This is a genomic window from Haemophilus paraphrohaemolyticus, assembly GCF_002015045.1.
Classification (GTDB): domain Bacteria; phylum Pseudomonadota; class Gammaproteobacteria; order Enterobacterales; family Pasteurellaceae; genus Haemophilus_A; species Haemophilus_A paraphrohaemolyticus.
The window spans coordinates 57,672-288,357 of record NZ_MUXX01000002.1; the positions used below are offsets into that span (position 1 = coordinate 57,672).

Here is a 230,686-nt window from a genome sequence, read left to right on the forward strand (position 1 = left end):
TCCAAACTCTGATGTAGTTTGTTGATGTAACGTTCGTCTTCATTGCCGTGCAGTTGCACCGCAAAGAGTTCAAGCTGTTTTGCAATTTTCTCGACAAAATCGACCGCTTGATTTTGGAACACACCCACATAGTGAAGAGGAGCATTCACGACTAACTCTTGAGCTTGGCGAAGCGAGAGTTGGCGTGGTGAACCTTCGGCAAAAATTAACCCGCCATAAAGCCCGCCTAATTCATACACAGCTTTGACATCTTGCGGACGGGTTAAACCGCATACTTTGTTTTCGCCGAAAATAATCGCACGCACAGCATTGTTTAGATCTGCACTACCCATCAAGCTGCTACCGATTAAAAAAGCGTGTGCATAAGGCTGAATTTGTTGCACTTGGCGGTGGCTGTACACGCCCGATTCAGAGACTAAACGAATGTCAGCAGGAATGCAGTCACGATATTTTTCCACCAAACGCACAATGCGGTTCATATCAATGGTGAGTGTGTGTAAATCACGGTTGTTCACGCCAATGATTTTTGCCCCTAGTGTTAAGGCTCGTTCGAACTCTTCTTCTGTGCTGGTTTCCGTCAGCACCCCCATTCCCAACGAGTGAGCAAGATTGGCAAGCTCAGTGTAAGTGGCATCATCAACCACAGAAAGCATCAGCAAAATCGCATCCGCATTGGAATAGCGAGCAAGATAAACTTGATATGTCGAGATCATAAAATCTTTACATAAAATCGGCTGCGTAGTTTGCTGTTTAACTTGATTGATGTAACGAAAATCACCTTGAAAATATTGCTCATCAGTGAGCACTGAAATGGCTGAGGCATAGTGTTTATAAACATTAGCAATAGCGTCTAAATCAAATTCGGCACGAATTAACCCTTTAGACGGTGAGGCTTTTTTGCATTCTAAAATATAAGCGGGCTGATTGTGTGAACCTTTTGCTAGTTCCCCGTAGAAATTGCGGTCGCTTGGTTTGATATGTGGAAGAATTTGCTCAAGGGGTAATTCTTTTTGTTTGTTTTCTACCCAGATTGCTTTATCTTGCACAATTTTTTGAAGAATAGTAGGTTGATTGGTTTGCATATTTACCTTCTGTTGTTCGTCTTAATTAGATTTTTGCAAAAAGTTTACTCTAAGCTGTCTAAAATAGGAAGAAAATAGACTAAAATACCATTATTTAATTCAATAGATTTTTGATGATGAAAACCAAAATTAGACAATATTTAACCGATTTACAAATCGCAATGCGAATCCACCAAGTTTGGGAAACTACTCCACCTTCTGAGGAAGCTTTAGCAAATCCGCAACCTTTCTGTATCGAAACACTCACACCAACGCAATGGCTACAATGGATTTTTATCCCGCGTATGCACGCCCTGTTAGATAGCGATGCGGATTTACCACGCAATTTTTCCATTACACCTTATTTAGAAGAAGCCTTAAAAGAAGAAGGCTACTTAAAGGCAATCCACTCTCCCGTCTTGCAAATTGAGTTGTTGTTAAAAGATTGATATGGAATTAGAGATTTTATATCGCGATGAGGATCTGATTGCGATTAACAAGCCTGCGGGGATGTTGGTGCATCGCAGTTGGTTAGACAAAGCAGAAACGGTATTTGCAATGCAAACCTTACGGGATCAAATTGGTCAGCACGTTTTTCCACTGCACCGTTTAGATCGTCCTACTTCAGGCGTATTGCTATTTGCTTTGAATAGCAAAATGGCGAAAACGATGTGTGAATTATTCGAAAATCATCAAATGGAAAAAGGTTATTTGGCGGTGGTTCGAGGTTATTTGCAAGGACAAGCGAGAGTGGACTATCCGCTCAAAGTGATTTTAGATAAAGTGGCAGATAAATTTTCTCAAGAAAAGGAAGCACAAGAGGCGATAACCGACTATCAAGGTTTAGCAACGGTGGAAATGCCATATCCTGTGGGTAAGCATCAAACCGCACGTTATTCATTGGTCGAACTTTTCCCGCAAACAGGGAGAAAACATCAGCTAAGACGGCACTTGAAGCACCTCTTCCACCCAATTATGGGCGATACTAAATATGGTGACTTACATCAAAACCGTGCCTTAAGTGAACACTTAGGCATAAATCGATTGATGTTACATTCGCATTTTTTACGTTTCGCTCATCCGAAAACTTCACAAAAAATCACGATAAAAGCACCGCTTGATGACCAATGGCAAAGGCTTTTTCAGTTCTTTAATTGGAGTTGTCCTGATTTTTAATTAGACAAAAAGAGAAACAAAATGGATAATGCACTACTTTCATTAACACATGAACAACAGCAAGAAGCGGTTGAAGAAATCCAGAAACTTGCAAAGCAAGGCATCAGTATGGGACAAGCAATTCAAATTGTTGCGAATCAGTTAAGAGAAAAATATCAACAAAATCAATTAGATCAAACGGAGAAAATCAAATGAAAAAAATGATGATTGCAACATTAGCACTTATTTCTGCCAGTGTAATGGCTGCACCTAAAACAGAAACCACATCTACTGCTAAAGATCCAATAAATGGCCAGCCTGCAGTCGTTTTAAATGTGTATGATGTTAGCTCAAAATCACCTCGCCTTGTAAAAGGAACTCAAATTTCAAGAAGTCAAAATCAACAACTCTGTTGGAGCTCTCTCAATGTGCCATTAACAGGCAGAGTACGCATTGCTGAAGCATTTTATGCACCAGCACCAACCAATTTCGCCTCTGAAGGAATGAGTGTTACCGCATCAGAAGACAAAAAAGAGTTCTTAATTGTTGGTGATGTGATTGCAAAAGATAAAGAAAATATTACCCGCTGTTGGAAATTTGGTAAATCAGATCCAATTGGTAAATATGGAATGGAAGTGCAAATTGGTAGCTATGTATTTAGAAACCTTGCATTTGAAGTAGTAAAATAGACATTATCAAAATTACTGTAAAAAGTGGATAAAGTTGAATTAATCACTTTATCCACTTTTTTCATCAACATAATAACACTCTAAAATATTTCCCCATCGCTGTTCATCCCTCAAAACTATACCAGTTCTTACCGCTTCTTCTGAATTCTTTCCGCAACGACTGATACAGCTTATCCGTTAGCATCGCTCCCGCCATAGCTAATGTTAATGGTATCAAAAATTCTGCTTTTCCACGCGTCAGTTCCAGCAAGAAAATAATCGCTGTGAGTGGCATTTTCTGCACAATGCCTAAGAAGGCACAAGCCCCGATAATCGCTGCACCTTGTAAAGAACGATTTTTCTCATTTTTCGTTTAAAGCAGAAATATGCTACACTTGCCGCCCATTTTGCAAGGAAATATTATGAACTACCAAGATAAATCTCTTTCTGCCCTCAAGCTTGGGCAAAAAACCGAATACAAAAGCCAATATGATGCTTCACTTTTGCAACCCGTGCCACGCAGATTAAATCGTGAAGGTTTGGGGATTGTAGAAGATCAGCCTTTCAATCAAGGGGCTGATGTTTGGACTTGCTATGAACTTTCGTGGTTGAATCTAAACGGCTTGCCACAAGTAGCCATTGCGGATGTTGCGATTGATTTTAAAAGTGAAAATTTAATCGAATCAAAGAGCTTTAAACTCTATTTAAACAGCTTCAACCAAACTAAATTTGCTTCAATCGAAGAGGTTGAAGAGACAATTGCAAAAGATTTAAACCAATGTGCAAGCGGTCGAGTTTCGGTAAAAATTCACAAATTAGCTGATTACACTAACCAGCCAATTATGAATTTTGCTGGCGATTGCATTGATGAGCAAGAGATTCAAATCGACAACTACGCATTTTCTAATCAATATTTAGAAAATGTTGCAGAAGGCGAAATAGTAGAAGAGACACTGGTTAGCCACTTGTTGAAGTCTAATTGCTTGATTACCTCACAGCCAGACTGGGGTAGTGTGCAAATTCATTATGTTGGAAAGCAGTTAAATCGTGAAAAACTTTTGCGATATTTAGTCTCTTTCCGTGAACACAATGAGTTCCATGAGCAATGTGTAGAGCGAATTTTTACGGATTTAATGCAATTCGCAAAACCTGAAAAACTTACCGTTTATGCTCGCTATACTCGGCGCGGTGGATTAGATATTAACCCATTCCGTTCTAATTTTGAGAGTGTTCCTGCGAATTTGAGAATGGCAAGACAGTAATCCAATAAGCAAAAGAAAGGCTGATAATTTAATATTATCAGCCTTTTTGTCTACTATGCGACAATTTTCATTACGTCTCTTTTTTAAATAAACTTAACAAAAATAGCACTCCAGCACACACCACTACTGATGGTCCTGCGGGGGTGTCTTTAATCCCTGAAAGTAGCAGTCCGAAAGAGACAGCAATAATGCTCAAAATAATGGCATAAACAACCATTGCTTCTGGTGTACGAGCGAAACGCCTTGCTGTGGCAGATGGAATGATTAAGAGTGAAGTGATAATTAACGCCCCAACAAATTTCATACTCAAAGCAATTGTTAATGCGGTGAGGAGCATCAGTAATAATCGCACGCGAGCAACATTCAATCCTTCCACTTGCGCCAATTCTGGGCTAATGGTAATAGAAAGTAATTTAGACCAGAAGAAGGCTAAAATTCCACCAATCACAATGACTCCAATGCCGATAAAAATAACATCGTTAAAGTTGATCGCCAAAAGATCACCAAATAGGTAAGACATTAAATCTACACGAACATTATCAAGCAAACTAATCGTAATCACGCCAAGGGAAAGACTGCAATGAGCGATAATACCAAGCACGGTATCAACTGAATAGTTGGTTTTATGCTCAAGCCAGACTAAAGCCATTGCGAGTATAACCGTCATCACAATCACGGCAATATAAGGATCAACCTCAAGGAAGATGCCAAGTGCGACGCCAAGCAATGCGGAGTGAGAAAGCGTATCACCAAAATACGCCATTTTCCGCCAAACAACAAAAGCACCAAGTGGTGCAGTAATCAATGAGAGTAATAATCCTGCAAGCCAGGCAGGAAGTAGAATATCAAGCATAATGTTACAGGCGGTCGAATTTGCAAATATTTCTGCAAATCCCACCGCTTTCCTCTATTTATATTGGACTATCTATATCGTTTTTGTGGACTTTGAATATCTTGTGCCTTCAGCCACGCCATTTTTTCTTTAATCTGTTTTTCCATTCCGCGTTCAGTTGGGAAGTAAAATTCCGTGTCCTTCAACTCAGGTGGGAAATAATTTTCGCCTGCAGCATAAGCATTCGGTTCATTATGAGCATAACGATACCCATCGCCATAACCGAGCGATTTCATTAACTGCGTTGGCGCATTACGTAAATGCTCGGGCACATCATAATCCTTCGCCTCTTTTGCCAAACGTTTTGCCTCATTGAATGCCGTATAAACTGCATTGCTTTTTGGGGCAACAGCCAAATAAATAACCGCTTGTGCAATGGCACGCTCCCCTTCATAAGCTCCTACTCTGGTATAGCAATCCCAAGCATTAATCGCAATTTGCATAGCACGTGGATCGGCATTCCCAATATCTTCAGAGGCAATGGCTAATAATCGGCGTGCAACATAAAGTGGATCACCGCCTGCAGTTAAAATGCGGGCATACCAATATAATGCACCATCAGGCGAAGAGCCTCGAATAGATTTATGCAAGGCTGAAATCAAATCGTAATAGCGATCACCACCTTTATCAAAACGGGCTTGCCGTTCGCCTAGAATTTCTGTTAACAAGGATTTATTGAGTAACTTGCCTTTTGCGGTCGTTTCCGCCATATCTGACATCAGCTCTAAGCAATTCAACGCATAACGTGCATCACCATTCACATAATCGGCAAGTAAATCAAGTACTTCATCTTCAAGCACAAAAGTCTCGTTGCCCAAACCTCGCTCTTTATCGGTCAAAGCTTGCTCTAATATGCTTAAAATATCTTGCTTTTGAAGTGGTTTGAGAATGTAAATTCGAGCCCGAGAAAGCAAGGCATTATTTAATTCAAAGGATGGATTTTCGGTTGTTGCACCAATAAAAATAATCGTGCCATCTTCAATATGGGGCAAAAACGCATCTTGTTGGCTTTTGTTAAAACGATGTACTTCGTCCACAAACAGTACCGTTCTTCTACCTGTTTGCTGATTTAATTTTGCTTTATCAATAGCTTCGCGGATCTCTTTAATACCAGACGTTACCGCTGAAATACGCTCTACTTCTGCATTTAAATGGTGTGCAATAATCTCTGCTAATGTGGTTTTACCCGTGCCAGGGGGGCCCCAGAAGATCATTGAATGAGCTCGTTGCATTGCAATCGCTTTTTGCAGTGGCTTGCCTTCGCCAATTAGGTGCGATTGTCCTCGATATTCTGTCAGCGTACGAGGGCGCATTCGGGCTGAAAGCGGTCTAAAATCTTCAGTAAAATCAAAAGAGAAAGTGCTCATTTTTTCCTCTAACGTAAGCGTAATTGACGGCGAATTTGTCGCATCAGCAAGAACACCCAAGGCCAGAGAATGCCGCTAATTACAGCACCGATAATTTCTTGGCTATTGAACGTTGCAGAATGTAAAAGTACACCAATTAAATAGATAAAAATACGAATAGCGATAATATAAGCAATCACAATCACGCCCTGTAGCCAAAGCGAGAGATTCCGCAAAATAAGATGGTGTTTTGTGACAAAATAGATCGCTATAGAAAGCACAAGTGCGTGAACACCAAGCACCGAGCCTAAAATCAAATCCCAAATGATGCCAGCTACAAAAGCCGTACCCACACTGACTTTATCAGGCAATGCTAATGCCCAATAAATCAACACGAGAATAAGCCAAGAAGGGCGGAAACCTTGTAAACCGACAGGCCAAGGCATAATTTCTAAAATAAGAGCGACCACAAAAATAAACGCCAATACAATGATTTGGAAAAGTGGATGCTGTCGCATTATTCCGCTCCTTGTTCAGTATGATGTTCTTGCTCTTGCACTGCTTCTGGTTGAGCTGCCGGATTGTCCGAGGCTTCATCCGTTTGATCAATCACCTCTGGTTTTTCTTCTGGTTTATCTTCAACCTGCTCTTTCTTATTCGTTAAATTACGCAAGCGATCAATTGGGCTAACGCTACGGCGGCGCTCTTCAACCACTTCTCGGACTTCTTGAGGAGAAAGGGCTTGAGCTTTACGCATTTCATCGTTAATTGGCCAAAGTAACAGCAAGTAACGCAAGCGGTCTAAAGAAGCAAGCGGTTTTGCAATAATACGAGCAAATTGGCTTTTTGTATCATTGGTTACACTTTCTACAATTGCTACGGGATAACCTTCTGGAAAGCGACCACCTAAGCCCGAAGTAACAAGTACATCGCCTTTCATAATATCAGTCGAACGAGGCAGATTATCGATAACAAGTTCATCATTATGCCCCGTGCCATTTGCGATACCTCGCACATCATTACGCAATACCTGCACAGGCACAGCATGAGTAATATCGGTAATCAGCAACACGCGGCTCATACTCTCGCCCACAGAAATTACTTGCCCCACAACACCGCGTTCGTCAATTACCGCCTGCCCAACATAAGCACCGTTTTTTTGCCCTTGATTAATCACAACTTGCTGACGATAAGCATCCATCTCTGAGGTTAAAACTTCAGTGATTTTCTTATATTCATCTTGACGTAATGGCGAGCCTAACAACAAACGTAAACGTTGGTTTTCAACTTTTAACTGATCAAGTAACAACAAATCGGCGTTTTTCTCGCGAAGTTGCTCTTTTAACACCTTGTTTTCAAGCTGTAATTTATTGGTATCAATAAAATTATCACTGATGCCATCTAACACTGAACGGGGAGTATTGGCAAAATAGTACAAGCCGCTCACAGCAGTTTCGAGCATATTACGGATTTGGATCATCGCACTGCTTCGACCATCGAGCACAATCAACGTGATTGAAATGCAAATTGCAAAGAAGAGGCGAACCCCCAACGAGGGTGTTTTCGCAAAAATTGGCTTCATAGAGTTGCTAATAAAATGAAAAGGGTTGGGATTAAATAGAAAATGGACATAAACTGATGTCCATTTCTATTTTAAATGATTAGCCGATATTACTCATCGTGGCTGAAAACATCACCGCCATGCATATCGATCATATCTAACGCTTTACCACCACCGCGAGCCACACAAGTTAATGGTTCTTCAGCAGTCACCACCATCACGCCTGTGCAGTCAGATAACAAGCGGTCTAAATTTTTCAATAAAGCACCTCCACCCGTTAATACCATACCACGTTCGAAAATATCTGCGGCTAATTCTGGTGGGCATTGTTCTAATACCGCTTTGACTGCATCCACAATACCCGTTAATGGCTGTTCGATTGCTTCTAATACGTGTTTTGAGTTTAAAGTAAATGTACGTGGTGCACCTTCGGCAAGGTTATGACCGTGTACTTCCATCTCTAAAATATCATCATCATTTTCAATTTTCGCAGTTGCGATCTCTTTTTTGATACGTTCTGCGGTAGCCTCACCAATCGCTGAACCGAAATGACGACGCACATAAGCAACAATCGCTTCATCTAATTTATCGCCTCCAATACGCACAGAGCTTGAGTACACAATACCGTTTAATGAAAGCACAGCCACTTCGGTTGTACCGCCACCAATATCAATAACCATCGAACCTGTTGCTTCGTGAACAGGTAAACCTGCACCAATTGCTGCCGCCATAGGCTCTTCAATTAAGTAAACTTCACGAGCACCTGCACCAATTGCAGACTCTTTAATCGCACGGCGTTCAACCTGTGTTGCACCTGCTGGCACACACACCAATACACGCGGGCTAGGACGCATAAAATTATTGCTGTGCACTTGTTTAATGAAATGCTGTAACATTTTTTCTGTTACGAAAAAATCTGCAATCACCCCATCTTTCATCGGACGAATCGCCATAATACTTTTTGGCGTACGACCAAGCATCAATTTTGCATCTGAACCAACAGCAGCAATGCTTTTTAACGATCCCATTCTATCTTGACGCACCGCCACTACAGAAGGCTCATCAAGCACAATGCCCTGCCCTTTTACATAAACTAAAGTATTTGCAGTACCAAGATCGATTGATAAATCGTTAGAAAATAATCCAAGAAATTTTTTAAACATAGACGGAATCCGTTATTTATAGCTACCTACATAGAGCGACCACCTAAGGTAGTCGCAAAAAATTGCCCTATAATATAGCAAAAAATAGGCATTTGTTTCAACGGATAAACGAATAATCAGGATAAAATAACGTAAATTAAAATAAAAAAATCCCGAATACATAATGCATTCGGGATAATCGTTTAGACTATAAGAGCATCTAAATTATGCACGTTTGAAGTCCAAGTGAACTAATTTTGGTTTAGTTGGGTGACGCTGAATCGCTTGTACTTTCACTTTTTCTTCTTTGCCAGCCACAACGATAATTAAAACTTCGTTGTAGAACGCATCATAAGCTTGTGCGTTGTTTACGTTATCGTGGTTTAAAACGATTGATACAGGTTCTGCATTACCACCGTAGATGATTGCAGGAACTTGACCAGCATGACGCAGGCGGCGGCTCGCACCCTTACCTTGCGCTGTACGAACTTCAGCTTCAAATTTGAATGACATAGTGTAATTCTCTTTAAATAAATGGAATTTTCATTCCGTTAAAAATAAAAAATAGCAGGCGACCCAGCTATCTTCGTGAATAATTGACAAATAGTCGGGACGTATTTTACACACTTTCCGACCAAATGCCAAGCTTAAAAATGAAGAAAGAGATAGCTTTTCGGCTATCTCTTTTGCAAAATTCAGATTAAGCGGTTAATTTTTTCAATCTTTCTGCATAAGCATTCCAATCGGTAATTGGACGCGTTGCGACTCCGCTTTCCATTGCAGCTTTAGCAACCGCTGATGATACCTGCACGATTAAACGCGGATCAAATGGCGTTGGGATTAAATAATCTGCACCGAATGATAAGTGACCATAGTTTGAAATCACTTCAAGTGGCACTGGTTCTTTGGCTAAATCTGCGATGGCGTGAGCGGCTGCCATTTTCATTTCTTCATTGATTGCGGTTGCCCCTACATCTAAAGCACCACGGAATAAGAATGGGAAGCAAAGCACGTTGTTTACTTGGTTTGGATAGTCTGAACGACCAGTACATACAACCGCATCTGGACGTACTGCTTTCGCATCGTGCGGAGTTGTTTCTGGCACTGGATTTGCAAGTGCAAGAATTAACGGAGTATCTGCCATCGTTTTGATCATCTCTTGGCTTAATGCGCCTGCTTTTGAGCAGCCTAAGAACACATCTGCACCTTTGATTGCATCTGCAAGGGTACGCCAGCCATTATCTTCAATGGCATAGAACTGTTTGGTTTCATCCATTTTATCGCCACGACCTTTGAAAATCACCCCTTTCGAGTCACACATTGTGATGTTCTCTTTTTTGAAGCCTAATGAGCGAAGCAAGTTAGTACACGCAATGGCTGATGCACCCGCACCATTTACCACTAAATGCACTTCATCAATTTTTTTGCCTACTACTTGTAAGCCATTTAATGCAGCCGCACCCACGATAATTGCCGTGCCATGTTGGTCATCGTGGAAAACAGGGATGCCCATACGTTCACGTAATGTTTTTTCGATGTAGAAACACTCTGGTGCTTTAATATCCTCAAGGTTAATACCACCAAAGGTCGGCTCCAGAGAAGCGATAATATCGACTAATTTTTCAGGATTGGTTTCGTTGATTTCGATATCGAAAACATCAATGCCTGCAAATTTTTTGAAAAGTACACCTTTACCTTCCATAACAGGTTTTGATGCCAATGCCCCAATGTTGCCTAACCCTAATACCGCTGTACCATTTGAGATAACAGCCACTAAGTTACCCCGAGCAGTATAACGGCTTGCTGTGGAAGGATCTTTTTCAATTTCTAAGCAAGGCTCTGCTACGCCAGGTGAGTATGCAAGGGCTAAGTCGTGCTGAGTTGTAAGGTTTTTGGTTGGGGTCACAGAGATTTTACCTGGGATTGGAAATTCGTGAAAATCAAGGGCTTCTTGTTTTAAATCGCTCATGTTATGTCCTTATTTTGTCGTGTTATGGAATGAATGTAGAGATTTTTATCAAATTAAGAAAGATAAGTTTGATATGGTATATAAGATAACAAAAAGCGGTGAAGTTTTGCAAAATTTTTACAAAATCCCACCGCTAGTTGATTAAGAAACAATTAGTTTACCGAAGGTAAAATGCCTGCACCGAAGAGGTATTCCCACCACGCTAAACCTAAAGTTACGTGAATGATTAAGCTACCGAATGCAACCACTGCACCTGCAATCCACCAAGATTTGATGTCGTTATAACCTGCACCAAATGTGATTGGGCCTGGGCCACCGCCGTAATGTGTTACAGAACCACCGTAAGAGTTAGAGAATAATAAGCCCAACGCTAATAATTCAACTGGTGCACCCGCCACTTTACCTACGGTTGCGAATACTGGCACCATCGCAGCAACATAAGCACCGCCTGATGCGAATAAGTAACGCACAGACACACTTAAAATTAAGATAACGATTAACGCTAATCCACCTTGACCTTCAAATTGAAGATAGTTTTCAAGGGTTTTTGCTAACCACGTGAAGAAACCTGCTTTATCTAAGATGCTTGACATACCGATGATACCACCGTACCAAATTAAGGTATCCCAACCTGCTTTGTTTTTACGCACATCATCCCAAGATACGATGCTTAATACAATGCAAAGCACCATGGTAATTAACGCAACTGTTGTTGCATTTACGTGTAAGAAATCGGCGAAAATCCAACCAAATAGTGCTAATACGAATAACACCGCTAATGATTTTTCACGGAAAGACATTGGACCTAACTCTTCCAAGCCTTTTTTCGCAATTGCCTTGTTATCTACTTGTTTTAACTCAGGTTTTGCGATGAGATAGCAGATGAATGGAATGATGAATAAGCATAATAAGCCTGGTACAGAAGCGGCTAAGAACCACTCTACCCAGTTTAATTTGATGCCTAAAATTGGCGACATTAGTTCTAATGCCAATGCATTCGGTGCCATTGCGGTTAAGAAAATGTATGAGGTGGTTTTTACCGACATATACACGTTCATCATTAAATAGCGACCTGCTAATTTGGGTGATTTTTCGGGATCTGAACCTAATGCTACCGCCACGCTGTTCATAATTGGAAAAACAATACCACCCGCACGTGCTGTATTTGATGGTGTTGCAGGAGATAATAATAAATCCAAGAACATACTCACATAACCGATACGCAATGTGGTGCTACCGAACCAGTTGATCATATGGTATGCGATACGTTTACCCAAGCCAGTAATCACAAATGCAGAACTTAGCGTAAATGCGGTAAAGATTAACCACGTTGTACCAGATTGGTAACCTGAAAGTGTTTGGCTCACTTTCACAAGCTCTTTTGCCCCTTCGGTATTACCAATGGTTGCGGCAGATGCGGCAACTGCTGCCAATAATAAGACTGGCTCACCGAATGGTTTGATCACCAAACCAACGATAGTTGCGATATAGATACCTAACAAACGCCACGCAATCAGAGACAGCCCCTCTGGTGCAGGCAACAAGAAGAAAATCACAGGAATGGCAACCAACACTGCAGTTTTCTGAGCTTTAGATAAAGCCATAGTTCACCTCTAAAAGATTAAAGTTTAAGATAATGTTTAAGGAAAATCAGTAATGCCAACAGATCTGCACTGCCCCCTGAGCTGAGGTTACGAGCAATACACGCTTGATCAAGTTGGCCCAAATTGTTTTTTAGTTCGCTTTCATTCAGCAATATACTTGGATTATCCAGCAATTTTTTTGCCTCTTGCTGTACAAATTTCAGTCCTGCCATTCCGCCACGATGTATTACATTTGTATCGGGGTTCACCGCCATCAAATAAACCAACGCTATCAACCATTGATGCTCAGTTGAGTTAACCTTCTTATTTGACAGAAAATCAAGCGTTTGACGAACCAACGCAAAACCACTTTCTGCCTCGCCTCTTGCTCCCGTTAAACCATACTGCTGAAAGAGCTGAACGCCTGCGGTAAGCGGTTGATTTTTCGGGAAATATTGCAATTCAGCACAAAGCCCTTGGGTAAATTCTGCCACCATTTCGCAAATCTGGTCGATATTTATTGCCACATGATGCTGCTGATATAATCGACCTATTGCCGTACAAACCAAGCCAAAAGCAAAAATTGCCCCTTTATGGGTGTTTACCTGTTCTGTTGCTTGCAACATTGCTTGTTCTGCTTGCAAACCAAGCGGTCGAATTTGGCGGAGAATTTGCGAACTTGGCTCTTCAGCGGTTTTCATTCCTTCTAATACAAAATGCGAGAAAAATGGCTTTAATGCCAACGCACTTTGCTCGAAAGTGTGCAAATTCATATCCTTGTGCGAACCATTATTTATACTGTCTACTAAACCTGGCTTAGGCGAAAGTCTGGCTTCACTCAGCAAAGCAGAGTAAGCCAATTCTGCAATTTGTTCAGCAAAATCCACCGCTTGTACACGAGGCTGCATTTCCGCAAAAATCTCATCAAAACTATGCTTACGAGAGCGTGCACAGCTTTTGGCATTATCATCGCATACCAAACAAGGACGTGGTGGGAAATCAAAATCAGCACGACTTAATAAATTGCCGTTATGGTCAATCACATCAATATCCCACAATCGAGCTAGTGGCGAACTATCTTCTAGCTGCACTGTTTCTTGCTTGAGTAAATTTGCCTCAATAGGCAGTACAAATAACGCTTCGTGCCCTGTTTCCAACGGGCGAATAAATTGGGCACTGGGTTGCACGCCCAATTTGTCAAATAAAGCGGTCAAATTTTCTAGTGCTTTTGCAAAAACAAAATCTAGCAAAGCATTTTTCTTTATTCCCCCAACCGCAAGCAAAGTTAGCGAAAGCACCGTTTCACCATATTGCTCAAGGCATTGTTGTTGGAGATTAGCACGATTTTCTCGGGCTTCTAAAAGCTGCTCAAGTGAAATTTCTTGCCCTTCAAGAGAAAATTTTTTGAAAAGATGTTGCAAATTTTGACCGCTCTTTTTATGTATTGCGAGCGTGAACCTTTGGTTCACACACCCTATAAATTACTCTTTAACCTGATACACAGTATCAATCACCGAACCATCACGATAACGCACCACCGCAACTGGTTTGTCAGTAAATTCTATCTCTTTTGGTTTACCTGTGATGCTGTAAGCACGTTCACAAAGTTGCTCAATCGTGAATAACGGAATGCCCGCATTGGTTAATGCTTCGATTAAATCTGGACGTTTCGGATTCACGGCAACACCGTGATCGGTCACAAGAATATCAATGTTTTCACCTGGCGTTACGCAAGTAATCACATTTTCCACTACCGTTGGGATACGACCACGAACGAGTGGCGCAACAATAATTGCCACTTGAGCAGAAGAGGCAGTATCACAGTGACCACCTGAAGCACCGCGGATCACACCATCAGAACCTGTCAACACGTTCACGTTAAATTTGGTGTCGATTTCAAGTGCTGAAAGAATCACCACATCTAAACGCTCAACAGAAGCTCCTTTTGAGCTGTAGTTTGCATATTGGTTTGCCGATACTTCAATATGATTTGGGTTACGTGCAAGAGATTCAGCAGCAACGGCATCGAAACTTTGCACATCGATCAATTTTTTGATCAAGCCTTTTTCGTGTAACGCCACCATACTTGAGGTAATGCCACCTAAAGCGAAATCAGCCGTAATGCCATCACGTACCATTTTGTCTTCTAAGAAACGGGTTACTGCAAGTGCTGCACCACCAGAACCTGTTTGAAGTGAGAAACCATCTTTGAAGTAGCCAGAACCGAAGATCACTTCCGCACATTTACGTGCGATCAATAATTCACGCGGATTGGTTGTCATACGGGTTGCTCCACCGCCGATTTTTTTCGGATCACCTACCGCATCAACTTGCACAATTAAATCCACTTGATCTTGAGCAATACTAATTGGGTGGTGTGGATATTCCGCAAACTCTTCAGTTAATAACACCACTTTATCGGCATATTCCGCATCTACACGAGCGTAACCTAATGAGCCACATTTGCTTTTGCCTGTAAAGCCATTTGCATTACCGAATTTATCACAGCAAGGCACACCTAAAAAGGCAACGTCGATTTTCAACTCACCTGATTTCACTAAGTGAACACGACCACCGTGAGAATGGATGTTTACGGGCTCAGCCAAAATACCTTTTGAGATTTCATCAGCTAATTGACCGCGTAAACCTGATGAGTAAATTTTGGTGACTACGCCATTTTTGATGTGCTCAACAATTGGGAAATGGCTGTCGATTAACGAGCTTGAAGCTAAGGTTAAGTTTTTGAAGCCCATTTCCGCAATTTTGTTCATTACCATATTTACCACGAAGTCACCGCCACGGAAAGCATGGTGGAATGAAACGGTCATTCCATCTTTTAAGCCTGAACGGCGAATAGCGTCTTCAAGACTATCGCAAATTTTGCGGTCTTTTGCTGTACGTGTAAGAGATTCTGCTTTTGGCACCGCTTGATAAACTGGGCGACCTGCGTTGAATTTTTCGATACGTTGTTCACGAGTTGTCATTTTTTATTCCCCTTACTCTTCACGGATACCAGATTTTGCACGTTCAAGAACGAGTTTCGCACGGTCAATAATTGGTGCATCAATCATTTTACCGTTTAATGAAACTACACCTAAACCATTACGTTCAGCTTCTTCTGCAGCGTCAATAATGCGTCTTGCTTGATCCACATCTTTTTGTGTTGGTGCGAATAAATTGTGAAGTAACTCAATTTGGCGAGGGTTAATTAACGATTTACCATCAAAACCTAATTGTTTGATTAACGCTGCTTCTGCTAAGAAACCTTCTTCGTTGTTTGCATTTGAGTAAACCGTGTCGAATGCTTGAATACCTGCAGCACGAGCAGCTTGGAGAATTGAGCAACGAGCGAATAATAACTCAATACCTTCTGGAGAACGTTCAGTTTTTAAGTTACGCACATAGTCTTCTGCCCCTAATGCGATACCGATTAAACGTTTAGAAGCCGTCGCAATTTGGTTTGCTTGAGTAATACCTAATGGCGATTCAATTGCCGCCAACATTTTGGTTGATCCCACTTCACGACCGCACACTTTTTCGATTTCAGTGATTTCACGATCCATATCAATTACATCTTGTGCGGTTTCCGTTTTTGGCATACGCACCACATCAACGCCTGCACGCACAACGGCATTTAAGTCAGCTAAACCAAATTCAGAATCTAATGGGTTTACACGCACAACGGTTTCAATCTCTTGATAAAGTGGGTGCTGTAAGGCGTGAGCGACTAAGATACGTGCGGAGTCTTTCTCTTTTAACGCCACCGCATCTTCAAGGTCGAACATAATGGCATCAGGTTTATAAATGAACGTGTTACTAATCATCGCAGCATTTGAACCTGGCACAAACAACATGCTTCTTCTTAATTTAATTGGTTGGCTCATAGCACTTTCTCCCAGTTAATTTGCTCATCGGTTGCACGTAATAATGCCGCTTTTAATCTTGCACGAAGCACGCAATCTAATGCACCTTTATCTTCCACGATCACTTGGGCGTTTGAGACCTCAAACTGTTTTAACACATCGTGAATGGTGGCAAGAATATCGTCGCCAAATTGTTTACCTACTGAACTGTTAAGTTCAATTTCAAGCGTATTAGCCGGTGCAATTCGCACTTGTGCATCGCTAGATTCTAATGTGCCAGCTACGGCAGCTTTGGTTATCTGCATAATGCGTTCCTTATTTCAAATTAACAAAAGTGGTTTATTTCAGTGAAAAAACAATTCCTAAGCATTTTACTGATTTTTTATCAAAAATCTAATAATAAAGGGGTACTCTTGATGTATATCAAAAAAATATTTTGCATGAATATATTTCATATTAAATTCTAAAAATATGAGCTTGCTTTAATAAATTAATCCATTTAAAGTGAAATTAATTTCGATTTTACAGAATAACAGAGGTAGCTATGAGCTTTGCAACAGATATCGATCATTTAAACCAAAACATCGCAGATTTAAACGGGAAAATTAACGTCTCTTTTGAATTTTTCCCACCTAAAAATGAAAAAATGGAAAATTTACTGTGGGACTCTATTTCTCGTCTTGCGCCACTTAAACCGAAATTCGTCTCCGTGACTTATGGGGCAAACTCAGGCGAACGTGATCGCACACATAGCATCGTAAAAAGTATTCAACAAGAAACAGGGATCGTCGCTGCACCGCACTTAACTGGAATTGATGCAACGCCTGATGAATTACGCCAGATTGCCAAAGATTATTGGGATAACGGCATCCGTAATATCGTGGCTTTACGTGGCGATGAGCCAGAAGGCTATGCGAAAAAACCATTTTATGCGTCCGATTTAGTGACTCTATTAAAAGAAGTGGCAGATTTTGATATTTCAGTTGCCGCTTACCCTGAAGTTCACCCAGAGGCAAAATCGGCACAAGCTGATTTAATCAACTTAAAACGCAAAGTGGATGCAGGTGCAAACCGAGCTATCAGCCAGTTCTTCTTTGATATCGACAGCTACCTTCGCTTCCGCGATCGCTGTGTGAATGTAGGGATTGATGTTGAAATCGTACCCGGGATTTTACCTGTGACTAATTTCAAACAGCTTCAGAAAATGGCAAAAATCACTAACGTGAAAATCCCAAGTTGGATGCACAGAATGTATGATGGTTTAGATGATGACCCAACCACTCGCAACCTTGTTGCTGCAAGCATCGCAATGGATATGGTTCGTGTATTATCGAAAGAAGGCGTGAAAGATTTCCACTTCTACACCCTCAACCGCTCAGAATTAACCTATGCAATTTGCCATACTTTAGGGGTAAGACCTTAATTATAATGAAAACAAGCGGTCGGATTTTACAAAAATTTTGTTAAATTCGACCGCTTGTTTTTATTTTAGCGCTCAAACAATCGACGTTCCAAACTGTCTTGTTGTTCGACTAAAATCAGAATAGCCGCATCTCCGCCCCACTCTCTTGGTGCTTGGTGCAAGGCTAACACTTTCGGGTGTTGCACTAACCAGCGTGGAATTTGATCTTTAAGTGTGCGAGTACCAAAACCTGTCATAATGCTCGCGCAATAAACGTGTTCACGTTCGCACGCTAAAATTAAAGCGGCTAACTCTTTTTTCGCTTTTTCTTTAGTTAAACCGTGCAGATCTAAGAACAATTCTGGTTGGAAATCACCTCGGCGAAGCTGTTTTAAAATGTAAGGATCGACATTTTCACGCAAATAGCGAACTTTTTCATTTTCTTCTTTTAGAAGCGGTTCATATTCATCCGAAAAGAAAAATTCGGTATCTTTTTGTTCTTGTATTTCACGCAGTTCGTTAATTTTTTTGCGTGGTGATTGGCTTGGGATAAACGTATCTTGCTTAATTTTTTTTGTGCCTTTAATTGCTTCGCGAAATAGTGCGAAATCATCTGTATCTATCATTATTTTCTCCTTGTTTAGGGCTATTTTATCACAATAAAAAAGTTGATACATCCAAGCCAAAAAGGGATAATGCCCGTTATTTTTGAGGGGATAGTATGTATCAACATAATTTAGAACTGCTTGAAGAGATGTCTGCTTCAAGTGCATTACAAGATTTAAAAACCATTCAAGATATAATGCGTTGGGCATATAGCTATTTTAATGCATCCGATCTTTATTACGGGCACGGCTATGAGAACGGTTGGCAAGAAGCCCAACAGCTTGTCTTGAGTGCACTTTCGCTGCCTGCGGATGTGCCCGAAGCAATGTATGCGTCACGCTTAACCAATGTAGAAAAAACCCGTGCAATTGAGCTTATTCAAACCCGTTTAGGTACGCGTCAGCCCGTTGCTTATTTAACCAATTCTGCCTGGTTCTGCGGTTTGGAATTTTATGTCGATGAGCGTGTGATTGTACCTCGTTCACCCATTGGTGAGTTAATTCGTGACCAATTCTCAGGATTTATTAACCATAAACCTAAACGTATTTTAGATCTTTGTACTGGCAGTGGTTGCATTGCCATTGCTTGTGCAGAAGCATTCCCTGAGGCTGAGGTTGATGCGGTAGATTTATCGCTTGATGCATTAGATGTGGCTCAGATTAATATTGAACGCTATCAATTATCAGAGCGAGTGTTCCCGATTAGTTCGGATTTGTTTAACGATATTCCGCAAGATAAATACGATCTGATTGTGACAAACCCACCTTATGTGGATCAGGAAGATTTAGATGAAATGCCAGAAGAGTTCCATTTTGAGCCAGAATTAGCACTTGGTTCGGGCGAAGATGGGCTGGATATAACTAAACGTATTTTAGCTGAAGCTTCTGATTATTTATCAGAAGATGGCGTGTTAATTTGTGAAGTAGGCAATAGTATGATTCACTTAATCGCACAATATCCAACCGTACCATTTAATTGGGTTGAATTTAAACAGGGTGGCTTTGGTGTATTCAGATTAACTAAAGCGCAGTTGGATGAGAGTCATCATCTATTTAAGTAAAAATATAGGCATAGTAGACAAAATCGTTGCTAAAAAGCAATTTTAAGCTTTATAAAATAAGGATTAAAGTACATTTTTTACCAACCATTTTGTCATATATGCCTTTTTTATTATTCCGAACGTATCGTCGGAAACCCACCCAAATCCTTCAAGCTATTGACCATTTTGCAAAACAACTCGGTTGTTTTTTCAGTATCGTATAACGCTGAATGCGCTTGCTTACCATCAAAGCTAATTTGCGCTTCTTTACACGCCTTGACCAAAACAGTTTGACCATACATAAAGCCTGCAAGGGTTGCAGTGTCGAACATTGCAAATGGATGGAAAGGATCTCGCTTGGCGTTAATCCGTTTAACCGCTGCTTGCAAAAAGCCTTGGTCAAAGGCAGCGTTGTGTGCCACGATTACCGCCCTCTGACAGCCTTGTTCCTTCATTGCTCGGCGAACCATTTTAAACATTTCTGGAATCGCAACCACTTCTGGCACTGCACCACGCTCTGGGTTATCAATATCAATGCCATTTACCTTAAGTGATTCAGGGTTAATATTCGCCCCTTCAAAAGGTTGAATATGGTAGTGGCATTTTTGATCTTCGACTAAATAACCTTTTTCGTCCATTTTCACTGTAACGGCGGCAAGTTCTAACAGAGCATCGGTTTGTGCATTGAGCCCTGCAGTTTCCACATCAATAATTACAGGCAAATAGCCACGAAAACGGTTCTTAAGCAAATTATAATCGGTTGTTTGTTCCATCACGGGAATTAATTCCCCAACGCATATTGTGCTTGTTTATTTTCGATAAACTCAATTTTGTAGCCATCTGGATCTTCAGCAAAGGCAATCACGGTTTTACCACCAAGTACGGGGCCTGGCTCACGGGTAATTTTACCGCCTGCAGCACGAATCGCCTCAATGGTTTCGTAAATATTGTCTACGCCTAATGCGATATGACCGTAAGCTGTGCCCAACTCATAATTTTCTACGCCCCAGTTGTAAGTGAGCTCAATCACTGCACTTTCGCTTTCATCCGCATAACCTAAAAACGCAAGCGAATATTTGTATTCCGTATTTTCGCTGGTGCGGAGCAATTTCATGCCTAACACTTCTGTGTAGAATTTAATTGAACGCTCTAAATTACCCACACGTAGCATAGTATGTAAAATTCTCATCATAATTAACCACCTTAAACATTAAAAAAGTTGGCGTATTATGGCATAATTCCGCTACAAAATCATTTTTAAAATTAAATTACACTATGTCTCATGATCACAACGCTCAAAAAAAATATGAAATTGCAATTCACGCATTAGTCCCGCTGGTGACAATGCTTTTTGTGCAAATGTTGCTAAATTACACCACAGCTCCTGCCAATATGATTTTTATCTCACCTTATTTATTGGCATTTTTGGTAGCCGTTGTTATCAGTATTTTTGTGCTTTGGAAAGGACAAATCTGCCCTGGGCAAGCAGGGCGATTGCTTTTTGTCTTTAAATTCTTCCTTGTTTTCGCAGTAGGCAATCTTGCCTATTCGCTTGCCTTCACGCCAAAACATATTCCAATGGCAATGGTGGCAATTGCCGCTATTCTCATTTCGTTAATTTATTGGAATATAACTAATACCGAACGCCTAACCAATGCCACAGCTTACGGCTGTTTTGCCATTTGTGGCTTAGCGATTGTGCAATATTTAGTGATTTATTGGGTAGAAATCCCCTCTTTATTCAATGGTATTCGAGCCAATAATTTTGCTCAATTATTGCTGGGCATTTTATTGGCGGGTTGGTATTTAATGCTTGCCAAAAGCCGTTTAGATGGTTTCTTTAAATTGCTCGTGCAGCTTGCTCTGCTTATGCTCATTTTGAACTATGTTTGGGTGGCTTTTGTGCTTTACCAACAGCTTCAAATGATACCTGAAATGTCTCTTGTGCCTTATCTAATCTACTTCGGCATTCAGTTTGTGATTTTTGCGATTTTAGCTTGGTTACTACTTGGTAAAGGCGATAAGCAGATCAAAAATCCACTTGGTTGGTCAGCTGCACTTGCCTTGGCGATGCTGTATCCCTTCACCAATATTTAACCGCTTGTGACAATGTTAAAACGCCTAGCAATTGGTTTGGTAGCAATGATGGCTCTGCTCATGGTGAGCGGAGCACTTTTCATTTCTAGCCCTGCCTTTTTCCACACAGTGAATCGTTTTATGCCTGAAGGTTGGACAATTCAGCGCCTCGAACGAAATTTTTCACTGGAAAACCAATCAGTGCTGTTGCCCGCTTTTTCGGTGAATTTTCAAACCTGCTCGGTGGTAGAGATTGCCCCGATTCAATTCCATTGGCAATCGCCTAATATAGTTTCAAGCGAAAAAGTCACGCTAGACTATCAATGCTTGCTGGATTTACCCTCTTCAGAAAGTCAAACTCGCGAATTTTCGCTTGCTCCGATTTTGGCGTTAATGCCAGAGATGATGCTAGAAGTGAAGCAAGTTGCGTGGAAAAATCTTCCCGAAACACTTTCGCCTAGAATTAAACAATTGCTTACTGAACCCGCTCAGCTTAAAGTAAGCTATTTGAACGGCACGTTATCTGCCGAAATCAATCAGCAAGTGGTCAAATTTGATGGAAAACTTGCCAATCTTGTTTTTACAGGCAACCTGTTTTACCAGCCGAGTGAAACAGAAAAACACAATCTCTTTTTTACCACACAATTTAATGAAAATTTACTTGATTTGCCTAGCAAGTTTGAAGGCGATTATCACTGGGCTTATCCATCGAATTTCGTTGAAGATCCAATTTTGAGAGAAGGCAGCGCTCTATTAAATTGGTCACCCAACGAAGAAAATGCCTTGGTTGGCACAGCACAAGTCAGCTTTGAAAAAAAACCGAAAAACAGCCTTAACTTGCCATTTAAATTCGATTTTAAATCGCTTTACATTTATCAAGGGAAATTTAACTGGGAATGGTTACCCGATTTTCCGATTAACGGATCAACTACCGCCACTTTTACGCCAAAATCAATTATGCAAGGCGAGATTTTCCCGCTTGAAACCGAATTTCGTTTAAACCTGTTCTCACACGATAAAAATACGCTTAGCCTTGCAACGACGAAAGGCATTATCAAAGATAAAGAGACTTTTGAATTACCGCTCACGCTGTCTGGCAATGTAAAATATAACAGTTTTATTCTTACTAGCCTTTCAACCATTTATGCAAATGAAAAGGGGATGAAATTCTCACCGAAGTCAGTCTTTAATATCATTAGCGGTAAAGAGCGTTTTATTACCATTAACGAACTTAAAATTCCACTTGGCGATATTGAGTTTAACCGCTACGGCGTGACTGGGCGTTTTCAGGCCAATTTCAAAGGCGAAACGCCTGATTTTCGTAATATTGAACTGAATTTAGACGGTTCGGCGAAAAATTTTAAAATGGGCTTTTTAGACTATTTTGATGATTTCAACGGCAAACAAAATGAGCAAGATCTCTGGCAATGGCAGCTGAATGGCAAAGCACATTTGAACGCATTAAACAGCCAAATTGACTTGCAAGGTCGCGGGCAATGGCACGCAAATTTGGTGCAGATTGATCAGTTAGATGGTCTATTGGCGGATGTCAAAAAATCTGCGATGGTACTAGAAAAAACACAACTTTCGTTAAATAAACCGATCAAATTTAACACTGAAAAATGGACATTAGACGGAGAAGCTAAACTTAAAAGCACCGCATTGCGTTTTGATTATGGTGGAAAACTCACCAACACGGAGGCAATGTTAAATATTAATGGCGAAATTGAAAATCTCAATTTTAACGGCAAGTTACAAGCAGGCAAAATTGGACCAATTTTTGTTAATGGGCATCGAGAGCTAACTGAACAGACACAAAGCAGTCTTTTCCACGGCAAACTGACTTGGAAAGCACAGCCCGCTGATGTGTTTCAGCCACTCATTCCTGAGCGTACGGATTGGATTATCAAAAATGGAACAGTGTCTGGCAATACGGTGTTTAGCACAAAACCAACAGGCGGCATCAATGCAAGCGGTCAAATTTCGATAAAAAATGGCGGCATTTCGATGCCGAAAGGCGAGATTAACGGCATTGAGTTTACCTTGCCTTATCAACTTAACGATACTCAGCTAAAATTTGGGCGAAACAAACCGATTGCAGTAAATATCAATGAAGTGAATGTTGGCTTGCCAATTCGTAATATTCGCGTGAATGTATCGGGCTATTATCCTTATAGCCGAAATAAACCGCTCAATTTAAATAAGCTCACAATGAATTTGTTAGATGGCGAATTGAAAGTGGAATCTTTTGCTCTGCCACAACTCAAACCCGCATATCTGGAGTTAGCACATATTCGTTTTGAGTCTATTTTAGAGGTGGCACAATACCAACAGATTAATTTACACGGACGGGCAAATGCTCGCTTGCCCTTCTGGTTAAATGGCACGCCTTGCTATGTCTGTGATGGCGAATTTGGGCAAGAATCGCCTTCAACGCTTAAAATCTCCAAAGAGATTATGAATGCCATTGCAAAAAGTAGCGGATATTCCGAGCAGATTTTGGTCTATTTATTAAATGATACAACTATTAACGAACTCAAAAGTCGCCTTCATGTAACAAAATCGGGCGATTTAATACTTAATTCCCAACTTAAAATGAAGTTAAATCAACAAGAAAATGCCCGCGTAAATTTTAATTATAATCATAAAGAAAACCTGTTCCAGCTATGGCATTTGATCAATACAGGTGCTTATGTGGAACAAGATATTGAAAATCGTCTTTATCAGAAGTTAGATAATCAAAAATTGGATAACCTAAAATGAGAATATTTGCCTTAATTGCATTTGCAAGCATTCCGCTTTTTCTCACCGCTTGCACCCCAAAAATTCAACTGGAGACCCCCAAAGAGGGGATTACCATCAATATGAATGTAATGGTGGATCATAAAATTGAAGTGAAGATGGATGAGAGAGCGAAGGCTGTGATTAGTACAGTTGAGAATGAGGAGAGTAAATAAATTAGTCTAAGTTGCTATAAATGTTTCAAAAAAGAGTGCTTAAAGCCTTATAGAGCAAGGCTTTAAGCACATTTTTACCAACTATTTTTCCTATATACCATATTCTTAGAACCAGAACAAATACCCGATAGTCCCAATCACAAACACGCAGATGATATTAAGCCAGAAACCGGCTTTGATCATCTCGGTTTGTTTGATCATTCCTGTACCGAATACAATTGCATTTGGTGGCGTGGCAACAGGTAACATAAAGGCACAAGATGCACCTAACCCGATAATCAATGCCAAACCAAGTGCTTGAATATTCAAAGCTTCTGCAATGGAGATGAAAATCGGCACCAGTAATGCTGCACTTGCAGTGTTTGAGGTAAATTCAGTCAAGAAGATGATGAAGGTTGCCACAATTAAGCCGATGATGTAGTAATGACCGCCTTCAATAAAGGCTACTATGCCATCTGCCATTATTTTGCTTGCACCAGTATGCCCTAAAATCGCACTTAAGGTTAAGCCACCTCCAAAGAGGAATAGCACGCCCCATTCTGTACCTTCTTGAATTTGTTTCCACGTTGCTACGCGAGTGATACAAATAACCGCTGTGGCAATTAAAGCAATAATAGTATCGAAACTTGCAATTTTGCCTTGTAATCCAAGTAAACTTGAAAGCGCTGGATTAATTTTTGAGCTAAAAATCCAACCAATTGCTGTCAATGCGAAAATAATTAAGGTTAAGATGCGAGTTGGCGTTAGCTCAATTTTCTCGAAAGATTGCTCAAATTTAACATCGAAACGAGGACGAAAAACTACATAAAGCACGCTGATCATCAACGGCATTAAAATCAGCATAATGGGCAAGCCATATTTCATCCATTCTGCAAATGAGACGCCTAATTGTGTTGCCACAATCCCATTTGGCGGGCTACCCACAAGCGTACCCATACCGCCAATACTGGCACTATAAGCGATACCCAGTAGTATGAAAACGTAAGTGTTGTGATCGCGTTTCGGGTCGAGCTTACTTAAAATTCCCATCGCAAGCGGTAACATCATCGCCGCAGTTGCGGTGTTACTCATCCACATTGAAAGGAATGCGGTCACAGAGAAGAGGTAAATCGCAGCCACAGAGAGTTTACCGCGCGACATTGCCATAATTTTATTGGCAATCAAGCGGTCTAAATTTTGAATATGAAGTGCAGTTGCTAGTGTGAAGCCTCCAAAAAATAAGAAGATGGTTGGATCAGCAAAAGCCGCTAATGCCTCTTTCGATTTCACCAAACCAAGCAAGATGCCTAGAATAGGCACAAGCAGTGCCGTCACAGTTACGTGCAATGCTTCAGTGAGCCATAAAATTGCGATAAATACGAGCAACGCCAAACTTTTATTGGCCTCGGGTGTAAAAGGCAAGGTATTTAAAAGAATAAAAAAGAGCACCACATCGGCAATAAAAATCAGATTATTGCGTGTGTTTACTTTTTTAATTGCGTTTAGATCAGTATCCATAAAGTCCCCCACAGCTAAATAGCTAAAAGATGACTTAAATATACATAAATTAAGGTAGAAAAAAACAAAAATGTAATAAAATTGTGAAGCTCATCACAAAATTATTACATTTTAGATCAAGATGGGCGAGAAGTTTATTTTAGACGCTCAAAACCTTTTTCAAGATCAGCAATTAAATCTTCAACGGCTTCTAAACCAACATGAATACGAATCAATGTGCCAGTTAATTTACGTTCAATACCTGGACGAATACGTGCGATTTCCGCTGGTTGGTTAGCTAAAATCAGTGATTCAAATCCCCCCCATGAATATGCCATCGTAAAGAGCTCAAAATGATCTAAGAAATTCGCTAATTGCTCATCACTCAATTTTTCACAAAGTTCAAACGAAAATAGACCGCTTGCACCACTGAAATCTCGTTTGAAAAATTCGTGTCCAGGGCAGCTTGATAACGCAGGATGGAACACTGATTTTACTTCTGGGCGTTTAGCTAACCACTCTGCAATTTGAAGCGAACGTTCACCATGTTCTTTTAAGCGAATCCCCAATGTACGCAAACCACGAGCCGTCATATAAGCCGAATCCGCATCCACCATTTGCCCCATTAAATAAGAGCGTTCGCGAAGTTGATCCCAGCAACGAGCATTAGAAACCGCAGTACCAATCATTACATCAGAGTGCCCAACCAAATATTTGGTGCCCGCTTGAATAGAAATATCGATCCCGTGTGAAAGTGCAGGGAACAGCACACCACCACCCCAAGTGTTATCAATCATAATCACGATTTCAGGATTCACTTCACGAGCTACACGCACCAGCGTTGGCACATCAGGCACTTCCATCGTAAGCGAGCTAGGGCTTTCTAAGAAAAGCACTTTTGTGTTTGGTTGAATAAGCTCACGAATGCCTTCGCCAATCATCGGATCGTAATAGGTGGTCGCCACGCCTATGTTTTTCAAAATTACATTACAGAAATCTTGGGTAGGCTCGTATGCTGCCCCCGTCATCAATACATGATCGCCTTGTGCCACAAAGGCTAAAATCGCATTGGTTACTGCAGCTGCTCCACAAGGATAGAGATAGCAACCTGCACCGCCTTCAAGCTCACACATTGCATCTTGGAGGGCGAAGTGAGTCAGCGTGCCACGGCGACCATAAAATAACTCACCTTTATAACGGTTTTTGGTCGCGTGTCGTTTATCCGCAACGGTTGGAAAAACAAGTGATGAAGCACGTTGAACGACGGCATTTACCGAACCTTGCGTATAGCGAGATTTACGCCCTGCGTGGACAAGTTTAGTTTCTAAGTTTGAGAATGAAGTGTCTGACATATAATTTCCTAATCTATTGTTTTTAAAAAGGAAAGCAGTAAATCTTCGCAAAACTTTTGCAAAAATCTACCGCTTGCGATTATCTGAAAACGGAACGATATTGAGATCTACTTTTCTTAAATTGGCTAATCAGCACTAAAGCAAAGAAGAATGTGAAACAACCAAAGGCGAGAATTAACCATTGTGGCATTCCCCAGCCAAGCATTTCCCATTGACTTTCACTGCAATTAACAGGACCAGGTGCAAAAATTTGTGGAAACCATTGGTCAAACGGCATTGTTTGCGGGAAATCAGGTTTGAATTCACACTGATTCCATGGAGAAGGATTGAGCTGATAATCAGTGTGGCGAATGGCTAGTAATAAGCCTTTAATTGCACTATAACCCCACAGAAGAATTGCAAAATAGCGGGTAAGTTTAAGACGAGGTAAAATGGCTCCAATAATGCCAGAAAGCAACAAGCCACTAATCGCCAAGCGTTCATAAACGCACATCACACAAGGTTGCAAACCCATTACATATTGGAAATAGAGCCCTGTTGATTCAAGAAGTAAAGCGATGATTGCTAATAAAATCCACGCGGTTCGGTTAAGGGAAAGTTCTTTAAAATAGGTGAGCATAATCGCCTCTCTGTGAGTGAATTTGAAGCATTGTAACAATTGCGGGGGGCAAAATAAAGGCGTATCTAGCGATACGCCCAACGTGATTTATTGATTTATTATCGGTTAATAATCCAACCCCATTGCAACATTAAGTCAGTCATTTCTGGAATGAGGAATTCAAGGGATAAAAATCCGACCACAGAAAGTACGATAGTGTATGGCAATGCCATCCAAACCATTCTGCCGTATGAGAGACGAATAAGCGGTGCAAAGGCTGAGGTTAAAAGGAATAAGAATGCTGCTTGACCATTTGGTGTTGCAACTGATGGTAAGTTTGTCCCTGTATTGATTGCCACTGCAATCATATCAAATTGTTCGCGACCAATGATACCAGAAGTTAAGGCGTGTTTTGCTTCGTTGATGTAGACTGTACCTACGAATACATTGTCTGAAATCATTGAAAGTAAGCCGTTGAAAATGTAGAACAATGAGAGTTGTGAATGTGGTTCAGCAGCTAATACAAAGTGGATGATTGGCTCGAACAATTTCAAGTCAATAATCACTGCAACAACCGAGAAGAATACAATTAACAAGGCACAGAATGGCATTGACTCTTGGAAAGAACGACCAAGTGAATGTTCATCAGTTACACCACAAAATGCGGTGGTGAGGATAATCACAGTTAAACCAATAATACCCACATCTGCAAGATGTAAAGCTAAGCCACAAATAAGCCACACGCCTGCAACCGCTTGGATTGCCATTTTAAAGCGGTCTTGTTTGGTCATGCGTTTTTCTTTGGTTTGATTATAGCGAGCAAGGATTACCCATACACGAAGAGGTAATTTTGCTCCATAACCGAAGAGTTTAAAACGTTCAACAACTAAACAAGTGAAGATACCTGCAATCAATACTGGAATGCTAACAGGGCCTACTCGAAGTAAAAATTCCACGAACGACCACTCTGCTTGCCCTGCAATAATTAAGTTTTGCGGCTCGCCAACCATTGTCATTACACCACCTAATGCAGAACCAACGCCTGCGTGCATCAATAAACTACGTAAGAATGCTCGGAATTCTTCTAAAATATATTTGTGATTGGTGATTTTATCGTCATTGCTCACATCCAATTGCTCTTCAATTGAAGTATTGCCTGAAGCCACTTGATGATAAACTGAATAGAAGCCTGTGCCCACGCTCATAATCACGGCAATAACAGTTAAGGCATCAAGGAAAGCAGAAAGGAAAGCTGCACTTAAGCAGAAAGTTAAGGCAAGAACCTTTTTAGAACGGATGGAAAGAAGTAGTTTCGTGAAGGCATAAAGCAGCAGTTGTTTCATAAAGTAGATCCCTGCCACCATAAACATCAATAGCAAAATCACATCAAAGTTCGCCATAACTTCTTCTTTTATATGGTGTGGACTTGTCATACCTATCACAACCGCTTCAATCGCCAACAAACCACCTGGTTGAAGTGGATAACATTTCAATGCCATCGCAAGTGTGAAAATAAATTCAGCCACTAACAACCAGCCAGCAACAAAAGGCGAAACAAAGAAATAAATAACCGGGTTAATGATAAGAAAACTGATGATTGCCAGTTTATACCAGTTTGGACTTTTTCCTAAAAAAGTATTGAAAAAGACATTTGCTCCTTTCATAAGGAACTCCCTGTAAGACTAAGAAAGATAAAAATAAAAAAGATGAGTGGTTTGCAATATAATAGAAATTAAGCGACAATACAATTCGATTTCGCTGGTTATTTATTCAACTTTTTATAAAATTTTGATAATAATTAAAAAATCAATAAATTTTTATTTTATTTTGCCGATTGGAGGCATTTTGGATAACACCTCTCTTTTAACCTCTCAAAGCCCTGCCGCTTTAGCAGAAGAATATATAGTCAAAAGTATTTGGAATCATCACTTTCCAGCAGGTTCAGATCTCCCTGCTGAACGTGAGCTTGCTGAACACATTGGTGTAACGCGAACAACCTTGCGTGAAGTACTACAACGCCTAGCCCGAGATGGCTGGCTACAAATCCAGCATGGAAAAGCAACCCGTGTCAATAATATTTGGGAAACGGGTGGACCAAACATTATCAAAACAATTATAAAATTAGACCGCTCGTATCTACCTGTTATTATTTCAAATGTGGTTTCATTGCGTACTCGAATGGTTGAATATTACGTACGTGAAGCAGTAAAAATTAATGCTACAGCATCGGCTGAACTATTTTTTAACCTAGAAGGCTTAGAAAACACCGCCTTAGCTTATGCTACCTTTGACTACAACTTATTCCGCCAATTTACCTTTATTGCGAACAAACCCGTTTACGGTTTAATTCTTAACAGCTTTAAAGAGATGTACATTCAAGTTGCCAGCCTCTTTTTCCGTGAAGAAATTGCTCGCCAAGGCACGCTTAACTTCTATCAAACCTTAAAAATGCTATGCGAACAAGGTGATGATGAAGCCGTACAGCAATGCATTGCAAAAAATCGCCAACAAAGTGGTATATATTGGACTAAGATTCTACAAAATTTACCTGAAGATTTTGGAGAATAGGAGTTATTTTGAACGAAATTATTTTTACTCTTTCGCCTACTGATAATGCTCGTTTACAATCACTTTGCGGAGCATTTGACGAACATTTAACCTTAATTGAAAAGAGCTTAAATCTTACCATCGCTCGCCAAGATTTTGTGTTTACGATTATGGCAGCAGAAGAAACACATCATTCCGCCACGCTTTTGCCACAAGCAGCAAAATTGATTCAACAACTTTATGTTGAAACAGCTCCGATTAAAGGCAAAATAAAAGAGCTAGATTTAGAAGATGTACATCTCGCTATCCAAGAAAGCCGAATGTTGCTACAAAATCATTGGCAATCATCAAATCATGGTGACATTTCAATTAAAACCAAACGGGGCGTGATTAAACCACGTGGCGAGCATCAGCAAGCCTATTTACGTAATATTTTAACGCATGACATCAGCTTCGGGATTGGACCCGCTGGAACGGGTAAAACTTTTCTTGCTGTTGCGGCAGCAGTAGAATCGCTTGAACGCCAAGAAATTCGCCGTATTTTACTTACCCGCCCTGCCGTGGAAGCGGGAGAAAAATTAGGCTTTTTACCAGGGGATTTAGGACAAAAAATTGAACCTTATTTACGCCCACTTTATGATGCATTATTTGAAATGCTCGGTTTTGAACGTGCACAAAAATTGATGGATCGAAGTGTGATCGAAATCGCACCGCTTGCCTATATGCGTGGCCGCACACTAAACGATGCTTTCATTATTTTAGATGAAAGCCAAAACACCACAACCGAACAAATGAAGATGTTTTTAACCCGCATTGGCTTTAATTCAAAAGCAGTAATTACAGGGGATGTCACTCAAGTCGATTTACCTCGTAACCAAAAATCGGGCCTAAAACACGCCATGGAAGTACTCAAAGATGTACCTGAATTAAGTTTCAATTTCTTCGACAGCAAAGACATTGTTCGCCATCCGGTAGTCGCTAAAATTGTTCAAGCTTATGATGTTTGGGAATCAGAAGATGAAATCCGCCAACAAGTATTAAAAGAAGAGCGCAAAGCCCAGCGAGAATTAGCGAAATTGGAAGCGGAGCAGTTAAAAATTTTGGAACAGGCTAAAAAAATGTAAGAAAATATTTTAGATATTGCGCTGTTTTGATTATTCACGAAAAACAATTTAACCCGTTAACTTAAGGCGTTTTATCATGAAAAAATTGCTGCAGTATTAATGGCCTCGAGGATCTTGTTATCAGATTGTGGTAATTTTTTAAATAACTCGCCCAATAATGCTTGGGATGCTTATAAAGAAGCCTAACAATCAAATACAAAGCGAGGGTTCATTGATTTAGATCTTAAAATAAAAGGCATAGTAGAAAAAACAGTTGCTAATGTTTATCCTCCAATAACATTAGCAACCCTTTTTATTTAAAAAATCTTTTATAAACATCACCTTATATTTTTTTCGTTAATCCATTATGATTATTTAATTAAGATTTCAACAAACTTCCCTTAGACGCTTTCAGATATTGCAACATCGACCAAATTGTTAATGCAGCTGCAATATAAAGCAAGATAAATGCAAGTGTTTCCATTAAATCGCTTTGTCGCCAGAGCATTCCCCCTAGGGCAAGCATTTGTGCTGCAGTTTTTACTTTTCCCCAAATAGAAACGGCCACACTAGTACGCTTGCCAAGTTCTGCCATCCATTCACGCAAGGCGGAAATAATAATTTCACGGGCAATCATAATGCAAACAGGGATGGTAATCCACCACGTGTGATAGTATTCCACCACGCAAACAAAGGCAACAGCCACTAAAACTTTATCTGCAACAGGATCTAAAAATGCACCAAGTGGAGTGGTTTGATTCCATTTTCTTGCCAAATAGCCATCAAACCAGTCGGTAATGGATGCAATAAAGAAGATGAATGTTGTGATTTCGGGGGAATATGTGATTGGCAAATAAAAAACAACTACAAAAAGTGGAATTAAAGCCACACGGAACAGAGTTAGATAAGTTGGAAAGTTTAATTTCATTATGTTTGTAGGTTGGGAAAATTTATTAGCGAAAGTGTATCATATTTTCACTGTAGATTTCGATTGACTTTCGTATAATTTATAGATAATTTGCATTTAATTTATGGTTCTTTGCCCATAGATAAGAGAAAATATCTCGTTTTTCAAACAAGTCAAAGGAGAACTTATGGAAAACCGTTTAGAACATAGCTACGCACGTGGTGAATCACTGATTAGCACACATAAAGTGCTACGTAATACCTACTTATTATTAGGAATGACACTAGTCTTTTCTTCTCTTGTTGCCTTTATTGCAATGAGCACCAACGCACCAGCACTACCTTGGTGGGGCTTATTAGTGGGCTTTTATGGCTTACTTTTCTTAACCAATGCAACGGCAAATAGTGCCACAGGTTTATTGAGCGTATTCGCCTTAACTGGCTTTTTAGGCTATACCTTAGGCCCAATTCTTAATCGCTATGTTGGTGCAGGCTTAGGCGATGCAGTTGTATTAGCATTAGGTGCTACAGCATTAGTGTTTTTTGCTTGTTCAGCTTACGTATTAACCACCAAAAAAGATATGTCATTCTTAAATGGGATGATGATGGCACTTTTTGTGGTCGTTTTAGTGGGCGTTATCGCAAATATTTTTTTAGCAATGCCAGCATTAAGCCTTGCATTAAGCAGTTTATTTGTGATTTTCTCAAGCGGTGCAATTTTGCTGACAACCAGCAATATCATTCAAGGGGGCGAAACCAACTATATTCGTGCAACCGTTGATCTTTATGTTTCACTCTACAACCTCTTTGTAAGTTTATTACAAATTTTTGGTGTGTTAGGAAACGATGACTAATGGCACAAATTCAGTTAAATGGCACATCTTATCAAGTGGATAACGATGGTTATTTGTTAAACCTTGATGATTGGTCAGAAACATTTGCAACATTGATGGCGGAGCGTGATGGCATTACGCTCACGCCCGAGCATTGGGAAATTATTCAGCTGGTGCGAGAGTTTTATCAAGAATACAAAACCTCGCCAGCAATTCGAATGTTAGTTAAAGCGATGTCGCAGAAATTTGGTGAGGAGAAAGGAAACAGCCGTTATTTACAACGCTTATTCCCCGATGGTCCTGCAAAGCAAGCAACGAAATTTGCAGGCCTCCCCAAACCTGCGAAGTGTTTGTAATCCGTATAGGACAAAGCAGTTAGCCTTCTGAGACGTTATGCTTTTGTCCTATTTTCATGCTATAGCCCCTTGTGTTGAACTCAAGTTATTCATCTTCATTAAAACGTTTCGCTTTATAAGTCGGTTTCATTAAGTTCTCAACAGAAAGAATATCATCTAATTCAGCCTCTGTGAGCAATCCTCTTTCTAATACCACTTCACGTACACCTTTACCTGTTTGAGCACAGATTTTACCCACGATATCACCATTATGATGTCCAATAAACGGGTTAAGGTAAGTGACAATACCAATCGAATTGAACACATAATTTTGGCAAATTTCACGGTTAACGGTAATACCATCAATACATTTATCACGTAAATTGACGCATGCATTTGAAAGAAGCGAAATGGTTTCAAACATTGCTTGACCAATCACGGGTTCCATCACGTTAAGTTGTAATTGCCCTGCTTCTGCAGCAAATGTAATAGTGCTGTCGTTGCCAATAACTTTAAAGCACACTTGGTTGACTACTTCTGGTATAACTGGGTTTACTTTAGCTGGCATAATAGAAGAACCTGCTTGTAACTCTGGTAAGTTGATTTCATTTAAGCCAGCACGAGGGCCTGATGACAACAAGCGTAAGTCATTACATACTTTAGAGAGTTTTACCGCTGTGCGTTTTAAGGCACCGTGTACCATCACATAAGCACCGCAGTCGGATGTTGCTTCGATTAAGTTATCAGAAAGTACGCAAGGTAAGTTGGTTACTTTAGCTAAGTTTTTAACCGCGAGCTCTGGGTAGCCTTCTGGCGTGTTTAATCCTGTTCCGATTGCCGTTGCACCTAAGTTGACTTCAAGCAATAATTTGGCGGTGCGTTTGAGGTTTCTAACCTCTTCTTCTAGCAATACAGCAAAAGCCTTGAATTCTTGCCCTACTGTCATTGGTACCGCATCTTGCAATTGGGTGCGCCCCATTTTCAAAACATCAGAAAATTCAACCGCTTTCGCCTCAAAACCTTGTTGCAAGTAGTGAACTTGGTCGATGAGTTTTAACACACTGTTATAAACTGCTACGCGGAAGCCTGTAGGGTAAGCATCGTTAGTTGATTGGCTGGCATTCACGTGGTCCATTGGGTTTACGATATTATAGCTTCCCTTTGGATATCCTAAAATTTCCAACGCTAGGTTCGCTACCACCTCGTTGGTGTTCATATTTACCGACGTGCCCGCACCGCCTTGATAAACATCAGACGGGAATTGATCCATACAGCGTCCGTTTTCTAAAATCTCATCGCAGGCTTGCACAATGGCATTCACAATTTTCTTCGGAATAACCCCCAACTCTGCATTGGTTAATGCCGTTGCTTTTTTTACCATTACCATACCGCGAACAAATTCGGGTACATCTGAAATTGTGTTATTAGAAATGTTAAAATTTTCAATTGCTCTGAGAGTGTGGATTCCCCAATAAGCCTCATTTGGAACTTCTCTTTCACCAAGTAAATCTACTTCAATACGTACATCTTTCATATTAAATCCCTCTTGTGTATTTATGATTAAAATCATAACAAACAATCCAACTTTAAAATGTGATCTATGTCATATTTTTCGAAGCGAGCTGTAGATATAAACTAGGGCGATAGATTAGATTTTTTTATCTATTCTATCGCCCTGTTCTACATAATCTCTTTGAATTCAATTAATTAGCCATCTATTTCTTCGCCAGTTTCATCCCATTTAAAATTAAGCGCAACGGAATTTAAGCAGAAACGTAAACCTGTTGGTGCAGGCCCATCATTAAATACATGCCCTAAATGCGAATCGCACGTACCACAACGAATTTCTGTACGATGACGACCAATACTATAGTCGTCTAAATATCGTAATGCATTATCTGAAACTGCCTCATAAAAACTTGGCCAGCCACAACCAGCATCAAATTTTGTATCAGAACGGAAAAGGGCGTTATGGCAGCGCCCACAGCGGTATGTGCCTACACGCCCTTCATTTAAAAATTTACCTGTAAAAGGTAATTCGGTTCCAGCGTTGATCAATACATCCAATTGCTCATCAGAAAGTTCATCAATATCTTTAATCATCGTTATCTCCTTGAGGGATTTCATTTTTGCATTCTACAATTTTTTACCTAAAAAGTGTGAGAAATCTTAAAAATTTGACATAGATCATATAAAAACAATCTGATATATTGAGAGCCGTTCTTTTTTGTTGTCAAAACAACAAGATGGTGTGTTATAATCCAACCGTCTTGATACCTCTTTGAGGTGAGAGAACAAATTTGTTTAACTTTAATATAGGTGTAAAATCTTATGGCAATTAAAATTGGTATTAACGGCTTCGGTCGTATCGGCCGTATCGTATTCCGTGCAGCTCAACTTCGTGATGATATCGAAGTTGTAGGTATCAACGACTTAATCGACGTTGATTACATGGCTTACATGTTAAAATACGATTCAACTCACGGTCGTTTCAACGGTACTGTTGAAGTTAAAGATGGTCAATTAGTTGTAAACGGTAAAACAATCCGTGTAACTTCTGAGCGTGATCCAGCTAACTTAAAATGGGACGAAATCGGTGTTGATATCGCAGTTGAAGCAACTGGTTTATTCTTAACGGATGAAACTGCTCGTAAACACATTACGGCAGGTGCGAAAAAAGTTGTATTAACTGGTCCATCTAAAGATGCTACACCTATGTTCGTAAACGGTGTGAACTTCGACAAATATGCAGGTCAGGACATCGTTTCTAACGCTTCATGTACAACAAACTGTTTAGCTCCATTAGCGAAAGTAATTCACGAAAAATTCGGTATTAAAGAAGGTTTAATGACAACCGTTCACGCAACTACAGCAACTCAAAAAACTGTAGATGGTCCTTCAGCAAAAGACTGGCGCGGTGGTCGCGGTGCTTCACAAAACATCATCCCTTCATCAACAGGTGCAGCGAAAGCAGTAGGCAAAGTATTACCAGCATTAAACGGTAAATTAACTGGTATGGCGTTCCGTGTTCCTACAGCAAACGTTTCAGTTGTTGATTTAACTGTAAACTTAGAAAAACCAGCAACTTACGCTGAAATCTGTGCAGAAATCAAACGTGCTTCAGAAAACGAAATGAAAGGCGTTTTAGGTTATACAGAAGATGCTGTAGTATCAACAGACTTCAACGGTGCCGTTGAAACTTCTGTATTCGATGCAGCAGCTGGTATCGCATTAACTGATACTTTCGTTAAGTTAGTATCTTGGTACGATAACGAAACTGGCTACTCAAACAAAGTATTAGACTTAGTAGCTCACATTTACAACTATAAAGGCTAATATCTAAAGCAAAGTTAGATACTTTAAAACCCTTTAAAAATCAACGCCTTGCGGTAAAACGCAAGGCGTTTTGTTTTTAAAAGTAAATATTGGGCATAGTAGATAAAAACATTGGCAATAAGTGGGATGATGGTATTCTTTATGTTACTGTATAGTAAAAGTACACATACAAGGAGACATCGCCAAGTGTTTGCAATGTTCTTTAGTAAAGATCCCCCAAAAAAACACATAGAATAAAAAAGAAATAAAGTTACAACAAAAGATGAATTTCTTGCAAAGCGCTGCCCCTTGAAACTGCAGTTTCAAGGGGCATTTTTTACTTTCTTTAAGCTAATGTACTATCCCTTGTCTCCTTCATAAACCACAACCCAATCAAGCTCAACACAGCATTCAACGTTAAATAAATCCCCACACCTTTTAGCCCGTAGTTTGCATTCAATGGCAAAGCAATAATCGCCGCAACACTTGCGCCAAATAAGCCTGCGATGTTGTAAGTGAGTGACGCACCTGAATAGCGGGCGTGAGTTGGGAAAAGCTCAGGCAGGAAACTAGCGAGTGGTCCATAGCCCATTCCGATAAGCCCCATCCCAATGAACAAGAACCAAAACAGGCTGACGGTCGTGCCGTTTTCAAGGAAGAACGGCAAAGCTAAACCGAAAAGGGCAACACCAACAGTTGTCCAAATGAGCCAAATACGGCGACCAACTTTGTCGATATATTTACCCGAAGCGACAATCGTTATTGCCAAAGAAACCGCACTTGCCATCAATAAAGCGGTGAAAATTTGTGGGGAAAATCCCAATCCCATCGCATAGCCTGCTTCTGATACTGTTGGGGCAGATTTTGCATAAATTTGGCTAAAGGCAATCATAATATAGAACAGCACATAGCCTGCGATGCAAACCAACATTCCTAAGAAAAACGGCTTGAAATGAGTAGTGATGACTTCCAACATTGGCAAACGTTTTGGCTGCGGTTTGTTAAGTGCAGCAAGGAAAATCGGTGCTTCCGCCAATTTTAGGCGAACATATAAGCCAATTGCCACTAAGATAACGGAAGATAAAAACGGAATGCGCCACGCCCATTCAGCCATAGCTTCTTGTCCGAAAATTGCCGTAATGCCCAAGAATACGCCATTTGCCAGCAACAAACCAAGCGGTGCACCCAGTTGTGGGAAAATACCATACCAACCGCGTTTACCTTCAGGGGCATTTTCAACCGCAACTAACGCTGCACCGCCCCACTCGCCGCCTAAACCGATACCTTGCCCAATACGGCATAAACAGAGCAAAATTGTCGCCCAAATACCGATGCTGTCATAGGTTGGCAATAAGCCAATAACCACAGTGGAAACGCCCATCAACAGCAAGCTCATCACAAAGGTATTTTTCCGCCCGAAACGGTCACCGAAATGCCCGAATAATATTGCTCCCAAAGGACGAGCAATAAAAGTGAGTGCTAAAGTGGAAAGTGCTGCAATCTGCCCTGAAAGCGGATCAGCTGAGTGGAAAAATTGATGGTTAAACACTAACACCGCTGCCATTGCGTAAATGTAGTTATCGAAATACTCAATTGCGGTGCCGACCATTGTCGCCGTCGCAACCTGCTTTAAACTATTTTGCGTACCCATCACTTGCCTCCCGTAATGCTTTTGTTGCTGCTTTAACATTTTCTGCGTGACTGATGGCTGTAATCACTGCCACACCGTCCGCCCCAAATTCTCGTAAGGTTTTAACGTGAGCTAACTTCACCCCACCAATTGCCACAAGCGGTTTCGTTATCCCCGCATTTCGCAGAGTTTGAATAAACGCCATTCCTAGTGTTGGCTTCGGATTCTCTTTCGATTGCGTTGGGAAAATTGGGCCAATTCCAAAATAATCAATTTCCGCTAAATTTTCCCCAATTTTCGCCTCATCTAAACGGTTTACCGACCAACCAATAATTAGCGGTTTATCCGTTTTAGTTCGAATCTCCGCAACGGGCATATCGCTTTGCCCAACGTGAATTCCATCCGCCTCGATTTCCAACGCCAAATCAACGTTATCATCCACAATAAACGGTACGCCATATTCACGGCACAAATCACGACAACTCATCGCCAGTGCCTTCTGTGCTGAGGGCGTATGTTCTAACGAAAACTTACCTTTATCCCGAAATTGAAAGCAAGTAATCCCGCCTTCTAACGCTTGTTTTAGCACGAATAATAAATTTTCTGACAAGTCCTCGCCAAAATGACGGCAATCTTGCGTGCCTGCCACAAAGTAAAGCGGTAAGATTTTTTGAATATTTTTCATCTTTCAATCCTTAAAGGCGACTATAAGCCCAATGATTTGTCGGCCCGTGTCCTTGCCCAATATTCAACGGGTGAGAAATCGCAGCGGTAATAAAATCTTTCGCTGTTTTCACCGCACTTTGCAGCGGTTCCCCTTTCGCCAATTCAGCGGTTAAGCAGGCGGAAAAGGTACAGCCCGTACCGTGTGTATGTGGCGTGTTGAAACGAGGGCTTTGCAAAGTAAAATGACGACCATCCGCAAGTAAAACCCAATCTTGGCACAGCTCACTTTGCGAATTGAGCGAATGTCCGCCCTTAATAATCACATTCTTCGCTCCCTGTTTTTGCAACGCTTTTGCGGCTTGTTGAATACTGGTGTCGTCCACAATCGCAATCCCCGTTAAAGCTTCCGCTTCGGGAATGTTTGGTGTAATTACGTCTGCCAACGGCAGCAATTTTTGGCTTAACGCACTCACCGCTTGCTGTTGCAATAACGGTGCACCACCTTTGGCGATCATCACAGGGTCTAGCACCAGTGTGCCGAATGGTTTATCGGCAAGAAAATCTGCCACACATTCAATAATTTCTGCATTGCCCAACATACCGATTTTGCAACTTGCAATTTGGAAATCATTTTTGACCGCTTGCAGCTGGGCAGTAATAGTGTTGAGCGGAATAGTATGAATATCAAACACGCCGAGCGTATTTTGAGCTGTAACAGCTGTAATTGCTGATGTACCAAACACCCCCCGCATTTGGAAAGTTTTGAGGTCCGCCTGAATGCCTGCACCACCGCCACTGTCTGACCCCGCGATGGTTAAAACTTGTTTCACGTTACTCATTGATGCGCCCTCTTTGTCCAATGGTTTCAGGGGAAAGTGCAGCAAGTTCGTCCAACAAACGAATTTGGAACTGCCCTACTTCGGTTGTTAAACCTTCAGCAGCCAATTCACCCGCCACCGCATAAGCCACGCTCGCCTCAAAGGTAGCGGCAAAATGATTGCCAGAATCAACCGCTAAAAATGCCGCACACACGGCACTCAACAGGCAACCCGAAGCCGTGACTTTCGGGAACAATGGCGTGCCGTTGTGAATGGTCGCAGTTTGTGTGCCATCGCTGACAATATCCACTGCCCCACTAATCAACACTGTACAGCCATACCGTTGAGCCACTTTCTCGGCAACGGCTTTTAAATCCACCTCGCCCTGACCTGCATCTACACCTTTTGCCTGCCACGCCTCACCTGCAATCGCAGCCAATTCGCCCGCATTGCCACGAATCAGGGCAAATTTTACCTCGGCTAAAAGCTCACGAATGGTCTCACGGCGATAACTGGTCGCCCCTACACCCACAGGATCTAACACCACAGGAATCCCAACCAAATTCGCGGTTTTGCCCGCTAATAACATCGCCTCTCGCTCCTTGCCAATCAGCGTGCCGATATTAATAACCAACGCTTGACTGATTTTCGGTACTTCCTGCATTTCTTCGACATTCGCCGACATCAAAGGCGAAGCCCCCAATGCCAACAAACCATTGGCACTAAAATTCGCTGCCACAATGTTGGTAATGTTATGAATGAGCGGATTTTGCTCACGGATTTTGGAGAGATAGATGGATTTCATGACAATTTCCCTATTCTGTGCGTGTAACAAACACAAACGCCCACAAGCTAGTGGGTGAAAGTAGTGATGGAAATCGGGGAAGATGAGAACGATAAGATCGTGATTGATAAGAATAGACTTGGCATATTAGTTTCCTACGTCAGTGCTAACTGTTTCAGGTTCACGGGTATCATCTCAGCCTTTCGGCACCCCGACTAAAAATTGGAGGAAGTTTACGCTTCTTTTTAAGAAAAAACAAGCGGTCAATTTCTTCTCACGTTTTGCAAATAGTGGGAAGAATTTGACCGCTTGAACAATTATTTCTCTTGTTCTTTTTCGTTTAACTCTCGATATTTATCACACCCTTCTTGGCTGCGTAAATCGCAGGCATCACCAAAATATGTTTTCGCTTTAATACACCTGATTGAAAATAACCCTTGCCCTACATTCCAAAATTCGCATTGTAATTGCGGTAAGAAGAATAAAGGCATTAGCGTTCTCCTCTATTTAGCTTACCGTAATATTCGCAACCATCTTGATAACCATTATCACAAGCCTTGCCAAACCATTCTTTAGCTAAAGCTTTATTGAATTGAACGCCTTTTCCTAAAAAATATACGGTTCCTAATATCATTTGAGCATTTGCATTTCCCTGCTCCGCCGCTTTGCGATACCATTTCACTGCTTCAACATCATCTTGTTTGACGCCTTGTCCATTGGCATACATATTACCCAAATTAAATTGAGCCTTTGCATATCCCTGCTCCGCTGCTTTGCGATACCATTTCACTGCTTCAACATCATCTTGTTTGACGCCTCGTCCATTGTCATACATCACGCCCAAATTCAATTGAGCATTTGCTTCTCCCTGCTCCGCTGCTTTGCGATACCATTTCACTGCTTCAAAATAATCTTGTTTGACGCCTTGTCCATTGGCATACATCACGCCCAAATTAAATTGAACATTTGCTTCTCCCTGCTCCGCCAGAGGTAACCAAAGTTTAAAGGCAGTTTGATAGTCGCTTTGCTGATAAGCGCTTAAACCTTGTTGGAATTGCTGTTCCGGCGTATCTGCCCAAGCGGTGGAGTGAAAAGAAAAGATAGAAACACCGAAAAGTGCGGTGGTAAGAAGTGTTTTTGTGAATCGCATAGAAATTGTCCATTTATTAACCAATCATTCATCTTTCTAAACATGTTTATTGTTTAGCAATATGTTTTGTTAGTATCTCTGTAAAGAGATACTAACAGGCAGTATACTGCCTTGCGAAAGGTTAAAAATTGAACTAAAAGAAAGGTAATCAGAAGGAAAAAACAAGCGGTCAAATTCTTCTCACTTTTTGCAAATGGTGAGAGGAATTTGACCGCTTGGCTGAGGTTCTACTCTGTTATCTTTATTTTGATGAATAGCTGCTTTTTTCGGATCGCTATTTTGCTGACTTCAGCAAAATGTACCTATGCAAAATCCAATCCCATTTGCCAAAACGCAATTTCCATTCTAGTGGCGGTAGTAAAAATCTGTTGAATCTCCGCAACTTGGCTTGGGTTTAGCGGTTTGCAAACGGTGGTAAGAAAATCAACGGTTTCTTGGGCAGCTTGTTGAAATTCCTCACTCGCATAGGTGTCAATCCACGTTTGATAAGGGTTGTTCGGTAAGCGAGGATAATGCTGAGTAATGTAACGAGCAACTTGAGCGTAACCCAAAGCACAAGGGGTCACGGCTGCATAAAGCTCAGCCAAACTGCCCGTCATGCCACAATCAAGCAAATAGCGGGTGTAAGCAATGCAAGCGGCACTTTCTTGAGTAGCAAAAATCTCTTGTTCGCTAATGCCCCATTGGCGGCAATAATCCAAATGTAATTGCACTTCTTGACAGATAACCTCCAACGTTTGACGAGGGATTTCCATTTCTGCAAAATTTTTTGCTTTATATACGCCCAAAGCAAAGGCTCGGCTGTAATGAAAAAGATAGAGATAATCCTGCTTCAAATAATGCTGAAAACAAGCTTTTGGTAGCGTACCTTTTGCGAGCTGTTGCACAAATTCGTGTTCAATATATTGTTGCCAATAAGGCTGAGCTTGTTGAATGAGTTGTTCAATCATCTTTTTTTCCTTATTCAATTTCTACCGCATATTCTTTCAAATCTAAGACTTTCGGAATTAAGCCTTTTTGTTGCATAAATTCTGCCATTTGTTGATAACGTTTAGCGTCTAATTGGCGAGGTTTATTGGCTAAGAAAGGGAGCGTGTCTTTCCACGCCAGTTGGTTTAATGGCGTGTTGAGTTCGTTCGGTTTATAGCTTACAAAGGCTTGCCACGCTTCATTAGGGTGAGCTTGCAAATAGCTGGTGGCTTGTTCAAGTGCGGTCAAAAATGCAGATGTTTTTTTATCTGTTACGCTGTTTTTATTAGCAACTAAAATCAATTCATCATAAGCAGGCACGCCATATTGTTCAGGGAAGAATGCGATACCTTCTTGCTTTTCTAAAGCAAGCTGATTGAGTTCAAAATTACGAAATGCGCCAATCACAGCATCCACTTGTCCAGTTAAAAGGGAGGGAGAAAGCGACCAATTTACATTTACTAATTCCACATCTTTATTGCTTAAACCAATAGAATGAAGCATTGTATCAAGCAATCCATCTTCAAAACCGCTGACAGAATACCCTACTTTTTTACCTTTTAAATCAGCAAGGCTTTTCAAATTGCTCTTTTTTAGTACCACTACGCTATTTAATGGATTTGAAATCAGTGAACCCACTCGCACTAAAGGTAAGCCTTCTGCCACTTGCTGATAAAGTTGAGGCTGATAACTCACGGCTAAATCAACTTTTCCTGCCGCCGCTAATTTCGGCGGTAATGCGGGATCAGCAGGTTCGATAATTTCAACCTCAAGGTTATTTTTTTCAAAAAAACCTTTCTGCTGTGCCACAATAATGGCAGCGTGATCGGGATTTACATACCAATCTAGCATTATGCTGATTTTCTCTTTTGCAAAGCTAGGAAGTGTGAGCATTAGCCCCATTACAAAGCTGAAATAACGGATGATTGTCTTCATTTTTTTCTCCTTTAATGAAAAGTTAAACAGACCAAATAAAACGGTGTAATAGCCAATCAATGCTGAAATATAAACAGAGTGAAATTGCCACTAAAATCAGCAAGGCAGCAAACATTAAATCCACTTGCATTCGAGCATTGGCGTGAATCATCAAATACCCCAAGCCTTCAGACGAACCTACCCATTCTCCTACCACCGCACCAATCGGGGCAACCGAAACCGCAATACGCAAGCCAGAAGCGAAGGCAGGCAAAGCCGCAGGTAATCGCACTTTAAGCAATAAACGCAAGGGGGAAATGTTAAAGGTTTTTGCCAAATCGAGCCACGCTTGTGGAGTGTTGCGTAACCCATCATAACAAGCTGCCGTGACGGGGAAGTAGATAATCAGCACCGACATAACTATTTTGGATGCCATTCCATAACCAAACCACAACACCAACAACGGTGCGATAGCAAACACGGGAATCGCTTGTGAAATCACCAAAATCGGCAATAACACGGCGGAAATTTGACGAGAAAATGAGAGCAACAACGCCGAAATCAACCCAAACAGAAAGCCTAACAACAGCCCTAAGCAGATTTCTAACAACGTGACTTGCGTATGCTGCCAAAGCAGTTCAGCGTGTGTGAACAACTGCTGCCCTACAGCTTGCGGTGAGGGAAAAATGTAGTGAGGGAAGCTGCCCAAGGTTGCGACCATTTGCCAGAGCATCAACAACACACCTACAATTAAAAGCGGTTTAAGTAGGCGAATTTTCATTGCTCGCCCCCTAATTCTCGCAATAATTGTTGCTGCAACGCCCATAAATTGGCTTGATGCAACTCACGAGGGGCGTTCCCTTCGGGCAAAATCACCGCCGACAATGCTGTTTGATGAGTTTCAGGCGAACGCAGCACAAAAATACGATGGCTTAGCCGCAATGCCTCTTGCGGATCGTGGGTCACGAGCAGCACTGATTTATCTTCAAGCAGTTCAAAGGCTAAATCTTGAAGTTGATGGCGACTGATGGCATCAAGAGCGGAAAAAGGCTCATCAAGCAAAATCAAATCCGCCTCTTGCATTAAAGTGCGTGCCAAGGCAACCCGCTGTTTTTGCCCGCCCGAAAGTTGCGAACAAGACTTGTGCCAATGTGCTGCCATTCCCACTTTTTCAAGCAACATTTTAGCTTTTTCAGTGGTTTTTGCAGATTTTCGCCCAAATAAAACCGCTTGCAACTGCACGTTATCTACAATTGATAGCCACGGATAAAGCGTCTCTTTTTGTGGCATCCACGCAATGCGAATTTTCGGTTCAAATAGGATTTTTCCCTGCACCACACCTTGCGTCTCAATGCCCGCCAGTAATCGCAAAAGTGTCGATTTCCCCACGCCTGAACTGCCCAATAAGCTTACCCACTCATTCGGCAACAGGGTTAAATTAAGATGCTCAAATAACGTCTGCCCATTAAAAGCAAGACTCAAATCTTGAATACGCACCATCGCTCGCCCCAATGATTAAAGGGAATGTGTAATAAAAAAGAAAGGATAAGAAATGGAATGAAAAAAAAATGGATTTTTTGGCATATTAGTTTCCTACGTCAGTGCTAACTGTTTCAGGTTCACGGGTATTATCTCAGCCTTTCAGCACCCCGACTAAAAATTGTTGGTAAGTTTACGCTTGTTTGGTAGAAAAAACAAGCGGTCAAATTCTTCTCACGTTTTGCAAAATAGTGAGGGAAATTGACCGCTTGGATTCTTAAAGAAGCGTTGACTTTAACAAATCGCGTTTAATGTGATGAATGACAAAACTACGCCAAGATATTCTTCGCAATCACATCACCCATTTCACTGGTGGAAATTGGGGCGGTGTTGTCTGCTAAATCGCCAGTACGGTAGCCGTCAGCAAGGGCTTTTTGGATTGCTTGTTCAATCGCATCAGCTGCCTCGTTGAGGTTGAAGCTATAACGCAGCATCATTGCCGCAGAAAGAATTTGTGCGATTGGGTTAGCAATGTTTTTGCCTGCGATGTCTGGTGCAGAACCGCCAGCTGGCTCATATAAACCGAACCCTTCTTCGTTAAGGCTCGCAGATGGAAGCATCCCCATTGAGCCTGTGATCATCGCTGCCTCATCGGAAATAATATCACCGAAGATGTTTGAGCAAAGTAAGATGTCGAACGACTCTGGTGCTTTGATAAGCTGCATTGTGGCGTTGTCGATATACATATGCTCAAGTGTTACTTCTGGGAATTCTTTCGCCACTTCGTTTACCGTTTCACGCCATAGAATTGAGCTTTGTAACACGTTCGCTTTGTCGATTGAAGTAACGTGTTTTCTGCGTTTCATTGCAGATTCAAACGCCACACGTGCGATACGTTCAATTTCATATTTGTAATAGACTTCAGTGTCGAATGCTTTGGTTTGTGCACCTTTGCCTTCACGACCTTTTGGCTGACCGAAGTAGATACCACCTGTTAATTCACGCACGACCACCATATCGAACCCTTTTGCAGCGATGTCTGCACGCAATGGGCAGAATTTTTCTAAGCCTTGATAAAGTGCAGCTGGGCGTAAGTTGCAGAAAAGTTTGAAGTGTTTGCGAAGAGGGAGTAATGAACCACGCTCTGGTTGTTCATCTGGTGGAAGATTTGTCCATTTCGGGCCGCCTACTGAACCGAATAAAATGGCATCCGCTTCTTCACACCCTTTTAAAGTGTTCTCTGGCAAGGCTTTACCTTGAGCATCGATCGCGGCTCCGCCAATGTTGAAGTGGTTGAAATTCAATTTAAAACCAAATTTTTGCTGTGTCGCTTCAAGCACTTTAATCGCTTGTGCCATAATTTCAGGTCCGATGCCGTCACCTGCTAAAACTGCAATGTTGTAAGTTTGCATAAAATCCTCTGTTGTTATTTATTAATAAAATGGCGTTAGTTTACCCAAAAAGCAGATTTTCGGCTAGAATTAAGTTTACTTTAAGGAGTGAAAATGAAACGAGAAACTAGCAAAAAAGTATACAAATTCATCTGTTTTGCCATTATTTGGATGAATTTGGCCGCTTGTGGTACAATTATCAATCTCTCAAAAGGCGATTATACCGTTTATAGCGGGGTAAAAAATGACTTCTCCGCCATTCAAAATGGGGGCATTTTAGGTGTACTCGCTATGATTGATTTACCGCTCAGCTTTGCCTTTGACACCTTGTTATTGCCTGTAACATTAAGCAAATAGATGTCTACTACTTTCTTTTAGTTCGCCCCATCCCATGCTAAAATGCCCGCTTTTGTAACCTTAGCTTTATCATTACCCACAGGGATAAGCCATGCCGAAACAACACCTTTTAACCACTCAAGGCAACCGCATTGCAATTGTAAGTGGGTTAAGAACGCCTTTTGCTCGTCGTGATACTGGTTTTAAAGATGCCTATGCCACTAGCCTTGGCACGATGGTCACCAACGAACTATTAAGCCGCTTGGCGATTGACCGCAATAAAATTGAACAACTCGTTTTTGGGCAAGTTATCCAACAGCCCGATATCCCTAACCCTGCCCGCGAAATTGCTCTCGCTCTAAATATGCCACGTCTTCAAAGTTATAGCATTAGTAGCTCTTGTCTTTCTGGCTTGCAAGCAATTGTCAATGTTGCAGGTAGCATTCTTTCTGGCTCAATTTCAGCAGGCATTGCAGGCGGTGCGGATTCGATTTCAAACGCCCCTATTAGCCTTAGCCCTCGCGTAATTTATAAATTCAAATCAATTTTCAAAGCTGAAACGCTCGATGAAAAATTTCGCCGTTTTCGTGATTTTTCTTGGGGTGATTTCAAGCCGCACGGGGTAAATTTAAAAGACTTCACTACGCAACTTTCGGTGGCTGAACTCTCTGAACAGATAGCACAAGATTACAATATCAGTCGAGCTGAACAAGATGAATACGCACGTTTTTCAAATGAAAAAGCCTCAAATGCGTGGAAATTGGGTCTGTTTAAAGAAGAAGTAATGCAATCTGTGCCACGCCCTTATACCGATTTTGTGGTGGCGGATACGCTCATTAACGCAGCGACTCGCCCACAATATTATCAGCATTTTTCGCCAATTATGCACAAACCTTATGCGACGGTTACTGAGGCAAATATTCCGCAACCTATGGATGGTGCGGCGGCGGTATTGTTGATGAACGAAAGCCGAGCCAAAGCGTTAGGACTTGAGGTGTTGGGGTATATTCGCAGTTATGCAATTACAGGCAATGATATTTGGCACAATATGTTTGCAGGGGCGACGATTTCTAGCTCAATTGCCCTTGAACGTGCGAGCTTAACGCTTGCCGATATGGATTTTATTGATATTCACGAAACCTCAGCAAGCCAAATGTTGATGAATATTCGTTTGTTTGAGTCGGACGATTTTGCAAAATCTCAGCTAAATAGCACCGCTTGTTTGGGCAAAATTGATTTCGATAAGCTCAACCATTTGGGCGGTTCGATTGCCTTTGGTAACCCACGAGCAGTCACCAGTCTTCGCACCGTGATTCAGTCGCTTTTCGCCTTAAAACGTAAAGGTGGTGGCACTTCTCTGGTTGCTTCAAGTGGCTTGGGCGGTTTAGGTGCGGCAATGGTGTTAGAAACAGAATAGAAAGTGAGGATGATATGGCAGATCAAATTGAACAAGCACAAAGCGAAATGAACAAAACAAACCGTCCTACTTTCCAAGTTGAAGTTGATGATAATCGCATTGCGGTGGTAAACATTTTAAGCCCAGAAAATGATGCGAACTGGCTGCCAGAAAATTGCGTAGAAGAACTGCGCAACGTGATTGGTAAGGCGATTTATCAACAAGTACGAGGCATTTTATTTATTTCAGCTCGCCCAAAAAACTTTATTCAAGGCTTTAAACTTTCGGTATTACAAGGCAAAACAGAAGCCCAGCTCAAACAATTTTCGCAAGAAATGCAATTAGTAATGCGTGAACTAAATGTGCTTAAAGTGCCAGTGGTTGCGGCTATTGATGGTCATTGCTTCGGAGCAGGTTTGGAGCTCGCTTTAGCCTGTGATTATCGCATCGCCTCCGATGAAGTTTACACACAATTTGCAATGCCACAAATTCGCTCTGGCATTCTGCCGTTTTCGGGTGGTACTCAGCGTCTGCCACGTTTAATTGGCTTAAATCAGGCAGCGGATATGCTCAGCTCGGGCAAAAAAGTGGATGTGGAGCATGCCCTCAAGCTCGGTTTGGTTGATATGACTGTGCCTGCAAATCGCTTATTCGAAGTGGCTTATCAGCTTTTGTTGGAGAATCAAGTCACAAAAGCGGATTACAAGAAACCTAAAAATTTCTTGCTCAAATGGCGTAAAAAATTGGAAGGCATGCCATCGTTACGCAATAAACTGCTTGACCGTTTGGAAAACCGCCTCTGGCAACGAACGTTCGGTAACTATCCTGCTGTGGTTGAATTGATTGAGTTGCTCAAAGAGCCACATTTCAAGCAAGGTTTAACTTTTGAACAAGATACGTTGGTTAAACTGCTCAACACTGAAACTGCAAAAGTGTTGGTAAACTTGAAGAAAACCGAACGAACGATGAAAGATAAATACGCCATTCGTGGCAATGTTCGTGATGTATTGCAGGTCAGTATTCTCGGCTCTGGCTATATGGGAGCAGGTATTGCTTACTTAACCGCCAATAACGCCCGTATTCCTGTGCGAATCAAGGATATTCACCCTTCTGAAATCCAAAAAGCATTACGCACTTGCTACGACTTAATGCGGCACGCGGTGCAAAAAAAGCAGCTGCGTGAAGGCGAGATGATTCAACGAATGAATTTGATCACAGGAGGCGAACGTTTAGTTGCCGCGAAATCGACTGATTTTATTATTGAAGCAGTGTATGAAGATCTCAAGCTTAAGCAACGAATATTGCAAGAAAGCGAGAATTACTACGATGAACACGCTATTTTTGCGACAAATACCTCCACATTTTCGATCAAAGAGATTGCATCAGTGGCAAAACGTCCAGAAAATGTGATCGGTTTTCACTATTTTAGCCCTGTAACCAAACAGCAATTGGTAGAAATTATCCCCCACGAAAGCACGAGCGAACACACCATTGCCACCGCGATCCACTTTGCGATTCAGCAAGGCAAAGTACCGCTTTTGGTTTCGGATACGCAAGGTTATTTCATCAACCGCTTGATCACGCCATTATTGCTTGAAGCGATGCAATGCGTGATTGATGGCGAAGCGATTGAATTTATCGACCGCTCGCTGCAGGAATTTGGCTTCAAAATTGGACCGCTTGCCATGATTGATGAAATGGGTTTAGACGTGCTAAACAAAGCGACACCAGCCTTGGTAAACGCTTATGGCAAACGTTTCGAAATGCCAGCTAAAATAGAGCTGCTTATTCGCAACGAACGCAAAGGCTGCAAAAATAAGCGTGGCTTCTATATGTATGACAAGCACGATACGCGCTTGCAAGAGGATAAAAGCATCTATTACGTGATGGAAACCATCACGCAAAATGATTTGGAAGCAGAAGAAATCACCCGTCGTTGTATTTTACGAATGATTAATGAAGCTGCGTGGTGTTTGCACGAAAAAGTGATCCAATCGCCTGAAGAAGGGAATGTCGCTTCCGTGCTTGGTACTGGTTTCCCTCAATTCAGAGGCGGTATCTATGCCTATATGGAAAAAGTAGGTACGAAAGAGATTGTTAAACAGCTCAAAGCTCACCAGAAAATTTATGGAGATAGATTTGCACCTTGTCCGTTTTTGTTAACACAAGCTGAAAAATAATGTAAAAAACTAACTTTACTTCGCATACCGCTTTTGTCTTTCTGCTAACCACTCTGATGCGGAAAGGGCAATTAAAGAAATTGCAATCGCCACAGCACAAAGGCGGGCTGCGGCGAGTTCTCCGTCGGGGGTTTCGATAAAGGTGAAAAGAGCTGCTGGAATCGTTTGGGTTTGATTTGGAATATTGGATACGAAAGTGATAGTCGCCCCAAATTCTCCAAGCGAACGGGCAAAACCTAATACTGCTCCTGCAATGACGCCTGAAAATGAGAGTGGAAGATTAAGCGTAAAAAAGACTTTAAGTGGGCTTGCACCTAATGTTCTAGCTGCTTGTTCAAGTTTAGGATCAATTGCATCAAAGGCTTGTTTGATGGAGCGTACCATCAATGGAAACGCCATCACAGCAGAGGCTAATACCGCACCTCGCCAAGAAAAACTAAAAGAAAAACCGAACCACTCCCACAAATATTGCCCTATCGCCCCACGTTTTGCCATCACAATAAGCAAGAGATAGCCAATCACCACAGGGGGTAACACCAGCGGTAAATGTACGATGCCATTTAGCAATTGCTTGCCCCAGAATTGTTTGCGTGAAAGTATCCAAGCAATAAAAATGGCAACAGGTAAAATAAAAAGAATCGCAATCGTGGCGACTTTAAGGCTCAAATAAATGGCATTGAGTTCGGGTTGAGAAAAGAAAAACATAGACAGTTTCAGTTGTTACCGAGGGTATAATACCCTCGGTTAGACATAATTCAACCTCATTGGGGTTGGAAGTTACAAATTATTGTACTGGATAAAAACCAGCTTCTTTAAATTTCGCTTGAGCTGCAGGTGTTTTTAAGAAATCAAGGAATTTTTTCGCTTCCGCTTTATCACTTACTGTTGCAGCAGGATAAACCACTTCACCATAACTTTCATTTGGGAAAGTTGCCACGATTTTCACTTTAGTTGCAGAGACTTTTGCATCAGTTGCATAAACAATCCCTAATGGAGCCTCGTTGCGTTCTACATAAGATAACGCATCACGCACATTTTTTGCTCGAACTAACTTGCTTTCTAAGCCATCCCAGAGTTTGTAATACTCAAGTGCTTTTTTTGCATATTTGCCCGCAGGCACGTGTGATGGATCGCCCACAGATAAATACCCATCCGCTAATTCTTTGTTAAAATCAACCGCTTGAATGCTTTTTGCTTGGATTTTACTTGCAATCGGCGCAATTAACACAAGGTCATTTTTTACTAAATTATGCACATTTTTAGTTTTAGCTGGTTGCTTTTCTTGAACATAATCCATCCATTTTGTATCAGCTGAGATGAATACATCCGCTGGGGCGTCTTGTTCAATTTGTTTAGCAAGCACAGAAGAAGATGCAAACGAGAATGTAACTTTATCTTGCGGGTTGGCTTTTTCAAAATCCTTGTTGATTTCTTGAAGCACATTGGTCATTGAGGCAGCGGCAAAAACGGTAATATCTTGCGCAAAGCTAGAGGCAGAGAAAAGAGAGAGTGCACTTACAAAACAGAGTTTTTGGAATTTCATTTTGGGTTCCTTTTGAAATGAGCACGAGAGCAACAAGCGGTAGAATTTTTCCTAATTTTAGCAAAACTCTCGTGCAATCCGTGGCAAAGAAAATTAGGAACGTAATCCTACACCTTTTTCAATCAGTGAAAAGGCAAACCAGTATAACATAATACATAACGAAACCAATACCAAAAATGTGTAAAAAATGGGCATATCACTGATACCTAAAAAGCCATAACGAAAGCCATTGATCATATAAACAATCGGGTTAAATTTCGAAACAGCTTGCCAGAAATCGGGCAATAATGAGATCGAATAAAATACTCCACCCAAATAAGTTAAAGGCGTTAAAACGAAGGTTGGAATCAAGCCCACATCATCGAATGTTTTCGCATAGACTGCATTGATCAAACCGCCTAGCGCGAAACTAATCGTTGTCAGTAAAAGCGTTGAAAAAATCATCATCCAAGAGTAGATATCAAAGGTGATAAACAACAAAGCAACCAGCATTACCAAAATACCAGCCAGCCCACCGCGAACAACACTGCCTACGACATAACCCCAAATAATGTTATGCGTTGAAAGAGGGGAAATTAGCATCTCTTCATAAGTTTTGGTAAATTTGCTCAAGAAAAATGATGAGGCGGAATTGACATAAGAGGCTGTGATTGCGGTCATCATCACAAGTCCAGGGGCAATAAACTGCATATAGCTTACCCCGTGCATATCACCAATACGTCCACCAATTAATTGCCCGAAAATCAAGAAATAGAGCGTGGTCGTAATCACAGGCGGCACAAGTGTCTGTCTCCAAATGCGAATAACGCGTTTGCTCTCTTTGGTTGCGAGCGTGAAAAATCCAGTTAAATTCATATTAATTAGCCATTTTAAGGAAAAGTTCTTCCAAGCGGTTTGATTTATTTCGCATACTTAATACTTCCACATTTTGTGTGGTCAGCTGCGTAAATAAATTCGTTAAGCCTTGAGCACGCTGTACTTCTACTTCCAACGTATTTTCATCCAATAATTTATGCGGATAATGCTCAATCACAAGCGGCCTATTTTGAGGCATATTTTGCAAATCAAGCACGAAAATTTCGGTCTCCAATTTTGCCAGCAAAGACTTCATTGATGTATTTTCAATCAATTTTCCGTGCTGAATAATACCTATATTTCGACAGAGATTTTCCGCTTCTTCGAGATAGTGTGTAGTGAGAATAATGGTTGTGCCTTGTTGATTGAGTTCCCGTAAAAAATCCCACAGCGAACGACGAAGTTCAATATCTACACCTGCAGTAGGTTCATCCAAAATCAACAATTTCGGGTTATGCATTAAAGCACGAGCAATCATTACCCGACGTTTCATACCACCCGACAGTTCACGGGTTAAATGCGTGCGTTTTTCCCATAAATCCAATTTTTTCAGCCACATTTCTGCACGCACTTTGGCTTCTTTTAATGGAATGCCATAAAATCCCGCTTGCTGTGTGAGCACATCTACCACTTTCTCAAATTGATTGAAATTAAACTCTTGCGGCACTAAGCCGATTTGCTGTTTAAGCTGTGTTTTTTGGGCATCTAAATCGTAACCGAAGACTTTTACCGAACCACTTGTTTTATTCACGAGTGAACTAATAATGCCAATGGTCGTTGATTTACCCGCCCCATTATGCCCAAGCAAGGCATAAAAATCGCCTTGCTCGACGGTAAGATCAATGCCCTTTACCGCTTGAACGCCAGTAGCATAGGTTTTGATAAGATTTTTGATTTCTAATGCATGCATAGTTTTTTTATATGTATATATCTAGGGCTACGCACCCTAGGTTAATGATAAAAGTATACCTACGGGACACAAATCCCTTGATAGCACAAGCGTACTTTATGCCTCTGTTGGCTAGAACCAGCCCTATCGGGGCTGATTTATGCATAGCCTAGAGCGGAAGCCTTAGGCTCTTGCTATCGCCCTAATCGTCGATTCATCCAGCTCAGCATCAAAGGCTTCGCGTAATAATTTTAATTTTGCATCATTAAACAACGCATTTCTTGCTTCTTGGGTTAATCCCTCAAAAATAGCACGGCGAATTTCAAGCGGGGTTTTACGTTTGGGATTATCAGCAATAGTGAGTTGATAAGTAAGCTCTTTTCCCGACAATGCATCAGCTAAACTTTGGCGTGCTTCTGGACTATCTAAATGTGCCATATTCGGTTTTAGCACTAAATGAAGCTCATGATCTTGCTTTTCTGCCAAGTAGCTATTTAATGCAATCTGGCGAGTCAATCCGCCTAATTTCAGTTCATTAACCAACGCTGCCCACTCATCTTGTTGGCAAGCTAACTCAATGGTTTTCGCCACTAATTCAGGGGTGCGTTCTTGTAAAATAGTTTGCTTAATATCGGAAGGTTTTGCGGTTTCTTCTTGATTTTCTAATTCAGGATTGAGCCAAGTCCAACGGTAATCTTCATCATTTTTTACAGGCGTTTGTTTCGCCTGTTTTTCGTGCTCAAGCTCTGCTTTTTCAGTTTCCGCCAAATGCATAAACCGCTCTTGCAAATTCATTTTTTTTGCAGGAGCACGGTTTGGTATTGAAGGTATTACGGCGTTATTCGGCTTTTTTTTTTCAGTTTGCGCCAGTTGATCTTGCGTCTGCTGTAACTGTTTTCTCGCTTGCATTGCCGCTAATGCGGGCGACATTGCAGGTGCTGAGACTGGCGGAGTTTGAACTTGGGGTGCTACAGCCTGAGTGTAAGCGGTTGGATTTTCTTGCGGTTTTGCAAATTGCGGTCGATTTTCTACCGCTTGTGCTGCTGGTTGAACCGCTTTTTCACTTGGTGTTAAGTGCGCTTTAAGCTGAGCGATATTTTGCTCAGACGATGCCGAAGGTCGGCTTACAGCAGGTGTGCTTACCGTTTGAGTTTGCACCTGCACACGGTTAATCTCTTCTACACGTTTTGGGTGGAAGGCTAATGCACGCAAGAAAGTCATTTCTACGCCCGCATGAGGCTCTGGCAAGAATGGTAACTCTTTTTTGCCCATCAACATCATTTGATAGAAAAACTGCACATCTTCAGGCGCAATCTGTTTTGCTAACAAGTGCAATGGCGTTTCGTCCCCTTCAGGCGATTTAACCAATTGCAACAAGGCAATTTTATGCAATGTTTCTGCAACATCACTTAATAATTGCGACCAATCGACACCTTTCTCGGCTACTTGTTGAATGATAGAAAGTATTTTTTCGCCATTAGCTTGTGAAAGAGCCATCACCAATTCAAGCGGTTGATGATCGTCAATCAAACCAAGCATTTGGCTGACTGCTTCAAGCGTAATATTGGCATTACTGACTGCAATCGCTTGGTCTGTCAGGCTTAATGAGTCACGAATACTGCCTTGAGCAGCTTTGGCTAATTTCTCAATGGCTGGCAGCTCGTAAGGAATATTTTCTTGCTTTAAGATGAATTCAAGATGATTGGCGATTTGATGCTGATCTAACGCACGCAAGTGGAATTGCATGCAACGTGATAAGATCGTAATCGGCAATTTTTGCGGATCTGTCGTCGCTAACAAGAATTTGACATATTCAGGCGGTTCTTCCAACGTTTTTAATAACGCATTGAAACTGTGGCGCGAAAGCATATGCACTTCGTCAATCAAATAAACCTTAAACCGCCCAACGGTTGGCTTGTATTGCACGTTATCAAGTAGCTCGCGAGTGTCTTCTACTTTGGTACGAGAGGCGGCATCGATCTCAATTAAATCAATAAAACGGCCTTCTTCAATTGCTTTACAGTTCGCACACTCACCACAAGGCATTGCAGTAATGCCCGTTTCGCAGTTTAATCCTTTCGCAAACAGACGAGCGATCGAGGTTTTGCCCACCCCGCGCGTGCCAGAGAAAAGATAAGCGTGGTGTAGGCGATTTTCACGTAATCCGTTTTCTAATGCGGATAAAACGTGTTGTTGCCCCACCACTTCGGAAAAGCGTTGCGGACGCCATTTACGTGCTAAAACTTGATAACTCATTGATAATAATGACTCAATTAGTGCCCTTCGAAATTCACTAAAGTGAATGATTTTATGCCTTCTTGCTCAAGGCGTTCACGACCACCTAATTCAGGCAAGCATATCACAAAAGCTGCGTGCTCCACTTTACCGCCTAATTTGCGGATAAGTTTTGCAGTAGCATCAATCGTGCCACCTGTTGCTAATAAATCATCAATCACCAATACATTGTCGTTTGCATTCACAGAATCGGTGTGGATTTCAAGCGTATCTTCGCCATATTCCAATTGATAAGATTGTGAAATGACTTCACGTGGTAATTTTTTCGGTTTACGCACTAACACAAACGGCAAGTCTAAAGCCAAAGCCACAGGTGCACCAAAGATAAAACCGCGCGATTCTGTGCCAACAATTTTAGTAATACCTTTATCTTTAAATTCTGCCACAATCGCATCAATACTTGCTTTGAAGGCTTCTGGCACTTCAAGCAACGAAGTAATATCGCGGAAAATAATGCCCGCTTTTGGGTAATCTGGAATGGATTTGATAGAAGATTTGATTAAATCTAACTGGCTCATTTTTTGACCTTTTATAAATAACAAAATAGCTTGAAGAATTTAGACAAAAATAGATGAAATTACAAGGAAAATTGCAATAAAGAAGCAAAAAATAACCGCTTGTAAAAATTATTCATTACAAGCGGTACTTTTTTTACACTTAATTTGAATTACAAGATAAAATTCGGTTTGTTTTTCGGAATTAAACATATTCCACATCAATAATATCAAACTCAACCTTACCACCTGGAGTTGTAATGGTAACTGAGTCATCCACTTCTTTGCCGACTAAACCACGGGCAATTGGTGAATTTACTGAAATCAACCCTTCTTTAATATTCGCTTCATCATCACCTACGATACGATAAGTCACTTCTTCATCGGTTTCAACATTGGTTAACGTGACTGTTGCTCCAAAAATAACCTTGCCGTTATTTTGCATTTTAGTCACATCAATAATTTGGGCACTGCCTAATTTTCCTTCGATTTCTTGAATACGACCTTCACAGAAACCTTGTTGCTCACGAGCAGCGTGATATTCCGCATTTTCTTTTAAATCACCGTGTTCACGGGCTTCAGCAATGGCAGCAATAATTTGTGGACGGCGTACGTTTTTGAGGAAATCTAACTCTTCACGCAGTTGCTCTGCACCACGCACCGTCATTGGAATTTGTTTCATGCTCTACCTCTTAGCATTTCTCATAAAATAAAAGCGTTATTATTCAATTTCTTGGTCAAAATAGCAATAGGCGATTGCAAGCGGTCAATTTTTCGCTCCAGTCAACTACTCATTAAGAGGTAATTAACTTGTGGTAAATCAAACCAATCTCTGTAATTATTTGCACCGCTTTCGCCTATTCGCTAGAATGCTCAACAATTTTTTATTTTTATTGTGGGACACATTGTAGGTAAGAATGACCATTCTAGCATTAGGCATTAACCATAAAACTGCTTCAGTAAATTTGCGAGGAAAGGTGGCGTTTGATGAACAAAAACGCCAGCTTGCTTTAACGCAGGTTCAGCAACAACATTTGGCTGAAAGCGTGGTTATTCTTTCCACTTGTAACCGAACAGAACTCTATTTCCACAATTCTGAAATTACCCCTCAAGAAGAGAGCGAAGAGAATAAGGCCTGGCGTGAACGCTGCTTTGAATGGTTTGCAAACATTCATCAGCTTGAACATACCGAACTTCGTGAATGTCTCTATTTCAAACAAAATATGCAAGCCGCACAGCATTTAATGCGAGTCGCTTGTGGGTTAGACTCACTTATTTTAGGCGAGCCGCAAATTTTGGGGCAAGTAAAACAAGCCTATCACGCTAGCGAAGATTTTTACCAAGCAAACGGTGGGATTTCGACAAAACTTTCTCGATTGTTTCAACGTACATTTGCAACCGCAAAACGCGTGCGAACTGAGACGGATATTGGTGCAAGTGCCGTTTCTGTGGCATATGCTGCCTGTGGTTTGGCTCGCCAAATTTTCGATAATTTCGGCAAATTACGTTTTTTATTAGTCGGTGCTGGGGAAACAATTGAACTTGTTGCACGTTATTTAATCCAGCACGGGGCGAAAAATATAATGATTGCCAACCGTACTGCTCAACGTGCGGAACAACTTTCTGAGAGGCTTGAAACGCCGATGCAGATTTTATCACTGAGTGCATTGCAAATTGGTTTGAATCAAGCTGATGTGGTCATTAGTTCAACGGGTAGTCCTGATACATTGATTACACAATCGATGGTAAAAGAGGCACAGAAGAATCGCCAATTCGATCCAATGCTATTGATAGATATTGCCGTACCGCGTGATATTGACGAAAAATCGGGCGATGTAGAGGCGGTTTATTCCTATAGCGTGGATGATTTACAAAATATTATTCAACGTAATCTTGCCCAACGCCAGCAAGCGGCAGAGCAAGCAGCAGAAATTGTTGATGAAGAGTGCAAAGCCTTTTTTGAATGGCTCAAACAACAGCAGTCAAGTGACTTAATTAAACGTTATCGTCAAGATGCAGAAGCCTTACGCCAAGAGCTGCTTGCAAAAGCCATTCAAGATTTAACTTTAGGGCGAGACAACGAAAAAGTGCTTCACGATTTAAGCTATAAATTAACCAATCACCTCCTTCACGCGCCAACACAAGCTTTACAAGAGATGGCGAAAAAAGGCAATTCGCAAGGGTTGCAGAGTTTTTCAAAGGCGTTGAAGTTAAGTTAAAGCCTATTCTTTTTTTCAAGCGGTTGATTTTTGCAATATTTTTGCAGAATTCAACCGCTTGTTTGCTCCTACCGTTATGCTTCTCTTTAGTATATAATATGTCGATTTTGCTGTTCTCCTTTTTTAGGTTGGGCAAAGATGAATAGATTAAAGGACAGAAATAAATGACTCCAGTTGTTGCTCTTGTGGGCAGACCGAATGTGGGTAAATCCACATTATTTAACCGCTTAACTCGCACCCGTGATGCGTTAGTGGCGGATTTTCCAGGTTTAACCCGTGACCGTAAATATGGTCACGCTAATATCGCAGGCTATGATTTTATCGTGATTGACACGGGCGGTATTGATGGCACTGAGGAAGGTGTTGAAGAAAAAATGGCGGAACAATCCCTTTTAGCCATTGAGGAAGCTGATGTAGTCCTTTTCTTGGTAGATGCACGTGCAGGGCTTGTGCCAGCAGATGTAGGCATTGCACAATACCTACGACAACGTGAAAAAACGACTGTTCTGGTAGCAAACAAAACTGATGGTATTGATGCTGATTCACACTGTGCAGAATTCTATCAATTAGGCTTAGGCGAAGTAGAACAAATTGCCGCGGCACAAGGTCGTGGCATTACGCAGTTGATCGAGCAAGTTTTAGCCCCATTAGGTGAGCAATTAAATGCCGAACAAGTGGTCGAAAATACGGAAGAATTTGCAGATGATGAAGCATCGCACGATGAGTGGGATCACGATTTCGATGTGGACAATGAAGAAGATGCGGCATTATTAGACCAAGCATTGGAAGAAGAAATCGAAGAACGTATTGAAGATAAAAATATTAAAATTGCGATCGTTGGGCGTCCAAATGTGGGCAAATCAACCTTGACTAACCGCATTCTTGGCGAAGAGCGTGTTGTCGTTTACGATATGCCAGGCACAACTCGCGATTCCATTTATATCCCGATGGAACGCGATGGTCAGCAATATACGATTATCGACACCGCAGGCGTGCGTAAGCGTGGTAAGGTAAATTTAGCTGTCGAGAAATTCTCGGTAATCAAAACCTTACAAGCGATTCAAGATGCGAACGTAGTGCTATTGACTATTGATGCCCGTGAAGGGATTTCCGACCAAGATTTATCGCTCTTGGGCTTTATTCTCAACTCTGGTCGCTCATTAGTGATCGTGGTGAATAAATGGGACGGTTTATCACAAGATATTAAAGATCAAGTGAAATCAGAACTTGATCGCCGTTTAGATTTTATCGACTTCGCTCGTGTGCATTTTATTTCGGCATTACACGGCTCTGGCGTTGGTAACTTGTTCGATTCGGTGAAAGAGGCTTACGCTTGTGCAACACAAAAAACATCGACCTCAATGCTGACTCGTATTTTGCGTATGGCAGCAGACGAACATCAACCACCACTCGTAAATGGTCGCCGTGTGAAATTGAAATATGCGCACCCAGGTGGTTATAACCCGCCGATTATCGTGATTCACGGTAACCAAGTGGAAAAATTGGCGGATTCATACAAACGTTACTTATCGAACTATTTCCGTAAGAGCTTGAAAATTATTGGTAGCCCAATTCGTATTCAATTTCAAGAAGGGAATAACCCGTTTGCGGACAAACGCAATAAACTTACGCCAAGCCAATTGCGTAAGCGTAAACGTTTGATGAAATTTATTAAGAAATCAAAAAGATAAGAGAAAACATTATGATGATGCAATACTCTCCAAAATTTAATCAAGCCAAAGTATTGGTGTTGGGCGATGTGATGCTCGACCGCTACTGGTTTGGGGCAACCAACCGTATTTCCCCGGAAGCCCCTGTGCCAGTAGTAAAAGTGCAGGATATTGAAGAGCGTGCAGGTGGGGCTGCGAACGTGGCGATGAACATTGCCAGCCTGAATGTGCCTGTGGCTTTACATGGTTTGATTGGGCAAGATGATGCGGGCCATGCGTTGGATAAATTGCTGAACTCACACAATATTGAAAACCATTGTGTAGCTGTAGAGACTCACCCAACTATTACCAAATTGCGTATTCTCTCTCGCCATCAGCAACTGTTGCGTTTAGATTTTGAAGAGGGCTTTCATAATGTCGATAGCCAACCACTTCTTGCAAAACTTCAGCAAGAAATCACCGCTTACGGGGCATTGATTTTATCGGATTATGGTAAAGGCACGTTGGAAAGCGTGCAACAGATGATCCAAATCGCCCGCCAAGCAAATGTGCCAGTGTTGATCGACCCGAAAGGCACCGATTTTGAACGTTATCGTGGTGCAACCTTGCTCACGCCAAATATGTCGGAATTTGAAGCAGTGGTTGGGCATTGCAAAGATGATGACGAAATCGTGGCGAAAGGCTTAAAAATGATCGCTGACTTTGATTTATCAGCGTTATTAGTTACTCGTTCGGAAAAAGGAATGACCCTACTTCGTCCAAATCAACCACCTTATCACTTACCAACCCAAGCGAAAGAGGTATATGACGTAACTGGTGCAGGCGATACCGTAATCAGCGTGTTGGCAACGGCGATTGCTGATGGTCGTCCTTACGAAGAAGCCTGCTATTTAGCCAATGCGGCGGCGGGCGTAGTTGTGGGTAAACTGGGCACTTCAACCATTACGCCTGTGGAATTAGAAAATGCGATTCACCAACGTGTAACTGCGGGTTTTGGTGTGGTTTCCGAAGCGGAGCTGAAAGAGATCGTGTTAGATGCCAAAAACCGTGGCGAAAAAATCGTGATGACCAACGGTTGTTTTGATATTCTTCACCCAGGACATGTTTCTTACTTAGAAAACGCGCGTAAACTTGGAGATCGTTTAATCGTAGCTGTAAACACTGATGAGTCTGTGAAACGCTTAAAAGGCGACAGCCGCCCAATTAACGATCTGGCTGCACGTATGGCTGTATTAGCAGGCTTAGCCTCTGTGGATTGGGTTGTACCATTTACAGAAGACACGCCCCAACGCTTAATTAGCGAAATTTTGCCTGATTTACTGGTAAAAGGCGGGGATTATAAGCCTGAAGAGATCGCAGGCAGCCAAGAAGTGTGGGCAAATGGCGGTAAAGTGCAAGTATTGAACTTCGAGAATGGTTGCTCTACCACCAATGTGATTAAGAAAATTCAATCTTTAGCCTAATTGAACCTTTTATGTTCAGTTTGCTCTAATAGTCGTTATTTAGTGGTTCTTATATAGGAAAAATAAAATGAAAATGACTTCCGCAAAATCTATTTTAGTAGCATTACTTGGTGCGTTATTTGTGGCTCAATCTGCAATGGCTGAAGAGCGCGTTGTAGCAACCGTTGATGGTAATATGATTATGGAAAGCCAAGTGGTACGCGCATTAGGTAAAAAAACCAATAATGAGGCAAACCGTAAAGTGGCACTTGAGAGCGTGATTGATGAAATGTTAGTGCAACAAGCGGTGCAAAAAGCAGGCATTAAAGTCGATTACCGCCAAGTTGATCGAGCAATTGAAGATATTGCAGCTCGTAATGGCTTAACCTATGGTCAATTATTGGATGCATTGGATTACCAAGGCATCAGCCTTAATCAATATCGCCAACAAATTGCCCAGCAAATGATGATGGAAGCTGTACGCCATCAAAGTATTGGTCAAGCGATCCAAGTACAACCAGAGCAAGTGCAAGCACAAGCGAAAACAATGTTGGAACAGGACAAAGCAGCTGGTAAAGTTCAACAAGTATCAGCACCAGAATATCGTATCAGCCATATTCTTATCAAAACTAATCCTGTGTTAAATGATGCTCAAGCTAAAACAAAATTAAACCAACTGGTTGCAGATATCAAAGCAGGAAAAACGACCTTTGAAGAGGCGGCAAAAGCAAATTCAGTTGATTATGTTTCCGCAGCGGATGGTGGGGATTTAGGTTTCCAATTCTTAGATACCTTTGATCCAGCTTTTGCTAACGTGGCAAGCCGTGCGAAAAAAGATCAAATCTCTACACCATTTAAATCACAGTTTGGCTGGCACGTTTTGAAAGTGACTGATACACGTCAAGGTGACAGAATTCAAGATGCATATGCTCAAAAAGCCTATGAAAACTTAGTGAATAAACAAGCCGAAGAAGCCTCAAAAGATTGGGTAAAAACCTTACGTAAAGGGGCAAATATCCAATATGTAGATGCTAAATAATTCAAGCTATTTCAGAGAACCTCGCTTAAGCGGGGTTCTTTAATTTCAAAAACATTCTTCACACATTTAAAACATAATGAGTACAAATTCAAAAAAACATTTAGGTCATACTGCTCGTAAACGTTTCGGGCAAAACTTCTTACACGATATGAATGTTATTCATAATATCGTATCAGCAATCAACCCGAAAAGCGGTCAATTTTTATTAGAAATTGGTCCAGGCTTGGGAGCTTTAACTGAACCTGTTGCAGAATTAGTCGATAAACTTACCGTCGTAGAACTTGACCGCGATTTGGCGGAGCGTTTACGCCATCATCCTTTTATCAACCAAAAACTGACCATCATTGAACAAGATGCGCTAGGTTTTAATTTCCGTGAATATTTTGAAAGCCTAAATTTACAAGATGGAGAAGGCGTACGTGTATTCGGTAACTTGCCTTATAATATCTCTACCCCATTGATGTTCCATCTGTTTAAGTTCTACGACTTAATCCAAGATATGCATTTTATGTTGCAAAAAGAGGTGGTAAAACGTTTATGTGCCGCACCAAATAGCAAAGCTTACGGACGCTTAACCATCATGGCACAATATTATTGCCAAGTAATGCCTGTGCTTGAAGTACCACCGACAGCATTCAAACCTGCACCCAAAGTAGATTCTGCGGTCGTGCGTTTAGTGCCATATAAAACCTTACCACACCCCGTAAAAGATATTTATTGGCTTAATCGCGTAACAACTCAAGCATTTAACCAGCGTCGTAAAACCTTACGTAACGCATTATCAACGCTATTTACTGCCGAACAATTAGAAGCATTAGGCGTAGATTTAACCGCTCGCGCTGAAAATCTTAGCATCGCAGATTATTCTCGTTTGACGAACTGGTTGTGCGATAATCCGCCTAAAGATGTGAATCATGAGGAAGTATCGGAAGAAGTTTTTGAAGAGTAACTGACAAAGAAAAGTTATGAACTACTAAAAAATGTAAGGTTATGTTTATAAAGGATTTTTTTGGCATAGTAGACAAAAAGCAAAATGACTAAGTTCGACACAATATCGCTCTTAGTCCTTGAATTAAATAATTAAAACTCATGTTTCATTTGCTAAGAATGCAGTTGCTAAAAGTGCTCATGCTGTTTTTTTCATTGTAAAATTCCTTGAGTAAAAAGGCATGGTATTCTACTCCATAACAAAACGTATTAGCTAGTTTATTTTATAACTCAAAATAAATAATAGTTAGATAAGGTTAGAACAAGTGGTTTGATTTTCCAAAATTTTTACAAAAAACCTCGCTAACTTTTTATTAGCGAGGTTTTTATTTTAAAACGTGAAAGGTAAGAAATTAGTCAAATTTGACCGCTTCTACTTTCCAAATTCTCTCCGCGTACTCTTTAATCGTGCGGTCGGATGAGAAGAAGCCCATATTGACGATGTTTTGGATCGTGCTTTTAATCCATTGATCGCGGTTGCGGTATTTTTCATCCACTGCATTTTGTGCTTCGAGATAGCTGCGGAAATCTGCGAAGGCTTGGTAATAATCGTGGTATTGCAAGCCTTGTAGTAGCTGGTGGTAACGTTGTGGTTCTTCTGGTGAGAATTTGCCTTCGATGATTTGATCTACCACGGTACGTAATTGGGCATCGTTTTGGTAGTATTCAAATGAACGATAACCATCGCGGCGAAGCTGTTCCACTTGTTCTACGGTGTTACCGAATATAAAGATATGATCTTCGCCCACATTTTCCAAAATTTCTACGTTTGCCCCGTCAAGCGTGCCAAGGGTTAATGCGCCATTAAGCGCAAATTTCATATTGCTCGTGCCTGATGCTTCCGTACCTGCAAGGGAAATTTGCTCTGAAATATCAGCTGCTGGGATGATAAGCTGTGCAAGGCTCACGCTGTAATTTGGAATAAACACTACTTTCAAGCGACCTTTCAAACGTTCATCGTTGTTGATTACATTCGCCACATCATTGATGAGGTGAATGGTTTGTTTCGCCGCATAATAGGCTGAAGCCGCTTTACCCGCCAAGATGAACACGCGTGATTGCCAATCTTTTTCTGGGTTATCAAGCATTTCATTGTATCGAGCGATAATGTGCAATACGTTCAACATTTGGCGTTTGTATTCGTGAATACGTTTTACTTGCACATCAAATAACGCATGAGGATCAAGCTCTACACCCAATTCGCGTTTCACATATTCGGCTAATTTCACTTTGTTCGCAAATTTGATGTCAGCAATCGCTTCTTTGAACGCCTTTTCTTCTACGAATGGTTTGAGTTTTTCAATTTGGCTTAAATTGCAACGCCATTCTGAACCGATATATTTATCAAATAATGCAGCTAATTGTGGGTTTGCCACCGCTAACCAACGGCGTGGCGTGATGCCGTTTGTTACGTTGGTGAAACGTTCTGGGAAAATGCGGGCAAAATCGGCAAAAGTCGATGTAACCATCAAATCAGAATGGATTTCTGCCACGCCGTTAATTTTATGTGAGCCCACAACAGACAACCATCCCATACGTACTTTGCGTTGGTAGCCTTCTTCAATAAGAGAAACACGGCGGATAAAATCGTTGTCGGTGGTCACATAAGTGCGGACATATTCTAAGAAGTGATCGTTAATTTCAAAGATCATTTGTAAATGGCGCGGTAAAATTTTCGCCATCATTTCCACTGGCCAAGTTTCTAACGCTTCCGACATTAACGTATGGCAGGTGTAAGAGAAAATATTACGCGTCATATCCCACGCTTTTTTCCACTCGAAACCTTCATCGTCCACTAAAATGCGCATTAATTCTGGAATCGCTAATGCTGGGTGGGTGTCATTTAAGTGGATCGCCACTTTCTCCGCTAAATTTTCAAGCGTATGATGTGTGCGCTTGTGACGGCGTAGAATATCTTGCAATGAAGCCGAAACCAAAAAGTACTCCTGGCGTAAACGCAATTCACGCCCGTTCCATGTAGAATCATCTGGATAAAGCACTCGAGATAAGTTTTTATTCGCAGAGTGCTCTTCTAATGCGGCTAAATGTTCGCCACGGTTGAAATCAGCAAGGTTGAACACTTCGCCTGCGTGTGCTGACCATAAACGTAAGGTCGCAGCTGAGTTGTTGCGATAGCCTGGGATCATTTGGTCATAAGCAAGAGCGGTCACTTTTTCGGTATCTTGCCAAATACATTTTTTGCCTTCAAAGTGAATGTTACCGCCAAATTCTACGGTAAAGCGTTTAGATGGACGAATGAACTCCCAAGGTGCACCTTTTTCGAGCCATGCATCTGGGCGTTCTACCTGCTGACCATTTTCGATTTTTTGACGGAACATTCCGTATTCATAACGAATGCCGTAGCCCATACCGGGTAAGCCTAAAGTGGCGATAGAATCCATAAAGCAAGCAGCCAAACGACCTAAACCGCCGTTACCCAAGCCTGGATCGACTTCTTTTTCTAAAATTTCTTCCAAATCGACATTTAATTCAGATAAGGCTTCCTGTGCTAATCCGTAAATGCCTTCTGCGATCATCGCATTAGAAAGCGTACGCCCGATTAAAAATTCCATCGAAAGGTAGTAAACACGGCGTGAATCTTCCGCACGAGTTTGGCGGGCTGTGGTGATCCAGCCTTCAGTCACCAAATCACGCACAGCGTGCAACGTTGCATTAAGCCAATCGCGTTGGCTGGCTTCACGTGGTGAGCGACCGATTAAGAAAATCAGTTTATACACGATTGATTTTTTAATCGCTTCAACAGTCATTTCAGGACGATTGTATAGGAATGGAGAATCAAAGTTATCCATTATCATAGGTAAAACCTCTATTTGAATGTTAAGAAATTATCAACGTAGGATGTGTGAATTTGCAAAATTCACGCACGTTTGCAAAAAACAATAAAAATTTGACCGCTCTTTGCGTGCGTGAACGTTGTTCAAACACCCTACAAAAGTGGTTCGAATTTTATGCTTATTTTGTCGAAAAACAAGCACAATCACACCGCTTGCAAAAATAATTTACAAGCGGTGTGATTGTGATCAAAGTTTACAAATAAAACTACAAGCGTGCATAAAGTGCACGATACTGCTCTGCGGCTTTACGCCAGCTGAAATCTTGTTCCATCGCATCGGTGCGAACCATTGCCCACGCTCTTGGTTTTTTCCAGATGGAGAACGCGTGTTGAAGGGCACTGCGTAAATCTTCTGCGGTTGCCTGTTCAAACACAAAACCTGTTGCGGTGCGGTTTTTGATGCTTTTGGATGTGCTATCCACCACGGTGTCTGCCAAGCCGCCTGTTTTACGAACTAAGGGTAAGGTACCGTATTGCAAGCCGTAAAGTTGAGTTAAACCACAAGGCTCAAAACGACTTGGCACGAGAATCACATCACCGCCTGCCACCATTAAATGCGAAAGGGCTTCATCATAGCCGATTTTTACCGCAACATTTTCTGGATATTGGGCGGCAAGATCGCGAATACCTTGTTCCAAGTGTGGGGCACCTGAACCTAAAATCATCAACTGACCACCCTGTTTCACAATTTCATCAGCACTTTCAATCAATAAATCCACGCCTTTTTGCTCAGTTAAACGGGTCACCATTACAAATGCCAACGAGGCTTCATCTTGTGGCAAATTAAAATACGCCTGCAATTCGGCTTTATTTTTCTTTTTACCTGCCATATATTTGAGCTTGTAATGATGCGGAATGTAGCTGTCCACATTCGGGTGCCAAATGTTTTCGTCCACGCCATTTAAAATCCCCACCAAACGACCTTGAGCTTTTAAGCCAGAAAGCAAGCCTTGCAAACCGTAGGCAAATTCTGGTGTCGTGATTTCTTCTGCATAAGTTGGGCTTACCGCTGTGCTTGCATCAGAATAGAACAAGCCTGATTTCAAGTAAGAAATCTGCCCAAATAATTCTAAGCCTTCTACGTGGAACATCCCCGTCGGCAAGCCGATTTCATACAAATGATGATAAGAAAACTGCCCTTGATATGCCAAGTTGTGAATGGTGAACACCGATTTCGCAGGGCGACCTTTGTTGAACAGATATGCTGCACATAAGCCTGCATGCCAATCATGAGCGTGTACCACTTCTGCACGCCACCAGCTATCTAAGCCTGTGGCTAATTCTGCCCCCACCCAACCGAGCAAAGCAAAACGTTTGTAGTTGTCGCCGTAGTCGTTGTAATAGGCATCGTGATACGGATTGCCTTCGCGACCATATAAGTGCGGTGCGTCAATCAAATAGATTCCGACACCGTTATATTCGCCATAACGCAACACCGCGTGCCCTGCGAAGTTATCAAATTCCGCCACAACTTGGGTGTTTGGAATCCCTACGGAAATGGCAGGATACGCTGGCAATAACACGCGAGCATCCAGCCCGATTTGGTTTTGTGCTTGAGGTAACGCCCCTAAAACATCGGCAAGTCCACCGGTTTTGAGTAGCGGATAGAGTTCCGAGCAAACGTGTAGTATTTTCATTGAGTTTTTTATTTTCCCTATAAATATGAATAACGCTCGATCAGCCCCCTCTTTAGAAAAGAGGGGGTTCAGAAAGAGCGGTCAATTTTCACCGCGTTTTTCCTAACTAATCCAAATGCCCATCTTCTTCAATTTCGTGTCCCTCAAGTTTCTTTAACATTTTCGAGGTCACAAGAATCACTTTGCCTGTTGAGCTAATGCGGAAGCGTTTTTTATCTTCTTCCATATTCACGCCAATTTGCATACCGTCAGGAATTTCACATTCACGGTCGATAATACAATTTTTCAACACGCAATTTTTACCAATTTTCACTTGTGGCAACACTACGCAGTGATCGACTTTTGAAAATGCATCAATTTTAATGCGGTCGAATAACACAGAATTGCTGATCGAAGCATCGGTAATCACACAACCACCGCCAATCAATGAGTTATCTACTGGGTGCACGTTAGAGTGTTTATAAAAGAATTTAGACGGATAAGCCTGAACAGGATTGCCGCGAATTGGCCAGCTTTGGTCGTAAATATCTAATTGTGGATTTTCAGAGACTAAGTCGATATTGGATTGCCAGAAGCTATCAAGCGTACCCACATCACGCCAGTAAATTTCTCCTTCAGTGTTACGCCCCATGCAAGAGCGGCTGAATGGGTGAGCATAAAGAGTCTCTTCCGCTAAACATTTTGGCAACACATCTTTACCGAAGTCGTGGCTGGTGTTCGGAGTGCCAACTTCACGATCTAACATTTTGTAAAGATAATCCGCATCAAACACATAAATCCCCATTGAAGCAAGCGAAACATCAGGTTTGCCCACCATGGCTGGCGGATCTTTCGGTTTTTCCACGAAAGCTTTTACTTTCAAGTTTTCGTTCACTGCCATTACGCCAAATTCGTGTGCTTCAGAACGGGGCACTTCAATGCAACCTACGGTACATTTTGCACCGCTATTCACGTGATCCATCAACATCACGCTATAATCTTGTTTGTAAATATGGTCGCCCGCTAAGATCAAAATATATTTCGGGCGATAGTGATTTTTAATAATGGCCATATTTTGATATACCGCATCCGCTGTGCCACGATACCAAGTGGAATCATCGATTTGCTGACGAGCTGGCAACATATCGACAAATTCGCCACGCTCTTGCGGTAAGAAAGACCAACCCGTTTGTAAATGGCGAAGTAGAGAGTGTGCCGCATATTGGGTTACTACGCCAATACGGTTTAAACCTGAGTTAATACAGTTAGAAAGTGCGAAGTCGATAATACGACGGTTGCCGCCGAAATAAAGCGCAGGTTTTGCACGTTTATCTGTCAACTCGTGTAAGCGCGAACCGCGTCCACCTGCAAGAATAAGCACTAAAGTATTTTTGACCAAGTCATATTTGTTAAGGTCTCTCGCTTTCATAGGGATCTCCATAGTCTTTTGGTTATTCATTGCTCAATGCACAGAAACCCATCGAACATAGTTCGGCTTGCTGTGTATTGAGAGTTAAATGGTGTATGCCATTCAGGGGCATCCATTCCCCTGCAGGTAGGCGAAATGCCTGCCCTTCGGCTTTGGCGTTAATCAATAAAAGCCAACGATTATCTAAAACTACCTGTAATGCTTTGGTTTCTCGATTTTGCCAATCTTCAACTGTCATCGGTTTACCTGCAATGTTCAGCCATTGCACATTCTCGCCCGACCACCATTGATCTCGGTTTAAACTGCCCATTTTTTTGCGGATTGCAATCGTTTGCTTGGTCAGTTCAAATAATGCTGTGTTAAATTCAGCCCATTTCAACCAAGTGATTTCATTGTCTTGGCAATAGGCGTTGTTGTTGCCATATTGAGTGTTGCCAAACTCATCGCCCGCGAGCAACATTGGTGTGCCATTGGCAAGCAGCAAGCTCATTAGCAAACCCGCCTGGGCGAAAGTGCGGTCATTTTCCACCACACTTTTTTGCGGTTCGGAAAGGAGGTCCGTGGAACCTTCAATGCCGTGGTTATAGCTGTAATTTTCGTTTCTGCCATCGCGATTTTCTTCGCCGTTCGCTTCGTTATGTTTTTCGTTGTAGCTGACTAAATCCCGCATCACAAAGCCATCGTGGGCGGTGATGAAATTCAGCGTGGTATGTGGCAAGCGGTCATTTTTCTTGAACAAATCGCTAGAGCCTGCAAAGCGTTCCGCAAAGGCACCCACTTCGCCACTTTTCCACAGCCAAAAACGGCATAAATCATCACGGAAACAGTCGTTCCATTCAGCAAAGTAACTTGGGAATTGCCCCACTTGATAGCCGTAATGCCCAATATCCCATGGCTCTGCAATCAATTTAATATTTTGTAAACTTGGCTCATTTTTTATGTCAGTAAAAAGCTGAGCCTGTGCATTAAAATCTGGTGTATCACGCCCGAGCACGGAGGCTAAATCAAATCGAAAACCATCAACATGACACTGTTCAGCCCAATAACGTAAACAATCTACAACCCATTTTCGCCCTACATCAGAGGATAAATTGAGCATATTGCCACAGCCCGTCCAGTTAATGTAATGCCCGTTGTCATTGCGCCAGTAGTAGGTTTGGTCATCAATTCCACGCTGGCAGAAAGTCGGGAAATGTTGCTCCGACTCCGCGGAATGGTTGAACACCACGTCTAAAATCACTTCAATGCCTGCTGCGTGAAAGGCTTTGACCATCGCTTTAAATTCTGCCAACGGATTGTCGGTTGACGCATATTTCGGCTCGGCAGCGAACATTGCAAGCGGGTTATATCCCCAATAGTTTTGCAAATTTTTGGCTTGTAAATGCGGCTCATCTACAAAGAAATTCACGGGTAACAATTCCACCGCGGTTACGCCTAATTCTTTCAAATAGACAAGATTGACAGGATGCACCAAGCCTGCATAAGTGCCGCGCAACGCCGCAGGGATTTGCTCATTCAACTGACTAAACCCTTTAACGTGCAATTCATAAACGATAGTTTCCGCCCACGGTGTCTGCGGTGCTTGGTCGTTCTCCCAATCAAATTCTTCTGAAATCACGACCGCTCTTGGGGCAAGATGCGCATTGTCGCGATGATCCGAAAGCAAGAACCAAGAACGACTTTCTTCGCTACTTAAATCAGGTTTACCATTCACGGCTTTCGCATAGGGATCGAGCATTAATTTATTCGGGTTGGCATATTCGCCGTGAATACGAAATCCATATTCCGTACCAGTTTTCACGCCAGTTACCGCCAAATGCCACACATTTTCAGTACGCACCATTGGCAAACGGGTTTCTTGGTTTTGTTCGTCAAATAGGCAAAGTTCCACGCCTGTTGCCGCAACAGAAAACAAGGCGAAATTGGTAATTTGCACGTTGTTTTCGACCGCTTGTGAGTATCCCATTGGAATAGGATTGCCATTGTTGTAAATCGTAAACATATTTCGTAGGGTGTGTGGATTGGAACAATCCACGCACGAAAATTAAAAATGGATCATCGCAGTGTGCGTGAAACGTTATTTCACACACACTACCCTTTAAATTTCAAATATACCGTCGCCAACGGCGGAATGCTTACCGAAATCGAATTTTCGCGTTCGTGGCTTTCAATGGCTTCACTTTGTACTGTGCCGAAATTCCCCACGTTTGAACCTTCGTAATACATTGAATCGGTGTTCAAAATTTCTTCGTAGCAGCCTGCCACATTCACACCAATGCGGTAATCGTGACGTGGCACTGGGGTGAAGTTGCTGATCACGATAATTCGTTCATCGTCTGAGCTTCTGCGTTCAAAGGCGAATACCGAGTTTTGGGCATCGTCCACCACCAACCAATCGAAGCCTTCCGGCGAGTTATCCAGCTCAAAGAGCGGTCGATTTTGTTGGTAAATTCGGTTGAGGTCTTTCACCAGTTTCAACACGCCCTTGTGCCAGCTACCTCCGATGTTTTCATCGAGCAAGAACCAGTCGAGGCTTTCTTCGTAGTTCCATTCGCGACCTTGAGCGAACTCGTTGCCCATAAAGAGTAATTTTTTGCCTGGATAGCCCCACATATAGCCGTAGTAAGCACGGAGGTTAGCGAATTTTTGCCACGTATCGCCTGGCATCTTGCCAAGAAGTGAATATTTACCGTGAACTACTTCATCGTGAGAAAGTGGTAGAACAAAATTTTCGCTGTATTGATACACCATTCCAAAGGTCATTTTGTTGTGGTGGTATTGGCGATAAATCGGATCGAGCTTCATATAAGCAAGCGTGTCGTTCATCCAGCCCATATTCCATTTGAAATTGAAACCTAATCCGCCGTTTTCGCTTGGGTGGGTTACGCCTGCAAAAGAAGTTGATTCTTCCGCAATAGAAATCGCACCGGCCATTTCACTGTGAATTTTCCAGTTGGTGTGTTTTAAAAATTCAATGGCTTCTAAGTTTTCACGTCCACCATATTGATTTGGAATCCATTCACCCTCCGCACGACTATAATCACGGTAAATCATTGAAGCCACAGCATCCACGCGAATACCATCTACACCAAAACGTTCAAGCCAGTAAAGGGCATTGCTGGACAGGAAATTTTTCACTTCGTTGCGACCGTAGTTGTAAATTAGCGTGTTCCAGTCTTGGTGGTAGCCTTCGCGAGGGTCTTCATGCTCATACAAAGCTGTGCCATCAAACGCGACTAAACCATGCGTATCACTTGGGAAATGCCCTGGCACCCAATCTAAAATCACATTAATTCCAGCTTCATGTGCACGTTTTACTAAACTACGGAATGCTTCAGGTGAACCAAAGCGACTGGTTGGAGAATAAAGTCCAAGTGGTTGATAACCCCAAGAACCATCAAACGGAAATTCAGAAAGTGGTAAAAATTCAATATGGGTAAAGCCCATCTCTTTTACGTAAGGAATTAATTCATCAGCAATTTGATCGTAATCTAGCCAAAAATTGTTTTCTAAATTACGACGCCAAGATCCTAAATGTACTTCATAAATAGAAATTGGTTGGTTGCCTTGGTTCGCTTTTTTGCGTGCTTCAGTCATTTCCACCACATTTGGCAAGATACTGACTTGCGAAGCTGTATCAGGGCGAAGTTGTGAACTAAACGCATAAGGATCGGCTTTCAGACGCAAGTTTCCAAAGTAATCAATCAATTCAAATTTATAAAGCTGACCAAGACTAACTTTCGGTAGGAACAATTCCCAAACGCCACTTTTCGAGTGGAAACGCATTGGGTGACGACGACCATCCCAATAGTTGAAATCGCCCACAATAGAAACGCGTCTAGCATTGGGAGCCCACAAACGGAAATTCACCCCACTCACACCATCACATTCCATAAAATGTGCGCCTAGCACTTCATACGGGCGCAACATCGAACCTTCCGCTAACAGCCATTGTTCTAAATCGTCAATCATCGGGTGGAATCGGTATGGATCTTCAATGATTTGCGCCTCATTACCCCAAAATACTTGTAATTGATAGGCGAAGAATTGACGGCAATTTGGCACAATACCTGCAAAGAAACCGCGTTCATCCAAGCGATCTAATTCTGCTACCGTTTTACCACTTTCACGCTCTATTACCGCTACTTGATTGGCATCTGGCAATAAGGTGCGAATTTCTACGCCGAGATCGGTTTCGTGCATACCGAGTACAGAAAAGGGATCAGAATGAACCCCATCAAAAAAAGCATCAATGACAGATTGGGTAACGAGTTGAGTCATAAGAAAACCTCACAATTGACAAACAGCATAAGCAAAATGGGCACGATAGGGATGGTTTTGTAGAAAGAAATGAAGGCAAGCGGTCAAAGTTTGCAACAAACTTGCAAAAGGTTGAGAAACATTGCCTTCATTAGATGGCGGTTTTTGAGCAAACAAGCATGACGAAAACGTTTGCTTAAAAGAACCAGAAAAAGAGAACCCGCCTTCCTCATCAAGTGGTTTTGTGGAAATATCCCTATCAAAAAATGTGCTTTCCAATGTCATGCGTTTAAAAACTTACCAATTTTTAGTTAATTTGAATTCTAGGCTTAAACAAAATAAATACAACGACTTTTGTTAAAAAGCGTGATCTCTGTCAAGAAATTTTTGGAATATCGCATGAATTTTCTCTATATTTGACGCATTGATTGCTATTCACGCCAATCGCAATATAATGAAGCTATTTTTGACTTTCGAAAAATCAGAGGAAATGGAACAAAAATCCCCTTTAATTGCTCTTGTTGCAGGTGAGGTGTCGGGCGATATTTTAGGTGCTGGTTTAATCAATGCCCTGAAATTGCACTATCCTAATGCTCGCTTTATTGGCGTGGCAGGCGAGCAGATGAAAAAAGCTGGTTGCGAAACTTTATTTGAGATGGAAGAACTTTCCGTGATGGGCTTGGCGGAAGTGCTGAAGCATCTACCTCGCTTACTTAAACGTCGTAAGCAAGTGATTGAAACGATGCTTGAAATGAAACCTGATGTGTTTATCGGCATTGATGCCCCTGATTTTAACCTTACAGTGGAGGAAAAGCTCAAGGCAAACGGCATCAAAACGATTCACTATGTCAGCCCTTCTGTTTGGGCGTGGCGACAAAATCGGGTACATAAAATCAAACGTGCAACTGATTTAGTGCTAGCATTTTTACCGTTCGAAAAAGCTTTTTACGATAAATTCGACACGCCTTGTCGTTTTATCGGTCATACGATGGCAGATGCGATAGCCTTAAAACCTGACCGAACGGAGGCTTGTGAAAAGCTCGGTTTAGATGAAAGAAAACGCTATGTGGCTATTTTGATAGGTAGTCGTGGTAGCGAAATCCAATTCTTGGCAGAGCCTTTTTTGAAAACCGCTCAACTGTTAAAAGAGAAGCATCCAGATTTGGAATTTCTTGTGCCGATGGTAAATGAGAAACGTCAAGCCCAGCTAGAAGCGATTAAAGCAAACATTGCCCCAGAATTAGAACTACATATTCTGCAAGGACAAGCCCGCCAAGCGATGATCGCTGCAGAATGTACGTTACTAGCTTCTGGCACGGCAGCATTAGAAGCAATGCTCTGTAAATCGCCAATGGTAGTGGGGTACAAAATGAAACCTCTGACCTATTGGCTTGCGAAAAAATTGGTCAAAACCGAGTATATCTCTTTGCCAAATTTACTCGCAAATGCACCACTTGTCCCAGAGATGATTCAAGAAGAGTGTAATCCTGATAATCTTGCGTGGTCGCTCAATCATTATTTAAGCAATGATGTAGAGAGTTTAAAACAAAAAAATGAACTCAAGCACCATTTTACAGACTTACATAAACTGATCCAATGCGATGCCGATGCACAGGCAGCACAAGCGGTGGTGGATGTGTTGGAACAAAAATAATAAGCGGTCAAATTTATTCATTATTTTACAAATTAACAAAGGAACCCATTCAATGTGGAAAGACATTTTACTTAACTACGGCATTTTCTTATTAGAACTTCTCACTATCTTCGGCGTGGTTGCTGTGATTGTGATGATTATTTTAGAAAGCAAAAAGCATCCAGAAAATGGCACAATCGTGCTAACTGATTTTTCTGAAAAATATAAAGAAGAGAAAGAAGCGCTTGAAGCTTTTTTCCTTAGCGAAGAAGAGCTAAAACAAAAAGAGAAAGCCGAGAAAAAAGAGGCAAAAGCAAAAGCGAAGGCAGAGAAAAAACGCATTAAAGAGGGCGAAGAAAAGTCAGATGCAGAGAAAAAATCTCGTTTATTCGTATTAGATTTTAACGGAGATGTGCACGCCCACGCTGTAAGTGCTTTACGCCGTGAAATTACCGCTGTGCTTTCGATTGCGAAACCAGAAGATGAAGTGTTGCTTAAACTCGAAAGCCCTGGCGGTGTTGTGCATGGCTATGGATTAGCGGCTTCTCAATTACAACGCTTACGTGAGCGTAATATCCCACTCACTGTAGCTGTCGATAAAGTTGCTGCAAGTGGTGGCTATATGATGGCGTGTGTGGCGAATAAAATTGTTTCTGCACCTTTTGCAATTATCGGTTCTGTGGGCGTAGTGGCTGAAGTGCCAAACATTCACCGCTTGCTCAAAAAACACGATGTTGATGTAGATGTAATGACGGCGGGCGAATTTAAACGTACTGTGACTTTTATGGGGGAAAATACCGAAAAAGGTAAACAAAAATTCCAACAAGAGTTAGAAGAAACCCATCAGTTATTCAAGCAATTTGTACGTGATAACCGCCCACAATTAGATATTGAAAAAATTGCAACGGGAGAGCACTGGTTCGGCAAGCAAGCACTTGAGTTGAATTTGATTGATGAGATTTCAACCAGTGATGATTTACTTGTGAAAGCAGTTGAAAACAAAGAAATTATTGAAATTAAATATAAAGAGAAGAAAAATCTGACCAAACGCATTGGCTTACAGATGGAGGAGTCGATGGGTAATGTGATTACTAAGCTCGTGAATAAACGAGTGGATGTGATGTAAATAAAAAAGCGAGGAAATGATGATTTCATTACCTCGCTTGTTTTTTTATTTTATATGCCTAGTCTTAGATTACCCCGCCCTTCTCGCCTCAATCACATCATCAAGCAGCGTAATGCGAGCCAAGATTTTATTCAGCATTGCCACATTGTTCATCTGAATTTCCATATTGATAATTGCAAGGCTACGTTTGGCATCAATACGGCTAGCAACGCTTAATACATTGACTTTCTCATTTGCCATAATTGCACTCACATCACGCAGTAAACCATTACGGTCGTTGGCAATAATACGAATGGTAAGACTTAAGCCTTCGCCAGCATAACTTCCCCATTGAGCTTCTACCACACGACTTGGGTTAAGGCTTTGCAATTCAAACAGCTGTTCACAATCGGCTTTGTGGATTGAAATGCCTCGTCCTTGTGTAATATAGCCGACAATTGGATCACCGGGAATCGGTTGGCAGCAGCGCGCAATGGAGTGCATCAAGTTACCCACCCCTTCAATAATTACTTGCCCGTTTTTGGCTTTATGGTGCGTATTCTTATTGAGCTGTTTCAGTACTGCTTCATCTTCTTGCTCGGCAGTTGGTTTAATTAAACGACTTTGCAAATAGTGGCTAAGCTGGTTAAGTTTAATATCTCCACCGCCAATACCTGCATAAAGATCATCCATCTGTTTTAGGTTATAACGTGGCAATGCATAAATTTCAATTTGCTTGTGCGTTAAACCTAGTTTACCCATTTCCGCTTCAAGAGCTTCGCGTCCTATTGGAATATTTTTCTCCCGATCCAGTTTTTTGAACCATGCAATAATCTTGGAACGTGCTTTTGAAGTATTCACAAAGCCCGTATTTGGATTGAGCCAGTCGCGACTTGGATTCGGTTGTTTTTGAGTAATAATTTCAACCTGATCGCCCATTTTTAAATGATAGGTAAATGGCACAATTTTACCCGCCACTTTTGCTCCAATACAACGGTGCCCAATTTCGCTGTGAATCGCATAAGCAAAATCTAGTGGCGTTGCATCTTTTGGTAAATCAATTACCTCGCCACGTGGGGTAAAGACATAAACGCGGTCATCAAACACTTGTGAACGCATTTCATCGACCACATCGCCAGAGTCAGCAATATCATTTTGCCATGCCAAGAGTTTACGCAACCAAACGATTTTCTCTTCATAGCCTGAACGTCCTGCGGTTGCTCCCTCTTTATATTTCCAGTGAGCAGCTACGCCGAGTTCGGCATCATCATGCATTTTTTGCGTACGAATTTGCACTTCAATAGGCTTATTGCCTTTGCCTAGCACCACTGTATGAATCGATTGATAGCCATTGGGTTTAGGTTGAGCAATATAGTCATCAAAATGTTCTGGCAGGTGTTTATATTGGGTATGAATAATACTCAGCGCAGTGTAGCAATCTTCCAATTTAGGGACGATCACGCGTACAGCACGAATATCGAACAGTTGATTAAAACGCAGATTTTTCTTCTGCATTTTTTTCCAAATACTATAAATATGTTTCGGGCGGCCATAAACCTGCACTTCGCCTAAATCTTCTTTGAGTGAAGCGGTCAAATCTGCCACAAAATTTGCAATATATTTTTCACGATCTACACGGCGTTCGCCAAGATCAAATTTTGCTATTTGACGATAGCATTGTGGATGCAGGGCACGGAAGCAGTAATCTTCAAGCTCCCATTTCAATTGCCCAATGCCCAAACGATTGGCAAGAGGTGCATACACATGCGAACACTCTTTTGCCGCAAGTACAATATCTTCTTCGCTATAACGATTTTTAGTTCTGAGATAAGTGATGCGTTCAGCAAGTTTAATAACCACGCAGCGGAAATCATCCACCATTGCCAACAGCATACGGCGAATATTGTCGATTTGCAGATCAGAGGCAGAATTAGAAGAGAGTTGGCGGATATTTTCCATCTCTAACACGCCTTTTACTAAGTTTTTGACGTGGTTACTGAAATCTTCTTTGACTTGCACAAGGTCAATAATATTACCTTTAACCAGTGGGAAAAGCATTGCCGCAACAAGACTATCATCATCCATATTCAAGCTATAGAGAATTTCTGCCATTTCGATGCCATCCCACATCAATTCGTATTGAGAGGGCTCTAGTTTTTCTTGTGAATATTGCCACGCATTCTGCAATTTATTGAAAGTAACAGGAGACATATGCAACGACTCACTCCAACCAGCGAGTTCAAATGTTGCAGGGTTAAGTTCGTGAGAGTGTCGAATAGCTACCATAAAACCTCCATTGTGATGCAGAGCGTAAACGTATTAGGTTGCACTCCATTATAGCCTAAAATGGGTTGAAAAAAAGAACAAAAAATAGTAAAAAGTTGAGGTTTCTGTAGGGATAAAAAAAGGAAATTTTTTTGCTTTTCTACTTCTAATGCAAAATAACTATTCTCATTTAGCCTCTCTAAATGAGAATTCTTATTGTTTAAACTTATCAAAAGTAAAAAATTGTTAGAAAAAAACTATTAAAAACACTTGATTACTTTTTCAACCTTGTTATACTTACTCTCGTTTTAAGGGGAGAATTTTTTCTGCCCTTCGTTACATTTAGATTTCTAAATGAAAGTATCGCTCATTTACATTTTCATAACATTTAGCTAGGAGTAAAAATGTTACAGCAATCTATCATTGATAAACTCAATGAACAAATCAACTTAGAGTTCTATTCATCAAACGTATATCTTCAAATGTCTTCTTGGTGTTCAAAACACGGTTTTGCAGGTGCAGCAACTTTCTTACTTCGCCACGCAGATGAAGAATTAGAGCATATGCAAAAATTATTCGACTACGTTTGTGAAGCGGGGGCAACACCATTATTAGGCAAAATTGAAGCACCACGTAAAGAATATGCTTCATTAAAAGAGTTATTCGACATCGTGTTAGACCACGAAAAACACGTTACCGCTAAAATCAACGAATTAGTGGAAGTGACTTTCGCAGCGAAAGATTACTCAACTTTCAACTTCCTACAATGGTATGTGGCTGAACAGCACGAAGAAGAAAAACTCTTCAATGAAATTTTAGATAAATTCGTGGTGGCAGGTGAAAGCAATAAATCACTTTACTTCATCGATAAAGACTTAGAAACCTTAGATCAAGGAGCAGAATAATGTTATCGCAAAATATCATCAAATACTTAAACGACCAATTAAACTTGGAATTCTATTCTTCTAACGTGTATCTTCAAATGTCAGCTTGGGCAGATAACAACGGCTTCCCTGGTGCGGCAAAATTCTTAAAAGCACACGCAACAGAAGAAATGGAACATATGCGTCGTTTATTCACTTATTTAAACGAAACAGGTGCATTAGCTGAAATCTATGCGATCGAAGCACCACAAGCAGAATATGATTCATTAAAATCATTGTTCGAAATCGTATTAGAGCACGAAAAACACGTAACGTCTAAAATCAATGAATTGGTTGAAGTGACTTTTGATGCAAAAGATTACTCATCATTTAACTTCTTACAATGGTACGTAGCAGAACAGCACGAAGAAGAGTTCTTATTCAACTCTATCTTAGACAAGTTCCGCCTATTAGGTGAAGATGGTAAATCTTTATACTATATTGATAAAGATTTAGAACAAATGGCTGCGGCTCATTAATTTACGTGGCATTCTGTTATCTTTAATGTGGGAGTGTGTTACTTACGATCTAATATTTTTGGCGATCTAGTAACCTCCCGCTTGGATAACCAATCCATCAAGCGGTTAATTTTTCATAGCATTTTGCAAATCGTTATGAAAAATTGACCGCTTATTTTATGAATTTATAAGCAATCGTTTGCTTATTAAAGGGGGATTCTGTAAAATTCGCCCTAATTTTTTCTACATTAGAGGTCTTTATGTCTTTATTTAATTTTGAAGAACGTGGCTCAAACGTTCGTCAAGAGGTGATTGCAGGATTAACTACATTCCTTGCAATGGTTTATTCTATTTTTGTTGTGCCTGGAATGTTAAGCCAAGCAGGCTTCCCTGCTGAATCGGTGTTTATCGCAACCTGCTTAGTGTCGGGGTTAGGCTCAATCTTAATCGGCTTATGGGCAAACGCACCAATGGCAATCGGTAGTGCAATTTCTTTAACTGCATTTACCGCTTTCAGCTTAGTGTTAGGTCAAGGCATTTCGATTCCCGTGGCACTGGGTGCCATCTTCTTAATGGGGGTTGTATTTACCCTTATTTCAGTAACAGGGGTTCGCTCTTGGATCTTACGCAATCTTCCTTCTAGCATCGCTCACGGTGCTGGTATCGGTATCGGTTTATTCCTTCTATTGATTGCGGCAACTAACGTAAAATTAGTCATCAACAGTGGCATTGATATTCCTGTGAAAATGGGCGAATTTACCTCATTTCCTGTAATGATGTCACTACTTGGCTTGGCTGCAATCGTGGGTTTAGAACGCTTAAAAGTAAAAGGCTCAATCCTTTGGGTAATCATTGTGATTACTATCATCGGTTTGATTTTTGATCCGAATGTAAAATATTCGGGTTTCTTTAAAATGCCAAGTTTTGGTGAGAACTCATTATTCTTGGAATTAGATGTAATGGGCGCATTAAATGCGGCAATTTTACCTGTGGTATTCGCATTAGTGATGACGGCAATCTTCGATGCAACAGGGACAATCCGTGCAGTTGCTGGTCAAGCAAATTTATTAGACAAAGATGGTCAAATCTTAAATGGTGGTCGTGCTTTAACCTCTGACTCATTAGGCTCAGTGTTATCAGGCTTATTCGGCACTGCACCAGCCGCAGTTTATATCGAATCAGCTGCAGGTACTGCAGTTGGCGGTAAAACAGGTTTAACCGCAGTAGTGGTGGGTATCGGTTTCTTATTGATGCTTTTCTTCCAGCCATTAGCAAGTTTAGTGCCAAGCTATGCAACCGCACCAGCATTAATGTATGTAGGCTTATTGATGTTAAGCAACGTATCAAAATTAGATTTTGATGACTTCGTTGGTGCAATGTCTGGCTTAGTGTGTGCAGTATTTATTGTACTTACTGCTAACATCGTGACTGGTATTATGCTAGGTTTCGCAACCTTAGTGATTGGTCGCACTATCTCTGGCGAATTCAACAAATTAAACATCGGCACAGTGATTATTGCGATTGTGTTAGTGGCATTCTATGCGTTAGGTTTAGCGATTTAATTTATATATCTCTCTAAAAATAAGAATCTGCATCTTAAAAATTAGATTAAATTCTAATCTGATAAGATGCAGATTTTTTATGATTAAATATTGTCAATTCTTTGTATAACAACCTTATTATTTAAATCTAGAATATGTAAAAATGAACAGATTGGAGAAACCAGATAAACTAGATTAAGATTAAGCTTTAATCATTCATTTAATATAAAAGCCTATGAAAACCATTGTCATCAAATTCGGTACAAGCACTTTAACCCACGGCGGTAAAAGCCTTAGCCGTCCTTATATGTTGGAGCTTGTAAAGCAGATAGCAGAGCTTCATAAACATCATCGTGTTATTGTAGTTACCTCTGGTGCAGCCGCTGCAGGGCGTGATTATTTAGGACATCCTGAACTACCGAAAACGCTTGCTTATAAACAGATGCTTGCTGCGGTTGGACAAAGCCAGTTAATCCGCACTTGGGAAAATCTTTTTGATATTTACGGTATCAATATCGGGCAAATTCTCTTGACCCGTGCTGATATTGATGATCGCGAACGTTTCTTAAATGCACGCGATACGCTAAATGCCTTGCTTGAACAAAAAATTATCCCTATTATCAATGAAAATGACACCGTAGCAACCGAAGAGTTTAAAGTAGGCGATAACGATAATTTATCTGCTTTAGTGGCAATTTTAGCTCAAGCCGATCAGCTCTATTTATTGACTGACCAAGAAGGTTTATTTACAGCTGATCCACGTAAAGATCCAAGCGCAACTTTACTTTCTGTGGTTGAAAAAATCACACCAGAAATTCGCCAAATTGCGGGCGGAAGCTCAACTGGGCTTGGCACAGGTGGAATGAGTACCAAAATTATTGCTGCTGATATTGCAACTCGTTCAGGCGTGGAAACCATTATTGCCTCAGGTTCGCGTGAAAATGTGTTGGTAGATTTAGCCAATGGACACGCGATTGGTAGCAAATTTTTGGCACAATCCGACCGCTTGGAAGGGCGTAAGCAGTGGCTTTTTGCTGCACCGCAAGTAGGAAGCATCGTGGTGGATAAAGGGGCAGAAACCGCATTATTGCAGCACAAATCGCTCTTACCTGTTGGGATTCTAGAAGTCAAAGGTGAGTTTGCTCGCGGTGAATTGGTGAAAGTATTCAATACCGAAGGAAAACCACTGGCACTTGGCTTGGTTCGCTACGGCGATGAGGCTTTACGCCGTATTAAAGGACAAAAATCAGCTGAAATCGAGCACTTGCTCGGCTATGAATTTGGTACGGTGGCAATTCATAGCGATGAAATGGTCGTTTATTAGGAAAACCTATGGAAATTGGATTTGATGTGATCGCAATGCTTTTTGGCGTTGCTACTGTTGCAGGTTTTATTGACGCAATTGCGGGCGGTGGCGGGCTATTGACCATTCCCGCCTTGCTTTCCACTGGCTTACCACCTTCGGTTGCGTTGGGTACGAATAAATTGCAAGCTTGCGGAGGTTCATTCTCGGCTTCGCTCTATTTTGTTCGCAAAAAAGCGGTCGATTTAAAACAGGTTGCACTGCTGATTTTACTGACATTTATCGGTGCCGCTCTCGGCACGATTGTGGTACAAAATATTAATGTGAATGCATTGAAAATCGGCTTACCTTTTCTGATTTTTGCTATCGGCATCTATTTTTTATTTAGCCCAAACATTGGCGATCAAGATCGCAAACAACGCATCAGCTACCCGCTGTTCGGCTTTACGGCGGGAATAGGATTAGGCTTTTACGATGGTGTTTTCGGACCTGCAGTCGGCTCATTTTACACACTCGCTTTCGTGCTTTTGCTTGGATTTAACCTCACCAAAGCAGTTGCTCATGCTAAAGTGTTGAATTTCACCTCTAACCTTGCATCGTTACTTTTCTTTATTTTGGGCGGAGCCGTGCTCTGGAAAATTGGTTTCATTATGCTTATTGGGCAATTTATCGGGGCAACATTGGGGGCAAGAATGGTGGTAACTAAAGGCAAAAAACTAATTCGTCCAATGTTAGTGACAATTTCGTTTATAATGGTCGCCAAAATGCTCTATGAACAAGGATTTTTTGGATAATGAACCAAGCAAAACGTGTTGAAATTTTAACAAGATTGCGGAATGAAAACCCGCACCCTACCACTGAATTAAATTATTCCTCACCTTTTGAATTACTGATCGCAGTCATTCTTTCTGCCCAAGCAACAGACAAAGGTGTGAACAAAGCTACAGATAAACTTTTCCCCGTTACTAATACGCCTGAAGCAATTTTAGCTTTAGGCGTTGATGGCTTAAAAGAGTACATTAAAACCATTGGGCTATTTAATAGCAAAGCGGAAAATATCATTAAAACGTGCCGTGATTTGATTGAAAAACATAATGGCATTGTGCCTGAAGATCGTGAGGCATTAGAAGCACTAGCAGGTGTTGGGCGAAAAACGGCTAATGTAGTGTTAAATACCGCATTTGGGCATCCAACTATCGCGGTTGATACGCATATTTTCCGTGTTTCGAACCGCACAGGTTTTGCCCCTGGAAAAAATGTCGTGGAAGTCGAGAAGAAGCTTTTGAAAGTGGTGCCAGATGAGTTTAAAGTCGATGTACATCACTGGCTGATTTTACACGGTCGCTACACCTGTATTGCTCGTAAACCGCATTGTGGCTCGTGTATCATTGAAGATTTATGTGAATATAAAGAGAAGACTGATATTTAATTTTTTAAAATTGTTTACCAAAAAAGGCGGTCTATTTTATAGGAAAGTTTGCAGCTTTCCAGTAAAATACCGCCTTTTGATTTTTATAGAGTATTTAATAATTTTATGATTAGTGTGTTTGATATGTTTAAAGTAGGGATTGGTCCATCTAGTTCTCATACCGTTGGCCCAATGAAAGCTGCGAAACAGTTTGTCAATGAATTGATTACTTGCAAATTATTAACTAAAACTAACCGCTTGGAAGTCCATATTTATGGCTCACTTTCACTCACTGGCCGTGGACATAACACTGATATTGCCGTAGTGATGGGCTTGATGGGCTATTTGCCAGATAATGTGGATATTGAAAGCATTGAGCCAACGATTGAGCAAATCAAACAAACCAATAAGCTCTATTTAGCTCAAGCAGATAGCTCAAACATGCATACCATTGATTTTGATTTCTACAAAGATATGCCGTTTCATTACGACTTTTTACCTCGTCACGAAAATGGGATGACGCTTAAAGCGTTCAATGCAGATGAGCTACTTTTCGAAAAAACATTTTATTCGATTGGTGGTGGGTTTATCGTCGATGATGAATATTTCGGTGAAACGACTCAAGACGAAGTACAAGTGCCTTTTCCTTATCAACATGCAGAAGACTTGTTAAAACATTGCCGTGAGCAAGGTTTACCGCTTTCTAGCCTAATGTGGAAAAATGAGTTGGCATTGCGTTCGAAAGAAGAAGTTGGGTACTATCTTGCTCATATCTGGCAGGCAATGGAAGCCTGTATTCAGCGTGGCTTGCATACTGAAGGTTTGTTGCCAGGTTCGCTAAAAGTAGTTCGCCGAGCAGCATCACTGCGTCGAAGTTTGGAAGCGAATAGTAAATTCAACCAAGACCCAATGCAAATTATCGACTGGGTTAATATGTTTGCCTTAGCGGTAAATGAAGAAAATGCAGCGGGTGGACGCGTGGTTACCGCACCGACGAATGGTGCTTGTGGTATTGTGCCTGCTGTGTTGGCTTATTATCAGCAATTTATCGCCCCACTTAATCAAGAAACCATAGAGCGTTATTTGTTAGCAACCAGTGCGATTGGCTCGTTATATAAAATGAATGCCTCAATTTCAGGGGCTGAAGTAGGTTGTCAAGGCGAAGTGGGTGTAGCTTGTTCAATGGCAGCAGCGGGCTTAACCGAAATTATGGGTGGTACACCAGATCAGGTTTGCATTGCAGCAGAAATTGCAATGGAACATAACCTAGGCTTAACTTGCGATCCTGTAGGCGGACAAGTACAAGTGCCTTGTATTGAACGTAATGCAATTGCGGCGGTTAAAGCCATCAACGCTAGCCGAATGGCATTACGCCTTACAACACAGCCGCGAGTCACGCTTGATAAAGTCATCGAAACAATGTACGAAACAGGAAAAGATATGAACGCCAAATACCGTGAAACTTCAACAGGTGGCTTGGCGATCAAAATTTTACCGTGTGATTAGTTTTATAAGACTTAAATGAGGTTTTAACCAACACTTTTGTCTACTATGTCTATAACATAAGCGGTCTATTTCTTGAAGCATTTTGCAAAATCTTAAAAGAAATAGACCGCTTGTTTATTCAGCACAAGTTACTTCAATTCTCTCGCCCCTAAATTATCTACTTTACAGATATGAATAAATCCTTCGTTATTTTGGAGGTATTCTTTTTCTAAGTAGGCTTCCAGTTTTTGAGCGTGTTCCAAATCTGGTGCAATCGCAAACATCGTTGGGCCTGAGCCAGAAATGCCAACTGCTAATGCGCCGAGATCTTTACAACCTTGACGAACGGTTGGGAAGTTTGGCAATAAGTTTTCGCGATAAGGTTCGGCGATTAGATCTTTCATCATTACCGCTGCTAATACATCTTGGTGCGTATGGCAAGCGTGGACGAATGAGCCTAAATAACTAGCTTGTTGGATCATATCTTGGCGGGTGTAATTTTTAGGTAAAATCGCCCTAGCCTCTGCAGTCGAAACTTCAATACCAGGGTAAGCGAGCACCCAATACCATTCATCAAAGAATGGTAATGGTTGGCAGATATTGCCGAGCGATTGGGTCATTAATTGCAAACCGCCTAAGTAGCATGGTGCGACGTTGTCGTAGTGGATTGAACCTGAAATGCGTCCCTCCAATTCTCCCATCATCTCCAACAATTCCATTTTTGAAAATGGCTCATCGTGGAATTTGTTGAGAGCAACTAATGCAGCCACAATCGAGCATGCACTTGAACCTAAGCCCGAACCGATTGGCATATTCTTTTCGAGCGTTAAGCGTAAATTTTTCACGCTGCCACCACGTAATTTAAAGCGTTCACTGAAAAGTACATAAGCCTGATAAACGATGTTTTTTTGCGGTTCTTTTGGTAATTTGCGAACAAAATAACCGACACTTTCAAGCTCAAATAGCTGATCGCAATCTTCAATTTGCACCACATCGCCTAATAAAGAGCCGTTAATTGGTGAAATAGCGGCCCCTAGAGAGTCAAAACCTACACTAATATTTGCACTCGAAGCAGGAGCATAAATGCGTAATGTTGTCATTATTGTGCTCCTCCGTACAGGGTGCGTAAAATATCGGCAAAGATACCCGCAGCAGTAACACTATTTCCTGCTCCATAACCACGTAATAAGAGTGGAATTGGGCTGTAGTATCGAGTAAAGAATGCTAGAGCGTTTTCGCCATTTTTCACTTTGTAAAGTGGATGTTCAGAATCGACCGCTTCAATTGCGACACGGCATTTGCCATTTTCAATTGAGGCAACATAACGCAACACCTTACCTTCTGCTTTTGCTGCTTCAATGCGTTTGTTGAACTCTTCGTCAAGCCCTGGTAACACCGCTAAGAATTCCTCTTTATTCATGCCTTCTGAGAACCCTTTTGGTAATACACCTTCCACTTCAATGTCTTCAAACTCAAGTTCTAAACCCATTTCACGTGCTAAGATCAACAATTTACGTGCTACATCTGCACCCGATAAATCATCACGTGGATCAGGTTCGGTAAAACCTTTCTCTTTTGCGAGTAAGGTGGCTTCTGAAAGGCTTAAGCCCTCTTCTAATTGGCCGAAAATGAAAGAGAGAGAGCCAGATAAGATCCCTTCAAATTTCTCAACTTCATCGCCCGCAGCAAGCAAGTTTTGTAAGTTTTCGATAACCGGTAAGCCTGCTCCTACGTTTGTTTCGTATAAGAATTTATGCTGACTTTGGCGAGCATTTTCACGCATTTCTTGGTAGTAAGCGTAGCTTGAGGTGTTCGCTTTTTTGTTTGGTGTCACCACGTGGAAACCTTCTTTTAACGCACGAGCGTAAAGGTTTGCAACCGATTGTGCTGAAGTACAATCCACAAATACAGGATTTACTACGTGGTGCAATTTGATAAACGAAAGCAACACATCAAAATCTGATGGCTGTGTTGCATTTTCTAAATCTTGTTGCCAGTTATCTAAATTTAAACCGTTTTCATTGAGTAACATTTTATCTGAGTTGGCTAATGCACAAACTCGGATCTCAATATCCTTCTTTGAAAGAAACTCCTTTTGTTGTTTCACTTGTTCAATCAATGAACCGCCCACACCACCTACGCCCACGAGGAACATATCCACCACTTTTTTATTGCTGAATAAGCGTTTATGCGTTGCTTTTACGGCTTCAATCGCTTTATTTAACGGCACTACCGCAGAGATAGAACGTTCAGAAGAGCCTTGAGCGATTGCTACAATACTGATGTTTGCTTGAGCAAGTGCAGAGAAGAAACGAGCTGCGATCCCTTTTGCAGTACGCATACCATCCCCCACCACAGAGACGATAGAGAGATCTTTGATGATATCGATTGGATCAAGCAAGTTTTCAGCCAATTCTGGCGCAAATTCTACATTTAATGCGACAAGTGCTTTTTCTGCTGATTTTGCTGGCACGCAGAAACTGATGCTGTATTCAGAAGAAGATTGGGTAATTAAGATGACGGAAATACCCGCTTTTGACATTGAAGAGAACACGCGAGAAGCCATCCCCACCATACCTTGCATTCCTGCACCAGACACGTTGAACATCGCCACATTATCAAGGTTGGTAATGCCTTTTACTTTTAAGCCATCATCAGCAATATTGCCGTCAATGTAAGTGCCTTTGCCCTCTGGATTGCCTGTGTTTTTGATTAAGCATGGAATATTGAGCGGTACAAGTGGTCCGATTGTGCGAGGGTGAATCACTTTCGCCCCGAAGTAAGAAAGCTCCATCGCCTCTTGGTAGCTCATCGATTCTAAGCAGATTGCATCAGGGACTAAACGCGGATCGCAAGTATAAACGCCGTCTACGTCCGTCCAGATTTCACAACATTCTGCGTTTAAACAAGCTGCTAAACAAGCCGCAGAATAATCTGAACCATTGCGACCCAACAGCACTAATTCGCCTTTTTCATTACCTGCAGTGAACCCTGCCATTAACACAATATTTTTCTTTGGAATAGCATTAACATCTACACGCTTGGTTGACTCAACGATATCTACAGAAGACTCTAAATAGCTTCCAATAGCAAGTAATTTTTCAACAGGATTAATGTTGGTTACTTCGTAACCTTTTGCTTCAAACCACGCTTGCATCATTGCAATTGAAAGTTTTTCACCACGGCAGTGAATGGTTGCTGCTACGGAATCTGGAAGAGACTTACTTTGTGCCGCATCTTGGGCAATGCCTTGGATTTGTTTAAGTTCAGCTTCAACCAATGCTAATAAACCTTCACGATCAACCTTATTATTTGCTGTATGTAAGCCATTGATAATATTGAAGAAAATGTCCGTTGCTTCAGAAAGGTTTTGCTCGAAAGATTCACCAACAATCGCTTTATCAACGATGGCAACTAAATGATTGGTGATTTTAGCGGGAGCAGAAAGCACGCCTGCCGCCTGAGATTTTAAATGTGCCTTTTCGATGATATCCGCCGCTTGCATGAAGCGTTCTGGATTTGCAAGCGATGTGCCGCCGAATTTAAGAACTCGCATAGTTTCTCCTGAATGATAAAAGAATGATGTTGTAAATTTTCCTACAAAAAAGCCCGCTTGTAGCGGGCTTTTCTTGGTTGATTTTAGCAATACTGACCCGCACTACACGAAGATGGTAATGATCGTAATCATGGTGGTCATCATTGCTTGAGTATTCATAATTAGCTATTTAATTTAGCGTGAAAGATGGGTAGAGAATGTGCCAAAGTGAGAGATTTGTCAATGGTTTTTTGTTGAGATTTGGGAAATATTTTTGCTGGTTTATTATTTTTCCTCCGCATAAATTTTCTACTCGTGAAAAAATCAATTTTATGCTATTTTATAATACACTTTTTTCCGCTAATTTTGGCAGAATACGGAAAAAGGATATTTTTAACTTAACTCATTGATTTTAAGGAGCTTTTATGCAACAAGGTAGCGGTTTAGAAATGTTGATCATTCTCGCAGTGTTCGGTGTGATTTTCTATTTTATGGTTTTCCGCCCACAATCTAAACGCCAAAAAGAACAACGTAACTTACTTTCAAGCCTTGCAAAAGGAGATGAAATCTTAACAAGCGGTGGTTTAATCGGCAAAATTACCAAAGTGAGTACAGAAGACGAAAACATCGTGATTGCATTAAATGACAATAACGAAGTGATGATTTCTCGTAACTTCGTGGTAGCGACCTTACCAAAAGGTACAATGAAAGCGTTAAAACCTTAATCTCATTTTTAACGCTTGTTTTAAGTAGCTTAAAGCCTGCTTAAAACAAGCGTTTTACTTTTAGGAGAATTAGTGTGTTAAATCGATTCCCGTTATGGAAAAATCTGATGATCATCATTGTGACGCTCATCGGTAGCTTGTATGCTCTTCCAAACTTATATGGTGAAGATCCATCCGTGCAAATTTCAGGTACGCGTGGGCACGAGGCAACAATAGAAACATTGACTCAAGTCAATAATGCTCTTGCATCGTTAAATATCTCACCAAAAGCAACACAGCTTGAAAATGGCTCGATCTTAGTACGTCTAGAAAAAGACGATCAACAATTGCCGGCTAAAGAAAAAATCGCTGAAGTATTAGGCGATAAATATTCGGTAGCATTAAACCTTGCTCCAGCGACACCAACTTGGCTAACGGATATTGGCGGTAGCCCAATGAAACGTGGCCTAGACTTACGTGGTGGGGTTCGCTTCTTAATGGAAGTGGATATGAACACAGCAATGCAAAAGCAGCAGGAAAGCTTACAAGACTCTTTACGAAGTGATTTCCGAAAAGAGAAAATTGGCTATAAAGCGGTTAAAAAAGGCGAGAATTTTGCAACTGTGATTGAGTTTAATGACTCTGTTGATGCAGATAAATCAGTGCGCTTAGTAAAACGTACGCATACCACGCTAGAAGCCACTTATAACTCACCGACAGAAGTAACTTTTGCACTTTCTGCAACAGGTTTATCTTCTGCTCGAGATATGGCCATTGAGCAAAACTTATCTATTTTACGTAAACGTGTGGAAGAGTTAGGTGTTTCTGAGCCAACTATTCAGCGTCAAGGTGCCGATCGTATCGTGGTTGAGCTGCCTGGTGTGCAAGATACCGCACGTGCGAAAGAGCTACTAGGTGCAACTGCAACGCTTGAGTTCCGTTTAGTCAATGATGCGGCAAACCCAGAAGCAGCAACGCGTGGGATTGTGCCTGCAGATTCAGAACTCAAATATACGCAAGATGGTCGCCCAATGGTGCTTAAACGTAAGCCAAGTTTAGGCGGTGAGCATATTATTGATGCAAACTCTGGCAAAGATGACCGTGGCTTACCACAAGTTAGCATTAAGCTAGACAGCGATGGTGGTAACCAAATGGCAGAGATTACGAAAAGTGCAGTCGGTAAGCCAATGGCAACGCTTTATAGCGAGTTCAAGGATTCTGGTCGTCGTGATGCGAATGGTAAAGTGATCCTTGAAAAACACGAAGAAGTGATTAACGTGGCAACAATCAACAGCCGTTTGGGTAATCAATTCCAAATCACAGGGATTAACTCACCTGCTGAAGCCCAAAACTTAGCAGTACTGCTTCGTTCAGGGGCATTGATTGCGCCAATCGTTATCGTAGAAGAGCGTACAGTCGGTGCATCACTTGGTGCAGATAACGTGGAAAAAGGCTTGGAAGCAGGGATGTATGGTCTTGTGCTCACCATTATTTTCTGCTTGGTGTACTACAAAATGTTCGGCGTGTTTGCTTCGATTGCATTAACCGTTAATATGATTTTAACCATGGGTTTAATGTCGTTAATTGGTGCAACCTTAACCATGCCTGGGATTGCGGGTATCGTGCTTGCTGTGGGGATGTCGGTAGATGCGAACGTATTGATTTACGAACGCATTAAAGAAGAGTTGCGTAATGGTCGATCAGTACAACAAGCGATTCACGAAGGCTATAACGGTGCATTTACCTCTATTTTCGACTCAAACTTAACCACCGTTTTAACCTCATTAGTGCTTTATGCTGTGGGTACAGGGCCTGTAAAAGGCTTTGCGATTACTTTGGCATTAGGCGTAATGATCTCTATGTTTACCGCAATCACAGGAACACGTATGCTTGTAAACTGGGTATATGGTGGTAATAAACGTGTGAAAAAACTTTGGATTTAAGGTGATATAAATGGCAACTGTTCAAAAAGAAAAAGACGCATCGGAAATTAAGCTTCCGTATAAACTGATTCCATTTATGCGATATCGCTTCATCGGTTTTGGTTTCTCACTCATTGTCACAGCACTTTGTATTTTTTCTATCGTGACTAAAGGGTTTAACTGGGGGTTAGATTTCACGGGTGGTACAGTGATTGAAACCTCATTTTCACAACCTGCTGACTTGGAAAAAGTGCGTGCCTCTTTAGAAAAAGAAGGCTTTGGCAGTGCGTTAGTGCAAACCACGGGTAGCCAAAAAGATATTATGATCCGCTTGCCTGCTTCTGCGGGTGATAAAGATCTCGGCAATAAAATTATGAATATGGTTCATAAAGATATTGACCCACAAGCGGTAATTAAAAGCGTGGAATTTGTTGGACCAAACGTGGGGGAAGAACTCACGCAAGGGGCAATCTATGCAACGCTTGCAACACTTGGAATGCTCTTACTTTACGTTGGTACGCGTTTTGAAGTGCGTATGGCATTTGGTGGTATTTTAGCCTTGTTTCACGACGTATTGGTTACAGTGGGGATTTTCTCTTTCCTCCAAATTGAGATTGACCTTACCTTTGTGGCAGCGATTCTTTCGGTCGTGGGTTACTCACTGAACGACTCCATCGTGGTATTCGACCGTGTGCGGGAAAACTTCAGTAAAATTCGCCGCGTAAGTTCGCAAGAGGTGATTGATATTTCATTAAGCCAAACGCTTTCACGTACTTTAATGACCTCTATAACCACACTCTTTGTAGTAGCAGCTCTCTTCTGGTTTGGTGGACCAAGTATTCACAGTTTCTCGCTCGCCTTGTTGATCGGTATCGGCTTTGGTACTTATTCTTCCATCTATATCGCAATCGGTGTGGCATTAGAGCTAGGCTTAGACCGCGAACATATGAACAAACCCGTGGTTGAAAAAGAAGGTGCAAATACCGAATCTTTTATTGACTACTAGTTGGTAAGTTTCAAATAAAAAAAGACCGCTTGTTAGAATGATCAGAATCACAAGCGGTTTTTTTATAATAATTTTGTCTATTATGACTTTTGTTTGCTAGTTTAATAACTCCACAAAATCTCCTTGCGATTTAATCTCTGCAAATTTTCCTTTTTGGATAATCTCTCCTTTTTTCATTACCCAAATTTCATCGCAATTCGCTAAATCTTCAACACGATGGGTGATCATCAGCGTTGTGTATTGCTGGCTTAAATGTTGCAAGGCTTCTAGCACTTGTTGTTCAGACTGCAAGTCTAAACTTGCAGTGGGTTCGTCTAACATCAATAATTCATAATCTCTTAATAGAGCACGAGCAATAGCAATACGTTGAGCCTGCCCGCCAGAAATGCCTGCATTGCTGTCTTGCACTTGATGCTCTAAGCCTAAACGGTAAACAAACTCATCTGCTTTAGAACGCGAAAGCGCTTGCTCTAGTGATTGTTCTGAGACTTCGCGATTACCAAGCAGAATATTCTCTTTTAATGAACCACGAATAAGTTGAGGATTTTGCCCCACCCACGCCAACTTTGCTCGCCATTGGCTTAAGTTTAATTCACGCAGTTCAACGCCATTGATGGTAACCGAACCTTCATACGGTAAGAAGCCAAGCAGCATATTCATCAATGAGCTTTTGCCTGCCCCGCTCTGTCCAACTAAAGCGATATGCTGTTTTTCACAAATTTCGAAATTGAGTGGCTGAGTTAAGCATTTGCCTTGCACAGAAAGCACCACGCAATCTTTGGCTTGAATCACAAGCGGTTGATTTTGGAAATCTTTTTGTAAAACTTGGTGAGATAACACCTCTTCATTTAAAAAGGTTTCTATATTGTCCGCTGCCGCAATAGCCGCCGCTTTATCGTGATAGAACACGCCCAATTCGCGAAGCGGCTGATAAAACTCTGGTGCGAGCATCAAGCAGAAAAAGCCCGTAAATAACCCAACGGCAACGCCATAACCACCAAAATCTAATTCGCCTAAGAAGGTAAAGCCAAAGTAAACCGCCATTACCGCAATCGAAATTGCCGTAAAAAATTCAAGCACAGCCGAAGAAAGAAACGCCATTTTCAACACATCCATGGTGCTCAAACGGAACTCTTCCGTGCTTTGATAAATTTGCTCAGTCTGCTTTTTCGCTTGCCCAAATAGACGGATGGTTTCTAATCCGCGAAGTTTATCTAAAAATTGACCGCTCATTCGTGAGAGAACGCCAATATTGCGTTGGTTGGCTTCCACCGCTTTAATTCCCGCTAATGCCATAAAAATAGGGAGCAGTGGCAGTGTTGAGAATAAAATTAAACCTGCCGCCCAGTTGATGGGAAAGACCACACAGAGGATTAAGATAGGCACAATCAACGATAAAAACTGCTGTGGCAGATAGCGAGCATAGAAATTATGCAGATTTTCAACCTGCTCCAACATCAAATTAGCCCAACTGCCTGTCGGTTTTTGCTGGAGTGACATCGGACCAACTGCTAACAGTTTTTGAATAATCTGTTGGCGCAAATGCAATCTCAAAGTTTTCCCAGCTTTAAATCCCATTTGCTCACGTAGCCAAATCAGCACCGCTCTGGCAGTGAAGCTGCCGAATAATAACCCTATTTCAGCTATAAATTGGCTTCCTGTTTGATGTTCAATAATAATTTTATGCAACATCAAGGCAATGAGCGCCATCTGCCCCATCATAAACAAGGCACTGATTGCACCAAAGAACACATTCAGCAGCAGATATTTTTTCACAATTTTCTGCTGCTCACGTAGCCATTTTTGTAGAAGTTTTTGTCGTTCTTTTTTCATTTATTTCTCTGTAAGTGATTGGCGTATTTTTAATCAAAATCAAAACGATACATTAAATCGACCGCTTGATTTACGCTGGAGACCCATTGTAAATACAATTTCGGGGCAAGATTGTAGCGTAAAGTGAGCTCCGTTAAAGGGGCAAAAATGCCTACACCATATTTCACTCTAAATTTTGGCGTGAGGCTCGCACTCACTTCCACCTTCGTATTATCGCCAATCCCTGCCGTGCTTACGCTTAAATCATTTAACCCAAAAGCACTGCCTACTTTGCCGACCGTTTTGCTGCTTTTTACCAAACTCATACCAAGCAAGGCTGCTGCCATTGAATTACTTGAGCTAGTATCACCGCTACTGTCTAACGAACGCCCTGTTAAGATATAAGAAAGAGCATTGTTTTGTGACATCGCAGGCTCTGAGAAGACTTTAACTTCAGGGCTATCTGCCAAGCCAACCACTTTTATACCAGCGGTAATTGAACTATCCTCCATTGCTTCTGGATTGCGGATCGCTTCAATATTCAAACTTGGCTGTGAAGGTAAGCCAGCAAAACTAATTTGCCCTTTGCGGATAAGTAAATCCTGCCCGAATGAAGCGTATCGCCCTCTGGTTAAATTTACTAGTCCATACAAACCTAAGCCCTGTTTGCCTTGACGAACCGCAATGGTCCCGTCTAGGTTAGCTTTCAAACCGTAAGCATTGAGTTTCACATCATCGCCGATATGAATATTGATGTTCGATTTAATCGCCATACCACTTGGCGTGGTTTGTGGAATTTGACGCTGTGCGAGCGGAATTTTTTTCTTTACGGAACCATCCATAATCACTTCATCATCACTTACGCTAACCGCACTTTCTGGCAACTCTTCCACTTCAATTCTTGCCCACGGAATATCGATGTCCCCCCCCAACTCCAGCTCTTTGGGTGTAACCGAAACCGAAATATTCGGGCTTACTTCCACTTTCCCAATATTTGGCATACTCACTTTAAAGCGATTGGCACGAGCGTTAATCGTACTTCGCCAAGCATCCAGTTTTCGCCAATCGGCAGAGCCATCTAAATGCAGAGCACTCTCTGGCGTTTGAACCACCCCCGAAAGGGTAGAACTCGCGCCATGGAAATTCATTGCCAAGCGTCCATCGGTAATATCAAACGGCATTGAAACCGATTTTGCACGTAAATTGCTCAAGCCCAACTGCCCATGTAATTGTGGTGCAAGAACATTTCCGCCGATCGTCAATTTCGCATTGATATTGCCATCGACTGATTCTCCGCCCGTTAATAACGGTTTGATTAAACGAAGCGAAAGCTGATCAATCTCAATTTGTCCAGATAATGTTCGTGACTTGGTAATGTCTTTCATCACTAAATCTGTTGCTAATCGCCCATTATTTTCAATTCGTAAATCTGTTTTTAGGCTCAGATTATTATCTGCCAAATGAGCGTTGATTCTAAGTGGGCTCGCAGTAATCGGGAACGTTTTACCCTCCGATAAAGTTTGCGTAAATTTTAAGCTATGTGAATTAATCTCTAAATTTACTTGAGGTGCTCTGTTTTTAAACCACGCTGCATCGCCTTTTGCCGAAAGAATGCCCGATAATTGCGTGCTATTATCTAAATAAGTTTTTAGCATCGCTAAATCTAATCGTTTGATCTCAAACGGAATTTTGCCTTCTTGCCCCGCATTAAAGGTTTGCGGGAAACAGAGTTCTGCGTGCGAATTTAGCCAGCAATGAGACGACACTTGGGCATTAATTTTCTGATTGTTGTAATTCACATCCACCGCTTGGTTGGTTCTAAATTTGCCTAGCTCTCGGTTTTCAATTGTCAATTTACTGATTTGCCCATTCCACACTTGTTGCAAGCGGTCAAATTTGCCAGAAAGTTGCAAATTAGCCGAGATTGGGTCACCTTTTGCGTTGAACGTGAGACTATGTTGTGCTTCTGATCCTTTTGCATTGAGATCCGCTTTTTCGACTTTAATTTCGCCATAGGCAAATTTTTGCAGCATTAATGCTACATCCCCTTGAATGGTTTTCTCGGTCGTGACTTTCCCTTTCGCCGTTAAATGTTGTAAATTAAGATCATCATACGCCACATTATTGGCAGTTAGATCGAGCACTAAGTTTGGCTCGCTCACTTTACCCGAAAGCGTTATATCACCTTTGATACCCGCTTTTAAACGTGGCACTAAACCTTGTAAATTAGGGGCGTTTAGATTAGCGGTAAAGTTTGAATTATCACCCAACACGCCTTGCATTGCGATGCGATTTTCGCCATAAATCAAGGTTGCATTTGGTACGTTCAACAAGGTTTGATGATCTGACTTCAATTGCCCTTGAAGTTGAAACGAGCGTTGTGAAAGCGTGCCTTTGATATCCATTTTAGGCACATCAACCGCCCACTCTCCACTCTCTTTTCCGCGAGCGGCATAGCCGTTATTTTCAAGCTCGCCACTTAACACCGCAGCCCAATCTGGTGCGAGCGATTTTGTATTGATATTGTTGAGCTTCAATTTGCTTTGCCATTCAACGCCATCATGCCAATCAACCAAGCCTGAAAGCTGAGCTTTACCGTCTAGAGCGGTTAAATTTAGGTTATCAATGGCAAAATGAGTAATAGTGCCATTGCCTTTTAAATCCACGCTTGTAGCGGGAATATTCATTCCCTTCGCATTGCCTGAAAGCCTGAGTTGATAATGGCTCATATCGCCTTGTAAATTCAAGGCAACATTATTTAATTTCAGCGGATCATTCTTGTCCAGCGTAATGGCATAGCTTGCCGACGGGCTGTTTAGGTTAAGATTAAACGGATTTTTCTCTGTGGCTAACGCAATATCGCCCGATAATTCGGCTTGAATTGCTCCCGTCGTTTTTACATTTAATAACGTTTTTTGGAAAAGATCACCAGAAAGTGCAACATCCGCATTATTTACAGGAATTACCGATGAGAAGTTTTGTAAACCTTCCGCGTGCAGTTGCAAATCAAGCGGATAATCCCCATTTAGCATCAGCTGCCCTTGTGCGGAAAGATTGCCTTGCTGACTTTTCAGATTTAAACGGCTAATTTCAATTGTTTGGTGATCTGCTTTTGCAGCTAAGATTGCTTGATCCAAATTAAAAATCTGGCTTGGTTTCTCATCTGGGGTTAATGGCTTTTGAGTGATGTTGATATTGGCTAAATTCAGCTGCTCAATATTAAAATCAAGTGGCAAAATAAGAGGTTGTTTTTTGGTTAAAAATGGTGAATTTAGCGTTTTCTGAATGGCTGCCCAATCAATCGGCTCTTTTGCAGATTGTTCTTTAGATTGGACCGCTTGTTTCGCCTCAACATCCTCCGCTTTCATTGGAGCAAGCGAAATCGCCAAGCCATTTAACTCGGTTGGGAAAAGGGTAACAGAGCGCCCTTTACCTTGAATGCCCGACTGAAAATGATCGAGTTGAATATCTAACGCATCCACTTTCACGCTGATGTTATCCAACGCAATCTTTTTTGCGGTAATCCCAAGCGGTAGGTTAAGTTCGGTAAAAGGCTCGCTTTCTTCTTGAGGTTGAGATGGCGGAAGTTTGCTCGTATCAATCGCAACTTGCATATCTTTCAAGCTCAAGTTTTCAAGGCAAGCGTCATATTTCCACAAGCAAGAAAAATCGAAATGTAACTGTGCCAAGCCAGCAGAAACATCCACGCCAGCCATTTTGTATTGGGTATTGGTAAGCGTTAATCCCTCTTGCAAGCTGCCTTCAACCTGCTCAATGGAAAACCCATCTAATAAGCGATCAGCCAAATGAATGACCGAACGTTGCCCGTAACCTGTGGCAAGATAGCCCATTACACCAACAAAAAGTAGCGGAATCCCGCACAGCATCCAACGCACAAACTTGCCTTTGAGTTTTGGTTTTATTTCTGAAAATTGCTTTTCTGTTTCGCTCGATTTTTCTGTGATTTCTTGTTCTTGCATACTAAAGTTCTGAACCTAATCCGATATAAATTTGCACGCCTTTTTCATTGCTTGGCGATTTTACAGGTGTTGCGACATCAAGTTTGATGGAACCAATGGGGGATGCCCAACGCACACCAATGCCCGCCCCTGCGTGTAAATCTTTGCTGTTGAATTTGTCAGACGCTAATCCCGTATCATAAAAAGCGGCTGCCCACCAATCTGGGTAAACTTGATATTGATATTCCACCGAACCTGTGGCTAAGCGCGAACCGCCGAGCCGTTTTCCGTTATGGGGATCGCGCGGTGAAATATCTTTGTAGCCAAAGCCTCGCACGCTCATATCGCCCCCAGCAAAATAGCGTAACGCAGGCGGGATTCGCTCAAATTCTTTGGTGTGAATACTGCCCACTTCGCCACGCAATACAAAGCGGTGGTTTTTAAAGTAGGTTCGAATCCAAGCGGTAGACAGTTTCCAACTATAAAAATTAACATCCGACGTCAGATCTTTCGCCCCCCAGTTCACCGTTAATTTTTGCGTATCGCCCCACAATGGGAAACGACGTCCATCTGAACGGGTGCGATTTAATGATGCTGTTGGGTAAATCAGCAGCGTTTTATGCGAAATATCTGCTTGCGTAAAGGAATCGTAACGAGCTTTCACGCCAGCCGAAAACGACCAGCCTGTTTCGCGTGTCCAAAACCGCATTAAGCCCAAGGTTGCCGCGGTTGATTTGGTATCATTTTGATCTTCACGCTCAATTCCGCCAGACACTTGGTAATAATAATGAATTGGGTTTGCTCGCACAGGAATGTTATAGCCAAATTCTGCAGTCTGTTCAGGGCGAGAAATGTAAGTGCGGGATTCAAAACTATGCCCGCGACTGTTAATCCAAGGTTTCTTCCAGTTAAATTGCAAACGTGGACCCACATCGGTTGCAAAGCCTAAACCAACTTCCATCTCATTACGTTTACGAGGCTGAAAGAGTACATTGAGATCCACTGTTTTCTGCTCTTCATTTAACTTTGGTTCAACCAACACGGAAGAGAACCAATTGCTTGATGTATAATCTGAAGTCAGCGTGGTTAAATCGTTCCCGTTGTATGGCTTGCCCGTATGGATTTTAAGAATATTCCGCAAATAATCTTCACGAATTTGGTTATCGGTAAATTCGATTTCTCCATAACGATAACGCTCACCGCTGTCATAGCCTAATCGCCAATCGGCGGAATGCTCACTTGGATACACCTCAAGACGATGATAGAGCCAATGCCCATCAAAATAGCCTTTTTTGAAGGCAAGCCCTTCTAAGCTACTTTTGAAATTATCATAAACGCGATGATATAAAGTCGCCCCTTTTTTCGGCACGGTGGTGAGCAGATGTTCAAAATCCGGATCGGTTTTCGCCTCGCCAATAATTTGTACATCCGTTTCATCAATTTTGATGGTTTCTTTATCCAGCTCAACATTTAACACCAAGATCGGCTTTTTGCCCTTGCGCGGTTCTAACACAAACTGATATTTTGTGTTGTAAAAACCTTTCGCGCGCAAACCTTTATCGACCGCATTTTTGACTAAATATTGGTAACGCTCGGAACCATCGGCATATTCGGGTGCAATTTGCGATAAAAAAATCTGCACGTTTGCCCAAGCATCTTTATCTCTGCTTGCAATGCCTCTGACCTCTAAATCAACTTGAGCTTGTTCGCTATTTTCTGAAGGCTCAGAAGCAGTCGAGTTTTCTTCCTCTTTTGCGATTTCTTCTGCATAGCTCAATGAAGAGATTGCTATCAGGCAACAAAGTGTTAAAAAACGAAATTTAAAATGCACGTTATTTCCTTGGAAATCACCTAGGGCTACACGCCCTAGGTTAGTTATAGATATGTCTCTACGAGACACTAATCATTTAGTCATTCCAGCCCTATAAGGGCTGATTCATGAGTAACCTAGGGCGAGAGCCCTAAGATGATACTGACAGTGATAAATTTATCTCACCAATCTCAACGGATTCACCGCTACACCTGCTCGAGTAATACCAAAATAAAGCGCGGGGCTACTTCGACCGCCAGAGTTCCCCACAGTTGCAATCGTTTGACCTGCGGAAACGCGAGCACCTTCTTTCACAAAAATACTTTGAGCATAACCATAAACGGATAAATCCTCTCGACCGTGGCTGATTACTACCACATTGCCGTAGCCTTGTAGCCAGCCAGCCACCATCACTTTGCCACCAGCAATAGTTCGAATTGGTGTGCCTGCACTGGCTGAAATCACGACACCATTCCAACCATTACCAAAGTTAGTTACGACTTTACCAGAAACTGGCATCGAATATTTGCTTGAATCTAAACCGCTACCCGCTCGCACTTGCTGCTTCTCACTTTCCGTCGCTTTGCGGTTCTCTTCTCGGCTTTTCTTCGCATCTAACTGAGCAATATCACGTTTTTCTTGCTCTTCAGCTTGGCGCGTTGCTGCCACCAATTTTTGTTGAAGAGCAGCAGCATTCGCTCTTAATTCTTCCAATTGGCTTTGGTCTTTTTCAAGTGTTTTATCAATTGCCTTTAATGTATTTTCTCTCTCACGCTGCACTTTTTTTAAGTCTTGCTCTTGCTTCTTTTGGGTCGAAAGTTGCGTTTGGTGCCCTTTCTGTTGTCCTTTTAGTTCATCGCGACGTGCTTTTAGTTCCTTTTGAGTATGGCGTAAATCATTAATTAAATCAATGCGAACTTGATTGATGTGTTCATAGTAAGCGGTCATTCTGTCTGCATGTTTTGCAGAATCGGACATCAGCCTTTCAAGCACAGAAGGATGAATACCCGAACGGTACGCCGAATCCAACTGATCTTTTAATCGCTCTTTTTGCTCTTTTTCTTGCTGTTCTAACCGCTGGATCTCTTGTTCAGTGCGTTTAATTGAAGCCCGAATATCCGCCAATGAACTCTCGGTATCTTTTAGTTTGGTAAAGACTTGCCCCATTTCCACTTCTTGCTGTTTAAGTGTAGCTTGCAACGCATTACGTTTTTGGCGGCTTTCATTGATTTTACTTTTCTGTTTTTCGATTTTTTGATTGATTTCAGAAAGCTGATTGGCGTGACTTATCGCAATTAGGCTATTTAAACCAAATAAGCTAAATATGAGAACGAAAAGGTAGCGAATTTTCACAAAAATTCCTTAAGCAAGCAGATATAAATGTTGCCTATTCTAGTGAAATTTTTGAGGAAAATCAGCTTTTCTACGACTTTTTACACGCTTTTACAAAAAGAAAGCGCTTTACCCTTTAAAAATCAGGGATTTTTTGCTATAAATACTGAGTTTTCATAATCAACTCAACTTAATAGGAGCTCCTATGGAATTAGTATTTATTCGTCACGGTTTTAGTGAATGGAATGCTAAAAACTTATTTACAGGTTGGCGTGATGTTAATTTAACAGAACGTGGTATCGAAGAAGCAAAAGCCGCGGGTAAAAAATTATTAGACGCTGGTTACGAATTCGACATCGCATTCACTTCTGTATTAACGCGCGCAATCAAAACTTGTAACATCGTATTAGAAGAATCTAACCAATTATGGATTCCTCAAGTGAAAAACTGGCGTTTAAACGAACGTCACTACGGTGCATTACAAGGCTTAGACAAAAAAGCAACAGCAGAACAATATGGCGATGAGCAAGTTCACATATGGCGTCGTTCTTACGACATCTCCCCTCCTGATTTAGATCCGCAAGACCCAAATTCCGCACACAACGACCGTCGTTACGCACACTTACCAAAAGATGTGATTCCAAACGCAGAAAACTTAAAAATCACATTAGAACGTGTTTTACCCTTCTGGGAAGACCAAATCGCACCAGCATTATTATCTGGTAAACGTGTGCTTGTAACAGCTCACGGTAATTCATTACGTGCGTTAGCAAAACACATTATCGGTATTTCTGATGCTGAAATTATGGATTTCGAAATTCCAACGGGTCAGCCATTAGTATTAAAATTAGATGACAAATTAAACTTTGTAGAGAAATTCTATCTATAAGTTAAAAACTAATTGAATAGAAAGCTTAAAATAAAAATAATCTGCACTCTAAAAGTTGGATTAAACATCCACTGATTAAAGTGTAGATTTTTTGATGGTAACAGATTGGCAAGCATAGCATACAAAATAATTGCTAAAAGANNTCTTTTAGCAATTATTTTGCTTTTATCTATTATAATAAATCTTAAAGCACTCTGCGTGATTGAGTATAAGTTCTTGACCAGTAGCTTTCAGAAAGAGAGCTTGTTGTTACGCCTTGGCTTGTGCTAGCGTGAACGAATTTTCCTCCACCAATATACACACCTACGTGGTTATTCTTTCGGAAAAAGACTAAATCACCAGGCTGTAAATCCGATTTAGAAATAGAACGCCCTGAATAACGTTGCTCAGCAGTTGAACGAGGAAGATGGATATTAAAAGCACCACTCATTGTTTTTTGTACAAAAGCTGAACAATCAATTCCACCCACACCTGTACCACCTAAGTGGTAACGCGTCCCAACCCATTGGCGATAAACTTGGTTTACCTTTTGTGAGCCATTTTTTGAAGCGGTCGTATTTGAGGTTTGGTTTGCATTTACTTTCACAGATTTGCTTTTCGCATTTTGTTCAATCTGCTCTGCTGTTGCCGCTTTAGCCACAATACGTGCTTTAACTTGATGGGTTGAAGTACTACTTAAACTCGCATTTGCTTGAAACGTCAATCCTGCGAACAGGACAAATAATGAGAGTTTTAGCTGGGTTAAAAGTGAAAATTTTTTATTCATAATTTTGTCTCGCCAGAACAACTAAAGCGTGTTTATTCCTATTAAAAAATTAATCAATCTGCAATAAAAATTTATTGCAAAAACTGGTTGGAGGAGTATAACCTATTTTTTTGCTAATGTCCGTAAAAATTTTATCTCTTCTGCCCAAATATCGGGATTTATCGTCTCCAAAATCATTGGAATGCCATCAAAGCGGTCATCTTTCATAATAAATTCGCAAAATGCTGTGCCAATTGTGCCTTCACGTAACGTATCGTGACGGTCTTTTCGGCTGCCTAATGGCGTTTTCGAACCATTGAGGTGTATTCCACGTAAATATTCGAAGCCTACCACTTGTTCAAATTCGGCAAAAGTTTTTTCGCATTGTTCAAGTGAGCTAATATCGTAACCCGCTGAAAAAGTATGGCAAGTATCTAAACAGACGCCCACACGACTTTTATCCTCTACTTGTTCAATAATCTCTGCCAGATGTTCGAAGCGATAGCCTAAATTTGAACCTTGTCCTGCGGTATTTTCGATCACGGCAATTACATTTGGTACTTTACTCACAGCAATATTGATTGACTCGGCAATTCTTGCCAAACAATCTTGTTCAGAAATTTTGTTTAAGTGAGAACCTGGGTGGAAATTAAGCAATTTTAATCCTAGTTGATTTGCACGTTCCATTTCATCAATAAAGGCATTACGTGATTTTTCTAAGCCTTCTGCCCCTGGACTGCCTAAGTTAATTAAATAGCTGTCGTGTGGCAAAATTTGATCGGCTGTGAAATGATGCACTTGGCAAAAACGTTTAAATTTCTCTATAGTTTCTGCTTTTAATGGCGGTGCTTTCCATTGACGCTGATTTTTGGTAAACAGTGCAAAAGCATTCGCGCCAATTTCTACTGCTCGCAACACGGCTTGTTCAACACCACCTGATGCACTCACGTGAGCCCCAATATATTTCATTGTATTTCCTCTTATTGTCTATTTTTGTTCTATAAAAGTCGTGTAGAATAGTGTCATTCACTCAATATTTTCGGTTTATTTTATGAGCAACACTCACATTAATGATTTTTCACTTTTATGCCGTCTATTCGGTAACCTGTTTTATCGCGAACCAAACGATCCCATTTTAGCGGACACCTTCGCGTGGCTTACTCAAGGCGGATTGCGCCAGCAATGGGCGTTAAACACCGATAGCCAAAGCGAACTTTCGCTCACTCTATTAGAAAAACAGGCTAACCCTACAGAATTAACCTCAAGCTATCAAGCACTTTTTGCAGAAAATGGCGCAATTCCGACCGCTATTTCAGCTTATAAATTTTCTGTGGAAGATTTTATTACCTTTAGAAATGAACGTGGAATGCCTGCATTAGAGCAAGCCGATCACGTTGCATTGTTATTGCTTACTGCATCTTGGATTGAAGATCATCTGGATTCTACCCAAGCTCAGCAAATATTGTTTGAAAAATATCTTCTGCCTTGTATGAATAAATTTTTAGGTTTGGTGGAAACAAAAGATAACGGATTTTACAAAGCGCTAGCCCAACTTACCCGCGAAGCATTGAGTGCAATGGCAGATGAATTGGACGATGAAGAAATTTAAAATAGATTTAATTTACCTTTAAGGAGGTGCTATGAAATACTCACATCTCACCACCATTTTAGTGAGCCTTGCATTGACAGGCTGTGCCTTAACACCAGCACAAAAAGCACAAAGAGAGGCAGAGAAAATTAAAGCTCAACAGCTGCTTTCAATTGAATTAGCCAAACAGTGTGATGCCGAAACCGCTTCACTGATGGAGCAAAAACTTAATCCGCCAGTTAGCCAAACAGCTGAAGAAAAGGAAAAATTGGATAAAGCCTATGCGGAAAAAATCCAAAATCCGATTTTCCAAGCTTGTCACAAAATGGCGTGGGATAGCTATAAAGCACAAGCTGAAGTAGAAGAGATGCAACAATATTACCGCTTTGAACACCCATATTGGGGATCGCCGTGGCATTATTGTTACATTTGTTGGTAAATTTTCTACTAATAGATAGTTGCTAGTTTGTTAAAAACTACGCCAACCTATATGTAAATGAAAAAAGCTAGGCTTTTACGCCTAGCTTTCATTATATATTTCACCAAAGATTATAATTTCGGACCAGCCGCAACTAGTGATTTACCTTCGTCATTGGTTGTGTATTTTACAAAGTTTTTCACAAAACGACCCGCTAGATCTTCTGCTTTTGCTTGCCATTGTGCCTTATCTTCGTAAGTGTTACGAGGGTCTAAAATATGGGTGTCTACACCTGGTAAAGTTTTTGGAATTGCCAAGTTAAAGATTGGTAATTCGCCCATTTCTGCTTTTTCGATTGAACCATCTAAAATCGCATCAATGATACCACGAGTATCTTTAATTGAAATACGTTTACCTGTACCGTTCCAACCTGTGTTCACTAAGTAAGCTTCTGCACCAGATTCTTCCATACGTTTCACTAACACTTCTGCATATTTAGTTGGGTGAAGCGTTAAAAATGCTGCACCAAAGCATGCAGAGAAGGTTGGTGTTGGTTCAGTAATACCACGTTCTGTACCTGCTAATTTTGCCGTGAAACCAGATAAGAAGTAGTATTTGGTTTGTTCTGGTGTGAGTTTAGACACTGGCGGTAATACACCGAACGCATCTGCAGTTAAGAAAATCACTTTTTTCGCGTGACCTGCTTTTGATACAGGTTCCACAATATTATCAATGTGATAAATTGGGTAAGACACACGGGTGTTTTCTGTTTTTGATTTATCGGCAAAGTCGATAGAACCATCTTCACGTACAACCACATTTTCTAATAACGCATCGCGGCGGATTGCACGGTAAATGTCTGGTTCATTTTCTTCGCTTAGGTTGATGGTTTTCGCATAGCAACCTCCTTCGAAGTTGAATACACCTTCATCGTCCCAACCGTGTTCATCGTCACCAATAAGTTTACGTTTTGGATCAGTTGAAAGCGTGGTTTTACCTGTACCAGATAAACCAAAGAATACCGCTACATCACCATCATTACCTACGTTTGCAGAGCAGTGCATTGCAGCAATATTTTTTAATGGTAAGAGAAAGTTCATCATTGAGAACATCCCTTTTTTCATTTCGCCACCATACCAAGTACCACCAATAAGTTGTATCGCTTCGGTTAGGTTAAACGCCACAAAGTTTTCAGAATTTAAGCCTTGTTCTTTCCAGTTTGGATTGGTTACTTTTGAACCATTCATTACGACGAAATCTGGCTTAAAGTCTTTGAACTGTTCTTCTGTTGGGCGAATGAACATATTTTTTACAAAGTGAGCTTGCCACGCCACTTCCGTAATAATACGAACAGCGATGTGATGGCGAGGGCTTGCGCCACAGAAGCCATCAATCACGAATAAGCGTTTATTTGAAAGTTCGTGAGTGACTAATTCTTTCAAACTTTGCCACGTGGTTTGGCTCATTGGTTTGTTATCATTTTTTACTTCATCGGTTGTCCACCAAATATGATCTTTGGTAGTTTCATCGTAGACGATATATTTATCTTTTGGTGAACGACCTGTAAAAATCCCTGTATCTACTGCAACGGCACCTAAATTCGTCAAGCAACCTTTCTCACAACCTTCTAAATTTGGGTTCATCTCTTCCTCAAAGAGTTGTTCGTAACTTGGGTTACGCACAATTTCTTTGGCGTTAGTAATGCCAAGTTCTGCAAGTTCTTGTTCGATACGATTTAACATAAATCACCTCACTCCAATGTGTGTATTTAAGAATTGGGGCAATTCTACCCCGTTATGATTAAAAAAAATGCCAACTACTTCACATTTTTAAAAAAAGTGAAAAAAAATTGAAAAAGATTTGAAGTTTTTGCTCCGTTTACATGAATGACTTTTCTTGCAATAACAAACTTTTCCATTTTTTGTAAAAAGACGGTAAAATTCTACCGCTTTTTAAATAAGGAACAAGAAAAAGATGCGTGTATTAGTTGGGTTTTTAGCATTTCTTCTGATTTTCTTTCAATATAATTTCTGGTTTGGCGAAAATGGGTGGAATGATTATCGAGCAGCTTCAGCAAACTTGGAAGAAGTCAAAAAAGAGAATGAGCGTTTGGCAATGCGTAATGGTTTAATTGAAGCGGAAATTTACGATTTAAAACACGGTGTGAACGCCTTAGAAGAGCGTGCCCGTACAGAACACGAAATGGTGAAATCAGATGAAGTGTTCTACCGCATTATTCCTAAAAATGGGAAATAAAATGAGCAGACAAATTTTTGCGATTATTCCAGCATCGGGTGTGGGCAGCCGAATGCAATCCAATATGCCAAAGCAATATCTTCAACTGCTTGGTAAAACGATTTTAGAGCATACGCTTTCGATTTTCTTAGCTCATCCGTACATTGAAAAAGTGATAGTTGCGGTTTCAAAAGAAGATCAATACTATCCTGAAATAGCCTTATTACAAGATTCGAAAGTTAATGTGGTTTTTGGGGGTGAAACCCGTGCAGATTCAGTATTCAATGCATTGCAAAAAGTACCAGAAAATGCTTGGGTGTTAGTGCACGATGCTGCTCGCCCCTGCTTAAAGCGGTCTGATTTAGACAAACTTTTGCAAATTGAAGATGAGCAGGGCGGTATTCTTGCTACACCTGCGATTGATACAATGAAACGTACCCAAGATGCCAAAATGATTTCGCATACTGAAGATCGTTCAACCTTATGGCACGCATTAACTCCGCAATTCTTTCCTGCTCAGAGATTGAAAAAAGCATTATCCGAGGCATTTGCTGCAAATGCGGTAGTGACTGATGAAGCTTCTGCTATGGAGTTTCTCGGTTTCCATCCGCAATTGGTTGCAGGCAGAGCTGATAATATCAAAATTACCCGCCCCGAAGATTTAGCATTGGCGGAATTTTATTTAACAAGAAACGATTAAGATAGATTAAAGAGGATTAAAAAATGATTCGAATTGGACACGGTTTTGATGTACACGCTTTTGGGCAAGCTCGCCCATTGATGATTTGTGGCGTGGAAGTGCCTTATCACACGGGGTTTATTGCCCATAGTGATGGCGATGTAGCGTTACACGCCTTAACAGATGCATTATTAGGCGCAGTAGCGTTAGGTGATATTGGTAAACTTTTCCCTGATACTGATATGCAATACAAAAATGCCGACAGCCGTAAATTGTTGATTGAAGCCTATCGCCGTGTACGTGAGCAAGGTTATAAAGTAGGCAACGTAGATGTCACTATTATTGCGCAAGCGCCGAAAATGCGACCTTATATCGACCAAATGCGTCAAACCATTGCCGATGATTTGCAATGCGATGTGATGCAAGTGAATGTAAAAGCGACGACAACTGAAAAATTAGGCTTTACAGGGCGTGGCGAAGGCATTGCGTGTGAAACAGTAGCATTGTTAACCAAAATTTAATAAGCAAAAATAGTAGTATTATATAGCACTTTTACAAAGCTGAAATTAGGGCATAGTATACAAAAAGGTTGTCTACTATGCCTCAAATTACCTATGAATTGGTTCTGCCTTCAATTTCCCAATCAACTTCTCATTAGCAGGCGGGAATTGCCCTTCATCTAGTTCAGATTGAGCAATCCAGAAGCCTTCTTGCCCTTCGCGCCCGAAAGGTTCACCAATCCACTCTTCGATTAAGAAAAAGTAAAATTCGATAATTTTTGTTGGGTATTCAAATTGGAAATGCTCGTAAGGAAATGCACTTAATACTTGAATGCCAGCCTCTTCTTCCAATTCGCGTTTTACTGCTTCCTCTGGAGTTTCGTTCGGTTCAATTTTTCCGCCAGGAAATTCGAGGGATTGAGCAAAATCTTGCCCTTCAAGGCGTTGAGCTAAATAAATTTGTCCAAATTCATTGCGGATAATGCCTGCGGCAACTCGAACAATGGGTTTTGACATAGTGGTTTTTCTTCCTTTTTTAATGGATAAAACTTATATAGAAGAGCGGTCTGATTTTGCAAATCTTTTACAAAATTAGACCGCTTGTGTCATTACTTACGCATATTTCGCTTTGCTGCCGTGGCAATGTTTGTATTTTTTACCTGAACCGCAAGGGCAAGGATCGTTGCGACTAATGTGTAAGTTCGCTAATTGCTCTTCAGTCAGGTTATCCATATCCACTGCCTGTTCAGCCTCTACGGCTTCTTGTTCTTGTTGAGCAGCTTGTTGCTCTGTCGCAACTTCTTCTTGACTACGCACTTGAATACGGCTTAATACGCTAATGACATTGGTTTTAAGCAGATCCAACATTTCAGTGAACATGGCAAACGACTCTTTCTTGTACTCGTTTTTCGGATCTTTCTGACCGTAGCTGCGTAAGTGAATTCCTTTGCGGAGATAATCCATTGCAGAAAGGTGTTCTTTCCAAAGTTCATCAAGAGTTTGTAATACGATACCTTTTTCAAAGTTACGCATCACTTCTTCTCCTACAATCGCTTCTTTCGCTTTGTATTCTTCTTTCGCAATATTCAGAATACGTTCACGTAAGGTTTCCTCGTGCAGATCTGGCTCATCTTCTAACCAATGTTGAATTGGCAGTTTCATTCCGAACTGACGATCTAAACGCACTTCTAAGCCTTCAATATCCCACATCTCTTCGATAGATTGAGGTGGGACATACTGGCTAATGATTTGGTTGAACACATCATCACGGATGGTTTCAATCATTGGTGAAACATTATCCGTTTCAAGTAAGTAATTACGTTGTTCGTAGATCACTTTACGTTGCTCATTTGCCACGTCATCGTATTGAAGCAAGTTTTTACGACCATCAAAGTTATGTGCTTCTACTTTCGCTTGTGCTGAGGCAATCACTTTAGTCAGCAGTTTTGACTCCATCGCTTCACCTTCTTCCGTGAAGGCCTTACGCATCATATTGAGCTTGCCTTCATTGAGGTAAATACGCATTAAAGGATCGTCCAATGATAAGTAAAAACGTGATGAACCTGGGTCGCCTTGACGGCCTGAACGACCGCGTAACTGGTTATCGATACGACGTGATTCGTGGCGTTCTGTACCGATAATGTGTAAACCACCTGCCGCCATTACGGTTTCATAGCGTTCTTTCCACGCGGCTTTGATTGCTTCGATTTGCTCTTCAGTTGGGTTTTCCAGTTTTGCGACTTCCGCTTTCCAGTTACCACCTAAAACGATATCCGTACCACGACCCGCCATATTAGTTGCGATAGTTACCGCACCTGGTAAGCCTGCATCGGCGATAATTTCTGCTTCTTGTGCGTGGAATTTCGCATTTAATACGTTGTGTTTAATACCTGCTTTGTCTAATTCGTGAGAAAGCAATTCTGATTTTTCAACCGATGCTGTGCCTACTAAAACAGGTTGGTTACGAGTAATACAATCTTTAATATCCTTAATGACTGCTGCGAATTTTTCAGGCTCGCTCTTGAACATTAAGTCTGTATGGTCTTTACGTAAGATTGGTTTATTGGTTGGAATCACCACCGTATTTAAGCCATAAATTTGTTGGAATTCAAAAGCTTCAGTATCTGCTGTACCGGTCATCCCTGCTAATTTTTCATATAAACGGAAGTAGTTTTGGTAAGTGATGGACGCAACAGTTTGGTTTTCGCCTTGAATGTTTACGTGCTCTTTGGCTTCAATTGCTTGGTGTAAGCCATCAGACCAACGACGGCCCGCCATTGTACGGCCTGTATGCTCATCGATAATCACGATTTCACCATTTTCAACGATATAATCCACATCTTTTTCGAACAATTTATGTGCACGTAGTGCTGCATAAGTGTGATGTAAAAGTGAAATACGAGCTGGCTGATAAAGGCTCTCGCCTTCTTGCATCAAACCCATTTGGGTTAAGATGTTTTCCACTTTCACCATACCGCGTTCGGTTAAGTGTGCTTGTTTGTTTTTTAAGTCAAGCGTGTAGTCGCCTTCACCCGTATATTCATCGCTATCTTCTTTTTCTTGGAAAGTTAGATGCGGAATGACTTGGTCAATCGCTTGATAAATTTGAGTCGCATCTTCCGCTGGCCCTGAAATAATTAATGGCGTACGTGCTTCATCGATTAAGATTGAGTCCACCTCATCCACCAACGCATAGTGCAATTCACGTTGGAAACGCTCATTTTTATCGTGAGCCAAGTTATCACGCAAATAGTCAAAACCAAGTTCGCTGTTGGTCGAATAGGTAATATCCGCTTTATAGGCTTCGCGTTTATCCGCCGGCAACATTCCTGGAACGTTTACCGCTACGCTCATGCCTAAAAATTCAAATAACGGACGGTTCATTTCCGCATCGCGGCGTGCTAAGTAATCATTCACGGTCACGACATGTACGCCTTTTCCTGTTAATGCATTTAAATAGCAAGGTAACGTTGCGGTTAAGGTTTTGCCTTCACCCGTACGCATCTCTGCGATATTACGGTCAGTCAGCACCATACCGCCAATCAATTGCACATCGAAATGACGCATACCCATCACACGTTTACTTGCTTCACGTACAGTTGCAAAGGCTTCTGGCAAAATGGCTTGTAAGGTTTCGCCCGCACTCAAACGTTCTTTAAATTCAGCGGTTTTTGCTTGTAATTGCTCGTCTGAAAGTTGCTCGAAAGTGGGTTCTAATTTGTTAATTTTTGCTACGGTTTTGCGTAAGCGTTTTAAAGTGCGTTCATTGCTTGAGCCGAAAATCGCGGTTAATACTTTTGAAATCATTGTTTATCCTTATTTTGTTTAGATTGATACATAAAATTTTAAGCGATAAACAATGCGGGTCCCGCTCGAATAGGATGGTTTAAATCGCCATCAAAATGAAAGGCTTTTGCAAAAAATGGGGTAATTTCGACCGCTTGTACTTCGCTTGCAACATTTTCTGGCTTGGATTCAGCTAGAAATAAGTGCTGTTCTTGCTCAGCTTCTGCTGTAATAGCTTGAACAAGCGGTTGATTTAAAATGGTCTGTTCACTTTCAGGGATTGGCTGAATTTCAGGCAACGAAAAAATCGCAAGAATTCCTAAAAGGAACTGCGATAATAATGGTTTGCGGTGAAAGTGATTAAATAAACTCATTAAAAATACCTAAAAAATCAAGTGGTATTATATGTTAATTTGCCCAGAAAGGCTAAGTTAATGCGGTCAAGTTATGTAAATTCAAGTTAATTTTAGCGGTTATTTGTGCAATCCGCTCAAAATGGCACATTCTGGATTGTCATTTCCGCAGCAAGTTTTATTCCAACCTTTCAATAACGTCAGCATCTGCTGTAAATCTTGGATTTTCTGTTCCAACGCTAAAATATGTTGCTCGGTAAGCTGTTTTACTTCGCGACTGGTACGATGCGGGTCATCATTTAATGCTAATAAATGTGTGATTTGAGCCAAAGAGAACCCTACTTTGCGTGCATTACAAATAAAATGCAATCGTTCCAAATCGGCTTCGGTATAAATACGATAGCCTGATTCACTTCGACAAGCTCTCGGTAATAAGCCCGCTTTTTCATAATCACGAATTTGTTTGGCGGAAAGCCCCGTTTTTTTCGATGCTTGACTAATATTCATTTTTCTTCTTGACTCTAACCTATGGTTAAGGTTTAGCATATACCCAATCTTTTGATTTGTCATTTACTATTTAACAGGAGTTTATTATGACTATTATCTTAAAATTAGACGGGTTACATTGTGGCAACTGCGTGAAAAGCGTAGAAAAAGCCTTGCGTGAAGTAGCAGGCGTAGAAAGTGTAAGCGTTTCTTTAGAACCCCAACAAGCAGTCGTTGAAGGCAATCCTGATCCAAAAGCATTGATTGATGCAGTAGATGAAATGGGTTTTGAAGCGACTTTGTAATAAGGAGAGGGACCATGTCTAACTCAGAAACTCAACTTTTAATTAGCGGCATGCATTGTGCCGCTTGTGTTCGCCGTGTTGAAAAAGCACTTGGCAAAGTTGAAGGAGTCAATTTTGCCTCAGTCAATCTTGCCGATCAAACTGCCTTCGTAGAGGGCAATGCTAATCCTCAAGTGATGATTCAAGCGGTCGAAAAAATAGGCTTTGGTGCAGAAATGTTGGAAAGCGAAGAGGAACGTCGCACCAAACAGCAAGCCCAAACCAAAGCAATTTTAAACCATAAAAAATGGCAATTTACTTTGGCGTTAATTGTTGGTTTTAGCTTAATGGTTGTGGGAATGTTTATCGGTATGATGGTCACTGAACGCAATCATCTTACTTGGTTTGCACTTGCCTTTGTTAGCCTTGCGACAATGTATTTTTCAGGCAAAGATTTCTTTATTGGTGCCTGGAAAAGCCTACAAAATCAAGCAGCAAATATGGACACGCTTGTTGCTGTCAGCACAGGTGTGGCGTGGCTTTATTCGTTCGGTTTGTTGCTTTTCCCACAGGAGTTCGCTCACGTCTATTTTGAAGCGAGCGTGATGATTTTAGGTTTTATCAACCTAGGCAAATTCTTAGAACTGAAAGCCAAACAACGCTCGTCGCTTGCCCTTGAAAAATTGCTTGATTTAGCCCCAAAACAAGCGGTTATTTTTGAAGAGGGGATTGCAAAAACTATTCCCGTGAAAGGCATTAAACCTGAAATGTTGGTGCAAGCCTTGACGGGCGACCGACTTGCGGTTGATGGCGTATTAACCGAAGGCGTGATTTGGGTCGATGAATCCATGCTTACGGGCGAAGCCTTGCCTGTTGAGAAAAAAGTAGGCGATAAAGTCCACGCTGGTACGCTCATTCAAGACGGTTCTGGTATTTACAAAGCCGAGCAAGTAGGCTCACAAACGGCATTGGCACGGGTCATCAACGCTGTTCGCCACGCACAAAGTAGTAAACCACCACTAGCACACTTGGTAGATAAAATCGCCTCTATTTTTGTGCCTATAGTCGTGACAATTGCGTTAATCGCTGCCTTGATTTGGTTAGCTCTTGGCAAAGACTTTGCCTTTGCGTTATCTGTCTTTACTACGGTACTTATTATTGCTTGCCCTTGTGCTCTTGGTTTGGCGATTCCGCTGTCTACCATCGCAGGCGTTGCACGTGCAGCAGAAATGGGCGTATTAGTCAAAAATATTGATGCTTTGCAAGCCAGCAGTGAAATCGACACGCTCGTGTTCGATAAAACAGGAACGCTTACCACCGGTGAGATGACTGTTACCCAATTTACCGCCTTGCAAGGCAATGAGAATGAGCTTTTAGGCTTAGCCAAAAGTTTGGAACAACAAGCTTCTCACCCAATTGCCAAAGCCATTGTACGATTTGCCGAACAAGCAGAAAGCCTTGAAATTAGCAATATCAACGTGGTCAAAGGCTTAGGCATTGCAGGCGAGTGGAATGGTCAGATGGTCAAAATGGGTAATCTAGCTTTTCTAGGATTTGATGAGCGGTCAATTTCTTCACTTAATTTGCAAGTTCATAATGGCTCAACTCAAATTTATTTAAGCGTAAACAACCAACTTGCGGCAATTTTCACGCTTGCAGATGAATTGCGATCTGAAAGCAAAGCGGTCATAGCAAAATTCCAAGCGGAAGGCTACCAATGCTATATGCTCACGGGCGATAGAAAATCGACGGCTGATTATTTCGCCAAAGAGTTAGGCTTAAATGGCGTAATTGCAGATGTCTTACCAGAGCAAAAAGCCGAGAAAATTCAGCAATTGCAACAGCAAGGTAAGATCGTTGCAATGGTAGGAGATGGCATCAATGATGCCCCAGCCCTTGCTCAAGCTCACGTAGGTATTGTGATGCATTCAGGTTCAGATATTGCGATTGAAACCGCCGATCTTTCACTCTTACGAGCAGGGCTTGAACCGATTGCAGACATTCTACCGTTCTCAAAACGTGTGCTGCGTAATATGAAACAGAGTCTGACAGGAGCATTTTTCTACAATGTGATTGCCATCCCTGTTGCTGCGGGGGTGCTTTATCCCTTCACGGGCACATTGCTCAACCCAATGATCGCCGCCATTGCGATGACGATGTCATCCATTACGGTGGTGTTGAATAGCCAGCGGTTGTTGAGATAGTTCATAAAAGGTCTAGTTGAGAAACTAGACCTTTCTACATTCTCTAGGCTAAAATAAACCTCTTTTTACTTTCAATTTTATTATGCGAAAAACACCAAATTCAAAACCGCAAAAACAAACCTCAAAAGCAATGGGCGAAGTGCGTGTGATTGCTGGCTTATGGCGTGGTCGGAAATTACCCGTGCTCAATGCGGAGGGGTTACGCCCGACAACCGACCGAGTAAAGGAAACGTTATTTAACTGGTTGATGATGGATGTGGCGAATGCTCGATGCTTAGATTGCTTTGCGGGCAGTGGTTCGCTTGGGATTGAAGCCCTTTCTCGTCAAGCACAAGCGGTCGTTTTTTTAGAAAAATTTGCTAATGCTGCTCAGCAATTAAAGAAAAATTTAGCCAGTTTAAAAACGGATAAAGGTACAGTGATTAACACCGATACGCTCACTTATTTATCGCAAAAAAACAGTACTGAGCCTTTCGAGATTATTTTTATTGATCCGCCATTCCATCACAATTTTGTCCCACATGTATTGACTTTGCTCCAGCAAAATAATTGGTTGGCAGAAAATGCGTTAATTTATGTAGAAACAGAGAAAAATCATCCACCTTTACTTTTAGCCGAAAATTGGCAAATCATTAAAGAAAAATCAGCGGGAATGGTAACCAGCTGTTTAATTCAAGTAACATCCATTTAAAAAGAGAATACAATGAAAAAATTAACTCCAGATGAAGCAATTGATATTGCATACGATATTTTCCTTGAAATAGCCGGCGAGAATTTAGATCCTGCCGATATTTTATTATTTAATCTGCAATTTGAAGATCGCGGTGCGGTCGAAATGGTGGAAACAGCAGACAATTGGGATGAAGAAATCGGTACACTAATCGACCCAGATGCTTTTGTGGAAGTTTGGGTCGGTTTAGTCAATGACCAAGATGAAATGGATGATGTATTTGCGAAATTCTTGATTTCTCACGAGGAAGAAAACCGCGAATATCACGTAGTGTGGAAAGAGTAATTTCCAAATATCCCTAAAATGAGGTAAATCCGACTAAATTAGTCGGATTTTTATTGCCCAGAAAATGCGAAGTGATAGAATAATGATAGCTTTATTATTACTTAAAGAAAGGAAATCCTATGGAAAATTTAATCTGCTATAAACAAATGCCTGTTTGGAATGTCAACACACTCCCGCAAATGTTCCAAGAACAGCACAACACTAAAGTCGGCACTTGGGCAAAATTAACCATTTTGAGCGGTTCATTAAAATATTTTGAATTGACTGAAAATGGCGAAGTGTTAAGCGAAACCGTGTTTGATACCGAACATCAGCCGCCTTTTGTTGCACCTCAAGTTTGGCACAAAGTCCAAGCTCTTTCTGATGATTTAACCTGCCAGCTCGCTTTCTACTGCACGCCTGAAGATTTTTATGCGAAAAAATATAACCTAACCACCACACATTCTGAAGTGTTAAACGCAGTTAATTATGTGAAAGGCGGAAAAGCATTGGATTTAGGCTGCGGACGCGGTCGTAACTCACTCTATTTAAACTTGCTTGGTTTTGATGTTACCGCGGTCGATCACAACGAAGAGAGCATCGATTTCTTAAACCGTATTATTGAAAAAGAAGAACTCTCAAATATTTCAACAGGCGTTTATGACATCAATGACGCAACGATTGGCTCTCAAGCAGGCGAATTTGATCTGATTGTTTCAACGGTAGTAATGATGTTCCTTAATCGTGATCGCATTCCAGCTATTATTGAAAATATGCAGAAAAACACCAAAGTGGGCGGGTATAACTTAATCGTGTGCGCAATGAGCACCGAAGATTATCCTTGCCCAATGCCGTTCTCATTTACCTTCAAAGAGAGCGAATTGGCGAACTATTACCAAGATTGGGAATTAGTGAAATATAACGAAGATTTAGGGCATTTACACAAAACCGACAGCGAAGGAAACCGCATTCAGCTCCGTTTTGCAACAATGTTGGCAAAAAAACTAAAATAGCGGTAAGATTGGGATTATTTTAAATGTTCAAATTTGATGAAAAATTACGCAATAAAAAACATTACGGAAATTTTGGAGAACTCCAGTCTGATTAAGATTGTCCAACGAGCAAATCAATTGAACGAGCTTAACGAGAAAATTCAATCGCTTTTGCCCGCTCAATTCCGTAAACTTTATCGCATTGTTAATTTAGTGGAAAATCAACTAATTATTGAAGTGCCAAATGCAACTATTTCGCAGGGTTTGCAGATGCAGCAGACACAACTACTTCCAATAATCCAAAAAGTTTCCCCCCAGATTGATGAATGTGTTTTTAAAATCAATCCCGATTTCAAATTGAGCTAATTAAGGAGATTGCCACGATGAAAAAAATCGCATTAGTTTTAACCGTAGGCTTATTAGGTGCGTGTTCAATGGTTCCAAATAAAAATGTTGCAGGCACTTATCAAGGCGAACTACCTTGCACCGACTGCGACAAAATCCAAGCTGAATTGGTGCTAAACGCAGATAATACCTATCAATACAACACCGTTTATTTTAAAAATGGTAAACAATATCCCTTTATTGATAAAGGTAAATTTGCTTGGGATAAACAAAAATCTGACGTAATTCGTTTAGAACAAGACTCAGGCAATTTATTATTAAAAGTAACAGATAGTTATGCTGAGCTTTTAGATGCGGATGGTAATCCTGTTGTTAATACGCAGTTAAATTATAAATTGATGAAAAAATAATTTATTTGTTGCTTTAATTTAAACAAAAATATTAATTTTTTTAATTATGTATTTAATTGTAATTAAAGTAAAATAAATGTTACAAAAGAGCGAAAAAATCGTGAGAAATCAAGATTTTTTCGCTCTTTTTTAATTTTTGCTAGAACGGTTTAGCTAAAATGGGGTACAATCGCCATCATTTTTTAATTTTAAACTTACCTTTTATTAAGGAGCAAAAATGCTTAATTTATCGGCAAAAAATATCCGTTTAAATGGCAGTGCCACAAACAAAGAAGAAGCAATTAAATTAGTTGCTGCGGGCTTGGTTGCAAATGGCAATGTTGAGAATGGTTATGAAGCAGGTATGCTTGCACGTGAGCAACAAACCTCAACCTTTTTAGGCAATGGGATTGCCATTCCTCACGGTACGTTAGACACACGTGGTTTAGTGAAAGAAACGGGCGTGCAAATCATCCAATTCCCACAAGGCATTGAATGGGGTGAAGGCAATACAACTTATGTAGCAATCGGTATCGCGGCAAAATCGGATGAGCATTTAACCTTACTTCGTCAATTAACCACAGTATTAAGCGATGAAGAAGCGGCTGAAAAATTAGCAAAAACACAAGATGTGCAAGAATTTGCAGACATTTTAAGTGGCAAGAAAACCCTCCCTGCGATTGCAGAAGAAAACCTTTCTTTAAATCTCGACACTTCAAGCCTGATTACTTTATCGGCAGTAAATGCGGGTAAGTTACAAGAAAAAGGCTATGTTAATCAACAGTTTATCAGCGATGTAGTGGCTCAAGCTCCGCTTGCGTTAGGCAATAATGTGTTTATTGTAGATAGTGCAAAAGGCAATTTAGCCAACGGTATTGCGGTGGCGCGTAGTACGCAAGGTCAAACTTTAGTCAGTGTTGCGGCTGTTGATAGAGGCTTAGAAACAAAGCTTGCTCGTCTATTAAATGCGGAAACTCGTACTCAATTAGCGGCAGCCACAGCAGCACAAATCGTGGCGTTATTCAACGGCGAAGCGGTATCTATTTCTGCAAATCCTGCAGTAAATTCGACCGCTTCTTCAGATAGCCAAGTGATTGGTACATTTACCGTACGTAACGAAAACGGTATTCACGCTCGCCCATCTGCAGTGTTAGTACAAACGTTAAAACCATTTGCGGCGAAAATCACGGTGGAAAACTTAGACCGTGGCACAGCGCCTGCGAATGCGAAAAGCACAATGAAAGTAGTAGCATTAGGGGCTTCGAAAGGTGCTCGCTTACGCTTTGTGGCGGAAGGCGAAGATGCTCAACAAGCGATCGAAACGCTTGCGAAAGCGTTTGAAACAGGCTTAGGCGAAAGCGTGTCATTCGTGCCAGAAGTAGCTGATACCATTGAGAGGGACGTTGCTCAAACCGCTCCTGTAGCTCCTCAAACTGAGCAAGTTCCAGCAGTAGAAGATGGGACTTTAGAAGCTTCATTTGTGATTCAAAACGAACACGGCTTACACGCTCGTCCAAGTGCGGTGTTAGTCAATGAAGTGAAAAAATATTCTTCAAAAATTGAAGTGCAAAACGTTGATAAAAACTCACCGCTTGTGAGTGCAAAAAGCTTAATGAAGCTCGTGGCACTTGGTGTCACTAAAGGCACAACTTTACGTTTTGTGGCAACGGGTGAAGATGCTCAAGTCGCACTTGATGGCATTGGTGCTGCAATTGCGGCTGGTTTAGGCGAGAAATAAGGCGGTAAAAAATGCGTATTGCAACGGTAACATTAAATCCTGCCTTTGACTTAGTTGGTCGCTTGAAGCGTATTGAAATTGGCGAAGTAAACACGGTGGAAACCCTTGGTTTATACCCAGCGGGTAAAGGCATCAATGTAGCGAAAGTGTTAGCTGATTTAGGCTCAAAACTTTCTGTAACAGGCTTTTTAGGCGAAGAGAACCAAAGTGATTTTGTGCAAGCCTTTGCTCAAAATGGCGTAGAAGACAAATTCTACCGCATTGCAGGTAAAACACGTATTAACGTAAAAATCACTGAAACCGAAGCGGATGTAACGGATCTTAACTTCTTAGGTTTTGAAATTAGCGAACAAGATTGGGAAGCCTTTATTCGCCAAAGCCAAACTTGGGAAAGCCAATATGATTTAGTGGCTGTGTGTGGTTCACTTCCGCGTGGCGTAACGCCTGAGCAGTTTGCAGATTGGTTAGAAAGCCTCCATCAACAAGGCTTAAAAGTGGTGTTAGATAGCTCAAATGCAGCATTAACCGCAGGCTTAACCGCTCATCCTTGGTTAGTGAAACCAAACCGCCGTGAATTAGAAGTTTGGGCGGGTCGTTCATTACATACAGTTGAAGAAGTGATCGAAGCCGCTGAACAATTACGTTCTCATGGCATTGAAAACGTGATCATCTCAATGGGCGAAAAAGGTTCTGTATGGCTTAACAGCGAAGGCGTATTACAAGCTCAGCCACCACGTTGTGAAAATGTGGTGAGTACCGTTGGTGCAGGCGACTCAATGGTGGCAGGCTTAATTTACGGTTTCAGCCAAGGTTGGAGTAAAGAGAAAACCTTAAGTTTTGCAAGTGCGACATCTGCCCTTGCGGTTTCACAAAGCAACGTGGGCATTAGCGATAAACAGGTGTTAGAGCAAATTTTAGCTCAAGTGAAATTAACCAATTTATCAACTTTTTAATAGGAATAGCGTATGAATTTCTCATTTATTTTTCCTGCACCACTGGGCAAAGCACGTGCTTTTCTGGTGAATGAAGTACTGAGTGCGGCAGCAAAACAGCAAGGGCATTCTGTGGTTGCTGCAGATCAAGCTGATTTCATCGTGTTATTTGACGATCAAATTCCAGCGACAGCAGCAGGCAAACAAGGGGCACTGCTTGAATTAGACAAAGCCTTTGCAAATCCAGAAGCAGCCATCAAACAAGCGATAGAAAATGCAAAAATATTTGCAAATGCGACCGCTTCATCATCGCTTTCATCAAGTGGTGTGAAAAACATCGTAGCGGTAACAGCTTGCCCAACGGGTGTGGCTCACACCTTTATGTCAGCTGAAGCGATTGAAAATTATGCTAAAGCTCAAGGTTGGAACGTACGTGTAGAAACACGTGGTCAAGTAGGTGCAGGTAATCCTATTACCCCTGAAGAAGTGGCAGCCGCAGATCTCGTCTTTGTGGCGGCAGATATTGATGTGCCATTAGATAAATTCAAAGGTAAATTGATGTATCGTACTTCAACAGGCTTAGCCTTGAAGAAAACCGCTCAAGAGTTTGAAAAAGCGTTCAAAGAAGCGAAAGTGTTTGAAGGGGCGGTAACGAGTGTGGCAGCAGAAACCAAAACCGAAGAGAAAAAAGGTGTGTATAAACACTTGATGACGGGCGTGTCGCATATGCTTCCGCTTGTGGTTGCTGGTGGTTTATTGATCGCCGTTTCCTTTATGTTTGGTATTGAAGCGTTCAAAGATGAAACCGTTGCAGGCGGCTTACCAAAAGCGTTAATGGATATCGGTGGTGGTGCAGCCTTCCACTTAATGATCGCGGTATTCGCAGGTTATGTAGCATTCTCTATTGCAGACCGTCCAGGTTTAGCGGTAGGTCTTATCGGTGGAATGTTAGCAACCACTGCGGGTGCAGGTATCTTAGGCGGTATCGTAGCAGGTTTCCTTGCTGGTTACATGGTACAATTCTTGAATAACATTATCAAATTACCACCAAGTTTTACCTCGCTTAAACCGATCTTAATTCTGCCATTATTCGGTGTAGCGATTGTCGGCTTATTGATGATTTACCTCATCAACCCTCCTGTTAAAGCGTTAATGGACACGTTAGTAGACTGGTTAAACACAATGGGTCAAACCAATGCGGTGATTTTAGGTCTTATCCTTGGTACGATGATGTGTGTGGATATGGGCGGCCCTGTCAATAAAGCGGCTTATACCTTCGGTGTGGGATTAATAGCGTCACAACAATATGTGCCAATGGCAGCGGTAATGGCGGCAGGTATGGTGCCACCTATTGGTATGGCAATCGCAACATTGCTTGCACGTAGCAAATTTAATGCAAACCAACGCGATGCAGGTAAAGCGTCATTTGTATTAGGTCTATGCTTTATTTCTGAAGGGGCATTACCATTCGTGGCCGCAGATCCTGTACGTGTGATTATCTCATCTGTATTAGGTGGTGCAACGGCTGGAGCAATCTCAATGGGCTTAGGTATTACCCTTCAAGCACCGCACGGTGGTTTATTCGTAATTCCATTTGTATCACAACCATTGATGTACTTAGGTGCAATCGCATTAGGTTCTGTGGTGACAGGTGTAATTTATTCTGTCATTAAGCAAAAAGCGGCAGAATAATTCTGAACTTTTGCAAATAGCCTCTTAGCACGTGTTAAGAGGCTATTTTACTTTCCATCTTTACTTATCTTTTTTCGGCTTTGACTTTTAAAAACTTCGCTTTTGTGCTATTTTCTACACCGATTTTTTACCTTTTTTCGGAATAGAACAAAATGAACTTAACAACAAAACAAAGACAATTTTTAAAAGGCTTAGCCCACCATTTAAGTCCTGTGGTTATGCTGGGTGGCAACGGTTTAACTGAAGGCGTGTTAGCAGAAATTGATAATGCATTAAATCATCACGAATTGATCAAAGTGAAAATTGCAGGTGCAGATCGTGAAGTAAAACAGCTCATTATTGATGCTATCGTGCGTGAAACCAACGCAGTAAACGTACAAACTATCGGTCACGTGCTTGTGCTTTATCGCCAAAGTGATGACAAAAAAATCACTTTACCAAAAGCAACAAAATCAATTTAATTAAAATGGGCAGCCTTTTGAGGTCATTAGGGCATATGCCCATTTTCTCTTTTTAAACGTTATTATGGTTAATAAACTCTCTTTTTATACCGCTTTAATGCTTTGTATTCCGCTCTTTGTCTGGGCAACAGGTTGGCATTGGGTTAATGATGCTCACTTAATTTCAGGCTTTGATACCTTTATGTATTTCTTAACCGAAAGCGGTTCAGCACCTTATGCCTTGATTACTTGCGTTGTGTTTATGTTATGGCTAATAAAATTAGCGGCAAAACGTTACTCTTGGATTTTAGTGGGAGCAATTTGTGCTACTTCTGTGATCGGTACGCAGGCGATAAAAACCGTGGCAAAACATACTTTTGCCGAACCTCGCCCGTATGTTGTGCAAATGATGGGCGGAGAAACTCAAGCCGAGCAATTTTATGAACTTTCACGTGATGAACGAGCGGTATTAGTCGCACAACACTACCAAAACCACGATTTTCCACTGGTGGCAAAACATCGTGAAGGGGAAACAGGCTATTCATTCCCATCAGGACATACGATTTTTGCGGTTTCGTGGCTACTCCTTTTTGCGGGCTTATTAATCGGAATACGTTCGCAAGCGGTCGTTTTTACTCAAGGTTTTGCATTAGTTTGGGCAGCGTTAATGTTAATCAGCCGTTTGCGTTTTGGCATGCATTATCCAATTGATCTCTTTATCAGCACCCTGATTGCGTGGATATTCCATTGTGTCTTATTTGTTTGGATTATCCCTTTTGCAGAAAGATTTTCATTATTTAAAAAACGAGGTTAATTATGGCAGTTTATTACGGCTTAGACATCGGCGGCACAAAAATTGAGCTTGCGGCTTTCAATGAAAAATTGGAAAAATTGTATAGCGAACGCGTGCCAACCCCGCAAACAAACTATGAAGATTGGCTTTACACCGTCGAAACATTAGTGCGTAATGCAGATGAAAAATTTGGTGAAAAAGGCTTTGTTGGCTTAGGGCTACCAGGCTTTGTAAACCGTGAAACTGGCGTGGGTGAAATTACTAATATTCGCGTAGCCGATGGCAAAACTATCTTAAAAGATTTAAGTGACCGCTTAGGGCGTGAAGTGCGTGGCGAAAACGATGCAAACTGCTTTGCTCTTTCTGAAGCGTGGGATGAAAACAACAAACAATACTCCACCGTGCTTGGTTTAATTATCGGCACAGGCTTTGGTGGTGGCTTAGTATTTGATGGCAAAATTCACTCTGGTCATATCGGTATGGCGGGTGAAGTGGGCCATATGCAATTAAACTACCACGCTTTAAAACTACTTGGTTGGGATAACGCACCAATCTACGATTGCGGTTGCGGCAACCATGCTTGTTTAGATACTTATCTTTCAGGTCGTGGCTTTGAAATGCTGTTCCAATCGCTTGAAAAAGAGACAGTAAAAGCCAAAGAAATTATCGAACGTTTCTACGCAAAGGAGCCGAAAGTAGTCGCATTTGTTGAGAAATTCATCGAACTAATGGCGATCTCAATTGGTAACTTAATTACCATTTTAGACCCTGATATGATCGTCTTTGGCGGTGGTTTATCAAACTTTGATTACATTTACGAGGCACTACCAAAAGCGTTACCACCACATTTAATGCGTACGGCAAAAGTACCTGTGATCAAAAAAGCGATCCACGGCGACTCAGGCGGCACACGCGGTGCAGCAGCGTTGTTCTTAAAATAAGTAAGCTAAGAGTAGTAAAATATCCGAGGATAACCAGTTATCCTCGGTTACGTAGAATTCAACTCCTTTGGAGCTAATAGTAACAAAAATGCTAAACATTATCCCCATCCCCGTTCTAGCGGATAACTATATCTGGGTTATTGTCCAAGAGAACCAAGCTATTATTGTTGATCCTTCCGAAGCTAAACCTGTATTAGATTATCTTGCAAAACATTCGCTAAATTTAACTGCAATTTTGCTCACACATCATCATCACGATCACGTGGGCGGCGTAAATGGAATCAAACAACATTATCCAAACATCCCTGTGTATGGGCCTGCTGAATGCCAAGAATGGACAACTGAGATTGTGGGACCCGAAACGCATTTGACATTATTTGGCTATGATGTTCGCGTGATTGAAAGTGCAGGGCACACCGAACAGCACATCAGCTATCTGTTTGGCAACGAATATCTCTTCTGTGGCGATGCATTATTCTCAGCAGGTTGCGGGCGAGTTTTCACAGGCGATTATCAAGCCGAATTTGATGCACTACAACGTTTTAAAGCCTTGCCGACTTTTGTAGAAATTTTCCCTGCTCACGAATATACGGTAAGCAATTTAAAATTTGCCGAAGCGGTAATGCAGCCAAGCTGTGCCTTCTTTGAATATCAAGAGTTGGCTGCAATGAAACGTGAGCAACATCGCCCAACGTTACCAACAACATTGGAAAAAGAGATGGTGATTAACCCATTCTTACAGGCAGAAACGCTGAAAGAATTTATCGAATTACGTCAGAAGAAAGATAATTTTTAGTGATTTTCCCTAAAAAATGATAGGATTAACCTTTAAATAACACAAAATAATATAAATATGAAAGATACCCTACGTATTGCAACCCGCCAAAGCCCGTTGGCACTTTGGCAGGCGAATTTTGTTAAAGCAGAATTAGAAAAACATTTCCCAGAATTAAACGTTGAATTGGTCACGATGGTGACTAAGGGCGACATTATTTTAGATACGCCATTAGCAAAAATTGGCGGTAAAGGCTTGTTTGTGAAAGAGCTAGAACTTGCCTTGTTAGAAAATAGAGCTGATATCGCCGTGCATTCAATGAAAGATGTGCCAATGAGTTTCCCTGAAGGCTTAGGCTTGGCGGTGATTTGTGAGCGTGAAGATCCGCGTGATGCCTTTGTTTCTAACCATTATGCGAATTTGGACGAATTGCCATCAGGAGCTGTTGTGGGAACTTCAAGCTTACGACGCCAATGTCAGTTAATGGCTAAATATCCGCATCTCACCGTGAAATCGTTGCGTGGCAATGTGGGTACGCGTTTAAGCAAGTTAGACAATGGCGAATATGATGCGATTATTTTAGCTTCGGCAGGTTTAATCCGCTTAGGAATGCCTGAACGCATCAAAAGTTTTATCTCCGTTGAGCAATCATTACCTGCGGCGGGGCAAGGTGCGGTGGGAATTGAGACCCGCATCAATGATGAACGCATATTGAACTACCTTGCAAAATTAAACCACGAAACGACCGCTTGTTGTGTGAAAGCAGAACGTGCAATGAACACTCGCTTGCAAGGTGGTTGCCAAGTGCCAATCGGTGGTTTTGCGACCATTGAAAATGGCGAAATTACCCTAAATGCTTTGGTTGGTGCGTTAGACGGTTCGAGCATTATTCAAGCGACAGGCAAAGCCCCTGTAAGTGAAGCAGAACAGCTTGGGGTGAAAATTGCTGAGCAATTGCTTGCACAAGGTGCGGATAAAATTCTGGCTGAAGTTTACGCTGAATAAGTTATGAACGTATTAGTTACTCGCCCCAATGCACTTGGGCAAGAGTTGGTGGAATTACTGAACCAACAACAGATTTTCGCTTTGCATCAACCGCTTTTTACGCTAGAAGCTGGGCGAGAATTACCGATTTTACCTTCGCTTTTTTCACAGCTAAATGCGGGCGATTATGTCTTTGCTGTGTCAAAAAATGCGATTGATTTTGCTTGCAATACGCTAGCTGAAACGGGGTTCAAATTCCGTCGTGATCTGCAATATTTTTCAGTGGGGATGAGAACAGCGAACTATTTTGCCGAGAGGTCAGAACAAGCGGTCAAATTTCCGATCCATTTTGAAAATAGCGAAGGCGTGTTAGAACTGCCTGAAATGCATACTCTTAAAGGCAAAAATCTGCTGATTTTACGGGCGGATAGCGGGCGAGAATTATTGGCCCAAGAGGCGGTAAAACGTGGCGCGATAGTGCAAAATGTGGAGTGCTACCGTCGCGTGCTGATTTCCGACCAGCTTGCTGAGAAAATTAGTCTTGCGAAACGTTCGGGCATTGATACCATTGTGATTACTAGCGGTCAGATTTTAGCAACCCTAGTGGAGCAAACAGCTGTGGATGATCAATCTTGGTTGTTTGAGTGCCAAGTTGTAGTGGTCGGCGAACGAATTGCGACTTTAGCCAAGCAATATGGCTGGGAACGTGATAGAATCATTGTGTCGAAAAAAGCAGATAATCAAACTTTATTAGATGTATTAGTAAACAATAAGCGATAACATTTTCGTGAGAAGAGGTGATTATGTCAGAGAAAAATACGCCAAATGCGGAAGAAACGCTAGAACAAGCGGTCGAATCTTCAGAAAAATTTGCAGAGAATTTAGCTTCTGCAGGCGTGATGCCTGAAAGAGTTGTAGTGAAAAAGAGTGGCACGGCAATCGGCTTATTAGCTTTATTAGTTGCATTAGCTGTTGGTAGTGCAGGGTATTATTTCGGTGCTGAAAAATTAGCTGAAGTGAATACACAATTACAGGCTTTAACTAAAGTAGCCAGTGCCGAAAATACAGCGCAAGCGGTGGATTTTTCAAAAGAAAAAGCACAATTAGATGTGCTTGCGGGCAATTATGATAAGGCATTGGAGCATATCGCTCAATTAGAAAAAGAGCAAGGGGCTTATAGCAGCCAAATTCTGGCATTACAAACACAAGTTGAACGAGCAAACTCAACGCAAGTGGATTCAAGTGCTTGGTTCCTTTCTGATGCGAATTTTTTATTAAATAGCGCATTGCGTAAACTCAAAATTGATACAGATGTGGACACCGCTCAAAGCCTATTAGAAGAAGCAGATGCAGTGTTGGCAAAAGTGACAAATAGCCAATATTTATCTCAAGTGGCTCAAGTTCGTACAGCAATTCAAGCGGATCTCAATAATTTAAAAAGTGTTAATCAAGTCGATCAAAATGGGTTAATGCAACGTTTAACAGCATTGGCAAACAACTTGGATGATTTACCAATGTTGGAAAATGAAAGTGTGAATACCACTCAAAATTCAGGCGAAGTGAGTAATTCAATTGACGATTGGCAGCAAAATATTGAGAAAACCGCAAATTCTTTCTTAGATCATTTCATCCGCGTGAGCGATAAAAATAAAAATGACGAAAAAGGTTTTATTGCACCAAATCAAGAAGTTTATTTGCGTGAAAATATCCGATTACGTTTACAATTAGCCATTTTATCAATTCCACGCCAGCAGAATGCACTTTATGATAAATCGTTAGAAGCGGTGAGCACTTGGATTCGTAGCTATTTCGACACACAAAATGAGAATGTGAAAAACTTCCTCAAAGAGTTGGATGAATTGAGCGAACAATCTATCTATCTTGATGTACCTGAACAATTGCAAAGCTTAACGGTGTTAAATAACATCTTGAGAAAAGAGCCAGTGCAATTAGACAAGATTGAGATTAAGGAAGAAAAAGAGTTGGTTGAGCCTTCAAAAGCAGAAGAAGCAAAAGCGGAACCTACTCAAGAATCCTCAAAATCTGATGAACAAGCAAGCGAAAAGCCAACTGAAAAATCAGATGAGCAACCGGCTAAAGATACTCAAGCACAATAAGGAGGAGCTATGTTTCGTGTTCTCTTTTTAATGTTATTAGTGCTTGCTGCATTAGTGGCAGGACCTTATTTGGCTGGACAGCAAGGTTATGTGCGTATCGAAACCGATACCAAAATTATCGAAATGAGCCTTGTTACCTTAGTGCTTTTCTTTGCAGGTGCAATGGCTCTTGTTTATGGTATTGAGTGGCTTGTTCGTCGATTCTGCCGTTTAAGCAAAGGCTCGTATGATTGGTTCTTTAATCGTAAACAAAAACGAGCTCAACAAGAAACCTTGGAAGGTTTAATGCAAATGAGTGAGGGCAATTATTCGAAAGCCGAAAAATTGTTCAGTAAAAATGCAAAATATGCGGATGAGCCAATCATCAATTTAATCAAAGCAGCTGAAGCCGCACAACAACGTGGCGATGATTTAGAAGCGAATAAATATTTAATTGAAGCCAGCAAAATTGGTGGAGAAAATAATGTAGCAGTAGAGTTAGTTCGTGCAAAAATTCTTCTTCAACAAGGCAAACTACCTGCGGCTCGTACCGCAATTGATAGCTTATTAGAGCTTGTGCCAAATAATATCGAAGTATTACGCCTAGCTATTCGTATTTACCAAGATTCAAAAGCCTATATGGCGTTAGACAAAATTTTGGAAAGCATCGGGCAACGCAGTTTCCTTTCTTGCGAAGAGTATGAAGCTCTTGAACATTTCGTAGACGATGGATTACTTGATGAAGTGATGAACGAAAAAGGGCAGGAAGGCTTACTTATCTGGTGGGAAGAGCAACCTAGCCGCCGCCGTAAATCTGTTTATGCACGCGTAGGCTTGATCAAACGCTTAATCGATAGCGAAGATCACGAATCTGCCCAAGAACTTGCCTTCGAAACACTCAAAAAATACGAAGATGAGCAACTTGGTAACTTATTCGAACAATTAACTCGCTTACAAATTGATGAAGGGGCGAGATTGATTAAATTATTAGTAAAACGAATGGCAAAAGCCGATGTGCATTACACCGATGATTATGGCAGGGCGTTAGGCTACATCTACGCCCGCGAAGGTGATTTCGCTCGTGCAAAAGGTTATTTCGTAGACTTATTGGAACACCAAGAATGCATCTCAAACGATCGCATTATGGCGTTATACGTTGCTGAACAAATAGGCGACACTGAACTTGCCGAGAAAATCCGCCAAATTAACTTGAAGAAAGTGAATATTGCGGAGAAGGTGGAGAGTGAATAGCAAACTTATTTAGCTATCGCTAATAAGTTACTCAACCTGAAAATTCAATCTGCATCTCAACAATTGAAATTAGATAAGCAATTGATTGAGATGCAGATTTTTATTTATTAGTATTATGAAAAATTAAAATAGGGTCGTTTTTTCAGAGATCCGACCGCTTTCTTTATTATTTTGAGCAAAAATAGATTAAAATCGCCAAATTCCTATTATATAGAAATTAACGAAAAAGGAGATTTTATGTTATTTCTTATTCTCGCCGTATTTTGTAGCGTTGCGGTTTCTGTGCTATTAAAAGTGGCTCGCTCTAAGCAAATTGTGATTGAACAGGCAATTGCCTTTAACTACATGACGGCAATTTCGCTTTGCTATTTCTTACTTCAACCTGATTTTAAAGGCTTAGGCTTTACGGAATTTTTCCTTGAAAGCGAAGCGCAACCTATTTTCCTTTCACTAGGTATTTTATTGCCATCTGTGTTTGTGTTTATGTCTAAAGCGGTGGAATATGCAGGGATCGTCCGTGCAGATGCCGCACAGCGTTTGGCATTATTCCTACAAATTATAGCTGCTGTCTTCCTCTTTAATGAACAGCTAAGTCATTTACGTATTGTTGGTGTAGTAATTGCTTTCCTTGCTTTATTCTGCTTACTTTCTAAACCAACTAAAGAGATGGGGAATGCAGGCAAAGCGGTGCTTTTCTTAGGATTGGTTTGGCTTGGCTACGGCACAATCGGTATTTTATTCAAACAGATCGCGAAAATGGGCGGTGCATTCCCAACTACGCTCTTTATCTCGTTTGTACTCGCAGGCACGATTATGTTTATCTACCTCATGCTTAAACGCACACAATGGAACGTACCAAGTTTTTTAGGCGGCATTTTGTTAGGTGTGCTGAATTTCTTTAACATTCTTTTCTACATCAAAGCGCATCAACATATGAGCGACAGTCCAACCATCGTATTTGCGGGGATGGATCTTGGTGTAATCTGCTTAGGCGCACTCACTGGATCATTTATCTTTAAAGAGAAAATTAGCAAACTAAATGCCGTTGGTATTGGCTTGGGCGTGATTGCAATTTTATGTATGTATGCAGAGAAATTGTTTGGTTAATACATAATGGGTATCTTCAAAAAGTGTAGCGAAAACTACGTAAACTGGGTTATTAAGCTTGGCAAAATTCGTTCGGCAATTTTGGGTTTTGTCGTGCTTGCAGTTTCAGCGATTTTGCTACAATTTTTTCTAGATTATCTGTTTCTAGGCGAAGTACTCGCCATTGATATTCTTCGCTCAGTACTTTTTGGACTGATTTCAGCCCCATTTGTGATCTACTTTTTTAATGTAATTGTTGAAAAATTAGAAAAATCACGGATTAAATTAGAACAAAATGTGTTCGAATTAGGGCGTTTACGTGAGCAAGATTTTGTACTGAATAAACGTCTTGAAAAGAATAGCCAAGATAAAACGCAGTTAATGGCAACCATTAGCCACGAGCTTCGCACACCGCTAAACGGCATCATTGGGCTCAGCCGTATTTTACTTGATGGTGGATTGAACGCTGAGAAACAACGGGAGTATCTGAAAACGATCAATATAAGTGCGATGTCACTAAGCAATATTTTTAGCGATATTATTGACCTCGAAAAAATCGACAGTAAACGCATTGAGTTGTTTAACAAGCCAGTGGAAATGATGCAAATCATCCATGATATCAACCATTTTGCTCAGTTGATGGCGGGTAAGAAAGCGATTAAATTTGAGCTGAATTATGAAAAAAATTTGCCTGAATTTATTCTGACTGACAATGCTCGCCTCAGCCAAATTCTTTGGAATTTGCTCAGTAATGCAGTTAAGTTTACCCCTGAAGGCGGCTCAATTCGATTAAATATTGAAAGCATCTCCCCCGAATATTTGCAATTTAGCGTGCAAGATACGGGCTTTGGTATTGCAACAAGTGAGCAAGAAAAAATCTTCCAGATGTTCTATCAATCGGAAAATTCTAACGGGCATAAAGCGCAAGGTAGTGGCATTGGCTTGGCAGTTTCAAAACAGATCTCTCAGTTAATGCTAGGCGATCTTACCGTGCAAAGTGAATTAGGCAAAGGTTCAACCTTCACGCTGACGATCAAAGCAGAAGAAGTGGTAAACGATCAGCAAATTCAAACTGCTAATTTAGGCTTAGAAGTCTTACTAGTTGAAGATGTGGAAGTGAATGTTATCGTTGCTAAAACGATGCTTGAAAAATTTGGATGTAAAGTAGATGTCGCAATGACAGGAGCAGAAGCTTTCCAAAAATTTGAGCACAATAGCTATGATTTAATTTTACTTGATATTCAACTGCCAGACACAACAGGCACTGCAATTGCTCAAGAATTACTTCGCCGCTATAAAGCCGAAGAGATCGATTACTTGCCACTGATGATTGCTTTAACTGCTAATATTATGCAGACCAAAGCTGATTACCAGCAGCAAGGAATGGATGATGTGCTCCGTAAGCCTATTTCGTTAGAGGCGCTTTCAACCTGCTTGCACGAACATTTTGGCGATATGATTTTACCAATTTCTGCAAAAAATTCACCGCTTGTTGATGCCTCCTCTTTGCCTTATAACCCACAAATAGTGCAGGAGCTGTTAAGTGTAATGGGAAAAACAGGTGTTTTAGCCAATCTTGTGCTATTCGAGCAATTGATGCCTAACTATTTGAAAGAGCTGAACGATGATTTTGCTCGTTGGCAACAAGATAATTCATCAGAAAATCGTAAAAAAGTAGCGGATCAAGCCCATAAAATCAAAGGAGCGTTTTCCTCTGTGGGGTTAAATCGCTTACAAGAAATTGCTCAGTTGGCGCAGAGTGATGATGGGAAGCGTTGGGAAGGTCAGATTTCTAGTTGGATCTTGCAGATGCAAAATGAATGGAAAGTGGATCTGGCGAGCTTGAGAAATTTTATTTCCTAGGGCTTTCGCCCTGGGTTACGCATAATTCAGCTCTTTTGGGCTGTATGTTAGAGGGAATATGAAAACCAGTATTATTGTTGGACGAACCTTAAACCACATTATTGGTAAAGATAACGCAATGCCTTGGCATCTGCCTGTTGATTTAGCTTGGTTTCGCCAAAACACTGTGGGTAAGCCTGTTATTATGGGGCGAAAAACTTACGAATCTATCGGAAAATTACTGCCTAAACGCTTGAATATTATTCTTTCTCGTTCAGGCTTTGAAGTTGAAGGGGCCTATTCTGCTTCTAATCTTGAACAAGCGGTGGAATTAGCCAAAACATTTGCCAATGTAGATGAAATTATGATTATTGGTGGTGGGGAATTATTCAAACAAGCTTTACCACAAGCGGATATGCTCTATCTTACCGAAATTCAAGCTAATATTGAAGGTGATACATTCTTTGAATTTGATGAAGAGAATTGGGCATTACAATCGGAACAATATTCAGACATTGATGAGCAAAATCCATATCAATGTCGGTTTATGATTTGGAAAAGAAAATAAAGGGGTATAGTAAACAAAAGAGTTGTTAATGATTTGTTATAATCTTTACCAACTCTTTTATTTAAAAATTAAATTACTTCAATAACTTATCTACCACTCTACTTACCGCAAAAAAGCCAAAGGTAGCCGTTACCATCGTTACCGCACCAAAGCCATTGGCACAGTTCATCGTGGCGGAAATTTCACAGCTCTCTCCCATTTTCGGGAAAATTAACGGTTGGGTGGAGAATACGCAATCTACACCAAATTTACGCTTCGTATTTTGGCTGAAATTGTACTCTTTTCTCAGCAACGATCTCACTTTTGATGCCAACGGATCTTGTATGGTTTTGCTTAAATCGGCAATTTGAATTTGGCTTGGATCAGTCTGTCCACCTGCACCACCTGTGGTAATCAACTTAATTTTATTTCGCTTGCAATAGGCAATTAGTGCCGCTTTCGTTTTTACGCTATCAATCGCATCAATCACATAATCATAGCCTCGATTGAGGTATTCAGGAATATTCTCAGGCGAAATAAAATCATCAATAATTTCGATCACACACTCTGGGTTAATTCTCTCCACACGCTCTTTCATCGATTCCGTTTTAAGCTGGGCAACAGTGCCCGTCATCGCGTGAATTTGGCGGTTAATGTTGGTTACGCAAATATCGTCCATATCGATCATCGTGATTTTACCAATCCCTGTGCGAGCCAATGCCTCAACTGCCCAAGAACCAACGCCTCCAATACCAATCACACAAACGTGAGCTTGGCGCAATTTTGACAAACCTTCTGGCGTATAAAGACGCCCAATTCCGCCAAAACGCTGTTCGTAATTATCCACTCTACTCATTTTTTATCCTTTTTCTCCAACATTCGTGATAGAAATCATTATATAATGCATTCAATCATCACGAAGGTTGCTTATATGTTAAAAATCAATGTAAAAAAAACGCTCGGGGCGTTATCACTTAACCTCAATATCGAGATTCCCGCCAGAGGCGTTACCGCTATTTTCGGGCGTTCTGGAGCGGGAAAATCAAGCTTGATCAATCTCGTCGCAGGCTTAGTCACGCCACAATCTGGCACTATTACCCTTAACGATAATGTGCTGTTTGATAGCGAACAAAAAATCAATCTTCCGCCAGAAAAACGCCATATCGGTTACGTGTTCCAAGAGCACCGACTTTTCCCGCATTATACCGTGGAAAAGAACCTCAAGTATGGTTGCAAGCGGTTTAATTCAAGCTATTTTTTGCAAATTGTAGAATTGCTCGGTATTCAGAACCTGCTGGAACGTTTTCCACTCAGTTTATCAGGTGGCGAAAAACAGCGTGTAGCCATTGGGCGAGCCTTATTAAGTAATCCAGATATTTTGTTGATGGATGAACCGCTTTCTGCCCTTGATTTACCCAGAAAGCAGGAATTGTTGAATTATCTTGACCAGCTTTCTAGTCAGATTGAAATCCCGATTTTATACGTAACTCACAGCCTTGATGAGATTATCCGCCTTGCCGATCAAGTGATTTTGATTGAACAAGGGCAAATTATGGCGTTCAATCAGGTTAAACATATTTGGCAACATGCAGCTTTCCAGCAATGGCTACCTGAACAGTATCCACTGAGTTTATTGGAGTTACCGATTAAATCGCACCAAACTGATTACCAAATGTTGGAATTATCACTCGGGACCCAATCTGTATGGGTAAGCGAATTACCGCGTTATCAATTGAACGACAATGTGCGAATTACCATCAACAGCAAGGATGTATCGATTACCTTAGCACAACCGCAAAACACCTCAATTCGTAACATTTTACAAGGTAAAATTTGCCAGATTCAACAGCAATCTCAGCAAGTGAATGTGGAGGTGGATGTTGAAGGGCAAAAAATCTGGGCAAGCATCAGCCTTTGGGCATTTAATGATTTGCAATTAAGCATTGAGCAGGCTGTTTATCTGCAAATTAAGAGTGTTTCGTTGTAAGCGCTGCCTTTATCATTTAGCAAAGTTCACGTAAAATATGACCGCTTATTTACGAGGTTGATATGTCAGAGAAAATTGTTGTTGAAGTAGTTTATGCCTACCCCGAGCGTTATTTTTTGAAAAAACTCACGCTAGAAAATCCGATTACGATCCAAAATGCGATTGTGCAGTCTGGCGTTTTAGAAAAATATACCGAGATTGATTTACGCCAAAATAAAGTCGGCATTTTCAGCCGTGCCGCAAAATTAACGGATATAGTAGAAAACGGCGATAGAATTGAAATTTACCGCCCGCTAATTGCCGATCCGAAAGAGATTCGTCGTAAAAAAGCAGAAGAGCAAGCTAAAATAAAGAAAAATGAAAATATTTGAGATATTAAAGGGCACTATTAGTGCCCTTTTCTTCTTTAATTAGTGATTATGCTTGTGTATATTTCGGCTCCGTAAACACCGTCACAGTAGGTACTTCTCCAGTAAATTTCTCAACTTGCACCGTTGCGGTATTTGGAGAGTTACCTTGTGCAAGTTTAGATGTACCTTCATCACGGGTAAGCACATTCGGGTTACCGTTTTTACAAAGTGGATGCTCTGATTGACCTAAATCTTGTGGGTCGTACCAAGCTCCTTCGTGAATCGCAACTGTGCCTTTGATGATACCATCAGTCACCACTGCACCTGCCAATACTTGTCCACGTTTGTTAAATACACGCACAATATCACCGCTTACAATGCCGCGTGCAGCCGCATCTTCAGTGTGAATTAACACAGGTTCACGATCATTTACCGCATAAAGTTTACGCAATGCACTATACGCTAATTGGCTGTGTAAACGATATTTAGAGTGTGGTGTTACTAAGGCTAACGGCTCTTCAGCGGTGGTTTTACCAGAGTATTCCTCGTGTTCCATCCAAGTTGGATGACCTTTACAATCATCGTAGTTCATTTTTGCCACTACATCAGAGTAGATCTCAATTTTGCCTGATGGTGTGCCTAATGGGTTGAGTAACGGATCGTTACGGAACTCTTCATAGCGTACCCATTTTTTCGCTTTTTCACTGGCTTTGAAAGTAATCGGTTTGTTTTCTTGCCAGAATTGTTCGAATTTAGGCATTAATACGCGGTTCTTACGTGCTGCATCAAAGGCCGTTTGGTAGAAGCCTTTTAACCAATCCATTTCGGTTTTGCCTTCGGTAAATTCCGCTTCTTTGCCCGCTCGTTTTGCAAGCTCAGCGAAAATATCGTAGTCGTTTTTCGCTTCAAATTGCGGCTCAACCGCTTGTTTCATCGGGTAAATATTCATCATTGAATAGTCGCCAGACATGGTTAAATCGTTGCGTTCATAGCTAGTTGTAGCAGGTAATACAATGTCTGCCATACGTGCGGTTGGCGTCCAATGGCATTCATTGACCACCACCATATCTGGTTTTTGCCACGCTTTCACTAAAGTGTTGGTATCTTGGTGGTGGGTAAATGGATTACCGCCAGACCAATAGATCACCTTAATGTCTGGATAAGTCACTTGAGTGCCGTTGTAATCAATGGTTTTGCCTGGATTTAACAATGCGTCAGAAATACGAGCTACAGGGAATGAAAATTTTGAGGTTTCATCTAACCACGTTTTCGCCCCTGCTTCCGTTGATGGATTTGCGGTAATTGAACCTAAGATGCCGCCCGTTGCGGTTGGTGCACCACCGTTTGAATAGTGATAACTTAAACCAAAACCGCCACCAGGTAAGCCTATTTGACCTAACATTGAAGCAAGGGTCACTAACATCCAGTGGCTTTGCTCACCATGGCGCTGGCGTTGCATTCCCCATCCGCCCATAAGCATGGTGCGTTTGCTTGAGAAATCTGCCGCTAATTGTTTAATGATTTCAACTGGTACGCCACAAATTTTACTTGCCCACGCGGCATCTTTCGGCTGTTTGTCTTCTGTGCCGAGTAAGTAGCTTTCAAATTTTTCAAAGCCAGTTGTGTATTTTTTGAGGAACTCTTTGTCGTGTTTATTTTCGGTCACTAAAGTGTGAGCAATACCTAGCATTAACGCAACGTCTGTACCAGTGTTTACTGGCACCCATTCTGCCCCTAAGAATTCGCAGCTTTCACTTTTCACAGGATCGATACAGATAATACGTTTGCCGCTCTCTTTGAATTTTTTGAAGTATTCGATACCTTGTTGGTCGGTGGAAGTCCACGCAATACGCAAAGTATTTAACGGGTTCGCAGACCAAAGCACGATAATATCGCTACTTTCAAGGATCACCTCCCAGCTAGTTTGTTGCTCATACACTTCGATGGTACCTAACACGTGCGGCATAATTACTTGTGCCGCCCCTGTAGAATAGTCACCTTTCACGCCCACAAAACCACCTGTTAAGTTAAGGTAGCGTTGTAATAAGGTACGAGAAGCGTGCAATGCACCTGAGCTATACCAGCCGTAAGAACCACCGAAAATTGCACTTGGACCGTGAGCTTCACGAACGCGTTTCATCTCGTTTGCCACCAGTTCAAAGGCTTTATCCCAAGAAACTCGCACCCACTCATCGCGACCGCGTAAGCTGGTGTCTTTGTTGCCTTCTAAGTAGCCTTTACGCACCATCGGGTATTTCACACGAGTTTCGCCGTGCACTTGATCTGCTACTACCGATTGCAATTCGTTAACTACGCTTGGTTCAATCGCAGGGCCTGATTTCACCACTTTGCCATCTTGCACCACCACGCCTAATGGTCCCCAGTGCGCTGCAGTCATCACAGTTTGCATTTCAGCTGCTTTAGCTTCGGTTGAAAGTAACGCACTGACGCTACCGCCAGCTAAAGATGTCCCAGCAAGACCAAGTGAGGTGGTTTTAATAAAACCACGACGGCTTGCGTTGATATTTTCTTGTTTTTTCATACGGATTATCCTCTGAAAGTAAGTTAAATGTGACACCTTTCTAAGCACGAGGGGATAGTGCATTTCTTTGCTATCCTGTGTTGCAAGCGGTGAGATTTTGCAAACGTTTTGCGAAAAACCATCGCTTGTAACAGGCTGGAATGGCATATTTTGTAGGGGGTGTGAATTTGAAAAATTCACGCACGCTTACAAAACTTAGCTACAACAGCTCGGTATCGGATTTGTTGATAAAAATTAGTGTGTGTTTCCACCCATATCTTTGGCATTGCGTTGCAAGTAAATGGTTACGGCACGCACATCATCGGCAGTCATTGAAGTTCTATCCTTCATAGAATTTACTACCCCAATCCATTGGTTTGCGGTGTAATGGCTTGCATCGATGGCTGCGTGACAGCCGCTACAATGGGTTTGGTTTAGATTATCGCCAAAGGCATTGAGGGATTTTAAATCTGAAGTGACGGCAGTTTTCGGCATAGAAACTTCCACACTGACTTCTTTCCAATCAGAATTGGTCACTTTATCGTTAACGGTTTGATGAACGGTAAGTTTGTCTTTCGCTTCATCGCTGACTAATCCTACCATGATGCGTTGTCCAAGTGCCGCATAAAGTACGCTCTCTGCCCCTACTTGTTGCCAGCCTTTTAAGGTCGCTTTAATGTTGTCGTTCTCAGCTTTCCAATCGTGTAATTCAGCATAAGGTAACAAACGAATTTCTGCTCCTTCCGCTGTTTTTGCAGGAGTCATCACAAGGTTATAAAGGGTTTTATCATTTTCGCTAAATTGCCCTGCGTGTTTAGTGAGTTCGCCTAGTGCAGTCGCATTATCCACTGGCATTTCTGGCATAAAATGGGCGATACCTTTATGACAGTCGATACAAGTTTGGTTAGTTTCTTGTGCTAACTTGTGCATTTTCTGTGCCGCTTCTTTCTGCTCAGAAACCACCATCGCCTCGAAACTATGGCAAGAACGACAAGTCTTAGAATCACTCTCTTTCATCTCTTGCCAAACCCGTTGTGCCATTTCTAAACGGTGTTGCTCATAGGCTTCTTGATCGGGCAATTTGTTAGTAACAAAGGTGTGCCAGACATCTTTGAGTGCCACAAATTTCGCTTTCACATAGTCGATTCCTTCATGTGGAACGTGGCAATCGGCACATTCAGCTAGAATCCCTTTACGGTTTGAAAAATGCACCGTGCTTTCCCATTCCGCTTGAGGATGGCTCATTGAATGGCAACTGACACAAAATTCAGGGCTGCTGGTTGCTTTCATAATCGACTGCACACCAAATAATGCAACCGCACCAATCACAATACAAATCAGACCGCTCGCAAGCGAAAGTTTTAATTTAGGCATAAATTCCCCACTAAAATAAAAAGATAAAATAACGAGGGAATTTTATAAAATCGGAGGTGAGCCTCAATAAGTAAAAATACGTATTAAGAGGTATATCGAAAGGAAATTTGATTTAACTCAAAAGAGGTAACATTATTTCACCACAAACCACGGCGGTAATTTAAAGAAGGTATTGGCGAACATCTCAGGAGCAATAATTCGGCTGTATCCTTGCTGAATTTGATAGACCAGATGCGGGAGGCTAATTGAGAGATCTTTAGTATTATCAGGGTAAGTCAATCCCGTTTGCGTACCAGTGCCAAAATAATAAGTACCATTAACACCATAATGTGGCATCGCTCGAATTCCTTCAGAAATGGTTTTAAATGCTCGTGTTGAAAAGCTCTGTTTCCACACATTTGCCAAAATATTCACTTGGTCAAAAGCAATGCTGGCTTGCGAATAGCTTGGTTGATAACCAAAAAATTGTTCATAATGTTGGCAAAATTGTTGCCCTAAATAATTTTGGCTTAATCCACTTGTAGTAGACCAAATCACGCCTTCGCAAGGCTGATTTTCAGGTAAAAAAGCAGAAGGGGCATAAATACTATAAAGCACCGCATTCGTTGGTTGTTGAGTAAAGGCGTGATGAAAATTCACCATATCTTCTGCAAAATAAGAAGCTAACACCACCATTGAGGGGAAAATTTGATGGATTACTTTCATAGCAGTTTCAAAATCTTGTTCTTTTTTATCAAGATCCAACACTTCGACTCGCCAATGCTCTTTTTTGAGGTCAAAAATGAGCTTATCAATCCCAATATCAATCGGCTGCCATTTTACCCGAATCACTAAAATGATGCGATTTTGCAACAAATTAGGGTAATAATGCTGGTAAGTTTGCAGAAAACGGCTGACACCCGATCCATAATTAGTATCACTCGCACATACTTGGAAGATATTATCAAACTGGCTAATCGGCAGATTATGGGCTTTTTTATCTGAATTGCTGTGGGTGGCAATATGCAAATAAGGAATCCCACTTTGGGCAACTAATTCGTGAATTTCTGGCGAATAGCAGGCGTAACTGGTTGAGATCGCATCCACTTCATGATCAAATAGCTCATTGTAGGCGTGCAAAATACTTGCCTTATCTTCCACCGAAAAGCCCGCTTTTTCGAGCTGAATTTTCCGTCCGTTAATCCCTCCTTGACGGTTAATCATCTCAACTGCTAGCTCTGAACCATTCAGCAGTTCTTTGGTGTCAATTTGCCCGATGCCTTGTTCGACATAAGGCACGCCAAGAATGATCGGACGTTTGGTTTGGCTTTGAATGGAAAAATAAGTCTCTTGCTCAAACTTCGCTTTTTGATTGGCAAACACTTCAATTTGATGGGTTGCGAGAATAGAGTGCGATAAATGCCCAGGTGTGGGCAAACAGCAAAGTGATTGGGTTAAACCAAAAACCGCCAACGCCGTGCGATTTTCGGTTTCCGTTTTGGTAAAAATATTTTCAACGTGTTTTGCCACCGTGCGTTCACTAATGCCAAGTTGCTCAGCAATTTCCGCATTTGATAAGCCTGCACCAATTAAGGTTAGCAACTCAATTTCACGCTTACTCAATTCAAACGGTAACTCATTTTTGACCGCTTGCACTAACACAAAATCAGCCTGTTGGCGTTTTAAATCAAACTTAAACCATTGATTTTGATAGTGAAAATAGAAACTTAGCTGGTCAAAACGGGAATAGAGCAACGCCTGTGCATAACCTGAAATCAGTGGAATTTGAGACAAATAGGCGGCACCTGATTTATCTTCCCACTCGAAAATTTCCGCATGTTTATTGACTAAACAAGACCATTGCATACGTTCGCTCATTTTACCCCTCAAATATCATTGAAATAGTTGTATTACTACCCATTCCCATTCTTAATACTCTCAAGCACTTCCCAACGTTCAAAAGCCTGTTCAAGTTCGGCTTCTTTATTCGCCAGTGCTTGTAATTTTTCTTGGGTGTAAGCCACCTCTTTGCTGAAGAAATCGGCTGAACTTATCTCTGTTTGTAGGGATTCAATTTCCGCTTCAAGGGCTTCCATTTGTGCAGGCAATGCTTCCAGCTCGCGTTGTTCTTTGTAAGACAACTTCACTTTTTTCGCTTCTGCTTTTGGTTTTTCTTGCTTTGCGGGTTCAGCTGCAAGCAGTTCATTTTTCTTCTGATTTTGCAATTGGGAAGCTTGGCTTGCGTGGTAGTTTTCTTGTTGCTGCTTCGCATCAAAATAGCCACCAATATATTGATTTAATACACCGTTGCCTTCAAAGAAGAAGCATTCTTCCACGGTGTTATCAATAAATTGACGGTCGTGGCTCACGATTAACAACGTGCCTTGGTAATCGGCAAGCAGCTCTTCCAATAGCTCCAGCGTTTCTACATCCAAATCGTTCGTTGGTTCGTCCAGAATAAGAAGGTTATTGGGCTTGAGCAATAATTTAGCCAATAAGAGACGGTTGCGCTCGCCGCCTGATAAGGCTTTAACGGGCGTCATTGCACGTTTTGGCAGGAATAAGAAATCTTGCAAATAGCCAAGCACGTGGCGTTTTACCCCGTTTACTTCAATATCTTGCTTACCATCGGCAACGTTATCCATCACCGTTTTTTCTAAATCTAACTCTGCACGGTATTGGTCGAAATAAGCTATATCTAGCTTGGTTCCGCAACGAATTGTACCCGAAGTGGGTTGCAATTCGCCTAATAACAGTTTGATGAAGGTGGTTTTACCACAGCCGTTTGGCCCCACTAGCGCAATTTTATCGCCACGTTGAATCGTCGCAGAAAAATCTTTTAGCAAGGTTTTGCCTTCAACTTCGTAACTAGCATTCTCAATTTCAAACACTATTTTGCCTGAGCGTGCGGTTGTATCCAGCTGGATTTTGGCTTTGCCTTGCACTTCGCGACGGTTGCGACGCTCTTCACGCAATTTTTTTAAGGCACGTACTCGCCCTTCGTTACGCGTTCGGCGGGCTTTAATGCCTTGGCGAATCCAAACTTCTTCTTGAGCCAATTTTTTATCGAAAAGCTCATTTTGTAAGGCTTCGACACGTAAATCTTCCGCTTTGGTTTCTAAATAGAGATCATAGTTGCTTGGGTAAGAAACGAGCTTACCGCGATCTAAATCAACAATGCGAGTTGCCATTTTGCGAATAAATGAACGGTCGTGCGAGATGAAGATAATAGAGCCTTTAAAATTGAGCAATAGATCTTCAAGCCAAGTGATGGCTTCCACATCTAAGTGGTTGGTTGGTTCATCTAATAACAGAATATCTGGGTTGGCAACCAAGGCACGGGCAAGAGCGGCACGGCGAACCCAACCGCCTGAAAGTTCACAGAGTTTTTTATCTGGGTCAAGCTCTAGCAATTTTAGCGTATCTTGAATGCGGTTTTCAAACTGCCAGCCGTTGTTGTGTTCAAGCTGGGCTTGCACTTGTGACAATTTTGCCAACAGCTCATCGCTGTAATCGGTCAGCATTTGTTGTGAAATGTGGTGATATTGCTTTAAAAGATCGCTTAAATGTGCAATCCCTTCAGCAACATATTCGAAAACAGTTTCTTGAATATGGCGTGGTGGGTCTTGCTCAAGGCGTGCGACAACGATATCTTTTTCAAAAATCAACTTACCATCATCTAATTGCACTTCGCCCGCAAGCACTTTCATTAACGTTGATTTGCCCGCTCCATTACGCCCCACTAAACAGACGCGTTCGTTCGGTTCAATATGTAATTCAGTGTGATCTAAAAGTGGGAAATCCCCGAAGCCTAAATAGGCGTTTGATAGGTTTAGTAATGCCATAAAATTTGTATAAGAAAATAAAAATTGCCCGTATTTTAGCAGATTTGTAGATGTGAGGTAAGGTGAGGTAAATAAGTTAAAATGAATCAGAAATCAGTACTGTTTTGAGCATAAAAATACAAAAGTCGCTATTATTTAAAATAGCGACTTTTTTATTAATTAGAGAGATAACTTCTACATTATTTAACTAAATCTTTTAATGCTTTGCCAGCAACGAATGCTGGGATTTTAGCGGCTGCAATTTTGATCTCTTCGCCAGTACGTGGGTTACGACCTGTACGTGCTGCACGCTCGTTTACTTTGAAAGTACCGAAGCCGATTAATTGAACAGCATCACCTGCTTTTAAGCTTTCAGATACTGCTTCTAACGTTGCTTCTAAAGCTGCTTTAGCATCTTTTTTGCTTAAGTTTGCTTTTGCTGCGATAGCATCAATTAATTCACTTTTGTTCATAGTTTAATCCTCAAAGATTGTATAGTTATGGCGAAAATCGCCGAAAAGGTTGATATAACTTAGTGTAGCTTAATTCAAAGTTCGAATTTCTCAAATAGGAAAATATTATTTTTTATCAAAAAATAATTCTACTGATTAAAAATTATACCAATATTACTTATTCCCGCACTTCTAATCTCATTTTTAAGGTCTAAAATCAAGGGAACATCACGCTCTTCGCATTCGTTGAGTAGGCGGTAAATTTGCCATTGCACATCTAATTCTTCTTGAATTTCTTCTGAGTTTTTTAGCTCAACTTCGCTTAATTCTCGTTCATTTTGCATTTCCAAATAGCTTGCAACGGTGCCAAGAGAAATTTGACTAATGCGAATCGCTTGTTCAAGTGTTGAGCCTGCAATGATGCTATGTAGCAACTCAGAAAGGGCTTCGCACGCTTCTTGAGCTGGAAGCACGCCGAAAAATTCATATTCGTTCACATCTGGAATGATGTTTTCCAATTTTTCGAGCTGATTATCAAAGTTGATTTTCGCCCCTTTAACAGTGAGATGTTCCCAAACAAGATTTAAGATGTTCTGATAGATCTTCACATTCTCTTCTTGCTCAGCAACATGGCAGAACATTTGAAAGTTAGGATACATTCTTTCACACAAACACGCCATAAAGGTCAGGTGTTGCCAAGGTTCAAAGCGTTCCATGCGTTTATGGATAGGATTTCGCATATAATTCCTCGTGATAGTTAATGATGAAGCGGTCGAAATTCGCAAAAGTTTTGCAAAATTCCGCCGCTTGTCACTAATAATTACTTATGATACTGCTTCGAAAACTCGTGAATTGCATCCACAAACACTTTCGGGCTTTCCATTGGTACATCTTGATGGATGCCGTGCCCTAAATTGAACACGTGTCCGGAGCCTTTGCCAAAACCTGCAAGAATGTTTTTAACCTCTTGCTCAATGCGTGCAACTGGTGAGTATAATACGCTTGGATCCATATTGCCTTGCAGTGCCACTTTGTGCCCTACGCGTTTTTTCGCCTCACGAATATCAACGGTCCAGTCTAAACCAACCGCATCGCAACCTGTCTCTGCAATCGCTTCAAGCCATAATCCTCCACCTTTGGTGAATAGGGTAACTGGCACTTTTCTGCCTTCATTTTCGCGAATTAAGCCTTCCACGATTTTTTGCATATATTGCAATGAGAAGGTTTTGTATTCTTCGTGAGCCAACACACCGCCCCAAGTGTCGAACACCATGACCGCTTGTGCACCTGCTTTGATCTGAGCATTTAAATAAAGAATGACGCTGTCTGCAAGTTTATCTAATAATGCGTGTAAAATCTGCGGATCGGCATACATCATTTTTTTAATTTTAGTGAATGCCTTGCTTGAACCGCCTTCGACCATATAAGTTGCTAATGTCCACGGGCTACCAGAAAAGCCTATTAACGGCACTTCGCCTTTTAATTCACGGCGAATGGTGCGAACAGCATTCATGACATATTGTAATTCATCTTCAGGATCAGGAATTGGCAAGTTATCCACTTGGCTTTTGTTCTCAATTGGGCGGGCAAATTTAGGGCCTTCGCCTGCACCAAAACTTAAACCTAAGCCCATTGCGTCAGGAATGGTCAAAATATCTGAAAATAAAATCGCTGCATCTAATGCATAGCGACGTAGAGGTTGTAAAGTCACTTCACAAGCTAAATCTGCATTGCGGCAAAGCGACATAAAATCTCCCGCTTGAGCACGAGTTGCTTTATATTCTGGCAAATAACGACCTGCTTGACGCATCATCCAAACGGGGGTCATATCCACAGGTTCACGTAACAGGGCTTTTAAATAACGATCATTTTTAAGCTGAGTCATAATTATCCTTATTCTTCAAAATTAGTGCAGTTGGGCTTTGTTTGCAGGTGTGGTATTTAATGCGAAATTGCTGTGCAAGAAAAGAGCCAGCACGCGTAAATATTCGACGACTTCTTCGCCCGCTTCGATGAGTTCTTCGTTTTTGTCATCATCGTGGTAGCCAAGGCGTGAGATCTCTTCTAAATCATCAATCGCTTCGCCTATTTCATCTTTTTCTTCGCTTAATTTAGGTTGAGCTAAACCGAGTCCTAGAATGAATTGACTTGTCCATTCTGCGATACCATCTGCTAGAGCGAAGCCATCATTTTCATCTTCAGGTAACCAAAGGCTGAAAAGCGTGTTGGCTTCCGTATAACTAGCGATCAATTCTTGATAAAAATTTTCCAATGTTTTAAGAGGAGCTTGAGAAAAAGCGTGCCCATCATTGGTGAATTGGTAAGCTAAGGTTTTCCAAGACTCATCTTGTACCCCCCCAACAATTAAGCCACTTAAAAAGCCGTGAAATTCGGCTGGAGTGAGCTCAAGTTGCAGTTGCGTAACGAGCTGTTTAAATTCTGCTGGTGTTGTCATATCAATAAAATCAGAGGATCATCAATAAGACTCGCATAATAGCAAAAAAACGCAGAATAAGGGATAAAAATCCGACTATTATGCTGATTTACCTCGAAATAATTAAAAGAGAGGAATTAAATTCACCGATTTTCTATTTATGATTAAATTGAATAATGGCATAATAAACCGATTTTTATTGACTAATTCACTATTGATAAGGACAGCTCGCTATGTCGGCAAATAACATTGAGATACAACTTTTTGGGCAAGTTTTGCGATTGCATTGTCCACCTGATCAGAAAGAAAACCTACTTGTTTCTGCGCAACATTTGGAAGAGCGAGTAGGCGTTCTAAAAGAACAATCGGGCATTATTCAGTTAGAAAAAGTGTTAGCAATCGTGGCACTTAATCTAAACTATGAACTTGAGCTTGAAAAACAACACAACGAAAACAATAAAAATGTGTTGAAAAACTGCATTCAACAGCTTGATAGTTCATTGACTAAACTCCAGCCCACCGCATCAATTACGGTTGATGAATAACTGTTATATGCTCGTCTAAAAGCTAGGCAAACGTAAAATAAATTACGTTTAAGACTAGGAAAAAAGGCAAAATTCCGTTAATATTCTAACCCGTCTGGGGTGTGCGTTGTTGGTTACGTCCCTGAGCCGATAATTTAAAACTTTGAGTTGAGCATCCAGTTGTTGGTGAGCATGCTTACTTTAAGTAAGAAGCCTAAAAACAAATACGTTCGACTCCCTTGAACCTTCTGGTTCAAGGACTATTACTGATAGCGGCACTTCGGACACCTCATCATCTATTTGCTATGCAATCTTCCATTCAAACAGACCGTCAAGTTCTTCGTAAACAACTTCTTGAAAAACGCTCACATTTATCGGCTGAAAAACAGTTACAGGCCTCATACGATCTCGTTCCTATTGCATTAGATATTATCGAAAAACAGCAAGCTGAACATATCGCTGTTTATTTGCCATTTAAACACGAAATTTCACCGCTTGTATTAGTTGAAGAGCTACGTAAACAAGGCAAAAAATGCTACTTACCGATTATTCATCCTTTCTCAAAAAACAATCTGCTATTCTCTCATTTCAAAGCTAACACACCGTTAGAAAAACATCCGTGGGGCTTGTTACAACCGAAATTAGATGTAAGGAATGTGATCCCAACTTCGCAAATTGAGATGATTTTCACACCGCTTGTTGGCTGTGATAAACAGCTTGGGCGACTTGGCTACGGTGGCGGTTTTTACGATCGCACTTTTGAACAAAATCCAAAAGCAATTCGCATAGGGCTGGCTCACACTTGTCAATGTGTAGAAAAGCTACCACTTGAGCCTTGGGATAAACCGCTGCATCATTTAATTATTGCGAAATAAACCCGCTTAAATCAAAAAAATCCTCCTTTTTATGCGGTTTAAGTTGAAATTTTACAAAAAATCAGTAATCTCTTTTCTTTAAAATTTTAAGAGGATACATAATGTTTGGCTTAGATCCAACCGTAACTACTTTCCTGATTTATTTGTTAGGAATGATCTTAATTGGCTTTATCGCCTATCGTGTTACCAATAATCTCTCTGATTACATCTTAGGCGGGCGTCGCTTAGGGAGCTTTGTTACCGCACTTTCTGCGGGCGCATCAGATATGTCTGGTTGGTTGCTAATGGGATTACCAGGGGCAATTTATGCGGGCGGTTTAATTGAAGCTTGGTTGGCAATTGGCTTAACATTAGGGGCTTATCTTAACTGGAAATTGGTTGCAGGGCGTTTACGTGCGCACACAGAATATTTTGGCGATGCTTTAACTTTACCAGAATATTTCCACAACCGTTTTAGCGATAAAACCCGTATCATCAAAATCCTATCTGCACTGATTTTCTTACTTTTCTTTGCTGTTTATTGTGCTTCTGGCGTTGTAGCTGGTGCTCGCGTATTCGAAAATCTCTTTGGCGTGCCTTACGCTGATGCTATCTGGTATGGTGCTGTTGCTACGATTCTTTATACCTTTATCGGCGGTTTTTTAGCGGTAAGCTGGACGGATACCATTCAAGCCACATTGATGCTGTTCGCATTAATTCTTACACCTGTTTTTGTACTGATGAATATTGGTGGCTTTGAGGTAATGGAGGCAGCTATCACACATGCAGAAACAATCGCTCAACGTAACTACAACGATATGTTCACAGGCACAACCTTGCTGGGCGTAACGAGTTTAATGGCATGGGGTTTAGGCTATTTTGGTCAGCCGCATATTGTAGTTCGTTTTATGGCTGCAGAAGGCGTTAAATCACTCGAAAATGCTCGTCGCATTAGTATGACGTGGATGATCATTTGCCTTGCTGGTGCAATCGGTATTGGCTATTTTGGTATGGCTTATTTCTTCGTACACCCAGAACAAGCTAGTGTAGTAAGCCATAACAACGAACAAATTTTCATTGAACTGGCAAAATTATTATTCAACCCTTGGATTGCTGGCATCTTACTTTCTGCTATTTTGGCTGCTGTAATGAGCACACTTTCAGCCCAACTATTGATCTGCTCAAGTGCAATTACCGAAGATTTATACAAAGGTATCCTTCGTCCAGAAGCCTCTGATAAAGAACTCGTTTGGTTAAGCCGTTTAATGGTGCTCGCTGTTGCTGCCCTTGCAATTTATATCGCTCAAGATCCAAACAGTCAAGTATTTGGATTAGTAAAAGATGCGTGGGCAGGTTTTGGCTCTGCATTCGGTCCAATCGTTTTACTCTCTTTATTCTGGAAACGAATGAACGGTTTAGGCGCTATGGTTGGAATGCTTACGGGGGCATTAATTGTTTATTTCTGGAAAGATTTAACCGCTTTATTTGAATTACCAGAAATGTATTCTATGATTCCAGGCTTCTTACTTGCAACACTGATGATTGTCGTGATTTCTCTCATCACACCAGCACCAAATACAAAAATATCCGAAACCTTTGAAAAAGCGAATAAAGCATATTTCAATGAAATACAATAATCATTACTTAATTTAATCGCAAAATCCTTTTAATTGTTAACAGTTAAAAGGATTTTCTCTCTCTCCCATATCCAAGCGGTCTGATTTTTAGTATAATTTACTTTCAGTTGTCGAAAGATAACCAATTTGTTTTTATTATCACAACTGAGAAAACTTCCATGAACAATCAAACCATTAGCAGACCGAAACAAGCCTTTGTAGGCTTACAAATGCTCTTTGTTGCTTTCGGTGCTTTAGTGTTAGTTCCACTTATCACGGGGCTAGATCCAAATACCGCACTACTTACTGCAGGTATCGGCACTCTCCTTTTCCAACTCTGTACCAAACGTCAAGTACCTATTTTCCTCGCCTCCTCTTTCGCTTTTATTGCGCCAATTCAGTATGGTGTGCAAGAATGGGGAATTGCAGTCACTATGGGCGGTTTAGCGTGTACGGGCCTGGTTTACCTCTGTTTAAGTACCCTTGTAAAATGGAAAGGTGCACAAATTATGGACAGAATTTTCCCGCCTGTGGTTGTTGGCCCAGTGATTATCATCATTGGTTTAGGCTTAGCACCTGTGGCAGTTGATATGGCATTAGGCAAAAATACGAATGGTGCGATTTCACAAGACACTGCAATGTTTGTTTCAATGGTCACCTTAATTACCACTGTGATTGTTGCCGTCTTCGCCAAAGGCTTGATGAAGCTCGTGCCGATTATGTTTGGTATCGTTGTGGGTTATCTACTATCCCTCTTCTTAGGCATTGTAGATTTCACGCCAGTGCAAAATGCATCTTGGTTTGATTTACCTACAATCACAACGCCAGAGTTCCGTTTGGATGCGATTTTATACTTGCTTCCCATTGCTATCGCACCAGCAGTTGAACACGTGGGCGGGATTATGGCAATCAGCTCTGTAACAGGTAAAGACTTCCTGAAAAAACCAGGCTTACACCGTACCTTATTGGGCGATGGTATCGCAACCTCTACAGCATCAATGATCGGTGGTCCACCAAATACAACCTATGCTGAAGTAACTGGCGCGGTAATGCTTACCAAAAACTTCAACCCAACCATTATGACTTGGGCAGCTTGTTGGGCTATTGCTATTTCATTCTGCGGAAAAGTGGGTGCATTCTTGCAAACCATTCCAGGTGTAGTAATGGGCGGTATTATGATGCTTGTCTTCGGCTCAATCGCTGCAGTAGGGATGAGTACGCTTATCAAAGCGAAAGTAGATATGGGTGAAGCACGCAACCTTGTAATTGTTTCCGTCGTAATGACCTTTGGTATTGGTGGTATGCTTATCAATGTAGGCGAATTTTCACTTAAAGGCATCAGCCTTTGTGCAATTGCTGCAATTCTGATGAATTTAGTTTTACCAAAAGCATCAGGGCAAATGTCAGAATAATTTATTCAAAAAATGTAGGATAAATAGTTGGTAAAAAATTAGATTTTTCCTTATTAATCAAGGTTTTAACTCATTTTTACCAACTTTTTCCTACATACTCATTATTGGCCTTCACGACGGAACACTTCTTCAGTTTTTGGTACGTCTCGTTCCATTTTGCGTTTCAGTGAAGAACGAGAGGGAATTCGCCAACCGTTGTACTGCGCGGCTTGTTTTAATACCTCATAGCTGTGCGCCAGTGAGGGTTTTTCACGACTGTAGTAGAAATTTTTGAAGAACTGCCAAGCATCTTCATCTATTTCCGCCACATTTTTGCTACTCTTGCCGCTGTTGTTGAGCATCAAGGGCAGCCAATCTTGCCGTGGGGCGTCTTTGACCCGATACCACCAATTTTTTAAAGAACCAACTGAGAGTAATTTCTCGTTATTTTTCAGCCGTTCAGCATTTTCTTTACCACAGATGAGCTGGAAGGCATCTAACACGTTCACACCACTTTCCACTAAATTTGCTACTGCAAACATCGTGCCAAGTTTGATTTTGGCTTGCTCTTGGGCTTTTGCACTTGCTTCGTCCCATAACTGCCAGATTTCATTGCTTGCAAGCGGGCGAGTTTCTTCGATTTTTTGCAATTCCACCGCGGTTTGGGCTGGGGTGGTTTTGAGGAGTAGTTCGTTTTGTATCTCTATTGGCAAACTCGCCAATTCATATTCCAACCCACCGCCACGACCTTGCCGTTTTTGGGATTTCCAGTTATTTTTCTTAGCTTGATAAATAATTGCTTGCACCGAATTAGGTAAATTCGTTAAACTCATATTTAACAGTTCTTTTGCGGAATAGTGTGTTTTTAAGTTGTTGGCTTCCATAAACCACCTCTTTTAAACTTTTTCAGCAAATTTTTTTAAATTGCGTTTAGCGTATCGTTCAGCCCAGATCTCTTCAGGTTCAACACCGATGGCATCAGCAATAATGCGTTCGCCTTTCTTCCAAGGTCGGTCAAGAGCATTTTTTAACGTGCTTGCTTGACTATAACCGTGCTGAAGAGAGAGTTGTCTGAGCGACCACCCAGCTTTATGCAGAGCAGCGATAATGTCGGCTCTATGCCAATCATTCGCTGTTTTTTTAGTTTCTGTTAATGTACTCATTGGATAACCTCATTGACTTAACGCAAGAGATAATAAACTCTTTAAGTAATCATTTCAACTTTAAAAATAACTTTTTAAAGTTACTTGATTGAATTTTAACCGTTACTTTTATACTGTTATATGCAAGTTATTGATTTATATAGCTATTAAAGTAACTTTAAAAAGTTGAAAAACTTTTACGGTGTTTTTTAAAGTTATGAAGATTAAGTTTAAAAATACTTCTATGATTGGAAGTAGGATCAGAGAACAGAGAGAAAGTGTCGGATTGACCAGAAATGAACTCGCTGACACACTTGGCGTGTCTCTTTCAACAATGCAACTATGGGAAAATGACGAAAGAGAGCCACAAGCCTCTATGATCATCACAATAGCGAAAGAATTACGCACAACGCCTAACTACCTATTAACAGGCGAAAAAGTCAGAGAAGAGAAAACAACAGAAAAACCAACAGGAAGCCTTGTCAGCCGTGCGTTTGAGAGAATGCAAGAGTTACTAGATGATGGCGTGAGTATGGTGGACTGTTATAGCTCTATCAACGTTTCAGCAGGCTTTGGCAGCTTTAACGAAGGGGTGACAGAAGCCGACGGGCAAGAGCCTTATTCAGACAGCCTATTATCCAGTTTGGGCGTAAAAGCCGAAAAATGTGCCGTATTTTGGGCAAACGGTAATTCAATGCTACCCACCATCAACGACGGCGACCAGATGTTGGTAGATTTTAGCCGCAAAGAAATTCAAGGCGACCGCATTTACCTTGTTCAAAACGGCGAAAGCGTGTGGGTAAAACGTGTGAAAATGGAATGGGACGGCATTTCGCTTATCAGCGATAACAAAGAGGAATACCCGCCAATCAGCATTACAGGCGAAAATGCTCAAAACCTACAAATCATCGGGCAAGTAGTGCATATCGGGCATAGCCTGATTTAAAGATTTAAACGCCATTTAAACGGGCGTTTTCTTTTTTGTTTAAATTCTTAGTTTTTCTGGTTCATTTTGACTTAACCAACCAAAGATGTGATTTTTTCTTAGTTTTCTTTCCCTAAGAATAAAAAAAGGGGCAATGCACCGCAAAGCCCCTGTTTTCAATAATTCCCGCCCATTTAATCCCGTTTTTTCCCGCCAAATCCCATATTCTTTTTGTTTCTTGGTTTTGGTGGTTTTTAACACTCATTCTAAAACATCCTTCTCTTCGGTTCAAAACCAACTTTTTCTTGTCCAGAGCGTTGTGTGACAATCACTTGCTCCCCTTCCTCAAGCCCTGACAGAATTTCTGTATATTGGCTATCTTTTAAACCTGTTTGTACTGTTTTTTCTTCCACTTTATTATTTTTCAGCACTTGCACAACCGTTTTATCGCCTTGTTTTTTCAATGTGGAAGTTGGCACAGCAAGCACATTCTCACGTTTGGCAATATTGATTTGCCCTTGTACCGTCATACCAATTCGCAATCTATTTTCGGCATTATCTACAAGCGAATTAGCATAATAATAAACCGCCTCGGTATTTCCTGATTCTTCGGTGTAATTGTTGTCAGTTAATGTTGTTAAAGCAGGATCAACGGTATCAATCTTACTCTCATAAGGATGGTTTGGTTCAGCCAATGTGGTAAAGCGGATCGATTGCCCTGCTTGTACTTGTGCAATATCGCCTTCTGAAACTTCCAGCTTAATCAACATTTTAGACAAATCAGCTACTTGTACAATCGTTGGTGAAGTTTGGTTTGAGTTTACCGTTTGTCCAATCGAGACGGGCACAGACACAATCACCCCATCCATTGGGGAAAGGATTTGGGTGTAATTTAAATTCGTTTTTGCATCATTTACCGAAATTTGGGCTGATTTAATTTGCGATTTTGCTTCGTCCACGCTGGCTTTAGCAGAGGCAAGCGTATTTTTTGCGGTTTCTAACTCAGAAAGTGAGGTGCTGTTCGTTTTGTAGAGCTGGTTTAAACGGTTGTAATTCGATTGTGCGACATCAAGCGCCACTTGTGCCGATTTCAATTTCGCTTGATAAGAGGCTAGATTTGCTTCCGCCGCGCTTAAGCTGTTACTTTGGTTACTAGCATCAATTTCTGCAATCAAATCTCCTTTTTTAACCGCTTGTCCGAGTTTGACGTTGAGAGAAATGATTTTACCAGACACCTGAGCGCCTACTTCGGTGCGTTGGCTTGCTCGCACTGAGCCTGTTGCTAGAACGCTTTTATCAAGCGCCATTTTAGTTACAGGTTCGGTGATGTAGTAAATTTGCTCAGCATTATTGCTGCTTTTTATATAAAAATAACTCGCTATCCCAATTAACAGTAGCGAGCCTAACATAATAAATTTTAATTTCATTCAATATCCAAATGGTGATTAACAAGCGATAATAATTGACTTATTTTTTGCTGATTGGTTCAGAAAATGAATGCTTGTTTTATAAATCAAACACTTCCTGAATATATCTAGCCACCGCTTCATCTTTATTAAGCCCAATCACTTCATTATAGGGTAAAGCTTTTTTCAAACGTGGGTCAGCATTGCCCATCACACAGCCTTTGCCTGCTTGTTTAAGCATTTCAAAATCGTTCATTCCATCGCCAAAAACAAGGCAATCTTTGAGCGTGTAGCCTCGGCGTTCGGCAAGTTCTTCTAAGGCGTTAGCTTTGGAAACACCTTTGTTCATCACTTCTAAACATTGTGGCGTGGAGTAGACCATATAAACTTGATCACCATATTGAGCTTGGATTTTTTGCTCAATGGGCAAAAGGTCTGCTAATTCTTTGCCGATGAAAAAAACTTTTTCTGTTTGCTTGCCGTGATGATGTTTAAAATCGACCACTTGATAGGTAAAACCCGAATCTTTGTGGAATTTGCGTAGCGATTCTAAATCAATGTTGATAAACCACTCATCACCTTGATAAGTGTTTAAACAAATGTGTGAGGAGTCAAATTCTACTTGCATAAGCTCAACGGCAAGCTCTTCAGGTAAGTGATGGTTTAAGACACATTCACCCGAAAGAAAATTCGCTCGTGCACCATTTGAGGTGACTAACATCGCTTCATCCACATTCACTTTACGAATAATATATTTTACATCTGGTAAGCTGCGACCCGTAGCGATATAAATATCAATACCTTTTTTGGCAAGTTGGCTGAGGGTTTCAATCGTAAAATCACCGATTTTATGCTCGGCATTTAGCAGTGTGCCATCTAAATCTGAAATAATGGCTTTGTAGGGATATGTCATTTTCTTTACCTTTTGACAAAAATTTACGATAGGCTATCAAAATTCATCTACTCTCGCAAAGCAAATAGCGATTTCTTATAGAATAGATCAAAAAGTGATTTCTTTTCTTCATAAAGTAATTATAAAGATAAAAAATCCTCTATTTACAAATCTAGTTTGCGTTTATATAGTAATCCTTGAATATTTACTATATTTATATCTAACATGCATTTATTTTTTAGTTTTTTATTCTATACACTGATTTAAAAATATAAGATAATCGTTTGCTTTAAGTGAAAAATGCTATTGACATAGATTTTTTTACCGCTATGATAAGCCACATCAACCAAATAATAATGCAAACATAAACACACACAACACACATGGAAAAACTACTTTCACTCCGATTATCCCTGTTATCGCATTCCTTGCGAGGCTAAAGGTTATCTGAAGGAAGTCAGTTCACTATCCAAACTTTGCCCGCATATCCTCCGATTATGCGGGTCTTTTTTTATCTAGAATACTTAAACGCAAGTTTAATAAGGAATGTTTATGGCAAACAATAACGTAATTATTTTCGATACTACCCTTCGTGATGGCGAACAAGCACTGAAAGCAAGCTTAACGGTAAAAGAGAAATTGCAAATCGCATTGGCGTTAGAGCGTTTAGGCGTGGATGTGATGGAAGTCGGCTTCCCCGTTTCTTCCGCGGGCGATTTTGACTCTGTAAAAACCATTGCACAAAACATCAAAAACAGCCGTGTTTGCGCCCTTTCTCGAGCGGTAGATAAAGATATTGATGTGGCAGCAGAAGCGTTAAAGATGGCAGAAGCTTTTCGTATTCACACTTTTATTGCAACTTCTGCCTTACACGTGGAAGCAAAATTAAAACGTTCGTTTGAAGATGTCGTAGAAATGGCTGTTCATGCAGTAAAACGTGCAAGAGGTTACACTGACGATGTCGAATTTTCTTGTGAAGATGCAGGGCGTACGGGAATTGATAATATCTGCCGTATTGTTGAAGCTGCAATTAAAGCTGGAGCAACAACGGTAAATATCCCAGACACAGTGGGCTACTGCTTACCAACCCAATACGGCAGCATTATCGCTGATGTGGTAAACCGCGTGCCAAATATCGATAAAGCAGTAATTTCGGTGCACTGTCATAACGATTTAGGGATGGCAACCGCAAACTCTTTAACTGCGGTGTTAAACGGTGCACGCCAAATTGAGTGTACCATCAACGGCATCGGAGAACGCGCAGGCAACACTGCGCTTGAAGAAGTGGTAATGGCAATTAAAACCCGTCAATATATGTTCAACGGCTTGGACACTCGCATTAACACTCAAGAAATTCATCGTGTAAGCCAAATGGTAAGCCAGCTTTGTAATATGCCAATTCAGCCGAACAAAGCAATTGTGGGCAGTAATGCGTTTGCACATTCATCCGGCATTCACCAAGATGGTATGGTGAAAAACAAAAATACTTACGAAATTATGTCGCCAGAAACCATCGGCTTGAAAAAAGAGAAGTTAAATTTAACTGCTCGTTCAGGTCGTGCTGCAGTGCGTAACCATATGGCAGAAATGGGTTACCAAGATAGCGATTATGATTTAGACAAACTTTACACTGCATTCCTTGAGCTTGCCGATAAAAAAGGTCAAGTGTTTGATTACGACTTAGAAGCTCTTGCATTCATTGATATGCGTTCTGGCGATGAAGATCGCTTGAAATTAGATGTGATTACTTCGCAAACCATCAGCACCTTGCCAGCCTCTGCATTCGTTCAGGTAGAATTAGATGGCGAAAAATTAAGCCAAGTATCAAATGGCGGTAACGGTCCTGTGGATGCAGTATTCAATGCAATCTTAAACATCACAGGCTTAGATCTAAAAATGTCGCACTACAACCTTACTGCGAAAGGCGAAGGCGCAGAAGCGTTAGGGCAGGTTGATATTGTGGTGGAACACGAGGGGCGTAAATTCCATGGCGTTGGCTTAGCGACAGACATTGTGGAATCTTCGGCTCGTGCGTTAATTCACGCCATCAACGCAATTTATCGCGCACATAAAGTGGCACATTTGAAGGCTAAAAGAGCCTAATTAACATTTTACGCACTTAAAAAACGGGATTGTTACAATTAACAATCCCATTTTATTTTGTAAATTTATTATTACACTGAAAAACTATTTTTACTTTTTAGCAAAAAAAGAGTAGCAAAATCTCTATTTTTCGCTACAATCAAACCGTTCATTTTTATTGACAGGTGATTGTATGAAAAATAAAACACTCGGAAGCACACTGATTGTTGCAGGAACAACAATTGGGGCTGGAATGTTAGCGATGCCTTTAACTTCAGCGGGCATTGGCTTTGGTTTTACCGTGGTTCTTCTCGTCTCTTTATGGCTGCTACTTTGCTTTACGGCATTGCTATTCGTTGAAGCGTATCAAACTGTAGATAGCGATGCAGGCTTAGGTACATTGGCAGAAAAATATTACGGCACATTTGGGCGAGTAATTTCTACCGCTGTTCTCATTATTTTCCTTTACGCTATTTTATCTGCTTATGTTTCAGGCGGTAGCTCAATTTTGGGTGGATTACTTCCAACCATTGTGGATGCGGAAACCACAACCCAAATTGCGGGCGTGATTTTCACCGTGGTATTCGGAAGCTTTATTGTGGTAGGTACGACTAGCGTAGATGCCGTAAATCGCATTATTTTTGGGACTAAAATCTTAGCTTTTATCTTAGTGTTGGGGCTATTACTGCCGAAAGTAACCGTAGATCATTTATTAGCAATGCCAATCAATAATGCACTATTGATTTCTGCAATGCCAATTTTCTTTACCTCATTTGGTTTCCACGGCTCGATCCCAAGCTTAAACAAATACCTTGAAGGTAATATAAAAGCATTGCGAATCTCGATTGTGGTCGGTACGGCAATTCCACTTATCGCTTATATTTTATGGCAATTAGCGACTCACGGCGTATTAAGTCAAACTGAATTTATGGAAATTTTAGAGCGTGATCCAACTTTAAACGGTTTGGCGGAAGCTGCTCACCATATTACAGGCAGTTCTATTATTGGCATCTCAGTTCGCATTTTCTCTGCCCTTGCTTTAATCACCTCATTCTTAGGGGTTGCATTAGGTTTATTTGAAGCCTTAGAAGATTTGCTCAAACGTGTGAATATCAATGCAGGGCGTAAAAGTTTAGGTTTGCTGACATTCTTACCGCCAATGTTATTTGCATTTTTCTACCCGCAAGGTTTTATTACCGCGTTAGGTTATGCTGGGCAAATGTTCGCGTTCTACGCTGTTGTGTTACCAATTGCGATGGTATGGCGTTTACGTAGCCAAAATGCAAACCTAGCATATCGCGTAAAAGGCGGCAAAGCCTCATTGATTATCGCGTTAGTGATTGGCGTATTTATCGTGATTGTACCATTCTTAATCCAACAAGGTTTATTGCCACAGGTTGTGGGTTAGAAATATTTCTCAAGCTGTTGATTTTGTAAAGAAATTTATAAAATCGACCGCTTATTTTTTATTCTTAATTTAATTATAAAAGCTATTCCGCTTTGAGCATTCTTTGCTAGAATGCAACCTTCTTATATACAGGAGAGCTTATGAAAAATAAAATTTTGGGCAGTGCCCTAATGATTGCAGGCACGACCATCGGAGCAGGAATGCTGGCAATGCCACTCACCTCCGCAGGAATGGGGTTTGGGATGACGCTCGTCTTACTCGTTAGTTTGTGGTTATTGCTTACCTATACAGGCTTGCTCTTTATGGAAGTATACCAAACCGCTAAACAACAAGATGTAGGCGTAGCAACGCTTGCTGAACAATATTTCGGTATGACTGGGCGTGTGCTTGCAACTGCGAGTTTATTGATTTTACTTTATGCACTTTTAGCCGCTTATATCACAGGTGGTGGTTCACTCGTTTCAGGGATTTTACCTGAAAGTTTAGGAGCTGATAACGCATTAAAAGTTGGGATTTTAATCTTTACCCTTATTCTTGGTGCATTTGTGGTTGTAGGAATTAAAGGCGTGGACGGCTTAACCCGCGTGCTTTTCATCGGAAAAATCATTGCATTTATCGGCGTATTGATGATGATGTTACCGAAAGCTAAATTGGAAAACCTCACCGCAGTACCACTTGATAACTTATTAGTGATTTCAGCGATTCCGATTTTCTTCACATCTTTCGGTTTCCACGTAATTATGGGTAGTATCAACAGCTACTTAGAAGCGGACATCAAAAAAATCCGCGTGGCGGTGTTAATCGGGACGTTAATCCCATTAACCGCGTACCTCTTATGGCAATTAGCAACGCACGGCGTATTAAGCCAAAATGAGTTTGCAACATTATTAAAACAAGATGCAACCTTAAACGGCTTAGTCAAGGCGACCAGCCAAATCACAGGTAGTACAATTTTGGGCGAGATGGTTCGAATCTTCTCAACCTTGGCATTGATTACCTCATTCTTAGGTGTAGCAATGGGGATCTTTGAAGGCGTAGGCGATTTACTCAAACGCGTGAATTTACCAAATAACCGCTTAGTTTTAACCCCATTAACCTTTATTCCACCGCTTGCGTTTGCGTTGTTCTATCCAAACGGCTTTATCGCAGCATTAGGCTATGCGGGTTTACTCTTCGCATTCTACGGCTTAGTGCTTCCAATCGGCTTAGCGTGGAAAACCCGTCAACAACATCCAAATCTTCCATATCGTGTTGCAGGCGGAAACTTGGCGTTAATCGTAGCTCTGATTATGGGCGTGATTATTATGATCATTCCATTCTTAATGGAAACGGGCATTTTACCGCCAGTGGCTGGTTAATAGGCATAGTAGACAAAATTGTTGCTAACGTTTATTTTTCAAAATGTTAGCAACTATTTTTATTTAAAAAATCTTTTATAAACATCAGCTTATGTTTTTTTCGTTAATCCATTATGATTATTTAACTGACGCTTTAGATGGTTAAATAATCTTTCTGGCCTATATGTCGTATTTTCGATATTTATTTCAGTATACCTTTTAAAGGTGAATAAATAATTCATATAATACTTCAAACTTGTATAAGCACCCCTCACATTCCTGTGTTTATAAGGAAAATAGCCCTTTTCATTCGCTTTATCACTCAATTCTTTAAAAAAATTGGGGCTGTACTAGATAACGACTAAAAATTCCATTTAGGTTAGAATAAACCAATGAGAAAAAGTCGCTTATTACTTTCATCGATTACGCTTACTCATCTATCAAACAAGCCCACATTTGGAAATGTTTGAAAGCGAGATTGAAACCAATGAAAGCTATTTCGGTGCTACTCGAAAAGGCTACGTGGTCGTAGTGCCGTGGGAAAAGTCGCAGTATTCGGACTTCCCAAAAGAAATAGTAAGGTCTATACCGTCGTTGTCCCTAATTCGCAATCAGCGACATTATTGCCAATTATCCGAGAGAAAGTTAAGCCTGATAGCATAGTGTACACGAATACCTTTCGTCGTTATGATGTGCTTGATGTCAGTGAATTTAGCCATTTTCGCCTCAATCACAGCACGCATTTTACTGAAAATCATCACCACATAAACGGAATTGAGAATTTTGGGAATCAAGCAAAACGCCATTTACGCAAGTTTAATGGCATGCCCAAAGAGCATTTTGAGCTATATTTAAAGGAATGTGAATGGCGTTTTAACAATAGTGAAATAAGATCTCAAATTTTCATTTTAAAACAATTAGTTAAGGAGGTTTTGGTCTAGTTATCTAGTACAGCCCCAAGAAAAAAACAAATGCTTTCAAGCATTGAATAGCAAGGCTTAGGGGTTAGTTATACGGTTTTTTCACGGTTTAAGCCCGTATAACTAAAAACTTGGGTTTTTATGATACGCTTTGAGATGTTAAGAAGCAATAAAAAAGCCTTTCGAACTAGGCTACACAAGGCTTTTACGAGCGGTTACGAAAGGCTACAATAGGAGTTATGGTGCGACTAGCTGGACTCGAACCAGTGACCCCCACCATGTCAAGGTGGTGCTCTAACCAACTGAGCTATAGTCGCATAATTGGTTTGTATTCTATTGAAAAAGTAGAAATAATGCAACTATTTTTCGCATCAAGCGGTTATTTATACATCATATTTTGCAAATTTATAGATCGTCAATCACCACATAAATTTTTGATACAGGACCGTGTACGCCAACCACTTTGATTAACTCAATATCCGCTGTCGCACTTGGGCCTGAGATAATGTTGATACAAGATGGCATACGTTCGCCTGCTTGGGCTTTTTGGTGCAAAATTTGTGCTAATTGTGCCACGCGTGGCAATACTTGGCTTTTACGCACCACAACCACAGAAGTCGTTGGAAGCAAGCTAGTTGAACGCCCATTGTCTTTAGTCGCAAATAACACGATACCACCAGACTCGGTTAAACCGTATTCAGCGTGAACGATCCCGATGTTTGCCGCCGCAGATTTCACGATGTTTTCTTCATTTTGCTGGAAATCCCACACGAAGCTGTCGAAGTGTGCTTGTACAGCATCAGTAATGCCCAATGCATTTAAGCGTGCATCGTTATTTAACACCACGCTACCGCCACCGTATTTTTGGCAAACGTCCACAACGGCTTGTGCAACATCAGCTTCTTTGGTTTCTACCACATCCACCAGTAACACTTTAGCGAAGTTCATAAATTCTTCGCAAAGCTCTTGTTGCGATAAATGGGTTAAGCGTGTGGTTGGGTGATCGTTAACAGGCGTATCCATTTGATCTGGCACGAGTTTACGTTCACGCCCCATTTTCGCCGCCAATTTATTTAAAAAATTCTCTCTATTTTCTACGTTCATTGTGTTGTCCTTTTATTTACGATTCGCAAACCACTCGCGGAAACTTTCACCTTCTGGCGTTGGTAAGTCACGTGCTTTTGTCCATTCGCCCAATGCACCTGCTTGAATTGGGGCTTTACCATTTTTGATAAATTTACCCGCCAATTTCGCACCGATTTTCACGCCCGCATTCCAAAGCGTTGGATGTGAGTTGGCAAAAGTGAAACCTTTGATTTCAATTTGTTCAAGTTTCGGTGTAAGCCCTTCTTCCACCAATTTTTCACGGTGTTTTAAGATAAGCTGTGCCAGTGGAATTTTCACAGGGCAAACGCTGTTACACGCATTACACAATGAGCAAGCATATGGTAATTCTTTGAACTCATCGTAACCGCCAAGTAACGGAGAAATCACCGCACCGATTGGGCCTGGATAAATTGAGCCGTAGCCGTGTCCACCAATTTGGCGATAAGCAGGGCAAGTGTTCAAGCACGCACCACAACGGATACAACGTAAAACTTCTTCAAATTCGCTCTCTAAAATTTTTGAACGACCGTTATCAACAATCACTAAGTGAAAATCTTCAGGACCATCAACTTCACCTTCTAAGCGAGGGCCTGTTAACCAAGTATTGTAAGCGGTTAATTTCGCCCCTACCGCACTGCGGCAAAGCATGGTGATTAACACATCCACCTCTTTGAAAGTTGGAGCGATACGTTCCATTCCCATTACTGCGATGTGTGTTTTGGGGACCGTGGTAGCCAAACGTAAGTTACCTTCATTAGTTACCAAGCAGACAGAACCTGTTTCTGGCACAGCAAAGTTACAACCTGAAATCCCAATATCGGCTTCTAAAAAATCTTTGCGTAAGGTTTTACGCACAAAAGCGTTCATCTCTTCTGGTTGTTCGCTGCCTTCATAGCCTAAAACTTCATGCAATTCTTTGCGAATACGGTGGCGATCTTTGTGAATTGCAGGCACAACAATGTGAGAAGGTTTATCACCCACGATTTGTAGTAAGTATTCGCCCAAGTCGGTTTCCACCACTTTGATGCCTTCTGCTTCTAAAACGTGGTTCATACCGATTTCTTCAGTCACCATTGATTTTGATTTCACAATGGTTTTCGCCTTTTTTTCTAATGCAACTTGGCGAATATAAGCGGTCGCTTCTTCTGCAGTTTCTGCAAAAAAGACTTTACCACCATTTTGGGTCACTTTTTCGCTTAATTGGTAAAGATATGCGTCTAGGTTCGCTAAAACGTGATTACGGAACTGTTTAGAAAGATCGCGCCACTCTTCCCAGTTACCTAATTCGTCCACCATTTTTTGGCGGTTTGCACCGATAGTTTCTTGTGCTTTTACTACCGCTTTACGCATAATTTCGTTATTAACTTGTTGGTCAATGCGTTGTTTAAATGGTAGCGTGCTTGTTTGTAAATGTGACATTTTAGGCTTCTCCCTCTTCTTGCATTAACACTTCCGCAATGTGCATCACTTTTACGTTTTTCCCTTCACGGCTTAAACGACCAGCGATATTCATCAAGCAGCTTACGTCTGCACCGACTAAATAATCAGGCTCTACTTCTGAAATGTTAACTACTTTTTCTGTCACCATTTCACCTGAAATCTCTGCCATTTTTACCGAGAATGTGCCGCCGAAACCGCAGCAAGTTTGTTGGTTGTGAATTGGCATTAACTCTAACCCTTTTACATTTTGAAGTAGGGTTAATGGCTCATTCACCACGCCTAATTTACGCGTTAAACTGCAAGATGGGTGATAAACGGCTTTACCTGTTAAGCGTGCACCCACGTTGGTTTTGCCTAAAACATTCACGATAAAAGCGGTTAAATCGTGGAAACGATTTGCAACTTTTTCTGCACGTTTTGCCCATTCAGGTTCACCAAAACGAGTGAAATATTCTGAGTAGTTTTTGATTGCATATACGCAAGAACCCGCAGGGGCTACAATTGGGTAATCATTCACTTCAAAAGTTTCAACTAATTTTTTCATTCCTGCTAGGGCATCTTTTGCATATCCGCTGTTAATTGCAGGTTGTCCACAACAGCCTTGTTTTTCAAGGAAAATCACGTTACAGCCTAGTTTTTCGAGTAATAACACGCTGTTTTTCGCCACATTGCTTTTTATAATGTCTGCGATACAGGTTACATAAAAATTCACGTTCATTTGAATTCCCACCTAATAAATAAAAATAAGAAATAATCGTATTTAGAAAGCCATAAATGACAAAAGGAAGCAAATGCTTCCTTTTAATGTTTTTCCTATAGCTTACGCCATAGGTTATGCATAAGTAAGCCCCTTTGGGACTTTCAAGCGGTTATGTTTTAAATTTCTTACATTCAGCAAGAGGTGCTGATTTATGCTTATCCTAGGGCGAAAGCCCTAGGAAATTATCTACACATTAAAGAATAATGGAATCACCGTTAAAGCAGCGATTGCTGCAATAACACCGTAGATAAACATTGGTACTACAGTTTTCTTAATGATTGCACCTTCTTGGTTTTCGATACCTAATACAGAGTTTACTGCCACGATGTTGTTGATACACACCATATTACCCATTGCACCGCCTGCAGATTGTAATGCAAGAACAAGTGAAGCAGAGATACCTGTAATTTCAGCTGTTGATAATTGTACACTACCGAATGTTAAGTTCGAAACGGTATTTGAACCTGAGAAGAATGCACCCACTGCACCTAAATATGATGCGAAGATTGTCCAATATTCCCCTGTTGCGTGAGCAAAGCTACGACCGATGATTTTCACCATTGACTCATCGCCACCCACTAACATTAAGTTCACCATAATTAACGCACCGATTAAAGCGATGAATGGGTTACGAACTTGTTTTAAACTGCTTGAGAAAATACCTTTCACATTGCTTGCAGACATTGAGAACACAGGAATTGCAATTAATACTGTGATTACAAATGGAATCAATGCTGGTACATAAAGCAATTTATAGCTTGCGTTCATACCTGTGCCGAAGATATTTTTCAGGCTGAAAATTAAACCTTCACTGATCTCAAAGTGACCTAATGAACCTAATTGCATACCGACCCATTCAGTTGCATTGTTCATCATTGCTTTGAATGGTAATTGTTTAACACGAGTTAAGATTAAGAAAACAATTAATAAACCTGTTGGTAACAATGCTTTTGCAACTTCTTTACCTGTTACGGCAGTATTATCTAAAGTATTTTCTACTTTCGCTAAACCAACGCCTTTATTTGCTAAGAAGATTGATAAGAACATACCAATTGCACCACCTACTAATGATGGGAATTCGTAGTTTACTTGAGCAAGTAAGAAATAAGGTGCTACGCAAGCTAATACGCTTAAGTAAATGAAAACGATATTTTGACGAATTTCTTTCCAAGTTACGATAAAACTTAACGCAATCACAGGAATGATAAATGCCGCAATCGAGTGAATCGTTGCTGTCATAGAACCAATCTCTAAGATTTTATCTTCTGGAAGGTTCAATGGACCGAAACCAAACCATGTTGGTGTACCTACTGCACCGAATGAAACTGGCACTGAGTTCATAATTAACGCAACAATCGCCACACGAATTGGGTTGAAACCTAAACCCACTAAGATTGGCGCTGCAATTGCTGCTGGTGTACCGAAGCCACTTGCTCCTTCAATCATAAAAGCAAACGCCCAACCGATAATCATCAACTGTGCTACAGGGTTTGGGTTAATGTTACCTAGCCATTTACGCAGCGTGTTTGTTACGCCAGACACTTCTGAGAAGCGGTTGAAAAGAATTGCTCCGAAAATAACCGTTACAGGCGTTAATACATCAACCACCGCTGATGCAATTTTCGCACTAATAATAGAAACATCAGTCGCAAAGAAGATCAAATGAATAATTAACACTACTGCTGCAATCCAAGGTAGAGCAACGTAAGATGGGAGAGCATTACGTTTTACCATTAGGTAAATCAATAATACAATTGGGAAAATACTAAGAAATAGAGCCATAAGGTTCACCTACAAAAAAGAGATATTTTTTTGATAGCAATTGCTAGTCGGCGTGATTGTAAACGAGTTATTAAATAAAGATAGAATAATGTTACAGTTTTGTGAATTAGATCACGCTTTTTATGTTTAATTGATTAAAAAATAGATGAGAAATTTTTGAGGTAATTCAAAAGAGGTAGCGATTTTGAGCCTAACTAAAGGCGTTTAGCGTGCTTTTAGTGTCGGTTTAAAATGAAAGTTATTTATAATAAAGAAAAGAAATTTTCAACTTGAATAAAGTGAAAGTTTGTTACAATCCTTATAACAGATTTAAATAACAACAAAGGATTTTTTATGTCTCAACTTTTCCCCAACGCACAGCCTCGTATTTCCGCCCCGTTCCGTTTTGATATTGTCGGCAGTTTTTTACGCCCTGAAACGTTAAAACACGCTCGTCAGCAATGTTCTTGTGGTGATATTTCTTGTGCAGATTTAACCCAAGTGGAAGATAGCGAAATTGCCAAACTGGTTGAACACCAAAAAGCGGTAGGCTTACACGCGGTGAGCGATGGCGAATTCCGTCGCACTTTCTGGCATTTAGACTTTTTAGCTGCACTTGATGGCGTGAAAGAAGTCGATGCAGAAAAATTCTCAGTACAATTCAAACATCACAACGTTCGCCCGAAAACCTTAAAAATCGTGGATAAAATTGATTTCTCTGAATCGCATCCATTTGTAGAGCACTTCTGTTCATTACAAAAATTAGCAGACGATACCGAAGTAAAATTAACCATCCCTTCTCCGTCAATGTTGCACTTAATCACTAACGTACGTGCGACAGATTATGTGGCAATTCCACGTTATGAAAACAATAACCAACAATTGTTAGACGATATTGCCGATGCGTACATCAAAGCGATGAATATTTTCTACAAACTGGGTTGCCGCAATCTTCAATTAGACGACACAAGCTGGGGAGAATTCTGTGCGGAAGATAAACGAGAAGCCTACCAAGCTCGTGGCTTTGACCTCGACCAAATCGCCAAAGATTACGTTTATATGGTCAATAAAATCATTGAGGCAAAACCTACGGATTTAGCGATTACAATGCACATTTGTCGCGGTAACTTCCGCTCAACGTGGTTCTCCTCAGGCGGTTATGAGCCTGTGGCAGAAACATTATTCGGCACTTGCCGTGTCGATGGTTTTTTCTTGGAATACGATAGCGACCGCTCGGGCGATTTCAAACCTCTCCGCTTTATTAAAGATCAACAAGTGGTGCTTGGCTTGGTAACTTCAAAAAGTGGCGAACTCGAAAATCGTGATGAAATCATCGCTCGCATTAAAGAGGCAACGCAATATGTGGACATCAATCAACTTTGCTTAAGCCCACAATGTGGTTTTGCTTCAACCGAGGAAGGAAATATCTTGACCGAAGAACAACAATGGGCGAAACTTGCATTTATTCGAGAGATTGCCCGCGAAGTTTGGGGCGAATAAAAAGAAATAACAACAGATGAAAAACGCACTTCGGTGCGTTTTCTTTTTAAGGTTCAAACGATGCAATTAACCCTTCCACCGCTTAGCTTATATATTCATATTCCTTGGTGCGTGCAAAAATGCCCCTATTGCGATTTCAACTCCCACGCACAAAAAGGCATTATTCCTGAAGCCGAATATATCGAACACTTACTTGCAGATTTATCGCAAGATTTGACCGCTTACAAAGAGGCTATTGGCGAGAGAAAAATCTATTCCATCTTTATTGGCGGCGGTACGCCAAGCCTATTTTCAGCCGAAGGCATCGGGCATTTATTGAGCGAAATTCAAAAACGCATTCCCTTTGAACAAGGCTTAGAAATTACCCTTGAAGCCAATCCTGGTACGGCAGAAACTGAGCGTTTTATTGGTTACGCCAAAGCTGGTGTAACTCGCATTTCAATGGGGATTCAAAGTTTCGAGCCAGAAAAATTACTCAAACTTGGGCGAATTCACAACAGCCAAGAGGCGAAACAAGCGGTCAAATTTGCTCAAAATGCTGCAAGTGCAGGCTTAAAAAGTTTTAACATTGATTTAATGCACGGCTTGCCAAACCAATCGGTAAAACAGGCATTGGAAGATTTAAAACAAGGTATTGCGTTAAACCCACCGCATCTTTCTTGGTATCAACTCACCATTGAGCCAAACACAATGTTTTATTATCGCCAGCCAACATTGCCTGATGACGATGAGCTGTGGGATATTTTCGAACAAGGGCATCAGCTTTTAACTGAAGCAGGCTACGAACAATACGAAACCTCTGCTTACGCTAAAAAAGGTTTTCAATGCCAACATAATTTAAACTACTGGCGTTTTGGTGATTACCTTGCCATCGGCTGTGGTGCACACGGTAAAATTAGCTACTCAACGGGCGAAATTTACCGCTTTAGCAAAACCAAACATCCGAAAGGCTATATGCGTGGCGAATACCAATACAGCAAAGAGTTAATCGCCCTTGAAGATCGCCCTTTTGAGTTCTTTATGAACCGCTTCCGCTTACTCGAAGCTGTACCAAAGGTAGAATTCGAAATGTACACAGGGTTATCGGCAAGAGTGGTTAAACCTACAATGGATTGGGCGTTGGAGCAAAATTACATTACCGAAACCGAAATAGATTGGCAAATTACCCAACACGGCAAGTTGTTCTTAAATGAACTGCTGGAGAAGTTTTTGGATTGATTAGCAAAAAAATTTAAGAAAATAACCGCTTGTGATAAGATACAAGCGGTTTATTTTTACGGAATTTTAACAAAATGAATACCTTAAAAGCAGGCAATTTGGCCCCTCAATTTACCCTTTTAAATAAAAACGAACGCCCTGTTTCTCTCTCCCAATTTGTAGGCAAAAAAGTCCTTGTTTATTTCTACCCCAAAGCCCTCACACCAGGTTGCACCACTCAAGCTTGCGGCTTACGTGATAGCCGCTCAGAACTTAACGCTTTAAACGTTGAAGTACTTGGCATTAGCCCAGATCTTCCGAAAAAATTGGCTCAATTTATTGAGAAAAAAGAGCTGAACTTTACGCTGCTTTCAGATCCAGAACATCAAGTAGCAGAAGCCTTTGGTGTATGGGGCGAGAAAAAATTTATGGGCAAAACCTATGACGGCATTCATCGCATTAGCTTTTTAATCAATGAGCAAGGCGTGATCGAAAAAGTATTTGATAAATTTAAAACCAGCGAACATCATCAAATGGTAATTGATTACCTAAAAGGGGAAAATTATGGGGCATAAAGCTATTTTTTTAGATCGCGACGGTACAATCAATATTGATCACGGTTACGTGCATAAAATCGACCATTTCCAATTTATCGAAGGCGTAGGCAAAGCGTTAAAACAGCTGCAAGATAAAGGCTATTTACTCGTGTTGGTTACAAATCAATCAGGTATTGCACGTGGTTATTTCAGCGAAGAGCAATTTACCCAACTCACTGAATGGATGGATTGGTCGCTTGATGAAGATTATGGCGTGGTGCTTGATGGTATTTATTACTGCCCACATCATCCCGAAGGCAAAGGCGAATATCGTGAAGATTGCGATTGCCGTAAGCCCAAAGCAGGAATGTTCTTCCAAGCGATTAAAGATCTCAACATTGACCCAGCCAAATCGTATATGGTGGGCGATAAATTAGAAGATTTGCTGGCTGCCGAAGCTGCAGGTGTGCAAACTAAAGTGCTAGTTAAAACAGGCAAAGAAATTACAGAAGCAGGACGAGAAAAAGCGGATTTAGTTCTTGATAGCTTGGTGGATTTGGTGAGATTTGTGAAATAACTTCAAGCGATAAGATTTGCAAAACAATGTGCAGATCTTACCACTTGTGTTTTATTAGGCATAGTAGACAAAATTGTTACTCAAAAGTTATTATATATCAGTGCTTTACAAACACTGAAACCGACTCCAAATGCCCTGTATGTGGAAACATATCAATCATGGCAGATTTTTCTAATTTATAGCCCGCTTGAATCAGTTTTTCAGCATCACGAACTAAAGTCGCAGGGTTACAAGAAACATAAACAATGCATTCAGGATTGAGTTCACATAAGTGATCTAAAGCAAATAGTGCGCCGTTACGGGCAGGATCTAACAATACTTTATTGAACGGTTTATCTGCCCACGGCTGATCGGCAAAGCGTTCATCCAAGTTGGTTTGGAAAAATTCAACATTACTTAAGTTGTTTGTTTTGGCGTTCGCTTTTGCTTGATTAACCATTTCTTCGACACCTTCTACGCCCACAACATAATTCGCTTTTTGCGCGATCGGTAGCGTGAAATTTCCCATTCCGCAGAAGAGATCTAAAATGCGATCTTGTGGTTGGATATCGAGCCAATTTAAGGCTGTTTCAACCATTTTCTGATTTAATTCACGGTTTACCTGAATAAAATCACGAACCCCAAAATGGAGCGTTAAACCGTTGATTTGATAGTAAGGAAACTCGCCAAACCAGTGTTCTAGCTGATTCTCTTCCGTCATTACAAATAGAGAAAGTTGCTCTTTTTCTGCGAATTGAAGCAAATCCATGCGGTTTTTCTCATTCATTTCGCCTAAGTGTCGCAAAAACATTGCCACACTATTATCAGCAAGCACAAGCTCAATATGCCCAAGCAATTTTTTGTTTTGCCACATCACCACAAGTTGTTGCAGTTTCGGCAGTAAATCGGCAAGTGGTTTCTCTAAAATCTCGCAACGTTCAAGCGGTATGATTTGGTTAGAATTTTTCAGCCTAAAGCCCATCACCCACTCATTTTTTTGTTGAGCAATGCTCAATCGAGCTCGGCGGCGGTAATATTTGTCGCTTCCAACAATCATAGGTTGAAAATCTATAGGTGTAGCTTGCAATTTTTGCAGGCGATGAAATAGTGCTTTTTGCTTTGCCTTGCGTTGCAATTCAAGGTCGATGTGTTGCATTTGACAGCCGCCACACTTGGCATAATATTGGCAAAAAGGTGTTTGACGTTTTGCAGATTTGTTCAATATTTTGACCGCTTTCGCTCGCCCATATTGACGCTTTTCTTCCAGCATTTGGATGTCCACTTCTTCGTCAGGCAAAGCATTTTCGATAAACCAGGTTTTACCATTGAGTTTTGCCACCCCTAAACCTTGATAATCTAAAGATTGAATTTTGACAGTTTGACGAGCGGTCGATTTTGGAGATATTTTTGCAGAGTTCTTTGCAGTATTAGGGGTATAAAAAAGAGCCATAAAATAGAGTAAATTAGTAATGATAACGACAAGAAGCAATTAAAATTGCTTCATCAGTTACGGTATAAACCAGTCTGTATTCTTCATCAATTCGGCGAGACCAAAAACCACTTAAATTAAACTTCAATGATTCAGGTTTTCCTATACCTTCAAAAGGCGTTCGTTGAATATCTTTGATGAGATTATTGGTGCGTTTTAGTTGTTTTTTGTCGGTGGCTTGCGAATAAGAAATAGCTTGCATATAAATTCCTTAAGAAAAATTGTACATTTGTCGCTTAGAGAATGCAATATCAGGCTCTGATTACTTTTCTCTGCGTGAATGCAAAGCTTAAATTTGCTAAAATATTGCCTTAATGAATACAGAAAAAGAGGCGAAAATGTTTGTCGTTGGGCAAAGATGGATTAGCGAATCCGAAAATAATTTAGGTTTAGGTCTAGTTTCAAATGTAGATAACCGCACAGTGACTATTCAATTCCCTGCTGCGGAAGATGAGCGAATTTATGCGGTTTCAAATGCACCGCTTACCCGCGTGCAGTTCCAAGTGGGCGATGTGATTACCGCTCAAGAAGGTTGGAAAATGCAGGTGACGCAAGTGATGGATAATCAAGGTGTGGCGTTTTACTTAGGTAAACGAACGGATAATCAAGAAGAAAGCGTTTTGCCTGAAATGTTGCTTGATCACAAAATCAGTTTTAGCCGCCCGCAAGACCGTCTATTTTCGGCACAGATTGACCGTTCAGATCGTTTTTCGCTCCGCTATCGAGCTTTGCAGCACCAACAAGCACAGTTCCAATCTCCATTGCGCGGTTTGCGAGGCATTCGAGCCAGTCTGATTCCGCATCAATTGCATATTGCTAAAGAAGTAGGGCAACGTCTCTCTCCACGTGTATTACTTGCTGATGAAGTGGGTTTAGGGAAAACCATCGAAGCAGGGATGATTTTACAACAACAAATTTTTGCAGGTAGAGCGGAACGCGTGTTGGTGCTCGTACCTGAAAGCTTGCAACACCAGTGGCTGGTAGAAATGCTTCGTCGTTTCAACTTGCGTTTTTCACTGTTTGATGAAGAGCGTTGTGCAGATTTCGACAAAACGGACGAAGATGGCAACGATGCAAGCGAAAACCCGTTTGAGAGTGAATCGATGGTGATTGCTTCTATCGATTGGCTAGAAGCGATGCCAAATCGAGCTAAACAAGTGTTGGAATGCGAGTGGGATATATTGATTGTCGATGAGGCACATCACCTTGAGTGGTCAGAAGATGTACCTTCGGTTGCCTATCAATTGGTGGAAAAACTGGCAAAACAGATTCCGTCTGTCTTACTGCTTACCGCAACGCCTGAACAGCTTGGGCAAGAGAGCCATTTTGCTCGCCTCGCTTTGTTGGATTCCGATCGTTTTTACGATTATGCTGCCTTTGAACAGGAACAAAATGCGTATCAACCTGTAGCTGATGCAGTGGCAACTTTGTTGAATGACAAGCTGTTAAGCGATGCGGAGCAGAATGCTATTGCAGAATTATTGAGCGAAGAAGACACCGAGCCGATGTTTAAGATCATCAATAGCAAAAAATCGGCAGAATCGGACCGCTTGCAAGTACGCCAAGAGCTCATTAAAGAGTTGATTGACCGTCACGGCACAAGCCGCGTATTGTTCCGTAATACACGCCAAGGCGTGAAAGGTTTCCCTCGTCGTGAATATTATCAAATTAGCCTTGAATTACCGCACCAATATGCGAATGCGTTAAAAGTGATGAGCACAATGGGCTCATTACAGATGAGCGACCGTCTTTACCCAGAACGTTTGTTCCAACGTTTCAATCTAAATGCACGTTGGACTGAGTTTGACCCGCGTGTGGAATGGTTGCTCACTTTCCTGAAAAATCACCGTGATGAGAAAATCTTAGTGATTTGTAAACACGCAGAAACGGCAATTGCACTTGAGCAAATTTTGCGTGAAAAAGAGGCAATTCGCTCAGCGGTATTCCACGAGAAAATGTCGATTGTGGAACGTGATAAAGCCTCTGCTTACTTTGCGCAACAAGAAGAAGGGGCACAGGTGCTGATTAGTTCTAGCATCGGCTCGGAAGGGCGAAACTTCCAATTTGCCAGCAATTTAGTGCTATTTGGTTTGCCAGACAACCCTGACTTATTGGAACAAAGTATCGGGCGTTTAGACCGAATCGGTCAGAAAAAAGACATCAAAATTCACGTGCCTTGCTTCGAAAATTCTGCACAATCTGTACTTGCTGATTGGTATCACCAAGGTTTAAATGCTTTTGGAGAAACTTGCCCGATGGGCACGACACTTTACCGTGAATTTGACGAAGCCTTGGGGACTTATTTCCTCAACTCACAAACGGATGGATTTGCAGAATTAATTGCAAAAACCAATAAACGTCAAAAAGCTTTGAAAGCTGAGCTAGAGCATGGGCGCGACCGATTGCTAGAACTTAATTCCAACGGTGGTGAACAAGCCCAACAATTAGCTGATGAAATTGGCAAGCAAGATAATCAGCCACAATTGGTTAATTTTGCCTTGAATTTATTTGATGTGATTGGCGTGGAGCAAGAAGATTTAGGCGAGCAGAGTATTGTAATCCGCCCAACAGGGCATATGCTGGTACCCGATTTTCCTGGACTTTCGGAAGAGGGGAATACGGTAACTTTCAATCGTCAATTAGCGTTAATGCGTGAAGAGCTTGAATTCTTAACGTGGGATCATCCGATGATCCGTAACGGTATTGATTTGATTACCTCGGGCGATATTGGTAAGTCTGCGGTGTCGTTGTTGATTAACAAAAACTTACCCGCAGGCACCTTGTTGCTCGAAACTATTTTTGTTGTCGAAACGCAGGCACCAAAAGGCTTGAATCTTACGCGTTTCTTACCGCCAACACCAATTCGCGTGTTGTTGGATGCGAAGGGTAATAACTTGGCAGCACAAGTGTCGTTTAATGGTTTGGAAAAACAACTCAAGCCTGTCAACCGTCAAATGGCAAACCAAATTGTGAAAATGGCACGTCGTAATATTGAAAAATTGATTAAGCTGAGCGAGCAAAAAGTGATGGAACAAGCACCAGATATTATTGCTCAAGCGAAAGTAGAAGCGAATAGTAAATTACAAGCCGAATTACACCGCTTGGAGGCGTTGAAATCGGTGAATAAGAATATCCGTGATGATGAGATCCTAGCTCTTGAACAGCAATTGAATGAAACACTTGCACATCTTGAACTGGCAAATTGGCGATTGGATAGTTTACGTGTGATTGTGAGTAATCAGGAATAATTATGGCTCTTATCGAATACCACCCACCGCTTGAACCTTTTTTAGATGAGGTTTATCGCGACAACCATATTTTAGTAATCAACAAACCGAGCGGATTGCTTTCTGTTCCAGGTAATCGCCCCGAATATTTTGACAGCGCAATGACCCGCGTGCAGAAAAAATATGGCTTTACCGAACCTGCTCACCGTTTGGATATGGCGACAAGCGGTATTTTATTGTTTGCCTTAAGCAAAGTAGCTGAAAAAGAGTTGAAGCGTCAATTTCGCGAACGTGAGCCGAAAAAGCACTATATTGCGTTATTATGGGGCAAACTAGGCGAGAAAGTAGGCGATACTGGCAAGATGAATTTCCCACTAATTTGCGACTGGGAAAATCGCCCACGTCAAAAAATCTGTTACGCGCGAGGTAAAAAAGCGATTACCCATTACGAAGTGCTGGAATATTTACCGAACAATATCACGAGAGTAAAACTTACCCCAATTACAGGGCGTTCTCACCAGCTACGTGTACACTCTTTGGCGCTGGGACATCCCATTCTAGGCGATAAATTCTATGCTAATCCATTAGCCAAAAGCCTTGCCCCTAGACTTTGCTTACATGCCGAAAGCTTAACAATTACTCACCCAATAACGGGCGAGAAAATGACGTTTATGACAGAGGCTGAGTTTTAAACAAAAGTGATTGTGAGCTATAGCCTTATAATACAAGGCTTTAAGCCCATTTAAAATTCAACCATTCAAAAACATGGAAGAAAAATAATCTTCAGTTTCGACATACTCAGCAACCGTTTTGTATATCTGCCATATAATTTCGAAAAACTGGATAATATAAAGGCAAGTAAGATTTCTCTACTTGCCTTTATTTTTTTAATCTCTATAATAGCAACCCTTATGTTCGTAAGAGCATAATCCAATGGCGGGTGTTATTGGTTCCTCGCAACGGTGTTCAGCTTACTTGGTCAGGTTCGGAAGAAAGCAGCCAGGGTTGAAATTTCTGTGTGCCGAGGGGTGCTGGTAACACCCCCACCTTTTTTCTATTTACCTGCCTCTTTTTTCTCTTCTTTTGGTAAATGATATAACTGATGTTTATACACATAACTTGGCAGCAAGGCTTGAGCTAATGCATCTTTTTTCTCTTCCTCATCAACGGCTTTCGGAATCAGTTTTTCGTTGGCTTTATCGTATGTAAAGCTCTCAATAGGCGTATTTGGACGCATTACAATCACATCATTATTCGCTTTCATGACAGCTTGTGTCGCATCATATTGCATAATTGCACGATTTGGCTCAACATTTTGGGTTAAGTCATAGCCCATCATTGGGTTTTCGCTGCTAATTCCCGCTACAGACAGCAGAGTTGCAGGCATATCAAGTTGGCTGACTAAACGGCTATCACGTTTTGGCTCGATATGATTACCGAGCAATAATGCTGGGATATGGAAATGACGAATCGGTACTAAATCATCGCCTGTTGCACGCGAGTCGTGGTCAGCAATAATTAAGAAGATGGTGTCATTCCAATAATTCGATTTTTTCGCTAACTCGAAGAAATGCCCAATCGCATAATCAGCATATTTTGCGGCATTATTACGTGTCTGTTTTGGCTGTTCATACAGTTCAATTTTGCCATCTGGGAATTCAAACGGATCGTGGTTGCTTGAGCTAAACACGAGGCTAAAGAACGGTTTACCTTCATTGTGTAATTTGGTAAAAGTCTCGTTTGCTTTGTCGAATAAGTCTTCATCGCTTACGCCCCAAGTTGCTTTAAATTTGGGGTTGGCGTAATCATTTTCATCAATAATACGGGTGAAACCATTGCCATAGAAAAAGCTTGCCATATTGTCGAAATGTTTTTCCCCACCATAAATGAACGAGGTGTCGTAACCTTGACGACGCAACACTTCTGCAATACTAAAGAAGTTATTTTGACTTTTCGTGAGTTTCACAACTGCACGGGCTGGTGTTGGCAAGAAACCTGTAGTTGTTGCTTCAATGCCACGCACAGAACGCGTACCCGTTGCATATAGATTTTCAAACAACCACCCTTCTTCGGCTAATTTATCTAAGTTTGGAGTTAATGGTTTACCGCCAAGCGTACCGACAAATTGTGCACCAAGGCTCTCTTGAAGCAAAATTACGATATTTTTCGGTTTGCCCGTGTAACTTGCTTGGTTGTAAGTCAGTGTTGGAATTTCTCTTGAAATGTAATCTGAATCTAGACGACCACGCAATTTTTTCACACGTTCGAACATCTCTTCATCCGACATTTTTCCATATTGCTCTGCTGATTTTTCTTCATCTTTCAGCTGTTGCACCGCATAAAGTACAGAGTAGCCAGAGTTTAATACAAGAGAGTTTACGAGCGGATCGCTTGAAAATGCGACCATTGCTGGGTTAATCCCACGGTGAGCAAAACTTGAGCGCCCCCCAACAAACACTAATGCCGCTACAAGCAAGGCAACAAGCGGTCGAATTTTCCAACTCATTTGTAAACTACAGGCAGAAACCTTTTTCACCGCCCAACCTGCCAATTTCCAATAAGCAAAAATTGCCAATGCTATCACCACAAGGCTAATAATCACTGTGGTTAAATGTCCATGAATAAGCATCGTAAACACTTCTTTTGGATAAGTCAGATATTCAATAAACAAGCGGTTCGGGCGCAAGTCAAAGGTTTCAATAAAATTCGGCGTCGATACTTCCATAAAGAGAATGAATACGGAACCCGCGGTGAGCCAAATACGTAAAATTGCTCGCCAAATTTTGCCAATGGCATTGTTATTGAACAGTAGCACACTGAATAAAGCAGGCAAACCAAATAGCCAGCAAAGGGCGGATACATCAATCCGCAAGCCTTGCAACATCAGTTGTGACCAGCCATCTACTGCATTCACCCGTTCGGTTTGCCATAAGCCAAGAGCAAGACGGGAAAGTGAGAGTAGAATTAAGTTAATGATAACAAAAAATAAAATAGGAAAGAGAACGGAACGTCCTTTTCTTGAAGTTGATTGCTTCATAGCAATTCCTTATATGAAATGAAAATCCATCGCATTTTACGCTATTCATCTTATAAACAACAGTAGCCCGCGAAAATAAAAGCCGTTTGCAAAAACGGACATAGAACGGTAAACTTTGTTCACACTTTATTAACGAGAGAAAGACAAAATGGCTAAGAAACCGACGCCCAATTTTGAGACAATATTAAAAGAGTTAGAAAGTATCGTAACGCATTTAGAATCGGGCGACTTACCGCTAGAAGATGCTTTAAATGAATTTGAAAATGCAGTAAAACTTGTGCAACAAGGACAAGAATATTTGCAAAAAGCAGAACAACGCATTCAAATTCTTCTTAATAAAACGCCTGAAGCTGAACTCACCGACTACTAATATGACTTACTCTCTCACAACCGATCTTGCTGAAATCCAGCAACGTATTAACCACTATCTTTCTACTCAGCTTGAAACGCTCAAAACTATGCAAGCACCGCTCGCCGATGCGATGGCTTATGCTGTCTTACTTGGCGGAAAGCGAGTTCGTCCATTTTTGATGTATGCGACTGGGAGAATGTTAGGCGTACACTTAGCAAAAATCGATGCTTCTGCAGGGGCAATGGAGTCTATCCACGCTTATTCATTAGTACACGATGATTTACCCGCAATGGATGATGATGCATTAAGACGCGGTAAACCTACCTGTCATATCGCCTTTGATGAAGCCACGGCAATTTTAGCGGGCGATGCCCTGCAAAGTTTTGCTTTTGAGCTAATTGCAGACGATGAACTACTCACTCCTTTGCAAAAAATTCGTCAAATTCAATCGCTTGCAAAAGCTGCCGGCGCAAAAGGAATGTGCTTGGGGCAAAATTTAGATTTACTTGCAGAAAACAAAGCTGTTTCATTAGAAGAATTAGAACTTATTCATCGTAATAAAACAGGGGCATTAATTGAAGCTTCTGTGTTAATGGGTTTTAACCTTTCTGATTATGCAGAAGATAAATATATTGAAATGCAGCTTCAACGCTATGCCCAAGCGATTGGCTTAGCTTTCCAAGTGCAAGACGATATTTTAGATGTCATTGGCGAAACAGATAAAATCGGCAAAACCGCAGGAGCAGATGAGCAGCATAATAAAAGCACTTATCCTAAACTACTAGGCTTAGAAGGGGCACAGCAAAAAGCTCAAAAACTTTATCAGGTAGCGATTGATGCTTTAAATGAGCTGAATTTTGATACGACCGCACTAAAAGAGTTGGCGGATTTTATTATTCATCGAGAAAATTAAGTTCATAAAAATGGTTGGTAAAAATGCGTAGTTTGATGATTCAATACTACGCATTTTATTTTAATATCCCTCACCTTCAGCCAAAACCCCATTCACAATCGCAATCCCTGCACTTGCCCCAATTCTTGTTGCACCAGCTTCTATCATCGCTAATGCGGTTTGTGTATCACGAATGCCACCGGAAGCTTTTACACCAATTTCGCCAACGGTCTGTTTCATTAACGCCACATCCTCTACGGTTGCCCCGCCTTTATTGAAGCCTGTTGAAGTTTTTACGAAGGCAACGCCAATAGCTTTACAGATTTCGCACGCTTTAACAATTTCTTCTTTGCTGAGTAAGCAAGTTTCCAAAATCACTTTAAGTGGTGTATCGTGGCAAGCATTAAATACAGCTTGAATATCGGTTTGCACCTTTTCCCATTGGTTCGATTTAATCCAACCCACGTTAATTACCATATCAATTTCGCCCGCACCCGCTTGAATCGCTTGCTCGGTTTCAAACGCTTTAACCACAGTTGCATTTGCTCCCAATGGAAAGCCAATTACTGTGCAGATTTTTACCGCTGAATCAGCAAGTTTTTGCTTAGCGAGCGAAATATGGCAAGGGTTGATACAGACAGAATAAAAGCCATATTCAAGCGCTTCTTCGCAGAGTTTTAGAATATCTTGTTCGTTTTTTTCAGCAGTAAGAGCGGTGTGATCGATATATTTTGCAAGTTGAGATGCGTTCATAAAATCTCCTTTGAGTGAAAATAAAATTGCCCACAATATACGCCAACTGGTTAGATTTGCAAAAGATTTTACCATCTTAACCACTTACCTTTTTCTTTATGAAGAAAAAATGTGATTTAGTTATCATTTCTGAAGTTTCACTCTACTTTCAAAATCTCAGCTTGCTATAATCCGAAAGAGTTAATTAATTTCGAGGTTGATATGAGTGAAACAGCGATAACCATTGGCCTGCTTGCCCTTGTTGCCGTGATTGGACTTTGGGTAGGGCATTGGAAGATCAAAGGCGTGGGGCTTGGTATTGGTGGCGTGTTATTTGGTGGGATTATCGTCGCCCATTTCACCACACAATACGGCATTCAGCTTGATAGCCACACGCTACATTTTGTGCAAGAATTTGGCTTAATTCTGTTTGTTTATACCATCGGCATCCAAGTCGGTCCGGGCTTTTTTTCCTCTTTGCGAAAATCAGGACTGAAACTAAATGGCTTTGCGATTTTAATTGTTGTGCTTGGCTCGCTTGCGACCATTATTATCTACAAAGTCACAGGCATTCCACTTGATGTAGCTATTGGAATTTATTCTGGTGCGGTAACCAACACGCCAGCACTGGGCGCAGGGCAACAGGTTTTAGCCGAGCTTGGTATGACGGGCGTAACCAGCACAATGGGGATCTCCTATGCCATGGCGTATCCTTTCGGGATCTGCGGTATTTTACTCTGCATGTGGCTACTTCGTCTCTTCTTCCGCGTAAAAATTGATGAAGAAGCACATAATTTCGTGAAAGAGAGTGGACAAGATAAAGAGACACTCGACACCCTTGTAGTGCAAGTCTCCAACCGCAATTTAGACGGCATTAATTTAACCGAAATCCCTGGATTTAATGAAGAAGATGTTGTTTGTTCACACCTAAAACGGGGCGAAGAAACCTTTGTGCCGAAAGCGGACAGCGAAGTGCGGCTAGGCGATGTGTTGCATCTGGTCGGGGAAAGTGCCTCGCTAAAAAAAATGCGGCTGATTATTGGCGATGAAGTCGATGTGCCTGTCACTACCTCAAGCGGTGAAATTCGTGCTGAGCGTGTGGTGGTAACTAACGAAAAAGTGCTCGGTAAAAAAATCCGCAGCCTTGGTATCAACCAAAAATATGGCGTAGTAATTTCTCGCCTAAACCGCACAGGGGTTGAACTCGTGCCAACCGGCAACACAACGCTTCAATTTGGTGACGTATTGCATATGGTTGGGCGCACCGATGTGTTAAACAACGCTATTTCGGTTATCGGTAATGCGCAACAAAAATTGCTACAAGTGCAAATGTTACCCGTGTTTATCGGGATTGGCTTAGGCGTATTACTCGGCTCATTGCCATTAAGCATCCCTGGTTTCCCTGTTGCCTTGAAATTAGGGCTTGCAGGCGGACCACTTGTGGTCGCACTCATCCTTGCTCGTATCGGTAGCATCGGCAAACTCTACTGGTTTATGCCGCCAAGTGCTAACCTTGCCTTGCGCGAAATTGGCATCGTGCTTTTCCTCTCTGTCGTCGGCTTGAAATCGGGCGGCAGCTTTGTTGATACACTCACTAAGGGCTCTGGTTTAGAATGGATGGGCTACGGCATTTTCATTACCCTCATCCCATTATTGATTGTCGGTGTGATTGCGCGTTGGTATACCAAAATGAATTATCTCAGCCTTTGTGGCTTGCTCGCAGGCTCTATGACCGACCCACCCGCACTTGCTTTCGCCAATGAGATGAAAGAAGAGAGCGGCGCACAAGCCCTTTCCTATGCAACAGTTTACCCGCTTGTCATGTTCTTGCGGATTATTTCTCCACAATTGCTGGCAATATTGTTGTTTGTGGCGTGATTTATCAAATGAAAGCGGTCGATTTGTAAAAAATTTTTGCAAATCGACCGCTTGTTTATTTACGCCGCTTCCCGATGATAGAACCTCAAACTATGCTCTTTTTGGCGAGCAGAGCTGAAAGCGGAAACTCGTTTTAAGTAGCCAATTACGCGCGTGCCGTAGTCGATATCTTTCGAACCGCATTCTGGGCAGCATTGCAAGGTGAGTTTATCGATGTGGTCGCAGGCGTTGCAGATAGTGATTTTTACGTTAATGCAGAAGTAGTTGCAGCCCGTTTTGGCCGCGATGTCGAGCATTGTGCGGTAGCCCGTTTGGGTTAAGGCTTCGTCTAAATTCAAATGTAAGGCGGAGCCACCATCAAGCCATTCAATCAGCTCTTTACCGTGGAGTAAGAATTTATCGAGGGCGTTAATTTGCTCATCTTCTACCACATAAAAATAGGAGTTGTAGCACTCACGTGGCACAAAATAGCCGTCGGATTTATCCCATTTCGCATTTTTCACACCTAAATTTTCCGCGGGCACAAATTCGGTGTTGAACTTCACACCATACTGTTTTGAAGCTTGCTGGTTCGCTTCAAAAATCACTTTTAAGCGACTTTGCACAAACACCATATAGTCAGGATTATAGCCCACAGTTAAGCCTTGGGATTCCGCTGCTTCTGCCATGCCGTTAATGCCAATGGTGAGGAATTGCTTGTCGAGCGAAATAAAACCTGCATCATACACAGGCAACATTCCTGCTGCGAGATACTCTTCCATCAATTTACGATAAGCAACTTGATATTGGTGGATCTTGCTGACTTCTGTTGCCAAATCGCGTCCATCTTGCACTAAGCGGTTCATATTCAGCGTAATCACGTTAATCGACCCTGTTGCCACACCACCCGCCCCGAGCGAATAAGAAAAGGTGTGATCGGCAATTTCATTGCGTAATCGGCAACAAGAAGCGAGCGAGTCTGGGTTGTCTGATTGATAGATAAAGAAGGCATTACCTTGCGAGAGCTCTTCCGCCATTTGGTCAGCAAATTCACTGTCTTTGCATTTGCCATTTTCAGTCAGCATTGCGGCTGTCACCACAGGAAAGGTTAAAATTGCCTTGGTGCGTTCTTGGTTAAACCATTTCATAAAAAAGCGTTGCAGTTTGGCGGTGGTTTCCCAGTTTGGGCGTTCAAAATCGGGGAAGAAGAAATCGCCGAACATCGCATCAAAATAGAAATGGTCGTAAACCGAAATGTTCCAGAACACGCTTTGATAACCACGTGCCGCGGCGGGCTGGTTGATGCTATAAACCACTTGTTGAAGATGATTTTCGACCTCCAAGCGGTGTGTTTCTAAGTAATTTTCACCAAAATCTTTACGGGCGAAATAGTCGAAATAGGTTAAAAATTCCACTGTTGCGACTGCGCCAGCAAATTGAGAACTCACAGCAAATACAAAGTTAATAAACGAACCACAAAATGAGGCGAGATGTTTCGGGGCTTGAGATTCCCCACCCAGTTTGGTTAAGCCTTCACGCAAAAATGGATACATCGTTACCGATACGCAATAAGGCTTAAGGCTGGTTTCATCGTGAACATAAATCTCGTGGGCTTCAATTTGGCGAATATACTCGTCCGCCATCGATTGCCCAAACAGTTCTGCAATTTTCTGGCTCACTTTGGCACGGTTAATCTGCACAAAAAAGTCTTTCATCAACTCTTGTTCCATCGTGGCAATGTTTTTTTGGGTCACGTTTGCGTTGGCGTCCATTTTCGAGCCATCAGCGGCATTTTTCGCTTGTTGATATTCAGTGATAAAGTCCAGTTTTTGGGTAAGTTGAGATGGAGTAAGTCGGATCATGGCAAGTCCTTATTTGTAAGGTGGGATTTATCCCACTGTTGATGATTTTGATATTAATGGTGGGATAAATCCCACCCTACATTTCTATCGTTTAACAAACAAACCATTTAAACACTCCCCCGTTCTTAAATCGACAAATCGTTGGTTGGTAGTGAGGCTATTTAATCCGCCCCGCTCAGCAATCCAACGTCCTGTCTTGAGGTAAGTGAGTTCAGGTAATAATCGTGGATCTAATTCTGTTTTTTCTAAGCCTGTATAAAGGCAGGTTACCAACCCTTGTTCACGAGCGATTTTGAGCAATGAGAGGAGTTTTTCAGGCAGCCATTCGCCACCCATAAATAGCACGCAACTGATTAAGCCTTGATATTTTTTGAGCTGTTCGGCAAGGTAAATCTCCGTCAAAATCTGACCGCTTCCCCGTTTCCAGCTCTCAACACTGTGGCAGCCTTTACAACCTAAAGAGCAGCCAGTAATGAAAAATGCGAGGCTGGTTTCATTCGGCACTTCTTGCCAAACGACTTGTTGGTTACAAAATCTTATTTCTTCCATTTTAAAATTAGATCACTATATATTGTGTGTTTGTCTATAAATAATCACAGGATGTAGATATGCTACAATTTTCTCCCAAAAAAGAAAACCGAAAAATTTGCACAAAATGGGTTGCAAAATTTTTAGTTAAAGAAAATCAAAGAGATAAACCCCGAAAATTTTTCAGGTTAATTTTGCGTTAATTTGCGTTAAAAAATGGGTAGAAATGTTGCAGTTTTGGTAAGCGGTTGAATTTTTTCTATTTTTTTTAAGGGTAATATTTTATTCATTGAAATTACCCCGTTTTTTCTATTGTTCAAGCTGTCAAAAAACGGGATAATAAGTATATTTTTTAATATTGAATGTGAAATTTGGGTGTGGGAAATGGTGGATTATCTTCTTCTGATTATAGGCACGGCACTCATAAACAACTTTGTCTTGGTGAAATTTCTTGGGCTTTGTCCGTTTATGGGGGTGTCGAAAAAAGTCGAAACGGCGATCGGTATGGGGTTGGCAACAACGTTCGTACTAACGGTGGCATCGCTTTCGGCTTACTTAACAGAAACTTTCGTTCTCATCCCTTTACAAGCTCAATTTTTGCGTACGTTCGTTTTCATTTTGATTATCGCGGTCATCGTGCAATTAACCGAGATGATTATCCACAAAACAAGCCCTGTGCTTTATCGTCTGCTTGGGATCTACCTACCACTGATTACGACCAACTGCGCTGTATTAGGAGTTGCGTTGTTGAACGTAAATCTTGCTAATAACTTGGTGCAATCGGTGCTCTATGGTTTTGGTGCGGCACTCGGTTTTTCACTGGTATTAGTGCTTTTTGCCGCACTGCGTGAACGATTAGCAGCGGCGGATGTACCTCGTCCGTTCCAAGGAGCTTCTATCGCATTAGTCACCGCAGGCTTAATGTCGCTTGCCTTTATGGGCTTTGCAGGGTTGGTAAAAATCTAATGTTAGCCTTTTCAATTGTGACTTATATTATTATCGCTATCGTGGTGATCGCTCTCGTTTTCGGGGCGATTTTGGGCTATTCCTCTGTAAAATTGAAAGTGGAAGAAGACCCAATTGTCGAGAAAATTGATGCGATTTTACCGCAAAGCCAATGTGGGCAATGTGGCTACCCAGGTTGCAAACCTTATGCCGAAGCCATTGCCAATGGCGATGCGATTACCAAATGTGTGCCAGGTGGTCAGCCTTTAGTGGTCAAAATTGCTGATCTATTGGGCGTTGATGTGCCTACTATGGATGGCGTAGAAGAACCCGAAACCAAAGTCGCGTTTATTCACGAAGATCTTTGCATTGGCTGCACTAAATGTATTCAAGCCTGCCCTGTGGATGCGATTGTGGGCAGTAACAAGGCGATGCACACTATTATTGCAGATTTCTGTACAGGCTGTGAGCTCTGTGTTGCCCCTTGCCCAACCAACTGTATTGAGATGATTAAACCGAAAAAAACAGCTCGCCAATGGAACTGGCAGTTTGATCCAAATTTGGTCATTCCGATTGTGAACACCACCGAAATTCAACAGAAAAAAGTAATTGGCGGAGGAGCGGATGAATAATCCAAATGAAGTGCTAACTCGCATTCGCCTTAATAAAGAAACAGGCAAACTTTGGCAATTTCCAGGTGGAATTCACCCGCTTGAAAACAAAAAACAGTCAAGCCAAAAGCCGATTCGTACGCTCAATTTACCTAAATATTTTTATGTACCTGTGGTGCAACATTCAGGCTGGGCAGGGGATTTGATCGTCAAAGAGGGCGATTATGTCTTTAAAGGGCAAGCCCTCACGCAAGGCGATCACTACCGCCAATTGCCTGTGCACGCCTCAACTTCAGGCAGAATTGTAGCAATTGCCCCACACGTGGCATCACACGCTTCTGGTTTACCAGAAATGACCGTAGTGATTGAAACTGACGGAAAAGATGAGTGGATTCAACGTAAGCCAATTGACGATTTCTTGCAGATGACAAGCGGTGAAATTATCGAAAAAGTTTACCGATACGGTATTGCTGGATTAGGTGGAGCGGTGTTTCCAACAGCATCTAAACTTAGCCTTGCGGATAAACGCTGTAAACTGTTGATTATCAATGGAGCAGAGTGTGAACCTTACATTACCTGCGATGATCGCTTGATGCAAGAGCGAGCGAATGAGTTGATAGAAGGGATTCGTATTTTGCGTTATGTGCTTCGCCCTGAAGAGGTCGTGATTGCGATTGAGGATAACAAGCCAAACGCAATCAAAGCGGTTAAAAAAGCATTGAAAGGTGCAAACGATATGTTTGTGCGTGAAATTCCGACTAAATATCCCTCTGGTGCAAGTGATCAGCTGGTGCAAGTGCTTACAGGCTTAGAAATTCCGCAAGGCAAACGCACGATTGAAATGGGTATTGTGATGCACAATATCGGCACAGTCTATGCAGTAAAACGTGCCATCATTGATGATGAGCCGTTAATCGAACGCGTGGTCACGCTTACAGGTGATAAAATCCGTAATAAAGGCAACGTGTGGGCGAGACTTGGCACGCCGATTATTCACTTACTCGAACAGGTGGATTACCAAGCGGATGCACGTTTCCCTGTCTTTTTAGGCGGACCGATGACAGGCTTTATTTTGCCTTCGCTACAATCACCTATCACCAAAACAGCGAACTGTATTATCGCTCCAGATCATTTTGAATATGCACCACCAGAACCTGAACGCAGCTGCATTCGTTGCTCAAGTTGTTCGGATGCTTGCCCCGTTGGTTTATTACCACAGCAGCTTTACTGGTTTGCCCGTTCAGAAGATCACGAAAAATCTAACGAATACCACTTAGAGGCTTGTATTGAATGTGGCATCTGTGCTTACGTCTGCCCAAGTTACATTCCACTTATTCAATATTTCCGTCAAGAAAAAGCCAAAATTGCGGAAATTGAAGAGAAAACGAAGAAATCGGAAGAGGCAAAAGAGCGTTTTGAAGCCCGTGAAGCTCGCTTGCAAAAAGAGAAAGAGGCACGCACGGCTCGAATTAATCAAGCGGCTGAAAAACGCCGTGAAGAGATTGCTCAGAATCAGGGTGAAGATCCTGTGGCAGCCGCGCTAGCTCGTATTAAAGCAAAAAAAGCGGAGCCTACAGCCGAAGTTCATGTAAAAGCCAATGGCGAACCTGATAACAGCGATTTGATGGCACAACGCAAAGCTCGCCGCTTAGCTAAACAGGCAGAGACTACACAAGCGGTTGAAAAAGTTGAAGAAACTACAAATCCATCTGAGAACCTAGATGCAAAAAAAGCAGCTGTCGCTGCGGCACTAGCCCGCGCTAGAGCGAAAAAAGCGGGACACATAGCTGAACAGCCAAAACAAGAAAGCAAGCCAGATTCAAATCAGTCTGAAGCAGATCCACGTAAAACCGCCGTCGCTGCTGCACTTGCCCGTGCTAAAGCGAAAAAAGAGGCTCAGCAACAATTACAAGCGGTTGAAAAAATGGAAGAAGCTACAAAACCTACTGAAGAGCTTGATCTGCGTAAAGCTGCTGTTGCCGCAGCACTTGCTCGTGCAAAAGCGAAGAAAGAGGCACAGCAAGCGGTCGAAAAATCCGAAGAGGTTGCAAAACCTACTGAAGAGCTTGATCCTCGCAAAGCCGCTATCGCTGTGGCGATTGCTCGTGCGAAAGCGAAGAAAGAGGCACATCAAGCGGTCGAAAAAATCGAAGAGGTTGCAAAACCAATGGAAGAACTCGACCCGCGCAAAGCAGCTGTGGCTGCAGCGATTGCTCGTGCAAAAGCAAAAAAAGCAGCTCAACAACAGAGTGAACAATAACCGAATAATGGAAAGAAAAGGAAGCATCAATGTTTAAAATGGTCAGCTCCCCACATACACACGGGAGCAATTTAACCGCCAAATTTATGTTATGGGTGATGGTTGCTATGTTGCCCGCCCTTGTTGTGCAATGCTATTACTTCGGCGTTGGCGTGTTGGTGCAGGTTATCATTGCAGTTAGCTTTGCTGTGGTTATTGAACTTACTGTGGCAAAACTTCGCCAAAAACCGACTGCTTTCTATTTGGCGGATCTCTCTGGCATTTTAACCGCACTGATTTTAGCAATGTCTATTCCGCCTTATTCCCCTTATTGGATCGTGATGATCGGGGTGATTGTTGCTTTACTGCTGGCAAAACATATTTACGGTGGGTTAGGACAGAATTTGTTTAATCCTGCAATGGTAGCGTATGCCTTGTTGCTGATTTCGTTCCCTGTGCAAATGACCTCATGGAGTGTACCAAGCCAGCTATTAAGCGAGCCGCCAACAATGAACGACGCCTTTCATTTGGTTTTTACAGGTGTTACGAGCGATGGTTTTAGTTTACGCCAATTAGTTGATAGCGTGGACGGTATTACTCAAGCAACACCGCTTGATAGTGCGAAATTAGCGATGAAGGCACAAGGTTTTATTGCACCAGAACTTGCACAAAATATCAGCGATAAATTGGGCTTCAACGGCTGGTTTCAAATCAATTTGGCGTTTTTGATTGGTGGGATTTTCCTGATTGCGAAACGTATCATTCACTGGCAAATTCCAGTAGCGATGTTGACGGTGTTTGTGTTGTGTAGCTACACGGACAACACAGTGAAACAACTCGCTTTTGCCGATTCGAGCAGTGCATTGTGGGAAACGTGGCAACATCTTTTTAGTGGGGCGATGATGTTTGGGGCGTTCTTTATTGCGACTGATCCCGTTTCCGCCTCCATTACACCACGTGGAAAACTAATTTTCGGTGGCTTAATTGGCTTGTTGGTTTACCTGATTCGTTATTATGGAAATTACCCCGATGCGGTGGCATTCTCAGTGTTGCTAGCCAATATTTGCGTACCGCTGATTGACCACTATACGCAACCAAGATTGTACGGGACGAGAAAATAATGAATACCTCAAAAATTACCTTAAAATACGCCCTTTTGCTTGGGCTTATTGCGTTGCTTTGCACCGCAGTTTCAACGGGCGTTTATCTGCTTACTAAAGGGAGAATTGATGAAGTAACGGCTAATCAGCAACGAGCTTTATTACACGAGGTTGTCCCACAGAATCATTTCGATAATGATTTGCTCGCAACCTGTAAAGTGGCAAATTTACCTGAAGCACCGCATTTAAACCGCATCTATATTGCAAAAAAAGCGGATAAAACGACCGCTTACGCACTGCAAGGCACAGCACCAGATGGTTATTCAGGCAATATTGTGCTGTTAATGGGGATCGAGCCGAATGGTACGGTGTTAGGTGTGAGAACCTTGCAACATGCCGAAACACCAGGGCTAGGCGATAAAATCGAAACCCGCATTTCAGATTGGATTTTATCTTTCGCAGGTAAGCTTTTTTCACTTGAAAACGAAAGTAGTTGGGCGGTAAAAAAAGATGGTGGGCAGTTTGACCAATTTACAGGCGCAACCATTACGCCACGTGCGGTAGTCAATAATGTGCGTGAAAATGCGAAATGGGTGATTACTCAGTTGGTGCAATATCCAGAGCTTGTCGAGAAATTAGAGGAGTGCAAATAATGAATTGTCAAGAACAGCAAATTCCAGTCACTCAAATTGAAACGGAAGCAACGCCAACGCAAAGCGTGTGGAAAACGCTATTTATGGATGGCGTTTGGAAAAATAATAGCGCGTTGGTGCAACTGCTTGGACTTTGTCCACTTTTGGCGGTATCTAATAGCGTGATGAATGCATTAGGGCTTGGCTTAGCAACAATGTTTGTATTGATTGCCACAAATACTACGATCTCTCTATTTCGTAAGGTAATCCCTAATGATATTCGTATTCCGATTTATGTGATGATTATCGCCACCGTAGTAACCGCAGTGCAATTATTAATGAATGCATTTGCTTATTCGGTTTATCAATCACTAGGGATTTTTATTCCACTGATTGTGACCAACTGTATTGTGATCGGACGAGCAGAGGCTTACGCTTCAAAGAACAATGTGGCACAATCTGCCTTTGATGGCTTTGCGATGGGTTTAGGGGCAACATTAAGCCTTGTTGTGTTGGGGGCATTGCGTGAATTACTTGGACAAGGTACACTTTTTGATGGTTTAGACTTATTATTAGGCGATTGGGCGAAATCATTACGCCTAGATGTGTTACACTTAGATTCTGGTTTATTATTAGCCATTTTACCCCCTGGTGCCTTTATAGGTTTAGGGGTAATGTTAGCCATTAAAAACTTGATTGATAAAAAATAATGACTGAAATTACAGAACAGAAAGGCTACACGCATAAATTTTTGTGGCAATTTTTACTACCAAAGTACTGGAACATATGGCTCGGTGTGCTAGTGTTGCTCATATTAGCGTTTGTGCCTTATCAATTACGAGATAAGCTAGCTGTTTTTATTGGCAAAGTGGCTTGCCGCTATTTGAAAAAAAAGGGCAACAAACAATTCCGTCGTTCAGATATTAACTTACGTTATTGCTTTCCCAATTGGAGTGAAGACAAGCGGTTAAAAACGATTGAAGAAATGTTTATTACCGTAGCTCAAACAATGTTGGGCATTGGTGAAATTGCAGTGCGTTCAGTGAAACATCTGCAAAAACGGAGTGAATTTATCGGGCTTGAGCACATTTATCAAGCTAAAGCGGAAGGCAAAAATATTATTCTGCTTGTGCCACACACTTGGGCAATTGATGCATCTGGGATTATTCTGCATACATACGGAATGCCGATGGTTTCAATGTATAATCCACACAGAAATGCATTAGTCGATTGGCTCTGGAACGCAACCCGTGAGCGTTTTGGCGGACGAATGCACACACGTCAAAATGGGATTAAGCCATTTTTAGCAGATGTCAAAAAAGGGAATATGGGCTATTTCTTGCCAGATGAAGATTTTGGTAAGGAATTAAGTGTTTATGTCGATTTCTTTGCAACGGAAAAAGCTACTTTGCCTGGGTTAAACAAAATGGCTCGTGTCGCAAATGCGGTGGTTATTCCAATGTTTGCCACCTATCAAGCAAAGAAAGGCGTGTATCAAATGGAAATTCTACCGCCGTTGGAATTTTCGGGCACACCTGAACAATCTGCCCGTGAAATGAACAAAGTGATTGAATATTTTGTGACTAAATCGCCAGAGCAATATGTCTGGATTTTGCGTTTATTAAAAACGCGTCGTGATGGGCAAGATATTTATAAAAAAGAATAAAGAGTGAGAGATTGAATGAGCGAAAAATTAGATGTTCAACCCGCTAAGATTAGACAACCTCGCCGAATTTCCCCTTTCTGGCTTTTGCCGATTGTGGCATTTGCGATTGGTTGTTTATTATTTTTCCAAATTTTGCAAGAACGTGGGCAGATGATCACCATTCGTTTTAACGAAGGGGATGGTATTACGGCGGGTAAAACGGCAATTCGTTATCAAGGCTTGCAGATTGGTGTGGTCAAAAAAGTCTATTTTGTAGATAACCTTAAACGTGTGGAAGTGGAAGCAGAAATTAACCCAGAAGCTCGTTCTGTACTAAAAGAGGGAACGCAATTTTGGGTAGTAAAACCGACCGCTTCACTTGCGGGTGTTTCGGGGTTAGATACCCTTGTTTCAGGCAACTACATTACGCTAAAACCTAGCGATGATCCCAATGCAAAAAGCGAAGATGAGTTTATCGCTCAAGATGAACCACCTGTAGCAATTGCCACTGATGGTGCATTGTTGATTAAGTTAGTATCGGATGATCTCGGTTCACTGACAACAGGCTCACAAGTCTATTTCCGCAAAGCGCCCGTAGGGCAAGTAGCCGACTACCGTTTTAGTGCAGATCGTAAAAAGGTCGAGATTGATATTTTAATCAATAAAAAAGATGTCGGCTTAGTGAAGAAAAATAGTCGCTTCTGGAACATCAGCGGCGTGAACGTAAAAGCGGGAATGTCGGGCGTTGATCTCTCAATGGATAGCTTGGCTTCTGTGGTGATGGGCGGTGTTGCGTTTGATTCCCCAGATAATGATGAACCCGCTGAACAAGGGCAAAGCTATGCACTTTATCCAGATTATAAATCAGCAAAACGCGGTGTCGATATTCAAATTTTAGTACCGATGGATGAAGGGTTAAAACTACAAGAAACGGGCGTATTCCATAAAAACGTGCAAGTGGGCGTATTAACCGATTTAGATATTCCCGTTGAGAATGACAGCATTTTTGAACAATTACAGCCTGAGCAGAAAAAAGGTATGCTCAAAGGCGTGTTGTTAATTGATCCCAATTATGTACATTTGTTTAAAACTGATACGAAAATTTTACTCAGAGAGCCAAAATTCAGCCTAAATAAAGAGCAAATCAGCAAAATTGGCGAGCTATTCCGCGGTGATTACTTTGATGTACTAAGCGGTTCAGGCGAGGCAAAAACGCAATTTACGGTTGAAAAAGAGGAAGATTTCTTACTTCATTTACCAAATATGCTGGCATTGGCGTTCCAAGCGTCAGAATCTTATGGCGTAGATGAAGGGCAAGGCATTTATTACAACGATGTACAAATTGGCGAAATTTTAAAACGAAAACTCACATTGAATAACGTTGAGTTCCAAGGGGTGATTTATCCTCCGTATCGTCATTTGGTTGGGCAAAATAGTAAATTTGTGGCGATTTCTAACTTAGATGTCAATATCGGGCTAGATGGTTTACGCATTAAAGCAGGCTCGCCAAGTGATTGGGTGAAAGGTGGTGTGCGTTTAATTTCAGATAAGCCAACGGGTGAGGCAAAAAGTGAATACCCGCTTTACAAAGACACCGATCACGCTGAGCTTGGTGTAGCATCTAGTGAAAAACGAGCGACGCTGACACTTTCTGCAAAAGAGCTTTCTGGCATAAGCCAAGGTTCTGTAGTGCTTTATCGTGACTTCCAAGTTGGGGAAGTGCTGAAAGTGAGCCCAACTCAAAAACAGTTTGAAGTTGAACTCTTTATTGAGCCTGCTTATCGCCACTTAATAAGCGATAAAAGCCGTTATTGGGTTGAACCTGCTGTCTCTGCTGATGTGTCGCTTAAAGGGGTAAATATTCAAGCTGCACCAATTATACGAACGCTTAAAGGGGCGATTAGCTTTGATAATCAATCGGGCAGTGGCAGCAAAACCCTTTTTGCAAGCAAAGATAAAGCCCTTTCGGGTAATACTTACCTCACGTTAATTGCTAAAGATGCTTCCAAGCTATCAGAAGGAATGGACATCAAATATATGGGGTTGACCGTGGGTAAGGTCGAAAAACTTGAATTGCAAAATGCAAGAAAACAGATAAAAGCGACCGCTTATGTCGAAGGGCAATATTATCCATTGCTTACTAAAGCAGGCAGCAAATTTAATGTGATCTCGCCTGAAATTTCTACTTCGGGTGTGAAAAACATTGATGCTGCATTGCAAAACTATATTAACGTGGAAGCGGGGAGCGGTAAGACTGAAACTCAGTTTTCTCTTGAGGACACGGATACCCTCAAAACCACTTACGACAGTGGTTTCCCTGTAATTGTGGAAACCAGCGATGCGCAAGGTATTCAAGTTGAAGCACCCGTTTTCTACCGCGGAATGCAGGTAGGTATTGTCAAAAAAATGAGCTTAAGTGAGCTAGGCGATCGGGTCTTTATTCACTTAGCGATTGAACATAAATATCAGAATTTGGTGCGTAATAACACCGAATTCTGGGCAGCTTCAGGTTACACGATGGATATTAGCTTACAAGGCGTGAGTATGAATTCGGGAACAATGTCGCAATTGTTAAACGGTGGTATCGCATTCTCAACCCCATCAGGCAGAGTAGTGCAACCACAGGCGAAACCAAACCGCCATTTCTTATTACAACGTAAAATTCCGCAAGAAGCCCCAGAATGGGATCAAGGAATTGCGGAATAGAAAGATTTATTATTAGGAGAAAATTATGCCTTTATTAGATAGCTTTAAAGTAGACCATACTAGAATGAATGCTCCAGCAGTTCGCGTTGCAAAAACAATGACAACGCCAAAAGGTGATACCATTACCGTGTTTGACTTACGCTTCTGCCGCCCAAATATTGATATTCTGCCTGTGCGTGGTATTCATACCATGGAACACCTTTTCGCAGGCTTTATGCGCGATCACTTAAATAGCGAAAACGTAGAAATTATTGATATTTCGCCAATGGGTTGCCGCACTGGGTTTTATATGTCGTTAATTGGTGCACCAAGCAAACAAGATGTGGTAAAAGCGTGGACAGCTTCAATGGAAGATGCGTTAAACAAAGTGCCAGATGTATCAAAAATTCCAGAACTAAACGAATACCAATGTGGTTCATACAAAGAGCACTCTTTAGAAGAAGCTCACCAAATTGCTCGTGATGTGTTAGCAAAAGGGATTGGCATAAATCGCAACGAAGATTTAGCGTTGGATGAGAAGTTGTTAAATCTGTAAGAATCTAAATTTATATAGTAAGTAAAATATTAAGCGGTAAAATTCTTATCAAATTTTACCGCTTGTATTATTTAAAACTTCATCTAATGCACATCATCATCCACTAAAAAACCACCGCTTTGGTGTGCCCAAAGTTTGGCGTAAACGCCACCTTGAGCAAGTAATTCTTCGTGTGAACCTTGTTCGACGATTTCGCCTTTGTCTAATACAATCAAGCGATCCATCGCCATAATGGTTGATAAACGGTGAGCAATTGCCACCACAGTTTTGCCTTCCATTAAGTGCGTTAGGTTCTCTTGAATTGCCACTTCTACCTCAGAATCTAAAGCACTAGTTGCCTCATCTAACAATAGAATTGGGGCATCTTTCAGCATTACGCGTGCAATCGCAATGCGCTGGCGTTGTCCGCCTGAGAGTTTCACGCCACGTTCGCCTACATGAGCATCAAAGCCCGTTCTGCCTTTGGCATCTTGTAAGTTCGGGATAAACTCGCTAGCTGCCGCTTGTTCAACGGCTTTCAGCATCTCTTCTTCCGTGGCACTCGGTTTGCCATACATCAAGTTTTCACGCACGGAACGGTGTAACAACGAAGTATCTTGAGTCACCAAACCAATTTGTGAACGCAAACTTTCTTGTGTGATGTCGCGAACGTTCTGACCATCAATCGTAATTGAGCCGTTTTGAATATCGTAGAAACGGAGCAATAAGTTCGTCAGCGTTGATTTTCCTGCTCCACTGCGCCCAACTAAACCGACTTTTTCACCTGGTTTAATCGTTAGATCAAATTTTTTGAGCAATGGTTTACGCGGATCGTAAGCAAAATCAACATGCTCAAATTTAATTTCACCTTTAGTTACGGCAAGCGGTTTTGCATCGGCTTTATCTACAACGCTATGTGGTTTAGAAAGCGTTCCCATACCATCTTGCACTGTGCCGAGATTTTCAAACAAGCGGGCAAATTCCCACATAATCCATTGCGACAAGCCTTTAATGCGTAACGCAAGGGCAGTTGAAGTTGCAATTGCCCCCGCACTCACAAGATCTTGCGACCAAAGCCACAAGCCAATACCTGCCGTAGAAACGATTAAACTGATGCTAGTGAAATTAGTGAGTGTTTCAATCACAGTCACCAAACGCATCTGTTTATGCACCGTAACCATAAATTCTTCCATCGACTCTTTCGCATACGCCGATTCACGATTGCCATGTGAGAAAAGTTTTACTGTGGTGATGTTGGAATAAGCATCGGTAATTCGTCCTGTCATTAGGCTTCGTGCATCTGACTGCTCTTGAGCAGCAAGAGCTAATTTAGGTACGAAAATTTTGATGGTTAAACCAAGCGAAATTATCCATAGAATAAAGGGTAAAAACAACCATCCATCAAATTGCAACAAGATCACACTTGACGTCGCAAGGTAAACGGCAACATAAACCAGCATATCCGCACAGGTCATCACCACATCACGCACAGCAAGCGCGGTTTGCATCACTTTTGCAGAAACTCGCCCAGCAAATTCGTCTTGATAGAAGCCCATACTTTGCCCAAGCATCAAGCGGTGGAAATTCCAACGCAAACGCATAGGGAATACACCTTGCAAACTTTGGAAGCGAATACTGCTTGATAAAAAGACAAACAATACGCCTAAGATTGCGATGCAAAACATGGTGATAATTGAACCGCTTTTCTCTGTCCAAAGTTCAGACGGGCTGAAGCGATTGACCCAATCGACCAATTCGCCCATAAATTGAAACAGAACCGCCTCAATAATCCCCACGCTTGCCACCAAAATAGTAAGCAAAATCAGGTAAAATCGCATTCCTTTTGTCGCATCATAAATGAAAGGAAACAAACCTGATTTTGGGGTTTTAGGCTGTTCGTTTGGATAGGTTTCGATTCGATTTTCGAACCAAGTGAATAATTTATTGAACATGAATTCCCTAAGATAGAAGGTTTAAGATAAAACAAAGACGCACCATGATGCGTCTATGAAAATGATGAAAAATATTATACTTTTTTAAGCTGACTAAAAAAGCTTAAAATTTCGCCACTATTTTCTTTAAAGCGAATTAAAGAAAATCACCAGGATAATGACTGGAATCACAAATCTTACGTAATTAAACCAAAGATTTGTAAATGTCCTACCAGCGCCTAATTCTTCTTTGGCTTCATCTTTTAAAACAAAACCAACGAAAATAGCACTACCTAATGCGGTTAAAATAAAGAGAATATTACCGCTGATGTAGTCGAAAGCATCAAAAATGCTTTTGCCTATAATGGTTGTATCTTTCCAAAGATTATCGCCTAATACAGAAGGAATATTTCCTAAAATGAAAATAACACATAATGTCACAGCAATTGCTTTTTTGCGCCCTATTTTCGTTTTTTCTTGTAAAGCGGTAATAATCACTTCATAAATTGTTAATGATGTCGTTAATGCAGCAACCACTAATAAGCCAAAAAAGATGATCGCAAAAATCGTTCCGCCCCACATATTTGAGAATACGATAGGTAAGCTTTGGAAGACGAGTGTTGGACCTGAATCAGGTGGAACACCAAAACTAAAGAGCGATGGGAAGATCATAAATCCTGCAAGTACCGCAATAATGGTGTTCATAATGCCAGTAATGGTTGCAGTTTTTACTAGGTTTTCATTTTTGTCTAAGTAGCTTGAAAGCGTGATTAACACACCGAAACCAAGGCTTAATGCAAAGAACACTTGTCCTAATACAAACACGAAAAGTTGTGGCGTAATTTTAGAGAAATCTGGCATTAAGTAGAATGAAATCCCTTCCATTGCGCCAGGTAAGGTAACGTTACGAATTACCATCACAAGCAAGAAGACAAAAAGAATTGGCATTAAATATTTAACGGAACGTTCAATACCATCAACGATCCCTTTGACCAAAATGAAGTAGTTTACGATAACGAAAAGAAGCGTGTAGGCAATAATGCCCCACAGATTATCGTGGATATTCTCTTTTAAAAAAGATGCTGTGTATTCCACATTAAGTGGCTGAGAAAAATCTAGTTTGCCTGTTAAAAGACTGCCGATATATTCAAGCACCCAGCCACCAAGCACCATATAATAGGCAAGAATCCCGAAAGCCCCAAGCAAACTAGTGTAACCTAAAACTTTCCAACCTACGGCAATTTTTTTACCATTTGCATGACCGCTAAACGCATCAATTGCATTCACTTTCATTCGGCGACCAATGACGTTCTCAACTAAGATCATCGGAATACCGATCACAATCATTGCAACACAAAATAAGAAAACATAAGCACCACCACCATTTTCACCGACTAAATAGGGAAAACGCCACGTTGCACCGAAGCCGACAGTTGCGCCTGCAACGGTCATCACATAAGCTAATCGGCTCGACCAAGACTGTCGTTCTTCTTGATTAGACATAAAAAATAAAATCTCCTAAAACAAATTTACCCTGTTCGGAAACAGGGTAAACCTGGATAAACACACTAAAAATTAACGAATAATACCACGTGTTGAGCGCTTGAAGAAATCAAGATAAACCGCAACCACAGGCTCTTTTAACGCCATTTCTTCTAATTCTGGTAAAATTTCTTCTACCGTTTTGCTTGATGTGTAAATTAACTTATAAGCAGCTCGAATCGCGTGCATTGCTGGTTTATCAAAACCGCGACGTTTTAAGCCTTCAAAGTTAATACCGAATGGGCGAGCGTGGTTACCTTGTGCCATCACATAAGGAGGTACATCTTGGCTAACCATTGAACCACCGCCAAGCATCACATGCGAACCGATCACAGCAAATTGGTGAATCGCAGACATCCCACCTACAATTACAAAATCATCTAACGTCACGTGCCCTGCAAGCGTGCCGTTATTTGCAATGATACAACGATTACCAATGCTACAATCGTGAGCAATGTGGCAGTTAATCATAAATAAATTATCGTTTCCAACACGCGTTACACCACCACCTTGCACAGTACCACGGTGAATAGTCACGCTTTCGCGGATACGGTTACGATCACCGATGATCGTTTTAGTCGGCTCGCCTTGATATTTTAAATCTTGGTTAATTTCACCAATACTCGCGAATTGGAAAATATGGTTATCTTCACCAATCTCAGTAATGCCGTTGATCACCACGTGCGAATGAATTTTGGTTCTCGCTCCTATTTTGACATCTTTACCGATAACTGAAAATGGTCCAATTTCAACGTGAGCACCAATTTGGGCACCTTCTTCTACAATCGCTAATGGGCTGATTTTTGCAGTTGAATCAATTAAACGCATAATAAACTCCCCTTCCTAATTTGGGTTATTTTCTTGCACACATTAAGTCTGCTTCACAAGCCAATTTGCCATCTACATAGGCCTTACCTGTAAATTTGGTAATACCACGTTTTTCTGTTAGAAATTCCACTTCTAAAACTAGCTGATCACCTGGCACAACAGGGCGTTTAAAGCGTGCATTATCAATTGCAGCAAAATAATAAAGCTCGCCCTCTTTCATTTTACCATAGCTCGCCACCGCCAAAATACCCGTTGCTTGAGCCATTGCCTCTAAAATTAATACGCCAGGGAAAATCGGTTTTTGTGGGAAATGACCTGTAAAGCAAGGCTCATTAACACTCACATTTTTTACTGCTCTTAACCATTTACCTTCTTCATAATCTGTTACACGATCGACTAAAAGGAATGGATAGCGATGCGGTAGCATATCCATAATTTCCGTGACTTCAATTACCTTTGGTTCTCTATTTTCTTGAATTTCAATTGTCATTATTTAAAAGACCTCTATCAATTTGATTAAATTCAGTTTATTCAGCTAGTTTTTTTTCTAATGCTTTCACACGCTCATTGATTTTATCAATATTCATTGTTAAAGCTGCCGTTTTACGCCATTGTTTATTTGTTTGAGCAGGAATCCCCGAAGAATAAATACCTTTCTCGGTAATTGGCTTCATAATCATACTCATACCTGTAATAATTGCTCCATCACAAATTTCCATATGACCATTTAACACGCTTGCCCCACCAATTTGGCAGAAACGTCCTACTTTTAAGCTTCCCGCCATAATAACGCCACCTGCAACCGCTGTACCATAACCAATGTGAACATTATGAGCAATTTGGCAAAGATTATCGATAATCACATTATCTTCAATCACAGTCGGATCAAGGGCACCACGGTCAATACAAGTGCAAGCCCCAATTTCCACTCGGTTACCAATAATGACACCACCTGTTTGCGGGATCTTAATCCATTGCCCTTTATCATTGGCATAACCGAAACCATCTGAGCCAATCACAGCTGAAGACTGAATTAAGCAATGCTCACCAATTTTAACTTGATGATAAACAGAAACATTTGCCCAAAGCTGTGTGCCCTTACCAATCTGGCTATTTTTACCAACAAAGCAACCGGCTCCGATAACCACATCATCCCCAAGCTCTACGCCAGCCTCAATGACCGCATTCGCACCAACCGATACATTCAGCCCTAATTTTGCTTCAGGCGAAATCACCGCACTTGGATGAATATTAGAAGCTGCTTTGGGTGTGCTGTCCATATATTGAGCGAGTAAGGCGTAAGCCAAATAAGGGTTAGCAACAATCACAATATTTTGATCTTCTCGACAAAACTGAACATCGTCTTCGTTCACAATAATCGCTCCCGCTTGGCAAGCGGTTAAATTTTCGCGATATTTTGCATTAGAAATAAAGGTAATTTGCGAGCCATTTGCCTTGTCTAAAGCAGCAATACTTTGAATAGGCAAATCGGTGTTACCTCTAACAGTACCACCGATATGCTCCGCTAATTCAATTAAACGGAAAGTAGCCATTATTTTTTCGCTTCTTCAGGTTTAGCTTGCTCAGTTTTTGTTGCATCTGCTTTAGGTGCGTCTACTTTTTGTTCAGGCAATTTAATTTCTGGATGTTTTGCTTTAATTGCATCTAACACAGCTTCAGTGATATCTTTACTTTCATCTTCCGCATAAAGTGCAATTTGTGGTTGAAGAATTAAGGTATAGCCTTTCGCTTTAGCCACTTCTTTAATAGTTGCATTCACTTCATCAATCGCAGTTTTTTGTGCTTCTTGAGGATTTAAACCACCACTATTTTTATTTGCATCTTCAATTTTTTGTTGGAAAGCATCGGCACGTTTTTGGAAATCTTCTGCTTTTTTCGCAAACTCTTGTTCACGTTTTTGAATTGCAGCCACTTTGTTTTCAAAAGCTTTCGCTTTGCCTTCAATTTTTGCTTGTCGAGCTTGGATCTCTTTAGCACGTAAACGCGGTGCATCTTTCTCTAATTGGGCAACCTCTTTTTTCAATGTTGCTTCAACGGTTGCTTGTTCTTTTTGAAGATTTTTTGCATCAATATTTAATGCATTACGCTCAGCCGTTAGCTTTTTATTTTCTTCTGCTAATTTTTTATCTTCATCAGCAAATTTAGCCTGATTTTCTTTCATAAAGTTTTCAAATTTAATTGAAGCATCAAGGAGAACTGGATGGTTCTGCATCACATAACCAGGATCAACAAAACCGATGGTATCTGCTGCACTTACTACAGCTGAAGTAGCAAGTAAAGCACTTAATGCACTGATTTTAAATAATTTTTTCATTTTTTGTCCTTAATTTAAACGAATGAAAGCGGTCAAATTTGCAAATTATTTTACTAAATCAACCGCTTGTAAGAATTAGAATGTGCTACCTATGTTAAATTGGAATTGCTCAATTTCATCATTCTCATATTTTTTGATTGGTTTTGCATATGAGAATGAGAGTGGACCAATTGGAGACATCCATTGGAAGGCAATACCTGCTGAAGCACGATATTTTTTCCAGTCTTTAGCATCTTGAACGCCAAGATCTTTTAATGTGATATTTGTTCTAGGTACAGTTTCATTTTGTTTCCATTTAGTGTTCCAAACTGTTGCCATATCTACGAATAATGAAGTCCGAACATTATGCTGGAATTTATCAGCAATAAATGGGGTTGGAGTAATCAATTCAATACTTGCAGATGCAATAGCATTACCACCAATAACGTCATTGCTTGGAGAAACGAAAAGACCACTATTATTAGTATAAATAGCTTTAGGACCTACCGCACCATACGCAAAACCACGAATTGTACCAATACCACCTGCGGTGTACAGTTGATAGAACGGCACTTCTTTACCACCAAAACCATTGGTATAACCTAAACTTGCACGAGTTGAAAGCACCCATTTATGCTCGCGGTTTAATGGAATATATTTCGAAAAATCTGCATTCAAACGATAGTATTTATTGTCTGAACCAGGAACGGTTACTTTACCACCAATACTTGCACTTGCTCCTTCTGTTGGGAAATAACCACGGTTTAAGCTGTTGTAATTCCAACCAAATGAGAAATCGAAATCGTCCGCTTTCATTTTACCGTAACGGCTTGGATCATTGCCCACTAATGGGAAGTTCATTGAGCGAACATATTTTTCACGCGTAAACTCACGCTGTACATTACTTAAACTATCGTGTGTATAACCCAACCCCGTATAGAATGAGTTATATTCATTTACAGGGAAACCCAAGTTTACATTCGCCCCATAACTGCGACGTTTATACGAAGAGACATTGTCATTTTTTGAGTTATCATAATCTTCGAAGAAAACGTTACCACCTAAACTTACCCCATCTTTTGTGAAGTATGGTTCGGTATAGCCTAAAGCAACACTTGTACCATAATCGTTACGCGTACCATTTAAGCTAATCGTTGAGCCCATTCCTAAGAAGTTATCTTGCTTGATACCTGCTTGGTAACTGATACCACTTTCTGTACCGTAACCAATACCAAAGTTGATGCTACCAGTATTACGCTCTTTAATCGCATACACTAAATCAACTTGGTCGGTCGTCTTCGGAACAGCAGGCATTTGCATATCAACGCTTTCATAGAAACCTGTTCTTTCTAAACGTGATTTACCAAGCGATGCCGCAGTAGTGGATAACCAAGCAGCTTCTTGCTGACGCATTTCACGACGCAATGTTGAATCAGCGGTAACATTATTGCCTTCAAAGCGAATTTTACGTACATATACACGCGGACCAGCTTCAACAACAAAATTGACTTGAACAGTTTTCGCATCTTCATCAAATTTCGGATAGAGATCGACTTGTGCTGAGCCAAAACCATTCTCACCTAATTTTTGTTTGATCGCTTCTTCAATTTTCAATAAGTCATCTTTGCGGAAAAGATCGCCCGTTTGGTAATCTTTTAACAGTGCGTTGAGTTGGTTACCTAAATTGGCGGTGTTACCAATAATACGCACATCGCTTACTTTATACTGTTCGCCTTCTGATACCTGATAGGTTAAATCCACTTCTTTTTTATCATCAGTAAATTTCACATCCGTACCAGTTAAAGCAAATTTTGCATAACCGCGGTTCATATAGAAATCACGGATTGTGTCTAAATCTTTTGCGTATGCTTGAGATTCAAACTTGCTACTTGCAAAAATATTAAACCAAGAAACATCAGGCTGAATATCTAACTGCTTAGTTAATTCTTTTGAGTTAAATGCGTGATTACCTTCGAAATTGATGTGTTTTACGTATGCCACATCTCCTTCTTTAATATCTAACTTAACATTAATTCCGCCATTTTCTGCTCGGGTAGTAATCGTATCAATGGTTGCAGTATAACGACCAATAGAGTGATAATGTTCAATCAAACTTTGCTTAAAAGCTTCTAATTTTTGTGCATCAAAAACTTCACCTTTCGCAATTAAATTTGCTTTTAAATTTTGCTCTAATGCATCTTTAGGAATGGCACCATTACCCTCAATATCTACAGTATTGATTAAAGGACGCTCTGCTACTTTAATGACTAACGTATTGCCTTCACGTGCTGCACGCACATCTTGGTAACGATTTTGAATGAAAAGACTTCTTACAACATTCGCCACATCAGCATCTGTTGCTGTTTGACCGACACGAACAGGTAAAGCGGAAATAATCGCTTCGCCTCTTTCAGGCTGTACGCCATCAACACGAATATCTTTTACTACAAATGGTGCAGCCATCACACCATTGGCAATTAAAAGAGAAGAAAGCAATAATTTTTTCATTGAAATTATCCTATGAAAGTTTTGTAAAAGAGTCAGCGATTTACACCGCTTGTTTAAAAATGAATAACATCATTGATGAACGCAAATACCATCAGCGATAATACAAAGAGCATTCCAAGCTGTTGAAAACGTAACTGAAATTCCTCTGAAACAGGTTTTCGTTTTATCGCTTCCACAGCTAATAAAAGCAGTTGCCCTCCATCTAAAGGCAGAATTGGAAAAAGGTTCATCACACCTAAATTCACGCTAATTAACGCCATAAAACTGAGATAATATACCCAGCCTATTTCAGCAGTAGCAGCAGCACCTTTCGCCATCGAAATCGGGCCGCTCATATTGTTCAAAGACAACTCGCCAGTGATTAAATTCCCAATAAACAGGAAAATACTATGGATAAGAGATCCAACCTTATCTACACTTTTGCCGATTGCGGTGAGCATATCATACTCTAGCACCGTATGATATTTCTCACCAATGCCTTCATAAGTTGGTGTAATACCAATGACATAACGATCTTTTTGTTTTTCAGGCGTCATTTCAACCGCTTGTTTTTGTTGGTTTGAAGTTTCGATTTCAAGCGTAATTGGCTGCCCTGTTTGTACTGTTTTAACTAAATTTTGCCAATCAAATGGTTGATGATTTACCGTTAAAATTTTATCCTGCGCTTTCAACCCTGCTTTTTCGGCAGGTGAATGAGGTAAAACTTGAGCAATCTCAGGTTTAATCACCGCATTTTTAGGACTTATTCCTAAGCTGGTTAGCGGGCTTTCTTTTGTACCATCAACTTTCCAATCCGTTAAATTGAGATAGAAATATTGCGGATAATCTCCATCAATATTTGAACCTGAAACTTCTACACGTTCAGCCCCTAGATTACCAATTAACGCAAGTGTTACTTCTTCCCAATCTAAAACCGTTTTCCCCGCTACCTGTTTGATCTCAAATTCAACGGGTAAATTTGCTTGAGCTGCTATTGAATTGGGGATTACTTGCCCAACAACGGGCTTAAGCGTTGGAATCCCACTAATAAAAACGGTCCAATAAGTAATAACCGCAAAAATAAAATTAGCAATAGGCCCAGCACTGATAATAAAGGCACGTTGAAGCGGTGATTTTTTTGATAAAGATTGCGAAATCGGTGCGTCAATTTTCTGCTCATTGACTTCAGGCTCACCATTCCACATCTGCACATAACCACCAAGCGGAATGAGCGAAAACGCAAATTCTGTGCCGTGTTTATCTTTTTTACGAAAAAGCACCTTGCCAAAGCCAATTGAAAAACGAATGACTTTAACACCACAGTAACGAGCGGCCCAGAAATGCCCATACTCGTGCACAAACACGAGTACACAAATTAAAATAAAAAATGAAATAATGGAGCTCATTCTTTACCTAAATTAAAGCACAAAGAAAAACATCGTAGCAAAGAACGGAATCGCTGCCGTTAAGCTATCAACACGATCTAAAATACCACCGTGTCCTGGAATTAGATTACTGCTATCTTTAATACCCGCTTGGCGTTTAAACATACTTTCAGCTAAATCACCCAACACAGAAATTGCTACTGTTGCAACAGATAAAGCAATAAACGGCATCGTTTCTAAAGTACGTCCAAAAACATCGTTCGGCGTTGCCTGCAAGAACACAAATGCAATCACACCCGAAGTAAATAAGCCACCTAATGCCCCTTCCCAAGATTTACCTGGTGACACTCTTGGCGCCAATTTATATTTACCCAAAGCACGACCAAAGAAATAAGCACCTGAATCCGCGCCCCAAACGAGCAAGAATACATAAAGTAATAAATAAGTACCTTGATAAGCATTTACACTATAGTTATTAAAGCGAATCGCTAATAATCCAATAAGGAATGGGAAAAGCGTGCAAAGTGCAAATAAGAGTTTCGCTACAACTGATTTTTCCCATAGCTTGGCAGAATTTGGATAGGTAACGACTAATCCAAAAGCAATAACCCACCAAGCACAAGCAATAAATAATACAATCGCATTTGCATCGGTAATAAAGCGAGCAGCACTAATATAGTCTGTATTCGCCACAATCAACAACAAGAGAATACAAGTTGTCGCCCCCGCCACAACCACACGCGACATTTGGCTTTTAAAACCTGCAAATTGTGCCCATTCCCACATACCAAGCACCACTAATGCCGAAAGGGCAATCGTAAATGCCAATGGAGGCAACCAGAAAATCGCAGCTAACGCCACAATAATCATAACAATCGCAGAAAGTACACGTTCTTTTAGCATTTTTTTATTCCTTTCTTATTCTTTTTTAGCAACCACCAAAACGGCGAGTGCGTTTCTGATAAGCGATAATCGCTTCGCCAAAGACATTATCATCAAAATCCGGCCACAAAACAGGCGTAAAAAAGAGTTCTGCATACGCAATTTGCCAGAGTAAGAAGTTACTAATCCGTTGTTCACCGCTAGTGCGAATCAGCAAATCGACTTGTGGTTGTTCTTCGGTAACTAAGGCTTTTTCAAACAGCTCAGGCGTAATTTGATCAACCACCAATTCACCTAATTTGACTTTAACTGCCATTTTTTGAGCAGCTTGAGTAATATCCCAATAGCCACCATAATTCGCTGCAACATTTAAAATCAAGCCTGTATTTTGAGAAGTTAACTCTTCTGATTCTCTAATTTTCTTCTGTAAACTTTCACTAAAACGAGATGTATCGCCAATTACTTTTAGCTGAATATTATTTTTATAGAGCTTTTTTACTTCAGAATTAAGCGCCGTCATAAATAGCGTCATCAATGCAGAAACTTCCGTTTCAGGACGACTCCAATTCTCACTGCTAAATGCATAGAGCGTCAAAACCTTGATCCCATATTTTGCTGCAAAACTTACCGCAGATCGCACCGCTTTCACCCCATTTTGGTGACCAAACACCCGCAATTTGCCTTGTTGTTTTGCCCAACGCCCATTGCCATCCATAATAATCGCAACGTGCTGAGGCATATTTTGAGGATCAAAACTCGCCATCATTTCTATATTTACCCATAATCAAAATGGCGATAACTATATCACAGTCTCGCCATTTCTTCCAGTAAGGGAAAAGTAAACTCACTATATGAATTAAAAATTATCTTTCTATAAAAAAGCACCGCCAACAAGCGGTGCTTTTTCAATGATATATTACTTATTATTCTTCGCTATTCTTCATTTAGCAATTTAAGCTCACGACCACGCACTTGGTTTTTCAAGATTTCAGCAAATTCTTCGACCTTGAATGTGCCTAAATCTGCACCTTTACGGGTACGTACCGCGATTTTACCTTCTGAGATCTCTTTATCACCACACACGAGCATATATGGCACGCGACGTAAGGTGTGTTCGCGTATTTTGAAACCGACTTTTTCGTTGCGAAGATCGGCTTTAACGCGTAAACCTGCGTCAGATAAGGTTTTCACTACTTGTTGAACGTAGTCCGCCTGGCTGTCGGTGATGTTCATTACCACGGCTTGAGTTGGGGCTAACCAGGCTGGGAAGAAGCCAGCATATTCTTCGGTGATGATACCGATAAAACGTTCGATTGAGCCTAAAATTGCACGGTGAATCATCACTGGTGTGCGACGACTATTGTCTTCCGCCACATAAGAAGCATCTAAGCGGCCTGGTAATGCAAAGTCTAATTGCACCGTACCACATTGCCATTCACGACCTAAGCAGTCGCGCAAGGCGAACTCAATTTTCGGACCATAGAATGCACCTTCACCTTCTTGAATTTCATATTCTAAACCGTTGTGTGCTAATGCTGCGGCTAAGCCTGCTTCAGCACGATCCCACATTTCATCTGAACCGATGCGGTTTTCAGGACGAGTTGAAAGTTTCACAGCAATGTTCGTAAAGCCGAAAGTACTGTAAATATCGTAAACCATACGGATGCAGCTAGTTACTTCAGATTCGATTTGATCTTCGGTACAGAAAATGTGGGCATCATCCTGGGTGAATCCACGCACACGCATCAAGCCGTGTAAAGAACCTGATGGCTCATTACGGTGGCAAGAACCGAATTCTGCCATACGGATTGGTAAATCACGGTAAGATTTCAAGCCTTGGTTGAAGATTTGAACGTGACCAGGGCAGTTCATCGGCTTGATCGCATATTCACGGTTTTCAGATTGGGTGGTGAACATTAAATCGGCGTAGTTTTGCCAATGCCCTGTTCTTTCCCACAACACGCGATCCATCATAAACGGACCTTTCACTTCTTGGTAATCGTACTCTTTTAATTTGGTACGTACGAAGGTTTCAAGTTCACGGAAAATTGTCCAACCGTCATTATGCCAGAATACCATACCTGGTGCTTCTTCTTGCATATGGTATAAGTCTAACGCTTTACCAATTTTACGGTGGTCACGTTTTGCTGCTTCTTCTAAGCGTTGTAAATATTCGGCTAATTGTTTTTTATCAGCCCAAGCTGTGCCGTAAATACGTTGTAGCATTTTATTTTTGCTATCGCCACGCCAGTAAGCTCCCGCCACTTTTTGAAGTTTGAAGTGGTGGCAGAAACGCATATTTGGCACATGTGGGCCACGGCACATATCAATATATTCTTGGTGATGATATAACGCAGGCGTTGCTGTGCGTTCGATGTTCTCATCTAAAATTGCCATTTTGTATGGCTCGCCACGTTGCTCGAAGGTGTCGCGTGCTTCTTGCCAGCTCACACGTTTTTTCACTACATCATAGTTGGTTTTTGCCAACTCAAGCATACGTTTTTCAATCTCATCAATATCTTCTTGGGTTAAAGAGCGATCTAAATCCACGTCGTAATAGAAGCCGTTTTCAATCGTTGGACCGATTGCCATTTTCACGTCTGGGAATAATTGTTTGATAGCATGACCAAGCAAGTGAGCACAAGAGTGGCGGATAATTTCTAAACCGTCTTCATCTTTTGCGGTAATGATTTCTAATGTTGCATCTTGATCGATAATATCGCACGCATCACGGCGTTCACCGTTTACACGACCCGCGATAGTCGCTTTGGCAAGACCCGCACCGATAGATTGGGCAACCTCTAAAACAGAAATAGGATTGTCAAATTGGCGTTGTGAGCCATCTGGTAAAGTAATAATTGGCATTTTTTATCCTTACAGTGGTAACCCATACGACAGGCTACTTGTTAAATTTGAAAAAATTCGAAAGAAAAAACCGCTTGCAAGCGGTCAATTTCTTAGTTTGATTTGCAATGCGCATTATTTCCCGTACTAATGGGGAATAAGAGCGAGGGTATTCTAGCATAATTAGTTACAAAAAATAACCACTACACTATCCAAATAAAGCCAGCAACTCCGACACTTTTCCTCGTGACTCACTCTTCTGCCCTATTGAGCGATTAACCTGTAAGGTTTTGAATTTTGCACCTTGGTAAATTTTGCGAGTAAATTCCGTATCGTGGTTTGAAATCAGCACAGGAGAATCTATTTCTCGGGCTAAATCAGCTAACCTTTTTTGTTGTTCAAGACTAAAGCCGCCACCTGCGTATTGGGTGAAATTAGTATCTTGTTGCAATGGAGCATAAGGTGGATCGCAATAGACTACATATTGATCTGGCTGCTGTTTCAAGCGGTCAAAAACTTGCTCGAAATCAGCACAGATAAATTCCGCTTTTTGGGCTTTTTCTGCAAAGACACAGAGTTCTTTTTCGGGGAAATAGTGTTTTTTGTAACAACCAAATGGCACGTTATAGCTATGTTTTCGGTTATAACGACATAAACCATTAAAACCAAAACGGTTTAGATAGAGGAAAAGCACAGAGCGTTGAAATTCGTCTTTTGAGGCATTAAATTCTGCTCGACGTTCTAAATAGAACGCCTTGCTATTCGCTTTTTCGTGCGAAAAAAGTACTTGGGCGTGCTGAATATAACGCTCAACATCATTTTTGACAGCATTGAATAGATTGATTAGATCAGGGTTGATATCCGCTAATAAATAGCGTTCAAAATCCATATTTAAAAACACCGAGCCTGCGCCAACAAAGGGCTCAACGAAACAAGCCCCCTGCGGAATGCTTGGGGGCAAGTGGTCTGAAATGGCTTGAGCAAGGCGGTATTTTCCGCCTGCCCATTTTAAAAAGGCTCGTTGTTTTTCCTGCATAGGATTTATTCAGTAAGCGGTCTATTTTTGGGTAAATTTTTCAATCGCTGCAAGCACTTGTTCTTCAGTTACTTCTGAAGTCACATAAGCTTTGCCAAGCGCTTTTAATAAGATTAAACGGAGTTTACCCGCTAATACTTTCTTATCTCGCCACATATAAGGTAAGTATTCTTGCGGCTGCATACCATCTGGCGAGATAGTTGGTAATACAGCGCGAGCAATGAGTTTTTCAAGGCGAGCAACATCAGATTCCGAAATATTCCCCAAGATACGAGAAAGCTCAGCTGCTTCAAGCATTCCTACTGCTACACCTTCGCCGTGTAACCAGTTGCCATAGCCCATATGTGCTTCAATGGCGTGCCCGAATGTATGGCCTAAATTAAGCAAAGCACGATCGCCTTTTTCGGTTTCATCACGTGCAACGACATCTGCTTTTAACTGGCAGCAACGTTGAATACAATATTCGATTGCTTGTTGCTCTAAGGCAACTAGTTTATCAACATTCTCTTCTAACCACGCAAAGAATTGCTCATCGAAGATCGCACCGTATTTAATCACTTCCGCCAAACCCGCACTCACTTCACGTTTAGCAAGTGTATGCAAAGTATTGGTATCAATAATGACAGAAGCTGGCTGATAAAATGCACCAATCATATTTTTGCCAAGCGGATGGTTCACTGCCGTTTTTCCACCCACAGAAGAATCGACTTGAGCTAATAAAGTGGTTGGAATTTGGATGAAACGAATGCCACGCTGGTAAGAAGCTGCCGCATAACCCGCCACATCGCCAATCACGCCGCCACCTAAAGCGATAAGAGTGGTATCGCGGTTATGGTTTTTTTCAAGCAAAGCGGTAAAAATGAGGTTCAGCGATTCTAAATTTTTGTATTTTTCTCCATCAGGAATCAAAACGGAATCTACGCTACAGCCAAGCTCGGTTAAGGCTTTTTTCACTGTTGCAAGATAATGTGGTGCAATGGTTGGGTTTGAAACAATCATTACCTTATCGCCCGCTTTTAATGGAACATAACTATTCGGATCGCTTAATAAACCTGCCGCAATCCGAATGGGATAACGACGCTCTTTGAGTTCTACATTAACTTGCAACATTGTGTTTACCTTATTTTTTATTGTTGTGTTTATTGCAGATTGTCGATCATTTCGATGATATTTGTTGCAACTAATTTCGCGGCTTGATCATCGGTTTGAAGGGTAATATCTGCAATTTCTTCATAAAGTGGGTTACGGATTTTTGCTAGTTCTTCAAGCGTTTTACGCGGATCATCATTTTGTAAAAGAGGGCGTTTTTTATCACGTTGAGTACGTTCAAATTGCTTATCGACTGTTGTTTCAAGGTAGATGACAATCCCACGAGCAGAAAGCACATTACGGTTCTCTTTAGAGAGGATTGAGCCACCGCCCGTTGAAAGTACCACGCCTTGCCCTTGGGTTAATTCATTAATAATACGCTCTTCACGTTTACGGAACCCCACTTCGCCCTCTACATCAAAAATCCAATCAATATCTGCTCCTGCACGCTCTTCAATCACAGAATCTGAATCCATAAATTCCATTCCAAGCATCTGTGCTAATTGGCGACCGATAGTGCTTTTACCTGCTCCCATAGGGCCAATTAAGAAAATATTACGTTTTTCTGCCATTTTCTTCTCATTTAAAAATTAGTTTAACATTGTGATTTGGGTTGAAAAAATGACCGCTTGCATAAAAACAAGCGGTCTGTTTTTGGAAAAGATAACAAGATCTTTTATTCAATTTTAAGAAAGTACCACAAATCGCCTAAAAATAATTAGGTGCGATTATCTCAAGAAATCACACCTAATTTCAACCTTTAGCAGCCTAATCGCTGAATTTATTTATGGGCTAGAATAATTCAGCACCTGATGGCGAAGAAAGAATCCCTTTCGGTGGTAAGCCCAAACGTATACCACCACCTGCATCACGAGGATTACCTGATTCTTCGCCTTGAATACCTTGCTCTACCACAAATTTTTTGGTTGGTTCTGTACCCTTAATAAAGTACTCGGTTAATTGGCTACCTAAGAAACCACTGGTGGCATCAATTTTAACTTCCACAATATTGGTTGGTTTTGGAAGTGTACGATCTTTTTTATCCGCCAGAGCGACTTTCATATAATCGCGCCACGCTGGCATTGCTGTTCGAGCACCTGACTCCCCTTTACCTAAAACCCGTTTATTGTCATCAAAACCCACGTAAACCGTTGTCACAATGTTTGAACCAAACCCTGCATACCAAGTCACTTTAGACTGATTTGTCGTCCCCGTTTTTCCACCAATATCTTTACGTTTGAAATCATTGGCAAGCGAACGACTTGTGCCTCGCCAAGCTTGCCCTTGTTCGCCATAAATTGCACTATTTAACGCACTACGCATCAAGAATGCAATTTCAGGTTTCATTACACGTGGTGCATAAATCGTTTGACCTGCTTGATTTTGCACATTGCTCATTAAATCAGGGCCATTTTCTCGAATAACTGTGTCGAGCACAGGTTCTTCGCTATCTGACGTCGCTTCTTCTGCTGTATCAATTGTCGTATCCGTTACATTCACTGTTTCATTCGCTTTCAATGAGCGGAAAAATTGCTCTTCATCGTGAATTTTCACGCCGTCAAATTGCTCTGGTTCAGCATAAGTAAGTGGAAGCTTATTACATTCTATACACGCAATTGGCGGATTGGCTTTAAACAGCTCATTCCCTTGGCTATCTTCAATTCGCTCAATAATATAAGGCTCAATTAAGAAACCGCCATTATCAAATACCGCATAAGCACGTGCCATTTCAAGTGGCGTAAATGAAGCAGCCCCCAGAGCTAACGCTTCTGTTGCAACGAATTGATCTCGTTTAAAGCCAAAACGTTCTAAATAGCCTGCAACATAGTCAATTCCCGCCATTTGTAGAATTCGGATTGACACCATATTTTTTGACTTACCTAATGCAACACGCATACGAAGTTGCCCTTCGTAACGCCCATCCGCATTTTTGGGCATCCACGGTTTTTGACCACTTTTGGTAATGGTAATCGGATCATCGCTAATCGTGCTCGATAAGCTCAGACCTTTATTCATTGCTGCGGCATAAATAAATGGCTTAATTGAAGAACCCACTTGCACAAGAGATTGCGTTGCACGGTTAAAACGGCTTTGCTCAAAACTAAAACCACCCACAATAGCTTCAATCGCACCGTTATCACTGTTAAGCGACACTAAAGCTGAATTGACTTCAGGAATCTGTCCTAACATCCATTCGCCATTTTTGCCTTTACTTACCCAAATGAGATCGCCAGCATTCAATTTAATCTGTTTACCGAAAGTCGCATTCGCTTTTTTCATCTCGGTTTTATCACCACTAGGCAACATCAGCGTATAGCTATTTTTATTTACCTCTGTGACCACCACACCAGTAAATGGCTCAGAGTTTGGCAATTTACTAAGGTAATCAATAATCGCCTCATCATCCCAAGCAGTCTTTCCTGTCCAAAGTTTTGCAGCACCACGCCAACCGTGACGACGGTCGTATTGAATCAAGTTATTACGCAGAGCATCTTGCGCAGCTTTTTGGTCATCAGACACCACGGTAGCATACACTTTAAAGCCCTTATTATAAGCGACGTCTTCGCCATAACGTTTTACCATCTCTTGGCGAACCATCTCGGTCACATAATCAGCCCTAAAATCTAACGCTGCACCATAATATGCGGATTTCACCTCTTCTTTTTTCGCGGTTTCATACTGTGCTTTGGTAATTTTTCCTACTTCAAGCATACGACCAAGCACAACATTGCGTCGGTCTGTTGCACGTTTTACCGAATAAATTGGGTTCATTGTCGAAGGTGCTTTTGGTAAGCCTGCAATGATCGCCACTTCACCTAAAGTGAGCTGATCAAGTGTTTTACCAAAATAGGTTTTAGCTGCCGCCGCAACACCATAAGAGCGATAGCCTAGATAAATTTTATTCAAATAAAGCTCTAAAATCTCATCTTTGGTTAATACTTTTTCAATCTCAAGAGCAAGAATAGCCTCTTTGATTTTTCGCTCAATATTACGCTCAGGCGTTAAGAAAAAGTTACGTGCAAGCTGCTGAGTAATGGTACTTGCCCCTTGCGTATCGCCTTGGCTGGAGCGATAAAGTGCACGCATAATCCCTTTTGGATCGACCCCTTTATGCTCATAAAAACGGCTATCTTCCGTTGCCAAAATAGCATCAATTAACGGCTGTGGAATTTCCGCTAATTTCACTGGAATACGACGCTCTTCGCCTACCTCGCCAATCAGCTTCCCATCAGAGGTAAAAATTTGCATCGGCTGCTGTAGCTCAACGGTTTTAAGAGTCGAAACATCAGGCAAACTTTCACGAATATGAATGTAGGCAACAACGCCCGCAAGCCCTGCCACAATTAGCAGAGTAAGTAAAGCACTAAATATTATTTTTGCGATCTTCATCGAAAAAATCTCTTTTCCTAAATGACAAATAAATTAAATCGCCAATAATGTTGGCGTAAAACTGGCTAAGTATAAACGAAAAAATGGCTAAAAGTGTCAAGCAAATGTAATTTTTTAATCAGCAAATAAAGGATTTTTTTATGTCATTGCTTACAAAATTTTTTCCCAAAAAACAACAAGAAGACTTGCCAATCGGCATTGCAGAAGATGAAACCCACCACTGCATTGTTTATCTAGCGCAAGAACAACCTATTGTAAATTTTTATCCAAAATCGACCGCTTTAACCGAGATTTTGGCAACAATTTCCGATTTTTCAGGCAAAAAGAAGAAGATTATTCGTCCTGTACCATATCACTATATTTGGCGGAAATATCTGATTCAACCTATAAACGTAGATAAAGAAACGATTTTTCGCCAAGTAATTCAAACTATCAAACAAGAGCTTCCTATTGCGATAGATGAGGTCTATTTTGATTATCAAGCCTTGCCGCATAAAGCCCAAAAAGTTACTCAAATTATTATTTATGCACTGAGAAAACGTTTTGCTGACCCTTTATTGCTAGATATAGACACCGTTTTAGATTGCGAGTTGCAATGTTGGCAAAGAGGATTTCATTTTTTTATGCAATCGCCACCTCAAAATGGACAAACTTATGCATTTAAAGAGAAATTTTTTACATTTAAATTAAATGAATTAAGCATTCAAAACGAATCTAACGAAAATTATTTAAGTCTGAACGATTTAACTTTTCCAGAAAATTTCGTTTCTAAAGAGCTATATATTCTTGCACTAGGAGCTTGCTTGTGGAAATAAAAAGAAATATCAATTTAAGTCCATTATTACAGAAAAGTTGGTCAGATAAAACCACAAAAAATATATTTAAGCTACTAATTATATTTCTTTGTCTTATCGGATTATTATTATGTTTAAATTATTACCAAGAAAACAGTAAGCGTGAACTTGTAGAGATTAAACAACAGTTCAGCGAACAACAAGAGAAGCTCTCACAAATTGAACAAAGTTTAACAAACCTTACACCACTACCGATTAACTACACTAAAGTATTAAGAAAAGAGGAGCTAAACAATTTGGTTAATTTATTACAAGAATTACCTGTAAAAAGTGCGGGGATTAGTGTCATTCGATTTTATGTCGATCAAGGCTTAAAGCTAAAAATTGCTGGCAGCTATCAACATCAGCAAGATTTTGAAGAGTTAGAAAATTTCTTTAAAGAGAGTGGTTTTAGCGTCAATATTGAATATTTACAAAGTAATAATAACGCGAAAGCCGATTTCAGCATTATTGTTTATAAAGAAAATAAATAAGATGAAAAAACGTATTTCTTACTATTATTTTAATCCAGCTAAAGTTGGTTATCAGTTATTGAGTAAACTCAATCAATACTTTTTCCAGATTGCCATTACTTTAGCGGCTATTCTGCTTTTTTATCCGCTTATTCAAGCGGTCAATATTTCACAAAAGATTGCAGATAACGCACATAAGCTTAATACACTAAATATGGAGATTAAAAATAAAGCACAATCTTTAACAGAAAAATTAGCAAAAAAAAGCGATACAAATAATGCAAAACTCACACCGACAAAAGTAAATCAACAGCTAGAAACACTTTTTTATCAATATGATGTAGAAATCAACGGAATGCAGTGGGAACTAGAACAGGATAAATTATTGCATATTACAATTTCGCAAAAAGCAAAAACTTTATTTGAGATCATTTCGGAATTAAATAAACTCGACTTTCTATTTTATAAAGAAGTCACCTTAAGCCGTTTAGATTATAAAAACTTAGTACAATTAAATGCGACGTTACAGCTAATGGAAAAATAAAATGAAAAAATATTTATTACTGCTATTTTGCTTTCTATCTTATACCACATATAGTATTGCGGATCCTTTTTATGGAGAAGAACAAGAAAAAGAGAATACAGCAAAAGCAAAATCAACGATTGCAAAAAAGAGAGAAAAAGCAACTGCTTGTGAACTGCCTGAAAATGCCAATATTATCAATATTCCTATCGAATTTGAAGATCTGAAATTAGTCGGTGTTTTGAAGTATAACAACACAACAAAAGCATTATTTATTGATAAAAGTAATCAAATTTTTGATTTTGCTCAAGATGATTTTATTAAAGATAAAACCATTCAAATCAGAGAGATTAGCACCAAAGCGGTGAAATATATCAATTGGGGGTTAACTGATGATTGCAACACACCTTATCAAATTACATTAAAACTTTAATTTTCAACAGGTTATTTATGAAAAAGTGGATATTATTATTTTCAATTTTCCCGCTCTCGCTATTAGCAAATCAAGTTTCGCTCGTTTTAAAAGATGCACCAACAGCTGAAGTTGTAGCTTATTTAGCCAGTGAAATGGATAAAAATATTGTGTTGCATCAAGATATTGAAAGCAAAAGCAATATTCGAATTGAAAATAGTCAGTTTGATGCAATTTTAAAAAGCATTGCCAAAATCAATAAACTCAATATTCAACAAGAAAATGGAGTCTATTATATTAGTGAAAAAACAAAAGAGGATTTAAACGAAAAAATAAAGCCTCTTGATGAAGAACAAAAGCCACAATTAGTTACTCGTACGGTGAAATTAAAATATGCTAAAGCCTCAGAAGTCATTGATTCGCTTACTAAAGGCAGTGGCTCATTTTTAAATGATGGCGGTTATATTCACTTTGATGAGCGAAGCAATAGCTTAATTATTAAAGAAAATACAGCTTCCATTAAAAATACGTTAGCTTTAATTAAAGAGCTAGATAAACCAACCGAACAAATTGCCATTGAAGCTCGCATTGTCACCATCAGCAGCAAAAATTTGCAGGAACTTGGCGTGCGTTGGGGAATGTTCTCCGCAGATAGTAGTATCGAAGAGGTAGCAAGAAATGGGGGGCGAGTGCAGAATTTAAACGTGAACTTCCCCGTGGTTGCAGGAGCTTCAGCCACCTTACAAGTCGCTTCTATCAATTCCAAATTGTTGGATTTAGAACTCTCTGCCCTTGAGCAAGAAAACAGCGTAGAAATTATTGCAAGTCCGCGTTTGCTGACGACCAACAAAAAATTGGCAAGCATCAAACAAGGCACAGAAATTCCTTATGCGATTTATGATCGCAAATCGGAAACGTACGATATTTCCTTTAAAGAAGCAGTTTTAGGCTTGGAGGTGACGCCGCATATTTCGGAAAATAATCAGATTTTAATGGATTTAATCGTGACCCAAAATTCACAAGGACAATCGGTCGGTAATGCCAATTCAGGCAATACAGCAATTGCAATCGATAAACAAGAGTTGAACACTCAAGTATTCGCCAAACACGGCGAAACCATTGTGCTTGGCGGAGTGTTTCAACATTTGAAATCAAAAGATAGCGATAAAATCCCTGTGCTTGGTTCAATTCCGTTTCTCAAGCGGTTATTTAGCTATCAAAAAGATCAAATTAACAAACGCGAATTGGTGATTTTTGTAACGCCTTACATTGTACAATCAAAAGATGTCGCAGCAGATTTCTCGAAAACGAAAGAAAAAAGCCCAAAACGATAAAGAAAGTATCACAAAATTATGCTAAAATTCGGTAATATTTTTGATTATCGAATTAACTAGAGGTTATATGAAACTTTCCCCTCGCCGCCGTGCAAGAGAGTGTGCTGTTCAAGCATTATATTCTTGGGCAATTTCGCAAAATAGCGTAGAACAAATCGAATTAGTTTTCCAAACCGATAATTTTGCGTCTGAAGATCCAGGAAGTACAGGTCAAGTGGATCGCACATTATTTACTCGTTTATTACGTGGCACTGTGGCAAATATTGAAGAGATTGATGCTTCACTTCGTCCGTTTTTAGATCGTAACGAAGAAAATGTTGATTTAATTGAGCGTAGTATTTTACGTATGGCGGCTTATGAATTACATTTTGAACAAGATACCCCATACAAAGTGGTGATTAACGAAGCGATTGAAGTAGCAAAAGCATTCGGTTCAGACGACAGTCACAAATACATCAACGGAATCTTAGATAAATTAGCACCAGCACTTGGACGGAAATAATTTATCTACTTATTTTAAAGCGAGCAAAGTCTCGCTTTTTTTCATTTTGAGAATAATTATTTGAGAGAACAAAATGGGCGAATTTGATCTGATCAAGCGGTATTTTTCGCGAAAAAGTTTGCAAAATGATGTGAGCTTATCGGTAGGAGATGATTGTGCGATTACTAGCATTCCATCAGGCTACCAACTTGCGATTACCACAGATACCTTGGTGGAAGGCACGCATTTCTTACCTTCGATTTCTCCTGCTGATTTAGCTTATAAAAGCGTTGCGGTAAACTTAAGCGACTTAGCCGCGATGGGAGCAACGCCTACTTGGATGTCGCTTGCACTCACCTTACCCGAAATCAAAGAAGCGTGGTTAGCTGAATTTAGCCAAAGCTTGTTTGCCATTTTAGATCGCTATAGCGTGAGTTTAATTGGTGGCGATACCACTAAAGGCCCGCTTTCGATTACCCTTACTGCTCAAGGTTTTTTGCCTGAAAATCAAGGTTTATTCCGCCACCAAGCCAAAGTGGGCGATTGGATCTTTGTTTCTGGCTTTTTGGGTGATAGTGCGGCAGGGCTCGATTTACTTTTACAAAATCGCAAAATAGAGAACGAATCTGACCGCTATTTCATTCAACGCCATCTGCACCCAACGCCTCGTGTCGAACTCGGTTTAGCCCTTCGCTCATTTTCTTGCTGTGCATTGGATATTTCTGATGGATTACTTGCTGATCTGGGGCATATTTTAGAACGTAGTCAAGTTGGCGCGGAAATTTATCTTGAAAATCTACCGCTTTCACGCCATTTATGCACCCAATACGAACAAACACAAGCGGAAAAATTTGCTTTAACGGGGGGCGAAGATTATGAACTTTGCTTTACTGTCAGCGAAGAAAAACGCGAAGAGATGGAGCAAGTTTTACGTTCGCAAGGGATAAAAGTAACCTGCATCGGTCAAATTCTCCCTGAAACAAGCGGTTTAAATTTACTTAAAAATGGCAAAAAAATAGCTTTACCTACTCATATTGGTTTTGACCATTTTAGCTAAAGCAAAGGAAAAGGAATGGATAAAAAAATTAACTTAAAAAATCCCGTACATTTTTTAGCAGTCGGATTCGGCTCAGGCTTATTAAAGCCTGCACCTGGCACTTGGGGGACATTAGCTGGCTTAATCCTCTCCATTGAGCTTTGGAATATAACCCAATCAAACCTATTTTTTATTTTTCTCGCCGTTACTTCTTTTATTCTTGGCTGCTATCTTTGCCAAAAAACGAGCAATGATTTAGGGGTACACGATGATGGAAGAATAGTTTTGGATGAAATTGTCGCCATATTTTTAATGTTCGCCTTTTTACCTGAATATAATTGGCTTGCTTATACTCTTACTTTTATAAGCTTCCGCATTTTTGATATTTTAAAACCTTATCCAATTCGTTATTTTGATGAAAAATTAGAAAGTGGCTTAGGTATTATGGTAGATGATATTCTTGCCGCTATTTTTGCTTTAATTTCATTACATTTGATTTATTGGATAATGTAATATGCTGACGATTTTATTGATTCATTTAGTTGGCTTGGCAAGCCCAGGACCCGATTTCTTTTATGTAGTTCGCCAATCCGCAAGCCACTCAACCAGTGCAGGCATTTTAGCTTCGGTTGGAATTGCAATGGGGATTATCTTTTGGGCAGCTTTTGCAATTTTCGGCTTAGCATGGTTAAAACATAGCGTAGGAAATGTGTTGCAATATGCAATTATGTTATTAGGTGGTAGCTATTTAGCTTATTTAGGCTCGAAAATGGTTAGGGTGAAAGATAATGCAAAATTTAGTGAAGAAAAGACTGTTTTATTAGAATTAAACCCCATCATAGAAATTCGTAAAGGTTTAATGATCAACATAATGAATGCTAAAGCGGGCGTTTATTTTACTAGCGTTATTTCCGCATTTTTAGACCAATTTACTGAAACTTATCAGCTTTTTGAATTGCTGTTTTTATTTGTTTTTTCAACCTTTATCTATTTCTATTCAGTCGCACTATTATTTTCGCGTAAACCAATTCGCAAATTTTATGCAAAAAACAGCCGCTATATTGATAATATTGCTGGAGTAATATTTATTGGATTCGGATTAAAATTGATTTATGAAGGGATAATGTATTTAACGGTAATTTTATAGAATAATGGGCGCTATACACGCCCATTTTTATTTTCTACAATTTTTTCTCAGGAAAAATAAGTGATGCAATCACACCAATAAATAACACACCTAAAACAACAAATAAGCTAGTGTTTGGCGAAATATGGAAACCCGTATCGAATACGGCGTGGTTCCAAGATTGAACTCCCATTTTAAAACCGATAAAGAATAATAATGAAATCACTGACTTTTCTAAATGCACTAAATATTTTGTAAGCGCTGCCAAAATAAAATAGAGGCTACGCAAACCAAGAATAGCAAAAATCATCGCTGCATAAACTAAGAGCGGTTCTTGTGTTACGGCAATCACGGCAGGCACAGAGTCAAACGCAAAAGCAACATCGGAGGTTTCAATTGCGATTAAACATAAAAATGCAGGCGTTGCATAACGTAAGCCTTTGCGGGTTACATTTGCAAGCTCTTCCACTTTTAATTCGGCGTGTTTAACGAAGAAGTTATAGCCGTGTAGTTTTGGTAAAACAGGCATTATTTTTCCAACCCAACGTACGCTCCAGTGATTAGTATAATCTTCAATTTCTTCTTCTGCCTCGTCTTTAGTAGCCAGCATTTTCCAGCCACTCCAGAGTACGAACAACGCGAAAATGAAGCCAACCCACGGGCTTGCCGCGAATAAGCCTGTACCAAGCACTACGAAAATCGCACGGAATACTAATGCCCCTAAAATGCCCCAATATAAGATGCGATGTTGCAATTTACCTGTAATACCAAACGAGGCAAAAATAGCCACAAAGACCATTAAGTTATCAATCGATAAACTTTTTTCTAAAACATAGCCTGCTAAATATAAATCCGCCCAAGAAGCATCAAAACGAATATATAAATAAACGTAAAATGCAACAGCTAATGAAATCCAAAATAACGACCACATTGCCGCATTTTTTACTGTAATTTCTTCGCTATTTTTATGGGCAACTAAATCCATATAAATAGAAAAAAAAATCACCGTAAAAAAGACAATAATTGTTTCTAAAGGAAAACCAAAGTGTGCCATATAACCTACAAAAAAATAAAAATTAAACTAAATGATCGATATTGTTAAATTCAACTAATTCCACCTTGCCATTTTCAACTTTGGCAATATTGATGGCGGTATTCATCACGAATTTGTGTTTCTCTTCATCACGACATTCCGACCAATGCAAGCCTTTTAACACTGCAGTTAAAACAGTTAAGGTCATTCCATGTGCGACAATCAACACATTTTCGTTATCTTTGTGCAATTCGGCAATTTGGTTGAATACCTTAAATACACGCTGATAAAGCTGTTCATAGGTTTCACCGCCATTTTCCAGTGCTTTATATTCAGCTGGTGTTTTTTTCATTACCCAATATTCATCATTCTCATATAAATCGACCGATTTCATCCCTTCCCAAATGCCGAAATCAAATTCATTCAAGCCCCAATGATGAAAGTGCGGAACATTTTGCGTTTCATTTTCCGCCAGAATATAATTTGCCGTGTCTTGAGCTCGTTTTTGCATACTGGAATAGGCTGCAGAAAATTGAACCGCTTTTAACGCTTGCCCTGCTTTTTTCGCCCCCTCAATGCCCTCTTCAACCAAAGGCGAATCTCCCGAGCCTTGCAAGCGCCCTTCAATATTCCACACGGTTTTGCCGTGCCGAATTAAATAAATATTTAGTGCCATCCCCATTTCCTTTAAAATAGCCCAAAAAAGAGTCGGGATTATAACATGAATTTGCATTTTACTCTCTGCCTGCAACATCAGGATTTTGTGATTATCAACAAACCTGCAGGCATCAGCGTGCACAAAGATCAACAAGCGGTCGGATTAACAGAATTAGTTGCCAAACAGCTAGGTGTGGAGCAAGTTTGGCTCGTGCATCGGTTAGATAAAATTACCTCGGGCTTGCTCATTCTAGCCTTAAATAAAGAGGCGGCTGCAAATTTCTATACGCTGTTTGAACAACATAAAATTCAAAAAACCTATTGGGCGATTAGCGATAAAAAACCGAAAAAGAAACAGGGCAAAATTGTGGGCGATATGCAAAAATCGAGAAATGGGACGTGGAAGCTCTGCTACAGTAAAGAAAATCCTGCGATTACGCAATTTAGCTCGCATTCTATTGAACCACCACTTCGCTATTTTATTTTGCAACCCAAAACAGGCAAAACGCACCAATTACGCGTTGCAATGAAAAGTTTGGGCAGTCCGATTCTAGGCGATAGTTTGTATTCTGGTTCAGAATCGGATCGTGTTTACCTACACGCCTATCAGCTTGAATTTGATTATCAAAATGAGCATTTTTGCGTGCAAGCCTTGCCTGAAAGCGGTCAAATTTGGCAGAAAGTTTGTAAACTTAAAGTGGAGAAATAGAGTATAATTCACGCGTTTTTATAACAAATAAAGCAACAATAGAGGCAATTATGGGCTTATTTGAAGCTATTTTAATTATTATTTTATTGATTTTAACCAGTACGGTGATTTCATTATCTGAAATTTCACTTGCTGGTGCCAGACGCTTAAAACTTCAAGCGATGGCAAATTCGGGCGACTTACGTGCTGAAAGAGTGATGAAATTGCAGGAACAACCTGGACGATTTATTACAGTGGTGCAAATTGGGTTGAATATGGTTGCTATTCTTGGAGGTGTTGTGGGAGAAAGTGCAATCAATCCCTATTTCAGCCAGCTTTTTAGAGAGTATTCCGATGCTGCTTGGGTTGATTCTGCGGCTTCTTGGACCGCCTTTTTACTCGTGACATCTGCATTCGTATTATTTGCAGATTTAATGCCAAAACGCATCGCAATGACTTATCCAGAGCAAGTGGCTGTTCGCACAATCCGAGTAATGAGTTTTGCGATCATTCTGTTTAAACCTATTGTGATGTTTTTTGACTGGATCGCTAACTCGCTCTTCCGTCTATTTGGTGTTTCAACCGTTCGCCAAGAAAATATGACCGCCGAAGATATTGTGGCAGTCGTTGATGCGGGTGCTAAAGCGGGCGTGTTGAATACGCACGAACATTATTTGATTGAAAACGTATTTGAAATGCAAGAACGCCGTGTCACTTCAACAATGACCACACGTGAAAATATCATTTTTTTAGATCGCACCGATAACAAAGAGCAAGTGCTCCAAACGCTTGGCGAAGATCCGCACTCTAAATTGCTGATTTGCGATAATGGCTTAGATAAAATTTTAGGCTATGTTGAATCGCACAATTTGCTCACGCAATATCTTAAAAATGAGAACGTCTCGCTTACCGATCAACGCTTATTGCGTAAAACCATTTTTATTCCAGATACGCTTTCACTTTACGAAGTGTTGGAGCTGTTTAAATCAGCAGGCGAAGATTTTGCCGTGATTGTGAATGAATATGCCCTCGTGGTCGGCATTATCACGCTTAACGATGTAATGAGTATTGTAATGGGCGAATTAGTTTCCACCGAAGAAGAGCAAATTGTCCGTCGTGATGAAGATTCGTGGCTGATCGATGGTGCGACTCCGCTTGAAGATGTGATGCGCGCCTTAGAAATTGAGGAATTTCCACACGCTGAAAATTACGAAACCATTGGCGGATTTATGATGTATATGCTCCGCAAAATTCCGAAAAAAACCGATTTTGTGCTGTATGATCAATATAAATTTGAAATTATCGACACCGAGAATTTTAAAATTGACCAGTTGATGGTGTCGTTTAGAAAAGATATTAAAACAGAATAATAATGATGTTTTATACAGTTTATGATAGACTAGATATTCTTAAGTAGTAAGATTTTAAATTAATTTCTTCGGTATTCACTACTGCCCTCCCCTACCCCTCTTTGCTAAAGAGGGGGATTTTCTTTATATAAAAGAAATATCGACGGTATTATTCTTAATCTAAAAGTATAGCAATAGGGCTTTATTATTCAGAGACCTAATCCCTTCTTTAGCAAAGAGGGGTAGGAGAGATTTGGCAGACAGAGAAAACGGGGCTCATAAAAGCTTTCATGCTCAAATAAACAGGAACGCTATGATTGGTCGATTACACGGTAAAATTATTGAAAAGCAACCGCCTGAAATGGTGTTAGATGTACAAGGCATAGGCTATGAAATCCTATTGCCAATGACCAGTTTCTACGATTTACCACAATTGGGCGAAGAAACCACCATTTTTACACATCTTGTCGTTCGCGAAGATGCACATTTACTCTTTGGCTTTGCCCAAAAACAAGATAGAACCTTATTTCGTGAACTCATCAAAACCAATGGCGTTGGTCCAAAACTTGCCCTTGCTATTTTGTCTGCAATGTCTGTTTCTCAGTTTGTAAATGCGGTTGAGAATGAAGAATTAGCAAAACTGACTAAAATCCCTGGCATCGGGCGTAAAACGGCAGAACGCTTATTGGTTGAGCTTAAAGGTAAGTTTAAAGGAATGGCACAGGGCGATTTCTTCATTGAAAAATCACACGATCAAATTGAGGTAAATTCACAAACTGATCCAGCCGATGAGGCTCGTGATGCCTTGATTGCTCTTGGCTACAAACCTGCTGATGCAGAGAAAATGATTAAGAAAGTCAATAAAGCTGGGGCAACTAGCGAACAATTAATTCGTGAAGCCTTGAAAAATTCTCTTTAATAGATTGCGAATAAAATAAAAATGATTGAAGCCGATAGAATAATTAGCGCCTCACCCAAAAAAGAAGAGGAAGTGATTGACCGTGCTATTCGCCCGAAATTGCTAGCAGATTATGTTGGGCAGCCTTCGGTGCGGGAGCAAATGGATATTTTTATTCAAGCTGCCAAATTGCGAAATGAAGCCTTAGACCACCTTTTGATTTTTGGACCACCAGGTTTAGGCAAAACCACGCTTGCCAATATTGTGGCAAACGAAATGGGCGTGAATATTCGTACCACCTCTGGCCCCGTACTTGAAAAAGCAGGTGATTTAGCCGCAATGCTCACCAACCTTGAGCCTTATGATGTGCTTTTTATCGACGAAATCCACCGCTTGTCGCCTGCGATTGAAGAGGTGCTTTACCCCGCGATGGAAGATTATCAGCTTGATATTATGATTGGCGAAGGCCCCGCTGCTCGCTCAATTAAGCTTGATTTACCGCCATTTACCTTAGTCGGTGCAACCACAAGAGCGGGGTCTTTAACTTCACCATTACGTGACCGTTTTGGGATTGTGCAACGCCTTGAGTTCTATTCGGTAGAAGATTTAACTTCTATCGTACAACGTAGTGCTGAGTGCTTAAATTTAGACTTATCAGCAAATGGGGCTCACGAAATTGCTCGCCGTTCACGTGGTACCCCACGTATTGCGAACCGCTTACTTCGCCGAGTAAGAGATTATGCGGATGTTCGCAATAACGGCATTATCAGCTCAGAAATTGCTAAACAAGCACTTTCAATGCTTGATGTGGATTCTGAAGGCTTTGATTTTATGGACATCAAACTTTTACAAGCCATTGTGGAACGTTTTGATGGTGGACCTGTTGGTTTAGATAACCTCGCTGCTGCGATTGGCGAAGAGCGTGATACCATTGAAGATGTGCTAGAACCTTACCTAATCCAACAAGGCTTCTTGCAACGCACTCCACGTGGACGAATCGCAACACAAAGAACTTATGAGCATTTGAAGAGATTTTTATCTTCTTACTAAAACAAAGCCACGCAAATGCGTGGCTATTTTTCAATTTAACGTTATTTATTTCGTTTCTTCTCAATCGTTTCTAGCAACTGATTGATTTCTGCATTCGCAAAAATCTCTTCAATCGTATGGCTGAGTTTACGTCGCCAGTTTGGATACTCCATACTCGTTCCAGGAATATTTACTGGTTCAAGCATATTCAACCAATCTTCAGGCTGTGAGCCGAATAATGCACTATTGGTGTCTGCCACATAAGCTTGTAGTTGATGCGTGAATGCTTGGCTTACGCCTGCATCAGTATTCGCAAGTTCTTGCACATTTTCGACCGCTTGGCGGATTTTTGCTTTTGTCTCTTCGCGGCCCTGTTTGAGAATATTCAGCACTTTTTCACTTGGATAAACCCCAAACTGCTCGCCTAAATCAAAGTCGTAGCCTTTCCAATAGCCTTGCACTGTTGGTAAGTCGTGTGTACTCAACGTGGTCATTGCTTGGTATGGATAGTTCTCTAGCGGTTTACTTCCATTTGCATCCATTTCAAAATAAAAGATGTTATAAGCTAAAATACCTTTTTCTTCCAATTTTTCGAGCATACCTTTCGGCACAGTGCCTAATGCTTCAGCAATGATTAAACATTGGTGGCGTTGGCTTTCAAGAGCCAGAATCGCAAGTAAATCATCTAATGGATAACGCACATAAGCACCGTTTTTGGCAGAGTCTCCTTTTGCTACCCACCACATACGCGCTAAACCTAAAATATGATCAATCCGCAATGCACCACAATCTTTCATATTGGCACGTAATAAATTGATAAACGGTTGATAACCGCGTGCTTGTAACACTTCTGGATGCATTGGCGATAAGCCCCAGTTTTGTCCGTTTGGTGCCATAATATCTGGAGGCGCGCCCACAGAAGCATCCAATACAAACAACTCTTTATCTGCCCAAGTTTCTGCACCGTTATCCGCCACGCCTACAGCTAAATCGCGGTAAAAGCCAACAGGCATTCCTAGCTCTTTCGCCAATAAATTGCATTGTTGTAATTGCTGTTGTGCAACAAATTGCAACCACATATAAAAACGCACTAAATCGCTTTGTTCTGCTTGGAATTGAGCTACTGCTGGCGAATGGTAATCGTGATATTGTTCTGCCCAGAAATTCCAGCCCCATTGTTCGCTAAATTGAGCAGAGAGCCAACTATGCAATGCATCAAACGTACCTTGGATTTTCAACGCTTCACCATTTTGAGCGATAAATTGCTCGAAAGCAGTCTGATCTTGACTACAAAATGCAAAATAGGCTAAACGTAAGCCGTGCAATTTCAAGCTCATTACTTGCGTGTAATCGACATAATCTTTCGCTCGCTGTTCAGCTAATTGGCGTTGTGTTTCCGCATCATTAAACCACGTTTGAGCTTCTGCTGATTTTTGGAATGCCTCAATCGCATTCACATCAATATAGACGATATTCATCCACAAACGTGAAGATGGGCTGTAAGGGCTTGCCCCTTCTGCATTCGCTGGGAAAAGTGCGTGAATTGGATTAAGACCGACAAAATCCCCACCTTTTTCAGCTACTTTGGTTAAGAATGCTTTGAGATCAGTGAAATCACCAATCCCCCAGTTTTGTTCAGAACGTAAGGTATAAAGCTGTAAAATCGCACCCCATAATTTCTGATGAGCTTGCAACGCTTTGGGTTGGAACGCGGTTTCTGGTGTTACAATCACACGGCAATGATACGCTGCTGTTGCGGTGTGAAGAGAAAGCTCGTGATAGCCTAGAGGTAAATTATTCGGCAAGTTGATCGCATTGCGTTTCACTTTACCCGCAAGCACCTCGCCATTTTCAAGCGTAAGTTGCCAGTGTGCCTGCAAATCCTGATTGCTGTTTGCAATATGCAGTGGAATATAGACCGCTTGTCCTGCCTTTACCACTTTAACAAGCGGTAGAATTTGACGACTTTTTGGCGAGCCAAGGCGTTTCGCGATTTTTTGGTAAACTTCCGGGCTTGCATAGCGACGGCGACCGTATTCATCGAAGAAATAAGTGTTTAAATAAGGGTGAGTTTGTTTCATTTGCTTTTCCTAAATATAAATATATCGTACCGTAGAGTGTGTGAAACGAAGCTTCACACATACAAGCGGTTTATTTTTCAAAAGCAGAATCAACATTCTGCCTTTAAACTTTATCTATTATTTTTTTATGCTGTTTTTCGCTTTTTTAATATTCGCTTTCGGCTGTTTTTCATCGTAAACAATGGTTTTTACGCATAATTGAATAATTTGATCTGAACCATTGCGGATATATTCATCATCACGTACTTGGTTGTTTTTTTGCAAGTCGTGCATTGCATCATCAATCCCTTGGATCATACTTGGCTTATGCAACAACCCCCAACAACTTGGATCAAGATAATTCACTTTTTGTTGGAAAGCATCGGCAAAAATCACACCGCTATTATAGGCATATTCTTTGTGATCGACTAAACGGTTGATGGTTAAGGCTTGAATTTGCTCAATCGGCATTGGTACACGGTTGTAATACCAATTTGTCACACCTTGAGTAAATTGAGCAATATCGTAATCTTTGGTAACACGATCTTTATAGGTTTGTCCTGTTACGCTATAAGCAATGGCATAAGATTTTTGATCGAGTTCAGTTTCACTTAAACGTGGTAATGTCGTGTTTTTATTGGAACACGCAGCAAGGAAACCAACTGTGCAAATTAAAAAGATTTTTACAAGGTTTTTCATTTTTACTCCTGATTTCTTTTTTGGAAATATTAAAACTGATACAATTCTACCCGAAATAAAATATTTTTGCTTGAGGATTGAATGAAACAGTATCTTGATTTGTGTAATCGTATCGTGAATGAAGGCAAATGGGTAGCCAATGAACGTACTGGTAAGCGTTGTTTAACAGTAATTAACGCTGATTTAATCTACAATGTTGAAAATGGCGAATTTCCGCTTGTCACCACCCGCCGTAGTTTCTGGAAAGCGGCTATTGCTGAACTATTGGGCTATATTCGTGGTTACAGTAATGCTGCCGATTTCCGTGCCTTAGGCACAAAATCTTGGGATGCTAATGCTAACGAAAATACAGCTTGGCTTAATAACCCGTATCGAAAAGGCGAAGATGATATGGGGTTAGTTTATGGAGCAATTGGACGTAACTTCCCAAAACCTAATGGCGGTTCTGTCGATCTGCTTCGTCAAATTGTCGATGATTTAAAACGCGGTATTGATAATCGTGGCGAAATTTATACTTTCTATCATCCTGGTGCGTTTGATTTAGGTTGCCTACGCCCTTGCTTGCATAGCCATCACTTCTCACTTTTAGATGGCAAACTCTACTTAAATAGTACACAACGTTCTGCCGACGTGCCACTTGGATTAAACTGGAATATGATCCAATGCTACACTTTCCTTGCATTGATGGCACAAATTACAGGACATGAAGCAGGACAAGCGTTCCACAAAATTGTGAATGCGCATATTTACGAAGATCAGCTCGAGCTTATGCGTGATGTGCAACTTAAACGAGAACCACTTTCTGCACCGAAGTTAACTATTAATCCAGATATTAAATCTCTCGAAGATTTAGAAACTTGGGTTACACTTGATGATTTCAAAGTGCAAGGTTATGAATATCATCCGAGCATTCAATATCCGTTTTCAGTGTAAATAAAATCAGAGGCTTGAGCAATATCAAAGGTGCTAGCCTCTTTTATCTTTTTCATACTCATAAAATCATTTTTTTGGTACACTTAACGCACTTTTAGTATTTATTTTTGGAATAGATTATGTCGGAAAAGAAAAAAGGTTTTTGGTCTTGGTTGGGCTTTGGGAAAAAAGAAGAAGTTAAAGAACAAGTTTCGCAAGAACAAACCATTGAAACAGATTCGCAAAACCTTGCAGAAAATGCACCGCTTATTAAAGAAGAAAAGCAAAAGGTTGTAGAAAAACACGAAACAGTAAGCGAATTTATTGAGCAGAAATTAGATGAAGCAAAGCATTTTGTTGAAGAAAAACTAGATGCTGCAGAGCATATTATTGATGAGCTAGAAGAGAAAATTGAGCAATCTTTCGAAGAAGAAAAAGAAGAGAGCGTGGCGATTGTTGATACGGCTCATCACGATTCGAATGAGACTTTACAAGCGGTTGAAATTGCAGATGAAGTTGCCACAACAGTTAAGACACCTGAAGAAAATGAAGCCGTTGAGGAAACTCAACTTGAACCAGAGCAAGCGGTCGAAATTCCTGAAGAGATTGCAGAAAGAGCCACAGAAACCGAAACGGTAACAGAAGAAACCCAAGATGAGTATCAAGAAAAACCTGCGAATAAAACAGGCTTTTTCAACCGTTTAATTCAAGGGTT

209 protein-coding genes, 1 tRNA gene, 2 other RNA genes, 1 pseudogene and 3 riboswitches (2 of these 216 only partly in view) are annotated in these 230,686 nt (G+C 41.0%); of the genes and pseudogenes, 108 read left to right on the top strand and 105 right to left on the bottom strand.

Annotation, left to right across the window (positions count from 1 at the left end):
• Positions 1-1,082: the 5' portion of a bifunctional indole-3-glycerol-phosphate synthase TrpC/phosphoribosylanthranilate isomerase TrpF gene (gene trpCF / locus B0184_RS00670; RefSeq protein ID WP_005708423.1), read on the bottom strand. 325 nt of this gene lie to the left of the window's left edge; only the first 1,082 of its 1,407 coding nucleotides appear in the window; it begins with the start codon at positions 1,080-1,082; its stop codon lies beyond the left edge, outside the window.
• A 116-nt stretch (positions 1,083-1,198) separates the two neighbouring features.
• On the opposite strand from trpCF, the gene B0184_RS00675 reads away from it, so the two are divergent.
• The 4 genes from B0184_RS00675 to B0184_RS00690 are packed head-to-tail and all read left to right on the top strand — an operon-like array spanning position 1,199 to position 2,905.
• Positions 1,199-1,510: a YqcC family protein gene (locus B0184_RS00675; protein WP_039851255.1), complete on the top strand. Its 312-nt coding sequence runs from the start codon at positions 1,199-1,201 to the stop codon at positions 1,508-1,510.
• Position 1,511: 1 nt separating this feature from the next.
• Positions 1,512-2,237, top strand: coding sequence for a tRNA pseudouridine(65) synthase TruC (gene truC / locus B0184_RS00680; RefSeq protein WP_005708597.1), 726 nt, complete (start codon positions 1,512-1,514; stop codon positions 2,235-2,237).
• A 21-nt stretch (positions 2,238-2,258) separates the two neighbouring features.
• Positions 2,259-2,432, top strand: a complete 174-nt coding sequence (locus B0184_RS00685; protein ID WP_005708475.1) for a YoaH family protein — start codon at positions 2,259-2,261, stop codon at positions 2,430-2,432.
• Positions 2,429-2,905 (top strand): hypothetical protein, encoded by a 477-nt coding sequence (locus B0184_RS00690; protein WP_005708630.1) that lies wholly within the window; start codon positions 2,429-2,431, stop codon positions 2,903-2,905. Before B0184_RS00685 ends, B0184_RS00690 begins: the two co-directional genes overlap by 4 nt.
• 103 nt (positions 2,906-3,008) lie before the next feature.
• Here B0184_RS00690 and B0184_RS00695 read toward each other — a convergent pair whose 3' ends face one another.
• A complete protein-coding gene (locus tag B0184_RS00695; RefSeq protein WP_232609929.1) occupies positions 3,009-3,179 on the bottom strand; it encodes a hypothetical protein in 171 nt (56 codons plus the stop codon).
• A 127-nt stretch (positions 3,180-3,306) separates the two neighbouring features.
• On the opposite strand from B0184_RS00695, the gene queF reads away from it, so the two are divergent.
• Entirely contained in the window at positions 3,307-4,146 is an 840-nt protein-coding gene (gene queF, locus B0184_RS00700; RefSeq protein ID WP_005708419.1) for an NADPH-dependent 7-cyano-7-deazaguanine reductase QueF, read from the top strand.
• Between the two features lie 70 nt (positions 4,147-4,216).
• Here the strand turns inward: queF and znuB are convergent, their stop codons facing one another.
• The 12 genes from znuB to citD form a co-directional block, all read right to left on the bottom strand.
• Positions 4,217-4,999 (bottom strand): zinc ABC transporter permease subunit ZnuB, encoded by a 783-nt coding sequence (gene znuB / locus B0184_RS00705; RefSeq protein ID WP_039851320.1) that lies wholly within the window; start codon positions 4,997-4,999, stop codon positions 4,217-4,219.
• A gap of 68 nt (positions 5,000-5,067) precedes the next feature.
• Positions 5,068-6,405, bottom strand: coding sequence for a replication-associated recombination protein A (locus B0184_RS00710; protein WP_005708575.1), 1,338 nt, complete (start codon positions 6,403-6,405; stop codon positions 5,068-5,070).
• A gap of 8 nt (positions 6,406-6,413) precedes the next feature.
• Positions 6,414-6,902, bottom strand: a complete 489-nt coding sequence (gene mreD, locus B0184_RS00715; RefSeq protein WP_005708466.1) for a rod shape-determining protein MreD — start codon at positions 6,900-6,902, stop codon at positions 6,414-6,416.
• Complete coding sequence (gene mreC / locus B0184_RS00720; RefSeq protein ID WP_005708534.1) at positions 6,902-7,966, bottom strand: rod shape-determining protein MreC; 1,065 nt, start codon at positions 7,964-7,966, stop codon at positions 6,902-6,904. Before mreC ends, mreD begins: the two co-directional genes overlap by 1 nt.
• 89 nt (positions 7,967-8,055) lie before the next feature.
• On the bottom strand, positions 8,056-9,108 hold the full coding sequence (locus B0184_RS00725; RefSeq protein WP_005708619.1) for a rod shape-determining protein: 1,053 nt from the start codon (positions 9,106-9,108) through the stop codon (positions 8,056-8,058).
• A gap of 204 nt (positions 9,109-9,312) precedes the next feature.
• Positions 9,313-9,600: a 50S ribosomal protein L25 gene (gene rplY / locus B0184_RS00730; RefSeq protein ID WP_005708554.1), complete on the bottom strand. Its 288-nt coding sequence runs from the start codon at positions 9,598-9,600 to the stop codon at positions 9,313-9,315.
• Between the two features lie 187 nt (positions 9,601-9,787).
• The gene (locus tag B0184_RS00735; RefSeq protein WP_005708490.1) at positions 9,788-11,056 is read right to left on the bottom strand and encodes a malic enzyme; all 1,269 of its coding nucleotides are present in this window, start codon (positions 11,054-11,056) and stop codon (positions 9,788-9,790) included.
• A 152-nt stretch (positions 11,057-11,208) separates the two neighbouring features.
• On the bottom strand, positions 11,209-12,660 hold the full coding sequence (locus B0184_RS00740; RefSeq protein ID WP_005708545.1) for an anion permease: 1,452 nt from the start codon (positions 12,658-12,660) through the stop codon (positions 11,209-11,211).
• A 17-nt stretch (positions 12,661-12,677) separates the two neighbouring features.
• Positions 12,678-14,060 (bottom strand): triphosphoribosyl-dephospho-CoA synthase CitG, encoded by a 1,383-nt coding sequence (citG, locus tag B0184_RS00745; protein WP_005708529.1) that lies wholly within the window; start codon positions 14,058-14,060, stop codon positions 12,678-12,680.
• A 60-nt stretch (positions 14,061-14,120) separates the two neighbouring features.
• Complete coding sequence (gene citF, locus B0184_RS00750; RefSeq protein ID WP_005708514.1) at positions 14,121-15,623, bottom strand: citrate lyase subunit alpha; 1,503 nt, start codon at positions 15,621-15,623, stop codon at positions 14,121-14,123.
• Positions 15,624-15,635: 12 nt separating this feature from the next.
• The gene (citE, locus tag B0184_RS00755; RefSeq protein WP_186334912.1) at positions 15,636-16,511 is read right to left on the bottom strand and encodes a citrate (pro-3S)-lyase subunit beta; all 876 of its coding nucleotides are present in this window, start codon (positions 16,509-16,511) and stop codon (positions 15,636-15,638) included.
• An 8-nt stretch (positions 16,512-16,519) separates the two neighbouring features.
• On the bottom strand, positions 16,520-16,807 hold the full coding sequence (citD, locus tag B0184_RS00760) for a citrate lyase acyl carrier protein (RefSeq protein ID WP_005708463.1): 288 nt from the start codon (positions 16,805-16,807) through the stop codon (positions 16,520-16,522).
• A gap of 239 nt (positions 16,808-17,046) precedes the next feature.
• Between citD and metF the strand changes: the two genes are divergently transcribed.
• A complete protein-coding gene (metF, locus tag B0184_RS00765) occupies positions 17,047-17,925 on the top strand; it encodes a methylenetetrahydrofolate reductase (RefSeq protein WP_005708522.1) in 879 nt (292 codons plus the stop codon).
• A gap of 65 nt (positions 17,926-17,990) precedes the next feature.
• On the opposite strand, the gene smrB is transcribed toward metF, so the two are convergent.
• On the bottom strand, positions 17,991-18,530 hold the full coding sequence (gene smrB / locus B0184_RS00770) for an endonuclease SmrB (RefSeq protein ID WP_005708491.1): 540 nt from the start codon (positions 18,528-18,530) through the stop codon (positions 17,991-17,993).
• A gap of 95 nt (positions 18,531-18,625) precedes the next feature.
• Here smrB and prmB point away from each other — a divergent pair, with 95 nt between their 5' ends.
• Positions 18,626-19,570, top strand: coding sequence for a 50S ribosomal protein L3 N(5)-glutamine methyltransferase (gene prmB / locus B0184_RS00775; protein ID WP_005708431.1), 945 nt, complete (start codon positions 18,626-18,628; stop codon positions 19,568-19,570).
• Positions 19,571-19,680: 110 nt separating this feature from the next.
• On the opposite strand, the gene rnt is transcribed toward prmB, so the two are convergent.
• A complete protein-coding gene (gene rnt / locus B0184_RS00780) occupies positions 19,681-20,325 on the bottom strand; it encodes a ribonuclease T (RefSeq protein ID WP_078177598.1) in 645 nt (214 codons plus the stop codon).
• Between the two features lie 5 nt (positions 20,326-20,330).
• Positions 20,331-20,738, bottom strand: a complete 408-nt coding sequence (gloA, locus tag B0184_RS00785; RefSeq protein ID WP_039851321.1) for a lactoylglutathione lyase — start codon at positions 20,736-20,738, stop codon at positions 20,331-20,333.
• Positions 20,739-20,824: 86 nt separating this feature from the next.
• On the opposite strand from gloA, the gene B0184_RS00790 reads away from it, so the two are divergent.
• From B0184_RS00790 to B0184_RS00800, 3 genes are read left to right on the top strand one after another with little or no spacing between them, the layout of a single operon-like run.
• The gene (locus B0184_RS00790) at positions 20,825-21,646 is read left to right on the top strand and encodes a hypothetical protein (protein WP_005708445.1); all 822 of its coding nucleotides are present in this window, start codon (positions 20,825-20,827) and stop codon (positions 21,644-21,646) included.
• A gap of 12 nt (positions 21,647-21,658) precedes the next feature.
• Complete coding sequence (locus tag B0184_RS00795; protein ID WP_005708587.1) at positions 21,659-24,388, top strand: intermembrane phospholipid transport protein YdbH family protein; 2,730 nt, start codon at positions 21,659-21,661, stop codon at positions 24,386-24,388.
• Positions 24,385-24,582, top strand: a complete 198-nt coding sequence (locus B0184_RS00800) for a YnbE family lipoprotein (RefSeq protein ID WP_005708506.1) — start codon at positions 24,385-24,387, stop codon at positions 24,580-24,582. Before B0184_RS00795 ends, B0184_RS00800 begins: the two co-directional genes overlap by 4 nt.
• A gap of 105 nt (positions 24,583-24,687) precedes the next feature.
• Here the strand turns inward: B0184_RS00800 and B0184_RS00805 are convergent, their stop codons facing one another.
• The 4 genes from B0184_RS00805 to nhaB all read right to left on the bottom strand — a co-directional run bounded on the left by B0184_RS00805 (position 24,688) and on the right by nhaB (position 29,672).
• Positions 24,688-26,079 (bottom strand): DASS family sodium-coupled anion symporter, encoded by a 1,392-nt coding sequence (locus tag B0184_RS00805; protein ID WP_005708493.1) that lies wholly within the window; start codon positions 26,077-26,079, stop codon positions 24,688-24,690.
• Positions 26,080-26,213: 134 nt separating this feature from the next.
• Entirely contained in the window at positions 26,214-27,410 is a 1,197-nt protein-coding gene (metC, locus tag B0184_RS00810) for a cystathionine beta-lyase (RefSeq protein ID WP_005708577.1), read from the bottom strand.
• Between the two features lie 79 nt (positions 27,411-27,489).
• Complete coding sequence (gene dsbB, locus B0184_RS00815; protein ID WP_005708460.1) at positions 27,490-28,029, bottom strand: disulfide bond formation protein DsbB; 540 nt, start codon at positions 28,027-28,029, stop codon at positions 27,490-27,492.
• 98 nt (positions 28,030-28,127) lie between these two features.
• Positions 28,128-29,672 (bottom strand): sodium/proton antiporter NhaB, encoded by a 1,545-nt coding sequence (gene nhaB, locus B0184_RS00820; protein ID WP_005708421.1) that lies wholly within the window; start codon positions 29,670-29,672, stop codon positions 28,128-28,130.
• A gap of 181 nt (positions 29,673-29,853) precedes the next feature.
• On the opposite strand from nhaB, the gene fadR reads away from it, so the two are divergent.
• Together fadR and B0184_RS00830 are read left to right on the top strand one after the other, a co-directional pair.
• On the top strand, positions 29,854-30,576 hold the full coding sequence (gene fadR, locus B0184_RS00825; RefSeq protein ID WP_039851265.1) for a fatty acid metabolism transcriptional regulator FadR: 723 nt from the start codon (positions 29,854-29,856) through the stop codon (positions 30,574-30,576).
• An 8-nt stretch (positions 30,577-30,584) separates the two neighbouring features.
• Positions 30,585-31,679 (top strand): PhoH family protein, encoded by a 1,095-nt coding sequence (locus tag B0184_RS00830; protein ID WP_005708455.1) that lies wholly within the window; start codon positions 30,585-30,587, stop codon positions 31,677-31,679.
• 358 nt (positions 31,680-32,037) lie between these two features.
• On the opposite strand, the gene pgsA is transcribed toward B0184_RS00830, so the two are convergent.
• Positions 32,038-32,586: a CDP-diacylglycerol--glycerol-3-phosphate 3-phosphatidyltransferase gene (gene pgsA / locus B0184_RS00835; RefSeq protein ID WP_005708479.1), complete on the bottom strand. Its 549-nt coding sequence runs from the start codon at positions 32,584-32,586 to the stop codon at positions 32,038-32,040.
• A 166-nt stretch (positions 32,587-32,752) separates the two neighbouring features.
• Between pgsA and B0184_RS00840 the strand changes: the two genes are divergently transcribed.
• Positions 32,753-33,418, top strand: a complete 666-nt coding sequence (locus B0184_RS00840; protein ID WP_005708413.1) for a Bax inhibitor-1 family protein — start codon at positions 32,753-32,755, stop codon at positions 33,416-33,418.
• Entirely contained in the window at positions 33,418-33,753 is a 336-nt protein-coding gene (locus B0184_RS00845) for a TusE/DsrC/DsvC family sulfur relay protein (RefSeq protein WP_005708500.1), read from the top strand. Before B0184_RS00840 ends, B0184_RS00845 begins: the two co-directional genes overlap by 1 nt.
• Positions 33,754-33,838: 85 nt before the next feature.
• Here the strand turns inward: B0184_RS00845 and aspA are convergent, their stop codons facing one another.
• Positions 33,839-35,266: an aspartate ammonia-lyase gene (aspA, locus tag B0184_RS00850; protein ID WP_039851268.1), complete on the bottom strand. Its 1,428-nt coding sequence runs from the start codon at positions 35,264-35,266 to the stop codon at positions 33,839-33,841.
• Between the two features lie 173 nt (positions 35,267-35,439).
• Positions 35,440-35,835 (bottom strand): peptide-methionine (R)-S-oxide reductase MsrB, encoded by a 396-nt coding sequence (gene msrB, locus B0184_RS00855; RefSeq protein WP_005708504.1) that lies wholly within the window; start codon positions 35,833-35,835, stop codon positions 35,440-35,442.
• A 228-nt stretch (positions 35,836-36,063) separates the two neighbouring features.
• Here msrB and gapA point away from each other — a divergent pair, with 228 nt between their 5' ends.
• A complete protein-coding gene (gapA, locus tag B0184_RS00860; protein ID WP_005708453.1) occupies positions 36,064-37,068 on the top strand; it encodes a glyceraldehyde-3-phosphate dehydrogenase in 1,005 nt (334 codons plus the stop codon).
• Between the two features lie 325 nt (positions 37,069-37,393).
• On the opposite strand, the gene B0184_RS00865 is transcribed toward gapA, so the two are convergent.
• From B0184_RS00865 to leuB, 11 genes are all read right to left on the bottom strand, one after another.
• Positions 37,394-38,698 (bottom strand): MFS transporter, encoded by a 1,305-nt coding sequence (locus B0184_RS00865; protein ID WP_005708481.1) that lies wholly within the window; start codon positions 38,696-38,698, stop codon positions 37,394-37,396.
• A complete protein-coding gene (gene thiE / locus B0184_RS00870; protein ID WP_005708469.1) occupies positions 38,682-39,362 on the bottom strand; it encodes a thiamine phosphate synthase in 681 nt (226 codons plus the stop codon). The genes B0184_RS00865 and thiE overlap by 17 nt, the downstream gene beginning before the upstream one ends.
• A 10-nt stretch (positions 39,363-39,372) precedes the next feature.
• Positions 39,373-40,182, bottom strand: a complete 810-nt coding sequence (thiD, locus tag B0184_RS00875) for a bifunctional hydroxymethylpyrimidine kinase/phosphomethylpyrimidine kinase (RefSeq protein ID WP_005708471.1) — start codon at positions 40,180-40,182, stop codon at positions 39,373-39,375.
• Complete coding sequence (thiM, locus tag B0184_RS00880) at positions 40,175-40,966, bottom strand: hydroxyethylthiazole kinase (protein WP_005708539.1); 792 nt, start codon at positions 40,964-40,966, stop codon at positions 40,175-40,177. The genes thiD and thiM overlap by 8 nt, the downstream gene beginning before the upstream one ends.
• A gap of 114 nt (positions 40,967-41,080) precedes the next feature.
• A riboswitch (TPP riboswitch) is annotated at positions 41,081-41,169 on the bottom strand.
• A 93-nt stretch (positions 41,170-41,262) separates the two neighbouring features.
• Entirely contained in the window at positions 41,263-41,436 is a 174-nt protein-coding gene (locus B0184_RS10490) for a hypothetical protein (RefSeq protein ID WP_005708494.1), read from the bottom strand.
• Complete coding sequence (locus B0184_RS00885) at positions 41,436-42,095, bottom strand: tetratricopeptide repeat protein (RefSeq protein ID WP_005708599.1); 660 nt, start codon at positions 42,093-42,095, stop codon at positions 41,436-41,438. The genes B0184_RS10490 and B0184_RS00885 overlap by 1 nt, the downstream gene beginning before the upstream one ends.
• A gap of 302 nt (positions 42,096-42,397) precedes the next feature.
• Positions 42,398-43,045, bottom strand: a complete 648-nt coding sequence (gene tenA, locus B0184_RS00890; RefSeq protein WP_005708535.1) for a thiaminase II — start codon at positions 43,043-43,045, stop codon at positions 42,398-42,400.
• A gap of 10 nt (positions 43,046-43,055) precedes the next feature.
• Entirely contained in the window at positions 43,056-44,000 is a 945-nt protein-coding gene (locus B0184_RS00895) for an ABC transporter substrate-binding protein (protein ID WP_005708580.1), read from the bottom strand.
• Positions 44,001-44,022: 22 nt separating this feature from the next.
• Positions 44,023-44,760, bottom strand: a complete 738-nt coding sequence (locus B0184_RS00900) for an ABC transporter permease (RefSeq protein ID WP_005708452.1) — start codon at positions 44,758-44,760, stop codon at positions 44,023-44,025.
• Positions 44,757-45,479: an ABC transporter ATP-binding protein gene (locus tag B0184_RS00905; RefSeq protein ID WP_005708557.1), complete on the bottom strand. Its 723-nt coding sequence runs from the start codon at positions 45,477-45,479 to the stop codon at positions 44,757-44,759. Before B0184_RS00905 ends, B0184_RS00900 begins: the two co-directional genes overlap by 4 nt.
• Positions 45,480-45,552: 73 nt before the next feature.
• Positions 45,553-45,641, bottom strand: a riboswitch (TPP riboswitch).
• A gap of 146 nt (positions 45,642-45,787) precedes the next feature.
• Positions 45,788-46,870, bottom strand: a complete 1,083-nt coding sequence (gene leuB, locus B0184_RS00910) for a 3-isopropylmalate dehydrogenase (RefSeq protein ID WP_005708568.1) — start codon at positions 46,868-46,870, stop codon at positions 45,788-45,790.
• Between the two features lie 93 nt (positions 46,871-46,963).
• On the opposite strand from leuB, the gene B0184_RS00915 reads away from it, so the two are divergent.
• The 3 genes from B0184_RS00915 (at position 46,964) to B0184_RS00925 (ending at position 50,761) form a co-directional block, all read left to right on the top strand.
• A complete protein-coding gene (locus B0184_RS00915) occupies positions 46,964-47,206 on the top strand; it encodes a YceK/YidQ family lipoprotein (RefSeq protein WP_005708560.1) in 243 nt (80 codons plus the stop codon).
• A gap of 91 nt (positions 47,207-47,297) precedes the next feature.
• Positions 47,298-48,602 (top strand): acetyl-CoA C-acyltransferase, encoded by a 1,305-nt coding sequence (locus tag B0184_RS00920; protein ID WP_005708541.1) that lies wholly within the window; start codon positions 47,298-47,300, stop codon positions 48,600-48,602.
• 14 nt (positions 48,603-48,616) lie between these two features.
• Positions 48,617-50,761: a 3-hydroxyacyl-CoA dehydrogenase NAD-binding domain-containing protein gene (locus B0184_RS00925; RefSeq protein WP_005708429.1), complete on the top strand. Its 2,145-nt coding sequence runs from the start codon at positions 48,617-48,619 to the stop codon at positions 50,759-50,761.
• Between the two features lie 15 nt (positions 50,762-50,776).
• Here B0184_RS00925 and modB read toward each other — a convergent pair whose 3' ends face one another.
• The 7 genes from modB to greA form a co-directional block, all read right to left on the bottom strand.
• Positions 50,777-51,466 carry a molybdate ABC transporter permease subunit gene (gene modB, locus B0184_RS00930; RefSeq protein WP_005708478.1) on the bottom strand — a complete coding sequence of 230 codons (690 nt, stop codon included), beginning with the start codon at positions 51,464-51,466 and terminating at the stop codon, positions 50,777-50,779.
• A 79-nt stretch (positions 51,467-51,545) separates the two neighbouring features.
• Positions 51,546-52,304 (bottom strand): molybdate ABC transporter substrate-binding protein, encoded by a 759-nt coding sequence (gene modA, locus B0184_RS00935; protein WP_005708604.1) that lies wholly within the window; start codon positions 52,302-52,304, stop codon positions 51,546-51,548.
• A 93-nt stretch (positions 52,305-52,397) separates the two neighbouring features.
• Positions 52,398-53,159: an ABC transporter permease gene (locus B0184_RS00940; protein ID WP_005708517.1), complete on the bottom strand. Its 762-nt coding sequence runs from the start codon at positions 53,157-53,159 to the stop codon at positions 52,398-52,400.
• A 1-nt stretch (position 53,160) separates the two neighbouring features.
• A complete protein-coding gene (locus B0184_RS00945; protein ID WP_005708606.1) occupies positions 53,161-54,069 on the bottom strand; it encodes an ABC transporter ATP-binding protein in 909 nt (302 codons plus the stop codon).
• A gap of 162 nt (positions 54,070-54,231) precedes the next feature.
• The gene (gene dnaX / locus B0184_RS00950; RefSeq protein ID WP_005708520.1) at positions 54,232-56,304 is read right to left on the bottom strand and encodes a DNA polymerase III subunit gamma/tau; all 2,073 of its coding nucleotides are present in this window, start codon (positions 56,302-56,304) and stop codon (positions 54,232-54,234) included.
• 17 nt (positions 56,305-56,321) lie between these two features.
• On the bottom strand, positions 56,322-56,861 hold the full coding sequence (apt, locus tag B0184_RS00955; RefSeq protein ID WP_005708456.1) for an adenine phosphoribosyltransferase: 540 nt from the start codon (positions 56,859-56,861) through the stop codon (positions 56,322-56,324).
• Positions 56,862-57,042: 181 nt separating this feature from the next.
• Positions 57,043-57,519, bottom strand: coding sequence for a transcription elongation factor GreA (gene greA, locus B0184_RS00960; RefSeq protein ID WP_005708447.1), 477 nt, complete (start codon positions 57,517-57,519; stop codon positions 57,043-57,045).
• A gap of 235 nt (positions 57,520-57,754) precedes the next feature.
• Here greA and hemA point away from each other — a divergent pair, with 235 nt between their 5' ends.
• From hemA to rsmA, 5 genes are all read left to right on the top strand, one after another.
• Positions 57,755-59,056 carry a glutamyl-tRNA reductase gene (gene hemA / locus B0184_RS00965; protein ID WP_005708424.1) on the top strand — a complete coding sequence of 434 codons (1,302 nt, stop codon included), beginning with the start codon at positions 57,755-57,757 and terminating at the stop codon, positions 59,054-59,056.
• Between the two features lie 164 nt (positions 59,057-59,220).
• Positions 59,221-60,747, top strand: coding sequence for a ribosome biogenesis GTPase Der (gene der, locus B0184_RS00970; RefSeq protein WP_005708570.1), 1,527 nt, complete (start codon positions 59,221-59,223; stop codon positions 60,745-60,747).
• Between the two features lie 11 nt (positions 60,748-60,758).
• A complete protein-coding gene (gene hldE, locus B0184_RS00975; RefSeq protein ID WP_005708603.1) occupies positions 60,759-62,189 on the top strand; it encodes a bifunctional D-glycero-beta-D-manno-heptose-7-phosphate kinase/D-glycero-beta-D-manno-heptose 1-phosphate adenylyltransferase HldE in 1,431 nt (476 codons plus the stop codon).
• 67 nt (positions 62,190-62,256) lie between these two features.
• Positions 62,257-63,207, top strand: coding sequence for a peptidylprolyl isomerase (locus B0184_RS00980; RefSeq protein WP_005708564.1), 951 nt, complete (start codon positions 62,257-62,259; stop codon positions 63,205-63,207).
• 73 nt (positions 63,208-63,280) lie between these two features.
• Positions 63,281-64,156, top strand: a complete 876-nt coding sequence (rsmA, locus tag B0184_RS00985) for a 16S rRNA (adenine(1518)-N(6)/adenine(1519)-N(6))-dimethyltransferase RsmA (protein WP_039851271.1) — start codon at positions 63,281-63,283, stop codon at positions 64,154-64,156.
• 391 nt (positions 64,157-64,547) lie between these two features.
• Here rsmA and B0184_RS00990 read toward each other — a convergent pair whose 3' ends face one another.
• The 5 genes from B0184_RS00990 to glgB form a co-directional block, all read right to left on the bottom strand.
• Positions 64,548-67,010, bottom strand: coding sequence for a glycogen/starch/alpha-glucan phosphorylase (locus B0184_RS00990; RefSeq protein WP_039851272.1), 2,463 nt, complete (start codon positions 67,008-67,010; stop codon positions 64,548-64,550).
• Positions 67,011-67,254: 244 nt separating this feature from the next.
• Positions 67,255-68,685: a glycogen synthase GlgA gene (glgA, locus tag B0184_RS00995; RefSeq protein WP_005708626.1), complete on the bottom strand. Its 1,431-nt coding sequence runs from the start codon at positions 68,683-68,685 to the stop codon at positions 67,255-67,257.
• Between the two features lie 106 nt (positions 68,686-68,791).
• Positions 68,792-70,093: a glucose-1-phosphate adenylyltransferase gene (gene glgC, locus B0184_RS01000; RefSeq protein WP_005708549.1), complete on the bottom strand. Its 1,302-nt coding sequence runs from the start codon at positions 70,091-70,093 to the stop codon at positions 68,792-68,794.
• Between the two features lie 22 nt (positions 70,094-70,115).
• Entirely contained in the window at positions 70,116-72,095 is a 1,980-nt protein-coding gene (gene glgX / locus B0184_RS01005) for a glycogen debranching protein GlgX (protein ID WP_005708425.1), read from the bottom strand.
• Positions 72,096-72,184: 89 nt separating this feature from the next.
• On the bottom strand, positions 72,185-74,374 hold the full coding sequence (glgB, locus tag B0184_RS01010; RefSeq protein ID WP_005708583.1) for a 1,4-alpha-glucan branching protein GlgB: 2,190 nt from the start codon (positions 74,372-74,374) through the stop codon (positions 72,185-72,187).
• A gap of 469 nt (positions 74,375-74,843) precedes the next feature.
• Between glgB and lpxB the strand changes: the two genes are divergently transcribed.
• Together lpxB and sohB are read left to right on the top strand one after the other, a co-directional pair.
• A complete protein-coding gene (gene lpxB, locus B0184_RS01015; RefSeq protein ID WP_039851277.1) occupies positions 74,844-76,007 on the top strand; it encodes a lipid-A-disaccharide synthase in 1,164 nt (387 codons plus the stop codon).
• 52 nt (positions 76,008-76,059) lie between these two features.
• Positions 76,060-77,112: a protease SohB gene (gene sohB / locus B0184_RS01020; RefSeq protein WP_005708473.1), complete on the top strand. Its 1,053-nt coding sequence runs from the start codon at positions 76,060-76,062 to the stop codon at positions 77,110-77,112.
• Between the two features lie 69 nt (positions 77,113-77,181).
• On the opposite strand, the gene relA is transcribed toward sohB, so the two are convergent.
• Complete coding sequence (relA, locus tag B0184_RS01025; protein WP_005708600.1) at positions 77,182-79,377, bottom strand: GTP diphosphokinase; 2,196 nt, start codon at positions 79,375-79,377, stop codon at positions 77,182-77,184.
• 383 nt (positions 79,378-79,760) lie between these two features.
• Here relA and ftnA (B0184_RS01030) point away from each other — a divergent pair, with 383 nt between their 5' ends.
• The 7 genes from ftnA (B0184_RS01030) to B0184_RS01060 all read left to right on the top strand — a co-directional run bounded on the left by ftnA (B0184_RS01030) (position 79,761) and on the right by B0184_RS01060 (position 86,495).
• The gene (gene ftnA, locus B0184_RS01030; protein ID WP_005708467.1) at positions 79,761-80,261 is read left to right on the top strand and encodes a non-heme ferritin; all 501 of its coding nucleotides are present in this window, start codon (positions 79,761-79,763) and stop codon (positions 80,259-80,261) included.
• Positions 80,261-80,758 carry a non-heme ferritin gene (ftnA, locus tag B0184_RS01035; protein ID WP_005708582.1) on the top strand — a complete coding sequence of 166 codons (498 nt, stop codon included), beginning with the start codon at positions 80,261-80,263 and terminating at the stop codon, positions 80,756-80,758. Before ftnA (B0184_RS01030) ends, ftnA (B0184_RS01035) begins: the two co-directional genes overlap by 1 nt.
• Positions 80,759-80,997: 239 nt before the next feature.
• A complete protein-coding gene (locus B0184_RS01040) occupies positions 80,998-82,299 on the top strand; it encodes an NCS2 family permease (RefSeq protein WP_005708559.1) in 1,302 nt (433 codons plus the stop codon).
• A gap of 214 nt (positions 82,300-82,513) precedes the next feature.
• Entirely contained in the window at positions 82,514-83,602 is a 1,089-nt protein-coding gene (gene proB / locus B0184_RS01045) for a glutamate 5-kinase (protein ID WP_005708446.1), read from the top strand.
• An 8-nt stretch (positions 83,603-83,610) separates the two neighbouring features.
• Entirely contained in the window at positions 83,611-84,375 is a 765-nt protein-coding gene (locus B0184_RS01050; RefSeq protein ID WP_005708625.1) for a TSUP family transporter, read from the top strand.
• The gene (gene nth / locus B0184_RS01055; RefSeq protein ID WP_005708530.1) at positions 84,375-85,010 is read left to right on the top strand and encodes an endonuclease III; all 636 of its coding nucleotides are present in this window, start codon (positions 84,375-84,377) and stop codon (positions 85,008-85,010) included. Before B0184_RS01050 ends, nth begins: the two co-directional genes overlap by 1 nt.
• A gap of 105 nt (positions 85,011-85,115) precedes the next feature.
• A complete protein-coding gene (locus tag B0184_RS01060) occupies positions 85,116-86,495 on the top strand; it encodes an L-serine ammonia-lyase (RefSeq protein WP_005708415.1) in 1,380 nt (459 codons plus the stop codon).
• A gap of 128 nt (positions 86,496-86,623) precedes the next feature.
• On the opposite strand, the gene thrB is transcribed toward B0184_RS01060, so the two are convergent.
• Both thrB and thrA read right to left on the bottom strand, forming a co-directional pair.
• A complete protein-coding gene (thrB, locus tag B0184_RS01065; protein WP_005708621.1) occupies positions 86,624-87,574 on the bottom strand; it encodes a homoserine kinase in 951 nt (316 codons plus the stop codon).
• Positions 87,574-90,030, bottom strand: a complete 2,457-nt coding sequence (gene thrA / locus B0184_RS01070; RefSeq protein ID WP_005708442.1) for a bifunctional aspartate kinase/homoserine dehydrogenase I — start codon at positions 90,028-90,030, stop codon at positions 87,574-87,576. Before thrA ends, thrB begins: the two co-directional genes overlap by 1 nt.
• A gap of 404 nt (positions 90,031-90,434) precedes the next feature.
• Between thrA and yajC the strand changes: the two genes are divergently transcribed.
• From yajC to secF, 3 genes are all read left to right on the top strand, one after another.
• On the top strand, positions 90,435-90,734 hold the full coding sequence (gene yajC, locus B0184_RS01075; protein ID WP_005708546.1) for a preprotein translocase subunit YajC: 300 nt from the start codon (positions 90,435-90,437) through the stop codon (positions 90,732-90,734).
• A 74-nt stretch (positions 90,735-90,808) separates the two neighbouring features.
• Positions 90,809-92,656, top strand: a complete 1,848-nt coding sequence (secD, locus tag B0184_RS01080) for a protein translocase subunit SecD (protein WP_078177600.1) — start codon at positions 90,809-90,811, stop codon at positions 92,654-92,656.
• Positions 92,657-92,666: 10 nt separating this feature from the next.
• Entirely contained in the window at positions 92,667-93,641 is a 975-nt protein-coding gene (secF, locus tag B0184_RS01085) for a protein translocase subunit SecF (protein WP_005708590.1), read from the top strand.
• Between the two features lie 96 nt (positions 93,642-93,737).
• Here the strand turns inward: secF and cydD are convergent, their stop codons facing one another.
• The 4 genes from cydD to envC form a co-directional block, all read right to left on the bottom strand.
• Positions 93,738-95,474, bottom strand: coding sequence for a heme ABC transporter permease/ATP-binding protein CydD (gene cydD / locus B0184_RS01090; protein ID WP_005708531.1), 1,737 nt, complete (start codon positions 95,472-95,474; stop codon positions 93,738-93,740).
• Positions 95,475-95,503: 29 nt separating this feature from the next.
• A complete protein-coding gene (tamB, locus tag B0184_RS01095; RefSeq protein WP_005708613.1) occupies positions 95,504-99,433 on the bottom strand; it encodes an autotransporter assembly complex protein TamB in 3,930 nt (1,309 codons plus the stop codon).
• A 1-nt stretch (position 99,434) separates the two neighbouring features.
• Positions 99,435-101,171 (bottom strand): autotransporter assembly complex protein TamA, encoded by a 1,737-nt coding sequence (tamA, locus tag B0184_RS01100; protein ID WP_371510827.1) that lies wholly within the window; start codon positions 101,169-101,171, stop codon positions 99,435-99,437.
• Positions 101,172-101,399: 228 nt separating this feature from the next.
• A complete protein-coding gene (gene envC, locus B0184_RS01105; protein WP_005708610.1) occupies positions 101,400-102,575 on the bottom strand; it encodes a murein hydrolase activator EnvC in 1,176 nt (391 codons plus the stop codon).
• A 184-nt stretch (positions 102,576-102,759) separates the two neighbouring features.
• On the opposite strand from envC, the gene B0184_RS01110 reads away from it, so the two are divergent.
• Positions 102,760-103,443 carry a 2,3-diphosphoglycerate-dependent phosphoglycerate mutase gene (locus B0184_RS01110; protein WP_005708618.1) on the top strand — a complete coding sequence of 228 codons (684 nt, stop codon included), beginning with the start codon at positions 102,760-102,762 and terminating at the stop codon, positions 103,441-103,443.
• Between the two features lie 184 nt (positions 103,444-103,627).
• On the opposite strand, the gene B0184_RS01115 is transcribed toward B0184_RS01110, so the two are convergent.
• Together B0184_RS01115 and nfo are read right to left on the bottom strand one after the other, a co-directional pair.
• Complete coding sequence (locus tag B0184_RS01115; protein ID WP_039851288.1) at positions 103,628-104,209, bottom strand: C40 family peptidase; 582 nt, start codon at positions 104,207-104,209, stop codon at positions 103,628-103,630.
• Between the two features lie 102 nt (positions 104,210-104,311).
• Positions 104,312-105,157 carry a deoxyribonuclease IV gene (nfo, locus tag B0184_RS01120; protein ID WP_005708543.1) on the bottom strand — a complete coding sequence of 282 codons (846 nt, stop codon included), beginning with the start codon at positions 105,155-105,157 and terminating at the stop codon, positions 104,312-104,314.
• 82 nt (positions 105,158-105,239) lie between these two features.
• On the opposite strand from nfo, the gene B0184_RS01125 reads away from it, so the two are divergent.
• Positions 105,240-105,797 carry a TorD/DmsD family molecular chaperone gene (locus B0184_RS01125; protein ID WP_005708451.1) on the top strand — a complete coding sequence of 186 codons (558 nt, stop codon included), beginning with the start codon at positions 105,240-105,242 and terminating at the stop codon, positions 105,795-105,797.
• Between the two features lie 31 nt (positions 105,798-105,828).
• Complete coding sequence (locus tag B0184_RS01130; protein WP_005708594.1) at positions 105,829-106,215, top strand: hypothetical protein; 387 nt, start codon at positions 105,829-105,831, stop codon at positions 106,213-106,215.
• A gap of 110 nt (positions 106,216-106,325) precedes the next feature.
• On the opposite strand, the gene pckA is transcribed toward B0184_RS01130, so the two are convergent.
• Complete coding sequence (gene pckA, locus B0184_RS01135) at positions 106,326-107,936, bottom strand: phosphoenolpyruvate carboxykinase (ATP) (protein WP_005708495.1); 1,611 nt, start codon at positions 107,934-107,936, stop codon at positions 106,326-106,328.
• A 232-nt stretch (positions 107,937-108,168) separates the two neighbouring features.
• Here pckA and ftsB point away from each other — a divergent pair, with 232 nt between their 5' ends.
• From ftsB to ispF, 3 genes are read left to right on the top strand one after another with little or no spacing between them, the layout of a single operon-like run.
• Positions 108,169-108,450 carry a cell division protein FtsB gene (gene ftsB, locus B0184_RS01140; protein WP_005708620.1) on the top strand — a complete coding sequence of 94 codons (282 nt, stop codon included), beginning with the start codon at positions 108,169-108,171 and terminating at the stop codon, positions 108,448-108,450.
• Position 108,451: 1 nt separating this feature from the next.
• Entirely contained in the window at positions 108,452-109,129 is a 678-nt protein-coding gene (gene ispD / locus B0184_RS01145) for a 2-C-methyl-D-erythritol 4-phosphate cytidylyltransferase (RefSeq protein ID WP_005708544.1), read from the top strand.
• 23 nt (positions 109,130-109,152) lie between these two features.
• Complete coding sequence (gene ispF / locus B0184_RS01150; protein ID WP_005708596.1) at positions 109,153-109,629, top strand: 2-C-methyl-D-erythritol 2,4-cyclodiphosphate synthase; 477 nt, start codon at positions 109,153-109,155, stop codon at positions 109,627-109,629.
• Positions 109,630-109,716: 87 nt separating this feature from the next.
• Here the strand turns inward: ispF and mutT are convergent, their stop codons facing one another.
• The 4 genes from mutT to B0184_RS01170 form a co-directional block, all read right to left on the bottom strand.
• Positions 109,717-110,124: an 8-oxo-dGTP diphosphatase MutT gene (gene mutT / locus B0184_RS01155; RefSeq protein ID WP_005708480.1), complete on the bottom strand. Its 408-nt coding sequence runs from the start codon at positions 110,122-110,124 to the stop codon at positions 109,717-109,719.
• Between the two features lie 96 nt (positions 110,125-110,220).
• A complete protein-coding gene (secA, locus tag B0184_RS01160) occupies positions 110,221-112,914 on the bottom strand; it encodes a preprotein translocase subunit SecA (protein ID WP_005708511.1) in 2,694 nt (897 codons plus the stop codon).
• A gap of 38 nt (positions 112,915-112,952) precedes the next feature.
• Positions 112,953-113,267, bottom strand: coding sequence for a secA translation cis-regulator SecM (secM, locus tag B0184_RS01165; protein ID WP_005708569.1), 315 nt, complete (start codon positions 113,265-113,267; stop codon positions 112,953-112,955).
• Positions 113,268-113,366: 99 nt separating this feature from the next.
• The gene (locus B0184_RS01170) at positions 113,367-113,753 is read right to left on the bottom strand and encodes a Cu(I)-responsive transcriptional regulator (RefSeq protein WP_005706907.1); all 387 of its coding nucleotides are present in this window, start codon (positions 113,751-113,753) and stop codon (positions 113,367-113,369) included.
• Between the two features lie 86 nt (positions 113,754-113,839).
• Here B0184_RS01170 and B0184_RS01175 point away from each other — a divergent pair, with 86 nt between their 5' ends.
• The 21 genes from B0184_RS01175 (at position 113,840) to B0184_RS01275 (ending at position 134,078) form a co-directional block, all read left to right on the top strand.
• On the top strand, positions 113,840-114,037 hold the full coding sequence (locus B0184_RS01175) for a heavy-metal-associated domain-containing protein (protein ID WP_005708584.1): 198 nt from the start codon (positions 113,840-113,842) through the stop codon (positions 114,035-114,037).
• A 14-nt stretch (positions 114,038-114,051) separates the two neighbouring features.
• The gene (locus tag B0184_RS01180) at positions 114,052-116,220 is read left to right on the top strand and encodes a copper-translocating P-type ATPase (protein ID WP_005708465.1); all 2,169 of its coding nucleotides are present in this window, start codon (positions 114,052-114,054) and stop codon (positions 116,218-116,220) included.
• Positions 116,221-116,302: 82 nt separating this feature from the next.
• Positions 116,303-116,911 (top strand): 16S rRNA (guanine(966)-N(2))-methyltransferase RsmD, encoded by a 609-nt coding sequence (gene rsmD / locus B0184_RS01185; RefSeq protein ID WP_005708605.1) that lies wholly within the window; start codon positions 116,303-116,305, stop codon positions 116,909-116,911.
• 12 nt (positions 116,912-116,923) lie between these two features.
• A complete protein-coding gene (locus B0184_RS01190) occupies positions 116,924-117,235 on the top strand; it encodes an HI1450 family dsDNA-mimic protein (protein ID WP_005708428.1) in 312 nt (103 codons plus the stop codon).
• 119 nt (positions 117,236-117,354) lie between these two features.
• Positions 117,355-118,227 carry an SAM-dependent methyltransferase TehB gene (gene tehB / locus B0184_RS01195; RefSeq protein ID WP_005708591.1) on the top strand — a complete coding sequence of 291 codons (873 nt, stop codon included), beginning with the start codon at positions 117,355-117,357 and terminating at the stop codon, positions 118,225-118,227.
• A 36-nt stretch (positions 118,228-118,263) separates the two neighbouring features.
• Positions 118,264-118,572 carry a DciA family protein gene (locus B0184_RS01200; RefSeq protein ID WP_039851299.1) on the top strand — a complete coding sequence of 103 codons (309 nt, stop codon included), beginning with the start codon at positions 118,264-118,266 and terminating at the stop codon, positions 118,570-118,572.
• 17 nt (positions 118,573-118,589) lie between these two features.
• Positions 118,590-118,961, top strand: a complete 372-nt coding sequence (locus B0184_RS01205; RefSeq protein WP_005708435.1) for a copper resistance protein NlpE — start codon at positions 118,590-118,592, stop codon at positions 118,959-118,961.
• A 217-nt stretch (positions 118,962-119,178) separates the two neighbouring features.
• Positions 119,179-120,678 (top strand): fused PTS fructose transporter subunit IIA/HPr protein, encoded by a 1,500-nt coding sequence (fruB, locus tag B0184_RS01210; protein WP_005708527.1) that lies wholly within the window; start codon positions 119,179-119,181, stop codon positions 120,676-120,678.
• An 11-nt stretch (positions 120,679-120,689) separates the two neighbouring features.
• A complete protein-coding gene (gene fruK, locus B0184_RS01215) occupies positions 120,690-121,631 on the top strand; it encodes a 1-phosphofructokinase (protein WP_005708486.1) in 942 nt (313 codons plus the stop codon).
• A 12-nt stretch (positions 121,632-121,643) separates the two neighbouring features.
• A complete protein-coding gene (locus tag B0184_RS01220; protein ID WP_005708558.1) occupies positions 121,644-123,302 on the top strand; it encodes a fructose-specific PTS transporter subunit EIIC in 1,659 nt (552 codons plus the stop codon).
• A gap of 152 nt (positions 123,303-123,454) precedes the next feature.
• A complete protein-coding gene (gene yhbY / locus B0184_RS01225; protein ID WP_005708497.1) occupies positions 123,455-123,763 on the top strand; it encodes a ribosome assembly RNA-binding protein YhbY in 309 nt (102 codons plus the stop codon).
• Positions 123,764-123,827: 64 nt separating this feature from the next.
• Positions 123,828-124,556, top strand: a complete 729-nt coding sequence (locus B0184_RS01230; protein ID WP_005708629.1) for a phosphatase PAP2 family protein — start codon at positions 123,828-123,830, stop codon at positions 124,554-124,556.
• A gap of 2 nt (positions 124,557-124,558) precedes the next feature.
• On the top strand, positions 124,559-125,476 hold the full coding sequence (gene nagK / locus B0184_RS01235) for an N-acetylglucosamine kinase (RefSeq protein ID WP_005708433.1): 918 nt from the start codon (positions 124,559-124,561) through the stop codon (positions 125,474-125,476).
• Between the two features lie 88 nt (positions 125,477-125,564).
• Positions 125,565-126,272 carry a hydroxyacylglutathione hydrolase gene (gene gloB / locus B0184_RS01240; protein ID WP_005708622.1) on the top strand — a complete coding sequence of 236 codons (708 nt, stop codon included), beginning with the start codon at positions 125,565-125,567 and terminating at the stop codon, positions 126,270-126,272.
• Between the two features lie 57 nt (positions 126,273-126,329).
• Positions 126,330-127,256 carry a hydroxymethylbilane synthase gene (hemC, locus tag B0184_RS01245; protein ID WP_005708508.1) on the top strand — a complete coding sequence of 309 codons (927 nt, stop codon included), beginning with the start codon at positions 126,330-126,332 and terminating at the stop codon, positions 127,254-127,256.
• A 3-nt stretch (positions 127,257-127,259) separates the two neighbouring features.
• Complete coding sequence (locus B0184_RS01250) at positions 127,260-128,015, top strand: uroporphyrinogen-III synthase (RefSeq protein ID WP_005708444.1); 756 nt, start codon at positions 127,260-127,262, stop codon at positions 128,013-128,015.
• 23 nt (positions 128,016-128,038) lie between these two features.
• On the top strand, positions 128,039-129,352 hold the full coding sequence (locus B0184_RS01255) for a uroporphyrinogen-III C-methyltransferase (RefSeq protein ID WP_005708503.1): 1,314 nt from the start codon (positions 128,039-128,041) through the stop codon (positions 129,350-129,352).
• A 9-nt stretch (positions 129,353-129,361) separates the two neighbouring features.
• Positions 129,362-130,582, top strand: coding sequence for a heme biosynthesis protein HemY (locus B0184_RS01260; RefSeq protein WP_005708632.1), 1,221 nt, complete (start codon positions 129,362-129,364; stop codon positions 130,580-130,582).
• 237 nt (positions 130,583-130,819) lie between these two features.
• Positions 130,820-131,689: an EamA family transporter gene (locus B0184_RS01265; protein ID WP_005708512.1), complete on the top strand. Its 870-nt coding sequence runs from the start codon at positions 130,820-130,822 to the stop codon at positions 131,687-131,689.
• Between the two features lie 6 nt (positions 131,690-131,695).
• On the top strand, positions 131,696-133,531 hold the full coding sequence (locus tag B0184_RS01270) for an ATP-binding protein (protein ID WP_005708616.1): 1,836 nt from the start codon (positions 131,696-131,698) through the stop codon (positions 133,529-133,531).
• Positions 133,532-133,589: 58 nt separating this feature from the next.
• On the top strand, positions 133,590-134,078 hold the full coding sequence (locus tag B0184_RS01275; protein WP_005708598.1) for a dihydrofolate reductase: 489 nt from the start codon (positions 133,590-133,592) through the stop codon (positions 134,076-134,078).
• A gap of 73 nt (positions 134,079-134,151) precedes the next feature.
• On the opposite strand, the gene tcdA is transcribed toward B0184_RS01275, so the two are convergent.
• A complete protein-coding gene (tcdA, locus tag B0184_RS01280; protein ID WP_005708485.1) occupies positions 134,152-134,913 on the bottom strand; it encodes a tRNA cyclic N6-threonylcarbamoyladenosine(37) synthase TcdA in 762 nt (253 codons plus the stop codon).
• 75 nt (positions 134,914-134,988) lie between these two features.
• On the opposite strand from tcdA, the gene modC reads away from it, so the two are divergent.
• Both modC and B0184_RS01290 read left to right on the top strand, forming a co-directional pair.
• Positions 134,989-136,044, top strand: coding sequence for a molybdenum ABC transporter ATP-binding protein ModC (gene modC / locus B0184_RS01285; protein ID WP_005708628.1), 1,056 nt, complete (start codon positions 134,989-134,991; stop codon positions 136,042-136,044).
• A 62-nt stretch (positions 136,045-136,106) separates the two neighbouring features.
• The gene (locus B0184_RS01290) at positions 136,107-136,415 is read left to right on the top strand and encodes an RnfH family protein (RefSeq protein ID WP_005708461.1); all 309 of its coding nucleotides are present in this window, start codon (positions 136,107-136,109) and stop codon (positions 136,413-136,415) included.
• 46 nt (positions 136,416-136,461) lie between these two features.
• On the opposite strand, the gene torA is transcribed toward B0184_RS01290, so the two are convergent.
• From torA to B0184_RS01330, 8 genes are all read right to left on the bottom strand, one after another.
• Positions 136,462-138,936, bottom strand: coding sequence for a trimethylamine-N-oxide reductase TorA (gene torA / locus B0184_RS01295; RefSeq protein WP_005708483.1), 2,475 nt, complete (start codon positions 138,934-138,936; stop codon positions 136,462-136,464).
• Positions 138,937-138,953: 17 nt separating this feature from the next.
• Positions 138,954-139,163: riboswitch (molybdenum cofactor riboswitch) on the bottom strand.
• A 7-nt stretch (positions 139,164-139,170) separates the two neighbouring features.
• Positions 139,171-140,289, bottom strand: a complete 1,119-nt coding sequence (locus tag B0184_RS01300; protein WP_005708476.1) for a NapC/NirT family cytochrome c — start codon at positions 140,287-140,289, stop codon at positions 139,171-139,173.
• A gap of 132 nt (positions 140,290-140,421) precedes the next feature.
• The gene (locus B0184_RS01305) at positions 140,422-142,146 is read right to left on the bottom strand and encodes a LuxR C-terminal-related transcriptional regulator (RefSeq protein WP_005708449.1); all 1,725 of its coding nucleotides are present in this window, start codon (positions 142,144-142,146) and stop codon (positions 140,422-140,424) included.
• Between the two features lie 35 nt (positions 142,147-142,181).
• Positions 142,182-144,113: an ABC transporter ATP-binding protein gene (locus B0184_RS01310; RefSeq protein WP_005708542.1), complete on the bottom strand. Its 1,932-nt coding sequence runs from the start codon at positions 144,111-144,113 to the stop codon at positions 142,182-142,184.
• 179 nt (positions 144,114-144,292) lie between these two features.
• The gene (locus B0184_RS01315) at positions 144,293-144,565 is read right to left on the bottom strand and encodes an HU family DNA-binding protein (protein ID WP_005708418.1); all 273 of its coding nucleotides are present in this window, start codon (positions 144,563-144,565) and stop codon (positions 144,293-144,295) included.
• A gap of 128 nt (positions 144,566-144,693) precedes the next feature.
• A complete protein-coding gene (locus B0184_RS01320; protein WP_005708488.1) occupies positions 144,694-145,284 on the bottom strand; it encodes a YjaG family protein in 591 nt (196 codons plus the stop codon).
• Positions 145,285-145,364: 80 nt separating this feature from the next.
• Positions 145,365-146,429: a uroporphyrinogen decarboxylase gene (gene hemE, locus B0184_RS01325; RefSeq protein WP_005708595.1), complete on the bottom strand. Its 1,065-nt coding sequence runs from the start codon at positions 146,427-146,429 to the stop codon at positions 145,365-145,367.
• A gap of 21 nt (positions 146,430-146,450) precedes the next feature.
• A complete protein-coding gene (locus B0184_RS01330; RefSeq protein WP_416036914.1) occupies positions 146,451-147,005 on the bottom strand; it encodes a UPF0149 family protein in 555 nt (184 codons plus the stop codon).
• A 206-nt stretch (positions 147,006-147,211) separates the two neighbouring features.
• Between B0184_RS01330 and B0184_RS01335 the strand changes: the two genes are divergently transcribed.
• The 5 genes from B0184_RS01335 to B0184_RS01355 all read left to right on the top strand — a co-directional run bounded on the left by B0184_RS01335 (position 147,212) and on the right by B0184_RS01355 (position 151,384).
• Positions 147,212-147,523 (top strand): cell division protein ZapA, encoded by a 312-nt coding sequence (locus tag B0184_RS01335; RefSeq protein WP_005708588.1) that lies wholly within the window; start codon positions 147,212-147,214, stop codon positions 147,521-147,523.
• An 88-nt stretch (positions 147,524-147,611) separates the two neighbouring features.
• Positions 147,612-147,793, top strand: a non-coding RNA gene (ssrS, locus tag B0184_RS01340) — 6S RNA.
• A gap of 14 nt (positions 147,794-147,807) precedes the next feature.
• A complete protein-coding gene (locus tag B0184_RS01345; RefSeq protein WP_005708593.1) occupies positions 147,808-148,377 on the top strand; it encodes a 5-formyltetrahydrofolate cyclo-ligase in 570 nt (189 codons plus the stop codon).
• A gap of 101 nt (positions 148,378-148,478) precedes the next feature.
• Entirely contained in the window at positions 148,479-149,993 is a 1,515-nt protein-coding gene (gene putP / locus B0184_RS01350; protein ID WP_005708537.1) for a sodium/proline symporter PutP, read from the top strand.
• A 158-nt stretch (positions 149,994-150,151) separates the two neighbouring features.
• Positions 150,152-151,384, top strand: coding sequence for a uracil-xanthine permease family protein (locus B0184_RS01355; RefSeq protein ID WP_005708472.1), 1,233 nt, complete (start codon positions 150,152-150,154; stop codon positions 151,382-151,384).
• 101 nt (positions 151,385-151,485) lie between these two features.
• Here the strand turns inward: B0184_RS01355 and B0184_RS01360 are convergent, their stop codons facing one another.
• Positions 151,486-152,247: a DNA-binding domain-containing protein gene (locus tag B0184_RS01360; RefSeq protein ID WP_244165757.1), complete on the bottom strand. Its 762-nt coding sequence runs from the start codon at positions 152,245-152,247 to the stop codon at positions 151,486-151,488.
• A gap of 12 nt (positions 152,248-152,259) precedes the next feature.
• Positions 152,260-152,526, bottom strand: coding sequence for a helix-turn-helix domain-containing protein (locus B0184_RS01365; protein ID WP_005708337.1), 267 nt, complete (start codon positions 152,524-152,526; stop codon positions 152,260-152,262).
• A gap of 196 nt (positions 152,527-152,722) precedes the next feature.
• On the opposite strand from B0184_RS01365, the gene B0184_RS01370 reads away from it, so the two are divergent.
• Complete coding sequence (locus tag B0184_RS01370; RefSeq protein WP_039851170.1) at positions 152,723-153,451, top strand: XRE family transcriptional regulator; 729 nt, start codon at positions 152,723-152,725, stop codon at positions 153,449-153,451.
• 39 nt (positions 153,452-153,490) lie between these two features.
• Here B0184_RS01370 and B0184_RS10350 read toward each other — a convergent pair whose 3' ends face one another.
• The 3 genes from B0184_RS10350 to B0184_RS01380 form a co-directional block, all read right to left on the bottom strand.
• Complete coding sequence (locus tag B0184_RS10350; protein ID WP_143413725.1) at positions 153,491-153,691, bottom strand: hypothetical protein; 201 nt, start codon at positions 153,689-153,691, stop codon at positions 153,491-153,493.
• Positions 153,692-153,696: 5 nt separating this feature from the next.
• Positions 153,697-154,857: an efflux RND transporter periplasmic adaptor subunit gene (locus B0184_RS01375; protein WP_005710231.1), complete on the bottom strand. Its 1,161-nt coding sequence runs from the start codon at positions 154,855-154,857 to the stop codon at positions 153,697-153,699.
• 79 nt (positions 154,858-154,936) lie between these two features.
• On the bottom strand, positions 154,937-155,749 hold the full coding sequence (locus B0184_RS01380) for a Cof-type HAD-IIB family hydrolase (RefSeq protein WP_005710225.1): 813 nt from the start codon (positions 155,747-155,749) through the stop codon (positions 154,937-154,939).
• A gap of 531 nt (positions 155,750-156,280) precedes the next feature.
• Here B0184_RS01380 and leuA point away from each other — a divergent pair.
• The 4 genes and pseudogenes from leuA to B0184_RS01405 form a co-directional block, all read left to right on the top strand.
• Positions 156,281-157,831 (top strand): 2-isopropylmalate synthase, encoded by a 1,551-nt coding sequence (gene leuA, locus B0184_RS01385; protein ID WP_005710265.1) that lies wholly within the window; start codon positions 156,281-156,283, stop codon positions 157,829-157,831.
• A 172-nt stretch (positions 157,832-158,003) separates the two neighbouring features.
• Entirely contained in the window at positions 158,004-159,218 is a 1,215-nt protein-coding gene (locus tag B0184_RS01390) for an aromatic amino acid transporter (RefSeq protein WP_005710267.1), read from the top strand.
• Positions 159,219-159,358: 140 nt separating this feature from the next.
• Positions 159,359-160,576 (top strand): aromatic amino acid transport family protein, encoded by a 1,218-nt coding sequence (locus B0184_RS01395; RefSeq protein WP_005710334.1) that lies wholly within the window; start codon positions 159,359-159,361, stop codon positions 160,574-160,576.
• Positions 160,577-160,960: 384 nt separating this feature from the next.
• Positions 160,961-161,496: pseudogene (locus tag B0184_RS01405) on the top strand (IS1595 family transposase); the annotation flags it as partial.
• A gap of 219 nt (positions 161,497-161,715) precedes the next feature.
• Here the strand turns inward: B0184_RS01405 and B0184_RS01410 are convergent.
• From B0184_RS01410 to B0184_RS01430, 5 genes are all read right to left on the bottom strand, one after another.
• A tRNA-Val gene (locus B0184_RS01410) sits at positions 161,716-161,792 on the bottom strand.
• A gap of 88 nt (positions 161,793-161,880) precedes the next feature.
• Positions 161,881-162,579, bottom strand: a complete 699-nt coding sequence (locus tag B0184_RS01415; RefSeq protein WP_005710219.1) for a LutC/YkgG family protein — start codon at positions 162,577-162,579, stop codon at positions 161,881-161,883.
• 12 nt (positions 162,580-162,591) lie between these two features.
• On the bottom strand, positions 162,592-164,001 hold the full coding sequence (locus tag B0184_RS01420; RefSeq protein WP_005710309.1) for a LutB/LldF family L-lactate oxidation iron-sulfur protein: 1,410 nt from the start codon (positions 163,999-164,001) through the stop codon (positions 162,592-162,594).
• 1 nt (position 164,002) lies between these two features.
• Positions 164,003-164,740, bottom strand: a complete 738-nt coding sequence (locus B0184_RS01425; RefSeq protein ID WP_005710152.1) for a (Fe-S)-binding protein — start codon at positions 164,738-164,740, stop codon at positions 164,003-164,005.
• A 228-nt stretch (positions 164,741-164,968) separates the two neighbouring features.
• Positions 164,969-166,564 carry a lactate permease LctP family transporter gene (locus B0184_RS01430; protein ID WP_005710256.1) on the bottom strand — a complete coding sequence of 532 codons (1,596 nt, stop codon included), beginning with the start codon at positions 166,562-166,564 and terminating at the stop codon, positions 164,969-164,971.
• 333 nt (positions 166,565-166,897) lie between these two features.
• Between B0184_RS01430 and B0184_RS01435 the strand changes: the two genes are divergently transcribed.
• The 4 genes from B0184_RS01435 (at position 166,898) to gmhB (ending at position 170,353) form a co-directional block, all read left to right on the top strand.
• The gene (locus tag B0184_RS01435) at positions 166,898-168,043 is read left to right on the top strand and encodes a 5-methyltetrahydropteroyltriglutamate--homocysteine S-methyltransferase (RefSeq protein WP_005710302.1); all 1,146 of its coding nucleotides are present in this window, start codon (positions 166,898-166,900) and stop codon (positions 168,041-168,043) included.
• A gap of 60 nt (positions 168,044-168,103) precedes the next feature.
• Positions 168,104-169,261 carry a radical SAM family heme chaperone HemW gene (gene hemW, locus B0184_RS01440; RefSeq protein ID WP_005710331.1) on the top strand — a complete coding sequence of 386 codons (1,158 nt, stop codon included), beginning with the start codon at positions 168,104-168,106 and terminating at the stop codon, positions 169,259-169,261.
• A gap of 74 nt (positions 169,262-169,335) precedes the next feature.
• Complete coding sequence (gene bcp, locus B0184_RS01445) at positions 169,336-169,815, top strand: thioredoxin-dependent thiol peroxidase (protein ID WP_005710284.1); 480 nt, start codon at positions 169,336-169,338, stop codon at positions 169,813-169,815.
• Complete coding sequence (gene gmhB, locus B0184_RS01450; RefSeq protein WP_005710290.1) at positions 169,805-170,353, top strand: D-glycero-beta-D-manno-heptose 1,7-bisphosphate 7-phosphatase; 549 nt, start codon at positions 169,805-169,807, stop codon at positions 170,351-170,353. The genes bcp and gmhB overlap by 11 nt, the downstream gene beginning before the upstream one ends.
• A 97-nt stretch (positions 170,354-170,450) precedes the next feature.
• Here gmhB and rlmD read toward each other — a convergent pair whose 3' ends face one another.
• Both rlmD and B0184_RS01460 read right to left on the bottom strand, forming a co-directional pair.
• Positions 170,451-171,782: a 23S rRNA (uracil(1939)-C(5))-methyltransferase RlmD gene (rlmD, locus tag B0184_RS01455; RefSeq protein WP_039851700.1), complete on the bottom strand. Its 1,332-nt coding sequence runs from the start codon at positions 171,780-171,782 to the stop codon at positions 170,451-170,453.
• A gap of 13 nt (positions 171,783-171,795) precedes the next feature.
• Positions 171,796-172,023: a Txe/YoeB family addiction module toxin gene (locus B0184_RS01460; protein WP_005710233.1), complete on the bottom strand. Its 228-nt coding sequence runs from the start codon at positions 172,021-172,023 to the stop codon at positions 171,796-171,798.
• A 136-nt stretch (positions 172,024-172,159) separates the two neighbouring features.
• On the opposite strand from B0184_RS01460, the gene rapA reads away from it, so the two are divergent.
• The 3 genes from rapA to ffs all read left to right on the top strand — a co-directional run bounded on the left by rapA (position 172,160) and on the right by ffs (position 176,089).
• Entirely contained in the window at positions 172,160-175,069 is a 2,910-nt protein-coding gene (gene rapA, locus B0184_RS01465) for an RNA polymerase-associated protein RapA (RefSeq protein WP_039851694.1), read from the top strand.
• Between the two features lie 2 nt (positions 175,070-175,071).
• A complete protein-coding gene (gene rluA / locus B0184_RS01470) occupies positions 175,072-175,740 on the top strand; it encodes a bifunctional tRNA pseudouridine(32) synthase/23S rRNA pseudouridine(746) synthase RluA (RefSeq protein WP_005710243.1) in 669 nt (222 codons plus the stop codon).
• Between the two features lie 251 nt (positions 175,741-175,991).
• Positions 175,992-176,089: signal recognition particle sRNA small type (gene ffs / locus B0184_RS01475), an RNA gene on the top strand.
• A gap of 13 nt (positions 176,090-176,102) precedes the next feature.
• Here the strand turns inward: ffs and B0184_RS01480 are convergent.
• Entirely contained in the window at positions 176,103-178,085 is a 1,983-nt protein-coding gene (locus tag B0184_RS01480) for an LTA synthase family protein (protein WP_005710203.1), read from the bottom strand.
• A 148-nt stretch (positions 178,086-178,233) separates the two neighbouring features.
• On the opposite strand from B0184_RS01480, the gene xseB reads away from it, so the two are divergent.
• Positions 178,234-178,455 carry an exodeoxyribonuclease VII small subunit gene (gene xseB / locus B0184_RS01485; protein ID WP_005710291.1) on the top strand — a complete coding sequence of 74 codons (222 nt, stop codon included), beginning with the start codon at positions 178,234-178,236 and terminating at the stop codon, positions 178,453-178,455.
• Position 178,456: 1 nt separating this feature from the next.
• Positions 178,457-179,350 (top strand): (2E,6E)-farnesyl diphosphate synthase, encoded by an 894-nt coding sequence (gene ispA / locus B0184_RS01490; protein WP_005710269.1) that lies wholly within the window; start codon positions 178,457-178,459, stop codon positions 179,348-179,350.
• Between the two features lie 60 nt (positions 179,351-179,410).
• Here ispA and deoC read toward each other — a convergent pair whose 3' ends face one another.
• Positions 179,411-180,082, bottom strand: coding sequence for a deoxyribose-phosphate aldolase (gene deoC / locus B0184_RS01495; RefSeq protein ID WP_039851693.1), 672 nt, complete (start codon positions 180,080-180,082; stop codon positions 179,411-179,413).
• 201 nt (positions 180,083-180,283) lie between these two features.
• On the opposite strand from deoC, the gene B0184_RS01500 reads away from it, so the two are divergent.
• Positions 180,284-181,939 carry a putative transporter gene (locus tag B0184_RS01500; RefSeq protein ID WP_005710205.1) on the top strand — a complete coding sequence of 552 codons (1,656 nt, stop codon included), beginning with the start codon at positions 180,284-180,286 and terminating at the stop codon, positions 181,937-181,939.
• 59 nt (positions 181,940-181,998) lie between these two features.
• Here B0184_RS01500 and nrdD read toward each other — a convergent pair whose 3' ends face one another.
• Positions 181,999-183,780, bottom strand: a complete 1,782-nt coding sequence (gene nrdD / locus B0184_RS01505) for an anaerobic ribonucleoside-triphosphate reductase (RefSeq protein WP_005710348.1) — start codon at positions 183,778-183,780, stop codon at positions 181,999-182,001.
• Positions 183,781-183,864: 84 nt separating this feature from the next.
• A complete protein-coding gene (nrdG, locus tag B0184_RS01510) occupies positions 183,865-184,329 on the bottom strand; it encodes an anaerobic ribonucleoside-triphosphate reductase activating protein (RefSeq protein ID WP_005710174.1) in 465 nt (154 codons plus the stop codon).
• A 363-nt stretch (positions 184,330-184,692) separates the two neighbouring features.
• Between nrdG and rsxA the strand changes: the two genes are divergently transcribed.
• The 9 genes from rsxA (at position 184,693) to luxS (ending at position 194,721) form a co-directional block, all read left to right on the top strand.
• Complete coding sequence (gene rsxA / locus B0184_RS01515; protein ID WP_039851691.1) at positions 184,693-185,274, top strand: electron transport complex subunit RsxA; 582 nt, start codon at positions 184,693-184,695, stop codon at positions 185,272-185,274.
• Positions 185,274-185,885 carry an electron transport complex subunit RsxB gene (rsxB, locus tag B0184_RS01520; RefSeq protein WP_005710192.1) on the top strand — a complete coding sequence of 204 codons (612 nt, stop codon included), beginning with the start codon at positions 185,274-185,276 and terminating at the stop codon, positions 185,883-185,885. Before rsxA ends, rsxB begins: the two co-directional genes overlap by 1 nt.
• On the top strand, positions 185,878-188,124 hold the full coding sequence (gene rsxC / locus B0184_RS01525) for an electron transport complex subunit RsxC (protein WP_005710247.1): 2,247 nt from the start codon (positions 185,878-185,880) through the stop codon (positions 188,122-188,124). The genes rsxB and rsxC overlap by 8 nt, the downstream gene beginning before the upstream one ends.
• 86 nt (positions 188,125-188,210) lie before the next feature.
• On the top strand, positions 188,211-189,224 hold the full coding sequence (rsxD, locus tag B0184_RS01530) for an electron transport complex subunit RsxD (RefSeq protein WP_404810735.1): 1,014 nt from the start codon (positions 188,211-188,213) through the stop codon (positions 189,222-189,224).
• Positions 189,224-189,856 carry an electron transport complex subunit RsxG gene (gene rsxG, locus B0184_RS01535; RefSeq protein WP_005710161.1) on the top strand — a complete coding sequence of 211 codons (633 nt, stop codon included), beginning with the start codon at positions 189,224-189,226 and terminating at the stop codon, positions 189,854-189,856. Before rsxD ends, rsxG begins: the two co-directional genes overlap by 1 nt.
• Positions 189,856-190,545, top strand: coding sequence for an electron transport complex subunit E (locus B0184_RS01540; protein WP_005710307.1), 690 nt, complete (start codon positions 189,856-189,858; stop codon positions 190,543-190,545). The genes rsxG and B0184_RS01540 overlap by 1 nt, the downstream gene beginning before the upstream one ends.
• Positions 190,545-191,501: a lauroyl-Kdo(2)-lipid IV(A) myristoyltransferase gene (lpxM, locus tag B0184_RS01545; protein ID WP_005710336.1), complete on the top strand. Its 957-nt coding sequence runs from the start codon at positions 190,545-190,547 to the stop codon at positions 191,499-191,501. Before B0184_RS01540 ends, lpxM begins: the two co-directional genes overlap by 1 nt.
• Before the next feature lie 15 nt (positions 191,502-191,516).
• Entirely contained in the window at positions 191,517-194,186 is a 2,670-nt protein-coding gene (locus B0184_RS01550; RefSeq protein WP_005710148.1) for an MlaD family protein, read from the top strand.
• A gap of 25 nt (positions 194,187-194,211) precedes the next feature.
• The gene (luxS, locus tag B0184_RS01555) at positions 194,212-194,721 is read left to right on the top strand and encodes an S-ribosylhomocysteine lyase (RefSeq protein WP_005710197.1); all 510 of its coding nucleotides are present in this window, start codon (positions 194,212-194,214) and stop codon (positions 194,719-194,721) included.
• Between the two features lie 83 nt (positions 194,722-194,804).
• Here the strand turns inward: luxS and B0184_RS01560 are convergent, their stop codons facing one another.
• The 15 genes from B0184_RS01560 to B0184_RS01630 all read right to left on the bottom strand — a co-directional run bounded on the left by B0184_RS01560 (position 194,805) and on the right by B0184_RS01630 (position 214,428).
• Complete coding sequence (locus B0184_RS01560; RefSeq protein ID WP_005710279.1) at positions 194,805-196,652, bottom strand: ABC transporter ATP-binding protein; 1,848 nt, start codon at positions 196,650-196,652, stop codon at positions 194,805-194,807.
• A 126-nt stretch (positions 196,653-196,778) separates the two neighbouring features.
• Entirely contained in the window at positions 196,779-198,134 is a 1,356-nt protein-coding gene (locus B0184_RS01565) for a sodium-dependent transporter (protein WP_005710260.1), read from the bottom strand.
• Positions 198,135-198,206: 72 nt separating this feature from the next.
• Positions 198,207-199,001, bottom strand: coding sequence for an acyl-ACP--UDP-N-acetylglucosamine O-acyltransferase (lpxA, locus tag B0184_RS01570; protein ID WP_005710320.1), 795 nt, complete (start codon positions 198,999-199,001; stop codon positions 198,207-198,209).
• Between the two features lie 25 nt (positions 199,002-199,026).
• A complete protein-coding gene (fabZ, locus tag B0184_RS01575) occupies positions 199,027-199,491 on the bottom strand; it encodes a 3-hydroxyacyl-ACP dehydratase FabZ (RefSeq protein ID WP_005710285.1) in 465 nt (154 codons plus the stop codon).
• 37 nt (positions 199,492-199,528) lie between these two features.
• Positions 199,529-200,554 carry a UDP-3-O-(3-hydroxymyristoyl)glucosamine N-acyltransferase gene (lpxD, locus tag B0184_RS01580; protein WP_005710246.1) on the bottom strand — a complete coding sequence of 342 codons (1,026 nt, stop codon included), beginning with the start codon at positions 200,552-200,554 and terminating at the stop codon, positions 199,529-199,531.
• A complete protein-coding gene (locus B0184_RS01585; protein WP_005710304.1) occupies positions 200,554-201,336 on the bottom strand; it encodes an OmpH/Skp family outer membrane protein in 783 nt (260 codons plus the stop codon). Before B0184_RS01585 ends, lpxD begins: the two co-directional genes overlap by 1 nt.
• A gap of 75 nt (positions 201,337-201,411) precedes the next feature.
• Complete coding sequence (gene bamA / locus B0184_RS01590; RefSeq protein WP_005710257.1) at positions 201,412-203,823, bottom strand: outer membrane protein assembly factor BamA; 2,412 nt, start codon at positions 203,821-203,823, stop codon at positions 201,412-201,414.
• Positions 203,824-203,876: 53 nt separating this feature from the next.
• Positions 203,877-205,208, bottom strand: coding sequence for an RIP metalloprotease RseP (gene rseP / locus B0184_RS01595; protein ID WP_005710249.1), 1,332 nt, complete (start codon positions 205,206-205,208; stop codon positions 203,877-203,879).
• Positions 205,209-205,220: 12 nt separating this feature from the next.
• The gene (locus tag B0184_RS01600) at positions 205,221-206,090 is read right to left on the bottom strand and encodes a phosphatidate cytidylyltransferase (RefSeq protein WP_005710274.1); all 870 of its coding nucleotides are present in this window, start codon (positions 206,088-206,090) and stop codon (positions 205,221-205,223) included.
• A gap of 25 nt (positions 206,091-206,115) precedes the next feature.
• Complete coding sequence (gene uppS / locus B0184_RS01605) at positions 206,116-206,832, bottom strand: polyprenyl diphosphate synthase (RefSeq protein ID WP_005710306.1); 717 nt, start codon at positions 206,830-206,832, stop codon at positions 206,116-206,118.
• Positions 206,833-207,002: 170 nt separating this feature from the next.
• Positions 207,003-208,934: a threonine--tRNA ligase gene (thrS, locus tag B0184_RS01610; protein ID WP_005710183.1), complete on the bottom strand. Its 1,932-nt coding sequence runs from the start codon at positions 208,932-208,934 to the stop codon at positions 207,003-207,005.
• A gap of 187 nt (positions 208,935-209,121) precedes the next feature.
• Positions 209,122-209,949: a Dam family site-specific DNA-(adenine-N6)-methyltransferase gene (locus B0184_RS01615; protein WP_005710207.1), complete on the bottom strand. Its 828-nt coding sequence runs from the start codon at positions 209,947-209,949 to the stop codon at positions 209,122-209,124.
• Positions 209,950-209,970: 21 nt separating this feature from the next.
• Positions 209,971-211,059, bottom strand: coding sequence for a 3-dehydroquinate synthase (gene aroB, locus B0184_RS01620; protein WP_005710325.1), 1,089 nt, complete (start codon positions 211,057-211,059; stop codon positions 209,971-209,973).
• 29 nt (positions 211,060-211,088) lie between these two features.
• Positions 211,089-211,610, bottom strand: coding sequence for a shikimate kinase AroK (gene aroK, locus B0184_RS01625; protein ID WP_005710312.1), 522 nt, complete (start codon positions 211,608-211,610; stop codon positions 211,089-211,091).
• Between the two features lie 220 nt (positions 211,611-211,830).
• Positions 211,831-214,428, bottom strand: coding sequence for a penicillin-binding protein 1A (locus tag B0184_RS01630; RefSeq protein WP_005710209.1), 2,598 nt, complete (start codon positions 214,426-214,428; stop codon positions 211,831-211,833).
• 140 nt (positions 214,429-214,568) lie between these two features.
• Between B0184_RS01630 and B0184_RS01635 the strand changes: the two genes are divergently transcribed.
• From B0184_RS01635 to B0184_RS01675, 9 genes are all read left to right on the top strand, one after another.
• Positions 214,569-215,243, top strand: a complete 675-nt coding sequence (locus B0184_RS01635; protein WP_005710297.1) for a type IV pilus biogenesis protein PilM — start codon at positions 214,569-214,571, stop codon at positions 215,241-215,243.
• Positions 215,234-215,755 carry a hypothetical protein gene (locus B0184_RS01640; protein ID WP_039851690.1) on the top strand — a complete coding sequence of 174 codons (522 nt, stop codon included), beginning with the start codon at positions 215,234-215,236 and terminating at the stop codon, positions 215,753-215,755. The genes B0184_RS01635 and B0184_RS01640 overlap by 10 nt, the downstream gene beginning before the upstream one ends.
• Before the next feature lies 1 nt (position 215,756).
• Positions 215,757-216,278, top strand: coding sequence for a hypothetical protein (locus B0184_RS01645; protein ID WP_005710155.1), 522 nt, complete (start codon positions 215,757-215,759; stop codon positions 216,276-216,278).
• Position 216,279: 1 nt separating this feature from the next.
• Entirely contained in the window at positions 216,280-216,690 is a 411-nt protein-coding gene (locus B0184_RS01650) for a hypothetical protein (RefSeq protein WP_005710187.1), read from the top strand.
• A gap of 17 nt (positions 216,691-216,707) precedes the next feature.
• A complete protein-coding gene (gene pilQ / locus B0184_RS01655; protein ID WP_005710301.1) occupies positions 216,708-218,003 on the top strand; it encodes a type IV pilus secretin PilQ in 1,296 nt (431 codons plus the stop codon).
• A 67-nt stretch (positions 218,004-218,070) separates the two neighbouring features.
• Positions 218,071-218,505 carry a transcription antitermination factor NusB gene (nusB, locus tag B0184_RS01660; protein ID WP_005710253.1) on the top strand — a complete coding sequence of 145 codons (435 nt, stop codon included), beginning with the start codon at positions 218,071-218,073 and terminating at the stop codon, positions 218,503-218,505.
• A gap of 73 nt (positions 218,506-218,578) precedes the next feature.
• Positions 218,579-219,541, top strand: a complete 963-nt coding sequence (thiL, locus tag B0184_RS01665; protein WP_005710177.1) for a thiamine-phosphate kinase — start codon at positions 218,579-218,581, stop codon at positions 219,539-219,541.
• A 15-nt stretch (positions 219,542-219,556) separates the two neighbouring features.
• A complete protein-coding gene (locus B0184_RS01670) occupies positions 219,557-220,033 on the top strand; it encodes a phosphatidylglycerophosphatase A family protein (protein ID WP_005710164.1) in 477 nt (158 codons plus the stop codon).
• A gap of 1 nt (position 220,034) precedes the next feature.
• On the top strand, positions 220,035-220,667 hold the full coding sequence (locus B0184_RS01675) for a LysE family transporter (protein WP_005710149.1): 633 nt from the start codon (positions 220,035-220,037) through the stop codon (positions 220,665-220,667).
• A gap of 34 nt (positions 220,668-220,701) precedes the next feature.
• On the opposite strand, the gene B0184_RS01680 is transcribed toward B0184_RS01675, so the two are convergent.
• On the bottom strand, positions 220,702-221,700 hold the full coding sequence (locus B0184_RS01680; protein ID WP_005710194.1) for a TerC/Alx family metal homeostasis membrane protein: 999 nt from the start codon (positions 221,698-221,700) through the stop codon (positions 220,702-220,704).
• A gap of 22 nt (positions 221,701-221,722) precedes the next feature.
• The gene (locus tag B0184_RS01685) at positions 221,723-222,355 is read right to left on the bottom strand and encodes a histidine phosphatase family protein (protein WP_005710316.1); all 633 of its coding nucleotides are present in this window, start codon (positions 222,353-222,355) and stop codon (positions 221,723-221,725) included.
• Between the two features lie 45 nt (positions 222,356-222,400).
• Here B0184_RS01685 and B0184_RS01690 point away from each other — a divergent pair, with 45 nt between their 5' ends.
• From B0184_RS01690 to ruvB, 4 genes are all read left to right on the top strand, one after another.
• Positions 222,401-223,045 (top strand): TIGR01621 family pseudouridine synthase, encoded by a 645-nt coding sequence (locus B0184_RS01690; RefSeq protein WP_005710258.1) that lies wholly within the window; start codon positions 222,401-222,403, stop codon positions 223,043-223,045.
• A 50-nt stretch (positions 223,046-223,095) separates the two neighbouring features.
• The gene (gene paeA / locus B0184_RS01695; protein ID WP_005710278.1) at positions 223,096-224,394 is read left to right on the top strand and encodes a polyamine export protein PaeA; all 1,299 of its coding nucleotides are present in this window, start codon (positions 223,096-223,098) and stop codon (positions 224,392-224,394) included.
• A gap of 292 nt (positions 224,395-224,686) precedes the next feature.
• A complete protein-coding gene (gene ruvA / locus B0184_RS01700) occupies positions 224,687-225,292 on the top strand; it encodes a Holliday junction branch migration protein RuvA (RefSeq protein ID WP_005710288.1) in 606 nt (201 codons plus the stop codon).
• A 21-nt stretch (positions 225,293-225,313) separates the two neighbouring features.
• Positions 225,314-226,321: a Holliday junction branch migration DNA helicase RuvB gene (ruvB, locus tag B0184_RS01705; protein WP_005710201.1), complete on the top strand. Its 1,008-nt coding sequence runs from the start codon at positions 225,314-225,316 to the stop codon at positions 226,319-226,321.
• 41 nt (positions 226,322-226,362) lie between these two features.
• On the opposite strand, the gene malQ is transcribed toward ruvB, so the two are convergent.
• Both malQ and B0184_RS01715 read right to left on the bottom strand, forming a co-directional pair.
• Complete coding sequence (gene malQ / locus B0184_RS01710) at positions 226,363-228,381, bottom strand: 4-alpha-glucanotransferase (protein WP_005710277.1); 2,019 nt, start codon at positions 228,379-228,381, stop codon at positions 226,363-226,365.
• A 117-nt stretch (positions 228,382-228,498) separates the two neighbouring features.
• Positions 228,499-229,059, bottom strand: a complete 561-nt coding sequence (locus B0184_RS01715; protein ID WP_005710241.1) for a hypothetical protein — start codon at positions 229,057-229,059, stop codon at positions 228,499-228,501.
• Between the two features lie 81 nt (positions 229,060-229,140).
• On the opposite strand from B0184_RS01715, the gene B0184_RS01720 reads away from it, so the two are divergent.
• On the top strand, positions 229,141-229,992 hold the full coding sequence (locus B0184_RS01720; RefSeq protein ID WP_005710311.1) for a thymidylate synthase: 852 nt from the start codon (positions 229,141-229,143) through the stop codon (positions 229,990-229,992).
• A 119-nt stretch (positions 229,993-230,111) separates the two neighbouring features.
• Positions 230,112-230,686, top strand: partial view of a signal recognition particle-docking protein FtsY gene (gene ftsY, locus B0184_RS01725; RefSeq protein WP_005710323.1) — the 5' end (the start) only. Its footprint extends 895 nt past the window's final position; the window shows 575 of its 1,470 coding nt (coding positions 1-575); it begins with the start codon at positions 230,112-230,114; its stop codon lies off the right edge, out of view.

Excerpts from the sequence above, each read along its gene's own strand:
- B0184_RS00675 (WP_039851255.1), top strand. The coding sequence starts at position 1,199 with ATGAAAACCAAAATTAGACAATATTTAACCGATTTACAAATCGCAATG.
- truC (WP_005708597.1), top strand. The coding sequence starts at position 1,512 with ATGGAATTAGAGATTTTATATCGCGATGAGGATCTGATTGCGATTAAC.
- B0184_RS00685 (WP_005708475.1), top strand. The coding sequence starts at position 2,259 with ATGGATAATGCACTACTTTCATTAACACATGAACAACAGCAAGAAGCG.
- B0184_RS00690 (WP_005708630.1), top strand. The coding sequence starts at position 2,429 with ATGAAAAAAATGATGATTGCAACATTAGCACTTATTTCTGCCAGTGTA.
- B0184_RS00695 (WP_232609929.1), bottom strand. The coding sequence starts at position 3,179 with ATGCCACTCACAGCGATTATTTTCTTGCTGGAACTGACGCGTGGAAAA.
- queF (WP_005708419.1), top strand. The coding sequence starts at position 3,307 with ATGAACTACCAAGATAAATCTCTTTCTGCCCTCAAGCTTGGGCAAAAA.
- znuB (WP_039851320.1), bottom strand. The coding sequence starts at position 4,999 with ATGCTTGATATTCTACTTCCTGCCTGGCTTGCAGGATTATTACTCTCA.
- B0184_RS00710 (WP_005708575.1), bottom strand. The coding sequence starts at position 6,405 with ATGAGCACTTTCTCTTTTGATTTTACTGAAGATTTTAGACCGCTTTCA.
- mreD (WP_005708466.1), bottom strand. The coding sequence starts at position 6,902 with ATGCGACAGCATCCACTTTTCCAAATCATTGTATTGGCGTTTATTTTT.
- mreC (WP_005708534.1), bottom strand. The coding sequence starts at position 7,966 with ATGAAGCCAATTTTTGCGAAAACACCCTCGTTGGGGGTTCGCCTCTTC.
- B0184_RS00725 (WP_005708619.1), bottom strand. The coding sequence starts at position 9,108 with ATGTTTAAAAAATTTCTTGGATTATTTTCTAACGATTTATCAATCGAT.
- rplY (WP_005708554.1), bottom strand. The coding sequence starts at position 9,600 with ATGTCATTCAAATTTGAAGCTGAAGTTCGTACAGCGCAAGGTAAGGGT.
- B0184_RS00735 (WP_005708490.1), bottom strand. The coding sequence starts at position 11,056 with ATGAGCGATTTAAAACAAGAAGCCCTTGATTTTCACGAATTTCCAATC.
- B0184_RS00740 (WP_005708545.1), bottom strand. The coding sequence starts at position 12,660 with ATGGCTTTATCTAAAGCTCAGAAAACTGCAGTGTTGGTTGCCATTCCT.
- citF (WP_005708514.1), bottom strand. The coding sequence starts at position 15,623 with ATGACAACTCGTGAACAACGTATCGAAAAATTCAACGCAGGTCGCCCA.
- citD (WP_005708463.1), bottom strand. The coding sequence starts at position 16,807 with ATGCAGATAACCAAAGCTGCCGTAGCTGGCACATTAGAATCTAGCGAT.
- metF (WP_005708522.1), top strand. The coding sequence starts at position 17,047 with ATGAGCTTTGCAACAGATATCGATCATTTAAACCAAAACATCGCAGAT.
- smrB (WP_005708491.1), bottom strand. The coding sequence starts at position 18,530 with ATGATAGATACAGATGATTTCGCACTATTTCGCGAAGCAATTAAAGGC.
- prmB (WP_005708431.1), top strand. The coding sequence starts at position 18,626 with ATGTATCAACATAATTTAGAACTGCTTGAAGAGATGTCTGCTTCAAGT.
- gloA (WP_039851321.1), bottom strand. The coding sequence starts at position 20,738 with ATGAGAATTTTACATACTATGCTACGTGTGGGTAATTTAGAGCGTTCA.
- B0184_RS00790 (WP_005708445.1), top strand. The coding sequence starts at position 20,825 with ATGTCTCATGATCACAACGCTCAAAAAAAATATGAAATTGCAATTCAC.
- B0184_RS00795 (WP_005708587.1), top strand. The coding sequence starts at position 21,659 with ATGTTAAAACGCCTAGCAATTGGTTTGGTAGCAATGATGGCTCTGCTC.
- B0184_RS00800 (WP_005708506.1), top strand. The coding sequence starts at position 24,385 with ATGAGAATATTTGCCTTAATTGCATTTGCAAGCATTCCGCTTTTTCTC.
- B0184_RS00805 (WP_005708493.1), bottom strand. The coding sequence starts at position 26,079 with ATGGATACTGATCTAAACGCAATTAAAAAAGTAAACACACGCAATAAT.
- metC (WP_005708577.1), bottom strand. The coding sequence starts at position 27,410 with ATGTCAGACACTTCATTCTCAAACTTAGAAACTAAACTTGTCCACGCA.
- dsbB (WP_005708460.1), bottom strand. The coding sequence starts at position 28,029 with ATGCTCACCTATTTTAAAGAACTTTCCCTTAACCGAACCGCGTGGATT.
- nhaB (WP_005708421.1), bottom strand. The coding sequence starts at position 29,672 with ATGAAAGGAGCAAATGTCTTTTTCAATACTTTTTTAGGAAAAAGTCCA.
- pgsA (WP_005708479.1), bottom strand. The coding sequence starts at position 32,586 with ATGAAATTAAACTTTCCAACTTATCTAACTCTGTTCCGTGTGGCTTTA.
- B0184_RS00840 (WP_005708413.1), top strand. The coding sequence starts at position 32,753 with ATGGAAAACCGTTTAGAACATAGCTACGCACGTGGTGAATCACTGATT.
- B0184_RS00845 (WP_005708500.1), top strand. The coding sequence starts at position 33,418 with ATGGCACAAATTCAGTTAAATGGCACATCTTATCAAGTGGATAACGAT.
- aspA (WP_039851268.1), bottom strand. The coding sequence starts at position 35,266 with ATGAAAGATGTACGTATTGAAGTAGATTTACTTGGTGAAAGAGAAGTT.
- msrB (WP_005708504.1), bottom strand. The coding sequence starts at position 35,835 with ATGATTAAAGATATTGATGAACTTTCTGATGAGCAATTGGATGTATTG.
- gapA (WP_005708453.1), top strand. The coding sequence starts at position 36,064 with ATGGCAATTAAAATTGGTATTAACGGCTTCGGTCGTATCGGCCGTATC.
- B0184_RS00865 (WP_005708481.1), bottom strand. The coding sequence starts at position 38,698 with ATGGGTACGCAAAATAGTTTAAAGCAGGTTGCGACGGCGACAATGGTC.
- thiE (WP_005708469.1), bottom strand. The coding sequence starts at position 39,362 with ATGAAAAATATTCAAAAAATCTTACCGCTTTACTTTGTGGCAGGCACG.
- thiD (WP_005708471.1), bottom strand. The coding sequence starts at position 40,182 with ATGAGTAACGTGAAACAAGTTTTAACCATCGCGGGGTCAGACAGTGGC.
- thiM (WP_005708539.1), bottom strand. The coding sequence starts at position 40,966 with ATGAAATCCATCTATCTCTCCAAAATCCGTGAGCAAAATCCGCTCATT.
- B0184_RS10490 (WP_005708494.1), bottom strand. The coding sequence starts at position 41,436 with ATGCCTTTATTCTTCTTACCGCAATTACAATGCGAATTTTGGAATGTA.
- B0184_RS00885 (WP_005708599.1), bottom strand. The coding sequence starts at position 42,095 with ATGCGATTCACAAAAACACTTCTTACCACCGCACTTTTCGGTGTTTCT.
- tenA (WP_005708535.1), bottom strand. The coding sequence starts at position 43,045 with ATGATTGAACAACTCATTCAACAAGCTCAGCCTTATTGGCAACAATAT.
- B0184_RS00895 (WP_005708580.1), bottom strand. The coding sequence starts at position 44,000 with ATGAAGACAATCATCCGTTATTTCAGCTTTGTAATGGGGCTAATGCTC.
- B0184_RS00900 (WP_005708452.1), bottom strand. The coding sequence starts at position 44,760 with ATGAAAATTCGCCTACTTAAACCGCTTTTAATTGTAGGTGTGTTGTTG.
- B0184_RS00905 (WP_005708557.1), bottom strand. The coding sequence starts at position 45,479 with ATGGTGCGTATTCAAGATTTGAGTCTTGCTTTTAATGGGCAGACGTTA.
- leuB (WP_005708568.1), bottom strand. The coding sequence starts at position 46,870 with ATGCAAACTTACAACATTGCAGTTTTAGCAGGTGACGGCATCGGACCT.
- B0184_RS00915 (WP_005708560.1), top strand. The coding sequence starts at position 46,964 with ATGAAACGAGAAACTAGCAAAAAAGTATACAAATTCATCTGTTTTGCC.
- B0184_RS00920 (WP_005708541.1), top strand. The coding sequence starts at position 47,298 with ATGCCGAAACAACACCTTTTAACCACTCAAGGCAACCGCATTGCAATT.
- B0184_RS00925 (WP_005708429.1), top strand. The coding sequence starts at position 48,617 with ATGGCAGATCAAATTGAACAAGCACAAAGCGAAATGAACAAAACAAAC.
- modB (WP_005708478.1), bottom strand. The coding sequence starts at position 51,466 with ATGTTTTTCTTTTCTCAACCCGAACTCAATGCCATTTATTTGAGCCTT.
- modA (WP_005708604.1), bottom strand. The coding sequence starts at position 52,304 with ATGAAATTCCAAAAACTCTGTTTTGTAAGTGCACTCTCTCTTTTCTCT.
- B0184_RS00940 (WP_005708517.1), bottom strand. The coding sequence starts at position 53,159 with ATGAATTTAACTGGATTTTTCACGCTCGCAACCAAAGAGAGCAAACGC.
- B0184_RS00945 (WP_005708606.1), bottom strand. The coding sequence starts at position 54,069 with ATGCATGCATTAGAAATCAAAAATCTTATCAAAACCTATGCTACTGGC.
- dnaX (WP_005708520.1), bottom strand. The coding sequence starts at position 56,304 with ATGAGTTATCAAGTTTTAGCACGTAAATGGCGTCCGCAACGCTTTTCC.
- apt (WP_005708456.1), bottom strand. The coding sequence starts at position 56,861 with ATGAGCCAGTTAGATTTAATCAAATCTTCTATCAAATCCATTCCAGAT.
- greA (WP_005708447.1), bottom strand. The coding sequence starts at position 57,519 with ATGAAACAAATTCCAATGACGGTGCGTGGTGCAGAGCAACTGCGTGAA.
- hemA (WP_005708424.1), top strand. The coding sequence starts at position 57,755 with ATGACCATTCTAGCATTAGGCATTAACCATAAAACTGCTTCAGTAAAT.
- der (WP_005708570.1), top strand. The coding sequence starts at position 59,221 with ATGACTCCAGTTGTTGCTCTTGTGGGCAGACCGAATGTGGGTAAATCC.
- hldE (WP_005708603.1), top strand. The coding sequence starts at position 60,759 with ATGATGATGCAATACTCTCCAAAATTTAATCAAGCCAAAGTATTGGTG.
- B0184_RS00980 (WP_005708564.1), top strand. The coding sequence starts at position 62,257 with ATGAAAATGACTTCCGCAAAATCTATTTTAGTAGCATTACTTGGTGCG.
- B0184_RS00990 (WP_039851272.1), bottom strand. The coding sequence starts at position 67,010 with ATGATAATGGATAACTTTGATTCTCCATTCCTATACAATCGTCCTGAA.
- glgA (WP_005708626.1), bottom strand. The coding sequence starts at position 68,685 with ATGAAAATACTACACGTTTGCTCGGAACTCTATCCGCTACTCAAAACC.
- glgC (WP_005708549.1), bottom strand. The coding sequence starts at position 70,093 with ATGAAAGCGAGAGACCTTAACAAATATGACTTGGTCAAAAATACTTTA.
- glgX (WP_005708425.1), bottom strand. The coding sequence starts at position 72,095 with ATGTTTACGATTTACAACAATGGCAATCCTATTCCAATGGGATACTCA.
- glgB (WP_005708583.1), bottom strand. The coding sequence starts at position 74,374 with ATGACTCAACTCGTTACCCAATCTGTCATTGATGCTTTTTTTGATGGG.
- lpxB (WP_039851277.1), top strand. The coding sequence starts at position 74,844 with ATGGAACAAAAATCCCCTTTAATTGCTCTTGTTGCAGGTGAGGTGTCG.
- sohB (WP_005708473.1), top strand. The coding sequence starts at position 76,060 with ATGTGGAAAGACATTTTACTTAACTACGGCATTTTCTTATTAGAACTT.
- relA (WP_005708600.1), bottom strand. The coding sequence starts at position 79,377 with ATGGTAGCTATTCGACACTCTCACGAACTTAACCCTGCAACATTTGAA.
- ftnA (WP_005708467.1), top strand. The coding sequence starts at position 79,761 with ATGTTACAGCAATCTATCATTGATAAACTCAATGAACAAATCAACTTA.
- ftnA (WP_005708582.1), top strand. The coding sequence starts at position 80,261 with ATGTTATCGCAAAATATCATCAAATACTTAAACGACCAATTAAACTTG.
- B0184_RS01040 (WP_005708559.1), top strand. The coding sequence starts at position 80,998 with ATGTCTTTATTTAATTTTGAAGAACGTGGCTCAAACGTTCGTCAAGAG.
- proB (WP_005708446.1), top strand. The coding sequence starts at position 82,514 with ATGAAAACCATTGTCATCAAATTCGGTACAAGCACTTTAACCCACGGC.
- B0184_RS01050 (WP_005708625.1), top strand. The coding sequence starts at position 83,611 with ATGGAAATTGGATTTGATGTGATCGCAATGCTTTTTGGCGTTGCTACT.
- nth (WP_005708530.1), top strand. The coding sequence starts at position 84,375 with ATGAACCAAGCAAAACGTGTTGAAATTTTAACAAGATTGCGGAATGAA.
- B0184_RS01060 (WP_005708415.1), top strand. The coding sequence starts at position 85,116 with ATGATTAGTGTGTTTGATATGTTTAAAGTAGGGATTGGTCCATCTAGT.
- thrB (WP_005708621.1), bottom strand. The coding sequence starts at position 87,574 with ATGACAACATTACGCATTTATGCTCCTGCTTCGAGTGCAAATATTAGT.
- thrA (WP_005708442.1), bottom strand. The coding sequence starts at position 90,030 with ATGCGAGTTCTTAAATTCGGCGGCACATCGCTTGCAAATCCAGAACGC.
- yajC (WP_005708546.1), top strand. The coding sequence starts at position 90,435 with ATGCAACAAGGTAGCGGTTTAGAAATGTTGATCATTCTCGCAGTGTTC.
- secF (WP_005708590.1), top strand. The coding sequence starts at position 92,667 with ATGGCAACTGTTCAAAAAGAAAAAGACGCATCGGAAATTAAGCTTCCG.
- cydD (WP_005708531.1), bottom strand. The coding sequence starts at position 95,474 with ATGAAAAAAGAACGACAAAAACTTCTACAAAAATGGCTACGTGAGCAG.
- tamB (WP_005708613.1), bottom strand. The coding sequence starts at position 99,433 with ATGCAAGAACAAGAAATCACAGAAAAATCGAGCGAAACAGAAAAGCAA.
- B0184_RS01110 (WP_005708618.1), top strand. The coding sequence starts at position 102,760 with ATGGAATTAGTATTTATTCGTCACGGTTTTAGTGAATGGAATGCTAAA.
- B0184_RS01115 (WP_039851288.1), bottom strand. The coding sequence starts at position 104,209 with ATGAATAAAAAATTTTCACTTTTAACCCAGCTAAAACTCTCATTATTT.
- nfo (WP_005708543.1), bottom strand. The coding sequence starts at position 105,157 with ATGAAATATATTGGGGCTCACGTGAGTGCATCAGGTGGTGTTGAACAA.
- B0184_RS01125 (WP_005708451.1), top strand. The coding sequence starts at position 105,240 with ATGAGCAACACTCACATTAATGATTTTTCACTTTTATGCCGTCTATTC.
- B0184_RS01130 (WP_005708594.1), top strand. The coding sequence starts at position 105,829 with ATGAAATACTCACATCTCACCACCATTTTAGTGAGCCTTGCATTGACA.
- pckA (WP_005708495.1), bottom strand. The coding sequence starts at position 107,936 with ATGTTAAATCGTATCGAACAAGAACTTGCAGAACTTGGCATTACTAAC.
- ftsB (WP_005708620.1), top strand. The coding sequence starts at position 108,169 with ATGCGTGTATTAGTTGGGTTTTTAGCATTTCTTCTGATTTTCTTTCAA.
- ispD (WP_005708544.1), top strand. The coding sequence starts at position 108,452 with ATGAGCAGACAAATTTTTGCGATTATTCCAGCATCGGGTGTGGGCAGC.
- ispF (WP_005708596.1), top strand. The coding sequence starts at position 109,153 with ATGATTCGAATTGGACACGGTTTTGATGTACACGCTTTTGGGCAAGCT.
- mutT (WP_005708480.1), bottom strand. The coding sequence starts at position 110,124 with ATGTCAAAACCCATTGTTCGAGTTGCCGCAGGCATTATCCGCAATGAA.
- secA (WP_005708511.1), bottom strand. The coding sequence starts at position 112,914 with ATGATTTCAAAAGTATTAACCGCGATTTTCGGCTCAAGCAATGAACGC.
- secM (WP_005708569.1), bottom strand. The coding sequence starts at position 113,267 with ATGAGTTTATTTAATCACTTTCACCGCAAACCATTATTATCGCAGTTC.
- B0184_RS01170 (WP_005706907.1), bottom strand. The coding sequence starts at position 113,753 with ATGAATATTAGTCAAGCATCGAAAAAAACGGGGCTTTCCGCCAAACAA.
- B0184_RS01175 (WP_005708584.1), top strand. The coding sequence starts at position 113,840 with ATGACTATTATCTTAAAATTAGACGGGTTACATTGTGGCAACTGCGTG.
- B0184_RS01180 (WP_005708465.1), top strand. The coding sequence starts at position 114,052 with ATGTCTAACTCAGAAACTCAACTTTTAATTAGCGGCATGCATTGTGCC.
- rsmD (WP_005708605.1), top strand. The coding sequence starts at position 116,303 with ATGCGAAAAACACCAAATTCAAAACCGCAAAAACAAACCTCAAAAGCA.
- B0184_RS01190 (WP_005708428.1), top strand. The coding sequence starts at position 116,924 with ATGAAAAAATTAACTCCAGATGAAGCAATTGATATTGCATACGATATT.
- tehB (WP_005708591.1), top strand. The coding sequence starts at position 117,355 with ATGGAAAATTTAATCTGCTATAAACAAATGCCTGTTTGGAATGTCAAC.
- B0184_RS01200 (WP_039851299.1), top strand. The coding sequence starts at position 118,264 with ATGAAAAATTACGCAATAAAAAACATTACGGAAATTTTGGAGAACTCC.
- B0184_RS01205 (WP_005708435.1), top strand. The coding sequence starts at position 118,590 with ATGAAAAAAATCGCATTAGTTTTAACCGTAGGCTTATTAGGTGCGTGT.
- fruB (WP_005708527.1), top strand. The coding sequence starts at position 119,179 with ATGCTTAATTTATCGGCAAAAAATATCCGTTTAAATGGCAGTGCCACA.
- fruK (WP_005708486.1), top strand. The coding sequence starts at position 120,690 with ATGCGTATTGCAACGGTAACATTAAATCCTGCCTTTGACTTAGTTGGT.
- B0184_RS01220 (WP_005708558.1), top strand. The coding sequence starts at position 121,644 with ATGAATTTCTCATTTATTTTTCCTGCACCACTGGGCAAAGCACGTGCT.
- yhbY (WP_005708497.1), top strand. The coding sequence starts at position 123,455 with ATGAACTTAACAACAAAACAAAGACAATTTTTAAAAGGCTTAGCCCAC.
- B0184_RS01230 (WP_005708629.1), top strand. The coding sequence starts at position 123,828 with ATGGTTAATAAACTCTCTTTTTATACCGCTTTAATGCTTTGTATTCCG.
- nagK (WP_005708433.1), top strand. The coding sequence starts at position 124,559 with ATGGCAGTTTATTACGGCTTAGACATCGGCGGCACAAAAATTGAGCTT.
- gloB (WP_005708622.1), top strand. The coding sequence starts at position 125,565 with ATGCTAAACATTATCCCCATCCCCGTTCTAGCGGATAACTATATCTGG.
- hemC (WP_005708508.1), top strand. The coding sequence starts at position 126,330 with ATGAAAGATACCCTACGTATTGCAACCCGCCAAAGCCCGTTGGCACTT.
- B0184_RS01250 (WP_005708444.1), top strand. The coding sequence starts at position 127,260 with ATGAACGTATTAGTTACTCGCCCCAATGCACTTGGGCAAGAGTTGGTG.
- B0184_RS01255 (WP_005708503.1), top strand. The coding sequence starts at position 128,039 with ATGTCAGAGAAAAATACGCCAAATGCGGAAGAAACGCTAGAACAAGCG.
- B0184_RS01260 (WP_005708632.1), top strand. The coding sequence starts at position 129,362 with ATGTTTCGTGTTCTCTTTTTAATGTTATTAGTGCTTGCTGCATTAGTG.
- B0184_RS01265 (WP_005708512.1), top strand. The coding sequence starts at position 130,820 with ATGTTATTTCTTATTCTCGCCGTATTTTGTAGCGTTGCGGTTTCTGTG.
- B0184_RS01270 (WP_005708616.1), top strand. The coding sequence starts at position 131,696 with ATGGGTATCTTCAAAAAGTGTAGCGAAAACTACGTAAACTGGGTTATT.
- B0184_RS01275 (WP_005708598.1), top strand. The coding sequence starts at position 133,590 with ATGAAAACCAGTATTATTGTTGGACGAACCTTAAACCACATTATTGGT.
- tcdA (WP_005708485.1), bottom strand. The coding sequence starts at position 134,913 with ATGAGTAGAGTGGATAATTACGAACAGCGTTTTGGCGGAATTGGGCGT.
- modC (WP_005708628.1), top strand. The coding sequence starts at position 134,989 with ATGTTAAAAATCAATGTAAAAAAAACGCTCGGGGCGTTATCACTTAAC.
- B0184_RS01290 (WP_005708461.1), top strand. The coding sequence starts at position 136,107 with ATGTCAGAGAAAATTGTTGTTGAAGTAGTTTATGCCTACCCCGAGCGT.
- torA (WP_005708483.1), bottom strand. The coding sequence starts at position 138,936 with ATGAAAAAACAAGAAAATATCAACGCAAGCCGTCGTGGTTTTATTAAA.
- B0184_RS01300 (WP_005708476.1), bottom strand. The coding sequence starts at position 140,289 with ATGCCTAAATTAAAACTTTCGCTTGCGAGCGGTCTGATTTGTATTGTG.
- B0184_RS01305 (WP_005708449.1), bottom strand. The coding sequence starts at position 142,146 with ATGAGCGAACGTATGCAATGGTCTTGTTTAGTCAATAAACATGCGGAA.
- B0184_RS01310 (WP_005708542.1), bottom strand. The coding sequence starts at position 144,113 with ATGGCATTACTAAACCTATCAAACGCCTATTTAGGCTTCGGGGATTTC.
- B0184_RS01315 (WP_005708418.1), bottom strand. The coding sequence starts at position 144,565 with ATGAACAAAAGTGAATTAATTGATGCTATCGCAGCAAAAGCAAACTTA.
- B0184_RS01320 (WP_005708488.1), bottom strand. The coding sequence starts at position 145,284 with ATGCGAAATCCTATCCATAAACGCATGGAACGCTTTGAACCTTGGCAA.
- hemE (WP_005708595.1), bottom strand. The coding sequence starts at position 146,429 with ATGACTCAGCTTAAAAATGATCGTTATTTAAAAGCCCTGTTACGTGAA.
- B0184_RS01335 (WP_005708588.1), top strand. The coding sequence starts at position 147,212 with ATGTCGGCAAATAACATTGAGATACAACTTTTTGGGCAAGTTTTGCGA.
- B0184_RS01345 (WP_005708593.1), top strand. The coding sequence starts at position 147,808 with ATGCAATCTTCCATTCAAACAGACCGTCAAGTTCTTCGTAAACAACTT.
- putP (WP_005708537.1), top strand. The coding sequence starts at position 148,479 with ATGTTTGGCTTAGATCCAACCGTAACTACTTTCCTGATTTATTTGTTA.
- B0184_RS01355 (WP_005708472.1), top strand. The coding sequence starts at position 150,152 with ATGAACAATCAAACCATTAGCAGACCGAAACAAGCCTTTGTAGGCTTA.
- B0184_RS01360 (WP_244165757.1), bottom strand. The coding sequence starts at position 152,247 with ATGGAAGCCAACAACTTAAAAACACACTATTCCGCAAAAGAACTGTTA.
- B0184_RS01365 (WP_005708337.1), bottom strand. The coding sequence starts at position 152,526 with ATGAGTACATTAACAGAAACTAAAAAAACAGCGAATGATTGGCATAGA.
- B0184_RS01370 (WP_039851170.1), top strand. The coding sequence starts at position 152,723 with ATGAAGATTAAGTTTAAAAATACTTCTATGATTGGAAGTAGGATCAGA.
- B0184_RS01375 (WP_005710231.1), bottom strand. The coding sequence starts at position 154,857 with ATGAAATTAAAATTTATTATGTTAGGCTCGCTACTGTTAATTGGGATA.
- B0184_RS01380 (WP_005710225.1), bottom strand. The coding sequence starts at position 155,749 with ATGACATATCCCTACAAAGCCATTATTTCAGATTTAGATGGCACACTG.
- leuA (WP_005710265.1), top strand. The coding sequence starts at position 156,281 with ATGGCAAACAATAACGTAATTATTTTCGATACTACCCTTCGTGATGGC.
- B0184_RS01390 (WP_005710267.1), top strand. The coding sequence starts at position 158,004 with ATGAAAAATAAAACACTCGGAAGCACACTGATTGTTGCAGGAACAACA.
- B0184_RS01395 (WP_005710334.1), top strand. The coding sequence starts at position 159,359 with ATGAAAAATAAAATTTTGGGCAGTGCCCTAATGATTGCAGGCACGACC.
- B0184_RS01415 (WP_005710219.1), bottom strand. The coding sequence starts at position 162,579 with ATGAACGTAGAAAATAGAGAGAATTTTTTAAATAAATTGGCGGCGAAA.
- B0184_RS01420 (WP_005710309.1), bottom strand. The coding sequence starts at position 164,001 with ATGTCACATTTACAAACAAGCACGCTACCATTTAAACAACGCATTGAC.
- B0184_RS01425 (WP_005710152.1), bottom strand. The coding sequence starts at position 164,740 with ATGAACGTGAATTTTTATGTAACCTGTATCGCAGACATTATAAAAAGC.
- B0184_RS01430 (WP_005710256.1), bottom strand. The coding sequence starts at position 166,564 with ATGGCTCTATTTCTTAGTATTTTCCCAATTGTATTATTGATTTACCTA.
- B0184_RS01435 (WP_005710302.1), top strand. The coding sequence starts at position 166,898 with ATGTCTCAACTTTTCCCCAACGCACAGCCTCGTATTTCCGCCCCGTTC.
- hemW (WP_005710331.1), top strand. The coding sequence starts at position 168,104 with ATGCAATTAACCCTTCCACCGCTTAGCTTATATATTCATATTCCTTGG.
- bcp (WP_005710284.1), top strand. The coding sequence starts at position 169,336 with ATGAATACCTTAAAAGCAGGCAATTTGGCCCCTCAATTTACCCTTTTA.
- gmhB (WP_005710290.1), top strand. The coding sequence starts at position 169,805 with ATGGGGCATAAAGCTATTTTTTTAGATCGCGACGGTACAATCAATATT.
- rlmD (WP_039851700.1), bottom strand. The coding sequence starts at position 171,782 with ATGGCTCTTTTTTATACCCCTAATACTGCAAAGAACTCTGCAAAAATA.
- B0184_RS01460 (WP_005710233.1), bottom strand. The coding sequence starts at position 172,023 with ATGCAAGCTATTTCTTATTCGCAAGCCACCGACAAAAAACAACTAAAA.
- rapA (WP_039851694.1), top strand. The coding sequence starts at position 172,160 with ATGTTTGTCGTTGGGCAAAGATGGATTAGCGAATCCGAAAATAATTTA.
- rluA (WP_005710243.1), top strand. The coding sequence starts at position 175,072 with ATGGCTCTTATCGAATACCACCCACCGCTTGAACCTTTTTTAGATGAG.
- B0184_RS01480 (WP_005710203.1), bottom strand. The coding sequence starts at position 178,085 with ATGAAGCAATCAACTTCAAGAAAAGGACGTTCCGTTCTCTTTCCTATT.
- xseB (WP_005710291.1), top strand. The coding sequence starts at position 178,234 with ATGGCTAAGAAACCGACGCCCAATTTTGAGACAATATTAAAAGAGTTA.
- ispA (WP_005710269.1), top strand. The coding sequence starts at position 178,457 with ATGACTTACTCTCTCACAACCGATCTTGCTGAAATCCAGCAACGTATT.
- deoC (WP_039851693.1), bottom strand. The coding sequence starts at position 180,082 with ATGAACGCATCTCAACTTGCAAAATATATCGATCACACCGCTCTTACT.
- B0184_RS01500 (WP_005710205.1), top strand. The coding sequence starts at position 180,284 with ATGAGTGAAACAGCGATAACCATTGGCCTGCTTGCCCTTGTTGCCGTG.
- nrdD (WP_005710348.1), bottom strand. The coding sequence starts at position 183,780 with ATGATCCGACTTACTCCATCTCAACTTACCCAAAAACTGGACTTTATC.
- nrdG (WP_005710174.1), bottom strand. The coding sequence starts at position 184,329 with ATGGAAGAAATAAGATTTTGTAACCAACAAGTCGTTTGGCAAGAAGTG.
- rsxA (WP_039851691.1), top strand. The coding sequence starts at position 184,693 with ATGGTGGATTATCTTCTTCTGATTATAGGCACGGCACTCATAAACAAC.
- rsxB (WP_005710192.1), top strand. The coding sequence starts at position 185,274 with ATGTTAGCCTTTTCAATTGTGACTTATATTATTATCGCTATCGTGGTG.
- rsxC (WP_005710247.1), top strand. The coding sequence starts at position 185,878 with ATGAATAATCCAAATGAAGTGCTAACTCGCATTCGCCTTAATAAAGAA.
- rsxD (WP_404810735.1), top strand. The coding sequence starts at position 188,211 with ATGTTATGGGTGATGGTTGCTATGTTGCCCGCCCTTGTTGTGCAATGC.
- rsxG (WP_005710161.1), top strand. The coding sequence starts at position 189,224 with ATGAATACCTCAAAAATTACCTTAAAATACGCCCTTTTGCTTGGGCTT.
- B0184_RS01540 (WP_005710307.1), top strand. The coding sequence starts at position 189,856 with ATGAATTGTCAAGAACAGCAAATTCCAGTCACTCAAATTGAAACGGAA.
- lpxM (WP_005710336.1), top strand. The coding sequence starts at position 190,545 with ATGACTGAAATTACAGAACAGAAAGGCTACACGCATAAATTTTTGTGG.
- B0184_RS01550 (WP_005710148.1), top strand. The coding sequence starts at position 191,517 with ATGAGCGAAAAATTAGATGTTCAACCCGCTAAGATTAGACAACCTCGC.
- luxS (WP_005710197.1), top strand. The coding sequence starts at position 194,212 with ATGCCTTTATTAGATAGCTTTAAAGTAGACCATACTAGAATGAATGCT.
- B0184_RS01560 (WP_005710279.1), bottom strand. The coding sequence starts at position 196,652 with ATGTTCAATAAATTATTCACTTGGTTCGAAAATCGAATCGAAACCTAT.
- B0184_RS01565 (WP_005710260.1), bottom strand. The coding sequence starts at position 198,134 with ATGTCTAATCAAGAAGAACGACAGTCTTGGTCGAGCCGATTAGCTTAT.
- lpxA (WP_005710320.1), bottom strand. The coding sequence starts at position 199,001 with ATGCGTTTAATTGATTCAACTGCAAAAATCAGCCCATTAGCGATTGTA.
- fabZ (WP_005710285.1), bottom strand. The coding sequence starts at position 199,491 with ATGACAATTGAAATTCAAGAAAATAGAGAACCAAAGGTAATTGAAGTC.
- lpxD (WP_005710246.1), bottom strand. The coding sequence starts at position 200,554 with ATGGCTACTTTCCGTTTAATTGAATTAGCGGAGCATATCGGTGGTACT.
- B0184_RS01585 (WP_005710304.1), bottom strand. The coding sequence starts at position 201,336 with ATGAAAAAATTATTTAAAATCAGTGCATTAAGTGCTTTACTTGCTACT.
- bamA (WP_005710257.1), bottom strand. The coding sequence starts at position 203,823 with ATGAAAAAATTATTGCTTTCTTCTCTTTTAATTGCCAATGGTGTGATG.
- rseP (WP_005710249.1), bottom strand. The coding sequence starts at position 205,208 with ATGAGCTCCATTATTTCATTTTTTATTTTAATTTGTGTACTCGTGTTT.
- B0184_RS01600 (WP_005710274.1), bottom strand. The coding sequence starts at position 206,090 with ATGCTAAAAGAACGTGTACTTTCTGCGATTGTTATGATTATTGTGGCG.
- uppS (WP_005710306.1), bottom strand. The coding sequence starts at position 206,832 with ATGGCGAGTTTTGATCCTCAAAATATGCCTCAGCACGTTGCGATTATT.
- thrS (WP_005710183.1), bottom strand. The coding sequence starts at position 208,934 with ATGCCAATTATTACTTTACCAGATGGCTCACAACGCCAATTTGACAAT.
- B0184_RS01615 (WP_005710207.1), bottom strand. The coding sequence starts at position 209,949 with ATGCAGGAAAAACAACGAGCCTTTTTAAAATGGGCAGGCGGAAAATAC.
- aroB (WP_005710325.1), bottom strand. The coding sequence starts at position 211,059 with ATGTTGCAAGTTAATGTAGAACTCAAAGAGCGTCGTTATCCCATTCGG.
- aroK (WP_005710312.1), bottom strand. The coding sequence starts at position 211,610 with ATGGCAGAAAAACGTAATATTTTCTTAATTGGCCCTATGGGAGCAGGT.
- B0184_RS01630 (WP_005710209.1), bottom strand. The coding sequence starts at position 214,428 with ATGAAGATCGCAAAAATAATATTTAGTGCTTTACTTACTCTGCTAATT.
- B0184_RS01635 (WP_005710297.1), top strand. The coding sequence starts at position 214,569 with ATGTCATTGCTTACAAAATTTTTTCCCAAAAAACAACAAGAAGACTTG.
- B0184_RS01645 (WP_005710155.1), top strand. The coding sequence starts at position 215,757 with ATGAAAAAACGTATTTCTTACTATTATTTTAATCCAGCTAAAGTTGGT.
- B0184_RS01650 (WP_005710187.1), top strand. The coding sequence starts at position 216,280 with ATGAAAAAATATTTATTACTGCTATTTTGCTTTCTATCTTATACCACA.
- pilQ (WP_005710301.1), top strand. The coding sequence starts at position 216,708 with ATGAAAAAGTGGATATTATTATTTTCAATTTTCCCGCTCTCGCTATTA.
- nusB (WP_005710253.1), top strand. The coding sequence starts at position 218,071 with ATGAAACTTTCCCCTCGCCGCCGTGCAAGAGAGTGTGCTGTTCAAGCA.
- thiL (WP_005710177.1), top strand. The coding sequence starts at position 218,579 with ATGGGCGAATTTGATCTGATCAAGCGGTATTTTTCGCGAAAAAGTTTG.
- B0184_RS01670 (WP_005710164.1), top strand. The coding sequence starts at position 219,557 with ATGGATAAAAAAATTAACTTAAAAAATCCCGTACATTTTTTAGCAGTC.
- B0184_RS01675 (WP_005710149.1), top strand. The coding sequence starts at position 220,035 with ATGCTGACGATTTTATTGATTCATTTAGTTGGCTTGGCAAGCCCAGGA.
- B0184_RS01680 (WP_005710194.1), bottom strand. The coding sequence starts at position 221,700 with ATGGCACACTTTGGTTTTCCTTTAGAAACAATTATTGTCTTTTTTACG.
- B0184_RS01685 (WP_005710316.1), bottom strand. The coding sequence starts at position 222,355 with ATGGCACTAAATATTTATTTAATTCGGCACGGCAAAACCGTGTGGAAT.
- B0184_RS01690 (WP_005710258.1), top strand. The coding sequence starts at position 222,401 with ATGAATTTGCATTTTACTCTCTGCCTGCAACATCAGGATTTTGTGATT.
- paeA (WP_005710278.1), top strand. The coding sequence starts at position 223,096 with ATGGGCTTATTTGAAGCTATTTTAATTATTATTTTATTGATTTTAACC.
- ruvA (WP_005710288.1), top strand. The coding sequence starts at position 224,687 with ATGATTGGTCGATTACACGGTAAAATTATTGAAAAGCAACCGCCTGAA.
- ruvB (WP_005710201.1), top strand. The coding sequence starts at position 225,314 with ATGATTGAAGCCGATAGAATAATTAGCGCCTCACCCAAAAAAGAAGAG.
- malQ (WP_005710277.1), bottom strand. The coding sequence starts at position 228,381 with ATGAAACAAACTCACCCTTATTTAAACACTTATTTCTTCGATGAATAC.
- B0184_RS01715 (WP_005710241.1), bottom strand. The coding sequence starts at position 229,059 with ATGAAAAACCTTGTAAAAATCTTTTTAATTTGCACAGTTGGTTTCCTT.
- B0184_RS01720 (WP_005710311.1), top strand. The coding sequence starts at position 229,141 with ATGAAACAGTATCTTGATTTGTGTAATCGTATCGTGAATGAAGGCAAA.